Source organism: Marinobacter nanhaiticus D15-8W, from assembly GCF_036511935.1.
In the GTDB taxonomy this organism is placed as follows: domain Bacteria; phylum Pseudomonadota; class Gammaproteobacteria; order Pseudomonadales; family Oleiphilaceae; genus Marinobacter_A; species Marinobacter_A nanhaiticus.
Genome location: NZ_AP028878.1, coordinates 286,990 through 517,675, shown reverse-complemented (window position 1 = coordinate 517,675; position 230,686 = coordinate 286,990). Strand labels below are relative to the sequence as shown.

The 230,686-nt window shown below is 59.5% G+C and carries 205 protein-coding genes and 1 riboswitch (2 of these 206 running past the window's edge); of the genes, 94 read left to right on the top strand and 111 right to left on the bottom strand.

Annotation, left to right across the window (positions count from 1 at the left end; all coding sequences use genetic code 11):
- Positions 1-303, top strand: partial view of a SulP family inorganic anion transporter gene (locus tag RE428_RS02320; RefSeq protein ID WP_004579151.1) — the end only. Its footprint begins 1,185 nt before the window's first position; 303 of the gene's 1,488 nt are visible here — the last part of the coding sequence; its start codon lies off the left edge, out of view; it ends in the stop codon at positions 301-303.
- Between the two features lie 102 nt (positions 304-405).
- Positions 406-555: riboswitch (FMN riboswitch) on the top strand.
- A 150-nt stretch (positions 556-705) separates the two neighbouring features.
- Positions 706-1,203, top strand: a complete 498-nt coding sequence (locus RE428_RS02315) for a 6,7-dimethyl-8-ribityllumazine synthase (RefSeq protein ID WP_004579152.1) — start codon at positions 706-708, stop codon at positions 1,201-1,203.
- Positions 1,204-1,368: 165 nt separating this feature from the next.
- Here RE428_RS02315 and RE428_RS02310 read toward each other — a convergent pair whose 3' ends face one another.
- The 10 genes from RE428_RS02310 to RE428_RS02265 all read right to left on the bottom strand — a co-directional run bounded on the left by RE428_RS02310 (position 1,369) and on the right by RE428_RS02265 (position 11,615).
- On the bottom strand, positions 1,369-2,325 hold the full coding sequence (locus RE428_RS02310) for an isopenicillin N synthase family dioxygenase (RefSeq protein WP_004579153.1): 957 nt from the start codon (positions 2,323-2,325) through the stop codon (positions 1,369-1,371).
- Positions 2,326-2,345: 20 nt separating this feature from the next.
- Positions 2,346-3,695, bottom strand: a complete 1,350-nt coding sequence (locus RE428_RS02305) for an amidohydrolase family protein (protein WP_004579154.1) — start codon at positions 3,693-3,695, stop codon at positions 2,346-2,348.
- A 41-nt stretch (positions 3,696-3,736) separates the two neighbouring features.
- Positions 3,737-4,228 (bottom strand): ureidoglycolate lyase, encoded by a 492-nt coding sequence (locus RE428_RS02300; RefSeq protein WP_004579155.1) that lies wholly within the window; start codon positions 4,226-4,228, stop codon positions 3,737-3,739.
- Positions 4,225-5,241 carry an allantoicase gene (alc, locus tag RE428_RS02295; RefSeq protein ID WP_004579156.1) on the bottom strand — a complete coding sequence of 339 codons (1,017 nt, stop codon included), beginning with the start codon at positions 5,239-5,241 and terminating at the stop codon, positions 4,225-4,227. The genes RE428_RS02300 and alc overlap by 4 nt, the downstream gene beginning before the upstream one ends.
- 203 nt (positions 5,242-5,444) lie before the next feature.
- Positions 5,445-6,371, bottom strand: coding sequence for an allantoinase PuuE (puuE, locus tag RE428_RS02290; RefSeq protein ID WP_205624625.1), 927 nt, complete (start codon positions 6,369-6,371; stop codon positions 5,445-5,447).
- A 2-nt stretch (positions 6,372-6,373) separates the two neighbouring features.
- A complete protein-coding gene (locus tag RE428_RS02285) occupies positions 6,374-7,066 on the bottom strand; it encodes a TetR/AcrR family transcriptional regulator (protein ID WP_004579158.1) in 693 nt (230 codons plus the stop codon).
- Between the two features lie 96 nt (positions 7,067-7,162).
- The gene (locus tag RE428_RS02280) at positions 7,163-7,939 is read right to left on the bottom strand and encodes an outer membrane protein OmpK (protein WP_004579159.1); all 777 of its coding nucleotides are present in this window, start codon (positions 7,937-7,939) and stop codon (positions 7,163-7,165) included.
- A gap of 88 nt (positions 7,940-8,027) precedes the next feature.
- Complete coding sequence (locus RE428_RS02275; RefSeq protein WP_004579160.1) at positions 8,028-8,954, bottom strand: ABC transporter permease; 927 nt, start codon at positions 8,952-8,954, stop codon at positions 8,028-8,030.
- Between the two features lie 2 nt (positions 8,955-8,956).
- Positions 8,957-10,057: an ABC transporter permease gene (locus RE428_RS02270; RefSeq protein WP_004579161.1), complete on the bottom strand. Its 1,101-nt coding sequence runs from the start codon at positions 10,055-10,057 to the stop codon at positions 8,957-8,959.
- Positions 10,044-11,615, bottom strand: a complete 1,572-nt coding sequence (locus RE428_RS02265; protein ID WP_051079744.1) for an ABC transporter ATP-binding protein — start codon at positions 11,613-11,615, stop codon at positions 10,044-10,046. Before RE428_RS02265 ends, RE428_RS02270 begins: the two co-directional genes overlap by 14 nt.
- A gap of 286 nt (positions 11,616-11,901) precedes the next feature.
- On the opposite strand from RE428_RS02265, the gene xdhA reads away from it, so the two are divergent.
- From xdhA to RE428_RS02230, 7 genes are read left to right on the top strand one after another with little or no spacing between them, the layout of a single operon-like run.
- Entirely contained in the window at positions 11,902-13,428 is a 1,527-nt protein-coding gene (gene xdhA, locus RE428_RS02260) for a xanthine dehydrogenase small subunit (protein ID WP_004579163.1), read from the top strand.
- Entirely contained in the window at positions 13,421-15,796 is a 2,376-nt protein-coding gene (gene xdhB, locus RE428_RS02255) for a xanthine dehydrogenase molybdopterin binding subunit (protein WP_004579164.1), read from the top strand. The genes xdhA and xdhB overlap by 8 nt, the downstream gene beginning before the upstream one ends.
- A complete protein-coding gene (gene xdhC / locus RE428_RS02250) occupies positions 15,781-16,656 on the top strand; it encodes a xanthine dehydrogenase accessory protein XdhC (protein WP_004579165.1) in 876 nt (291 codons plus the stop codon). The genes xdhB and xdhC overlap by 16 nt, the downstream gene beginning before the upstream one ends.
- Positions 16,657-17,157 carry a 2-oxo-4-hydroxy-4-carboxy-5-ureidoimidazoline decarboxylase gene (uraD, locus tag RE428_RS02245; RefSeq protein ID WP_004579166.1) on the top strand — a complete coding sequence of 167 codons (501 nt, stop codon included), beginning with the start codon at positions 16,657-16,659 and terminating at the stop codon, positions 17,155-17,157.
- A complete protein-coding gene (gene uraH, locus RE428_RS02240) occupies positions 17,154-17,498 on the top strand; it encodes a hydroxyisourate hydrolase (RefSeq protein WP_004579167.1) in 345 nt (114 codons plus the stop codon). The genes uraD and uraH overlap by 4 nt, the downstream gene beginning before the upstream one ends.
- A gap of 5 nt (positions 17,499-17,503) precedes the next feature.
- A complete protein-coding gene (gene guaD / locus RE428_RS02235) occupies positions 17,504-18,925 on the top strand; it encodes a guanine deaminase (protein ID WP_004579168.1) in 1,422 nt (473 codons plus the stop codon).
- Positions 18,897-20,111 (top strand): urate hydroxylase PuuD, encoded by a 1,215-nt coding sequence (locus RE428_RS02230; RefSeq protein ID WP_004579169.1) that lies wholly within the window; start codon positions 18,897-18,899, stop codon positions 20,109-20,111. Before guaD ends, RE428_RS02230 begins: the two co-directional genes overlap by 29 nt.
- Positions 20,112-20,507: 396 nt before the next feature.
- On the opposite strand, the gene RE428_RS02225 is transcribed toward RE428_RS02230, so the two are convergent.
- Together RE428_RS02225 and RE428_RS02220 are read right to left on the bottom strand one after the other, a co-directional pair.
- Positions 20,508-21,515, bottom strand: a complete 1,008-nt coding sequence (locus RE428_RS02225) for an isopenicillin N synthase family dioxygenase (RefSeq protein ID WP_004579170.1) — start codon at positions 21,513-21,515, stop codon at positions 20,508-20,510.
- A gap of 113 nt (positions 21,516-21,628) precedes the next feature.
- The gene (locus tag RE428_RS02220) at positions 21,629-22,627 is read right to left on the bottom strand and encodes an ABC transporter substrate-binding protein (protein ID WP_040882288.1); all 999 of its coding nucleotides are present in this window, start codon (positions 22,625-22,627) and stop codon (positions 21,629-21,631) included.
- Positions 22,628-23,245: 618 nt separating this feature from the next.
- Here RE428_RS02220 and RE428_RS02215 point away from each other — a divergent pair.
- Positions 23,246-24,610, top strand: a complete 1,365-nt coding sequence (locus RE428_RS02215; protein WP_004579172.1) for an amidohydrolase family protein — start codon at positions 23,246-23,248, stop codon at positions 24,608-24,610.
- Positions 24,611-24,850: 240 nt separating this feature from the next.
- Here RE428_RS02215 and RE428_RS02210 read toward each other — a convergent pair whose 3' ends face one another.
- Positions 24,851-25,918, bottom strand: coding sequence for a BMP family ABC transporter substrate-binding protein (locus RE428_RS02210; RefSeq protein ID WP_004579173.1), 1,068 nt, complete (start codon positions 25,916-25,918; stop codon positions 24,851-24,853).
- Between the two features lie 456 nt (positions 25,919-26,374).
- Between RE428_RS02210 and RE428_RS02205 the strand changes: the two genes are divergently transcribed.
- On the top strand, positions 26,375-27,739 hold the full coding sequence (locus tag RE428_RS02205) for a mechanosensitive ion channel family protein (RefSeq protein WP_051079745.1): 1,365 nt from the start codon (positions 26,375-26,377) through the stop codon (positions 27,737-27,739).
- A 20-nt stretch (positions 27,740-27,759) separates the two neighbouring features.
- Positions 27,760-28,017 carry a hypothetical protein gene (locus RE428_RS02200; RefSeq protein ID WP_051079746.1) on the top strand — a complete coding sequence of 86 codons (258 nt, stop codon included), beginning with the start codon at positions 27,760-27,762 and terminating at the stop codon, positions 28,015-28,017.
- A 1-nt stretch (position 28,018) separates the two neighbouring features.
- Here RE428_RS02200 and RE428_RS02195 read toward each other — a convergent pair whose 3' ends face one another.
- Complete coding sequence (locus RE428_RS02195) at positions 28,019-29,380, bottom strand: MBL fold metallo-hydrolase RNA specificity domain-containing protein (RefSeq protein ID WP_004579174.1); 1,362 nt, start codon at positions 29,378-29,380, stop codon at positions 28,019-28,021.
- A 225-nt stretch (positions 29,381-29,605) separates the two neighbouring features.
- Between RE428_RS02195 and ccoM the strand changes: the two genes are divergently transcribed.
- Together ccoM and RE428_RS02185 are read left to right on the top strand one after the other, a co-directional pair.
- A complete protein-coding gene (ccoM, locus tag RE428_RS02190; protein WP_004579175.1) occupies positions 29,606-29,728 on the top strand; it encodes a cytochrome c oxidase subunit CcoM in 123 nt (40 codons plus the stop codon).
- 146 nt (positions 29,729-29,874) lie between these two features.
- The gene (locus tag RE428_RS02185; RefSeq protein ID WP_004579176.1) at positions 29,875-30,480 is read left to right on the top strand and encodes a tRNA-uridine aminocarboxypropyltransferase; all 606 of its coding nucleotides are present in this window, start codon (positions 29,875-29,877) and stop codon (positions 30,478-30,480) included.
- Here the strand turns inward: RE428_RS02185 and RE428_RS02180 are convergent.
- The 3 genes from RE428_RS02180 to RE428_RS02170 all read right to left on the bottom strand — a co-directional run bounded on the left by RE428_RS02180 (position 30,474) and on the right by RE428_RS02170 (position 32,942).
- Entirely contained in the window at positions 30,474-30,881 is a 408-nt protein-coding gene (locus RE428_RS02180) for a globin (protein ID WP_004579177.1), read from the bottom strand. The two genes, RE428_RS02185 and RE428_RS02180, sit on opposite strands and share 7 nt — an antisense overlap.
- 171 nt (positions 30,882-31,052) lie before the next feature.
- Positions 31,053-31,952, bottom strand: coding sequence for an SMP-30/gluconolactonase/LRE family protein (locus RE428_RS02175; RefSeq protein ID WP_115840213.1), 900 nt, complete (start codon positions 31,950-31,952; stop codon positions 31,053-31,055).
- Positions 31,953-31,961: 9 nt separating this feature from the next.
- A complete protein-coding gene (locus RE428_RS02170) occupies positions 31,962-32,942 on the bottom strand; it encodes an NAD(P)H-dependent flavin oxidoreductase (RefSeq protein WP_004579179.1) in 981 nt (326 codons plus the stop codon).
- A 399-nt stretch (positions 32,943-33,341) separates the two neighbouring features.
- Between RE428_RS02170 and RE428_RS02165 the strand changes: the two genes are divergently transcribed.
- A complete protein-coding gene (locus RE428_RS02165) occupies positions 33,342-33,965 on the top strand; it encodes a QsdR family transcriptional regulator (RefSeq protein WP_004579180.1) in 624 nt (207 codons plus the stop codon).
- A gap of 76 nt (positions 33,966-34,041) precedes the next feature.
- Here RE428_RS02165 and RE428_RS02160 read toward each other — a convergent pair whose 3' ends face one another.
- The 8 genes from RE428_RS02160 to RE428_RS02125 form a co-directional block, all read right to left on the bottom strand.
- Positions 34,042-34,473, bottom strand: a complete 432-nt coding sequence (locus RE428_RS02160) for a hotdog fold thioesterase (protein WP_004579181.1) — start codon at positions 34,471-34,473, stop codon at positions 34,042-34,044.
- Between the two features lie 57 nt (positions 34,474-34,530).
- A complete protein-coding gene (locus RE428_RS02155; protein ID WP_004579182.1) occupies positions 34,531-35,946 on the bottom strand; it encodes an aldehyde dehydrogenase family protein in 1,416 nt (471 codons plus the stop codon).
- Positions 35,947-35,967: 21 nt separating this feature from the next.
- A complete protein-coding gene (locus RE428_RS02150; RefSeq protein ID WP_004579183.1) occupies positions 35,968-37,074 on the bottom strand; it encodes a zinc-binding dehydrogenase in 1,107 nt (368 codons plus the stop codon).
- 429 nt (positions 37,075-37,503) lie between these two features.
- Complete coding sequence (locus RE428_RS02145) at positions 37,504-39,306, bottom strand: acyl-CoA dehydrogenase (RefSeq protein ID WP_004579184.1); 1,803 nt, start codon at positions 39,304-39,306, stop codon at positions 37,504-37,506.
- Between the two features lie 262 nt (positions 39,307-39,568).
- On the bottom strand, positions 39,569-40,753 hold the full coding sequence (locus tag RE428_RS02140; RefSeq protein ID WP_004579185.1) for an acetyl-CoA C-acyltransferase: 1,185 nt from the start codon (positions 40,751-40,753) through the stop codon (positions 39,569-39,571).
- Positions 40,754-40,840: 87 nt separating this feature from the next.
- Positions 40,841-42,934 (bottom strand): 3-hydroxyacyl-CoA dehydrogenase NAD-binding domain-containing protein, encoded by a 2,094-nt coding sequence (locus RE428_RS02135; protein ID WP_004579186.1) that lies wholly within the window; start codon positions 42,932-42,934, stop codon positions 40,841-40,843.
- Between the two features lie 590 nt (positions 42,935-43,524).
- Positions 43,525-44,349: an IclR family transcriptional regulator gene (locus RE428_RS02130; RefSeq protein ID WP_004579187.1), complete on the bottom strand. Its 825-nt coding sequence runs from the start codon at positions 44,347-44,349 to the stop codon at positions 43,525-43,527.
- Positions 44,350-44,824: 475 nt separating this feature from the next.
- Positions 44,825-46,168: a hypothetical protein gene (locus RE428_RS02125; RefSeq protein WP_004579188.1), complete on the bottom strand. Its 1,344-nt coding sequence runs from the start codon at positions 46,166-46,168 to the stop codon at positions 44,825-44,827.
- 229 nt (positions 46,169-46,397) lie between these two features.
- Between RE428_RS02125 and RE428_RS02120 the strand changes: the two genes are divergently transcribed.
- From RE428_RS02120 to modC, 5 genes are all read left to right on the top strand, one after another.
- Complete coding sequence (locus tag RE428_RS02120; protein ID WP_040882849.1) at positions 46,398-47,603, top strand: 3-oxoadipyl-CoA thiolase; 1,206 nt, start codon at positions 46,398-46,400, stop codon at positions 47,601-47,603.
- Between the two features lie 137 nt (positions 47,604-47,740).
- Complete coding sequence (locus tag RE428_RS02115; RefSeq protein ID WP_004579190.1) at positions 47,741-48,118, top strand: winged helix-turn-helix domain-containing protein; 378 nt, start codon at positions 47,741-47,743, stop codon at positions 48,116-48,118.
- A 73-nt stretch (positions 48,119-48,191) separates the two neighbouring features.
- Positions 48,192-49,013 (top strand): molybdate ABC transporter substrate-binding protein, encoded by an 822-nt coding sequence (gene modA / locus RE428_RS02110; protein WP_051079747.1) that lies wholly within the window; start codon positions 48,192-48,194, stop codon positions 49,011-49,013.
- Between the two features lie 9 nt (positions 49,014-49,022).
- On the top strand, positions 49,023-49,718 hold the full coding sequence (gene modB, locus RE428_RS02105) for a molybdate ABC transporter permease subunit (RefSeq protein ID WP_004579192.1): 696 nt from the start codon (positions 49,023-49,025) through the stop codon (positions 49,716-49,718).
- The gene (gene modC / locus RE428_RS02100; RefSeq protein ID WP_004579193.1) at positions 49,711-50,826 is read left to right on the top strand and encodes a molybdenum ABC transporter ATP-binding protein; all 1,116 of its coding nucleotides are present in this window, start codon (positions 49,711-49,713) and stop codon (positions 50,824-50,826) included. The genes modB and modC overlap by 8 nt, the downstream gene beginning before the upstream one ends.
- A gap of 114 nt (positions 50,827-50,940) precedes the next feature.
- On the opposite strand, the gene RE428_RS02095 is transcribed toward modC, so the two are convergent.
- Complete coding sequence (locus tag RE428_RS02095; protein ID WP_115840214.1) at positions 50,941-52,263, bottom strand: DcaP family trimeric outer membrane transporter; 1,323 nt, start codon at positions 52,261-52,263, stop codon at positions 50,941-50,943.
- A gap of 374 nt (positions 52,264-52,637) precedes the next feature.
- Here RE428_RS02095 and RE428_RS02090 point away from each other — a divergent pair, with 374 nt between their 5' ends.
- From RE428_RS02090 to RE428_RS02080, 3 genes are all read left to right on the top strand, one after another.
- A complete protein-coding gene (locus tag RE428_RS02090; protein WP_004579195.1) occupies positions 52,638-53,834 on the top strand; it encodes an acyl-CoA dehydrogenase family protein in 1,197 nt (398 codons plus the stop codon).
- Positions 53,835-53,846: 12 nt separating this feature from the next.
- Positions 53,847-54,989 carry an acyl-CoA dehydrogenase family protein gene (locus RE428_RS02085; protein WP_004579196.1) on the top strand — a complete coding sequence of 381 codons (1,143 nt, stop codon included), beginning with the start codon at positions 53,847-53,849 and terminating at the stop codon, positions 54,987-54,989.
- Positions 54,990-55,275: 286 nt separating this feature from the next.
- Positions 55,276-56,037: a class II aldolase/adducin family protein gene (locus RE428_RS02080; RefSeq protein WP_004579197.1), complete on the top strand. Its 762-nt coding sequence runs from the start codon at positions 55,276-55,278 to the stop codon at positions 56,035-56,037.
- A gap of 354 nt (positions 56,038-56,391) precedes the next feature.
- Here the strand turns inward: RE428_RS02080 and RE428_RS02075 are convergent, their stop codons facing one another.
- The gene (locus RE428_RS02075; RefSeq protein ID WP_004579198.1) at positions 56,392-57,420 is read right to left on the bottom strand and encodes an NADP-dependent oxidoreductase; all 1,029 of its coding nucleotides are present in this window, start codon (positions 57,418-57,420) and stop codon (positions 56,392-56,394) included.
- Between the two features lie 153 nt (positions 57,421-57,573).
- On the opposite strand from RE428_RS02075, the gene RE428_RS02070 reads away from it, so the two are divergent.
- Positions 57,574-58,029: a MaoC family dehydratase gene (locus RE428_RS02070; protein ID WP_004579199.1), complete on the top strand. Its 456-nt coding sequence runs from the start codon at positions 57,574-57,576 to the stop codon at positions 58,027-58,029.
- Between the two features lie 94 nt (positions 58,030-58,123).
- Here the strand turns inward: RE428_RS02070 and RE428_RS02065 are convergent, their stop codons facing one another.
- From RE428_RS02065 to RE428_RS02010, 12 genes are all read right to left on the bottom strand, one after another.
- The gene (locus RE428_RS02065; protein WP_040882290.1) at positions 58,124-59,281 is read right to left on the bottom strand and encodes an ABC transporter substrate-binding protein; all 1,158 of its coding nucleotides are present in this window, start codon (positions 59,279-59,281) and stop codon (positions 58,124-58,126) included.
- A 224-nt stretch (positions 59,282-59,505) separates the two neighbouring features.
- On the bottom strand, positions 59,506-60,213 hold the full coding sequence (locus RE428_RS02060) for an ABC transporter ATP-binding protein (RefSeq protein ID WP_004579201.1): 708 nt from the start codon (positions 60,211-60,213) through the stop codon (positions 59,506-59,508).
- A complete protein-coding gene (locus tag RE428_RS02055; protein ID WP_004579202.1) occupies positions 60,200-60,967 on the bottom strand; it encodes an ABC transporter ATP-binding protein in 768 nt (255 codons plus the stop codon). The genes RE428_RS02060 and RE428_RS02055 overlap by 14 nt, the downstream gene beginning before the upstream one ends.
- Positions 60,960-61,988 carry a branched-chain amino acid ABC transporter permease gene (locus RE428_RS02050; RefSeq protein WP_004579203.1) on the bottom strand — a complete coding sequence of 343 codons (1,029 nt, stop codon included), beginning with the start codon at positions 61,986-61,988 and terminating at the stop codon, positions 60,960-60,962. The genes RE428_RS02055 and RE428_RS02050 overlap by 8 nt, the downstream gene beginning before the upstream one ends.
- Position 61,989: 1 nt before the next feature.
- Positions 61,990-62,853: a branched-chain amino acid ABC transporter permease gene (locus RE428_RS02045; RefSeq protein ID WP_004579204.1), complete on the bottom strand. Its 864-nt coding sequence runs from the start codon at positions 62,851-62,853 to the stop codon at positions 61,990-61,992.
- 414 nt (positions 62,854-63,267) lie between these two features.
- Positions 63,268-64,938, bottom strand: a complete 1,671-nt coding sequence (locus tag RE428_RS02040) for a long-chain fatty acid--CoA ligase (protein ID WP_004579205.1) — start codon at positions 64,936-64,938, stop codon at positions 63,268-63,270.
- Positions 64,939-64,987: 49 nt separating this feature from the next.
- On the bottom strand, positions 64,988-65,770 hold the full coding sequence (gene surE / locus RE428_RS02035; protein ID WP_004579206.1) for a 5'/3'-nucleotidase SurE: 783 nt from the start codon (positions 65,768-65,770) through the stop codon (positions 64,988-64,990).
- Positions 65,767-66,852 (bottom strand): phosphotransferase, encoded by a 1,086-nt coding sequence (locus RE428_RS02030; RefSeq protein WP_040882858.1) that lies wholly within the window; start codon positions 66,850-66,852, stop codon positions 65,767-65,769. Before RE428_RS02030 ends, surE begins: the two co-directional genes overlap by 4 nt.
- A 7-nt stretch (positions 66,853-66,859) precedes the next feature.
- Complete coding sequence (locus RE428_RS02025) at positions 66,860-67,627, bottom strand: SDR family NAD(P)-dependent oxidoreductase (protein ID WP_004579208.1); 768 nt, start codon at positions 67,625-67,627, stop codon at positions 66,860-66,862.
- Positions 67,628-67,642: 15 nt separating this feature from the next.
- The gene (locus RE428_RS02020) at positions 67,643-68,866 is read right to left on the bottom strand and encodes an acyl-CoA dehydrogenase family protein (protein ID WP_004579209.1); all 1,224 of its coding nucleotides are present in this window, start codon (positions 68,864-68,866) and stop codon (positions 67,643-67,645) included.
- An 80-nt stretch (positions 68,867-68,946) separates the two neighbouring features.
- On the bottom strand, positions 68,947-69,420 hold the full coding sequence (locus tag RE428_RS02015) for a PaaI family thioesterase (protein WP_004579210.1): 474 nt from the start codon (positions 69,418-69,420) through the stop codon (positions 68,947-68,949).
- Positions 69,420-70,205: an SDR family NAD(P)-dependent oxidoreductase gene (locus RE428_RS02010; RefSeq protein WP_004579211.1), complete on the bottom strand. Its 786-nt coding sequence runs from the start codon at positions 70,203-70,205 to the stop codon at positions 69,420-69,422. The genes RE428_RS02015 and RE428_RS02010 overlap by 1 nt, the downstream gene beginning before the upstream one ends.
- A 291-nt stretch (positions 70,206-70,496) precedes the next feature.
- Between RE428_RS02010 and RE428_RS02005 the strand changes: the two genes are divergently transcribed.
- Positions 70,497-72,101: a class I adenylate-forming enzyme family protein gene (locus RE428_RS02005; protein WP_004579212.1), complete on the top strand. Its 1,605-nt coding sequence runs from the start codon at positions 70,497-70,499 to the stop codon at positions 72,099-72,101.
- A 211-nt stretch (positions 72,102-72,312) separates the two neighbouring features.
- Here RE428_RS02005 and RE428_RS02000 read toward each other — a convergent pair whose 3' ends face one another.
- Entirely contained in the window at positions 72,313-73,068 is a 756-nt protein-coding gene (locus RE428_RS02000) for an enoyl-CoA hydratase-related protein (protein WP_004579213.1), read from the bottom strand.
- Positions 73,069-73,270: 202 nt separating this feature from the next.
- On the opposite strand from RE428_RS02000, the gene RE428_RS01995 reads away from it, so the two are divergent.
- From RE428_RS01995 to RE428_RS01975, 5 genes are all read left to right on the top strand, one after another.
- Complete coding sequence (locus RE428_RS01995) at positions 73,271-74,725, top strand: amidase (RefSeq protein WP_004579214.1); 1,455 nt, start codon at positions 73,271-73,273, stop codon at positions 74,723-74,725.
- Between the two features lie 209 nt (positions 74,726-74,934).
- Positions 74,935-75,978, top strand: a complete 1,044-nt coding sequence (gene dctP, locus RE428_RS01990; protein WP_004579215.1) for a TRAP transporter substrate-binding protein DctP — start codon at positions 74,935-74,937, stop codon at positions 75,976-75,978.
- A gap of 88 nt (positions 75,979-76,066) precedes the next feature.
- A complete protein-coding gene (locus RE428_RS01985; RefSeq protein ID WP_004579216.1) occupies positions 76,067-76,615 on the top strand; it encodes a TRAP transporter small permease subunit in 549 nt (182 codons plus the stop codon).
- Complete coding sequence (locus RE428_RS01980) at positions 76,612-77,922, top strand: TRAP transporter large permease (RefSeq protein ID WP_004579217.1); 1,311 nt, start codon at positions 76,612-76,614, stop codon at positions 77,920-77,922. Before RE428_RS01985 ends, RE428_RS01980 begins: the two co-directional genes overlap by 4 nt.
- Positions 77,923-78,130: 208 nt before the next feature.
- Positions 78,131-79,987, top strand: coding sequence for a methyl-accepting chemotaxis protein (locus tag RE428_RS01975; RefSeq protein WP_004579218.1), 1,857 nt, complete (start codon positions 78,131-78,133; stop codon positions 79,985-79,987).
- Positions 79,988-80,134: 147 nt separating this feature from the next.
- On the opposite strand, the gene RE428_RS01970 is transcribed toward RE428_RS01975, so the two are convergent.
- Complete coding sequence (locus tag RE428_RS01970) at positions 80,135-81,121, bottom strand: DctP family TRAP transporter solute-binding subunit (RefSeq protein ID WP_004579219.1); 987 nt, start codon at positions 81,119-81,121, stop codon at positions 80,135-80,137.
- Positions 81,122-81,709: 588 nt separating this feature from the next.
- On the opposite strand from RE428_RS01970, the gene RE428_RS01965 reads away from it, so the two are divergent.
- On the top strand, positions 81,710-83,566 hold the full coding sequence (locus tag RE428_RS01965; RefSeq protein ID WP_004579220.1) for a HAMP domain-containing methyl-accepting chemotaxis protein: 1,857 nt from the start codon (positions 81,710-81,712) through the stop codon (positions 83,564-83,566).
- Here RE428_RS01965 and RE428_RS01960 read toward each other — a convergent pair whose 3' ends face one another.
- The 5 genes from RE428_RS01960 to trpB form a co-directional block, all read right to left on the bottom strand.
- The gene (locus RE428_RS01960) at positions 83,567-84,946 is read right to left on the bottom strand and encodes an MATE family efflux transporter (RefSeq protein WP_004579221.1); all 1,380 of its coding nucleotides are present in this window, start codon (positions 84,944-84,946) and stop codon (positions 83,567-83,569) included.
- Between the two features lie 233 nt (positions 84,947-85,179).
- Entirely contained in the window at positions 85,180-85,503 is a 324-nt protein-coding gene (locus tag RE428_RS01955) for a hypothetical protein (RefSeq protein WP_040882292.1), read from the bottom strand.
- Between the two features lie 40 nt (positions 85,504-85,543).
- On the bottom strand, positions 85,544-86,032 hold the full coding sequence (locus RE428_RS01950) for a hypothetical protein (protein WP_004579223.1): 489 nt from the start codon (positions 86,030-86,032) through the stop codon (positions 85,544-85,546).
- A 20-nt stretch (positions 86,033-86,052) separates the two neighbouring features.
- On the bottom strand, positions 86,053-86,850 hold the full coding sequence (gene trpA, locus RE428_RS01945; protein ID WP_227500260.1) for a tryptophan synthase subunit alpha: 798 nt from the start codon (positions 86,848-86,850) through the stop codon (positions 86,053-86,055).
- Between the two features lie 5 nt (positions 86,851-86,855).
- Positions 86,856-88,079 carry a tryptophan synthase subunit beta gene (gene trpB / locus RE428_RS01940; RefSeq protein WP_004579225.1) on the bottom strand — a complete coding sequence of 408 codons (1,224 nt, stop codon included), beginning with the start codon at positions 88,077-88,079 and terminating at the stop codon, positions 86,856-86,858.
- Between the two features lie 126 nt (positions 88,080-88,205).
- Between trpB and RE428_RS01935 the strand changes: the two genes are divergently transcribed.
- Positions 88,206-89,114 (top strand): LysR family transcriptional regulator, encoded by a 909-nt coding sequence (locus RE428_RS01935; protein WP_004579226.1) that lies wholly within the window; start codon positions 88,206-88,208, stop codon positions 89,112-89,114.
- Positions 89,115-89,145: 31 nt separating this feature from the next.
- Here RE428_RS01935 and oppF read toward each other — a convergent pair whose 3' ends face one another.
- From oppF to RE428_RS01910, 5 genes are all read right to left on the bottom strand, one after another.
- A complete protein-coding gene (gene oppF / locus RE428_RS01930) occupies positions 89,146-90,123 on the bottom strand; it encodes a murein tripeptide/oligopeptide ABC transporter ATP binding protein OppF (RefSeq protein ID WP_004579227.1) in 978 nt (325 codons plus the stop codon).
- Positions 90,120-91,091, bottom strand: coding sequence for an oligopeptide ABC transporter ATP-binding protein OppD (gene oppD / locus RE428_RS01925; protein ID WP_004579228.1), 972 nt, complete (start codon positions 91,089-91,091; stop codon positions 90,120-90,122). The genes oppF and oppD overlap by 4 nt, the downstream gene beginning before the upstream one ends.
- Positions 91,092-91,123: 32 nt before the next feature.
- The gene (gene oppC, locus RE428_RS01920; protein ID WP_004579229.1) at positions 91,124-92,044 is read right to left on the bottom strand and encodes an oligopeptide ABC transporter permease OppC; all 921 of its coding nucleotides are present in this window, start codon (positions 92,042-92,044) and stop codon (positions 91,124-91,126) included.
- Positions 92,045-92,053: 9 nt separating this feature from the next.
- On the bottom strand, positions 92,054-92,974 hold the full coding sequence (oppB, locus tag RE428_RS01915) for an oligopeptide ABC transporter permease OppB (protein ID WP_004579230.1): 921 nt from the start codon (positions 92,972-92,974) through the stop codon (positions 92,054-92,056).
- Between the two features lie 127 nt (positions 92,975-93,101).
- On the bottom strand, positions 93,102-94,730 hold the full coding sequence (locus tag RE428_RS01910) for a peptide ABC transporter substrate-binding protein (RefSeq protein WP_004579231.1): 1,629 nt from the start codon (positions 94,728-94,730) through the stop codon (positions 93,102-93,104).
- A gap of 666 nt (positions 94,731-95,396) precedes the next feature.
- On the opposite strand from RE428_RS01910, the gene RE428_RS01905 reads away from it, so the two are divergent.
- From RE428_RS01905 to RE428_RS01885, 5 genes are all read left to right on the top strand, one after another.
- On the top strand, positions 95,397-96,650 hold the full coding sequence (locus RE428_RS01905; RefSeq protein ID WP_004579232.1) for a branched-chain amino acid ABC transporter substrate-binding protein: 1,254 nt from the start codon (positions 95,397-95,399) through the stop codon (positions 96,648-96,650).
- Positions 96,651-96,720: 70 nt separating this feature from the next.
- Positions 96,721-97,665, top strand: coding sequence for a branched-chain amino acid ABC transporter permease (locus tag RE428_RS01900; protein ID WP_004579233.1), 945 nt, complete (start codon positions 96,721-96,723; stop codon positions 97,663-97,665).
- Entirely contained in the window at positions 97,662-98,969 is a 1,308-nt protein-coding gene (locus RE428_RS01895; protein WP_004579234.1) for a branched-chain amino acid ABC transporter permease, read from the top strand. The genes RE428_RS01900 and RE428_RS01895 overlap by 4 nt, the downstream gene beginning before the upstream one ends.
- The gene (locus tag RE428_RS01890; RefSeq protein WP_004579235.1) at positions 98,966-99,721 is read left to right on the top strand and encodes an ABC transporter ATP-binding protein; all 756 of its coding nucleotides are present in this window, start codon (positions 98,966-98,968) and stop codon (positions 99,719-99,721) included. Before RE428_RS01895 ends, RE428_RS01890 begins: the two co-directional genes overlap by 4 nt.
- The gene (locus RE428_RS01885; protein WP_004579236.1) at positions 99,721-100,419 is read left to right on the top strand and encodes an ABC transporter ATP-binding protein; all 699 of its coding nucleotides are present in this window, start codon (positions 99,721-99,723) and stop codon (positions 100,417-100,419) included. Before RE428_RS01890 ends, RE428_RS01885 begins: the two co-directional genes overlap by 1 nt.
- A gap of 45 nt (positions 100,420-100,464) precedes the next feature.
- On the opposite strand, the gene RE428_RS01880 is transcribed toward RE428_RS01885, so the two are convergent.
- Entirely contained in the window at positions 100,465-101,433 is a 969-nt protein-coding gene (locus tag RE428_RS01880) for a universal stress protein (RefSeq protein WP_004579237.1), read from the bottom strand.
- A 240-nt stretch (positions 101,434-101,673) separates the two neighbouring features.
- On the opposite strand from RE428_RS01880, the gene RE428_RS01875 reads away from it, so the two are divergent.
- Both RE428_RS01875 and RE428_RS01870 read left to right on the top strand, forming a co-directional pair.
- On the top strand, positions 101,674-102,309 hold the full coding sequence (locus RE428_RS01875) for a glutathione S-transferase family protein (protein WP_004579238.1): 636 nt from the start codon (positions 101,674-101,676) through the stop codon (positions 102,307-102,309).
- Positions 102,306-102,926, top strand: a complete 621-nt coding sequence (locus tag RE428_RS01870; protein ID WP_004579239.1) for a TetR/AcrR family transcriptional regulator — start codon at positions 102,306-102,308, stop codon at positions 102,924-102,926. The genes RE428_RS01875 and RE428_RS01870 overlap by 4 nt, the downstream gene beginning before the upstream one ends.
- Positions 102,927-103,365: 439 nt before the next feature.
- Here the strand turns inward: RE428_RS01870 and RE428_RS01865 are convergent, their stop codons facing one another.
- Positions 103,366-104,661: a cation:proton antiporter gene (locus RE428_RS01865; protein WP_004579241.1), complete on the bottom strand. Its 1,296-nt coding sequence runs from the start codon at positions 104,659-104,661 to the stop codon at positions 103,366-103,368.
- Positions 104,662-104,914: 253 nt separating this feature from the next.
- Here RE428_RS01865 and RE428_RS01860 point away from each other — a divergent pair, with 253 nt between their 5' ends.
- From RE428_RS01860 to RE428_RS01845, 4 genes are all read left to right on the top strand, one after another.
- A complete protein-coding gene (locus tag RE428_RS01860) occupies positions 104,915-106,573 on the top strand; it encodes an FAD-binding dehydrogenase (RefSeq protein WP_004579243.1) in 1,659 nt (552 codons plus the stop codon).
- Positions 106,574-106,844: 271 nt separating this feature from the next.
- Positions 106,845-107,564: an SRPBCC family protein gene (locus tag RE428_RS01855; protein WP_081614533.1), complete on the top strand. Its 720-nt coding sequence runs from the start codon at positions 106,845-106,847 to the stop codon at positions 107,562-107,564.
- The gene (locus RE428_RS01850; protein WP_004579245.1) at positions 107,561-108,790 is read left to right on the top strand and encodes a zinc-dependent alcohol dehydrogenase; all 1,230 of its coding nucleotides are present in this window, start codon (positions 107,561-107,563) and stop codon (positions 108,788-108,790) included. Before RE428_RS01855 ends, RE428_RS01850 begins: the two co-directional genes overlap by 4 nt.
- A 51-nt stretch (positions 108,791-108,841) precedes the next feature.
- Entirely contained in the window at positions 108,842-109,171 is a 330-nt protein-coding gene (locus tag RE428_RS01845) for a four-helix bundle copper-binding protein (protein ID WP_004579246.1), read from the top strand.
- A 163-nt stretch (positions 109,172-109,334) separates the two neighbouring features.
- Here RE428_RS01845 and RE428_RS01840 read toward each other — a convergent pair whose 3' ends face one another.
- Positions 109,335-109,967 carry a hypothetical protein gene (locus tag RE428_RS01840; RefSeq protein ID WP_004579247.1) on the bottom strand — a complete coding sequence of 211 codons (633 nt, stop codon included), beginning with the start codon at positions 109,965-109,967 and terminating at the stop codon, positions 109,335-109,337.
- A 455-nt stretch (positions 109,968-110,422) separates the two neighbouring features.
- Between RE428_RS01840 and RE428_RS01835 the strand changes: the two genes are divergently transcribed.
- Positions 110,423-111,223, top strand: a complete 801-nt coding sequence (locus tag RE428_RS01835) for a Crp/Fnr family transcriptional regulator (RefSeq protein WP_040882295.1) — start codon at positions 110,423-110,425, stop codon at positions 111,221-111,223.
- 99 nt (positions 111,224-111,322) lie between these two features.
- Here RE428_RS01835 and nadE read toward each other — a convergent pair whose 3' ends face one another.
- The 5 genes from nadE to RE428_RS01810 form a co-directional block, all read right to left on the bottom strand.
- Entirely contained in the window at positions 111,323-112,156 is an 834-nt protein-coding gene (nadE, locus tag RE428_RS01830; RefSeq protein ID WP_004579249.1) for an ammonia-dependent NAD(+) synthetase, read from the bottom strand.
- 18 nt (positions 112,157-112,174) lie between these two features.
- Entirely contained in the window at positions 112,175-112,684 is a 510-nt protein-coding gene (locus RE428_RS01825) for a CinA family protein (RefSeq protein ID WP_004579250.1), read from the bottom strand.
- Between the two features lie 106 nt (positions 112,685-112,790).
- A complete protein-coding gene (locus RE428_RS01820; RefSeq protein ID WP_040882296.1) occupies positions 112,791-113,660 on the bottom strand; it encodes a DMT family transporter in 870 nt (289 codons plus the stop codon).
- A gap of 110 nt (positions 113,661-113,770) precedes the next feature.
- On the bottom strand, positions 113,771-114,430 hold the full coding sequence (locus tag RE428_RS01815; protein WP_004579252.1) for a hypothetical protein: 660 nt from the start codon (positions 114,428-114,430) through the stop codon (positions 113,771-113,773).
- 238 nt (positions 114,431-114,668) lie between these two features.
- Positions 114,669-115,046, bottom strand: coding sequence for a nuclear transport factor 2-like protein (locus RE428_RS01810; protein WP_004579253.1), 378 nt, complete (start codon positions 115,044-115,046; stop codon positions 114,669-114,671).
- A gap of 410 nt (positions 115,047-115,456) precedes the next feature.
- Between RE428_RS01810 and RE428_RS01805 the strand changes: the two genes are divergently transcribed.
- The 4 genes from RE428_RS01805 to RE428_RS01790 all read left to right on the top strand — a co-directional run bounded on the left by RE428_RS01805 (position 115,457) and on the right by RE428_RS01790 (position 125,896).
- Entirely contained in the window at positions 115,457-116,422 is a 966-nt protein-coding gene (locus tag RE428_RS01805; RefSeq protein ID WP_004579254.1) for a universal stress protein, read from the top strand.
- The gene (locus RE428_RS01800; RefSeq protein WP_004579255.1) at positions 116,422-124,920 is read left to right on the top strand and encodes a GH36-type glycosyl hydrolase domain-containing protein; all 8,499 of its coding nucleotides are present in this window, start codon (positions 116,422-116,424) and stop codon (positions 124,918-124,920) included. The genes RE428_RS01805 and RE428_RS01800 overlap by 1 nt, the downstream gene beginning before the upstream one ends.
- A gap of 153 nt (positions 124,921-125,073) precedes the next feature.
- Positions 125,074-125,397 carry a thioredoxin family protein gene (locus tag RE428_RS01795; RefSeq protein WP_004579256.1) on the top strand — a complete coding sequence of 108 codons (324 nt, stop codon included), beginning with the start codon at positions 125,074-125,076 and terminating at the stop codon, positions 125,395-125,397.
- A gap of 172 nt (positions 125,398-125,569) precedes the next feature.
- Entirely contained in the window at positions 125,570-125,896 is a 327-nt protein-coding gene (locus tag RE428_RS01790; RefSeq protein WP_004579257.1) for a DUF3135 domain-containing protein, read from the top strand.
- Between the two features lie 160 nt (positions 125,897-126,056).
- Here RE428_RS01790 and RE428_RS01785 read toward each other — a convergent pair whose 3' ends face one another.
- Entirely contained in the window at positions 126,057-126,803 is a 747-nt protein-coding gene (locus tag RE428_RS01785) for a class I SAM-dependent methyltransferase (RefSeq protein WP_004579258.1), read from the bottom strand.
- Between the two features lie 507 nt (positions 126,804-127,310).
- Between RE428_RS01785 and RE428_RS01780 the strand changes: the two genes are divergently transcribed.
- A complete protein-coding gene (locus RE428_RS01780; protein ID WP_154660725.1) occupies positions 127,311-128,216 on the top strand; it encodes a hypothetical protein in 906 nt (301 codons plus the stop codon).
- 196 nt (positions 128,217-128,412) lie between these two features.
- On the opposite strand, the gene RE428_RS01775 is transcribed toward RE428_RS01780, so the two are convergent.
- On the bottom strand, positions 128,413-128,949 hold the full coding sequence (locus tag RE428_RS01775) for a hypothetical protein (RefSeq protein WP_004579260.1): 537 nt from the start codon (positions 128,947-128,949) through the stop codon (positions 128,413-128,415).
- A gap of 343 nt (positions 128,950-129,292) precedes the next feature.
- Between RE428_RS01775 and RE428_RS01770 the strand changes: the two genes are divergently transcribed.
- Both RE428_RS01770 and RE428_RS01765 read left to right on the top strand, forming a co-directional pair.
- A complete protein-coding gene (locus tag RE428_RS01770; protein WP_004579261.1) occupies positions 129,293-130,138 on the top strand; it encodes an EamA family transporter in 846 nt (281 codons plus the stop codon).
- A 328-nt stretch (positions 130,139-130,466) separates the two neighbouring features.
- Positions 130,467-131,153: a PEP-CTERM sorting domain-containing protein gene (locus RE428_RS01765; protein ID WP_004579262.1), complete on the top strand. Its 687-nt coding sequence runs from the start codon at positions 130,467-130,469 to the stop codon at positions 131,151-131,153.
- 32 nt (positions 131,154-131,185) lie between these two features.
- On the opposite strand, the gene RE428_RS01760 is transcribed toward RE428_RS01765, so the two are convergent.
- From RE428_RS01760 to RE428_RS01665, 20 genes are all read right to left on the bottom strand, one after another.
- Positions 131,186-131,410: a hypervirulence associated TUDOR domain-containing protein gene (locus RE428_RS01760; RefSeq protein WP_004579263.1), complete on the bottom strand. Its 225-nt coding sequence runs from the start codon at positions 131,408-131,410 to the stop codon at positions 131,186-131,188.
- 153 nt (positions 131,411-131,563) lie between these two features.
- Positions 131,564-131,917: a hypothetical protein gene (locus RE428_RS01755; protein WP_004579264.1), complete on the bottom strand. Its 354-nt coding sequence runs from the start codon at positions 131,915-131,917 to the stop codon at positions 131,564-131,566.
- A gap of 120 nt (positions 131,918-132,037) precedes the next feature.
- Positions 132,038-132,730 carry a transposase gene (locus tag RE428_RS01750; RefSeq protein ID WP_004579265.1) on the bottom strand — a complete coding sequence of 231 codons (693 nt, stop codon included), beginning with the start codon at positions 132,728-132,730 and terminating at the stop codon, positions 132,038-132,040.
- A gap of 352 nt (positions 132,731-133,082) precedes the next feature.
- The gene (locus RE428_RS01745) at positions 133,083-134,021 is read right to left on the bottom strand and encodes a hypothetical protein (protein ID WP_004579266.1); all 939 of its coding nucleotides are present in this window, start codon (positions 134,019-134,021) and stop codon (positions 133,083-133,085) included.
- A 101-nt stretch (positions 134,022-134,122) separates the two neighbouring features.
- A complete protein-coding gene (locus tag RE428_RS01740; protein ID WP_004579267.1) occupies positions 134,123-134,719 on the bottom strand; it encodes a hypothetical protein in 597 nt (198 codons plus the stop codon).
- Between the two features lie 85 nt (positions 134,720-134,804).
- Entirely contained in the window at positions 134,805-135,215 is a 411-nt protein-coding gene (locus RE428_RS01735; protein ID WP_004579268.1) for a hypothetical protein, read from the bottom strand.
- Between the two features lie 86 nt (positions 135,216-135,301).
- On the bottom strand, positions 135,302-135,892 hold the full coding sequence (locus RE428_RS01730; protein ID WP_205624590.1) for a hypothetical protein: 591 nt from the start codon (positions 135,890-135,892) through the stop codon (positions 135,302-135,304).
- 87 nt (positions 135,893-135,979) lie between these two features.
- On the bottom strand, positions 135,980-137,551 hold the full coding sequence (locus RE428_RS01725) for an IS1182 family transposase (RefSeq protein WP_338381161.1): 1,572 nt from the start codon (positions 137,549-137,551) through the stop codon (positions 135,980-135,982).
- A gap of 149 nt (positions 137,552-137,700) precedes the next feature.
- On the bottom strand, positions 137,701-138,543 hold the full coding sequence (locus tag RE428_RS01720; protein WP_004579271.1) for a TIR domain-containing protein: 843 nt from the start codon (positions 138,541-138,543) through the stop codon (positions 137,701-137,703).
- A gap of 422 nt (positions 138,544-138,965) precedes the next feature.
- Positions 138,966-140,159 (bottom strand): peptide-methionine (R)-S-oxide reductase MsrB, encoded by a 1,194-nt coding sequence (gene msrB / locus RE428_RS01715; RefSeq protein ID WP_004579272.1) that lies wholly within the window; start codon positions 140,157-140,159, stop codon positions 138,966-138,968.
- 101 nt (positions 140,160-140,260) lie between these two features.
- Entirely contained in the window at positions 140,261-141,751 is a 1,491-nt protein-coding gene (locus RE428_RS01710) for a sensor histidine kinase (protein ID WP_004579273.1), read from the bottom strand.
- A gap of 3 nt (positions 141,752-141,754) precedes the next feature.
- On the bottom strand, positions 141,755-142,456 hold the full coding sequence (locus tag RE428_RS01705; RefSeq protein WP_004579274.1) for a response regulator transcription factor: 702 nt from the start codon (positions 142,454-142,456) through the stop codon (positions 141,755-141,757).
- Positions 142,457-142,523: 67 nt separating this feature from the next.
- The gene (locus RE428_RS01700; RefSeq protein WP_004579275.1) at positions 142,524-142,823 is read right to left on the bottom strand and encodes a pentapeptide MXKDX repeat protein; all 300 of its coding nucleotides are present in this window, start codon (positions 142,821-142,823) and stop codon (positions 142,524-142,526) included.
- Positions 142,824-143,002: 179 nt separating this feature from the next.
- Complete coding sequence (locus tag RE428_RS01695; RefSeq protein WP_004579276.1) at positions 143,003-143,881, bottom strand: DMT family transporter; 879 nt, start codon at positions 143,879-143,881, stop codon at positions 143,003-143,005.
- Between the two features lie 883 nt (positions 143,882-144,764).
- The gene (folE, locus tag RE428_RS01690) at positions 144,765-145,478 is read right to left on the bottom strand and encodes a GTP cyclohydrolase I FolE (RefSeq protein ID WP_004579277.1); all 714 of its coding nucleotides are present in this window, start codon (positions 145,476-145,478) and stop codon (positions 144,765-144,767) included.
- Between the two features lie 241 nt (positions 145,479-145,719).
- Positions 145,720-146,358, bottom strand: a complete 639-nt coding sequence (locus tag RE428_RS01685; protein WP_004579278.1) for a tetratricopeptide repeat protein — start codon at positions 146,356-146,358, stop codon at positions 145,720-145,722.
- The gene (locus RE428_RS01680; RefSeq protein ID WP_004579279.1) at positions 146,358-147,140 is read right to left on the bottom strand and encodes an SDR family oxidoreductase; all 783 of its coding nucleotides are present in this window, start codon (positions 147,138-147,140) and stop codon (positions 146,358-146,360) included. The genes RE428_RS01685 and RE428_RS01680 overlap by 1 nt, the downstream gene beginning before the upstream one ends.
- Entirely contained in the window at positions 147,127-147,810 is a 684-nt protein-coding gene (locus tag RE428_RS01675; RefSeq protein WP_004579280.1) for an iron-containing redox enzyme family protein, read from the bottom strand. The genes RE428_RS01680 and RE428_RS01675 overlap by 14 nt, the downstream gene beginning before the upstream one ends.
- Before the next feature lie 43 nt (positions 147,811-147,853).
- Positions 147,854-149,371, bottom strand: a complete 1,518-nt coding sequence (locus RE428_RS01670) for an AMP-binding protein (RefSeq protein WP_004579281.1) — start codon at positions 149,369-149,371, stop codon at positions 147,854-147,856.
- On the bottom strand, positions 149,355-150,053 hold the full coding sequence (locus RE428_RS01665; RefSeq protein WP_004579282.1) for a thermostable hemolysin: 699 nt from the start codon (positions 150,051-150,053) through the stop codon (positions 149,355-149,357). The genes RE428_RS01670 and RE428_RS01665 overlap by 17 nt, the downstream gene beginning before the upstream one ends.
- Positions 150,054-150,217: 164 nt before the next feature.
- On the opposite strand from RE428_RS01665, the gene RE428_RS01660 reads away from it, so the two are divergent.
- Both RE428_RS01660 and RE428_RS01655 read left to right on the top strand, forming a co-directional pair.
- Positions 150,218-150,901 (top strand): response regulator, encoded by a 684-nt coding sequence (locus RE428_RS01660; protein ID WP_004579283.1) that lies wholly within the window; start codon positions 150,218-150,220, stop codon positions 150,899-150,901.
- Positions 150,901-152,295 (top strand): ATP-binding protein, encoded by a 1,395-nt coding sequence (locus tag RE428_RS01655; protein WP_004579284.1) that lies wholly within the window; start codon positions 150,901-150,903, stop codon positions 152,293-152,295. Before RE428_RS01660 ends, RE428_RS01655 begins: the two co-directional genes overlap by 1 nt.
- Positions 152,296-152,304: 9 nt before the next feature.
- Here RE428_RS01655 and RE428_RS01650 read toward each other — a convergent pair whose 3' ends face one another.
- Positions 152,305-153,246: an alpha/beta fold hydrolase gene (locus RE428_RS01650; RefSeq protein ID WP_004579285.1), complete on the bottom strand. Its 942-nt coding sequence runs from the start codon at positions 153,244-153,246 to the stop codon at positions 152,305-152,307.
- 186 nt (positions 153,247-153,432) lie between these two features.
- Here RE428_RS01650 and RE428_RS01645 point away from each other — a divergent pair, with 186 nt between their 5' ends.
- Positions 153,433-154,833, top strand: a complete 1,401-nt coding sequence (locus RE428_RS01645) for an MATE family efflux transporter (RefSeq protein ID WP_040882869.1) — start codon at positions 153,433-153,435, stop codon at positions 154,831-154,833.
- Here the strand turns inward: RE428_RS01645 and RE428_RS01640 are convergent.
- On the bottom strand, positions 154,760-155,794 hold the full coding sequence (locus tag RE428_RS01640) for a GGDEF domain-containing protein (protein WP_004579287.1): 1,035 nt from the start codon (positions 155,792-155,794) through the stop codon (positions 154,760-154,762). The two genes, RE428_RS01645 and RE428_RS01640, sit on opposite strands and share 74 nt — an antisense overlap.
- Positions 155,795-156,098: 304 nt before the next feature.
- Between RE428_RS01640 and RE428_RS01635 the strand changes: the two genes are divergently transcribed.
- The 5 genes from RE428_RS01635 (at position 156,099) to RE428_RS01615 (ending at position 160,619) form a co-directional block, all read left to right on the top strand.
- Positions 156,099-156,551 (top strand): acyl-CoA thioesterase, encoded by a 453-nt coding sequence (locus tag RE428_RS01635; protein ID WP_004579288.1) that lies wholly within the window; start codon positions 156,099-156,101, stop codon positions 156,549-156,551.
- 221 nt (positions 156,552-156,772) lie between these two features.
- The gene (locus RE428_RS01630) at positions 156,773-157,906 is read left to right on the top strand and encodes an HD-GYP domain-containing protein (RefSeq protein WP_004579289.1); all 1,134 of its coding nucleotides are present in this window, start codon (positions 156,773-156,775) and stop codon (positions 157,904-157,906) included.
- Positions 157,907-157,954: 48 nt separating this feature from the next.
- Positions 157,955-158,776 (top strand): phosphotransferase, encoded by an 822-nt coding sequence (locus RE428_RS01625; protein WP_004579290.1) that lies wholly within the window; start codon positions 157,955-157,957, stop codon positions 158,774-158,776.
- Positions 158,777-158,899: 123 nt separating this feature from the next.
- The gene (locus RE428_RS01620; RefSeq protein WP_004579291.1) at positions 158,900-159,577 is read left to right on the top strand and encodes a type 1 glutamine amidotransferase domain-containing protein; all 678 of its coding nucleotides are present in this window, start codon (positions 158,900-158,902) and stop codon (positions 159,575-159,577) included.
- A 70-nt stretch (positions 159,578-159,647) separates the two neighbouring features.
- Complete coding sequence (locus RE428_RS01615) at positions 159,648-160,619, top strand: NAD(P)H-quinone oxidoreductase (RefSeq protein WP_004579292.1); 972 nt, start codon at positions 159,648-159,650, stop codon at positions 160,617-160,619.
- Positions 160,620-160,625: 6 nt separating this feature from the next.
- Here the strand turns inward: RE428_RS01615 and RE428_RS01610 are convergent, their stop codons facing one another.
- Positions 160,626-160,913 (bottom strand): DUF2798 domain-containing protein, encoded by a 288-nt coding sequence (locus RE428_RS01610; protein ID WP_004579293.1) that lies wholly within the window; start codon positions 160,911-160,913, stop codon positions 160,626-160,628.
- Positions 160,914-160,957: 44 nt separating this feature from the next.
- On the opposite strand from RE428_RS01610, the gene RE428_RS01605 reads away from it, so the two are divergent.
- Positions 160,958-161,860, top strand: coding sequence for a DUF6279 family lipoprotein (locus RE428_RS01605; RefSeq protein ID WP_004579294.1), 903 nt, complete (start codon positions 160,958-160,960; stop codon positions 161,858-161,860).
- A 7-nt stretch (positions 161,861-161,867) separates the two neighbouring features.
- Here the strand turns inward: RE428_RS01605 and RE428_RS01600 are convergent, their stop codons facing one another.
- The 4 genes from RE428_RS01600 to RE428_RS01585 form a co-directional block, all read right to left on the bottom strand.
- Positions 161,868-163,967, bottom strand: a complete 2,100-nt coding sequence (locus RE428_RS01600) for a bifunctional metallophosphatase/5'-nucleotidase (RefSeq protein ID WP_004579295.1) — start codon at positions 163,965-163,967, stop codon at positions 161,868-161,870.
- Between the two features lie 211 nt (positions 163,968-164,178).
- Entirely contained in the window at positions 164,179-165,372 is a 1,194-nt protein-coding gene (locus RE428_RS01595; RefSeq protein WP_004579296.1) for a metallophosphoesterase family protein, read from the bottom strand.
- 45 nt (positions 165,373-165,417) lie between these two features.
- Positions 165,418-166,254: an S-formylglutathione hydrolase gene (gene fghA / locus RE428_RS01590; RefSeq protein WP_004579297.1), complete on the bottom strand. Its 837-nt coding sequence runs from the start codon at positions 166,252-166,254 to the stop codon at positions 165,418-165,420.
- Positions 166,255-166,707: 453 nt separating this feature from the next.
- Positions 166,708-167,142 (bottom strand): CBS domain-containing protein, encoded by a 435-nt coding sequence (locus RE428_RS01585; RefSeq protein WP_004579298.1) that lies wholly within the window; start codon positions 167,140-167,142, stop codon positions 166,708-166,710.
- 227 nt (positions 167,143-167,369) lie between these two features.
- On the opposite strand from RE428_RS01585, the gene RE428_RS01580 reads away from it, so the two are divergent.
- The 3 genes from RE428_RS01580 to RE428_RS01570 all read left to right on the top strand — a co-directional run bounded on the left by RE428_RS01580 (position 167,370) and on the right by RE428_RS01570 (position 169,676).
- On the top strand, positions 167,370-168,422 hold the full coding sequence (locus RE428_RS01580) for a GAF domain-containing protein (RefSeq protein ID WP_004579299.1): 1,053 nt from the start codon (positions 167,370-167,372) through the stop codon (positions 168,420-168,422).
- A 367-nt stretch (positions 168,423-168,789) separates the two neighbouring features.
- Positions 168,790-168,951 carry a hypothetical protein gene (locus RE428_RS01575; RefSeq protein ID WP_154660726.1) on the top strand — a complete coding sequence of 54 codons (162 nt, stop codon included), beginning with the start codon at positions 168,790-168,792 and terminating at the stop codon, positions 168,949-168,951.
- Positions 168,952-169,235: 284 nt separating this feature from the next.
- Positions 169,236-169,676 carry a VOC family protein gene (locus RE428_RS01570; RefSeq protein ID WP_004579300.1) on the top strand — a complete coding sequence of 147 codons (441 nt, stop codon included), beginning with the start codon at positions 169,236-169,238 and terminating at the stop codon, positions 169,674-169,676.
- Positions 169,677-169,726: 50 nt separating this feature from the next.
- Here the strand turns inward: RE428_RS01570 and RE428_RS01565 are convergent, their stop codons facing one another.
- Positions 169,727-170,653: an alpha/beta fold hydrolase gene (locus RE428_RS01565; protein WP_004579301.1), complete on the bottom strand. Its 927-nt coding sequence runs from the start codon at positions 170,651-170,653 to the stop codon at positions 169,727-169,729.
- Positions 170,654-170,874: 221 nt separating this feature from the next.
- Between RE428_RS01565 and RE428_RS01560 the strand changes: the two genes are divergently transcribed.
- Positions 170,875-172,230 carry an alanine/glycine:cation symporter family protein gene (locus tag RE428_RS01560; RefSeq protein ID WP_004579302.1) on the top strand — a complete coding sequence of 452 codons (1,356 nt, stop codon included), beginning with the start codon at positions 170,875-170,877 and terminating at the stop codon, positions 172,228-172,230.
- A 155-nt stretch (positions 172,231-172,385) separates the two neighbouring features.
- On the top strand, positions 172,386-173,039 hold the full coding sequence (locus tag RE428_RS01555) for a peroxiredoxin (protein WP_004579303.1): 654 nt from the start codon (positions 172,386-172,388) through the stop codon (positions 173,037-173,039).
- Positions 173,040-173,125: 86 nt separating this feature from the next.
- Here the strand turns inward: RE428_RS01555 and RE428_RS01550 are convergent, their stop codons facing one another.
- The 3 genes from RE428_RS01550 to RE428_RS01540 form a co-directional block, all read right to left on the bottom strand.
- On the bottom strand, positions 173,126-173,905 hold the full coding sequence (locus RE428_RS01550; RefSeq protein ID WP_004579304.1) for a MetQ/NlpA family ABC transporter substrate-binding protein: 780 nt from the start codon (positions 173,903-173,905) through the stop codon (positions 173,126-173,128).
- Between the two features lie 85 nt (positions 173,906-173,990).
- Entirely contained in the window at positions 173,991-174,656 is a 666-nt protein-coding gene (locus RE428_RS01545) for a methionine ABC transporter permease (RefSeq protein ID WP_004579305.1), read from the bottom strand.
- Complete coding sequence (locus RE428_RS01540) at positions 174,656-175,663, bottom strand: methionine ABC transporter ATP-binding protein (RefSeq protein ID WP_004579306.1); 1,008 nt, start codon at positions 175,661-175,663, stop codon at positions 174,656-174,658. Before RE428_RS01540 ends, RE428_RS01545 begins: the two co-directional genes overlap by 1 nt.
- Positions 175,664-175,831: 168 nt before the next feature.
- Between RE428_RS01540 and RE428_RS01535 the strand changes: the two genes are divergently transcribed.
- Positions 175,832-175,999, top strand: a complete 168-nt coding sequence (locus tag RE428_RS01535; RefSeq protein ID WP_227500181.1) for a hypothetical protein — start codon at positions 175,832-175,834, stop codon at positions 175,997-175,999.
- A 12-nt stretch (positions 176,000-176,011) separates the two neighbouring features.
- On the top strand, positions 176,012-177,238 hold the full coding sequence (locus tag RE428_RS01530) for an HDOD domain-containing protein (RefSeq protein WP_227500182.1): 1,227 nt from the start codon (positions 176,012-176,014) through the stop codon (positions 177,236-177,238).
- A 31-nt stretch (positions 177,239-177,269) separates the two neighbouring features.
- Here the strand turns inward: RE428_RS01530 and RE428_RS01525 are convergent, their stop codons facing one another.
- From RE428_RS01525 to RE428_RS01505, 5 genes are all read right to left on the bottom strand, one after another.
- Positions 177,270-177,971, bottom strand: coding sequence for an anti-sigma factor (locus tag RE428_RS01525; RefSeq protein ID WP_004579307.1), 702 nt, complete (start codon positions 177,969-177,971; stop codon positions 177,270-177,272).
- A complete protein-coding gene (locus tag RE428_RS01520; RefSeq protein WP_004579308.1) occupies positions 177,971-178,531 on the bottom strand; it encodes an RNA polymerase sigma factor in 561 nt (186 codons plus the stop codon). The genes RE428_RS01525 and RE428_RS01520 overlap by 1 nt, the downstream gene beginning before the upstream one ends.
- A 486-nt stretch (positions 178,532-179,017) precedes the next feature.
- Positions 179,018-179,605: a hypothetical protein gene (locus tag RE428_RS01515; protein WP_004579309.1), complete on the bottom strand. Its 588-nt coding sequence runs from the start codon at positions 179,603-179,605 to the stop codon at positions 179,018-179,020.
- A 242-nt stretch (positions 179,606-179,847) separates the two neighbouring features.
- Positions 179,848-181,347 (bottom strand): amidase, encoded by a 1,500-nt coding sequence (locus RE428_RS01510; protein WP_004579310.1) that lies wholly within the window; start codon positions 181,345-181,347, stop codon positions 179,848-179,850.
- 120 nt (positions 181,348-181,467) lie between these two features.
- Complete coding sequence (locus RE428_RS01505) at positions 181,468-182,022, bottom strand: glutathione peroxidase (RefSeq protein ID WP_004579311.1); 555 nt, start codon at positions 182,020-182,022, stop codon at positions 181,468-181,470.
- 158 nt (positions 182,023-182,180) lie between these two features.
- Between RE428_RS01505 and RE428_RS01500 the strand changes: the two genes are divergently transcribed.
- Together RE428_RS01500 and RE428_RS01495 are read left to right on the top strand one after the other, a co-directional pair.
- Positions 182,181-183,296 carry a lysozyme family protein gene (locus RE428_RS01500; RefSeq protein WP_040882300.1) on the top strand — a complete coding sequence of 372 codons (1,116 nt, stop codon included), beginning with the start codon at positions 182,181-182,183 and terminating at the stop codon, positions 183,294-183,296.
- A 39-nt stretch (positions 183,297-183,335) separates the two neighbouring features.
- Complete coding sequence (locus RE428_RS01495; RefSeq protein WP_004579313.1) at positions 183,336-184,115, top strand: sulfite exporter TauE/SafE family protein; 780 nt, start codon at positions 183,336-183,338, stop codon at positions 184,113-184,115.
- On the opposite strand, the gene RE428_RS01490 is transcribed toward RE428_RS01495, so the two are convergent.
- Positions 184,098-185,015, bottom strand: coding sequence for a DMT family transporter (locus RE428_RS01490; RefSeq protein ID WP_004579314.1), 918 nt, complete (start codon positions 185,013-185,015; stop codon positions 184,098-184,100). The genes RE428_RS01495 and RE428_RS01490 overlap by 18 nt on opposite strands.
- 22 nt (positions 185,016-185,037) lie before the next feature.
- The gene (locus RE428_RS01485) at positions 185,038-187,422 is read right to left on the bottom strand and encodes a sensor domain-containing diguanylate cyclase (protein ID WP_004579315.1); all 2,385 of its coding nucleotides are present in this window, start codon (positions 187,420-187,422) and stop codon (positions 185,038-185,040) included.
- Positions 187,423-187,602: 180 nt separating this feature from the next.
- Here RE428_RS01485 and RE428_RS01480 point away from each other — a divergent pair, with 180 nt between their 5' ends.
- From RE428_RS01480 to RE428_RS01440, 10 genes are all read left to right on the top strand, one after another.
- Positions 187,603-188,388 (top strand): MotA/TolQ/ExbB proton channel family protein, encoded by a 786-nt coding sequence (locus RE428_RS01480; RefSeq protein WP_004579316.1) that lies wholly within the window; start codon positions 187,603-187,605, stop codon positions 188,386-188,388.
- Entirely contained in the window at positions 188,375-188,791 is a 417-nt protein-coding gene (locus RE428_RS01475; protein WP_004579317.1) for an ExbD/TolR family protein, read from the top strand. The genes RE428_RS01480 and RE428_RS01475 overlap by 14 nt, the downstream gene beginning before the upstream one ends.
- Positions 188,788-189,201: an ExbD/TolR family protein gene (locus tag RE428_RS01470; RefSeq protein ID WP_004579318.1), complete on the top strand. Its 414-nt coding sequence runs from the start codon at positions 188,788-188,790 to the stop codon at positions 189,199-189,201. Before RE428_RS01475 ends, RE428_RS01470 begins: the two co-directional genes overlap by 4 nt.
- Before the next feature lie 5 nt (positions 189,202-189,206).
- Entirely contained in the window at positions 189,207-190,064 is an 858-nt protein-coding gene (locus RE428_RS01465) for an energy transducer TonB (protein WP_004579319.1), read from the top strand.
- 440 nt (positions 190,065-190,504) lie between these two features.
- Positions 190,505-191,023 (top strand): Hcp family type VI secretion system effector, encoded by a 519-nt coding sequence (locus tag RE428_RS01460; protein WP_004578655.1) that lies wholly within the window; start codon positions 190,505-190,507, stop codon positions 191,021-191,023.
- A gap of 223 nt (positions 191,024-191,246) precedes the next feature.
- Complete coding sequence (locus tag RE428_RS01455; protein WP_338381160.1) at positions 191,247-193,481, top strand: type VI secretion system Vgr family protein; 2,235 nt, start codon at positions 191,247-191,249, stop codon at positions 193,479-193,481.
- Positions 193,482-193,486: 5 nt separating this feature from the next.
- A complete protein-coding gene (locus RE428_RS01450; RefSeq protein ID WP_004579321.1) occupies positions 193,487-195,520 on the top strand; it encodes a hypothetical protein in 2,034 nt (677 codons plus the stop codon).
- A complete protein-coding gene (locus tag RE428_RS24395) occupies positions 195,504-195,896 on the top strand; it encodes a DUF4087 domain-containing protein (RefSeq protein ID WP_421930569.1) in 393 nt (130 codons plus the stop codon). The genes RE428_RS01450 and RE428_RS24395 overlap by 17 nt, the downstream gene beginning before the upstream one ends.
- 356 nt (positions 195,897-196,252) lie before the next feature.
- On the top strand, positions 196,253-196,687 hold the full coding sequence (locus RE428_RS01445) for a hypothetical protein (RefSeq protein WP_004579323.1): 435 nt from the start codon (positions 196,253-196,255) through the stop codon (positions 196,685-196,687).
- 534 nt (positions 196,688-197,221) lie between these two features.
- Positions 197,222-198,718: a carbohydrate-binding protein gene (locus tag RE428_RS01440; RefSeq protein WP_004579324.1), complete on the top strand. Its 1,497-nt coding sequence runs from the start codon at positions 197,222-197,224 to the stop codon at positions 198,716-198,718.
- Between the two features lie 225 nt (positions 198,719-198,943).
- On the opposite strand, the gene RE428_RS01435 is transcribed toward RE428_RS01440, so the two are convergent.
- Genes RE428_RS01435 through RE428_RS01425 form a run of 3 tightly spaced genes read right to left on the bottom strand, consistent with a single transcriptional unit; the run spans position 198,944 to position 202,278 of the window.
- Entirely contained in the window at positions 198,944-199,579 is a 636-nt protein-coding gene (locus tag RE428_RS01435) for a hypothetical protein (protein WP_004579325.1), read from the bottom strand.
- Between the two features lie 11 nt (positions 199,580-199,590).
- Positions 199,591-201,813, bottom strand: a complete 2,223-nt coding sequence (locus RE428_RS01430) for a xanthine dehydrogenase family protein molybdopterin-binding subunit (protein WP_004579326.1) — start codon at positions 201,811-201,813, stop codon at positions 199,591-199,593.
- Between the two features lie 3 nt (positions 201,814-201,816).
- Positions 201,817-202,278: a (2Fe-2S)-binding protein gene (locus tag RE428_RS01425; protein WP_004579327.1), complete on the bottom strand. Its 462-nt coding sequence runs from the start codon at positions 202,276-202,278 to the stop codon at positions 201,817-201,819.
- Positions 202,279-202,665: 387 nt separating this feature from the next.
- Between RE428_RS01425 and RE428_RS01420 the strand changes: the two genes are divergently transcribed.
- The gene (locus tag RE428_RS01420; RefSeq protein WP_004579328.1) at positions 202,666-203,367 is read left to right on the top strand and encodes a hypothetical protein; all 702 of its coding nucleotides are present in this window, start codon (positions 202,666-202,668) and stop codon (positions 203,365-203,367) included.
- A 16-nt stretch (positions 203,368-203,383) separates the two neighbouring features.
- On the opposite strand, the gene RE428_RS01415 is transcribed toward RE428_RS01420, so the two are convergent.
- Entirely contained in the window at positions 203,384-206,044 is a 2,661-nt protein-coding gene (locus RE428_RS01415) for a nitrate reductase (protein WP_004579329.1), read from the bottom strand.
- A 402-nt stretch (positions 206,045-206,446) separates the two neighbouring features.
- Here RE428_RS01415 and RE428_RS01410 point away from each other — a divergent pair, with 402 nt between their 5' ends.
- The 9 genes from RE428_RS01410 (at position 206,447) to RE428_RS01370 (ending at position 217,072) form a co-directional block, all read left to right on the top strand.
- Positions 206,447-207,064 (top strand): ANTAR domain-containing response regulator, encoded by a 618-nt coding sequence (locus RE428_RS01410; protein WP_004579330.1) that lies wholly within the window; start codon positions 206,447-206,449, stop codon positions 207,062-207,064.
- 28 nt (positions 207,065-207,092) lie between these two features.
- Positions 207,093-208,265, top strand: coding sequence for an ABC transporter substrate-binding protein (locus RE428_RS01405; RefSeq protein ID WP_004579331.1), 1,173 nt, complete (start codon positions 207,093-207,095; stop codon positions 208,263-208,265).
- A 485-nt stretch (positions 208,266-208,750) separates the two neighbouring features.
- Positions 208,751-210,118 carry a CmpA/NrtA family ABC transporter substrate-binding protein gene (locus RE428_RS01400; protein WP_004579332.1) on the top strand — a complete coding sequence of 456 codons (1,368 nt, stop codon included), beginning with the start codon at positions 208,751-208,753 and terminating at the stop codon, positions 210,116-210,118.
- A gap of 21 nt (positions 210,119-210,139) precedes the next feature.
- Positions 210,140-211,117 carry an ABC transporter permease gene (locus RE428_RS01395; RefSeq protein ID WP_004579333.1) on the top strand — a complete coding sequence of 326 codons (978 nt, stop codon included), beginning with the start codon at positions 210,140-210,142 and terminating at the stop codon, positions 211,115-211,117.
- A gap of 26 nt (positions 211,118-211,143) precedes the next feature.
- Positions 211,144-212,091, top strand: coding sequence for an ABC transporter ATP-binding protein (locus RE428_RS01390; protein WP_004579334.1), 948 nt, complete (start codon positions 211,144-211,146; stop codon positions 212,089-212,091).
- A gap of 316 nt (positions 212,092-212,407) precedes the next feature.
- Positions 212,408-213,616 (top strand): NAD(P)/FAD-dependent oxidoreductase, encoded by a 1,209-nt coding sequence (locus RE428_RS01385; RefSeq protein WP_004579335.1) that lies wholly within the window; start codon positions 212,408-212,410, stop codon positions 213,614-213,616.
- A 25-nt stretch (positions 213,617-213,641) separates the two neighbouring features.
- Entirely contained in the window at positions 213,642-216,161 is a 2,520-nt protein-coding gene (gene nirB / locus RE428_RS01380) for a nitrite reductase large subunit NirB (protein ID WP_004579336.1), read from the top strand.
- 59 nt (positions 216,162-216,220) lie between these two features.
- Entirely contained in the window at positions 216,221-216,586 is a 366-nt protein-coding gene (nirD, locus tag RE428_RS01375) for a nitrite reductase small subunit NirD (RefSeq protein WP_004579337.1), read from the top strand.
- A gap of 177 nt (positions 216,587-216,763) precedes the next feature.
- Positions 216,764-217,072, top strand: a complete 309-nt coding sequence (locus RE428_RS01370; RefSeq protein WP_004579338.1) for a hypothetical protein — start codon at positions 216,764-216,766, stop codon at positions 217,070-217,072.
- A 5-nt stretch (positions 217,073-217,077) separates the two neighbouring features.
- Here the strand turns inward: RE428_RS01370 and RE428_RS01365 are convergent, their stop codons facing one another.
- From RE428_RS01365 to RE428_RS01350, 4 genes are all read right to left on the bottom strand, one after another.
- Entirely contained in the window at positions 217,078-220,242 is a 3,165-nt protein-coding gene (locus tag RE428_RS01365; RefSeq protein ID WP_004579339.1) for an efflux RND transporter permease subunit, read from the bottom strand.
- A complete protein-coding gene (locus RE428_RS01360; RefSeq protein ID WP_004579340.1) occupies positions 220,242-221,363 on the bottom strand; it encodes an efflux RND transporter periplasmic adaptor subunit in 1,122 nt (373 codons plus the stop codon). The genes RE428_RS01365 and RE428_RS01360 overlap by 1 nt, the downstream gene beginning before the upstream one ends.
- Before the next feature lie 194 nt (positions 221,364-221,557).
- The gene (locus RE428_RS01355) at positions 221,558-221,959 is read right to left on the bottom strand and encodes an NINE protein (RefSeq protein ID WP_004579341.1); all 402 of its coding nucleotides are present in this window, start codon (positions 221,957-221,959) and stop codon (positions 221,558-221,560) included.
- A gap of 138 nt (positions 221,960-222,097) precedes the next feature.
- The gene (locus tag RE428_RS01350) at positions 222,098-223,204 is read right to left on the bottom strand and encodes an AraC family transcriptional regulator (protein ID WP_004579342.1); all 1,107 of its coding nucleotides are present in this window, start codon (positions 223,202-223,204) and stop codon (positions 222,098-222,100) included.
- 320 nt (positions 223,205-223,524) lie between these two features.
- Here RE428_RS01350 and RE428_RS01345 point away from each other — a divergent pair, with 320 nt between their 5' ends.
- From RE428_RS01345 to RE428_RS01330, 4 genes are all read left to right on the top strand, one after another.
- Positions 223,525-224,418, top strand: a complete 894-nt coding sequence (locus RE428_RS01345; RefSeq protein WP_004579343.1) for a metal-dependent hydrolase — start codon at positions 223,525-223,527, stop codon at positions 224,416-224,418.
- Positions 224,419-224,564: 146 nt separating this feature from the next.
- Complete coding sequence (locus tag RE428_RS01340) at positions 224,565-225,002, top strand: ABZJ_00895 family protein (RefSeq protein WP_154660727.1); 438 nt, start codon at positions 224,565-224,567, stop codon at positions 225,000-225,002.
- 252 nt (positions 225,003-225,254) lie between these two features.
- Positions 225,255-226,262, top strand: a complete 1,008-nt coding sequence (locus tag RE428_RS01335) for a cytochrome-c peroxidase (protein ID WP_051079815.1) — start codon at positions 225,255-225,257, stop codon at positions 226,260-226,262.
- Positions 226,263-226,419: 157 nt separating this feature from the next.
- Positions 226,420-226,995: a DJ-1/PfpI family protein gene (locus RE428_RS01330; RefSeq protein ID WP_004579346.1), complete on the top strand. Its 576-nt coding sequence runs from the start codon at positions 226,420-226,422 to the stop codon at positions 226,993-226,995.
- 60 nt (positions 226,996-227,055) lie between these two features.
- On the opposite strand, the gene RE428_RS01325 is transcribed toward RE428_RS01330, so the two are convergent.
- The gene (locus RE428_RS01325) at positions 227,056-227,874 is read right to left on the bottom strand and encodes an SDR family NAD(P)-dependent oxidoreductase (protein ID WP_004579347.1); all 819 of its coding nucleotides are present in this window, start codon (positions 227,872-227,874) and stop codon (positions 227,056-227,058) included.
- Between the two features lie 234 nt (positions 227,875-228,108).
- Between RE428_RS01325 and RE428_RS01320 the strand changes: the two genes are divergently transcribed.
- A complete protein-coding gene (locus RE428_RS01320) occupies positions 228,109-228,519 on the top strand; it encodes an NUDIX hydrolase (protein ID WP_004579348.1) in 411 nt (136 codons plus the stop codon).
- 9 nt (positions 228,520-228,528) lie between these two features.
- Here the strand turns inward: RE428_RS01320 and RE428_RS01315 are convergent, their stop codons facing one another.
- From RE428_RS01315 to RE428_RS01305, 3 genes are all read right to left on the bottom strand, one after another.
- The gene (locus tag RE428_RS01315) at positions 228,529-229,119 is read right to left on the bottom strand and encodes an ATP-dependent zinc protease family protein (RefSeq protein WP_004579349.1); all 591 of its coding nucleotides are present in this window, start codon (positions 229,117-229,119) and stop codon (positions 228,529-228,531) included.
- Positions 229,120-229,250: 131 nt separating this feature from the next.
- Positions 229,251-230,294, bottom strand: a complete 1,044-nt coding sequence (locus RE428_RS01310; RefSeq protein ID WP_004579350.1) for an AraC family transcriptional regulator — start codon at positions 230,292-230,294, stop codon at positions 229,251-229,253.
- 156 nt (positions 230,295-230,450) lie between these two features.
- Positions 230,451-230,686, bottom strand: the end of a protein-coding gene (locus tag RE428_RS01305) for an alpha/beta fold hydrolase (RefSeq protein ID WP_004579351.1). It continues 682 nt past the right edge of the window; the window shows 236 of its 918 coding nt (coding positions 683-918); its start codon lies beyond the right edge, outside the window; the stop codon is at positions 230,451-230,453.

Here is a 230,686-nt window from a genome sequence, read left to right as displayed (position 1 = left end):
CTGGACGAAAGCACCAACACCCGTACCTACCGCGTACTGGGGCAGGTGTTCTTCAGCTCATCGGAGAAATTCCTGGCTGCCTTCGACTTCAGGGAAGTGGTGGATAACGTGGTGATCGACCTGAGCCGGGCCCACTTCTGGGATATCACGGCGGTAGGCGCACTGGATAAGGCGGTCATTAAATTCCGCCGGGAAGGCGCGCAGGTGGAGGTAATCGGCCTCAACGAAGCGAGCGCCACCATCGTCGACCGTTTTGGCGTACACGACAAGCCGGACGCAGACGATCCGTTGCTGGGGCACTAGAGGCGGGCGTCGGCCCATGCGTCAGGTCATGTAGTCCCCCGCAGACACCTGACAGGCCATCGCACACCGCATACAATAGCGCGGCCCGTGGGGAACCACGGGTTTCGTTCTCAGGGCGGGGTGAAAGTCCCCACCGGCGGTGATGGCGTTTACGCCTCAGCCCGCGAGCGCCTTGCGGCTTTACCGTGAGGGTCAGCAGATTCGGTGTGATTCCGAAGCCGACGGTGATAGTCCGGATGAAAGAGAAGGAACCGTTGAAAAAACAGACTGCGGAAGACGCCTCATGCGCTTTCTGTCGAATGCCATTTCTCCGCGTTTCCACATGGTTTTGCCCAGGTCGCCTTCGGTGGCCATGAGCAGACCCTGCATGCCCTGATTCTAGTTACGACAGAGAGACCAACTATGAATCAGCAAGAATCCTTGAACCTTTCCGACGCCAGCCGCAGCCAGCGTATCGCCTTTATCCAGGGCAACTGGCACCTCGATATCATCGACCAGGCGCGCGAAGCCTTCCTCACCGAAATCCGCCAGCACGGCTTCGATACCGACCAGGTGGATATCATTACCGTTGCCGGCGCTTTTGAGATCCCTCTCCAGGCCAAACTGCTGGCCGAGAGCGGCCAGTACGGCGCGATCGTCGGTGCCGGCTTTGTGGTGGACGGCGGCATCTACCGGCACGAGTTCGTTGCCCACGCCGTGATTGATGGCCTGATGCGCGTGCAGCTGGATACACACGTGCCCGTGCTCTCCGCCGTCCTCACACCGCACCACTTCCATGAGCACACGACACACCATGAGTTCTTCCACAAGCATTTTGCGGAGAAAGGTGTCGAGGTGGCGCGGGCGTGCTTGATGACGCTGGGGAACATGGAAAAGACGCGGATGTTGACGGCATGTTAAAGCCATTACGGGCCGGCCTCGCAGTTAGAGGCCCGCTCGAGCATGTAGCAGATGCTTCAGCTTCTGAGGCGCGGCAAGGCGCCCTGGTGACGAAGATATTCCGGCTAACGGGCCGTCCTTCGGACGGCTCGGAAGCTGAAGCGTCCGCTACACACTCACGTAAGCCTATACCTTCTCCCCTGCCCGATGCTCATAGGTCGCATCCAATCGCGACTTGAGATAAGCCGCAAATGTCACCGGCTCATACTTGGGCGTTTGATCCGGATAAATATCCCTTGGATCGACCACCGAATCCGGATTGGCTTCAAGGAAATAGGCGATCGAATAACGCTCCCGCGCCGGCGGGCGCACGCGGTGTGGGGTCGATACATAGGTATCGTTGCTCCAGCGCATGAGGCAATCACCGATATTGCAGACGAAAGCGCCCTCCACGTGCGGCGCATCGATCCAATCGCCCTGACGAGTCAGCACTTCCAGGCCCGCCACATCATCGGTGGCCAGCAAGGTCAGGTTGCCATAATCGGTGTGCGCGCCGGCACCACCGTCCCGACGGTCCGACTGCCCCGCACTCGCGGGATAGCGCAGGATACGCATGGTCACTACGGGGTCCGCGAGGTGTGAGGCGAAGAAATCTTCCGCTACGCCCAGGTCGAGGCTGAAGCCCCGATGGATGATCCGGCCCAACTCCAGGCAAGCATCGAAATAGCTCAACATGTTGTCCCGCCATCCCGGCAGGTTCTCCGGCCAGAAGTTCACACCGCGGAAGGGTTTGCCGGCGACCACCTCGGGATGGTCCTCCGGCAGTTCGACGCCCAGGTTGAACGCCTCCTTCATATCCGCACCCGACTCCGGGTTCAGCTTCTCGTCAGCCATGGCCACATAGCCGCGGTTATGGGGCGAACGCTTGATGGACAGTGCCTGCTTGGCCTCCGTCGGCAATGCGAAAAACCGTCTGGATTCGGCGAACGCGGTATCGATCACCTGCCGGGGAATGCCGTGATCGATCGCATAGAAAAAACCCACTTCGCGGCAGGCTCGACCCAGCTCTGCAGCGGTCTTGCGGCGCTCTTCCACATTCTCGCTGCGTAGACCGGCAATGGATATCAGGGGGAGTTGTTTCATCATCGTCTCCTAGGGCCCCTCTAGATCATGTCCACTCGAAGATGATCCAGAGCACGGCATCGTTCATACAGGGATAAGCCACAGGTTTGCGCCGTGGCTACCACGTGGCCCTCGTCGACCTGCGTCGACCGACCCTCTTCAATCAGGCAACGACCATCCACCCAGACATGGGTGACATTGCTGCCTCTCGCGGCAAACACCAGGTTCCATAGCAGGTTGCCGCCAGCGTGAGTGACCTCGTGCGGCGTCAGGTTCGGCGCGCCGAGATCCAACATGACCAGATCTGCCTTCTTGCCAATCTCGATCGATCCAATCTCCCCATCCAGCCCCAGGGCTTTGGCGCCGCCGATGGTTGCCATGCGCAAGACCTGATCTGCCGGTAGTGCCCTCGCATCGAGGCGTGTGGCTTTCTGGATCAGCGAGGCAAACTTCATCTCCTCGAACAGGTCGAGACTGTTGTTGCACACCGGGCCGTCGGTTCCGAGGCCCAGATTGATGCCCGCCGCCAGCATGTCCGGTGTACGCGCGACGCCACTGGCCAGCTTGGCGTTGCTGATCGGGCAATGGGCGATAGAGGTACCGGTATCCGCCAAACGTTTGATCTCATCGTCATCAAGCCAGACGCAGTGAGCCAATAGCGTCTTCTCGCCAAGCAACCCGTAGTGGTCGAGCATGCCGATGGAACGTCGGCCGAAATGTTTGAGAACCGCGTCCTCCTCTTCCCGCTGCTCGCAGGCATGGGTGTGGATGCGAACGCCGTAGTCCTGCTGACAACGCACCGCATCGCGGTAGGCGTCCTCGCTGCAATAGAACAGATGTTCCAGCCCCATCCAGACCTGGATCCGGCCCGACTGGCTGCCATGGTGGGTTCGTATAAGGCGTTTGTTCTCCTCTCGCGTGGAGAAGAAATCCTTGCCCGGCTGGTCGGCCACGTAGGGGGCCAGGTTCACCCGCAAACCCAATTCACCAGCGGCGTCGGCGCATCGGTCCATGAAGCGGAACATGTCCATGACACAGGTGGTGCCGCCCTTGAGGGCCTCCAGATAACACAGGCGCGCCGAGTGATAGGCGTCTTCTTCGGTCAGTGCACGATGCTCCAACTGGTAGTACGGCAGCCACTCCATTAGCGGCATATTCTCGGTGACACCGCGCATCAGACTGGAATGGGAATGGGCATCGACCAGCCCCGGCAATACTGCCCGTTTTCCTCCGCTATCGATAACCACGGTGTCGGCAGGAATTTCAATGGACTCAGCAGGGCCCACGGCGACGATCCGACCGTCCTCGACCAGGACGGTACCGTCGGGGATCACACGATCCTGTGGATCGACGGTAAACAGGGCCGCGTGAGTAATGGCAAATCGTTGCATCGGGCGCTCGCGTTCCTATCGATAGGTGATTGGGCGACAGGTCATTGGGGTTGCACCGGCGGGTCGAGGTCGACGGTGTCGCAGTTGTCACCGGCGCCCCGGCGGTCGACCACCAAAAAATCCGCATCCCGGCCAACGGGCAACAGCGGCGCATGCCAGGTTCCCGCACGGTAGTTCACACCCTGCCCCGGTTCAGCACGAAATACCCTGATGCTGTCTGCATCGAAGTCGCCCGGCGGCGCCACCACCACCCAATACGATTGTTCACCCAGGGGCATGAAGGCCTGGCTGCCTTGAGGGTGGCGTTCCATCAAGTCGACGACCAGCGGTTCCAGCGGCTGGCCGCGAAATATGGAAATGATGGCATCAGCGTCCTCGCCCAACGCTTCAACGGCTGCCAGTGCGTGGAAACGCTCGGTGCGGCCGGCGTTGATGGGGAAAGATGCGGCACCCTTGGTACTGATCACATCACCGAAAGGGGCAAACGTCTCACGGGTCAATGGCTCGGCTTCAATGATTCGCGGCGCGCTCATTTGACTGGTTTTCCTCGCAGACGAATCCGACTGATCCCGCCGTCGGGAATACTGTTTAGACGGATATGGGTGATCGGTCCGAGATCGGCCAGTTCGGTGAAGTTGTGGATGGCATCCGCAGTGAGCGGCTGCTCTTCGATCAACGTTTCCCAGAACATGCTCTGGGTCACGATGGATTGCTTCGTGCCCTTTTCCACGTAGGCGGCCTGGATTGAAAAGCGCGCCGGAAAGTTGCCCTTGAAGTGGGCCGTGTCGATCTCGATTTCATCCACCACCCCCGGGTGTCCCAGGCGCAGGATGCACCATTCGTTGCCCGGTTCCCGGCGGCGCCGGGTTTCCCAGCCATCGCCCATATTGATGCCTCGGCCGGGACGCAGGAGCTTACGGGGCTCACCGTAGTGGGCATCGCTCCAGGCCACCTGGTCGCCACCATTTTCTAGGGCTACCAGATCCAAACGTTCGTCGAGGTCACGGTTGTCCCAATCGCAGAACGGCTGACCGTAGACCCGCAGGCGGGCCATGCCACCGTCCGGCCAAATATGCAGGCGCAGGTGGGTCCAGGGGCCGGAGGCGTCGAGGGCCTCGAATCGGTGATCATTTCCAGACAGGGAGACGGCGGGCAGGATTTCCTGCCAATCGGCGTCGTTATCCGGGTCGCCGTCCGGCGACCAGCAGGCTTCGAGCGAGGCAGCGGGGGCGAAGTTGCCGGTGAAGAAACTGGTATCGAAATCCACCCCATGCAGCACGCCCGGCATCGCCAGGCGCAGGATGCACCAGTCGTGGCCCGTGTCCCGGCGGCGGCGGGTCTCCCAGCCGTCCATCCACTTGCCATGGTCATCGTACTTGTCCGGGTAGAAACGCGCCGACTCGGGGTCGAGCATCCGTGCCCGGGGTGCAAAGAATTCGTCGGTGACCCAGGTGACTTCAGCACCAAGGCTGCCATCCGCCAGGTTCAGGTAGTCGCGGGTGAAGGCCGGGCCTTCGACGTGAGGGGCGACGTGTACATCGGTCATGGTTGTTTGGCTCTCTTTCTTTAACAGTGGAACTCTGAGTGGGCCTTCTCTTGGCAGCCTTTCAGGCTGCTCCGAAGCTAAAGCGTCGGCTACATTTTCCAGCCAGCTCGAGCATGTAGCAGAAGCTTCAGCTTCTGAGGCACCGAAGGTGCCCAGGCGTGCAAAACTTTAGAACAGCCCTAACTCAAGTAGCGCTCGTTAACTCACTTCACCGCGAACGGATGCTCCGCCTTCCAATGCCGTGCAATGTCCAACCGACGGCACACCCAGACCCGATCATGCTGTTCGATATAGTCAAGAAAGCGCTGCAATGCCCGGAAACGCCCCGGGCGCCCCACCAACCGGCAATGCAGGCCGATGGACAGCATCCTGGGCGTCTCGGCACCCTCCTCGTAAAGCATGTCGAAGGCGTCTTTCAGATACTGGAAGAACTGCTCGCCGGAGTTGAACCCCTGGTTGGATGCAAAGCGCATGTCGTTGGTGTCCAGCGTGTAGGGGACCACGAGATGGGGCTTCTGCTCGCCATCGCGGGTTTCCACCGTGGTCCAGAACGGCAGGTCATCACCATAGTAGTCGCTGTCATACTCGAACCCGCCGGCTTCCACCACCAGACGACGCGTATTGGGACTGTCGCGCCCGGTGTACCACCCCAATGGCCGGCTACCGGTCAGTTCAGTCTGGATGGCGATGGCCTGCTCCATATGCTCGCGTTCGCGGGACTCGTCCATGTCCTGGTAGTGAATCCAGCGCAGTCCATGGGAGGCGATTTCATGCTGGTCCGCCAGGAACGCCTGGGTCACCTCCGGGTTACGCTGCAAGGCCATGGCGACACCGAAGACGGTCAGCGGCAACTGACGCTTGCGGAACTCGCGCAATACGCGCCAGACACCAGCGCGGGAGCCATATTCATAGATCGACTCCATACTCATATGGCGGTCCGGGTAAGGCTGGGCACCGATAATCTCCGACAGGAAAACCTCGGAGTGGCTGTCCCCGTGCAGGACACAGTTCTCGGCCCCTTCCTCGTAGTTCAACACGAACTGGACGGCGATGCGGGCCTTGCCCGGCCAATTGGCCTGAGGCGGTTCAGCACCATAGCCGATCAGGTCACGGGGATAATCGGTATTGATCGTCATTGCTTGGTTGGCTCCAGTCCACACCCGCGGAGGATGACGGCGGTCAGGAAATCCGCCGCGTGATCGAAATCGCGCTGTTCATATTCGGCCTTGTTCTCGACCATCAGGATCTGGACCTGGAAATCTGCGTAGTGCTGGGTTGAGGACCAGATCAGGAAGATCAGCTGTACCGGATCCACCTGGGCCATCCGACCCTCGTCGATCCACTGCTGGATCACGCCGGCCCGTCCCCGTACCCACTCACGCATACTGGTGCGCAGGTGATCCTTCAGGAAAGGCGCACCCTGGATAATCTCCTGGGCGAACAGCCGGGAGGCCAGCGGGAATCGGCGGGACATCTCCACCTTCGTCCGGATGAACGTCTCCAATGCCTGGGCCGGGTCGTCTTCAGGTCTGATTTCCGAGAACACCGCATTCCAGCGGGCCATGATGTCATCGAACAGCGCATAGTAGATGCGCTTCTTGTTGCTGAAGTAGTAGAGCACGTTGGACTTGGGTAGCTCCGCGCGCTCGGCGATATTCTGGATCGTCGCGCCACGAAAACCATGCTGGGCAAACTCCTGCTCGGCCGCGGCGATGATGCGTTCCCGGTTGCGTTCCCGGATCCGGCCTGGACGATAGCGTCGTGTCCGACCTTTCACGGGCGCCTCTGCGATCTGGCTTAACTTGGCTTCAGACTGAAGGGTCATGGCGTTCCGATCGTTTCTGGGGGTGGGAGTTCGACATTAGCCGAACTCCCCCGGTTGATCAAAAGGCTGATCACGCCTTAATCAAGTGCGTACGCGTCAAAAGTGGAACTTCACCAGGGCACTCACCGAGCTCTGGGTGTCCATGATGTCGTCATCGCCGACACCGAACTTGTTGTTCCAGTACGCGTACTCGATACCGGCATAGAGCACACCCGGATGACCGGTGAAGTTGCCCAGGTCGAGCTTGAACTGCGGCGTGAACTGGAATTCGGACGCGTGGTCGCTGGCCGCGGTAGACCAGTCGATATAACCGTCGAACAGGAAGCGCGCTGGACCGATCTCGAAAGGTGCGCCCCAGGTCACGGTCAACTGCCAGTCGTCCGCCGGGTCTTCGTATCCCGCGGCATCAGCATTGTTGTTGACGTAGTAGCCCATGGTATTGAAGTACAGGAAGCCCGGTACGTCCCACGCCAGGCCGAGACCCGTCAGGTAATTGTTGGATTCGGTACCGCCGCCGAATTCGTAGGTTCCCGCGATAAACACATCCTCGACCGGCCCGAAGCTCAAGTCGTTACCCGTCGCCCAGCCCAGACTCAACGCAGGTGAGAATTCACCATAGACATTATCGTCCCCGGTCGCTGCACCGCGACCGTGATTACGGTCAATGAAGAAGAAGGTGCCGCCCCAGTTATGGGCCGTGGCGTTCTCGAACGTCATATAGGTGTCTTCCACTTCCCGGTCACCGAACGTCTGGTAATCGGCACTGTGGAGGATCGAAATGCTTGAGTCGCCAAAGAATTTTTCCGCGTGGGCCGCCGGCACGAAGGCCGCAGCAACACAGGTCGCCAGCAGTGTTTTGTGAAGTGCTTTCATGTCATTCCTCTATCGTTTTTAAGTGACATCCGTTGGCATGACTTCGCCGATTTTTATTAGAGGGAGCCTCTGACGGGCTCTTCCTGTTTTATCGTCCCGGCCGGTAAGGTTGGCCCAGGGATAAGGGGGTATGCAGCCGGGTTCGGGTCGGGTTGCTGGAGAGCAGCACCAACACCACGATGGTCACGACATACGGCAGCATCGCGAGCAATTCGGTGGAGCTGTCCCAGCCGAAGCCCTGCAAGACGAGATGGAGGATGCTGGCAACGCCAAACAGGTAGGCGCCGAGCAGTACCCGCTCGGGCCGCCAGGTGGCGAACACCACCAGTGCCAGGGCGATCCAGCCGCGGCCGGCGGTCATGCCTTCGGTCCATAGCGGCGTATAGGCCAGGGACAGGTAAGCGCCCGCCAGTCCGGCCATGGCCCCGCCGAAACTGACGGCCAGGTAGCGGATCAGCATGACAGGCAACCCATTGGCGTTAGCCGAGTCCGGCGATTCACCGACAGCCCGCAGTAAAAGGCCTCCCCGGCTGTGACGAAGGAAGACGTATACGGCCACGAATAACCCCAGGGAGACGTAAACCAGCAGGTCCTGATTGAACAGAACGGGCCCCAGCACCGGGATGTCACTCAAGCCTGGAATGGCGAGCTTGGTAAAACCGTCGATGGTCTTGCCGACATAGCCGGCTCCGATGAAGGCACTTAAGCCTGTACCGAAGATGGTCAGCGCCAGACCGGCGGCATATTGGTTGGCGGCGAGGGTCACGGCCATCAGGGCAAACAGCAGGGCCATCGCCACGCCGGCTGCCATGGCGGCGATAACGCCGATCGTCAGGCTGCCGGTGGTGAGCACGGCGATAAAGCCAGCCACTGCGCCGATCAGCATCATGCCTTCCTGCCCCAGGTTGAGGACCCCGGAACGCTCGCAGATAAGTTCTCCCAGCGCCACGATCAGCAAGGGTGTGCCGGCAACGACGGTGGCAGCGAGAATATTCGTGATCAGTTCGATGCTCATGCTCAGCCCTCCTGCCCGGCCAGCGTGATTTTGGCGACGGCGGGCCTGGAGCCGATCCAGCGCACGCGATAGTGGATAAAGGCATCACAGGTGAGCAGGTAGAACAGCAGCAGCCCCTGGAACAGGCCGGTCATGGCCTTGGGCAGATTCATGGAAATCTGCATCATCTCGCCACCGAGGAACGTCAGTGCCAACAGGGCACTGGCGAGGATGATTCCCACCGCTTTCATACGGCCCAGAAACACCACGATGATGGCCGTATAGCCGTAGCCGGGTGAGACCTGGGGCACCAGTTGTCCAATCGGCCCGGTTACCTCCGAAGCACCGGCCAGGCCGGCCATACCGCCGGCGACCAGGAAGGCAAACCAGATCAACTTCTTCCGCGGGAAGCCGGCGAAAGCGGCCGCCTGCTCGTCTTCGCCCAGGACCTTGAGCTGGAACCCGATAAACGTGCGGGCAAACAGGACGCCGACGATGACCGCCGCCAGCACCGCGAACAGCAGCCCTATATGCAGCCGGGTACCGGGAATCAGCATCGGCAGCAACGCCGAGTCCCCGAACATCGCCGACTGCGGAAAACTGAAGCCATAGGGGTCTTTCAGTGGTCCGTGAACCCCATATAGCAACAGGTTCAGCGCGATGTAGTTGAGCATGATGGTGGTCAGGATTTCATTGCAGTGGAAATGGGTCTTGAGGAAAGCCGCAATCGCCGCCCACAGGGCGCCAAACGCCACCCCCGCCAGCAACACCAGCGGCAGGATCCAGAACCCACTCCCCCCGCCCGGCTGCAACGCAACGATACTGGCGCCCACCGCGCCCATCAGGAAATGGCCCTCGGCACCGATATTCCACAACTTGGCGCGGTAGCAGATAGTCAGCCCCGCGGCACAGAGCAGCAACGGCGCCATCTTCAGGCCAAGTTCGGCCCAGCCGTAGCTGCTGTTGATCGGTGTGATGAAGAAGTGGCGCAGCCCTTCGATCGGGTCGCGATCAAGCCCCAGGAATATCAGGAACCCGGTGACGATCGTCAGCACCAGCGCCAGGACCGGTGAAGCATAGGTCATCGTTTTCGAATCGACGGGACGACGCTCAAGCGACAGCATGGTTCAACCCTCCTTCACTACCGTCGGTATCAGCGTCCGTATCGGGGAAGTCGCCCGCCATCCACTGCCCCAGTTGTTCGATCGTGAGACTTTCCGTGGGGACCAGGGGCGACAGCCGCCCACCGCACATCGCGCCCATGCGCGTGCAGAGCTGGAAAAGTTCATCGAGATCCTCGGAAATCAGGAGCACGGCCGCGCCCCGGTCGCGTAGCTCCACGAGTACCTGATGGATCGCCACAGCGGAGCCGACATCGACGCCCCAGGTCGGGTGGGAAGCGACCAGCAGGCGGGGTTCCTGCAGTGCTTCACGACCAATGATGAATTTCTGCAGGTTGCCGCCGGAGAGACTGCGGGCGACGGCATCGATACCTGCGGACTTCACCTGGAAACGTTCCCGTACCCGGTTGGCATAGTCGCGCACGCGCTGGTAGGTGACCCATCCCTTGCGAACCAGTCCCCGTGAAGAGGCCGTCAGTAACGCGTTGTCCACAAGGGACATCTCCGGAACCGCTCCCCGCCCCAGGCGTTCCTCCGGCACCACGGCGATGCCCTTGCGTCGCCGGGCATCCGGCCCCAACTGGCCGATGGATTCGCGGTCCAGTCGCATGCAGTCCCTGGCGACCAGGGCCTCGCCCGAAAGAGCCCGCAGCAACTCGTCCTGGCCATTGCCCGCCACGCCGGCAATGCCGACGATTTCGCCAGCCCGCAGATCGAGCCGGATATTCTTCAGGCTCGTTCCGAAAGGATCGTTGCTGCGGTAGTTGAGCCGACTGACCTGGAGCAAGGCTTCGCCCGGCGCGGCGGGCGGGACTTCGGTGGTTAGCGGGGTATCTTCACCCACCATCAGGCGGGCAATGGCCTCTGTGGAGGTTTCAGTGGGGTCGCATTCACCGGTGACCTTGCCATGGCGCAACACGGTGGCGTGATGGCACAGGTCACGTACTTCCTGCAGCTTGTGGCTGATAAACAGGATGCTGCAGCCCTCCTCGGCAAGCTGGCGCAGGGTACGGAAAAGGTCCGTCACTTCCTGGGGCGTGAGTACCGATGTGGGCTCATCGAGAATGAGCAGGCGACTGTGCTGGATCAGGCAGCGTACGATTTCCACCCGCTGGCGCTCGCCCGTGGAAAGCGTATGTACGAAGCGCCGTGGGTCCAGCGCCATGCCGTAATGTTTCGAGACGTCGCGAATGCGCTCGTCCAGTGCCTTGCGATTGCGGGCTTCGCCGGCCGGCAGTCCCAAGGCGATATTCTCCGCCACGGTCAGGGTTTCGAACAGGGAGAAATGCTGGAACACCATGCCGATACCGAGTTGGCGTGCATGGGCCGGTCCTTGCAAGGTCAACTTTTGGCCGTCCCAGTAAAGGGCACCCTCGTCCGGCTGGATAACACCGTAAATCACCTTCATCAGGGTGCTCTTGCCCGCGCCGTTCTCCCCCAGCAGCGCGTGGATTTCGCCGGGGGCCGCCGTCAGGTCGATCCCGTCGTTGGCGCGGCAACCCGGGTATTCCTTGACGATATTCTCGAGGCGTAGCCTTGCCACTGCCGTCATATTTCCCATTCCCGTTTCGTGCAAAAACTGACCGGCCCGTAATAAACTGACCAGGTAATCAACATTTCGAACGTCAGCAATTTGCTTGCCAACTGAATTGTTGAAAACAAATTCAAACAAACTCGACTAACTGGTCAAAAAATTGCAGAAACCCCTGACGACACGGGATGACGAGGGTGACAAAAGCCCTGTAAATCAGGTCATCCGGACCCGAACGAAGACGGCTTATCCGCTAGTATAAAAAGAGAGATGGCGCGATTCGGGTGGGGCAACACAACTAAGATGGGTGAGACCTGTGATCGAATTCTTTCTCAATGGCAGCCCCCAGAAGCTGGACCAGATTGACCCAAACCTGAGCATTCTGGAGTGGCTGCGCACCAAAATGCGCCTCACCGGCACCAAGGAAGGCTGCGCCTCCGGTGACTGTGGTGCCTGCACCGTCAGTATCGGTGTGCTGGACGGTGAAGCGACGCGCTTACGTTATGAGAGCGTCAACGGTTGCATCGCCCTGATCGGCGGCCTGCATGGAAAGCACCTGGTCACCGTGGACGCGCTGCGCCGGGAGGATCCTGTCCATCCGGTCCAGAAAGCGATGATCGAGTGTCACGGGGCTCAATGCGGGTTCTGCACCCCCGGCTTTGTGATGTCGCTGTTTACCCTATATACCGAACGCTATGCCGACCCCGGGTTGCTCAAGCGCCCACCCAGCGACGCGGAGATTCTCGAGGCCCTGGCGGGCAACCTCTGCCGCTGCACCGGCTATCGACCGATTATCGAGGCCGGGCGCAAGGCCTGCGTCGAGAGCTGGTCGCCCAATGATGCGGGAGCGCCGCTGTCCGGTCCGCAAAGCCATCGGGCCGGACCTGACTGGCTACAGCATCCGGACATGCTGGCCGCCCTCAAGACTGTTAACGACCAGGCTTCCGAGCTGCACGTCTCCGACCGCCGATGCGATGCACCACGCAGCCTGGATGCGCTGCGCAGCCTGAAATCAGATTTCCCCGAAGCCCGCCTGATCGCAGGCGGCACGGATCTGGCGCTGGAGATCACCCAGCAACTCAAGGATCTGGACCACCTTATCCAGCTCGATCGCATCGACGAATTGCATCGGCATGACATCCGCGATGGCGCACTGTACCTCGGCGCCGGGATGACCTACCGGCAACTGAATCAGGTACTGCCGGGCTACTGGCCTCATTTCGGACCCATGCTCGAACGATTGGGGGCGCTCCAGATCCGCAACCGCGGCACCCTCGGCGGCAATATCGGTAACGCCTCCCCCATCGGTGACATGCCGCCGGCGCTGATCGCCCTGGGCGCCGAGGTTGAGCTGGACAGCCTCCACGGGGTACGCACCCTGCCGCTGGAGGACTTCTTCGTTGACTACAAGAAGACGGTGCTGAAACCCGACGAATTCGTTCGGGGGGTGCGGGTCCCCCTGCCGCAATCCGACGAACACCTGTTGCTGTACAAGATCTCCAAACGTCTGGATGACGACATCTCGGCTGTGCTTGGCGCTTTCTGGCTCAAGCTGGATAACGGTCAGGTCGCGGACTGCCGGCTCGCGTTCGGCGGTATGGCCGCCATTCCCAAGCGGGCGGCAGTCGCCGAGCAGACATTGAGCGGACAACCCTGGACCGAGGCACAGGTCAGTGCAGCCACGACCGCCCTGGCCCAGGATTTCCAACCCCTGTCGGATGTCCGCGCCTCTGCCAGCTATCGCCTGCAGGTCGCCGGCAATCTCCTGCAACGGGCACTGCTGGAAACCACTATCACGCCGACGCCATCCACCTATCCGCTCACGGTGACCGACTATGCGTAAGCTCCCGGCCAATCCACTTAAACCGCCCGCCACCGTGAGTGGCACGGCAGGGCTGGGCATCGCCCATGACAGCGCGTGGAAGCACGTCAGCGGCCAGGCGCGTTATATCGATGACCTGCCCGAACCGGAAGGCCTGCTGCATGCCGCTGTCGGCCAGGGCACGGTCGCCCATGCCCGCATCAAGTCCATGGACCTGAGTGCCGTACGCGACTATCCCGGCGTTGTCGCTGTAGTCACGGTGGGCGACGTACCCGGCCACACGGATATCGGCCCTGTATTTCCTGGCGATCCGGTCCTCGCTGGCGAACGTGTCGAGTATGTGGGTCAGCCGATCTTTGCGGTGGCCGCCACCTCACTGCGCGCCGCCCGCCAGGCGGCCAGGCTGGCCCGAGTCGATTACGATCCGTTGGAAGCCGTGCTGACCACCGAGGCAGCGCTCGAAAAACAACTCTTCGTCCGCCCCTCCCACACCCAGTCAAGGGGCGACCCGGACCAGGCATTGGCGAGTGCACCGCACCGTCTTCAGGCGGAAATGCACGTGGGTGGGCAGGAACACTTCTATCTGGAAGGGCAGGTGTGCCTGGTCGAACCGACCGAAGATGCCGGCGTCTTCGTCCATACCTCCAGCCAACATCCGTCCGAAGTCCAGAAACTGGTCGCTGAGGTACTCGCGCTGCCGATCCACGAGGTGCAGGTGGAGGTGCGACGCATGGGCGGCGGGTTTGGCGGCAAGGAAACCCAGGCGGCGCCTCTGGCCTGTATTTCCGCTCTGCTCGCCCGCGCGACCGGTCATCCTGTCAAGTACCGTATGGCACGTACCGACGACATGGTGGGTACCGGCAAACGCCATGACTTCTACAATACCTACGACCTCGGCTTTGACGATGACGGCCTCATCAAGGGCGCCGACATCATGGTCGCCGGGCGTTGCGGTTTCTCGCCTGACCTGTCAGACGCCATCGTCGACCGCGCCATGTTCCATGCAGACAACGCCTATTATCTGGACCAGGCCCGCGTCGTGGGCCATCGCTGCAAGACCCATACTGTCTCCAATACCGCGTTCCGCGGCTTCGGCGGCCCCCAGGGCATGATGATTATCGAGCGGGCCATGGACGACATTGCACGCCACCTCAACCTCGACCCGCTGGATGTCCGCAAGCGCAATCTCTACGGCCCGGGCCGTGATACCACCCATTATGGTCAGACCATCGAACAGCATGTGCTGCCAGAACTGATCGAACAGTTGGAAGCCAGTTCCGACTACCGCCAGCGGCGGGCCGAAATCACGGCGTACAACCGCCAGAGTCCCGTGGTGAAGCGCGGCCTGGCGCTCACACCGGTGAAGTTCGGTATTTCATTTACTGCAAAGCACCTGAACCAGGCCGGTGCGCTGGTACACGTCTACACCGACGGCAGCATTCACCTCAACCATGGCGGTACGGAAATGGGCCAGGGGCTATTCGTCAAGATCGCCCAGGTCGTGGCGGCGGCCTTCCAGGTGGATATCGACCGCATCAAGGTCTCCGCTACACGGACGGACAAGGTGCCCAACACCTCGCCGACAGCGGCCTCCTCCGGATCGGACCTTAACGGCATGGCCGCGCTCGATGCCTGCGAGACGATCAAGCAGCGACTGGTGGACTTTGCGGTCGAAACCTACGGTGTCACCGCCGATGCGGTGGAATTCGTCAACAACCAGGTGCGCGTCGGCGGTCAGACCTTTGACTGGGCCGAGTTCGTCCAGCAGGCCTATATGGGGCGGGTATCCCTCTCATCCACCGGTTTCTACGCCACCCCCAAGATTCACTACGACCACGAGACCGGTCACGGCCGACCGTTCCTGTATTACGCCAACGGGGCGGCCTGCTCTGAGGTGGTGGTGGACACCCTGACCGGCGAATACCGGGTGATCCGCACCGATATCCTGCACGACGTGGGGCAGTCCCTGAACCCGGCAATCGATATCGGTCAGATCGAGGGCGGCTTCATACAGGGCATGGGGTGGCTGACCACCGAGGAACTGGTTTATAGCGACCAGGGCCAGTTGATGACCACGGGGCCTGCCACCTACAAGATTCCCGCCGTATCGGACGCCCCGCCGGATTTCCGGGTGTCGCTCCTGGCCCACAGCCCGAACCGTGAAGCCACGGTTTTCCGCTCCAAAGCCGTCGGCGAACCGCCACTCATGCTGGGCATTTCCGTCTGGTGCGCGCTGCGGGACGCCGTTGCCAGTCTGGCGAACTACGGCTTCAGCCCACCACTGGATACGCCCGCAACGCCCGAACGCGTACTGGGCGCAGTAACCGCCACCCGTGAATGGGCGGCACGAAACGGCCAGACGGGAGGTGCCCGATGCAAAAGCGCATGACGTGGTATGAAGCAGTTGCCGACTGCGAGAAGCGCGGCGAGCCCTATGTCCTGGTGACGGTGCTGGGCGTCACCGGCTCCGTACCACGGGAACCGGCCAGCAAGATGGTGGTCACCGGCGAGCACAGCCACGACACGATTGGCGGTGGCCATCTGGAGTACCGCATCATTGCCCGGGCACGGGAACGCCTGGCCGCCCGCGACTACACCTACGAGATGTGCCACTTTCCCCTTGGAGCCAGTCTGGGCCAATGCTGTGGGGGCAGCGTCGCCGTACTCATGGAGGGCCATGCCGGTGGTGATGGCCGCCTGGTGGTCTTTGGTGCCGGCCATGTCGCGAAGTCGCTCATCACCATCATGGGCGAGCTGCCCTGGCAGATCACCTGGGTGGATAGCCGGGCCGAGAGTTTCCCCGCGGAATTACCCGCCAACGTGAAGCGCCATCACACCGATGATCCCGTGGGCGACGCTGCAGCGCTATGCGAGGACGCCCATGTGGTGATCCTGACCCATAACCATCAACTGGATTTCGATCTGTGCCGCGTCTTGCTCGAAGCCGGTCGTGCAGCCTCCATCGGTCTGATCGGTTCGGACACAAAAGCCGAACGCTTTCGTCAGCGATTGGCTCACCGCGGCTTCACGGACGAGGCGATCACGCAGATCCGTTGCCCGGTTGGCCGTTCAGACGTGCCCGGCAAGCGGCCCATGGAAGTCGCGGTGTCTATTTCCGCCGAGTTGCTGAGCATTGCCAGTCCATCAACAGATAAACCCATGCGACGCGGCCTATCCTGGTCGAACCTGAAAAACCTGATGATCGAGACCCCGGCCACAGCACCGGCGGCCTCGAAAACGGAGGACTGAATGTCTTTGGAAAGACTCAACCAGATGAGTGACGCTGGCGCCGCCGAGACCCTGCGTACCTGTTGCGCTGCTACGCGCTGGGTGCAGGGTATGGTCGCCAGCCGTCCGTTCGAAAGCGTCGAGGACCTGCATGAGAAGGCTGACCGCCTTTGGCCGGGAATGACCACCGACGATTGGCTCGAAGCCTTCGAGGCACACCCGAAAATCGGCGATGTCTCCAGTCTCAAGGCCAAGTTCGCCAATACCCATGACCTGGCCAGCGGCGAGCAGTCATCCACCTCCCTGGCCAGTGATGAGGTGTTGCGGAAGCTGAAGTACGGCAATGATGCCTACCTGGAGAAGTTCGGCTTCATCTTCATCATCTGCGCCACCGGTAAGTCTGCGGATGAAATGCTGGTACGCCTGGAAGAACGCCTTGAAAACACCCGGGCCGACGAAATCCTCAACGCCGGCCGGGAGCAGGCCAAGATCACCCACCTGAGACTGGATAAACTGGTATGAGCGAACGTTCCCCTATCACCACCCATATCCTCGACCTGGGCAGCGGCCGGCCAGCCGCTGGGGTTGCTGTCACTCTCGAAGGCCAGAACGGTAATGAGTGGACCCCCATCGCCAACGGCGCGACCGACGATGACGGCCGCATCGGCCAATGGTTCGAAGGCCCACTGGCGTCCGGTCTCTACCGCCTGACATTTGCCACAGGCGCCTACTTCGAAGCTCAGGGCAAGCCCTGTTTCTACCCGCAGGTTACCATCGATTTCTCGGTGAGCGCCGACCAGGATCATTACCACGTCCCGCTGCTCCTTAACCAGTGGGGTTACTCCACTTATCGCGGGAGCTGATCAACGTGACAACACCCAACCCGCTGGCGAACCTGGCGCCCGGCAAACCGGTCCAGACTTTCCGAGGACCACTGCTGCATTTTCTCGAAGATCCAGGCCTGGATACCACACCCGCGCCCGGCAGCTACGACTATTTCGAGGATGGCCTGCTGGTGGAACAGGACGGCCACGTCGAAGCCGTAGGCCCCGCGGAAGACCTGTTGCCCCACCTGCCGGAAGGTACCAAACTCGCCCACTGGCCCGATCACCTGATCCTGCCGGGCTTTATCGACACGCATATCCACCTGCCCCAGCTCGGGGTCATGGGCAGCTATGGCGCCCAATTGCTGGACTGGCTGGAGAAATATACCTTTCCCGCCGAAACGCGCTTTCAGGAAACCAGTTGGGCCCAAAGTCAGGCCGCTCTCTTCCTGGACCAGCTATCCCGCCACGGAACCACGGCAGCGCTGGTGTTCTGCACGTCCCATCCGCAATCAGTGGACGCGTTGTTCGAAGCCGCCGAGGCGCGCGGGCAGGCGATTACCGGCGGCAAGGTAATGATGGATCGCAACTCCCCGGACGGACTACGGGACGAGACCGTGGCCAGCCACCGTGACAGCCAGGCGCTGATCGACCGCTGGCATAACAAGGGCCGTCTGCAGTATGCGGTGACACCGCGCTTTGCCCCGACGTCCACCCCCAGACAGCTGGAACTGGCGGGCAAACTGGTCGCCGACAATCCGGGCGTGCTGATGCAAACCCACTGGGCGGAGCATCTGTCGGAAATAGAGTGGGTCAAAGAGCTCTTTCCGGATAGGTCCGACTACCTGGACGTCTATGCCCACTACGGTTTGCTGAACGACCGCGCGGTGCTAGCCCACGGTATACACATCGACGACCACGACCGTCGGCGCCTGGTGGATACCGGTGCGCGCGTTGCGTTTTGCCCGACGTCGAACACCTTCCTTGGCAGCGGCCTGTTCGATCTCAAAAGTGCCCACGACGCCGGTGTAACCCTCGGCCTTGCGACCGATGTCGGCGGGGGCACGAGCCTGTCGCTACTACCGACGATGGCCGAAGCCTATAAGGTTTGCCAATTACGCGGTCAGTCGCTGACGCCGTTCCAGGCGTTCTACCTGGCCACCCTCGGCAACGCCCGGGTGCTGCATCGGGACAACGAGATCGGCAACTTCGCCGCCGGCAAGGCGGCGGATTTCATCGTGCTCGATCCCACCGCAACGCCGGTGCTGGCCATGAAGCACGAACAGGATAGGAATCTATTCGAGCGACTGTTCGACCTCATGATGCTCGGCGACGACCGCGTGATCCAACGCACCTATATTGCCGGCCACTGTCGGTTCGACCGTGACTCTCATTGCGGTTCAGAAAAACGCGATTCAAAAGAAGGAGTCCTCGCCGATGGCCGCGTATCTCAGCGAATGGCTTAGCCTGATTGTCCGCTGGTTTCATGTGATTGCCGGTGTCGCCTGGATTGGCGCTTCGTTCTATTTCATCTGGCTCGACAACCATCTGCGCGAGCCACCGGAGTGGAAAAAGGAGAAGGGCATCAAGGGCGACCTCTGGGCCATCCACGGCGGTGGTTTCTACGAGGTGGCCAAGTACCGGCTCGGGCCCGAGGAAATGCCGCCGGTGCTTCACTGGTTCAAGTGGGAGGCCTACAGCACACTGCTCAGCGGTCTGGCGCTGCTGTTTGTCGTCTACTACATCGGTTCGCCCGGCTACCTGATCGACGCCTCCAAGGCGGAGCTCACGCCCTTCACCGCAGCCCTGATCGGCCTCGGCTTTATCGGCGGTATGCTGGCGCTCTACGAGATCCTGATCCGTGGTCCGCTGGGTCGAAATGGTATGGCGTTTGGCGCCGTGCTGTTCGTCCTGCTTCTGGTGGCCGACTGGGCCCTGTTCCAGATCTTCGCCGGCCGTGGCGCCTATATCCATATGGGCGCGATTATCGGCACCATCATGGTGGGCAACGTGTTCCTGGGCATCATGCCCTCCCAGCGCGCGCTGGTCGCGGCCGTTGAGAAAGGCGAGGAGCCGGGCGAAAACGTGGGCCGCCTGGCCGAACTGGCAAAAATCCGCTCGACTCACAACAACTACCTGACCTTGCCGATCATCTTCATCATGATCAGCAACCACTACCCCCTGTTCTATAGCCACACCTATGGCTGGGCGATACTGGCGGCTATCGGTTTCATCACCGCATTCGCGCGACACTTCTTCAATCTGCGCCATCGGGGGGTGCATCGTCCCTCGATTCTGCTGGTCGCGGCGATCCTGACGGTCATCCTGATTGGTGTGCTGGCACCTTCCACTGGTCAACACGCCGGAACGGCAACCGCGACGGCCGGAGCAGAGAACGCCGTGACCGATGTCGATATCCAGAACCTGGTCAGCACCCACTGCCAGACGTGCCATGCCGAAAGTCCCTCCAACCCGGCCTTCAACGCGCCGCCGGCCGGTATCGCCCTTGGGTCGTTGGCGTCCGTAAAACAGCACAGTGCGCAGATCATGCAGGCTGCGGTGACAACCCAGTACATGCCGTTGGGGAATACCACGGGGATGACGCCGGAGGAACGGCAGAAGCTGGGGAATTGGCTGCAGGAACAGAAGTAGATGTAGCCGATGCTCTAGCTTCGGAGGGCCCGCAGAGCCCGAGATATACGGGCAGACCTTCCGTCTGCTCAGAAGCTGAAGCGTCTGCTACATTTCGGTGCCCATGGTTTGGGACCATTCCGGGCAACCGTACGGTTCGGTTTCGCCTCACCAGCACGCTATGGAATGTCATTCCAACGCCATAAAAAAGTTCATCACACTTTAGTGGGAATTCGCGTAACACGAAGCATCGCGGGAATGGGCAGCCCGGCGGGCTGCTCCGAAGGTGCCCATGGTCTTAAGACTCGTGCGGAGGGCTCCGGACTCCCGTCACGCTAATCCGCGATGAACCAATAAAAAAGCCCGCACCTCCCGGCGCGGGCTTCCTCGTTGTCCGCTACCCTTCGCTGAAACGCCCTACATCTTCGCAGCAAAGTTAGCGTTAATCCGTTGCAACAGGTAATCCCGCGCCGATATCTCCGGATACTTTTTCTCCGGCCCCTGGATCATCACGTCCTTATTCGCCTGGCAGAAGAACGCCATGCTGTAGCGCGGTCCCTGGTATTCACCCGGCCGGGGCATGCGGACCCGGTGCAGGGTGGACTTCAGTTTGTCATCGCTCCAGCGCATCAGCATGTCGCCGATGTTGCAGGTGATAACATCATCCCTCGGCACCACGCTGGTCCACTCCTGGTCCGTGCGACCTTGCGCATCCTTGCCGGGACAGACCTGCAGACCGAACTGGCCTTCTTTCTGGAACACCATAGTGAGGCAGTCGAAGTCGGTGTGCGCGCCGGCGCGCCAGGTACCGGGAGCAATCTGGGCATTGTCCGGTAGCGGCAGGTAGTGCAGCAGGCGCAGGGTGCTCTGGTACTCCGGCGAGCGGCGGTCGTGGGCATAGGTGAAGAAATCACGCTCGAAACCCAGTTTATCCGCAAAGCAGGACAGGATATCCATACCGATCTGCCAGGCCTGGTACTCGAAATTCAGCATGATCCGCTGGAACTCCGGCACCGTGGTTTGGCCGGGCCAAAGGTCGTCCATGTGGGGTAAGGTGACCTGGAACGATTCCTTCTCGTCGGCAGTGCCGGTCGAGGGTCGCACCTGTGACCTGAATTCCCAACCGGTATTCAGACCTTCCTTTAACGGAAACCGGGCCTTGATGTCTGTGTCCAGCGCAAAGAAAGCTTCGGCCATTCGGAACGCGTCCCTGACCTTCTCCACGTCGAGGCCGTGGTTAACCAACTGGAAGAACCCGACGTCCGATGCTGCAGCCCAGAGCTGCTCGGTTATTTCTGACCGTCGATGGACAAAGTCACTTAGATCGATGAGCGGGATCTGGCGACTGTCGGTTTCCGTTCCCTCACCACCGAGGGTGCTCTCAAACTCAAGTTCTTTCATGCTGTACTTGGTTGCGTTGCTCATACTGCCTTCTCCAACTGTGGGACAGGTTGCCCTGTCAGTCATTGGAGCAATGCCTGGCGGCGAACTTCATAGCCGCCGCCTGCCGCTTCTACTCCGGTGTCAGCCCGTGCCTGTCAGGAGCCGGGCATAAAGGAACGATCGACCGCCTCTTCAGGATCGAACGACGCCGGTTCAAGCGCCTGGGCGCGTGCGGTCCACTGCCAGGTGGTGGCCAGCCGGTCCGGATCAAAGGCGCCCATACCGTGGGCTTCACTCGCCTCGTTGTAGACCAGGGGCCGAATCGAACGGATGGTGTCCGCAGCCATTTTGACGTCCACTTCCGGCACAACCTCATGGACCGCTTCGGCGCTTTCCTCGGGATGGGACCAGGTGTATTCGATGGCCTTGGCGTATGCCTTGACGAATCGGCGCGCAACGTCGGGGCGCTCTTCCAGGAAACGCTCGCTGGCGATGACGGAAGTGGCGTAGAACTCAAGCCCGGCGTCATACCAGGGCAGCACCTGAAGTTCCTTGTTGGCTTCGCGGGCCATCGCCCGGTACTTCTCAGCGTCGGTCACCCAACTGACCACCACGTCGGTGCGACCGGTCAGTAGCATCGGGTTCAGGGCCCCGGGATCGCTTTTCAGCAGTTTGATGCTGTCCTGATCGACGCCGTTCACATCGAGCAACAGGGGCAGGAAGATATTCGAAGAGGTAAACGGCGAGGTGGCGATGGTCTTGCTCCCCACATCACTTACACTGTCGATACCTGACCCTTTCACGGTATAGAAGGCATGAGGGGCTTCGCTGAATACCGAATAGATGCCCTTGACCGGAATGTCGTCATTGGCCCTTGCGACCAGCAGCGCGACCAGGTCCGAAAGACCCACATCAGCCTGGCCTGTCGTCAGCTTTGTCAGGGCATCAGTAGAACCACGCCCCTGCGCTATGGTGACGTCCAGATCCTCAGCAGCGAAGAAACCCTTCCCGACGCCCACATAGACCGGCGCCTTGTCGCCACCGGGCAGCCAATCGAGCTGGAAGGTGACTTTATCTGCCGCCAGGCAGATCTGGGTGCTTAATGCCAGGGCCGCCAAGGCGAGAGTACCGGGAAGTCTGCGTCGTTGTTTCATGGCCTGCTCCAATCCAAGTGAAACCCGCGAACGCGGGCCATCGTTCAAGTGGCGGCAGGGAGACGGGAAAACAGGATCGGCACGGAGTAGAGCTACCAATCGCGCCGTCCCGGTCCCGATGTCTTAAATGACACCTGCCGGCCAGAGCGCGATGAGCAATGACCCGATCCGGGTTCGCCAACAGGCAGAGACCGGACCTGACTGCTTCTACTCAGTCACGTTGGTGAGGTGGGCCAGGTATCGCGGAACGACACACGAATTCCTGGCCCCCTCATGGCCAAATCTTGCATCGCGCATGCCAGGACGATCCGAACGCTTTGGAAACACTGATCCAGGCTCTTAGCACAGTGCTCTACCTCCGGCTGACATGGGTCTGAAGCGCACCATAAAGGCGCAACTGCGGCCCGATTTGCATCAACATTTTTCACGGCGTTGTGTGCCCGATCCCATCGTCACCCCAAGTCAAAGGGCCGGAGCGACGACTGCCTGGCCAAAGATTTGCTAGCCTGAAAAGACATCACGCATTCACGAACAAGAGTAGAAGCGGTCAGGGGCCGGCGTCTTACAGGACGCACGGGCATCCCGGGACATTGCTCTTCAAGTATTAAGGAGCAAGCTATGCCCTACCTGATTCGCAACGCCGTTGCTGTCTTTTCCGAAGCCCACCCCGATGCCACCGATATCCGTCTCCGCGATGGGCGCATTACCGAGATGGGCCGTCAATTACTGCCTGCAGAAGATGGCGCCGAGACCGTCATCGATGCCCGCGGCTGCGTGATCTATCCCGGCCTGGTCAATACCCACCACCACCTGGCGCAGTCCATTCTCAAGGGCATTCCCGAGGGCCTGAACCAGGGCCTCGGCGAGTGGCTGGCGTCCGTGCCCTACCGTTTCTGGCCCCAGATCAGCCCGGACCTCATGTACCACGCCGCGCGCCTCGGACTTTACGAGATGCTCCGCTCGGGGACCACCACCTGCGCCGATCACCACTACCTTTACCATCGCGACACCACGCCAGACATGGAAGACGCGGTGTGGCAGGCCGCAGAGGATCTGGGCATCCGGCTCGTGCTCTGTCGCGGCAATGCCGTGGAGAAAGGCAGTCACAAAGGTATGGCCCGCCACGGTATCGAGCCGGAATCGATCGATCAGGTCTTCGAACGCATGGACCATACCCTCGCGCGGCATCACCAGCCCGGTCCCGATGCCATGCGTCGACTGGTAGTGGCACCCACCAGCCTGATCCACTCAAGCACACCGGAGGCTCTGCGCGAGCAGGCTGCTTACGCCCGCCGTCACGGGCTGCGCCTGCATTCTCACCTGCTGGAAGTGGCCTTTGACGAAGTCCAGGCTCGCGAGAAGTACGGCCTTCACGCTATCGACTATGCCGAACAGTGCGATTTCCTGGGACCAGACGTCTGGTTCGCGCACCTGGTGCAAAGCGACGAACATGTTATTGACCGACTGGCGGCGACCGGCACGGGCATCGCCCACTGCCCGACATCCAACTGTCGACTGGGGAGCGGCGTCGCGCCAGTCATCCCGATGGCTCGCAAGGGCGTGCCCATCAGTGTCGGCGTCGATGGTTCCGCTTCATCCGAATCAGGTTCCCTGTTGCAGGAGCTGAACCTGGCGTGGCTGATTCATCGTGCAATGCACGGTCCCGACGCCACCGATCTCAGCCAGGTACTTCACTGGGGCTCACGCGACGGCGCACGCCTGTTAGGGCTAGAACAAACGGGGGAACTTGCGGTAGGCAAGCTTGCTGATTTTGCGCTCTACGACATCGACCAGCCTCGATTCGCCGGTGTACACACACCGCTCATGGCGCCATTGATGTGTGGTGAGCCGGCGACGGTGAAGCACAGTTTTGTCAACGGCCAGCCTGTGGTCGAGGACGGCTGCGTGAAAGGACTGGATGAGCGCCAACTCGTGGCGGAGGTTCGGCAGGGTGTTAGGACTTTGTTGCAGCGGGTGAGCTAGAGACCTCACGCCGACGACCAATGTAGGTTGCGTTAGCTATGCGTAACCCAACAATCGTTGTTGCTTCGCCGCCCCTTCGCGACACGTTCGAGCTCCATGCCGGATTGCGCCAAGGCTAATCCGACCTACATAAGCCGGCTCCCGGGCACAAAAAAGCCCGGTGCACCGAGCACCGGGCAAATCAGACAGCAATCTTACGCGGGGTAACTCAACTTGCCCCGGCTTTCGGCCTTGCCTGAGTTACTTTGGCAATGTGGCAGTCATACCTTCCACGTACCAATCCATGCCTGCCAACTGCTCATGGGTCATGGTCTCGCCTTCCTCCAGACGCAGCTTGCCGGACTGGTCCTTGAGCGGCCCGGTGAAAGGATGCAGCTCACCGGTCCGGATGGCTTCGATGGTTTCGTCAACCTTGGCGCGCTGTTCGTCTGTCAGACGGTCGCTGATACTGGCAATCACGATGTCGCCTTCCTTGATGCCGCCCCAGTAGTCCTTGGATTCCCAGGTACCGTCCATGACGTCCTGCACGGTTTCGATGTAGTAAGGGGACCAGTCGTCAACCACGGACAGCAGGTGTGCGGTCGGGCCGAAATGGGACATGTCTGAGGCCTGACCTACCGCCCACACACCACGTTTCTCGGCTGCGATCATCGCCGCCGGGCTGTCGGTATGCTGGATAATGACATCCACACCCTGGTCCATCAGCGTGTTGGCGGCATCCGCTTCCTTGGCCGGGTCGAACCAGGTGTTGACCCAGACCACCTTCAGTTCCACATTCGGATTAACCTTGCGGGCGGCCAGGAAGGTCGAGTTGATATCGCGGATGACTTCCGGAATCGGGAATGAGGCGATATAGCCCAGCTTGTTGGTCTCGGTGACCTGGCCGGCGGCGATGCCGGTCACATAGCGGCCTTCGAATGTCTTGGACAGATAGGTACCAAGATTGTCCGAACGCTTGTAGCCGGTGGCGTGCAAGAAGGTCTTTTCCGGGAACTCCTTGGCCACGCGTGCGGTCGGGTTCATGAAACCAAATGAAGTGGTGAATATCACGTCGTTGCCCGCCTGGGCCAGACGGCGAATGGTACGCTCGGCATCCGCACCTTCATTCACGTTCTCGACATAGGTGGTCTGTACCTTGTCACCGAAATGCTCTTCCAGCGCCAGGCGACCCTGGTCATGCTGGTAGCTCCAGCCGTGGTCACCGATAGGTCCTACGTACACAAAGCCGACTTTGAGGGGGTCTTCCGCAAAGGCCTGCATTGGAATGACCAAGGCCGCCAGCACTGCCAGTTTCTTGATAAAGCGCATTCGCACGTCTCCTGTTATCACTTGGTAAGCCACTCATTCATGGCCCGGTTTTTCTTATCGTCTCGTCGACGTGAGGTCGCCGAACGTACCGGGCGCGAATCAGTACTGGCAGAGGCTGAGCAAAAAGCTGGCCAAATGATCAGGATTTTTTTAAATCACTGAATGTACATTGAAAAAACCTTTATAACGAAACAAGAACCGAGCCTCGTCAGCGAGGTAGTCGCTGAAAAGGCACCAGAATTGTGCACATCAAAGGCTCATCGCCTGTCCTTAAAGCATAACTCGGAGATGTGCCGCCGGCAGCTTTGACGATAGTGCTGAAAATCAAAGGTTGAGGGTATCCGCCACAACAGCCATTTGGATGGATCGATAAGACGAAATGCCAGCCTCGGGCCAGACTTTGCGCTTTAATTGAAGGAGCGGCCGCGCCTCGACGCCGGCTCAGGGAAGAAAGCTATGGCAAACAACGCATCGAACATCCTTCTGCGCATGTCTCTGGCCATCCTGTTATCTGCCAGTGCTGTGGTCTCTGCCCAGGACGCAAATACCGATCTTTCGCAGGTTAGCGCAGCACCGGTGATGCTCGATGGCGATCCGCTGTTTTCGTTGGCAGGTACGGCATCCTTCCCCGCCGAGGAGCGGGCGGCCAACGTGGCCAAACGCATCCGAACGGCAGCCGCCGATTCCGCTATCACTGCTGACGATATTCAAGCGACGCCCCTCGAAGGCCGTATTCTCATCAAAGCCGGGAACCAACCCCTCGTCGCCGTATTTCCCCTCGATGCCTCGACGGAGGGCGCGCCCCTGGACGAGGTGTCGAACGTCTTCCTGCTTCGCATACGAAACGCCGTGGAGCAGTACCGGGCCCGTCGCACTACCGACTACCTGTTCAAAGCCAGTCTTCTGGCGGGCGCGGCGCTGGTAGTGACCGCTGGACTGGTCTGGCTGACCGTAATCTTGTTCCGCCGGTTGTTCGCTTTCCTCGATAGCCATTACAAGCGCATGGTTCAGGACGTGAAGATCGAATCCTTCGAGGTGGTCCGGGCCGATAACATCTGGAACCTGGTCACCGGTCTCCTGCGTTTCGCCCGACTGGCCACGGTACTGATTATTGCCTACCTGGGTATCGAATTCATTCTCTACCGTTTCCCCTGGACCCGCGGGACTGCCAACATTTTGCTTGATGTCGTCGTCGAACCGGTGACCACCATCATCAGTGCCTTCCTAGACTACCTGCCCGAACTGGTCTTCCTCATCATCCTGATCGCCGTCGCTCGTTACGCACTCAAGCTGCTTCACCTGTTCTTTCGTGGTGTCGAGCACGGCCGTGTCCATATCGGCGGTTTCGAGCAGGAATGGGCACAGCCCACCTATAAGCTGCTGCGGTTCTTTATCATCCTACTCACCGTCGTGCTGGCCTACCCATACATTCCCGGTTCCGGTAGCGCGGCTTTCCAGGGTTTGTCCCTACTGCTTGGGATCATGGTTTCACTGGGCGCCTCTTCGGCGGTTTCAAGCATCGTGGCCGGGTATGCGATGACCTATCGCCGGGCGTTCCGGATTGGCGACCTGGTGGTGATCGGCGAGCACACTGGCGTGGTCCGGGAAATGCGCCTGCTGGTCACTCATCTGCGCACCTTTCACAATGAAGAGATCGTGTTACCCAATTCATTGATCCTGAACAGTCCGGTCACCAACCTGACCCGATCGGCGGAGGAAAACGGTCTGCTGCTCAAGGCAACGGTCGGGATCGGCTATGAAACCCCCTGGCGCCAAGTGGAAGCCATGCTCAAGGAAGCGGCCGCCGCACCAAGGGCCTGAAGGAGAAACCGACGCCTTTCGTGCTGGAACGCGCCCTCGGCGACTTCGCCGTCACTTACGAATTGAATGTTGCGATCGACTCGCCGACCCACCGCTTCTACCGCAGTGCCGAGTTACACCGGAATATCCTCGACGTATTCAACGAGTACGGTGTCGCGATCATGACGCCGGCCTATATCGCCGATCCGGCCGAACCCAAACTGGTTCCGCAGGAGCAGTGGTATGCGGCACCCGCGAAGTCGCCCGAAGACAAAGGCAAGCAAACACCATCGACCTGAGTCAGATGTTCACCGTTTCATAGAGATCCGGCACTTCCGCTTCCCAGGAAAAACGTTCTTCGATGCGCTTGCGCATGACATCGCTAGCCAGGGGTTCACCATGGGTGATATAGACCCGTTCAGGGGCGAGGTTGCCCTGACCGAGCCAGTCGAGGATCTCCTGATAGTCGCCGTGCGCCGACAGGGTGTCCAGGTTGAAGACTTCCGCTTTTACCGGCCAGTACTCGCCATGGATCTTCACCCGGTCGGCACCGTTGACCAGGGCATCACCCCGCGTGCCCGGCGCCTGGAAGCCGGCGAACACCACACTATTGCGCGGATTCGGCAACAACGTTTTCAGGTGATGCAGGACCCGACCACCGCTGGCCATACCACTGGCCGAAACAATCACGCAGGGAAAACGTTTACTGTTGAGATCGATCGACTCATCGACCGTTCTGACGTAGGTGGTCTGGTCGTCGATCAACGCGCACTGCTCTGCGGTGAGCCGATGTTCCTTATGATAATGACAGAATATCTCCGTGGCCTTGATCGCCATCGGACTGTTCAGGTAGACCGGCAATTGCGGGATGCGTCCCTCACCCATCAGCTTGTGGATCAGATAAAGCATTGCCTGGGCCCGGCCTACGGCAAACGCCGGAATCAGAACGATACCGCCGCGACCGGCAGTTCGGCTGACGATATCTGCCAGCGTCGCCTCCGGATCTTCGTCCGCGTGCAGGCGGTCGCCGTAGGTGGATTCGCAGACCAGTATGTCGGCGTGATCGATCGGCTCGGGAGGGCGCATCAGCAGGTCGACCTGCCGCCCGACATCACCGCTGAAGACGACCGTCCGTTCATCCTCGATCGCCGTCACATGCACGCAGGCCGAGCCGAGTATATGACCCGCCGGCGTATAACGAACCCGCAGGCCAGGCACTGGCTCAAAGGGAATCTGGAAGGGCATGGCTTCGAAATACTTGAGCGCCTCCCAGGCATCCGCCTCGGTAAAAAGAGGCTCGGCCGGATGATGGCGCGAAAACTTCTTGCGGTTGGCGTAACGGGCGTCCTCTTCCTGCAGGTGACCTGCGTCCGGCAATAATACCCGGGACAACTGATGGGTCGCCTTCGTGCAATAGACCCGGCCACGAAAGCCTTGCTTCACCAACGCCGGCAGATAGCCGGAATGATCGATGTGGGCATGGGTCAATATCACGGCATCCAAGCTGGCCGGCTCCACCGGGAACCGTGCCCAGTTGCGCCGGCGCAACGTTTTCACGCCCTGGTACAGGCCGCAATCCACCAGGATTTTATGCTTGTCGGTCGAGAGCAGATAGCGGGAGCCGGTCACTGTTCCCGCTCCCCCAAGAAATTGCAGCTGCATGCCAGCCTCCGTGGGTTTGCGATGCGTCTGTTTAGAAATAACAGTAGCGGCCTTAGCTCGCCTTGACTCAGCGCAAATCCGACTGGAAAAGCATCCGTCGGCCCTTCGAAGAAAATTTGACCCAGGTCAAAGGTGCCGGCCAGGGCAATTGATGCAGGTCAAGTATAAAAGAAGGGTCGGGACATACAGTATCTCCATAGACTCAATAGCAGAGGAGACTCTGACATGTATATGGATGCTGTCGTTTTCGCAGGTATCGCTACCGTCGTCCTGATATTCGGCTTCTTTGGCGGTGTGGGTTATTTCATTTACAAGGACTCCCACAAGAAGTCAGACGAGAAGCACTAACCGGTTCCAGACACCCGTCCGTTCACGGGGATCGCTTCCAACCGGAGCACGTCGTTGCTACCGCAGATAGCACCGGCTTGCGGCGCTGTTCCCAACATGGCCAAGCGGCGTACCCGCGGCTATGATGGGCGCAACCGGGAGGAAGAATGCGCGAAGGTCTGTGTCCCGACTGCGGAGTCCACATCAACATCTGCGTATGCGATGTCTGTGAAACCGTAGCCGACGCTCCACCGCTGTGGGTACTGCAGCACCCCACCGAGGTGGCGCACAGTAAGGGTACGTTGCGTGTGGCGGACGCCTGTCTGCCCGGGCTCCAGACCCTGATCGGGGAACAGCCGGACGCGTTCTCGACGCTATCGGCCCGCAGCGCCCGGGTACCGATGGGCGTCCTTTTTCCCACGCTATCCAGCCAACCTATGGAGACGTCCGATACATCCGGCATTTCAGAGTGGATCGTTATCGATGGCACTTGGCGCAAGGCCCGGAAAATCTTTCTGAGCAATCCCTGGCTAAATGATCTTCCCCAATTCCATTTCGACACACCGCCCGCGTCCACCTACCGAATCCGCAAGGCTCCGCGCGGCGATAGCCTTTCCACAGCAGAAGCGATCGCCTACCTGCTGGAACAGGTATGTCCGAAGGTTGATACCGGTCCGCTAAAGCGAAGTATGAACATATTGGTCAGGCGGCAACTCGCCCAGATGCCCGAGGACGTTCAGCGCCGGTATGATGGTCAAAACCGGGATCAATAGGCCCCGCGAATGAGCTCCACACCCGGGGCAATCGCACGGCGCCAGGCGGTTTCAACCTCCGGTGAGAACACCGGATCGTGCTCGCGCAGGGTGGCAATGAGCGCTTCTATCCAGAGTTCATACCACTCGGGACGAATATTATAGCCGTGGCGATCGTGACTCTTGCCCAGGGACCGTAGCTTGGCATCCGACATACCTCTCGAATAAAGCACCAGTTGCATGATCCCGTTACGCAGCAAGTGACGCTGCTGCTTCATGTCAGTCTCGCGAAACCGCTCGAAGATCGCCGGCGAACTGCTCATGAACCGGTCGTAGAAATCGATGAAGAAAATCTCGTTGTTGCAGCAGCGACCGTAACTCTGGAATACGATGTCGCTGTCTTTCGATGCCACCGAACGCATGTCGGTCCTCCCCTTTCCTGCCTGAACCCCACTGCGGGGCGCCGGCAAGATACCAGACCGTTTTCCGGGGCCCTATAGTTCAAGCAGTATCACGAGAGGGTTTCGTCTGCTTCATTGACCTCTATCAATAAAAGTGGAACCGCGCCAAGACATTCGTCTGACGCGGACTGATCACGGCCGGCCCGCGTGAGGCACGTCGACCCGGGCGGTCCACAGGCTGGCCTCCCGCACTTGCCGGCGGCGTTTGGCGCTGGAATCGGGAGCGACGCAGAGCAGTAGCGTGCGGCCATCCTCGCCGCCGAGCATACAGGCGAAGACGCCCTGGCCATCCGGTGTTCTCACTTCATCGACAATGTCGCCACCGGGCGCGACGCGGATGCAGCGCTGGTTGAAGGCATCGGCGATCCAGATGTGATTCTCGGCGTCCAGGCAGCAGCCATCAGGGCCGACGGCAAGCTGTTTAAGGAGTTCTGCACGGGGGCCTGGCTCAGGACGTGGACCAAATGCCGCCCAGGCACGTCGGTCAATGAGCTCACCCTTCGAGTCGATGGTGAAAGTGGTCATGCGGTTGCCAAAGGTCTCACCGACGATCAGGCTCTTGCCGTCGGGCGTGATCACCGCGCCATTAGGGAAATAGAGATCGTCCGCCGCCAGTGAAACCTCGCCTTCCGGAGTGACCCGTACCAGGCAGGCGGGACGCATGTCTTCACCTTCCATCAGGTCGAAACCGAAATTGCCCACCCAGGCGGTGCCGTCCTCCGCGACCACCATGTCGTTGGCATGACCGGTGGCGAACTCGCTCAGATCGGCGTGGGTATCGATCCGACCATCCGGCCAGCGGCGCAGGACCCGATGATCGAGCATCGAGACAATCAGCATGGAGCCGTCCGGCAGCCAGCCCAGACCCGAGGGTTGGCCCGGCACTTCGCAGACGGTTTCCATCTTGCCATCCGCGCTGATCCTGCTGACTGCATGGGAGTAGAAATCCGACGCCCACCAGTGGCCGCCGTGCCAGCGCGGCCCCTCGAAGAAAGTGCCACCCTCAACAAAACGTTCCATTGCCCCTGCCATACCGTCTCCTTATGACTGGACGAAGCCCGCCAGCCGTTGGCTGATGATGGTTTCTGCCTGCTTCATGATACGCCCGATCAGCTCCGCACAACTGGGAATGTCGTGGATCAACCCGGCCACCATACCGCAGCTCCAGGCCGCCGCATCCATCTCACCATCCTGCAGCACCTTGCGACCCTGCACACCGGTGACCAGGTGACGGATATCGTCGATCGCCACGGCCTCGCCCTTGAGCGCTTCGATGCGAATAATCTCGTCCACAGCCGCATTCTTCATGACCCGCTCGGTATTGCGGAGGTTACGCATGATCAGGCGGGTCTGGCGCTCGTCCGCTTCCAGCAGCGCCTGTTTGACGTTGTCATGCACCGGGGCGTCGATGGTGGCGATAAAGCGGGTCCCCATATTCATGCCTTCGGCGCCCAGGGCCATGGCAGCCACGAGGCTGCGGCCGTCAGCCATGCCACCGGATGCGACGAAGGGAATACCCAGCTCTTCCGCTGCCCGCGGTAACAGTATGAAGTTGGGAATATCGTCCTCGCCGGGATGGCCGCCACACTCGAACCCGTCGACGCTCACGGCGTCACAGCCGATCTTCTCTGCCTTGAGCGCGTGACGCACGGACGTGCATTTGTGGATCACCTTGATGCCGGCTTCTTTCAGGGAAGGCATGTATTGCTCGGGACTGCGGCCCGCCGTTTCCACCGCCTTTACGCCACCCTCGATAATCGCCTGGATGTATTCGGGATACGGTGGCGCCTTGAAGCTGGGCAGGAAGGTCAGGTTGACGCCGAAGGGCTTGTCGGTCATATCCCGACAGCGTGAAATTTCCCGGGCCAGGTCTTCCGGCGTCGGCTGGGTCAGACCGGTAATGATGCCAAGACCGCCCGCGTTGGAGACGGCGGCCGCGAGTTCGGCATAACCGACATGGTGCATGCCGCCCTGGATGATGGGGTGCTCAATCTGGAACAGGTCAGTGATTCTTGTCTTCATAGGTTCCCCGCAGGCGATAGTGACGCGTTTATTTTATTTGTTGAAACTTGATTTCATTATCGACGTCAAAACACATCAAATCAATGCGCTCTGCAAGTCGTCAACCAGGCTCGGTCTTGGGAAGGGGAGCTGCAGATGGTGGGCTATTCTAGCGACAGCAATAGAACGGGATGGGCGCTGTGACGCTAGAATGAAAACCAACAGGCGCTCATGAGACCTCAATAGCATGCACAAGATCCGGCATGTTCACTCGCGATATGTCGCCGAGGCCAAACCCCCTTCGTCCTACGACCCACGTCTGTAAACAATGTGCACTGCTTTGTTCGGCATGCGAATTTGGAAATGTATACTTAATGCAAATAAATAAGAAATGCCTGACCAAATGAGGACAATGCTACTGTGACGAAGCAAGTAACTACCGCCGAGGCGGCGCTGTCTGAATCGTCATCCCGCCCGACGAGGGCCACGCCCGACGATGCTTTTCGCAAGGCCCGCGACCAATGGCTCAAAGGTGAGCGCATTCACCTGGCGTCCCTTGCCGAGGAATTGAATATCGGTCGCGCCACCCTGTTTCGCTGGGTCGGCAACAAGGACCTGCTGCTGGGGGAGATCCTCTGGTCGCTCTACGCCCCGCTTCGCGATCGCGCCCGCCGCGAAGTGCAGGGTCAAGGCATCGACTACATTGTCGGCGTTTACCACCGCATCAACGCCGCCCTGCTTAACGACACCGCCCTGCGACGCTTTATCGGCGAAGATCCTGAGTACGCCTTGCGTATTTTGACCTCCACCAGTTCGACGCTGCATAGCCGCGTGGTCCAATCGAACACACGGCTACTCTGGGAACAGATTGACGGCGGTTACTTGAAACAACCGGCCATGAAGACCGAGAGCCTGTCCTACTTTATGGTGCGACTGGCCGAATCCTGCCTCTACAGCGACGTGATTTGCGGCCGGGAGCCACAGGAAGAGGAACTGGAGGAAGCGTGTAAGGCGGTGCGTATTCTGCTGGGCGGTCAGCCCTGAAGGAACGTCCAAGACGAAAACAAGCAGAGGATCCGATCGACCCTCCACTTGATCGAGGCTGATTGTAGTCGAGCTATCACCCTGGCCTGTTGATCACAGCCATCGTAATACGGGAAATGCAGGTCAGCCGGCCCTGCTCGTCCTCAATGCGAATCTCCCAAACCTGGGTCGAGCCGCCAATATGGTGGGGCCGCGCCGTGCCGTAGACCCAACCAGATGAGACCGAGCGGATATGGTTGGCGTTGATTTCCAGACCCACCGCCGCCTGGGTCGGCTTACGCAGGCAATGGTTGGCGGCAACGCTACCGAGGGTTTCCGCCAGCACCACCGACGCCCCGCCATGGAGAATGCCAAACGGTTGCACGGTACGCTGGTCCACCGGCATCCGCGCCTTGAGGTAATCGTCCCCGGCTTCGAGGAACTCAATACCCATGGTACTTACAGCAGTGTTCTCGCTGTGTACCTGCATTTCTTCCACGGTCGGGGTATGGGTCCAGACACTGCTCATCGTTGTTGATCTCCTGAATTAGGCGCCTAGAAAGATAGGCACCTATTAAACCACCGATTAAAGCTGGAGAGAACGTACCTCCAGGAATTCCTCGAGGCCCCATTTTCCGAATTCCCGGCCCACGCCGGAATGACCAAAACCGCCAAACGGCGCCTGTGGATTAAAGGCACCGCCATTGACAAACACCTGACCGGTGCGCAGCTTGCCGGCAATCTTCTTCGCCTTGTCGGCATCGCCGGACCAGACCGCTCCGGACAGACCATACGCCGTGCCGTTGGCGATCTTCACCGCTTCGGCTTCGTCGTTGTAGGGAATGACACACAGAACAGGGCCGAAGATCTCCTCCTGGGCAATACGGCTATCCGGCTTCACGTTGCCGAATACCGTCGCCTTGACGAAGTAGCCTTTATCCAAGCCTTCCGGCGCCTCGGCGCCACCGGCCACGAGGGTCGCGCCCTCTTCGATACCCAGGCGGATATACTCGAACACTTTGTCGCGCTGCTGTGCAGAGGCCAGCGGCCCAAGACGCGTGGTCTCTTCCAGCGGGTTGCCCGGCGTCATCTTGGCCACGGCTTCAGCTGCCAGCTCGCAGGCTTCGTCGTGCTTTTCTGCGGGTACCAGCATGCGGGTCAGCGCAGTGCAGGTCTGGCCGGAATTGAGCAGGCAGTTGTTGATCGTGCCCTTCACTGCGGCTTTCAGGTCCGCATCCGGCAGGACGACCGACGCTGATTTGCCGCCCATTTCCAGCGCGTAGCGTTTGAAATCGTCGGCGGCGGCGTGGGCGATCAAGTGCCCGGTGCGGGTGGAGCCGGTAAAGGAGACCATGCTCACCTGCGGATGCTTGATCAGCGTGTCGCCCACCTCCTGGCCCAGACCACAAACCATGTTGAACACACCCTTGGGCAGGTCGGTCGCGTCGAGGATTTCCGACAGGATAAACGCACTGCCTGGCGCGATTTCACTGGGCTTGAGAACCACTGTGCAGCCTGCAGCCATGGCCGGCACCACTTTCAGCATCACCTGGTGCAACGGATAGTTCCAGGGCGTGATACAGCCGACGACACCCACGGGCGTGTACTGCACTTCGGAGTTGCCGACCTGCTCGCTGAACTGGAACTCCGGCAGCAGCTCCAGATAGGACTTGGTGGTGACGATCGGCATACCCGCCTGGATCTGGCCCGCCAGCTTGGCCGGCATACCCACTTCCCGGCTCACCGTTTCGGCAATCTCCGGTGCCCGTTCCTTCAAGCCGTCCAGCAATTGCTTGAGGATCTTCAGTCGCTCGTCCAGCGAGGTTTCGGACCAGCTCTCGAAAGCATTGTGAGCGGCTTCTATGGCCCGCTCCATGTCGGACCGGCCGGCCGCTGGCACCTTGGCCATTACTTCCCCCGTGGCGGCTTCGTAGACATTAAGGGTATCGCCGCTCCAGTCTTCCCACTGGCCGTTGATGTAGAGCTTGCTCAGGTTCTTCATCTTCATTCCTCAAAGTGGGTTTTATTCAAAGACAATCACGCCGCGGGCATTCTTGCCGGAAACCATGTCGTCGAACGCCTGTGGGGCCTGGTCGATGCTATAAGTCTGGGTGATCAGCTCGTCGAGCTTGAGCTTGCCCGCCTTGTACAACGCAAGGATACGGGGAAAATCGTGCTGCGGACGGGCCGAACCCAACCAGCTACCCTTGAGCGTACGCTCATCGGCGGGCAGGGACAGCGTTCCGATTTCCGTCTTGTCCTTGGGGTCGGCCACCCCGACCACCACGGCAGTGCCGCCTCGACCCAGGCACTTGTAGGCTTGCGCAGCCACCGCACCGGCACCGACGCATTCAAAGGCGTAGTCCACACCACCGGTCAGCTTCTTCACCGCCTTGGCGGCGTCGTCCACTTCGTTGATGTTCACCGTATGGGTGGCGCCGAATTCCTTGGCCATCTCCAGCTTCTTGTCGCTGGTGTCCACGGCAACGATCATTTCCGCGCCGGCCGTCGCGCAGCCCTGGATGGCATTGAGGCCGACACCGCCAACACCAAAGACCGCCGCCCGGGACCCCGGTTCCAGCTTCGCCGTATTGAACACGGCACCGACACCGGTCATCACCGCGCAGCCCACCAGCGCCGCGTTCTGCAACGGCACGCCCTGCTCGATCTTGACCGCATTGTCCACGTGCAGGGTGGCGTATTCGGCCATCACGCCGCAGGCGCCGAACACGTTCAGGTCATTGCCGTCGGCATCGGTGGTGCGCACGCTGCCGTCCGGCAGGGTGAACATCGCCTTGCGCGCGTTCTCGCACAGCACCGGGCGTCCGCGCACGCACTGGCGGCACTTGCCACACATCGAGATGAAGGAACTGACCACATGGTCGCCTTCCTGGAAGTCGGTCACACCCTCACCCACTTCGATCACGACCCCGGCTGCTTCGTGGCCCAGCACCAGGGGCGGCGGGTACTGGATCTTGCCGGTGGTGGCCGACAGGTCGCTGTGGCACACGCCACAGGCCGCCACCTTGATGGTGATTTCATTGCGCTTGGGTGGAGCCACTTTGATGGTTTCCACCGTGATGGGCTTACCCCATTCCCGGCAGATAACAGCCTTTGCGTCACGCGTCATGATTCGTTCTCCCTTTTTATGGTTATCTGTAGTTATCTCTGTGGTGCTGCAAATTCGTTAACAGCAGCCCCTTCAACTCGATTCATCGTATTTTAACGGGAAGCCGTACCGCGAAAGCGTCCCGGAAATAGGCAGCCCTACAGGCTGCTCCGAAGCTGAAGAGGGTGTTGCAAAACTACTGCGCTCGGCCATGCGGCGTTGGAAATTCCCTCAAAATGCTCATTTACGACCAGTAAACTGCGCTTTTTCGCGAATTTCCGCCTTGCCTGGCCTTCGCTCGCTACGTTTTGCAACACCCTCTGAAGCATCGGCTACACTTTGCATCAAACTCGAGCATGTAGCAGACGCTTTAGCTTCTGAGGCGCCGCAGGTGCCCGTAGTTATATTTGTCAGGCGGCGCTCTCCCGTTCACGCGTATCCGCAATGAATCTAAAATTCGGCATCGGCAATATTCAGGGCCGTCCCGTCGACTTCCGCCAACAGTCCTGCCAGCGACGCCACCCGTGGCAATTCGTAACGGGCGAAGTAATCACAGGCTTTCAGCTTGCCGCGGTAGAATTCCTCGGTCTGCGGACCGCTGTTGGCGATCCCCTGCAGGGCGACCTGAGCCTGGCGCAGCCAGAGCCACCCAACCACGGTATGGCCGAACGCTTCCAGATAAAGGGAGGCATTGGCTAACGCCCGCTCGGTTTCTCCGGAGGCGCGTACCTTATTGATGGCGTCGGTCGCCTGGGCCATCTGTTCGATGGCGACCTGCAGGCGTTCGGCGCTGTCCTTGAGTTCGGCCACTTCCCGCGCTTCTTTGATGGTACGGCGTATCCTGCCCATCAGCGCATTGTAGTATTCGCCGTTGGCCATGATGACCTTGCGGCCCAGCAGGTCGAGCCCCTGGATGCCGTGGGTGCCCTCATGGATCGGGTTCAGGCGATTGTCCCGGTAGAACTGTTCCACCGGGTACTCGCGGGTATAGCCGTAGCCGCCGTGAACCTGGATCGCCAGGCTGTTGGCTTCAAGGCAGAACTGGGAGGGCCAGGACTTGATCAGCGGGGTCAGCAGGTCCAACACGCCGGCGGCTTCCGCGCGCTCGGTGTCGGACGCGGCGAACTTTTTCTCGTCCACCAGCCGCGCGCCTTCCAGGCACAGGGCCAGACCACCTTCGACATAGGCCTTCTGGGTCAGCAGCATCCGGCGGATATCGGCATGACGGATTAGCGGCACCTGGGGCGTTGCCGGATCCTTCTCGCCCATGGGGCGACCCTGCCTGCGCTCGCGAGCGTACTCCAGTGCATGCAGGTAGCCGGTATAGCCCAACATAACGGCGCCCAGGCCCACGCCGATCCGCGCCTCGTTCATCATGTGGAACATGGCTGCCAGGCCCTTGTGCGGCTCTCCCACCAGATAGCCCACCGCGCCGTCCTTCTCGCCGAAATTGAGCATGGTGGACGTGGTACCGCGATAACCCATCTTGTGGATCAGGCCGGCCAGGGCGACATCATTCCGTTCACCGAGACTGCCGTCCTCGTTCACCAGGGACTTGGGCACCAGGAACAGGGAAATCCCCTTCACGCCAGGAGGCGCATCCGGCAAGCGGGCAAGCACCATGTGAATGATGTTCTCGCTCAGCTCGTGGTCGCCGGCGGAGATATAGATCTTGTTGCCCTTGAGCCGGTAGCTACCGTCGTCCTGGGGCTCGGCACGGGTGCGCAGATCGCCCAGGGAGGAACCGGCGTGCGGCTCGGTCAGGCACATGGTGCCGAAGAAGCGGCCCGCCAGCATGTGATCGGCGTAACGCTGTTTCTGTTCTTCAGAGCCATGGGCCAGGATCAGGTTGGCGGCAGCGATGGTCAGACCCGCATACCCCTGGGTGCCGACGTTGGCGCCCTTGAGCATGCCCACGCACATCTGCGCTACGGCTGCGGGGAGTTGCATACCGCCACGCTCGTAGCTCTGGCCAGCGGCCATCAGACCGGTTTCGCGCAGCACATCCAATGCCTTCTTGACCTCAGGACGCATGGTGACGCGGCCGCTCTCGAAGGTAGGCTCTTCCTCATCCACCAGTCGGGCGTGAGGCGCAAACTCTTCCGCCGCGACTTTCAATGCCAGATCGAGTGCCGCCTGTAGGGTTTCCAGGCTGTGATCGGCGTAGCGGTCATAGTTCAAAACATCTTCGGTGCGGTGCAGTTCGAAGAGTTGGAAGGCCAGATCCTGGGGATTAATGATGCGCTGCTGCATGGTAAAGCCCTATTGTTATCGGTTTGGCTGCTTGTACAGTTTTTGCAGTTCGGGTTTGTCGGCTGAGGCGGCCTGAAGAGCGAGTGGCAGCCCTTACGGGCTGCTCCGAAGCTGAAGCGTCGGCTACATTTTGCAACCAACTCGAGCATGTAGCAGAAGCTTCAGCTTCTGAGGCGCCATGGGCGCCCCTCGCCTCCCCTGCCGCTGCGAACCCGTGGCAACCACCTCGCCACGCACAACAACGGCCCAGGCCTCAACGGTGTTAAACGACCTCAAACAATCCAGCCGCACCCTGACCACCACCAATACACATGGTCACCACGACATACTTGGCGCCGCGGCGTTTGCCTTCGATCAGCGCATGGCCGGTCAAACGGGAGCCCGTAACACCGTAGGGGTGGCCAATGGAGATCGAGCCGCCGTTGACGTTCAGCTTGTCCATGGGAATCCCCAGGCGATCACGGCAATAGACCACCTGGGAAGCAAAGGCTTCGTTCAACTCCCACAGGTCGATATCGTCCATCTTTAGCCCGGTGCGTTCCAGCAGACGCGGGATGGCATAGACCGGGCCAATACCCATTTCATCCGGCTCGCAACCAGCAACGGCAAAACCACGGAAGATCCCCATGGGCTCGATGTTGTTCTTTTCGGCGTACGTGCTGTCCATCACCACACAAACCGATGCACCGTCGGACAACTGGCTCGCATTACCGGCCGTAACGAACTGGTCGTCACCACGTACCGGATTCAGGCCGGCCAGACCTTCCAGGGTGGTATTCGGACGGTTGCACTCATCCTTGGTCAGGGTGACTTGCTTTTCGCTCACCTCGCCGGTTTCCTTGTCCTTCACCAACATGGTGGCATCGTAGGGCACGATCTCGTCGTCGAAGTAGCCCTTTTCCTGCGCCGCGGCAGTCCGCTGCTGGCTGACCAGGGCGTACTCGTCCTGGGCCTCACGGCTAATGTTGTAGCGCTTGGCCACAATGTCCGCGGTTTCGATCATGGACAGGTACAGCTCTGGCTTGTTCTTCATCAGCCATTCATTGGTGGCGCGGAACTGGTTGATTTTGTCGTTCTGCACCAAGCTGATGGACTCCACACCGCCAGCGACCATCGCGGGCACTTTCTCTGAAACGATGCGCTGGGACGCCAGGGCGATGGACTGCAGACCGGAGCTGCAGAAACGGTTGATGGACAGGCCGGCGGTCGTTACCGGCAGGCCGGCACGCACGGCGGCCAGGCGAGCCATGTTCTTGCCCTGCGCGCCTTCGTGGAACGTGGCGCCCAGGATCACGTCCTCGACGACGGCGGGGTCGATACCCGCACGTTGGACCGCATGCTGGATCACATGGCCAGCCAGGTCGACACTGTGGGCGTTGTTCAGGGCACCGCGATAGGATTTGCCCAGCCCGGTACGGGCGGTGGAGACGATTACGGCGTCAGACATGAGAGAGTCCTCGGAAAGCTATTGTGGTTATAGGGAAACAAACCCGCGGCTCGCACCGCAGGTTTGCAAATCACGATCGGATTCGGATCAAAGGCTGCCGAAGGTCTTGCCTTCCTTCGCCAGACGCTCAAGCAACGGGGCCGGCTTCCACTGGTCACCGCCCAGGGTGTCGTGGAAACGCTTGACGGTCTCGTAGATCTCCTTCACGCCCACCTGATCCGCCCAGAACATCGGGCCACCACGGTAGGCCGGGAAGCCGTAGCCATAGATCCAGACGATATCTACATCCAGCGCCCGATCGGCGATGCCCTCTTCCAGGATCTTCGCACCCTCGTTGATCATCACGTACATGCAGCGTTCGAGGATTTCCTGGTCGGTGATCTCGCGCGGCTCGATGCCCTGCTCCTTGCGGAACTCTTCGATCAGCGCATCCACCTTCGGATCGGGGATCGGCTTGCGGCTGCCTTCCTCATAGAGGTAGGTACCGGCCTGGGTCTTCTGGCCGAGACGACCCTGCTCCGCCAGTTTGTCCATCCAACTGGGCGGGATATTCTCGCCGGCATTGCGGCGTTCTTCGCGGATACGGTAACCAACATCGATGCCGGCCAGATCGGACATGGCGAACTGACCCATGGGGAAGCCCAGGTCGGTTAGCACCTTGTCCACCTGCTGCGGCGTCGCACCCTCATTGACCAGTTTGATCGCCTCTGCGCCACGCTGGTGCAGCATCCGGTTGCCGACGAAGCCGTAGCAGTTGCCCACCAGTACACCGACTTTCTTGATGCGCTTGGCGATGTCCATCACCGTCGCCTTCACGTCGTCAGCGGTCTTGGTGCCGCGCACGTTTTCAAGCAGCTTCATCACGTTAGCGGGACTAAAGAAATGCATGCCCACCACGTCTTCCGGACGGTTGGTGGCCGAGGCAATCTCGTCGATATCGAGTGTCGAGGTATTCGAAGCCAGGATGGCGCCTTGTTTACAGACCTTATCCAGGGTGCCGAAGATCTCTTTCTTGATGCCCATGTTTTCGAACACGGCCTCGATCACCAGGTCCACATCACCGAAATCCTCATAGGCCAGCGTCGGCTGGATCAGCGCCATGCGCTCCTCTACCTGGGCCTGGGTTATCCGACCTTTCTTGGCGGTGTTCTCATAGTTGCGGCGAATGATGGCCAAACCCTTGTCCAGCGCTTCCTGCTTCACTTCCAGCAGGCGCACGGGGATACCGACGTTGGCGAAGTTCATGGCGATACCGCCGCCCATGGTGCCGGCGCCGATGATACCCACGGACTTGATGTCGCGAACCGGCGTATCCTTGGGCAGTCCCGGCACCTTGGACACTTCACGCTCGGCGAAGAAAGCGTGGACCAGGCCAGCGCGCTGGGGCGATTCCATACATTCCATAAACAGCTCGCGCTCGCGCTTCATGCCCTCTTCGAACGGCAGTTGGAAAGCCGCTTCGACCGCATCCACGCACTTGAACGGCGAGAACAGCCCACGGGCCTTCTTCTGCAGGCCGGTACGGAACTGTTCGAAAACGTCACTGCCTTTGTCGGCTTCAATCCTGTCAGTCAGCTCGCGGACACGGCGAGCAGGCTTACCTTCGTCGATGACTTTCAGGGCAAACTGTTCGCCTGCCGCCTTCGCATCGGAACTGGCTTCCACAGCATCGACAATACCGGCCTGCAGTGCATCACTGGCAGAAATGAAGTCACCAGTGGTGATCATCTCCAGGGATTTCTGGGCGCCGGCGAGACGCGGCAGGCGCTGGGTACCACCCGCGCCCGGCAGCAGCCCGAGCTTCACTTCAGGCAGACCCACCTTGGCGCTTTCCAGTGCAACGCGGTAATGACAGCCAAGGGCCATTTCCAGCCCGCCGCCCAATGCCGTGCCATGGATGGCGGCAATAATCGGCTTATCACTGTTCTCGTAGGCTTCCACAACGGTAGGCAGACCCGGCTCCTGCATTGGCTTGCCGAACTCACGGATATCGGCGCCGGCGATGAAGGTCCGGCCTTCACAAACCAGTAGGAGCGCCTTGGCCTCAGCATCGGCCTGCCCCTGCTTGAGGGCGTCGAGCAAGCCGGAGCGAACGGCATGGCTGAGAGCGTTGACCGGCGGATAGTTCACGGTAATGACGCCGATGGCGCCTTCGCGTTGATAGGTGACGACCTCTGACATTGCTCTCTCCTTTTGTATTTCTATGGAATGCAGTTTTAATAAGCGAAACTTGAAGACGATTTAAACCATTTTCAATCGATCTTTCAACAGTAAATTGAGACAGCGCATCGTTAGACGAATCAATACGGCGGGTAATCAAACAGCTTAGTCGATACAAACAGGGAGGAAAGAAACCAGTCGAAGTAGGAACGGGCGAGCCTGCGAACCGCATCGACCGATCATTCGTGGAACTAAGTCAGGATCGAGGAAAGCCGTTAGCAGCTCCTACCCGGAAGTAAGCGATGCCCAGCTATCATTTAGTTATTGAACCAACTCGAGATTAGAAGAAGCGGCGGGCTACCCTTGCCGAAGAAGGGACAGGGATGTCCCGGTCGTCATGGCTGGCCAGGGACGGCCATGCAGGACAGCGTAGGCAAGGGTGGCCCGCCGCTTCCGGCACGAGGTTCGCCAACCAAAAGGCGAACACCGTGCGGTCCGGCTTCGCCTTACCAGCACGCTACGCGGGCAGTGAAGTCTTAGGAAAAGGCAGGCACAAAAAAACCGCGGGCGTGACCCGCGGTTCTTACTCTCACTGCGACCGGCTCGTGAAATCAGACCCCAAGCGCCTCGATATCACTCGCCAGCATTGCCAACTGGTGGGCAATGGAATCGCGCAGCTTCTCGCCGGAGATGAGGTAGGATGGCGCCGCACAGGTCAGCACCATGGTGGTGCCATCTTCCAGGTGAACCGGAACCCCAGCGGAATTGATGTTGCGGTCCCACTCGCCCAGGGAGAGACAGAAGCCGTTGGCCTTGTACTCTTCCATGGCGCGTTCGAGGCCCTCTCGCTTCTCCGGCCACTGATCACCGTATTTCTTGGCCATACCGTCCATCAGGATCTTGCGCTGGCTTTCGCTCACCGCCGCGCAATAGGCACGACCCGCAGAGGTGGTCGCCATGGGCAGACGCAGACCAATCTCCATGCGCAACAGCGTGGCTTCCGGAGGCATGCGGTTTTCCACGTAGATCATGTGCAGGCGATCGTGACAGGTCAGGCCAACAGACATGTTGGTGCGACGGGCAAACTCGTCCATGTAGGGTTTGGCCAGCTGGCGCACTTTCAGGTTGGAGACGTAGGCGTAACCCAGGGCGAGAACGCCAGAGCTGAGCTGGTATTTCTCCAGCAGCGGGTTATAGCTCAGGTAACCCAGCTTGGTCAGGGTGTAGGTCATGCGGGAAACGGTCGGCTTGGGCAGACCTGTCAGCCGGGCGATGTCCTGATTACCCAGGATCACGGATCCCTGACTGAAGGCACGCAACACATCAAGCCCGCGGGACAGCGCCTCGACGAACTTGCGATCCTTTTCACCCGTTTTCGATCGGCCCTCGCCCGTTGCCAGGGCCAGATCCGTTTTGATTTTCTGTTTTGCCGTCATAATTGCCTAGTGCTCCCCACAGCCCTCAACCTTCACGAAATGGCCTGGTCCTTTTCCAGCATTGACTGGAACACGAGACAAGCGACCAACACGCTTTGGCATTTCAGGTAATTCGCCTAACGAGTTCAACTCTGCCTATCGCAGCCTGACTCTGAGCGATAAAACGCCGATGATGAAATTTCGCTCTATTCTAATCAGAGTAAGATACGAGTACCACCTACCAGCAATCAAATTGCATGCCAAATCTGAAACACTCTTTCTTTTTGTTTCATTACTATCCCGCTACGAATCGAGGGCGACGGAAGGTTTGGTGAATTAACTGATACGAAATTTTGCTATGCAGAACATGTTAGCCAATTACAGAGTATTTAGCGAAGAAATTGACTTAAAAGTTCCGCCACAGAGTAGGCGGAGCGTGGCACTTCGGCTCACCCTCGAAGTCTTACTTACACCTGGACCATCCACCTGAACCCGGTCAAGCCGCCCAGGGCAGCCATACCCAGAGCAATAGAAGCATCAACGGGATCGATGTCAGCGCAAATACTCCGTTCCAACCGAATGCAACCACCCAGCGGGACAACTGGCCAAACCGCGACAACAGCATGACCGACGGCCCAAAGGGTGACAGCATCATCGCGAGGGAAAAGCCGATCACCAACGCGACTGCGACCAGCAAAGGCTCCAGGCCGGACGCTGCAAACTGGGACAGCAACCCCGCCAGGAAGCTCAGCACCGTGATTGGCGCGATACCCACCGTAGCCAACAAGGGCAGGATCAGCATGCTGCATGCGGCTAAAATGAACAGGCTTGCCCGACCATCCAGCAACTGCGACAAGACTTCCGGAGGCACCTGGGCCGACAAGGCCACGCCCAGCGCCGCCGAGGCAGCGAAAATGCAGATCTCGTTATGCAGCCCGGCGACACTATCCGCCACCTCGCCAGCTACCGCTACCAACCCCCGATCCGTCAGCCACATATAAAGGAAGGTCACCGTCGGCACCGAAAGCATGGCGGCACGCGATACGTTCAGCGGTGTCGTGAGCACCAGCAATGCCATCAACGCAAATACGATGGCTATCACCGCCACCAGACGTCCGGTACCCGCTGGCCATCCCCGCATCAACGTCCGCTCGGCGCTGACCTGACTGAAGCGCCGGTATTCCAGCAGCCACCCTACGCCAATAAAGACGACCGCCGCAGTCGCACTGAACGGCAGGATCTGCACCCAACTGAGCGAGGGCACTTCGCGGGTGATGATAGCTACAGCTACGCTGGTCGGCGCGATCAGCGGAACCAGTGCAAACCCACGCAGGGTACTACTGAGCACGCTGCGCAACCAGCGAAGCCGGGCCGTCCCAGTGATGCCACGCTGGCTCAGGGTTTCCGAGAGCGCACCACAAAGCAGGTTCATCACGCCGAAGTTCAGCACCGAGGCCACACTGCAACTGGTCAACACATACTTGGGATAGAGCCACGCCGGCTTGCCACCGAGGAGCACGTCATGGATGCGCCTGAGCACTTCGAACCGGCGCACCAGGCACTGCATGGTTCCCAGGCTCCCGAGAAATGCGCCATAGAAGGCCGCCGCCGTTGCAGCCTCTGCAAGCTGCGGGCCGGAAAGCCGGTCTGTCAACAGAAACCCCGTCAGCATGGTGACGGTCACCAACATCAGATAACGGGCATAGCCTTCCAACCGTCCCAAGCGCGGGAGGAAATAGACGAGGAAAATGGAACCGGCGACCAGGCTCAGGAGGTGGCTCCCGGTCAGCAATGCAATCAGTTCACAGAGAACGGCGGCAGGCAGGAAATACTGCGTCATGAGAGACCGTGACGGGGCGTCGGGACGGCTTGCATTTGTTATATCCCCCGATTAATCTAGTTCATATATAAAACTTAGTTTCGCTTAACGAAACTATATTAACATTTACGCCAACTCAAGTCCCTCCCGCTTTCATGCGCACGTTGCTAACCCGCGCTGATTCGCGCGTACGATAAACGTGGCAATAGCGACAAAGCGGAACCGGGAGGGCACGACGATGGGAGACACCATGTCCGCGTATATCTATGATGGCCTGAGAACCCCCTTTGGACGCCATGCCGGCGCCCTGGCCAAGGTACGGCCGGACGACCTGCTGGCTGGCGTGATCCAGGCCGTGGTCGAGCGGAACGATTTCGACAAGGCGCTATACGAAGACGTGATTGCCGGTTGCACCAACCAGGCCGGTGAAGATGCCCGCAATATCGCACGCCACGCGGGACTGATGGCTGGACTTCCGGTTGAAACGGGCGGCCTGACAGTCAACCGTCTCTGTGGATCGGGCCTGGCCGCCGTCATCGATGCCGCCCGCGCCGTGCGCTGCGGTGAAGGCGAACTGTTCGTTGCCGGCGGCTCCGAGAGCATGAGCCGGGCGCCCTTCGTCATGGCCAAGGCCGATAGTCCCTACAGCCGGGATTTTCGCGCTTTCGACAGCACTATCGGCGCCCGCTTCCCCAACCCACGGGTCGAGAACGAGTATGGTAGCGATACCATGCCGCAAACGGCCGATAACATTGCCCGCGAACTGAACCTCTCGCGGGACGCCGTCGACCGCTATGCCGCCCAGAGCCAGGCCCGCTACGACGCCGCCCTGAAAGACGGCTTCTACGACGAAGAGTTGCTGCCGGTCGAGGTCCCCCAGGGCCGCAAGAAACCCTCGGTGACCGTGGATAAAGACGAGCATCCGCGCCCGCAGTCCAACCTCGAAGCCTTGTCCGGACTGCGCACCCTGTTTGAAGGCGGCGTGGTGACCGCTGGCAACGCGTCTGGCGTGAACGATGGCGCCGCAGCGCTGATCATCGGCTCGCGCGAAGCCGGAGAAAAGGCGGGCGTACGCCCCCGGGCCCGCATCGTTTCCGCCGCCATCGCCGGGGTACCGCCTAGTGTTATGGGCTATGGCCCCGTGCCAGCCAGCGAAAAAGCACTGGCCCGCGCCGGCCTGGCGCTGAAGGATATGGACGTTATCGAAATCAACGAAGCCTTCGCCGCCCAGGTCCTCGGCTGCACCACCAAGCTGGGTATCGACCCCACGGATTCGCGGCTGAACCCGAATGGCGGCGCCATCGCCGTCGGCCATCCCCTGGGGGCATCCGGTGCGCGCATCGCGCTTACGGCCACCCGTCAGTTGGAACGCGTGAATGGTCGTTATGCACTGATCAGCCTGTGCATCGGCGTTGGCCAGGGGATCGCTGCGGTCCTGGAACGTTTCAGCGACTGATTCTTTCTGGCTTTATCGCCTGACATCCGCCTCGTTCACGGCTGTGACGGGGCGGCTTTGTCTCCAGTCTGTTTCTTTCCAGACATCCGTGATAGAACCGGTCTTTCACTTCCGAACTCCTGTGGCAGACGACCGGCATGACACGCACCCACCACCGCCAACCCCACTTCCAGCTCCGCCTGGTCTCCGGCAAGGATGTCGTTATCGGCCCCGGTAAGGCTGACCTGCTGGACGCCATCGGCCGCACGGGCTCCATTTCCTCTGCCTGCCGAGAGATGGGACTGAGCTACAAGAAAGCATGGCAATTGATCAACACCATGAACCAGCATTTTGCCCAGCCGGTGATTGCTACCACATCCGGCGGAAGCCAGCGCGGCGGTGCCGAAATTACGGAACTCGGCCAGCAGGTGCTGCGTCAGTATCGCGCCTTGCAGGCGCGCCTCGATCCTGACCTTGCCGACGAAGCCGGTGCACTGCTCGATCTTCTCGCCCCGGCCCCTGACACGGGTCAATAACCGCCCCTTGGACAACGCCCTCCAACAGACTATAGTGAACCCGTTATTTCCATTTATACATAACGGGTATCGCATGACCGGACCTCTCCGCCGCTGGACGGTTCGTTGCCTTAGGGTAGCCAGCGCCACACTGTTAATAGCGACGCTCGCCAGTCTGTCGCTGCCGGCTCAGGCCGCATCCCCTCAACGCTTTAAGGTTTTCGCTGCAGCGTCCCTGACCGATGCGATGGACGCGGCCATCACCCGTTATGAGAAGGACCACAATGTAGACATCGTGCCCGTATACGCCTCTTCGTCCACGCTGGCCAGACAGATCGCTAACGGCGCCCCGGCACATATCTACCTATCGGCCAACGAGAAATGGATGAACTGGCTCGGCGAACAGGGCATCAAACTGTCCGCGCGGACCGACCTGTTCCACAATCGGCTCGCGCTGGTTGCGCCCACATCCGCTGAAACGGATCGCTTCGTGCCCGGCGGTGGCCAACCCCTGGCTTCGCTACTTGCCCCCGGGGAGCGACTTTCTGTAGGCGACCCGGCGCATGTCCCTGCCGGCATCTATGCCAAACAGGCGCTGGAAAACCTGGGTGAATGGGATTCGCTGGAATCACGGCTGGCCCGGGGCGACAACGTCCGCGCCGCACTGGCACTGGTCGAGCGTGGCGAGACACCCCTGGGCATCGTCTACCAGACTGATGCGCTGGCCAGCAAGAAGGTCAAGCGCCTGGGTCTGTTTCCCCAGGAAAGTCATACACCCATCACCTATCCGGTTGCGATCGCCACTCCGGAGGCCACAGAGGCCGTGATAGCGTTCCGCAATTGGCTGGAGACGGAGACCGCCCAGAGCATCTTCCAGCGCTTCGGCTTTACGCCGGTCGAGCAACAGGTCCAATAGGGAAGTCGCGTGCTGACCGCAACCGAATGGGAAGCCATCGCCATCAGTATGCGGGTGGCCGGCAGCGCGGTGGCCTGGATATTGGTACCGGGCATCGCCATGGCCTGGCTGATGGCGCGGCGGGATTTTCGTGGCAAGTCCATCGTGGACGGGGTTCTTCACCTGCCGCTGGTACTTCCGCCGGTGGTCGTCGGCTACCTGCTGCTGGTCGGCCTTGGACGCCAGGGCGTGCTTGGACAGTGGCTGGATCGGGTGTTCGATATTCAACTACCGTTCACCTGGCAGGGGGCTGCCGTTGCCGGCGGCGTGATGGCCTTCCCACTGCTGGTGCGCTCCGTTCGCCTTTCGCTGGAAGCTGTAGATACTGGCCTGGAAGCTGCTGCCCGCACCCTGGGCGCCAGTCGCTGGCGAGTGTTCTACACCATTACCCTTCCCCTGACGTTGCCCGGCCTGATCACTGGCACCGTGCTGGCCTTTGCCCGGGCCTTGTCGGAATTTGGCGCCACCATCACCTTTGCTTCCAATATTCCGGGGGAAACCCGCACCCTGCCCCTGGCCCTCTACACGCTGATCCAGACGCCTGGCGCGGAAGCAGCCGCGGCCCGACTCTGCGCGATTGCGATCGTGATCGCCATGCTTTCCCTGATCATTTCCGAATGGCTCGCCCGCCGGGCGCGGCGACGTCTGCGAGGTCGCGATGACTGACCGATCCAACAGAACGAAACTCGCCGGCAATGACCTGCATATCCAGGTGCACCATCAGCAGGGGACGTTCTCGGTAGAAGCCGACCTCGCCCTACCCGGACGGGGGGTTACTGCACTGTTCGGCGCCTCCGGCAGTGGCAAGACCAGCCTGCTGCGTCTAATTGCTGGCCTCGATACGCCGCGGCAGGGCCGGATCCGCCTCGGTGACGAGATCCTGGTCGATAGCCGTCGCAATATCAATGTGGCGGTTCACCGACGCCAGCTTGGAATCGTTTTTCAGGAACCCCGGCTGTTTCCTCACTACCGGGTACGCGGCAACCTGGCCTACGGCATCTCGAAAAAGGACGGCGCACACTTCGAGAAGATCGTGCAACTGCTGGGCATTGACCACTTGCTCGACCGCTTCCCCGCCACCCTCTCCGGTGGCGAAGCCCGCAGAGTAGCCATCGGCCGCGCCCTGCTGAGCGAGCCGCGCATGCTCCTGCTGGACGAACCCCTCACCGGACTGGATGGGCCACGCAAGCAGGAGCTGCTGGATTTCATCCTCCACCTGACCCACGAAATCGACATCCCCATCATCTACGTCAGCCACGACCCTAAAGAACTGGCCGCGATCGCCGACAACCTGGTCCTGCTGGAAAAGGGTCGGGTGGTGGCAACAGGCCAATTGGACGACCTGCTGATGCGCTTCGATCTGACGCCTTACCTGGGTGGATTCAACGCCGCATCCATTCTGGAGGCACAGGTGCACGACCATGACCCCGACTACCATCTGACCCGGCTCGCCCTCGCCGATGGCCAGCTACTGACGGTGCCCGAAGTCGATATGCCTGTCGACGAACCTTTGCGCCTGCGCATCCCAGTGCGGGACGTCGCGCTTGCGCTGGAACCGCAGCCGTTATCGAGTTATCGCAACCAGCTCAAGGCCGTGATCGAGGACACGGCACCGCAGCCGGACAATCCCGCGGCTATGGAGTTGCGCCTGAGAATCGGTGAACAGACCCTGCGCGCCCGCGTGACGCGCAAGTCCTATGATGAACTGGGATTGGCGCCGGACCGGACGGTCACGGCACTGGTCAAGGCGGTCGCGTTTGCGCGGCGCCCCTAGAACTAAATTGTTCGCCTGACGCAAAAAGGCCCCGGAGGGGATCCAGGGCAACGGGCAAAACAACCGAGTAACCGGAAGGAAAGGCCGGCTTAAGCCGGCCCAATACATCTTCTTTTAGAACTGCATAAGTGCTGACAGCATGACCTGTTCATACTGTTCGCTGCTGTCAGATGCAATTTCTCCAAAGTCCCAGTAGGCATACTCAATACCCAGAGTCAGGTTCGACTTCGGCGACCACAACAGGTTGGCATGGACAGAAGTCGACGAATCGAAGTAGCTGAGGGTGCCATTCGGGGATGCTGACTGGCGCAGGGTCAGATCGTCGAGGATCTCCGTGTGCGAACCCACCAGGCTCGAACGCCAGGTCGGCGACCAGAAGTGACGATAGGCCACAGTCGCACCATACGTTTTCAAAGGATCGACCTCACCCTGACCCTGTTCGACCAAATCTACATCTGGGTAAGTAAAGAGCCCCATGTATCGACCCAGAGAGCCGTAGCTATATTGCAGCCGCAAATCGTCGCGCCCAATTGTGGGGATACGTGCGCTCAAGGACACCGCGCCCGTTACTTTAGAGTCATCAGAGGCATCGTCCTCCAGATTACGCACAACACCGGCAATGGAGTAGAAGCCGTAATTGCCGCGAATCTGGTAACGAGCCGTCAGGTCCGGATAGGACTGATCGTCGTATGAAGTGCTGCCAAAACCGTCTTCCGGGTTTTCCAGGGCGACCATAAGCTTGCCACCCGGGGCGGCCATGTTATAGCGAATCATTGGCTGGGTGGTGTAGATGAACGCCGCCATCTTGCCCTGGTTCAGGATCTCAGGCAGTGCGGCCAGATCGGTGAAGGTGGTATAGGTCTGACCGAATTCCCAACCGTTCCAAGCGCCATAGGCCTGGCGCAGACGGGGGTTATAGCTGTTGGATACGACTTCGTTACCCGCTGCGTCGTCCGCAGTGTTGAAGTCCATTTCCAGGTAGGTACGCAGGGTGTGGCCGCCAACGTCTTCCGTTTCAGTACCGAAGCTGAACCGGGATTCGCGCGCACTGAACCCCACTTTCCAGTCCTCGTCCGAGGCTGCTGCAGAGGCAAAGTTACGTGGCAGACCGGTGCTGTACGTATTAATGGTGCCGTCACCACCCGAGCCATAGATCATGTCCGCCTTGATGAAGCCACCAAAGGAAATGGTGGTGTCACCAATCTTCAGACCGTCCCCTTCGCGCAGGATATAAGGGTTATCGGCGGTGGCTTCGGGTGCGGTAGACACCGCGCCTCTGAGCGCCTGCTCCAATTGATCGACACGCTGGCGCAGTTCGTCAACTTCTGAATCCTGGGCCTGGGCCGGCATCGACAATGCTGCAATCAGCGGAAATCCTGCAAGAGCCACGGCACGGGTGAGTGGATGTGCTCTGAATGACTTATTTCTTGTTGTCATTTCAAACCTCGTCTTTTCTTTGTTGTAGAGAGTCTTTGTTGTAGGTAGTTGCGTCTTTGTTTTTCTGGTCCTTCAGCCGGTTATTGTTCTTCTCGATCCTATAGTTTCGCTATGCGGTACAATCTCCTTTAAAGATTCCGCTTAGCAATACCGGCTTCCGTATTTCCGAATATAGACAAAGGTGTTTTCGACGACAACCTTTTAAAACTAAATTTTGCTGTTTCTCGTAACAGAAAAGTCAAATGGAGAAAGTCGGGCAATTGACAGTGAAAGTTTCATCATTCATGCTTCGCATATTCTGCTATGCGGTATAGGCTTTCACAGAACACAAGATTCGGCTTACAGAGCACAAAAAAGAACCGAGAGGTTGATCGATGAATATGAACTACACGGCGGAAGAGCTGGCCTTCCGTGACGAGGTCCGGAGCTTCCTTGAGCAGAAGCTGCCGGCGGACATCGCAGCCAAGGTCAAACGCGGACGCCGCATGTCCCGGGCCGACCACGAACGCTGGCAACAGATCCTGAGCAAGCAGGGCTGGTATGCCACCCACTGGCCGGAAGAGTATGGCGGTGTGAAGTGGTCCGCAGTCCAGAAGCACATCTGGGACGAAGAGTCCTGCCGTTATGGCGCACCGCGCTCGATCCCCTTCGGCGTCAACATGGTCGCGCCGGTCATCATCAAGTTCGGTAGCGAAGAACAGAAGCAGCAGTACCTGCCACGCATCCTGAGTGGCGAGGACTGGTGGTGTCAGGGCTATTCAGAGCCGGGTGCCGGTTCCGACCTGGCCTCCCTCAAGACCCGCGCCGTGCGTGAGGGCGATCATTACGTGGTCAACGGTCAGAAGACCTGGACCACCCTGGGCCAGCACGCCAACATGATTTTCTGTCTGGTACGCACGAATACCGAGGTGAAGGCCCAGGAGGGTATTTCCTTCCTGTTGATCGACATGGAGACCCCGGGGGTCACCGTGCGTCCGATCATCACCCTGGACGGGGAACACGAGGTCAACGAAGTTTTCTTCGACAACGTCAAGGTGCCGGTCGAGAACCTGGTGGGCGAAGAAGATAAAGGCTGGACCTACGCCAAGTACCTGCTCACGTATGAACGAACCGGCCTGGCTGGCATTGGCGCATCCAAGGCGGCGTTGAGCCACCTCAAGGGTATCGCCAGCCGCCAGAAGAAAAACGGGCGTCCGTTGATCGAGGACCCGTCCTTTGCCCAGCGCGTTGCCCAGGTCGAGATCGACCTGATGGCCGCTGCCATCAGCAACCTGCGTATTATCGCCTCCGTTGAAGGTGGCGGCGTGCCAGGTGCCGAGAGTTCGATGCTGAAAGTCCGCGGTACCGAGATCCGCCAGGCCATCACGGACCTCGCCCGTCGTGCCCTGGGCCCCTACGCCCAGCCGTTTGTGGAAGAGGAACTGAACCTGGATTACGAAGGTGACTTCCTGTCCGACCAGGACGGCGCACCGCTGTCCGCGCAGTACTTCAACATGCGCAAGCTGTCGATCTTCGGTGGATCCAACGAGATCCAGAAGAACATCGTCACCAAAATGATTCTCGGGCTGTAACAGGAGGCACCCATGGACTTCAGACTGAATGAAGAGCAGCAAATGCTGCAGGACACCGTGGCTCGCCTGGTCCGCGGTGAGTACGAATTCGAGAAGCGCCTGAAATACAGCGAAAGCGAACTGGGTTTCAGCGAGGATTTCTGGAAGCAACTGGGCGAACTGGGCCTGTGCGCCGTGCCCTTCCCGGAAGAATTGGGCGGCTTTGGCGGCTCGGGCGTGGACGTACAGTCGGTCATGACCGAACTGGGCCGCGGCCTGTGCCTCGAGCCGTACATGCAGACCGTCATCCTCGGCGGCGGCATTATCAGCCAGGCGGGTAGCGACAGCCAGAAAGAAGACTGGCTGGGCCGTATCGCCACCGGCGAACTGAAAGTGGCCGTCGGCCTGCAGGAGCCCCAGAGCCACTACAACCTGAACGATGTTGAGACCCGCGCCAAGAAATCCGGCGATGGCTATACCCTCAATGGTCGCAAAGGCGTTCTCATCGGTGGCCACGCAGCAGGCCTGATCATCGTTTCTGCCCGTACCAGTGGCGACAGTCGCGACGCAGATGGTCTGTCCCTGTTTGCCATCGATCCCGAAGCTGCTGGCGTTGACCGCCGCACCTATCCGACGATGGACGGTGCCAAGGGCTGCGATGTGTTCCTGAAGGACGTCAAGGTCGGCGCTGATGCACTGATCGGCACCGAAGGCAAAGCGGGCGACGTGATCCAGTACCAGGCCGGCCGCGCGATGGCCGCCCTGTGTGCCGAAGCGGTTGGTGCCATGGAAGAGTCCATCAAGCTGACCCTGGAGTACCTGAAGACCCGCAAACAGTTCGGCGTGCCCATCGGTAAGTTCCAGGTGCTTCAGCATCGTATGGTGGACATGAGTTCCGAGCTGGAGCAGGCGCGCTCCGCCTCTATCCTGGCCGCCAGCGTGGCGAACGACGAAGCCAGCGACGAGCGCACACGCACATTAGCGGCGGCCAAGAACATCATCGGCCGCGCTGGCCAGCACATCTCGGAGCAGGCGATCCAACTGCACGGCGGCATCGGCATGACCTGGGAATACAGCCTGGCGCACTACGCCAAGCGACTGATCATGATCAACCATCAACTCGGTGACGACGATCATCATCTGGAAGCCTACGCAGGGCTACTGCAGGCTTCCTGATTTCGGGCACGTTCTCTGTGCGAGGAGCAGGGTCTCTGGCGTCGACCTGCGTCGATACCAATCCCCTTTGAGACCCATTTTAGGGGGCGGCGTTGCCGCCCCTTTTTTAGTTTTACAGGCGCTCTGGAGCAAAATGTAGCCGACGCTTCAGCTCCGGAGGGCACGGAGTGCCCCGGTACTATCTATGAGCTATCGGCCACCTCCGGTGGCTCAGAAGCTGAAGCTTCTGCTACATACTCGGGGAATGACATAACTACGACCGTCCTCATCGACATTAGGAGGCCCCATGCAATCCCACCAAGAACAAGACCAGGATAAAGCATTGCGTAAACAGGAATGGCAGGCCCGCTGCGATCTGGCGGCAGCCTATCGACTGGTCGCCCTGTTTGGCTGGGACGATTTGGTGTTCACCCACCTATCGGCCCGAGTGCCGGGGCCGGAGCACCATTTCCTGATCAACCCGTATGGTTTGTTGTTTCACGAAATCACCGCGTCATCGCTGGTGAAAGTGGATCAGGAAGGCAATGTGGTACAAGCCGGCGGCCTGCCGCGGGTCAATCCGGCGGGCTTCACCATCCATAGCGCCATCCATATGGGGCGCGAGGATGCCGGCGCGGTCATGCACCTGCACGCCTCCGACGGTGTGGCGGTCTCCGCCCACAGGGACGGACTGCTGCCCTTGAGCCAGACCGCCATGCTGTGTCTGGATCATGTGGCCTATCACGACTACGAAGGCGTAGCGCTGAACCTGGAAGAACGGGAGCGGCTGATCCGGGACATCGGCGACAAGTCGATGTTGATCCTGCGTAATCATGGGGTCCTCACCACCGGGCAGGACGTGCCAGAGACGTTCACCTATCTCTACTTCCTGATGAAGGCCTGTGAGATCCAGGTGAAGGCGCAGGCCTGCGGCCCGACCTGGATACCGTCTGACGAGGCCATTGCTACGACACGAGACCAATCCCAGTCGCTGGGCAAGGCCGCGAAGCTGACCTGGCCGGCGCTGTTGCGGCTGCTGGATAGTAAAAATCCGGGGTATGCAGTCTGAAGGTACCCGCCAGCCAGGATGTCCGTCGGCTTACGCTATCGGTTTTACGCCCTTGGATGAGCCCGACCTCCGAAGACTTAGGCTAACCGGAGCGTGTAGCCGACGCTTTAGCTTCGGAGGAGCCGCAAGGCTCCCGGGTTGTTCCGGCGGACTGACGTCCGCTCCGAAGCTGAAGAGGGTGTTGCAAAACGTAGCGAGCAAAGGCTAGGCAAGGCGGAAATTCGCGAAAAAGCGCAGTTTACTGATAGTAAATGAGCATTTTGAGCGAATTTCCAACGCCGCATAGTCGAGCACAGTAGTTTTGCAACACCCTCTGAAGCGTCGGCTACATAAAACCTGGCCCCCTTCCCCGTGCTAAAGCGTCGGATCGTCCGCCACCCGAACCAACATCTTGCCCCGGTTACGTCCTTCCAACAGCCCCTGGAACGCCAACAGCGCGCTCTCGAAGCCCTCGACGATATCTTCCTGATACTGCACCTTTCCGTCCCGAATCCACGCTGCCATGTCTTTGAGGAAGTCGGGATGCCGCTCGAGGTGGTCCGACTGGATAAAGCCACGAATGGTCATCCGTTTGATCAACACCTTGCCCATAAACGGAATCAGACGATCGGGGCCCTCCGGCAACGAGGTCTGGTTATAGTGGGCGATACGGCCACACACCGGAATGCGGGCGAAGTCGTTGACCCGTTTCATGACCGCGTCGAACACCTTGCCACCCACGTTCTCGAAGTAGATGTCGATGCCATCCGGACAGGCACGATCGAGCTGGGTTTCGAAATCATCATCCTTGTAGTTGATACAGGCATCGAAGCCATAGGTATCCACCACATGGCGGCACTTATCGTCTGCGCCGGCAACGCCCACCACACGGCAGCCCTTGAGCTTGGCAATCTGACCAACGACCTGCCCCACGGCACCTGAAGCCGCGGAGACCACTACCGTTTCGCCGGACTTCGGCAAGCCCAGATCCAACAGGCCGACGTAGGCCGTGAATCCCGGCATCCCCATGACACCCAGCGCGGTGCTGACCGGTGCTTCAGCGGGATCAAGTTTGCGCACGCTATCACCGGGGGCGACCGCATAGCGCTGCCAGCCGTTGTGGCTGAGCACGACGTCGCCGGCCTTTAATCCGTCGTACCGGCTCTCGACGACTTCGGAAACGGTGCCGCCCGTCATTACGTCGCCGATCTCCACACCCTTGGCGTAGGAGGCACCGGCGTTCATCCGGCCGCGCATGTAGGGGTCGAGGGAGAGGTAGATCGTCTTCAGGAGCACCTGACCGTCTTCGGGTTTCGGCCTCGGTGCGTCTTTGATCACCAGGTGGTTTTCATCCGGCATGCCGGGCGGCCGGGACGCGAGAATGTATTGTTGATTTTGTTCCATTATCCATGTCCTCTCTTTATCGCGCTGAAACCGCCACATCGTTTGTTGCACGCGCCGCGGCGGTTCTTCAAAATGCCATTGCGGAATTCAATTTCTCTTTTCGAAACACCAAGAGACTTTTAAAACTTCACCATAAAAACAACGGGACCCACAATGAAAGAAATCGCTCTGGATGACCTCTCTCAATACACTGGTACCCTCATCGGCCACAGCTCCTGGAAGACGATTTCCCAGGACATGATCCAGGCCTTTGCCGATGCCACCGGCGACCACCAGTGGATCCACATCGACGTGGAACGGGCCAAACGGGAGGCCCCCTGGAAAAGCCCGGTTGCCCATGGTTTCCTCACCGTGTCGCTGATTCCCCTGCTCAACCAGGGCGTGCTCAAGGTGACCGGCACGTCCGCCAGCATCAACTACGGCCTGAACAAGTTGCGCTTCCCGGCTGCCGTTAAGTCCGGCTCGGCTATCCGCACGGAAGTCACGCTCAAGGACGTCAGCGCCGTCGACGATCAGCGGGTACTGGCCACCTATACCACCCAGGTCCAGATCGAGGGTGAGGACAAGCCGGCCTGTGTGGCAGAGAACCTGGTGATGTATGTGCGGTGATTGCAGTCGTCCGACCTCGATATAAAACCCACATATAAAACCCACATATAAAAAAGGGGCCGCGCATCGGGGCCCCTTTCACTTCCAGCCAGACTTACTGGTTCTCAATTTCCTTCTGGACGATCTTGCCATCCTCGACCACGGCCAGGGTGGTGTCGGTAACGAAGCCACCCTTTTCAGTCACTTCGGTGACTTCGTACGGGTTCTTGGACGGATCCAACTTCGACATCGCTTCGTTCATCGTGGCGCGGATCTTCTTCGGCTCGGTGGTCTCAGCCATGTCCATGGCCTTCACCAGACCGTGGAGTGCCAGGTAGTTGAAGGCTGCTTCGGAACCGGGCGTCTTGCCATACTTATCTTCATAACGGGTGATGAAGTTCTTTGCCGCGTCGGTTTCATAGACAGAGAGAGGAACGACGCCAATCGCACCGTTCATCATGTCCAAACCGCCAGCAACCTCGGCCACTTCATCGATCTTCGCCTGGTCCATGACGATAAAGCCGCCCTGGAAACCCAACTGACGCGCCTGCTGCACCACCAGACCGGTCGGCTCGGAAGCACCACCGACGAACATCACGTCCGGCTCGGAAGCAACGATACGGCTGACGCCAGTGTAGAAGTCGGCGGACTTGTTATAGTCCATCGGATTATTGGCGACCACTTCGCCGCCTTTCGAGGTCCACGCCTTCTCGATCATGCTGGACCAGATCTTGGCATATTCATGGGTCGCACCGCCCATGCCCAGTTTCTTGCCTTCATGCTCCAGGGCATAGTCGGTAAACGCTTTCACGTAACCGTCGAAGGTCGGGGGAATACGGAGCGTCATCGAGTTCCCTTTTTCGGTCACCGTCGGAACGCTGGTGTAGGCCATGATCAGGAAATCGTCCTGCTCGTTGAAATCCTGCAGTGCGAAGATACCGCCGGAATGCGGCACGAAAACAGCAGGGACATTGGATTCCTGCTTCAGACGTTTGGCGTTGGTTGCCGCCTGGGCCGGGGAGTACCGGTCATCCAGGGAGATGATGTTTACCTTGTAGGTTTCGCCATTGATGTCGAAACCGCCATCGGCGTTGATCTCGTCAGCCGCCATGCGCAGGCCGGACAGGGTGTTCTCACCGTAAAGGGCTGCACCACCACTGAGCGGACCGGTAAATCCGATATTCACAGTGGATTCCGCCATCGCGCCGGCAGAAAGGCCCGCGCCCAAAGTTGCCACTGCGACCGCACGACCAAGTTTTTTCAGCATTCTCATTGTTTTCTCCTTGGGTATTGCGCCTGTCATTCTTTTTGGATGACCGATTAATTGTTGTTTGATGAATTGCTCGTCCAAGTTTGCGTTGTGCTCCACACACTATCGCGGCACACGGATGTGCCGCCAAAATCGAAGGCAGTAGCCTTTGATTTTGCGAGCTGGATAAAACCGCGTTTTATCCGGCGACTCCGCGAAACGCCAGGGATGGCGTTTCAGGAAGATTTTCAAGCCCCGATGTATGCTTTGCGCACCTGCTCATTGCCCAGCATGGTCTCCCGGTCACCTTCCATGACCAGTTGACCGTTTTCCATGACGTAAGCACGGGTGGCAATCTTCAGCGCTGCAAAGGCATTCTGTTCAGCCAGCAAGACCGTGGTCCCCAGGCTGTTGATCTTCTGGATGGTCTCGAACATCTGGCGTACCACCAGCGGCGCGAGACCCAGGGACGGTTCGTCCAGCATCAGCAGGCGCGGACGGCTCATCAGCGCACGGCCGATGGCAACCATCTGCTGTTGACCACCAGACAGTGAACCCGCCGGCTGGTGCTCCTTCTCTTTAAGAATGGGATAGAGCTCAAGCACCTCGTCCAGGTACTTCTTGTTGCCGGCCTTGTCGCGACGATGGACGTAGGCACCCATCATCAGGTTCTGCATCACCGTCATCTGCGGGAACAGTTTGCGGCCCTCGGCACATTGCACGATGCCTGATGAGACGACTGCGCTCGGCTTGAGCCCGCCGATGCGCTTGCCTTCGAATTCGATCGAGCCGGCCACCGGCTTGTTCAGCCCGCTGATAGTATTGAACAGCGTGGATTTACCGGCACCGTTGGCGCCTAGCAGGACGACGAGCTCGCCTGTATCGACGCTCAGCGAGATATTATTGAGCGCCTTGAAGCTGCCATAGCAGACGTCGACATTCTTAAGCTGCAACATCTTCGTCACTCCCCAGATAGGCCTCGATGACAACCGGATTCTCCCGGACTTCCTTCGGCGTGCCTTCGGCGATCTTCTCGCCGTGGTCCAGCACCATGATCTTGTCGGCGATGCCCATGATCATGTCCATCTTGTGCTCGATCAGGCAGACGGTGAGGCCGTGCTGGACCATCTTGCGCATCAGGTCAGCCAGGCCTTCGGTCTCCTCCGGGTTGACCCCCGCCGCCGGCTCGTCCAACAGCACGATCTTGGGATCGGTCGCCAGGGCCAGGGCGAAGGCCACGCGCTTGCGTTCCTCCTGGGTGATATCGGCGATGAACTGGTTTTCTACGTGGGACAGGCCGACGAAGTTCAACGCCTCGCGCGCCTTTTCGCGACAGGCCTTCTCTTCCGCCTGCAAACGCTTGGAGTTGATGAGTACATCCCACAGACCGGACTTGGTCCGCAGCCGATGGCCGACGATCAGGTTATCCAGCACCGAGGCCTGCTCGAACAGGTTGGTGGTCTGGAAGGTCCTGCCCACACCACGCTGTGCAATGTAGTCACAGCGCAGCGGGGTAATGTCCTCGCCATCGAGGATGATCCGCCCCGATGTCGGCTTGTGGGTGCCGGCCACCAGGTTGAAGAACGTACTCTTGCCGGCGCCGTTGGGTCCGATGATGGCATTCACCTTGTTCGCCTCGAACTCGACGGACACATCGTTTACCGCCGCCAGGCCGCCGAACATCTTGGTGAGGTTCTCGATCTTAAGCATTGTTCTCTACCCCCTTGCCGGTACTGACACGGCTTTCTTTCTTCTTGCTCGGCGCCGCCTGTTTCTGCGACTCGCGGTGCATCCAGGTAAGGAAGGAGCCGACGAATCCGCGGGGGAAGAAGATCACCAGGATTACCAGCAGCGGACCGAAGATGATCATCCGGTACTCTTCAAGGAACTGCAGGGACTGGGTAATCCAGACGATACCGACGGTGCCCAGTAGCGGACCGGAAATCGTGCCGATACCGCCCACCAGCAGGTAGGTAATCATGTCGAAGGTGTGCTGGACATTGGCATCTTCAGGCCCGATGAAACGGATCATGCCCGCGTACAGTGCCCCCGCCATGCCGGCGTAGGTCGTCGAGAGTACGAAGGCCAGCGTCTTGTTGCGCATCAGGTTGATACCCAGGGATTGGGCCAGCTCGTCGCCGTTGCGGATCGCCACGAAGGTGCGGCCCAGCAGGGACCGGGACAGTTTGCCCATGAACCACATGGCAAACACCAGGAACGCCAGCACCAGGTAGTAGAAGGGAACGGTCTGGGTGAAGTCCACCAGGCCAAAACCGTTGGGCGCGGCGATATCACGCACGCCGATCGGGCCGTGCGTCAGCTCTTCCCACTTATCCAGCAGCAGGTAGATGATGAACCCCACACACAGGGTGAAAATAGCGAAGTAGTGTTCCTTCAATCGCAGCGATACAACACCGACCAGGAAGCCGAGGAAAGCGGTGAACAACAGCGCCGCAACGAACGCCGGCCAGAAGCTCCAGCCGTAATCTGCGCTCAGCAGGCCCAGGGTGTAGGCACCGAGGGCAAAGAAGCCACCGTGCGCCAGGTTCAACTGGCCGCAGAAACCGGTGATGATATTCAGGCCGTAGACCGCGATAGCCCAGACGAACGCAGAGGCCATGACGTACACCTGGTACTCGTTGCTGGCAAACAGCGGGAACAACAGTGCCAGGACAATCAGGGCGTACTTGAACGCCGGGTGAAGTAGCAGGGAACCCAGTTTGAATAGCATGTCAGTGCGCCCCCTTCGCGAACAGGCCTTGCGGACGAACGGACAGGATCAACACGAGCAGGCCGAACGCGATGATGTCCTTGTAGCTGGTCGAGATATAGAAGCCACCGAAGGCTTCGGCGAAGCCGATGATCATGCCGCCGACGATCGCGCCCGGTATCGAGCCCATCCCGCCGAGGATGATGATGACGAACGCCTTCATGATCACGATATGGCCCATCGCCGGGTACACCAGGTTGATCGGCGCGTAGAGCGTCGCCGCGAAGGCCGCCAGGACACCGGAGATGGCAAACGTCATCATGGCTACACGGTTGGCATCAATGCCGACCAGGAAGGCGCCCTCGCGGTTCTGCGCCATGGCGATGATGGTGGCGCCGGTCATGGTCTTGCGCAGGAACAGCTGCAGCGCAACCACCAGCACCAGCGCGCCGACGATGATCAGTGCCCGCTGCTCCGGGATGATCAGACCATCGAAGTTCATGATGCCGGTGAACGGTGAAGACATACGGCGGAAGTCAGAGCCCCAGAACATCTGGATCACCGCCTCAAGGAACAGCAGGATGCCGATGGCGGCGATCTTGTCGTGGATGGGTGGCGAGTGGCGCAGCGGATGGAACACCAGCCGTTCGCACAGCACGGCAAGGCCAGCCACGATGACGGCGGAACCCGCCATGGCGACCCAGTAGTGGGCGCCAAGATCGACCATGAGGAAGTACGACATGAACGCCCCTACCATGTAGAGCGCGCCATGGGCGAAGTTGGGTATATGCAGGATACCGTAGACGAGCGTCAGGCCGAGAGCTACGAGACCGTAGATACTCCCAAGCGTTAGCCCGTTGACGATGTTTTGGAAAAAGAGGTTCAAGGTGGCCCCCTCTTGGCAATTGTTGTTATGTATGCCGCAGGTTCGGGTAACCGGCGGAGGTTTGGGACTTTAGGTTTTCTTTTTTGCTTTTGTTCTATTTGTACTGCTGTCGTGGTGCTGTCAGGACCGCGGGCTCAGCCTTGGCAGTGCGTCTTCAGCCAGGTGACGAGACGTCTACGAAAAACGTCTTTAGTTTGTGATATCACCTTTCTCTAAAGAGTACACTGCGCATCCTGGCTGTCAACATACAAAATATGATTCCACTCTGCGGACCAATAGCAATTTTTTTATAGACTTAGCGAAACAGGGACCACCGGCTAAACCAATGGTTCCTGTTTCATTTTCCAACCACGTGGAACTTTCAACCAGGCGGAACTTTCGATCACGCGGAACCTACGACCACGTGCAAGAAGATCAGGCGGAGGCCTGGTCCTGCCACTCCTGCTCTTGCAGGGCGCGCCACATCACTTTCCCGGTCGGCGACTTGGGGAGCTCGGCGACGAACTCGACCAGCTGAGGCACCTTATAGGCAGACATCTCCTCCTTGCACCAGGCGATGATCTCCTCCGCGGAGGTCTTGCCCTCGGACTCAGGTGTCAGCACGATGCAGGCCTTGACCGTCTCACCCCGCTTGGGATCCGGTGCCGAGATTACGCAGCACTCATGGATCGAGGGATGGCGATACATCAGGCTTTCCACCTCCGAAGGCCAGACCTTGAAGCCAGATGCGTTGATCATCCGCTTCACCCGGTCAACCATGAAGAAGTAGCCGTCTTCGTCGTAGTAGCCGAGGTCGCCGGTGCGGAAGAAGCGTTTGCCGTCGATCTCAACGAAGGCGGCTTCCGTTTCCATCGGGCGGTTCCAGTAGCCCACGGTGACCTGGGGGCCGTTACTGACGATCTCGCCCACTTCACCCGGCCCTTTCTCCTGCAGGGTCTCCACGTCGATGATGCGTGAATCCACATCGAATACCGGGATGCCGAGGCACTGGGCCTTTGGCGCGTCCGGCGGATTGATGTGCGTGGCGGCCATGGTTTCCGATAGACCGTAACCCTCGATGTAGTCCAGTCCGGTGAGGTTCTTCAGCTTGGCTGCAATGGCCGCGGGCATGGCCGCGCCGCCACCACCGATGGTCTTCAGGCTGGAGATGTCGTAGTTGCCCAGCTCGGGATTGGACAGGAAATCCACCGCCATGGTAACGATGTTGGTCCAGCCGGTGACCTTGTAGCGTTCGATCAGCTTGGCGGCCGTGGTTCGATCCCAGCGGGTCATGATCACGGAGGTCGAGCCACTGTAGATCGGGCTGTTCATCGAGCCGGTCATGCCGGTCACATGGAAGAACGGCAAGGTCGAGAGCTGGACAGTATCCGCGGTGCTCAGGTTCCAGAACGCACGGTGACAGGCGGTAGCCATCACGCCCCGATGGACGTGGGTACAGCCCTTTGGCGCCCCGGTCGTGCCAGAGCTGTAGGGAATAACGGCGATGTCGTCCGGACCGGCGGTATGCGGACCGGGCACATACCCGGCGCCGATCACTTCGTCCCAGCCCACCAGGCCGGGCACCTCAAGTTTGGGCACCGGCGCTGCCACTTCCGCCGGCAGGCTCAGGTCCGTGTCCGGGTCGATGTAGCTGTTATAGGCCGCGACCACCACTTCCTCCAGGTGGGTGCTACCCACCAGCGGCGCGATGAATCCGGCCAGTTCCTGACCTGCCAGACAGATGCGCGCGTCAGTGTCGCTGATGTAGTGCTCCAGCTCTGCAGCCCGGTTCATGGGATTGACCGGGATTACCGCCGCATCCGCGCGCAGGATGGCGTAATAGCCGATGACATACTGCGGCGAGTTCTGCATATAAAGGAGGACGCGATCGCCCTTCCTTACACCTTTCTCCTGAAGGTAGCCGGCCAGGGCCTCGACCTCCTCCAGTAGCTGCCGGTAAGTCATCACCCTGTCGTAGAAGATGATGGCCGGGTGATCCGGATAGCGCAGTGCCGCAACGGCCAGGTTGGTGAACACGCTGGTCTTGGGCAGGGTCATGGTCTTGGGCAGCTCTTTCGGCCAGACGCCATGGTGTCTCGTAAACATTTATTGTTCTCCCGTCTTACGGCCCGTCATCGACGGACCATCAACCTCGTCATTCGTTCTCGATGATGCAGCTCGCTTCGCCGTTGGGGAGTGGCGCCATGCTGCGCAGCGGCGTGACCGCGACCGCGTTGTCGCGCATTACGGTCACGTCCATATCCGGCGCAACGATATGCTTGGAGCTGCGTTCAAAGCTCAGCCACCAATACGGCAGACTGCGGCCGTCCTGCCCCGCCAGCAGGCGGGTGCGCTGGATCGAACCACTGGACTGGCGGGCCCAACGCAGATCTTTCACCTCACTGGCAGCGCACGCCGGAAAATTGATGTTCCAGCAGCAGGTGGGCTGGGCTTCCGGCTTCCAGAGCGAGCGGATAACCTGCTCGCCCAGTTCGGTTACTGGTGACCAGTCGATTCCTTCACGGTTCAGGAAGGCCTGGCTCAGCGCCATCGCGGGGATCCCCAGGTGTTCGGCCGTCAGCACCGCGCCGACGGTGCCCGAGTACTGCACCGAGTCGCTAATGTTGGCGCCGCAGTTGACGCCGGAAAGCACCAGGTCCGGCAGGGTTTCGCCAAACCATTCCGCCTGTGCGAAGAGCACGCAGTCCGCCGGCGTGCCGGACAACGCAAAGCGCCGGCCACTGTCGCCCTGGGCGTAGCAGCGCAGGGGCGTGTGGATGGAAATACTCTGTCCGGCACCACTGCGGTCATGTTCCGGCGCGACGACCCAGACTTCTTCCGCCAGGTTGCGGGCGATGCGTTCGAGGATCGCCAACCCCGGCGCGTTGATGCCGTCGTCGTTGGTGATCAGGATGCGGCGAACGATGGGATCGCTCATACGGAGACCCCTTTCGCGCCATTCTGGGCAATACGCCAACCGGCCTCCGCCAGCATGCTGGCCCGCTTGCCCACCTGCAGGGCATCGGCGTTACTGGCATTGCCTTGCAGCGCCCGGGCATAGACGCCCTGGACGATGGCTGCCAGACGGAACAGCGAGAACGACAGGTAGACATGCCAGTCGTCGATACCCGAACGCCCGGATTGGCGGCAATAGTGTTCGACCAGCTCATGCTCTTCCGGCACATTCAGGGCTTCCAGGTCCTCGCCAACGATGCCGCGCGACCCTTCCAGGTCCATCGGCAGGTGGTACGGCAGGCAGTAGTAGGCCAGGTCCGCCAGTGGGTGACCGAGGGTGGACAGTTCCCAGTCGAGGATGGCGATGATCTCGGGCTTGTCCGGCGCCAGCATCAGGTTGCCCAGACGGTAATCACCGTGGGCGATGGCGCACTCGTCATTCTTCGGCAGGTGGTCCGGCAGCCAGGCCATCAGGTTGTCCATGGCCGGCATGTCGTCGGTCTTGGATGCCAGGTACTGCTTGGTCCAGCGGGCCACCTGGCGCGCCACGTAGCCTTCCGGACGGCCGAAATCACCCAGGCCCACCGCGTTCACATCAACCGAGTGCATCTGCGCCAGGGTGTCCATGGCCGCCTCGTGTACCGGGCGGCGCTCGGGGCGATCCAGCGCCCGCAGCGCCGGATGGCTCACCACGCGGCCCGGCATGAAGTCCATGACGTAGAAAGGTGTACCGATGATATCGGCGTCCTCACACAGCACCCGGGCCTGGGGAACGGGCACGTCGGTATTGTCGGACAGGGCGCGGATCACCTTGTACTCGCGTTCCACCATATGGGCCGAGGGCAGGGTCTTACCCGGCGGCTTCTTGCGCAGGACGTAACGGCCACTGTCGGTATCCAGCAGGAAGGTGGGATTGGACTGCCCACCCTGGAACTGCTGGATGACGAGGCGATCGCCGATATCGGGCATGGCCTCCTGCAGCCACGCCTTGAGTTTCTGCTCGTCGAACCGGTGGGCGTCGAGGACGTCCACCAATTGCGGGTCGAGATTTGCTACTGCGGACATGCTCACCTCAGCCAACGGTCTCTCCGCCGTCCGCCACAATCACCTGACCGGTGATGTAGGCGCTGGCCTTGGTGGACAGGAATACCGCAAGTCCGGCGATATCAACCGGCTCGCCGATGCGGCGCAGGGGCGTCTTCTCTTCGACGCGCTTGAGACGTTCCGGATCTTCCACCAGCGCCTTGGCGAAATCGGTACGGACCAGTCCGGGAGCGATCGAGTTGACCCGAATGCCCCTGGGGCCCCACTCCACTGCCAGGTTACGCGCCAGGGCCGCTTCCGCTGCCTTGGACACGCCGTAGGTGCCGATGACGGTATTGCCCCGAATACCAGCAATGCTGGACAGCAATACCACCTGGCCATCACCGCGCTCCGCCATGTGCGGCAACACCATCTGGGTCAGCCAGAAGGTGCCCTTGACGTTGGTATCCATGATCTTGTCCCAGGCCTCGTCAGTCATATCCTGGGTAGGACCGTAGACCGGATTGGTAGCGGCGTTGCATATCAACACATCGATCTGGCCCCAGGTTTCCAGGGTCTTGTCGACGAGATTCTGGAGGTCGTCCTTCTTGCCCACGTGACAGGGAATGGCGATCGCCTCGAAACCCTGCTCTTTCAGCTCGCCGGCGACCTGTTCGCAAACGTCCGCCTTACGACTGGAGATCACGACTTTTGCACCGCAGCGGGCCATCTCTTCTGCAATAGAGCGACCGATACCTTTGGTAGAACCCGTGATCAGGGCCACCTTGCCAGTCATGTCGAACAATGGGTTAGTCATGGTCGGGCCTCCTGATCAATGGGATCTGGCGTGGGTTTGCGGGTAGTTGCGCAGTTCCAGCTTGGCAATGGAGTCCAGGTGAACCTCGTCCGGGCCGTCCGCCAACCTCAGGGTGCGCACCTGAGCCCAGGCCGCCGCCAGGAAAGTGTCCTGACATACGCCCGTCGCGCCATGCACCTGGATCGCGCGATCCAGAATTTTCAACGCCATGCTCGGCGCGGCCACCTTGATCATGGCGATTTCCTGACGCGCCACCTTATTACCGACGGTATCCATCATATGCGCGGCTTTCAGGGTCAGCAGGCGACACTGCTCGATTTCCAGGCGGGAACGGGCGATGTCCTTGCGGATGGAGTCGAACTGGGCCAGCGGCTTGCCAAAGGCTTCACGCTCGTTGACCCGTTGGCACATGGCTTCCAATGCGCGCTCGGCCACACCGATGGTGCGCATGCAGTGATGGATACGACCTGGCCCCAGACGACCCTGGGCGATCTCGAAACCACGGCCCTCGCCCAACAGCATGTTGCTGGCCGGTACTCGAACGTTGTCGTACTCGATTTCCGCATGACCATGGGGTGCGTGGTCATAGCCGAACACGGTCAGCGGACGGATGATCTTCACGCCCGGGGTATCCAGCGGCACCAGGATCATGGACTGCTGCTTGTGCTTTTCCGCCCCGGCATCGGTCTTGCCCATGACGATGGCGATCTTGCATGTGGTGGTCATGGCACCCGAGGACCACCACTTGCGGCCGTTGATGACATACTCGTCGCCATCGCGACGGATCTCGCAGCTAATGTTGGTGGCGTCGGACGACGCAACTGCCGGCTCGGTCATGGAAAAACAGGAGCGTATTTCGCCGGCCAGCAGCGGCTCCAGCCACTGCTTCTGCTGTTCGGGGGAACCGTAGCGGGCGATGGTTTCCATATTGCCGGTATCCGGCGCGGAGCAGTTGAAAACTTCCGGCGCCATATGGGAGCGGCCCATGATTTCGCACAGGTGGGCGTATTCGAAGTTGGTGAGGCCGGCACCGTAGTCACTTTCCGGCAGGAACAGGTTCCACAGGCCAGCAGCCTTGGCTTTGCCCTTAAGCTCCTCCAGGATCGCGGTGGGCGCCCAACGGTTCTCGGCGTTGGCGATCTGCTCGTGGTGCAGATGCTCGTTCGGGTAGACGTGCTCGTCCATGAAGGCGAGCACTTGCTCGCGCAGGGCCTGGGCCTTTTCGGAAAGTTCAAACATGTTGTGCCTCGTTCTGTCGTTGTTGGTCTTGGGGGCTCAATCGGCGGCCTTGGCTCACCCGCGGCGCCAGCCCAATCACGTCACGGCTTCTGAATACTGCTTCTGAATGTTTCCAGCGGAACGCCTTCGGGACTTTCGCTGCCCGAGCGAATGCGGAAGGTACCTTCGCCAATGGCCAGCACCTGCCCTTTCTCATCACGGATCTCGCCGGAACTGTTAAAGATTCGCGTGCCCCCGGCCCGTTTATGTCCGGTAACCGTGATCACGCCACCACTGCACTGGCCGGTAAAAGTAGTGGTCAGCGACAAGGTGATCGCCTTGCGAATGCGGCCGGGATAGGGGCAATAGGTCCCCGCCTGGGCCAGGGCGATATCCAGCAACGAGGTGAGCACGCCGCCGTGGATCACCCCTGCCAGGTTCAGGTGGTGGGACTGCAGTTCAACAGCGATCACCGCCTTGTCCTCCTCCCATGACACCTGGCGATAGCCGAGCACGTTGTGAAAGCCCGGCAGGTTCTTGGAATCGGGGTATTCCTGGTTTTCGACTTCAGACATCAGACTTTCATTCCAGGCAGATTCAGGGAGGCCGTGTTGCCACCGTCCACCGGTAGCGCCTGACCGGTGATATAGCTGGCGTCATCGCTGGCCAGGAACAGGATTGCCGCGGCAATTTCCTCGGGCGCGCCGTAGCGACGCAGCTCACAACGCGAACCCAGCTTGTGCGCTTTCTCGTTGGCACGGGCGTAATCGAAGATGGGCTGGGTCATACCGGTCTCGATCAACCCGGGACAGACGGCGTTGACCCGCACGTTGTCGCCGCCCAGGTCACAGGCAGCGGTCTGGGTCAGGTTGATCACCCCGGCCTTGGACGCACTATAGGCGTTGCCGCCGGCACCGGAACGGATACCCGCCACGGACGCGGTATTGACGATGCTGCCGAGACGACGCGCCTGCATATGCGGCGCCACGTGCTTGATAAAGAGCATGGGACCGATCAGGTTCACAGACAGGATGCGATCCCACTCCTGGCGGTCCTGTTCGGTAATTGGGGGATGCTTGCCGGAGATGCCCGCGTTGTTGCAGAGCACGTCGATCTGGCCGTAGGTGCGGATAACGTCGTTGACCAGACTTTCGACCGCTGATTCATCAGATACGTCCATCACCCGTCGCAGGGATTCGGTGTCTTCCGGCAAGGCGCCTTCGGTTTCCATCAGGCCAGCTTCGGCCTGGTCCACCAGGACCAGGATGGCGCCCTCGCGTGCAAGACGCAGGGCGACGGCGCGTCCGATACCGCTTCCAGCACCGGTGACCAGGGCCACGCGTTTCCTGAAACGCATCATGGGATGCTCCTTCTATTCTGGGAATCCTCCTTCGGATAGCTGCACGCGCAAAGTGCGAAGCAGCAGTCCGGAGATTCCTTTTTTGTTTTGAACGACGGTTGTTTTGAACGACCGTCGTTTTTGGTGGCGCCGCCTGCAGGCGAACGCTCGTTAATACGGTGTTCTCCCGGCACAGCGGGAACCGCAAAACAGGAATTCGGGGTTTAATTTGTCATGCCTTCCAGTTTTGAGTCAATATATTCGAAAACTAATTTCACTAGTTAAAACACAACAATCACTGAGAGCAAGACGATGAACGACTACGTGAAAACCATGGCCGTCCATGCCCCCCTCAATCCCAACGAATCCCTGGTCTCCATCGGCGAACAGATCCAACGCTTCGCCAGTTCCCAGCCGGATAAGATCGCCCTGATCGACGACGCCTTGGCCGAACACAAGGGACGGGTAAGCTGGCGCGACCTGGTGACACGGGTCAACCGTATTGCCAACCGGTTACGGGAGGGCGGCCTGAAGACCGGCGATACCGTGGCCGGTCTCTCCGAAAACAGTGCGGAATACGTGGCGCTCTACCTGGGTGTTTTGACTGCCGGCGGCTGCATGGTGCCGCTATCGGGCATGGCCAGCGGTGACACACTGGCGCTTATGGTCAACGACTGCGACGCCCGCTTCCTGTTTGTCTCCGCCAAGAACGAAGCCTTGCTGGACGAGATTCGTGACAAGCTGGACAAGGTCCCCCACAGCACTCGCATCGGCCTGGACTTCCGTCCGCCGGACAGTGCCCTGACCCTGGACGACTGGCTTGCCGACGCCCCAGGTACGCCGAACCCCGCGAAGCTGGCCCTGGATGATCCGTTCAATATCATCTACAGCTCCGGGACGACGGGCACACCCAAGGGCATCCTGCACGACCACCGCTTCCGCTACCGGCAGATGCTGCGCATGGGCACCTATGGTCTCGACGGCGTCGCCGTCAACCTGGTATCCACACCGCTCTACTCCAACACCACGCTGGTATCCGCACTGCCAACGCTGTTCCACGGCGGCACCCTGGTGTTGATGGCCAAGTTCAACCCGCTACGGTTCCTGGAACTGGCCCAGGAACACCGGGTCACTCACGCTATGCTGGTGCCGGTGCAATACCAACGCATTCTCGCCGAACCGGATTTCGACAGCTTCGATCTCTCCAGTTTCAAGCTGAAGCTGTCCACCAGTGCGCCCCTTCGCTCCGACGTGATCGGCGAGGCGATGGCCCGATGGCCGGGCAATATCCGCGAAGTCTATGGCCTGACCGAAGGCGGTATTTCCACCACCCTGGATTGCCGGGAATTCCCGGACAAATGGGATTCCGTGGGCCGGCCCACAGAAGGTGCGGAAGTACGGATCATCGATGAAGACGGACACGAACTACCCCGGGGCCACATCGGCGAAATCGTCGGGCGGGCAGGGGCCATGATGCGCGGCTATTACCACCGCGAGGAACAGACGGCCGAAATGCTATGGACCAGCCCGGAGGGTTTGGCGTTCTACCGTAGCGGCGACATGGGCAAGCTGGATACCGATGGCTTCCTTTATATCCTCGACCGGCGCAAGGACATGATCATCTCCGGCGGTTTCAACATCTATGCCGTGGATCTGGAAAAGGTCCTTCTGGAGCACCCAGCGGTTGCGGATGCGGCGGTCATCGGCATCCCCAGCGAGCACTGGGGCGAGACACCGCTCGGGCTGGTGGTCCGTCGCGCCGACGAAGCGGCGAGTAAAGCAGACATCATGGAGTGGGCCAACGCGCGCCTGGGCAAGACCCAGCGGCTGGCGGGCATCGAGTTCCGTGACGAGTTGCCCCGCAGCACGATCGGCAAGGTGCTTAAGCGGGAACTGCGGGCACCTTATTGGGATTGATTGATGGCGAAATGTCGTCTGTCAGCACCGGGGGAAACGCGGGCGCCTTTGGCGCCTCAGAAGCTGAAGCTTCTGCTACATGCTCGAGTTATCCGAAAAATGTAGCCGACGCTTCAGCTTCGGAGCAGCCCAAAGGGCTGCCTTTTTAACGCCTGATATCCGGAACCAAGCACGGCGTACAGCATACGAACGACGTGCCTAAAAATGCCCCTCACCGTATCGGCGTCGTGCGCCGACTAATGGTCTGCAGCGCATTCTGGCATTCCGGCGAGCGGAGGCGGTGGGCGAACACGGCGCGCTCGCGTTCGAGTGCCGCCAGGGCCTGCTCGCGCCAGGGGGCCTTGAGCAGTCGTTTACTGGCGCGTAGCGATTCCCGCGATTTACTAGCCAGCCTACGCGCCGTCGCCAGGGCCTCCTCGGTCGCTGCGCCGTCCGGTACGAGCTGGGAGGCAATGCCGCTTTCGAGGGAGGCCTGACCGGTGACCGCCTCGCCCATGATAAGCAGGTCCGTCGCGCGTCGATATCCCAGCTGCAACGGCATCATGACCGTGGAGGCCGCTTCCGGCGACAGGCCGAGATCCACGAAGGGCGTGCGAAACAGCGCCGACTCGGCAGCGATCACCACATCGCAGTGCATCAACATGGTCGTACCGATACCTATCGCCAGACCCTCGACCCCGGCAATAATCGGGGTGTCGCACATCATCAGCCGTTCGATGAAGGCAAGCCCGGCGGAGGGCTTCGGATTGGGATCTGTGGCCCGGGCACGGAAGTCGTCCAGGTCGTTGCCGGCAGTAAACACGCCGTCCTGGCCGGTAATAACAATGGCATTTACGGTAGGGTCGTCGGCAGCCTGGTCCACCTCGCGGGCCAGTTCGGCGTACATCTCGCGGGTCAGGGCGTTCTTCTTTTCCGCGCGGGCAATAACCAGGTGCACCAGTCCCGCTTCGTGTCTGATCTCGATCATGCCGATTCTCCTACGTGACGCGAAAGAGCTCGCGCCTGATTGTTAGTCTGCGAAATACTGTTTCACAAATTGAGCAGTTATTCTATGTTCAGATACCAGCGCTAAGTTCAAAAACCAACACTAACGTTGATAAAGCCAATAACCATATCCGGACTCAGCCTTGAAGTCCCGCCTAGACCCAACAACAAAAGGACCCAAGACCGTGCAATTTCATCAGATGAGCAGCTTCGCACTCGCCGAAGGTATCCGTCAGCGTCGATTCACTTCCATAGATGTTCTCGATCACTTTCTCGACCGTATCGAGCGCTACAACCCTGCGCTCAACGCTATCGTCGTGCTGCGCGCCGAGGACGCCCGCCGCCAGGCCAAAGCCGCCGACGCTGCGGTCGAACGGGGCGATGAGCTCGGCCCGCTACACGGCGTACCGATGACGATCAAGGAGACCTTTGAAATCAAAGGGTGGCCCACCACCGCCGGTTACGACAAGCTCCGCGACTACATTTCGCCTCGTACCGCACCGGCGGTCGAGCGCCTGCAGGCCGCCGGCGCGATTATCCTGGGCAAGACCAATGTCCCGGAACTGGCGGGCGACTTGCAGACCTTCAACAGCATCTATGGCACTACCACCAACCCCTGGAATACCGATGTCACCCCGGGCGGCTCATCGGGCGGCGCAGCAGCCGCTCTGGCCGCCGGACTGGTTCCGCTGGAGCTGGGCAGCGATATCGGCGGTTCGATCCGCACACCGTCGTCCTTCTGCGGCATCTACGGCCTGAAGACCACCTACGGCATCATCCCCACCCGTGGACATATTCCGGGCCCGCCCGGCAACCGCGGCAAACGGGACATTGGTGTTGCCGGTCCCATGGGACGGCACCTGGACGATATCGAAAGAGCACTGGAGCTGCTGGTCGGCCCCGATGAGGCCGAAGCTCCGGCCTGGCAAATCCGGCTGCCCGAAGCCAGTATCCGATCACTGAATGGCCTGAAAGTCGCCGCCTGGCTCGACGATGCGTTCTGCCCAGTCGATGACAGCGTCAAGCACGGACTGGACATCGCCATAAGCCTGTTGCGCGAGGATGGTGCAACGATCGACGAGGAGGCCCGCCCGGAGGATCTTACCCTGGAGCAGAACCATCGCCTCTACTACGACCTGCTCGCCGCCACCATGGGCGCTGGGTTGAACGACAAAACCTGGCAAAAACTTGCGGACGCCGCCCAGGACAGCCAGGCGGACGATTACCGCGCCCGCTTCGCGCGGGGCGCCACCCAGAGTCACACCGCCTGGATGCGTCAGGACGAGGAACGTGCCCAATTGCAGTACCGTTGGCACCGGTTCTTCGAAGGGTTCGACCTGCTGGTCTGCCCGGTCGTGAATACGCCGCCGTTCCCCCACGACCAGGAGGCCTCGGCTATGGAACGCACCCTCACCATCAACGGCCAAGCCCAGGTCTACATGGATGTCACGGTCTGGGCAGGTATCGCGGCCATTTCCGGTCTGCCGGCACTGAGCCTGCCGGTCGGCATCAGCGACGACGGGCTGCCGTTGGCGGTACAACTGATCGGCCCTGCCTATAGTGATAAGAACCTGATCCAGGTGGCCCGACTGATGTCACTTCACCTGCACCCCGATGGTTTGCCCTTTCCACCGCTGTAACCGGCGAAGGGCCGGTTTACACGCGAATTACATTCCACAGGCGTCCTATTGCAAATGGTCAGTCATGTGATAAATTCGGAAAACAAGGATTCATTCTGCAGTCACTAGTACCGCAGAGCGAAACTAAGCAAGAAGCTTTACGGGAATACAACAAGAGAAGCTTTGGTCCAAGCAACACAAGTCAAAGCACAACAACAAGAGGTCAAGTCATGCAAACGCTTACCCAGTTCAAGAAACAGCTGACGGTCTGCGCCTCCGCCGTGGCCCTGAGTGTCGGCGCCCTGTTCAGCGGTGTAGCAACTGCCGCGGATACGACTACCTGGAAAGTGCAGTCCCACTGGCCGGGCTCGAGCAGCTCCTATGAAGACAGCCTGGGCCGCCTCAAGCGCGTCATCGAAGAACGCAGCGATGGCCGCCTGAAACTGGACCTTTACGAGTCCGGCGCGCTGTTCAAGCCGAAGCAAACCTTCGAGGCGGTCAGCCGCGGCATCCTGGAAATGGGCACCATCTCCCCATCCTATGCCCAGGATAAAATGACCCTCGCCGGCATAGCCTCCGGTCTGCCATTCGCTTTCCGCAACGTCTGGGAAACCGCCTATTTCCATCAGGGCCTGGGCTTCGAGCAAATGCTGCGTGACGAAGCCGCCCAATATGGCGTCTACTGGGCAACCGACAAGGTCTACCCGACCGAGATGGTCATCAAGAACCCCATCAACAGCTGGGAAGACTTCACCAAGCTGAAGATCCGTTCTTCCGGTGCGCTGCAGAAATTCCTGACCGAAGCCGGCGCGGCTGCTTCCTATATCCCCGGTAGCGAACTCTACCCGGCCCTGGACAGTGGCGTGGTCGACGGCGCGCACTGGGGTGCGGCGCAGGGTGCTTACTCCATGGGTCTCTACGAAGTGGCGAAGTATCATGTGAAGCCGGCCCTGAACATCGCCGGTACCGACGTGATCATCGTGAGCCAGAAGGCATTGGACAAGCTGCCGGAAGACCTGCAGAACATCGTCAAGCAAGCGCTGGATGAGCAGTTCTGGTTCCGTACCAACGAATACCAGTATAAGGAACGCGTTACCCTCGCCAAGGCCATCGCTGAAGAGGATGTACAGGTCAATACCCTGCCGGAAGATGTACAACAGCGCCTGACCCAGACCGCACAGAAAATGTGGGACGAAGAAGGCGAGCGTAGCGAGCGTGCCCAGAAAGCACTGACTATGCTGAAAGACTACCTGACGGAATTGGGCTACCTCTAAGGCTCGCCATCAGGCCTCTCAGCCGGTGGTCGTCTGGCCACCGGCTTCCGTTTTACCCCGTTTATCGAATTTCCTCCCGGAGGATCCCATGCGTGCGCTGACCGCATTCATGAACGGTGTGACCCGGCTGAACGACTTTATCGGTCGATGGGTCGCCCTGCTCGTTTTCGCCATGTTCATATTCCTGCTGCTCGAGGTGTGCTTCCGCTACCTGATGAACTCACCGACGGTGTGGACCAATGAGCTGACTCAGATGCTGTTCGGCGTCTACGCCATCATGTCCGGCGGCTACATCATGGCCCACCGGGGGCACGTGAATGTCGACTTGCTGTATTCCCACCTGGGCCCAAGGGTGCAGGCCTGCCTCGACGTGTTCACCTCGACCATGTTTTTCGCCTTCACACTGGCGCTCTTCTATTTCGGCTACGACATGGCCAGTCAGTCGGTAGCCAGTTGGGAAACGTCCTATTCCGCCTGGAACCCGCCGATCTGGCCGGTGAAGGTGGCGATTCCCCTGGGTACCGGTCTGCTGGTCCTGCAGGGGGTGGTCAAGCTGTTGGAGGATATCGCAATAGCCTTCAACCTGGATTACTACAAACCTGAGAGCCGCGAAGCCGAGCAGGAGGATATGCTGTGAGTATCGAAGTCCTGACCCTGCTGTTTTTCGGCGCCCTGCTATTCTTCCTGGTCCTCGGGCTACCGCTGGCCTTCGTGCTGGGCGGTGTGTCCGTCGTCTTCCTCTATTTCACCTGGGGATTCGATTCCTTCTTTATGGTGGCTTCGCAGATCTGGAGCACCATGGAGAGCTTTACTCTCGTTGCCATCCCGCTATTCGTCTATATGGCGATGATCCTGGAGCGGACGGGTGTCGCCAACGACCTCTACCGCATGATGCACCTTTGGTGGGGGGGCGTACGCGGCGGCCTGGCTATCGGCACCCTGGGGATCTGTGCGCTGTTTGCGGCGATGTGCGGCATCAGTGGAGCGGCCGTGGTGGCCATGGGGACCATCGCATTGCCGTCGATGCTCGAGCGCGGCTATGACAAGAACATGGCCCTGGGCTGCATCAATACCGGCGGTGGCTGGGGCATCCTGATTCCACCCAGTATCCTGATGATCCTCTACGCCCTGATCACCGGCGTGTCCGTGGGCAAGATGTTCGCCGCCGGCGTATTGCCCGGGCTGCTGCTGATGGTGCTGACCATCGCCTACATCATTATCCGCTGCTACTTCCAGCCACACCTGGCACCGGCACTGCCGCCCGAGGAGCGAGCCAGCTGGGCGGAAAAATTCCGCGCCCTGCGGGCCGTCATCCTGCCGATTGCCATCGTGATCATGGTACTGGGTTCGATCATTGGCGGTATTACCACGCCAACCGAAGCAGCCGCTGTGGGTGTTTTCGGCGCATTGATCTCCGCGGTGGTCTACCGCAAGTTCACCTGGAAACTGCTGCACGAAGCGTCGATCCGCACCTTCAAGCTGACCGGCATGATCATGTGGATCCTGTTCGCTGCCCACGCGTTCAGCGCGGCCTACCAGAGCATGGGCGCCCAGGAACTGATCGAAGGGCTGATGCAGATGATCCCGGGCGGTCCCTGGGGCGTGATCCTGTCGATGATGCTGATCATCTTCCTGCTGGCGATGGTGCTCGATCCGGTAGGCATCATGCTGATCACGTTGCCGGTGTTCATGCCTATCGTCGAAAGTCTCGGTTTCGATCCGATCTGGTTCGGTATCCTGTTCGTGATCAACATGGAAATCGGCTACATGACGCCGCCCTTCGGCTTCAATCTGTTCTACCTGAAAGGGGTCGTGCCACCGAATATCACGATGCGGGACATCTACCTGTCGATCATCCCATTCGTACTGGTGGAAATCGTCGGCCTCGCACTGATCATGATCTTCCCGGAGATCGCCACCTACCTGCCGGATCTGTTCTTCTAGATCCCGTCCGATCTTGAGGACCTACCCCGCTGCAGAATCCAGACCCTGCAGCGGGGTCGCTTTAATACTCTGTTACCAATCTTTGCTTGATCAAATAGCTGAAATAAACCTTAAATACCATTTAGCGGAACTTCTTTCCGCACAAATACAACAATAAGACGCCTTCGACCTCCCCTCGTCCGGCGTCAAGGTATTCAGGGAGCACACCATGCGGATGCCTCAGTTTCTCTCGTCCCTCTCGATCGGACGCAAGCTTGCTATTGGTTTTTCGGCGCTGATCGTACTTGCCGTCATTGTCGGTATCACAGCCTTACAAGCACTCGATAGTTATACCCAAAGGGCTATCATCGTCGGCCAGGTCGGCGTTATGGAAACGCGCCTACTGGAAGCCCGACTTGCCGAAAGCCAATTCATGCTCGACCACGAGGAAGGCGGACTTGAGGGCGCCCGCCAGAACAGCGCCACAGCGGGCAAGATAGCAGCTAATCTGGAAGCGGAGCTGGCGACACCCGCCAATCTGCAGCGGCTGGATACCATCAAGGCCGGCGCCGCCCGCTATAGTGAACTGCTGACCGAACTGGCCACCAATATCCAGGCGCGGGAGGCCACCGTCGCGCAGCTTGAAGTGGATGCACGCATGGCGGAAAGCCGGCTGAGCACCGAAGACAAGCTCTATATGGCGGCGGCGGCCCTCAAGCAAATGCGTCGCAACGAACGCAGCTTTCTGATCGAGGGGGATATCAAGGCCATCGAACAATTCGAATCCGCCGCGGAGCGGGCCTTGCGTTCGATCAAGTCCTCTTTTCTCGACAAGTCGATCAAGGAAGAAGTCAGCGGTCTGTTCACCAACTACATCACGACCTTCGGCCAGGCAGCCAAACAGGTGCAACGTAACGAGGCCCTGGAAACGGAAATGCTGGCTTCCGCCAACAGCATCCTCTCCGCCGCCGCTGAACTGAAAGAAGTCCAGGTGGGCAAGATGCGCACGGAGCAGACGCAGGCGATTACGCTGATCATCGTCGCGACCGTCATCGTTATCCTGCTCGGTGTCGCCCTGGCCTGGACCCTGACCCGCAATATTGTGCGTCCTATCCGCGAGGCTGTGGAGGTCGCTACCAAAGTCGCATCCGGCGATCTGCGCACCGACGTGAAGACCAACCGCCAGGACGAGCTGGGCCAGTTGCTCAACGCCCTGGGCGCCATGGTCAGCAACCTGCGTGAACTGGTGCGCGGTATCAACAGTGGCTCGGAGAATATTGCCACTTCCACCGGCGAACTCTCGACCGTAACCGAGCAGACCAGCCAGGGTATGACCGATCAGCGGGATCAGACTGATCAGGTAGCCACCGCCATGAACGAGATGGTTGCAACCGTCAGCGAGGTGGCCAAGAGTGCGGAGGACGCTTTCAACGCCGCCAACCGTGCCAGCGAAACCGCCGCCGAAGGCGAGACCGCAGTGGGCGAAACCCTGTCTTACGTCAACGAACTGAATGGACTGTTGGAAAACGTGATGCAGCAGCTTCACGGCCTGCAATCGGACACGCAGAACATCGTCACTGTGCTGGATGTCATCAAGTCCGTCGCAGAGCAGACCAACCTGCTGGCACTGAATGCGGCTATCGAGGCCGCCCGTGCCGGCGAACAGGGCCGCGGCTTTGCAGTGGTGGCCGACGAGGTCCGCTCCCTGGCCCAGCGTACACAGACCTCGGCCTCTGAGATCGAAACCCTGATTACCAACCTGGTGACCAGCGCCGAAGGTTCGGTGAAGGCCATGGAGTCCGGTAACCGCCTGGCCGGTCAGACGCTGGAAAGCGCCCAGGCTACGGGAAAAACCATCAAGGATATCGCCGCTGCGGTGGAAGAGATTCGTCAGTTCAACAGCCAGATCGCAACTGCTGCAGAACAGCAGTCATCTGTCGCAGAAGATATCAATCACAACGTCACACAGATTCGCGATATCAGCGACCAGTCCGCGTCATCAGCCTCACAGGTCGCATCCTCGACCACCGAGCTGGCGCAATTGGGCGAAAACCTGCGTGTACAGGTGGCGCGATTCAGTGTTTGATTTCAGATGATAAAAAAGAACGGTGCCGCTGCTAAGCAGGACACCGTTCGGAAAAACGGACCACGTCCGCAATGCTGATCGTCTGGATCACTTTTTAGGAAGAAAGCCGCTTCTTCAGGCCGAAGCGGCATCGTACCCTGAAAGCGTTTACGACTTGCCCGCTGCGATCGCAGCGTCAATCACGTCCTTACCGATTTCGCCTTCGTAGGCGTCCCAAACGGGCTTCATAGCCTGCTGCCATACTTGCAGCTCTTTCGGCGACAGCTCGATCAGGTTGACGTTCTTCATGCTGCGAAGCTCATCATGGTCATTCTTTGATTTTGCGATAGCCACTGCATTGCCGTACTTAAGCGCCATACCCAGCGCATATTCGAAATGACGACGCTCTTCTTCGGGCAGCGAGTTCCAGAAATTCGAGTTGGTGATGACCATGTAATCCAATACGCCGTGGTTCGACTCCATGATGTACGGCTGGTGTTCGTAGAACTTTTTAGAATAGATATTGGACCAGGTGTTCTCCTGCCCCTGGATCAGTCCAGACGCCAACCCTTCATAAACGTCGGCAAACGCCATCGGCATCCCAAAGGCGCCGATCGCCTGGAACTGCTTCTGCAGCACCTCGGAATCCATAATTCGGAAACTCAGGCCTTCCAGATCGGACGGTTTATGGAATTCCTTGTTCGCGCTCAGTTGCTTCAGGCCGTTGTGCAGGTATCCCAGGCCGAGAATACCCTTCGACTCCATGCTCTTCAGCAGCGACTGTCCAACCGGCCCTTCCTGGAAACGCTCGACCGCGTCCATGTTCGGGAACAGGAACGGCAGGTCGTAGATCTTCAGCTTCGGTGTATATTCCTCGAACTTGGACACGGACGGAACGGCGAAATGGATCTCGCCGCGGGCAATGGCCGTGATCGCCTCCCCATCATCCAGCAACTCGGAGTTGGGGTGGACGATAACGTTGTATTTCGAGCCCATTTTCCGCTCGACGATGGTCTTGAACATGGTGGCCATCTTCCCCTTCGGGGTATCCGGGCTCACGACATGCGTGAACACCAGGTACTGGGGGTTGGCCCATGCAGCGACCGGCAGAAACAGGCACAGCGCCAGCAAAACTTTTTTCAAATGCAGTGTCATCCAAATGCTCCGTAAGTTGCTTGTTGTTCTAGACTCAGCCACAACAAGGGAGCAGCGCTGCAAGACCGGGGCCAATATATCGGATTGGCAACGATATGGCGGGCTGAAGGGTTATCTTCTGGACCTGCTTACGTATTGTTGGTGTTGTGCAACACAATGTGACCGATTCCAGAATCAAATGGGTGAGATTTCACCCATTTCCCCAATACCATAGGTGTATATTCACCAACACCCATTAGAAGCCCCGAAAGCCCTTTTGAAACGCCCCGTTTCGGCAATTTCATCGGCTGCAAAAATACGTCCCAAGCTGACACGACGTGTCATTTCTCACCACTCGAACGACCGGTAGTCCGCTTTCCGTTAAACATTTCCCATTTTCAGCAATTACGGCGGGTTTTTTGCTTGGATGGGTCTGTCGGAATAACGCGACCAACTGGTCTGCGCTTCTCTGATCGAAGACTACGGCGCGCGCGCCCAGCGAATCCCGTTGCGATCATCCGAAACACCCTGTGGAGCAGAATTCGCTCAATCTTCACTTGGGACCGCCGATAAAAGACCTACTCGACCTAAATGGAGTTAACACTCGCCATGCCGTTATCGCGCTACGTCTCGTCCCTCACTATCGGACGCAAGCTCACCATTGGCTTCAGCCTGTTGATCATCCTCGCCGCGCTGGTGGGCGTTGTGGCCATCAAGCAGTTGAATAGCTATGACCACCGTGCCGATGTGGTGGCCCAAGCCGGCCAGATGGAAGCGTACCTGCTGGACGCCCGGGTCAACGAGAAGAACTTCATGCTCCGGGGCGACGTGGCAGAGCTGGACCAGGCCACGCGCCTGAGCGAATCCGCCAGCCAAACAGCTGACGTGCTAAAGGAACGCCTCGCAGTGCCCTCCGACCTGGCTTTGCTGGATACCGTCCAGGACGGCGCCGAACAGTACGCTGGCCTGCTGCAAAAACTGGCGACAACGCAAACCACCCGCGACGCCAGCGTTGCGAAACTGGAAGAAGACGCCCGCGTTACCGCCAGTCGCCTGAGTACCGAAGCCCAGTTATACGTTGCGGAAGGCGCGATCAAGAAGATGCGCGGTCACGAGCGCAACTTCCTGATCCAGCACAATGACGAAGCCATCGCCAACTTCAAGAAAGAAGGCGAGCGCGCTATCCAGTCCATCGAAGCCTCCTACGTGCAACAGGGGGTCAAGGATGAAGTCACGGGCCTGTTCAAGACTTATATGGATACGTTCGATACCGCAGTCGATAAGGTCCGGGAGTTGACTCAGCTGGAAGACCAGCTCGTCGAAACAGCCCGGAGCATTGTCGAAGCCGCAGAAAACCTGCAGAAGATTCAACTTGAAAAGATGGACCGCGAGCACGGCAGTGCCTTGATGCTGATCGGCATCGCTATTGCCGCTGCAGTGATTTTGGGCGTTATAGCGGCCTGGAGCCTGGCGCGCAGCATCCTCACCCCCCTACGGCAAGCGGTGGAGGTCGCTAGCAAGGTGGCCTCGGGTGACCTGCGTTCGGACGTGCAAACCAACCGTCAGGATGAACTGGGGCAACTGCTCAGCGCCCTGGGCACGATGGTGACGAACCTGCGCTCCCTGGTACGCGACATAAATAGCGGCTCCCAGGATATTGCCACCTCCACCGGTGAGCTCTCCACCGTGACCGAACAGACCAGCCAGGGCATGCTCCAGCAGCGTGACCAGACCGACCAGGTCGCTACTGCCATGAACGAGATGGTTGCCACGGTGAACGATGTCGCCAAGAGCGCCGAGGAAGCCTTCAATGCGGCCGCCCGCGCCAGCGATAAAGCCACCGACGGCGAAACGGCCGTGGGTGAGACGCTCTCCTACGTCAGCGAGCTGAACAGCCTGTCGGAGAATGTCATGCAGCAGTTGCACAGCCTGCAGTCCGACACCCAGAACATCGTCACGGTGCTGGACGTGATCAAATCCGTGGCCGAGCAGACCAACCTGCTGGCACTGAATGCAGCCATTGAAGCCGCCCGTGCCGGAGAACAGGGTCGTGGCTTTGCGGTCGTGGCCGACGAAGTGCGATCACTGGCCCAGCGCACACAGAGTTCCGCATCTGAAATCGAAACCCTGATCAGCAACCTGGTGAGCAGTGCCGAAGGCTCCGTCAAGGCCATGGAGTCCGGCACCCGCCTGGCGGGCCAGACACTGGACAGCGCCCAGACCACCGGCAAGACCATCAAGGAAATTGCAGCTGCCGTGGAGGAAATCCGGCAGTTCAACAGCCAGATCGCCACTGCCGCTGAACAGCAGACCTCCGTGGCCGAGGATATCAACCTGAACGTCACGCAGATCCGCGATATCAGCGACCAGTCGGCGACTGCTGCCTCCCAGGCTGCCTCGTCCAGCACGGAACTGGCCCAGCTCGGCGAAAACCTGCGCACTCAGGTGGCACGCTTCAGCGTCTAGCTACACCACGCGCCGCAACCAGGTCTCGCGGCGCAGGTAGACCACCATCATCAGTGCCTTGGCGACTTCGTCGGCGACAAAGCCGGCGAAGACGCCCCATAGGCCGAACCCCCATTGGAATCCCGCCAGCCACGCAAACGGCAAACCCACCACGGCGAAGCCGAGAAACGTAATCACCATCGGCGCCCTTGTGTCGCCTCCTGCCCGCAGGACACCCGGTACGACCATGGTCACTGCCGTGGCCGCGCTGTAGAGCACACTGAGGCCCACCATCCAGATCACCCAATCGCGGGTTTGTGCGGATATGTCGTAGAGCATCGTGAAGAGCGGCGTCAGCAGCGCGACCAACAGGGTCAGGGCCGGCAACGTCAGCATCATCAGTTGCCAGCCGACGCGCACATAGCTGCGTGACTGCCTCACCCGGTTCGCCCCCAGGGATGATCCCAACAAAATACTGGTGGCCTGCTGGAGCCCCAGACCCGGAGCCAGGGAAAAGCCGCGGATCGTCGAGGCGATCAGGAAGGCCGCATAGGCCGCCGCGCCCACCCGGTTGAACATCATGGTGTAGATGAACGCCGAGCCTTGCCAGAGAAAGCCGTCCAGCGACAGGGGATACCCCAGCTTCATGACGCGTCCCAGACGCCCCCAGGCCATGACGCCAACCTGCCTCAAGGGCATGGCCACCGAAGGATGATGCAGCGCTGCCCGCACCAACATGACCGACTGGAACGCCCATGACAGTGAGGTCGAGATCGCCACACCCGCAAGCCCGAGCGGTGTAAACAGCGGTTCGGTCAGCCCGGGAATGGCCCCACCAAACAGCAGGATGAAGTTGCCGATACCGTTGATCAGGTTGCTATAGAGCATCAGCCGCATCGGCGTATGGGTATTACCCAATGCCTGCAGGATGAACATGGCTACATGGGAGGTGACCAGGAACGGCATCCCCAGCCCGATGATCCCAAGGTAGGTATACCCCAACCCGGGCAGCTCGGAACGCTCCTCAGGCGGACGGAACAGATCGGTGGTCACCAGCGCCAGCATCGACTCACCGAAAAGGATATAGACCAGACCAATCACGCTGCCCACCGCCAGGCCGGCGACCAGCAATGTGCCCAAGGTCTCCCGGATTTCGTCGAGCCGCCTCGCACCGCGTAACTGGGCAACGATGACGGCACCGCCCTCGGTCAGCGCGGCATAGCACAGCACCACGAGGAAATTCAGCTGCAAACAGATCCCCAACGCCGCAATCGTCTGCTCGCCGAACTGCCCCACCATCAGGTTATCCACCAGTCCGGTGAGTTGGAGCAGGTAGAACTGGATAATAATCGGCCAGGCCAGGGTCAGCAGACGCCGATGTAGGGGACGGGTGGACAGCACTAGACTTACCGGTTCGTGGGTGGCTTTTGATGGATACGGCAGCCAATCAATAGGGCTACCGATGCAGTGTAGTCGGATGGCCGGCGAAGCCAATAATCTGACGATGGCTTCGGGAAGGAGGAATATCAAGGCGTAGGCTGCCTCGAATGCCCAGGAGGTTAGCCCACGCAGGACCTAGTGAGCAAAGCGAACTGCATCGGCTCAGGCGGGCACCTTTCACACACTGGCCGCCATCAAGCTCCCACTGAGGAACTCTCGTTGCTCGAATCGGACCGCCTCAAAACCACCAGAAAATACAGATAGTAAATCCAGTACACCGGCAACGGCGCAACGATCAGCAACACCAGCCATACATACTTATTTCTCCGCGCAGCGTCACTGGCAAGATACCCGCCATGGATTATCAACACGACCACGAAGGCCAAAACCATTTTCAAACGATACGTATGGAGGATGTTGTCATCCGAGGCAAACTCGTTGAGATAGATAAACACCGCTAACAGGAGCAGGCCGAAGCATCCCAGCGCGTGAAAGAATACAGCAGTCAGTCGCGACATCTTCTTTCCATTCATCTTCAAGCGGCCGAGTCTCAACCGATCATTCGGCATCGTACCGATCGGCCAGGAACAGCCACCAGTAGCAACCGACGCTGGTAGCTGCCACCGGCACCACGAACCACCCAAATACGCTCAGTGTGCTCGACACACCCTCAGCCTCGCCGCTTGCCAAATACAACAACAAGGCCAGGAACAGAATGCTGGAAGGCGTCGCCATGGTCACAGCCAAGGCATGCTTAGCCGTGGAACCGATGTCCAGAGGGTCCAGTAGCCGGAAAAATAAAAGCCACAACAAGGAACCGCTGATCCCGAACATCAGGAATCCAGCAAAGGCGATAAAAAGGGGTAGGAAAAAGATTTCGCCGGTCGGGCTGAGGCGGGTAACACCCAGAGCAATGCTCGCCAATAAGCTAAGCAGAACCAACGCTACAACGATGGCGCTGAGTATCTTTACGTAGACCCGCATCGACTGCATCTCTGAGTTTTGGGACTGAGCGCATAATATACCCAGAAAGGCAGCGCGACTCATCCTCCAACCGCACCGGGTGGTCAGCGAAGCCCAGCCGCCAACTCGCTCACCCTATCGTGTACCGCGGCTGTCGCAGCCTCGGAGGTTTCAGCCCGCTCGACACAGTCCACCAGAGCCGAACCCACGACAACCCCATCGCTGAACCGGCCGATCGCCGCTGCGTCGTCCGCCGTGCGGATACCAAAGCCGACCGCGACGGGCAGATCGGTATGTTCGCGAATGGCCGCCAGCGCGCGCTCGACGTCCTGGTCACGGGGTGCAGCGCTGCCAGTAACGCCGGCAACCGAGACGTAATAGACAAACCCCCTGGCCTCCTCGAGCACCTGCGCCAGCCGTTCGCCTTTCGTCGTCGGCGTCACCAGGCGGATGATCGCGATGCCGACCTCTTCGGCTACCTGGAATAGGGACTGATCATGATCGTAGGGCAAATCAACGATGATCAGACCATCGACGCCCGCCTCCGCTGCATCACGCAGGAAGCGTTCGCCGCCGTAGCGATAGACCGGATTGTAGTAGCCCATCAATACCAATGGCGTTTGTAGGTTCTGGCGGCGAAACGATCGCACCATCTCCAGGGTGCTTTTCTGGGTCTGGCCATTTTCCAGGGCTCGGAGCGACGATTTCTGGATCGATGGGCCGTCCGCCATCGGGTCCGTGTACGGCATACCGAGTTCGATGATATCGGCGCCCGCCGCTGGCAGCCCTTGTAGAATGCCAAGCGACGTTTCCAGGTCCGGATCGCCGGCCGTGATATAGGTCACCAGCGCCGGACGGTTTTCAGACCTGAGCGCCGCAAAGCAGGTGTCGATTCGGGATATCTCTCTCATCGCGGGTTCCCCGTTTGCAGACCCTGGCTGCCGAGACGGTCGGCGATAGTCACCATGTCCTTGTCACCCCGGCCACTGAGGTTAACGACCATCAAGTGATCCCTGGGTAGCGTTGGCGCCCGGCTGGCAACCTCTGCCAGTGCATGGGCGGATTCCAGTGCGGGAATGATGCCCTCCCGGCGGCAGCATAACTGGAACGCGTCGAGAGCCTCGTCATCGGTAATCGAGACGTACTCGACGCGTCCTTGCTCGTGCAGCCACGCATGTTCAGGACCAATGCCGGGATAGTCGAGTCCGGCGGAAATCGAATGCGCATCAGTAATCTGGCCGTCCTCATCCTGCAGCAGGTAGGTGCGATTGCCATGGAGCACGCCGGGTGAGCCGCCACTGAGACTGGCCGCGTGCTTGCCGCTCCCGATCCCCAAGCCGCCAGCCTCGACACCGATCATGCGCACCGTCTCATCCCCCAGAAACGGATGGAACAGGCCTAACGCATTGGACCCGCCACCGATACAGGCCACAAGGGAGTCGGGCAACCGCCCTTCCTTCGCCAAAATCTGCGTACGGGTCTCACGGCCGATAACCGCCTGGAAATCGCGCACCATGGTCGGATATGGATGCGGTCCCGCCACCGTGCCGATCACGTAGAAGGTGTCATCGATATTGGTGACCCAGTCCCGCAGGGCTTCGTTCATCGCGTCCTTGAGGGTGCCACGACCGCTGGCCACCGGCACAATCTCGGCGCCGAGCAGCTGCATACGCAACACATTGGGCTGCTGGCGTTCCATATCGGTCTTACCCATGTAAACCACACAGGACATGCCGAAGCGGGCTGCGACAGCGGCAGTCGCAACGCCATGCATCCCGGCACCGGTCTCGGCGATGATGCGGGTCTTGCCCATACGCCTCGCCAACAGGATCTGGCCGATACAATTATTGATCTTGTGCGCCCCGGTATGGTTCAGCTCCTCGCGCTTCAGGTAAATCCGGGCGCCACCGAAATAGTCGGTAAGTCTTTCAGCCAGATAGAGCGGGCTGGGCCGGCCCACGTAGTCCTCCTGGAAGTACGCAAGCTGATGCTGAAAGTCCGGATCGTCCTGTGCCTTCCTGTAACCGGTCCGCAATTCCTTTAGCAGCGGAGCCAGGGTCTCGGCGACGAAGCTGCCGCCGAATTGACCGAAGAACCCCTCTGCATTGGGCTGCATTGCATATGCATTCATAAGCCACCTGCCTGAGCAATTGTGGAGAATCTGCTCACGAGATTATCGAACGCCCGGCGGTAGGAAAATCGATAGAATTGCAGCAATATGTGAGTCCAACTCACATTTCCATTTATCGAGGAATTCATGAGCCAGGACATACCGCCACTGGCGGCGCTACGCGCTTTCGAAGCGACCGCACGGCTAGGCAGCGTGACCGCCGCCGCGCGGGAACTGCATGTCACCCACGGCGCCGTGAGTCGCCAATTACGCAGTCTCGATGAGCACTTCGGGGTGATGCTGTTTACGAAGGCGGGGCGGGGAATCCAGCTCACTCACCAGGGTGAGCGATTGCAGCAGGGGATCGGCGAGGCTTTCGCCCGCATGCGAGAGAGCTGCGCAGAGCTAAAACGCAGTAGCGAGGACGCACCCTTGACCCTGAAATGCCCTGGCAGTCTCCTGGCCCGATGGTTCATTCCGCGCCTGGATCGCTTTCAGCGCGATCTGCCCGACGTCGCGCTCCAGGTCGGCTCCGGTGACAGCGAACTCGACCCTAGAGGCGAAGAAGCGGGTGCCACTCTCGTCTTTTCGGAACCGCCCTGGCCCGCTGAGTTGGACGTTATCGAACTCGCCGCCGAAGACATCTGCGCGGTGGCAAGTCCAAAACAAGCGGCGCGTTTCGATTCAGGGCACCCCGAAACGATTTTCACTGCGCCATTACTGCATACCCACTCTCGCCCCCAGGCATGGCCACAATGGGCACAAGCGCACGGGCTGGAAACGTCGCGTCTGGAACGGGCCCTGAGCGACGGGCAGGGGTTCGATCACTTGTACTACTTGATCGAGGCCGCGCTGGCAGGATTGGGCGTCGCCATTGCCCCCCGGTTGCTGGTCCAGGACGACCTGGATAGCGGGCATCTCGTTGCACCCTGGGGCTCGGTAGAAACGCCGGGGCGGCTCTGCTTGATGCTGCCGCGCTATGTGCCGTCTCGCCGTGGGGCCCAGCTTGCGGATTGGCTAAAGGCGGAAATTGGCAGCACCGAAGGTATGCAGTGACCGGGTGGCTCGCACAGCACCACCCAAATCGTCAGACGTAAGGGCAAGCCACCTGATGACGAGGCTCACCATCCAGCGGCGGGTCATGGTCAGCGCAGGCATCCCGGGCAATGGGACAGCGTGTACGGAACACGCACCCGGACGGCGGGTCGATCGGTGAAGGCAGGTCGCCCTCGAGCAACTGGATCTCCTTGTTGCGCTCGATTTCGGGGTCAGGCACCGGTACCGCCGTCATGAGGGCTCGCGTGTAGGGATGTCGAGGGTCGGCATAAAGAACGGGGCCGTCACCCACCTCCACCTGATTGCCCAGGTACATCACCATAACCCTGTCGCTGATGTGCTTGACCACCGAGAGGTCATGAGCAATGAAGATCAGGGAAAGCCCCATTTCCTGCTGCAACTGCTTGAGCAGGTTCACGACCTGCGCCTGGATGGACACGTCCAGCGCGGAAACCGGTTCGTCACAGATCACCAGTTTGGGCTCGACGATCAGCGCCCTGGCAATGCCGATCCGCTGGCACTGGCCGCCCGAGAATTCGTGGGGATAGCGATTGATGACGTTCGGCAACAGGCCCACCTTGAGCATCATGGCCTTGACCCTGTCCTTCACTTCCTGGCGGCTCAGTTTTGGGTAGAAGGTCCTTAGCGGTTCGGCTATGACGTCACCAATGGTCATGCGGGGGTTGAGCGATGCCAGCGGGTCCTGGAAGATCATCTGGACGTCTTTGCGGATCTCGCGCCAACCGGCTGCATCCAGGCCGACCAACTCCCGGCCCTGCCACTGGATACTACCTTCCTGGGCCTTCACCAGACCGATAAGCGCCCTGGCAAACGTGGACTTACCACACCCGGATTCACCCACGACACCGAGGGTTTCTCCCGGCTGCAAATCCAGGCTGACGCCATCGACCGCTTTCAGGGACAGGGGTTTGGACCAGGGCCAGCTCTTGTCGCTGCGGACGCTGAAGTAGACCTTGAGATCCCGAACCTTGAGTATTGGCGCACTCATACGGCCAGCTCCTCCGGGTGCCAGTGGCAGGCGCGGCGCCGCTTATTGAAACGCTCCAGCGGCGGTTCTTCCTGTCGGCAGACGTCCATCACCCGGGGACAGCGCTCCTGGAACGGACACCCCTGCGGCAGCTTGAGCAGATTGGGCGGATTACCCGGAATGGTGGATAAAACCTCTGTACTGTCCCTATCCAGACGCGGAATGGCTGAGAGCAATCCCTGGGTGTAGGGATGGGTAGGCCGATAGAAGATCTGCTCGGCCGTGCCGTATTCCATGGTTTGGCCCGCGTACATGACCAGCACCCGGTCACACACACCCGCAACGACGCCGAGGTCGTGGGTGATCATGATGATCGCGGTATTGAAATCCTGCTTGAGCTCGGCGAGCAAGGCCATGATCTGGGCCTGCACGGTAACATCCAGGGCCGTGGTGGGCTCATCGGCGATCAATAAACTGGGACGGCATAGCAGAGCCATTGCGATCATGACCCGTTGGCGCATCCCCCCTGAAAACTCGTGGGGAAACATCTTCATGCGCTTGCGGGCCTCCGGCATCTTGACTGCATCAAGCATGCGGACCGATTCCTCGAAGGCAGACTTGCGACTCATACCCTTGTGCAACCTGAGCACTTCCGTCAGTTGTTCACCCACCCGCATATAGGGGTTCAGGGAGGTCATCGGATCCTGGAAGATCATGGCGATCTTCTCGGCGCAAATCCGGTTCATGGCTTTCTGCCCCAGGCCCAGTATGGACTGACCCTCGAATATGGCTTCGCCGCCCACTTTACCGTTCTTGGCCAGCAAGCCCATCAGGGCGAAGGCCGTCTGGCTCTTGCCGGAACCGGATTCGCCGACGATGCCCAGGGTCTCCCCGGCCGCCAGGGAGAAATTCAGCTTGTTGACGGCCGTGACCTCGCCCTCCGGCGTCGAGAAATGCACTTCGAGGTTATTAACGCTTAACAGGGTCATAGAACGTACGCTCCTTCCCGGGTCACGAGGGATTACCGGTCTTTCGGATCGAGTGCATCACGCAATCCATCGCCGAGAAAGTTGAAACAGAACAGGGTGGTCACCAGGAAACCCGCCGGAAAAAGTAGCTGCCAGATGGCCACATCCATGGTTTTCGAGCCCTCGTTCAGCAGGGCGCCCCAGCTGGTCATCGGCTCCTGCACGCCAAGACCGAGGTAACTGAGGAAGGATTCGAACAGGATCATGCTGGGCACGAGCAGTGTGGCGTAGACCACCACGATACCCAGCACGTTGGGCACGATATGGCGGAAGATAATCATCCGGGAACTGACACCGCACACGTGCGCTGCTTCGATAAACTCCTTGCTCTTCAGGCTCAGGGTCTGCCCCCGCACGATCCTCGCCATATCGAGCCAGGACACAGCGCCGATGGCGATGAAGATCAACAGGATATTGCGACCGAAAAAGGTCACCAGCAGGATCACGAAGAACATGAACGGGAACGAGTTGAGGATCTCCAGCGTGCGCATCATCACCGAATCGACACGTCCCCCGAGGTAACCCGAAGCCGCGCCGTAGAGCGTGCCGATGACAATCGCCACCAGGGCCCCCAATACGCCGACCATCAAGGAAATGCGGCCCCCGACCAACGTGCGGACGAACAGGTCCCTGCCCAGGCTGTCCGTGCCGAAGTAGTGGCCGGACTCTACGGCGGGCGGCATCTGCATGTTGTTCCAGTCGATGTCCTCGTACGAGTATTCCCCCAGGAAACTGCCCAGCAGGCAAAGCGCCGTAATCAGGCAAAGCACGATAAGGCTGGCTATGGCTGCCTTGTTACGCATGAAACGGCGGCGGGCATCCTGCCAAAGGCTGCGCCCTTTCACCTCCTCCGGTGACTGCAATTGGTCCGCAAACTGGTTGACCGCCTGACTGTGTTGTTTGTTACTCAGCATAGGACGCACTCAGTAGCGGATCTTGGGGTCGATATAGGCATAGAGGATATCGACGATGGCATTGAAGGCGATGGTCAGCGCACCGATCAGCACCGTAATGCCCAGCACCATCGAATAGTCGCGATTCAGGGAACCGTTAACGAATAGCTGACCGATCCCGGGCAGACCAAAAATGGTTTCGATCACCACGGAACCGGTGATGATGCCGACGAAGGCGGGGCCGAGATAGGAGATAACGGGTAGCAACGCCGGGCGGAGCGCATGGCGCCAGATGATGTAGCGGGCTGGTAGCCCCTTGGCGCGGGCGGTGCGAATGAAGTTGGAGTGCATCACCTCGATCATGCTGCCCCGCATGATGCGTGCGATCGAGGACACGTAATGGGCGGCCATCGCAATGACCGGCAGGATGAGGAACATCCATTGACCGCCCTGCCAGCCTCCGGCAGGCAGCCAACGATAGTGCACGGCGAAGATCAGTATCAGCAGGGGAGCAAGCACGAAGCTCGGGATCACCACACCGGTCATCGCCAGGGACATCACGCCGTAATCCATCCAGGTATTCTGTCGAAGCGCCGCGATGGTGCCGAACAGGACGCCCAGGACCACGGCGGTGATAAAGGCCCAGAGACCGATTTCCGCCGAAACGGGGAAGCTCTCGGCCACCAGCTCGTTAACCGTGAAGTCCTTGTATTTGAACGAAGGACCAAGGTCACCCTGGAGCAGGTCTCCAAGATAGTTGAAGTACTGGATATAGAGCGGCTGATCCAGCCCATATTTAGCTTCGATGTTGGCCATGATTTCCGGCGGTATGTTGCGCTCCGCTGAAAACGGGCTGCCTGGCGCCGCATGCATCAACACGAACGAGACAGTAATCAGTAGCAGTAGAGTCGGTATCGACTCGAGCAAACGTTTGAATACAAAGCGTAACATTGGTTTTTACCTACACGGCCTGGCCTTCAGGGCACGCATGAATCCGACCGGTTTCCCTGGTAACGACAGGTACAGGGCTCCCCGGACGGGCGCGCTATCCCAACCGGGGTTCCCAGACCCGTTAGTCCTAATGTTTGGTGATGTACATGTTCTTGAAGTAGAAGATGTCTTCAGGGTTGGCTTCGGGGTAGCCGCCCACGTAGGGCTTTACCAGACGCGTGGTGGAATACTGGTAGATTGGCGCGACCGGCATGTCACGGCTGAGCATGGCGTCTGCCTTGGCATATAGGTCGTTACGCTTTTGCTCATCGACAATGGTCTTGGACTCGGACATGAGCTTGTCGTATTCCGCATTCGAATACTTCGGATAATTGTTGCCGTTGGCCGTGGTGAGCAGGTCCAGCATCGTCGACGCTTCGTTGTAATCGCCAACCCAGCCGGCACGTGCCACATCAAAGTTGCCGGCGCGCTCCGTGGCGAGGTAGGTCTTCCACTCCTGGTTGACCAGATTCACGTTGACGCCCAGGGTCTGCTTCCACATGGCGGCAATCGCGATGGCAATCTTCTTGTGGTTATCCGAGGTGTTGTACAGCAGCTCCACCTCAAGCGGATGATCGGGTCCATACCCGGCCTCCTCCAGGAGTTCCCGCGCCTTTTCGACACGCTCCTGTTGGCTCAGCTTGGCCCAGTCCGGCTCCTCGGGCGAAAAGCCCGCCGTGATTTCCGGCACGAAGGAATACGCCGGGATTTCGCCCTGGCCGGTGATCTTGTCGGTCACCACTTCACGATTGATGGCATAGCTCAGCGCCTTACGCACACGCACGTCATCGAACGGCGCCCGCTTATTGTTGAAGGAGTAGTAATAGGTGCCCACCTGGCCGGTGGTATGAATCTGTTCGGGAATGTCCTTCTTGAGCTGACGGTAATGCTCGATAGCCAGCGGCGTACTACCGCCGGTGAGATCGATTTCACCGGCCTTGTACCGTGACAGTTCGGCGTTCTCCGAGGCGACCGGCAGGATGGTGACCTGGTCCAGCACCGTATCCTCGTTATCCCAGTAGGATGTATTGCGCTTGAGCACCATCCGCTCGTTGACCACCCAGTCGGTCAATCGGTAAGCGCCGTTGGATACCATGTGATCGGGACGGGTCCAGGCATCACCGTATTCTTCGACAACCTCGCGCGGGGCGGGCACCATTGTGGTGTGGCCCAGCATGCGAATGAAATAAGGAATCGGCTGATCCAGCTCCACTTCCAGCGTGTGGTCATCGACCGCCTTGACCCCCAAGTCCGTCGGCGGCTTATTGCCCTTCACGATATCCGCAGCGTTTTTCATCGTGGTCATCTCGATATACCACGAATAGGGCGATGCGGTTTCCGGATCCACCGCCCGCTGCCAGCCGTAGACGAAATCACTGGTCGTCACGGGGTCGCCGTTCGACCACTTCGCGTCGCGCAGGTGGAAGGTGAATACCGTATTGTCGTCGTTTACCTCCCAGCTTTTCGCGACGCCGGGCAGGATATTGCCTTCCTCATCCTGGATGACCAGTCCTTCGAACAGCTGTCGCGCCACCCTCGATCCGGGCACACCCTCGATTTTCTGCGGGTCCAGCGTGGCCGGCTCCGACTGGTTGTTGAAGACGATTTCCTGCTGGGCGGCAAGTTCGACACCTTCAGGGACGTTTGCCGCTGAAACTGTGCTGGCGCCAACTCCCAAGACCAAGGCCATAGCGAGGCTATACATGCTCAAACGCATAAACATTCTCCGCGTAAAACAGTCAGTATCATGTTGCATTTGAGCCCTGTCAGGGAAGCAAGATGACTTGACTCAAGTGTAGGAAACACAAGGAAAAACATCGGATGGGAAAAGCATAATCCATGCCAGGGAAAGAAAGGCCAATCCGGCCGGAGAGCCATGCGCGGCCACTGTCATTCGGAGAGCAGGATGCCTCTTAAGAGTGCATCGCGAACGCGATAGGGGCCCCGGGGTACTTAAATGGGTCACCCTTCCGGTTCGGTAGGAGACATCGTTCAGATGCAGACCGGTTCAGCAATAACCGCCTGTCGCGATAGAATGCTTCAGCCAGTAGAAAGTGCATGTTTATCATAGTCATGGCCGACATACCGTCACGTCAGACGCCCGCACTTAATTTCGCCAAGCGGAATTGTGCTGGCATTAAAACCTTATAACGAAACACGGTACCGTTTTAAAAAATAATCAACCGCGGATTGAATCTAGCCAACACTCAATCTATAACTAACAGTTGTCTGTTGGCGGACCCTACTTCCGGGGCCTAAATCCGGACTCCCGTATAAGAAGAACGTCTAAACAGCCAGAAAACGCTCTGCCCAAGCACTCCGAAAGTCGTGACAACTATAAAAAGGCCGCAATCCCGGGCCGTGAAGATTGAGGAGAAAAAGAATGGCACGTCGTAATAAGCCCGGCTTCCTGGCCGGCGCACTGCTCGCCCTGTCCCTGCCCATTACCGTCAATGCCCAGCAATCAACCGATCCCATTCGGATCGCCTATATCGAACCGCTGTCCGGCGCCTTCGCCAATGTGGGAGATGCAGGCCTGAAACACTTCCGCTTTGCCGCCGACATGATTAACCAGCAAGGTGGTGTCATGGGACGCAAGTTCGAGATCGTGCCCATGGACAACAAGCAAAGCGCGTCCGAGTCCACCCAGTTACTGCAGCGGGCCATCGACGACGATATTCCCTTCGTGACCCAGGGCAACGGCTCCAACGTGGCTGGCGCGCTGGTCCAGGCCGTGGATCGCAACAATCGCCGCAACGAGGACAACCGCATCCTCTTCCTGAACTACGCGGCCGTCGACCCCGCACTGACGAACGACCAGTGCAGCTTCTACCATTTCCGTTTCGATGCCAGCAGCGACATCAAGCTCGAAGCCCTGACCAACTACATGGCCGAGCAGGAAGGCATCAAGAAGGTTTTCCTGATCAACCAGGACTACTCCCACGGCCATGTCATTTCCGAGTTGGCCAAGAAGATGCTCAACGAGAAACGACCGGATATCGAGATTGCCGGCGATGTGCTCCACCCGATTGGTCAGGTACGTGACTTCTCCCCTTACGTGGCTCGCATCAAGCAATCCGGTGCCGACTCGGTGATTACCGGCAACTGGGGCAATGACCTGTCATTGCTGGTACGTGCCGCCGACAATGCGGGCCTCGACGTCGACTTCTACACCTACTATGGCGGCGGCCTGGGTACGCCCGCGGCCGTGGGCGAGCGCGGCGAGGACTCGCTGCACCAGATCACGACCTGGCACGCCGATGTCAACGTGGACGAGAACCTCACCGATTACGAAAAGTGGTTTACGGACTTCAAACAGCGCTACCCCGAAATCGACTGGTACTACCACCAGATCTACAACCAGATGTTCATGCTAAAGGCCGCCATTGAGGAGGCCGGAACGACCGACGCGGTCCCGGTCGCGAAGGCGCTGGAGGGCATGACGTTCGATTCCCCGACAGGCACCGTGACTCTCAGGGAAAAAGATCACCAGATGATCCAGCCCATGTACATCTCGGTCATGGACTCGGACGCCAAATACGACGCGGATAATTCCGGCCTGGGCTTCCGGACCGTGGCCAAGATCCCCGCCGAGGAAGCCACCGTTCCAACGACCTGCGAGATGCAGCGTCCCTGAACGGTAGGCAGAGATCCGGTGGCGTCCTTACGCCACTGGCATCCCAAATGACTCAAGGCCGGGGATACAGATGCTGGAAACCATTGCATTCTCTCTGCTAAACGGCCTCCTGTACGGCATGTTGCTGTTCATGCTGTCCAGTGGCCTTACCCTTATTTTTGGCATGATGGGGGTACTCAACTTTGCCCATGCCAGTTTCTATATGCTCGGGGCCTATTTCGCCTATACCGTCGGATCGGTGACCGGGTTCTGGGTGGCGCTGTTTCTGGCCCCCATCCTGGTGGGCATGATCGGCGCAGCCGTCGAGCGCTTCGGCTTGCGCCACGTGCACAAGCACGGTCATGTTCCCGAACTGCTCTTCACCTTTGGCCTGGCCTACGTGATCGACGAACTGGTCAGCCTCTTCTGGGGCACCGTACCGGTACCCTACCGGATGCCAGACTCCCTCGACTTCACGCTGTTTACGATGTTCGGCATCGACTACCCGGCCTTCAAGGTCTTCATCCTGGCGGTGTCGGTCGTGATGTTTGTCGTGCTCTATATCCTCCTCAAGAAAACCCGAGCGGGGCTGATCATCCAGGCCTCCCTGTCCCGTCCCGACATGGTTTCGGCACTGGGCCATAACGTACCCCAGGTGTTTATGTGGGTGTTTGCCATCGGCTGCGCCCTGGCCGGGCTGGGCGGCGTCGTCGGCGGTATCCATCTGGTCACCGAACCGGGCATGGCGTTCCTGATGGGACCGATCGTGTTCGTGGTGGTGGTGCTGGGCGGATTGGGATCGGTCCCGGGGGCCCTGATCGCATCTATCGTCATTGGCGTGCTCCAGACTCTCGCACTTTCGGTCGACTTCTCCCTCGCCGGTCTCTTCAGCAGCGTCGAAGTCTCACGGGACAGCTTCTTCTCGACCCTCTGGTACATGGACTCGTTGCGACTGGCGCCGGTGCTGCCGTTCCTGCTGCTGGTCCTGACACTGATTTTCCGTCCACGCGGATTGATGGGGAAACGTGAAGCATGAGTGTCCTACAACAACGCGACAAATCGACAAAACCGACGGCGACAGAGGGAACGCGGCCTCGTCTCCGCCTGGGACGATTCTGGCCCTGGGCCGCTGTCGTCCTGGTCGCCCTCATACTCCCCCAGGTTTTCACCTCGGGCCATTCCATCGACATGCTGAGCCAGATGGGCATCCTGGTGGTCTTCGCCCTCTCCTATAACATGCTGCTGGGCAACACCGGGCTGCTCTCCTTCGGCCACGCCGTCTACTTCGGTCTCGGTGGTTTCTGCACCATGCACGTCCTGCGGATGGTCAACGACACCGGTACCGGCCTACCCCTGGAACTGCTGCCCCTGGTCGGCGCCTTTTCCGGGCTCGGGTTCGGCATCCTGTTCGGTGCGGTCTCGACCCGGCGGGCCGGCGTGGTGTTTGCCATGATTACCCTGGGTATCGGCGCCCTGGTCCATTCCAGCGCCCTGATGTTTACCGACTTCTTCGGCGGCGAAGGCGGCCTTTTCGGTAACCGGGTGGAAGCCCCGTCACTGTTTGGCGTCAACTATGGCCCCAGCATCAACGTCTACTACCTGATCCTGGGCTGGGCACTCATCTCCGCCGTGGCCATGTTTGCCCTGCGCCGGACGCCCCTGGGCTGGATGGCCAACGCCGTGCGGGACAATCCCGAGCGAGCGCAATTCGTCGGCTACAACCCCCAAATGGTGCGATTTATCCAGTTCTCGCTGTCGGCGTTCTTCGCCGGATTGGCCGGGGGACTGTTCGTGATTGCCGACGAAATCATCACCGACGAAACCGTGGGTCAGATCGTCTCCGGCCAGGTCCTGATTGCCACCTATCTGGGCGGCATCGGTTACTTCTTTGGGCCGGTCTTTGGAGCCGCCCTGGTGGTCTACCTGGAAACCTCGCTGTCCTCATTTACCGAAGCCTGGGTCCTCTACTTCGGCCTGATGTTTATTGCCGTGGTGATGTTTGCCCCCCAAGGCCTGTTCGGGCTGCTCCACCAACAGGTGGAGGCCATTCGGGCCGGTCAGTGGAAGGGCACCACACTGATCCGCCTGTACCTGCTGGGCACGACACTCATCGCCATCTTCGGACTGGTGTGCACGGTCGAGCTCGCCTACCACTACTTCGGCAGTTGGGACCCTAGCGCACCCCTGAACCTGATGGGCGTCTCCGTGACCGCCACCAACGCAATGCCGTGGATTATCTCGCTGGGGATCCTGGCGGTCGGCCTGGCCCTGATGGTCGCCCACGCCCGTCCCCTGCTTCACCGCAAAACCGGCGCAAAGTCTTCTGGAGGTGAGTCATGACAGGCCGTACCGCCTTGAAACTGAAAGACGTGCAAAAGAACTTTGGCCGCGCCGAAATCATCCGCGGTGTCGACCTGGACATCCGGGAAAACGAACGGCACGTGGTGATCGGCCCCAATGGCGCTGGCAAGTCCACGCTTTTCAACCTGATAAGCGGCCGGCTGCGGGTCACCAGCGGCGCCATTGAACTCTTCGGCGAAACGGTCAGCAACTTGCCGCCGCACCGGGTCAACCGCAAAGGCCTCAGCCGCAGCTTCCAGGTAACCAACCTGTTCCAGAACATGACCGTCATGCAGAACCTGCGCTGCTCCCTGCTGTGGGCGGCGGGCCACAAATACGCCTTCTGGAAGAACGTACTGTCACAGAGAGCCGTGACGGAACGGGCCGAAGAGTTGATGGTCCAGTTAAACCTGCAGCATCGCGCAGACGTCCCCGCATCCTTGTTGACCTATGCCGAACAGCGGGCCCTGGAAATCGGCGCGACCGTTGCCTCCGGCGCCAAGGTCATCCTGCTGGACGAGCCCACGGCCGGCATGAGCCGGCACGAAGCCGACGCCGTGGTGAACCTCATCCGCAAGATCACCACCGACTGCACCCTGGTCCTGGTCGAGCATGATCTGGGCGTCGTGTTCGAACTGGCGGACCGTATCTCCGTGCTGGTCTATGGCGAGGTGATTGCGACGGATACCCCCGAAGCCATCCGCGCCAATGCGGCGGTCCAGGAAGCCTATCTCGGCACGGAGGTCCATTGATGCTGCAGATACGAGACTTACACGCCTACTACGGCAAGAGTCACGTTCTCCGGGGCGTGAACATGGAGGTCAAGCCTGGCGAGATCGTGAGCCTTCTTGGCCGCAACGGTGTGGGCCGCTCGACCCTGTGCAAATCGGTGATGGGCCTGGTCACGCCCAAGGGCGACATCCAGATGGAGGGCAAACAGCTCGCTGGGCTCCCGCCACATCGGGTGGCCCATGCCGGTGTGGGCTATGTGCCCGAGGACCGGGCCATCTTCCCCGGCCTGACGGTGGCACAGAACCTCGAACTGGGTATGAAGCGCCGGGGCCAGACGGGTGCCCAATGGACCCTGGACGCCGTCTACAAACGTTTCCCACGGCTGAAGGAACGGGAGCATACTCCCGCCGAGGTGCTATCCGGGGGCGAGCAACAGATGCTGACCATGTTCCGCACCCTGATGGGCGATCCCCGCTGCATCATGGTCGACGAGCCCACCGAAGGCCTGGCGCCCAAGGTCGTGGCCGATGTCGCCGCCATCCTCGAGGAAATCGCCACCGCGGGCATCGCCGTCCTGCTGGTGGAGCAGAAGCTCAGCATCGCGCTGCAGATTTCCCACCGGGTCTATGTCATGGGCGAAGGCAAGATCGTGTTTGACGGCACGCCGGAGTCGCTGCAGGACAACCCCGAGATCCGCAAGGAGTGGCTGGAGGTCTAGGGAGACATCGGCCCCTAAATCAGATTCAATGACTCCAACGCGCGATCATTCAGGTTTTATGGGCGTAACAAAACCCGCTGGCTTCACCGCCAGCACGGAACATTTCAGCTGATCCAGGATCGCCTCGGACGTGTTACCGATGAATAGCCCCGGTATGCCGGTCCTGGCGACCGTACCCATTACCAGAACATCGGCGCCCAGGTCGCTGACGAGTGAAGGTATTGCCTTGCGGGGCGAGCCCATAAGCACGTGAACCCGGGGCGAGATGTAGTCGTACGTCTCTTCACCCAGGCAGCTGCGAAGCATTTGGATGCGCGAATCCATACCGGCCTCATGCCGGGCACGCTCCCCTTCTACCAAACTTACCTCGGCCTTGGCAGGGTCATCGGTCCACATGCTAATAAAACCCGCCTCAGGTGCATCCCAAACGTGAACCAGGTGCAACTCCGCAGACTCTGCAAGTGCTAGCGCACTTGCGAACTCGAGAATCTGATCGTTGAGTGCCTGTTCGTCCCTATCGATATCGACCTCATTGGGGTCGAAGTCGATGGCCGCGACGACTGTCTCGTAGACCGTCTTTTTCTGCGGTTTCATCAGCCATACCGGGCAAGGACACTTGCGTAAAAGATGCATGTCATCGCTACCGAAAAGGCGCTCGATCCAGTCAGGGTTCTCTGCTGGCTTGATGACCAGATCATAGCCATCTTCCAGTACCGCGCGAATGACCTCCATGAACTTGGTGCCCACGCGCACATCAATGTCGACATCGTGATCTGCGTCAGGCCCAAGGAGCGAGATAAGCGCTTTCCGGGCGTTGGAAATCCGCGTCACTGCCAGGTCGTCAGCCGATGGGCCGCCCGGCGGCATGACCATGCCCGGCGTAGGCGGAGGTATGACCTCGATAAGGGTCAAATCCGCCTGGTTACTGCGGCACAGTGCAATGACCTGGGCGATGCTACCTGTCTGTTCGACGGACGGTTCGGATACATAGAGGATTTTACTGAATCTTTTCATGTCTTCTCTCCAGCCCCATCAGAGGGATCAGGCCGCAACAGGCGATCCGCGGCTTCCTTCGCCGCAGCCGCGTAGGGAATGAGCACCAGATCGACGCCCTGTTGCATCCGCGCCACAGCCAGAGGTAAGCGCAGAAGAACCCTATCAACCGATGAATCAGGCAAGCGTTGTGTAGCACACTTATTTATAATACGATACGGCTCGTATTGTATTATTCCCCAATTCGGAGAGCTGGCATCAATGGCTACTTACAAGCTTTATGGCAGGGGTGAGTCGGGTAACACCTACAAGGTAGCGCTCATGCTGAATCTTTGCGAGCTGGATTGGGCACCTGAATTCGTAGACTTCTTCGATCCCGAGACCAAGTCGCGCTTTAGATCGGCGGTCAACCAAATGGGAGAGATCCCGGTACTGGAGTTCGGGAGTGAGCGGCTGACCCAGAGTGGCGTCATCCTGACCTATCTCTCCGCCCTAACGGGGCGGTTCGGTGGAAAGAATGAGGAAGAACGGCTGGAAATCCTCCGCTGGCTCCTTTTTGATAATCACCGTTTCTCGAGCTTCTACGCTACGCTGCGAATGCGCGTCGGCCTTAAGGGGGAAGTCGAGTCGCCGGTTACGGAGTTCCTGCGAATGCAGGCGAACGCCGCCTTCGTGGACGTCGAACGTCATCTTGATGGCAGGAGCTACGTCGTCGGTGACCGACCGACGATCGCCGACATTTCAATGGCAGGCTACATCTACTTTGACGAGAAGACCGGGATCGACCTGGCTACTTATCCCAGGATAAGCGCGTGGGCAAGTCGCATCTCGAGGTTGCCGGGCTGGGCGCATCCCTACGACCTTATGCCTCGAGCGATGGGGCTGGAAAGGCAGTGAGCGCCACGCCGGAAAAGCGCCGATCGGGCCGACCTCGCAGCGAAGCGTCGAGGGAGGCAGCCCTGCGAGCTGCGAGTGAGCTCCTTGATGAGCAGGGCTACGCCGGGCTTTCGATCGAGGGGATTGCTGCACGCGCAGGTATCGGCAAGCGCACCATCTATCGCTGGTGGCCGACAAAAGGGGCCGTGGTCATGGAAGCATTCCTGGCCGATATATCCCCTCGGATCACCTTCCCCACTACCGATTGCCCGATCGCCGACATCAAGTCGCAACTGCGGTCTGTCGTTACCGCCTATCGCGGGAAAGACGGACGCACGGTTCGCGAAATTGTTGCTCTTGGCCGGGCCGATATGGCCACGATGGAAGCATTCGTCTCGGATTACCTGGAGCCGCGCAGGGAAGCTGCCAAAAAAGCCCTAATTCGGATAATGGACGAGAGCGTCGCCGAGGGGGCGGATTTAGATACGATTGTCGACGGCCTCTATGGCCCGATCTTTTTTCGCCTTCTGGTACAACATGCGCCGCTTGACGAAAGCTTTATCGAACGACACGTAGTTATCTATTTGGCTGGGTTAAGGAGCGAGGGGCTTCTCAATGCTTCGGTTTCGGAAGCATGACGCTCGCTATCTTTTCACGGCGTAGAGGCAATCTGGCGTTTCGGCGCTACCCAGGAGCGAAGAGATCTCATGCAGAATTTCCCAAACTACTTGATCCGCCTGTTCCTGGTCTGGTTAGTTGTCTGGCCACTCGTAATTCTGGGCTTGATGAGCCTTGAGGCACTGTTACCCGACCTGCCGTTCGTCCTACAGACCATGGTGCTTACGGCCGTACTAGTGCCCACCATAGCCATCGTTGTCTCACCTCTTGCGGGATATCTTGTAAGTCGTATTACAAGCGGAAAGAGATAAGGGGCGCACCAGGCCTGACCGCCACACGACGCATCACGGCGATTGCCTTCGCCACGCGGCACGAGCAGCTAACGACATCCCAGGTGCTGACAAGAGGCCGTTACATCCATATTGACTGAAGCATTCCCTCGCATGCCCGTTGGGGGCCTTACTCTTCTCCATGGCCGATCCGCCGTTCCCTGAACTGCATTACCGGCGTCGCCAACACACCGTGCACACAAACGGAGAGAATGACCGTGAACGCACAGGTTGCCCACAGTAACTTGGCGTCGACAAATTCGCCCTTCTGCAAGGCATAAGCAAGGTAGTAGAGACAGCCGATACCCCGGATACCGAAAAAACTGGCAATACACCGGTCCCGGAACGACAGGCTTTTGGCGCCCAACAGGCCGATAAGACCCGCCGCGGGTCGCAACACCAGGATCAGCAGAATGCCGAGCAGTGCAGCCTCCCAGGTAAGCGGTTCCAGCAAGCCACCGGCGACGGCACCGCCCAGCGCGATCAGGATACCGGTCATCAACAGCTGCTCGGATTGCTCTGCGAAGGTATGCAACGAGCGGTGTGTCTGGTGGGTCTTCTCACGGTGCTTGATGGTCATCGCGCCGATGAAGACCGCGAGAAAGCCATAGCCGCCGAATACTTCGGTGACGCCATAAAGCAGCAAGGTACCCGCCAGCGCACCTACGCCGGCCTTCATTCTTTCCTGTTCGGTTTCCACCGGCAGCCGCAACAGGACCACCGCCAGCAGCCAGCCGGCCAATACGCCGACGCCGATGCCGATGGCAATCCGGTAAACCACGTCGATGACCAGCCAGTGACCGAGCCAGTTTGACGGCGAGCCGCCTTCAAACAGCATGAGCAGGGCCAGGTAGGTAAAGGGGAAGGCCAGGGAATCATTGAGCCCGGCTTCCGAGGTCAGGGTGAACCTCAGCTCGTCTTCCTTCTGCGTAGGATCGATACCCTCGTCGACCGAGTCTTCGGGCTCGCCCACCTGCACATCCGACGCCAACACCGGATCCGTCGGCGCGAGCGCCGCGCCCAGCAGCAGGGCAGCTGCCGGCGCGAACCCCACCATCCACCAGCCAAGCAAGGCGACGCCAGCGATCGTCAGGGGCATCGCGATGGCCAACATGCGCCAGGTCGAACTCCAGGCACGCCAACTCGGCAAGCGGTCGATCTTCAGCCCCACACCCATGAGCGAAATGATCACCCCGATCTCGGTCAGGTGGACGGCCATCTTGCTCTGCTTGAGAGGATCCGGCGGTGTAATACCCAGCGGCAACGCAAAGGCGATATAGCCCAATGCCAGTGCAACGATCGGGAAGGAAAACGGGTAGTGCCGGAAGCGGTGGAGCAGCACCGCAAGCGCCAGGACCCCAAGCCCGAGTACCACTACGATAAGGTTGTAATCTGCAAACAGCTTTAGCGTGCTCGTCAATTCCATGTCGGGATGTCTTCCATAACGGCTGGGGTACTCGCGCCCAGGGACCAATGAACAGCTTCGAGGATAGGCAAGGAGCCAACAAGATTCAGCAACGCATGTCATTGACAGGTAAACAGGTGCGTTGGCGCTTTCAACGGGCGACCTTTTACCCCGGCGTCGCCTATACTGAGGGGCTGGATCGAATTGGCCAGGCCATCCTTTCTGCAGGGAAAGACGGTGTCGTGGCATACACACAATAAGAAGAGGGCTCGATATGGCCGAACAGGCAGATGTCATTATCGTGGGCGCCGGACTGGCAGGATTGGTGGCGGCGACCGAACTGGCCGATGCAGGGCGGCGGGTGCTGATCGTGGAACAGGAATCGGAACGGAACCTCGGGGGCCAGGCCTTCTGGTCGCTGGGTGGGCTGATGTTCATCGACTCCCCCGAGCAACGTCGGATGGGCATCAAGGATTCCCCCGAACTGGCCTGGGAAGACTGGCTGGGCACGGCCGGGTTCGACCGGGAAGAAGACTACTGGCCGCGGCAGGTGGCCCAGGCCTACGTCGCCTTTGCCGCCAGCGAGAAGCGTGAATGGCTACGGGCCATGGGCCATCGGGTGTTCCCGGTGCTGGGCTGGGCGGAAAGAGGCGGTTACGACGCCTGCGGCCACGGCAACTCCGTCCCACGCTTCCACATCACCTGGGGCACCGGGCCCGGTATCGTCGAGCCCTTCGAGAGGCGTGCGCGGGAGGCGGAAAAGCAGGGCTTGATCCGCTTCTGCTTCCGGCACCGTGTGGATGAACTGTTGACCACGGGCGAACATGTCGACGGCGTGCGGGGACAGGTGCTCGCCCCGGATAGCGCCGAACGTGGCATCAAGACCAACCGCGACGAGCAGGAGCCTTTCGAGTACCGGGCCCAGGCCATCATCGTGGCCTCTGGCGGCATCGGCGGCAATCACGAACTGGTGCGCCGTAATTGGCCGGAGCGCCTGGGCCGGCCACCGAAACGCATGGTCAGCGGCGTGCCCGCGCACGTGGACGGCCGGATGATCGGCATCACCGAGGCCGCAGGCGCCCGCGTCATCAACCCGGACCGGATGTGGCATTACGTCGAGGGCATCCAGAACTGGAACCCGATCTGGCCGATGCACGGCATCCGCATCCTGCCGGGGCCGTCTTCGCTCTGGTTCGATGCCGAGGGCCGACGCTTCCCCGCTCCGCTCTACCCCGGCTCGGATACCCTGGGCCAGCTCGCCCATATCCAGTCCACCGGTTACGACTACAGCTGGTTCATCCTCAACCAGAGCATCATCAAGCGTGAGTTTGCCCTATCCGGCTCCGAGCAGAATCCGGATATCACCGGCAAGAGCTGGCTGCAGACGGCGCAACGGCCGATCGGCCGCAAGGGGACGGGCCCGGTGGAAGCCTTCAAGGAGCACGGTGTCGACTTCGTGGTGCGCGACAACCTTGAGGATCTGGTGCGGGGCATGAACGAACTCAGCGGCGACAACCTGCTGGACCCGGCGGATATCCGCCGCCAGATCGAGGCCCGGGACCGGCAACTGGACAATCCATTCACCAAGGACTTCCAGGTGATGGCGATCCACAATGCCCGGAAATTCACCGGCGACAAGATCGTCCGCACGGCCAAGCCCCATCGTATCCTTGACCCGAAACACGGACCGCTGATTGCCGTGCGCCTCAACATCCTGACCCGGAAGACGCTGGGTGGCCTGTCGACAGACCTCAACGCGCAAGTGCTCAATGAACAGGGCGAGCGTATCCAGGGTCTCTATGCGGTGGGTGAAGCGGCCGGTTTCGGTGGTGGCGGCATGCACGGTTATCGAGCACTGGAAGGGACCTTCCTGGGCGGCTGCCTGTTCTCCGGTCGCAGTGCCGGGCGGGCGGTGGCTCGAGCCGTGGCGTAGAGGCGGTTTGGATGCGAGGCGCCATCCGCGGGTGGCGCCCCGATTTCGGCCTGCCGACCTGAGAACCGTCAAACATTAAGCAACTGTATATATTTCGCACAGCCCTTCTGCGACAGTCCCCGACTTCTTTACTTGCGGCCAAATAGACCTGGTTTTAACCCAGGATAAGTCAGACCTCCCTGGACGGGTTCACTATGAAGCTGAGCCTGCTCATCCTTGCTCATGACTGCTCATCGTTGTTCATCGATGTTCATCACTACAAGGAGGTCCTATGACAGATCCAGTACGGAGGAGATCGCCGACACGTAACCCCGCGGGTCGGCAGGGTACTTCCCCTCAACAGTTGATGAAGGGGGCTGCGTTGCTGGGAGGAACACTGGCCGCGCTGGTTGGCTGGCGTCGCGGAGGACTTCTCGGCAGCTTGCTTGCGGGCATCGGTTCAGCAATCTTCCTTGATGCCGCGAAACCGAAGGTGGGCGCTTCCCAGAAAACGCCATTTCCTGGCCTTCAACGCCGCAACGTCCACCTTGAAAGTTCAGTCAACATCGACCGGCCACCGGAGGATGTCTACGAGTTCTGGCACGGGTTCGTGCGCCTTCCGGAAGTGATGAGCTTTATTGACGACATCAAGGCCACCGATACCGGACATACCCACTGGGTCGCCAAAGGCCCGCTTGGCACTTCGGTAGAATGGTTCGCCGAGGTGACGGAAGACGTACCGAACCGCCGTCTCGCCTGGCGTTCACTGCACGGGTCGGATATCAGTACCTGGGGCGACGTCTCTTTCAGGCCCGATGAAGTCGGAGGGACGAACCTGTTCGTCAATCTCAACTTCGAACCCCCAGGCGGCGCAGCCGGTTCCGCCATCAACCACTTCCTCTCAGGCATCGAGAATTCGGTGCTCACCCAAAACCTTCGCCACCTTAAGGCCTACATGGAAACAGGTGAAGTGCCCACCAATCGGACGCAGAAGGTCAGGAGGAAGCCATGAGGGCCGTATGCTGGCACGGCACTGAGGATGTCCGCGTGGAAACCGTTCCGGACCCTGAAATCGTCAATCCGCGGGATGCGATAATCAAGGTCACGTCGACGGCGATATGCGGCTCAGACCTGCATCTGTATAACGGGTTCGTTCCGACGATGCAGAAGGACGATATACTCGGTCACGAGTTCATGGGTGAGATCGTGGAGCTGGGCTCCAGCGTCAAGAACCTGAAAGTCGGTGACCGTGTCGTTGTCCCGTTCACCATATCCTGCGGCAACTGCTTGTTCTGCCGTCGGGACCTTTATTCTCTGTGTGACAACTCGAACCCAAATGTTGCCCTGGCCGAGAAATTCTGGGGGCATACCCCCTGCGGCATCTTTGGCTATTCCCATCTCGTCGGTGGCTACTCCGGCGGCCAGGCCGAATATGTCCGGGTCCCCTATGCCGACGTCGGCCCAATGAAGGTCCCTGAGCACCTGCACGATGACCAGGTGCTGTTCCTCACGGACATCTTTCCCACCGGCTACATGGCCGCCGAAAACTGCAACATCCAGCCTGACGACACGGTCGCGGTATGGGGGTGCGGTCCAGTGGGCCAGTTCACCATCGCCAGCGCCTTCATGCTCGGTGCAGCCCGGGTCATTGCCATCGATGAGATCCCCGAACGTCTCGAAATGGCCCGCCGCCAGAAAGCGGAAACGGTGGATCTACGGGACCTGTCGAGCCCACCGCAACTGGTGGAAAAGCTCAAGACCATGACCCACGGCCGAGGTCCTGACGCGTGTATCGATGCCGTCGGCATGGAGGGTCACGGGCTGGGTATCGAGCACATCTATGACCGAGCGAAGCAGATCGTCCGCTTCGAGACCGATCGGCCCGCGGCCCTGCGTCAGGCGCTGATGTCCTGTCGAAAGGGTGGCACGGTCTCCGTCCCCGGGGTTTATGGCGGTATAGGCGACAAACTTCCCCTGGGCAGCCTGATGAACAAGTCACTGACGGTCCGTACCGGGCAGACCCATGTCCAGCATTATCTCAAACCATTGCTGGAGCGCGTCGAGAAGGGCGAGATCGATCCCAGCTTCGTCATCAGCCATCGCCTCCCGCTGGAGGAAGCAGCCAACGCCTATCGCATGTTTCGCGATAAGAGCGACCATTGCACAAAGGTTGTTATGCGGCCGGGGCTTGCTCCCGAAAGCAGCACGATTGCTCAGCTACGCGGTAGTGAGCGCTGAGCTTTTATACGAGCACGTGGAAAAATACTTTACTTGGAAATGGAGGTCTCTATGTCCACGCTAAAATACGCCGATTGTATTGCCGCCTGTAATGAGTGTGCGGACATCTGCGATTACTGCGCGACGTCGTGTCTGAAGGAAGACAACGTCGCCATGATGGCCCGCTGCATCCGTACGGATATGGACTGCGCCGCTCTCTGCCGGCTCGCCGCCGGCGCGCTGGCGCGTGAAAGCGAGCACGCTGTCGCTATCTGCCAGCTTTGCGCGCAGGTCTGTGAAGCTTGTGCGGAAGAGTGTGAAAAACACGATCACGACCACTGCCAGCGGTGCGCAACTGCGTGTCGTCGCTGTGCAGAGGCGTGTCAGAAAATGGCAGCCTAAGGGCCTGCTACAGGGTTAAGATGCAGTCCAAAAGAACACAGCGGTCGGACGCAGTCCGACCGCCATCTCATTCCCCGAATGCTTTCCGTTACGCGGTTCCCGCTAACGTGTGATGAACCTTTTTCATCCAGTCATCACCGACGATTATGAGAGGGATAGGGACTCAGGTGTAACGCCTGAGCCAAGTCGCTACCTTCTTTCGATCCTTGCGTGACACGAGTCGCTTCGCATCTGATTCGACAGGGATAAGCCGAGGCGTACTTTTCCTGGAGCAATCCAGATCAAATCCCCGCTCGGTCCCGAAAGGCTGGTCTTCCGAGCTGTACATACAAATGGCTGTTACGGCGAGCGACCGAAACACTACGCCGTCGTCCTGCGGCAACCCGTCCTGTACCGCGATGTTACCGGCCTCGGCCGCCCGGGTAACAAGCTCCCGAAAATGCCTGATCCTCATGCACTGGCCGCTATCGATGGGCTGCTGACGGGTACTTAATCGGGAGGTCTGGCCACCTTCCTCCATCTCGTAATGCGTAACCTGGGCCGTAAATGTGCCCTCTGAGGTTTCAAGCTCGGCTATCAGGCACAGCACATAAATGGAATCGCTGCTCATATTGCAGATGAGACAAGGCGAATCCAGGTGTAGCGTGCCCAGTCCCTTATTGATGAGAACGCGGGGGCGCCGTTTCCGGTCGTAGGACGCTTTGAGGATATGGCCATAGAAATACCAGACGCCGAGTGTGAGTATACCCAGCGTGATTTGAAGGGCGGTGCTGTAATTGCTAATCCATTCGAACAACTTGGTATCTTCCCTTCGGGTATGCAGGCACTGCCGGAGCCATACTGCTGGCACCTTGGATTACACTCATTAGGGTGGCCTCCATCCAGGGGGCTGAACTTCGAATTGTTCTACAGATGGCGGGCATGTACACCAACATGGATCAGTAGCCGCGAACTCAACGGGCGATACATCGGATCGCGATGCAGTAGTTCTAGCTGGAGTGGAGTCATGATTTCTAACTATTTCGTTTATTAATGCAGACTTTTCGCAAAGTGACTCCTAGTGCTAACTTAAGTTATGTCGCCGCATTCTAAATAGCTTTATACCTACTCACGTCCTGCAATTCCGCATTTGGAAGTAATGCGCATCGACAGGCGTCATGCCCGATAGCTTTTTGGAACTGGAACGAGGTAATACCCCTTTCTTGAAAGTTCGGGACTGGACCATAGCGATCTATAAATTAAGGGAACCTCTTGGACGAGAAATCTCAACCATTTGCAGCTTTGACACGAAAACTTCAGCTACACTCGCCGTTGACAAGCGGAGATATTACTCGCCTTCATAATTTGGAATGCAGTCAGAGCTACCACGTCCGCGGGGAAGAAATCGTCCCTCAAGGCCGTTACCTTGACGATATCTATGTCATTGAAAAGGGGTGGGCATGTCGCAGTACGATCTTGCTGGACGGTACGTTATGTATTTTGGGTTTTCTCCTGCCGGGGGATACTTCTGACATCAATAACGCGCTGATCTCCAAAACCGATCACAGCATTCGTGCCGTCACCAACGTCGAAGCAGTTCGCGTCAATTACGGTGAATTGAAAGAGGTTTTACGTAGTTCACCTTCGATAACCAGAGCCTTCTCTCGAGCAAAGATGGCCATCGAAGCGTCGCAACGTGCTTTATTAATCGGAATCGCCCACCTACCAGCTACTACGCGACTAGCTCACTTTCTTTGCGAAATGACCTATCGTATACACGGCGTAGCTGACAGCGAGCCAGAGCGCAGGAGTGTACCACTAACGCAAATTGAGCTGGGCTCCGCGCTAGGAATGTCCAATGTGCATGTGAATCGGGTGATGCGAACACTTCGCGAGAAAAATCTCGTAGCTGTGGGCCCTGCAAACATTACTGTTGTAGATTGGGAAGGGCTGGCCAGATTCAGTGATTTCAGCTCTGACTACATGGACATACACTATTCGACCGAAGCCCTACCAAGAAACGGCAAACCTCTGAACTCTCGTCCCAAGCTCGGCGAAACCATGCCTACTTGAGACGATGGTCGTCCAACAGGTTCCCGACGACACCGCCCGGTACCCAGCCGGGCGGGTCGGGCAACCGCAATGGTAAACCGGTCACGCCCTTAAGCGTTATTACTGGGGCACGAGTGGCAGCGTGCGCTTGTGTTCAGTTTTAAAATAGGCCTCGAAAATGGTCCGATAAGCCGTCTCACCAACCTCTCTACCTTCCAGAAAATCATCGATCTCGTCATAACTGATGCCAAATACCGATTCATCGGTCTTTTGGGGAGATAACGATTCGAGGTCAGCAGTGGGCTGCTTCTCTATTAGCTCAGACGGAGCCTCTATCGCCCGGCCTATTTCACGAACCTGGCGCTTGTTCAAGCCGTCAAGCGGCGTCAGGTCGCAAGCACCATCGCCGAACTTGGTAAAAAAGCCCATTACCGCTTCCGCGCCCTGGTCGGTACCAATGACGAGACCGCCTCGGGCGCCGGCCACAGCGTATTGGGCAACCATGCGCTGCCGGGCCTTGATATTGCCCAGGACAAAATCCCGGTGTTCTTCATCACCAAACTCCAGGCCACTCTCCTCAAGCGAGGCCAGCATGGCGTCGCTAGCGCCCTTGATGCCCACGGTCAGGGTCTCATCCGGCGCTATATAGTCGAGAGCACGCCTGGCATCCGCCTCATCTTTCTGCTCACCGTAAGGCAAACGCATCGCAACGAAGCGGGCATCCCCGCCCTGGTCGCGAGTTCTCTCGACCGCCAACTGGGCCAGCCTGCCAGCAACAGTAGAATCAACACCACCGCTAATACCCAGTACCAGCGTTCGCTGTCCGGATTTCTCCATATACTCGCAGAGAAACTTTACCCGACGGCCCACTTCTTCATCCGGATCAACGCTCGGGTGTACATTCAACTGGCTGATGATGTGCTTCTGGATTTCCGTATTGGAACGATTTTCCATCGACGTTTCTCCTTGCTATCAGCTCTTACTGTCGTGCTCCGCACTGGCCTTCTCACGGTAAACCGGTATTTGTTCGAGCACATAGTGGGCCGCCGCCAACCGGACTTCATTGCGATCCCCGTCGAACTGTCGGGTTTCCGCATATTGGTATGTGCTATCGCCCACGCGGAACGTCCAGGCGAAGCAGACGGTCCCGATGGGTGTGCCATCGTCACTACCCCCGGGCCCGGCAATGCCCGTGTTGGCAATCGCGACATCGGCATTGTTGTTATTCAGTGCACCGATTGCCATCTCCAGGGCGACGGCTTCACTGGTCAGTCCGTACTTGTCGATAGTCTCGAAGCTCACATTGAGATAGCGGTTCTTGGCTTCGGGCGAATAGACCCCGAGTCCGCAATCGATAGCCTTTCCCACACCTGGGATACGAGACAGCTCGGAAATGGCCAGACCTGCGGTGCAGGATTCGGCAGTGGCCAGTTTGAGCTCGTTCTCAGTCAGGTAATTCGCAATGTCCTCTAACATCGCCATGGCATGTCCTCCTTGATATCAACATCAAACGTCATGGTAACGTTCACTATTGATTTGGCTCCCAACATAGAGCAAAGAGAAAGCCACTGCCGTGGCGGGCCGAACCTTAATTCCGCGAGAACACACCCATAGCCGACACCGTCACAAGAACGATGGCCATCCCGACGAGCTGGAGGGCTTCCAAGGTCTCGCCAAGTATCGTCACACCAAACAGGGATGCGGTCACCGGCTCGACCATGGCGACAATCGATGCGACGGCGGGAGGCGTATGTTTGAGGCCCCGGACGTATATGAAGAACGAAAGCCCGGCGCCAAGCAGACCCAATCCAGCGAACAGGTAGAGGTCCTGCGATCCGGGGACGCTAACGATTTGGCTGAAGTCGCTCGGTATCAGGAGCAACAGGGCAAGCGTCGCAAATGCCAGTGTCAGGATGGATTGCGGGCTGCCCTGTGGGGCCGCATATTTGAAACCAAAAATGAAGATGGCATAGGAAAGACCCGCAAGCAGGCCCGTGATGAGGCTAATGGGCGTCACCCTACCCGCATCGATTTCGTAGAGACCGGTCAGCAACACAATCCCAACCAGTACGAGGCACACCGCCAGCCACTTGAAGAGGCTGGGCTTTTCAAGCTTCAGGGCGAACGAGACGAGGTAGACGAAGACTGGCGCGCAATACATCAGCGTGGCGGCGACCGCCAGACTACCGTGATGGATGCTGATGAAGTAAAAGGTGAAGTTGCCAGCCACACCGATGCCGGCGACAACCGACCAGAACCACAGACGGCGGTTTCCAAGGCCGCTACCGCGCGGTTGCAGACAAAGCCAGCAGAGAACGATCAGTAACCCGACGCCACCCCGGTAGAAGGACACCACGAAAGGGTCCCAATCCCGATCCACCAGAATGCCGCCGATCCCGCCGGACACTCCCCAGCAAAATGCAGCCAATGCGACTAGCGCCCCGCTCCATCGAGTCATCCCGCCCCCTCATCGTAACCGTGCTTTTGGCGAGAACCTCAAAATCCAGCCATCAGTGAGGCGGACACTGACACGAATGGGGCAGGCGGTACAAACAACCTGTGAGGGGTTCAGGTACCCATGGTGGCCAGCGTCGATGCCACCATCAACAACACGATCATGGCGATGCAGAGAATGAACAACAGCCCCTTGTTCTGATCGACATAGATAAAATACTCAGGCCGGGGCGTGTCATCCCGCAGGCAATAGGCCACCCACCAGACGATCAGGTTAAGCAAAAGCACCAGGACGAGCAGGGCAATCCCGGCGAACGACTGCATAAAGTCGCTGAACTCGTTCATTCCCGATTGGAAGGCGGCAATGCATATCAGCCCCAGAACCACGCCGAATCCCAGCGCGCCGACTTCGGAGGCAAAGTTCATGATCGCCTTGGACGACTTCATGAAGTACGCCGCGAGCGGTGTAAATTTAACGAGGTGCGCGACAATACCGATAAGCGCAAAGAATAGTCCAACCACCACCACGACATTCCAGAACAGCGGTGCCATCATCTGCTTGGCGGCTTCGAGAAAATAGGCATTGGACAGCAGACGGCTAAATCCATAACCGATCAGCAGCCCCAGGAAACCCCGGAACATCCAGGTTTTCACATATTCGTGCCAGTAGACACTCATCAATCCCCCCAGTCTCCCACCAGGCAGAGCGGCTGCCAGTCCTTCGGTGCTAATGGGGCCCAGAACATAGTGACCAAACGATCTCATCCTTTCCATGGCGACCTCCTTGTGGGCGCTTGAGAAGCTTCTCCGGCGAAACCGGGACGATCGAACCTGTCCCGGTTAGCGGACACCTGATGGTGACTATATATAGCGGCTATATAGTGACTATATACGGCGGATGGGTGCGAGGGGCATTAACTGGTGATGGGAAAATGAGCAGTAGGCGAAACGGAGACCGATATTTGCGATAGACACCCATAATCGTCAGCAAGGCGTCCCCGTGCAGTTATGCTCATCCAGCGGATGGCAGATTACCACCCAACATATTCTCAACGACGGCCGCATTATAGAACGCCTCGACCGTGTGGATCTTGTCGTTCCCGACACGAAACCAGACCGCCAGCCGCACATCCCCGATCGGCTCGAAATTGGTCCGGTAATCCAGGATCGCGAACACGTGCTCGCCATCGGCACTGAGCTGGCGGACAATCAGGTCTTTCTGGATGGCTGCCATGCCGAATTGGTAGGCCAGCATGTCGTCGCGGTTAAGGAACCGCATGTTCGGCCCCACGTACTCGAACCCCTCCTCAACCAGCAAATCCTTTGCTTCATCAAAACGCTGGGCATGAATGTCAGCGATGAACTGCGCCACGATATCTTTGGGCTGCATGAATAACTCCACTTCCTGTATGGACGAACGATTTCGATGCCTGAATTCGCGTGGGTACCTCTCGAGTGAATGCTTCTCAAACGGATACCTCGGTGAATTGTGCACCCTCTTCGCCTGTATACCAAGAAAGGGCGACGACGGATGAACCAATAGGACCAACCGGTCCCGCAAGCGAACGGATCATTTTATTCCAGCAAAAACTGATCTGAGTCTAGTATGAGTGGCCTGTAAGGAAGAGAGCGTTGAAATGACTCCGCGCCGGAGTTATAAAAAATAATACGGATTACCAGGTTCGAAACGTCACACTACCAACGAGTCAATCGGGCGTTTTACAGGAGCTCCCGCTATCAAGCCCGCAGTCTGATCATTCCCTGTGCCAGTGCTCTGAGGACTGAGCGAGGGAAACCGCTATGTTTCAACGCATCGTCGTACCCCTGGACGGCTCCTGTCTGGCCGAATGGGTCCTGCCTCACGCCATAAATCTCACCAAGACGCTCGACATCGAGCTCGTTCTGATTCGGGTCCTGCAACATGAAAACGGCGGCAGCGATTCCTACCCCGCAGATCCCGTGGCCTGGGACGCCATGCGAGCCGAAGCTGCCGCTTACCTCGATGCCATCGCATCGCGGCTGGGCGCTCTCGGACTGCATCCCGAAACAGTGACTTTGGAAGGCGAACCAGCCGATCAAATCATCAACTTTTGCCGGGGCGACGGCCATACCCTGCTGGCCATGACCAGTCACGGGATTGGTGGTATCAGCCACTACATGCTCGGCAGCGTCGCCCATAAGTCCATCCTGCAGGCCCATGTCTCATTCCTGCTGGTACGCGCCCTGACGGACCAGTGCAACCCCCTGCAGGAAGCCCACTACAACCGGATAACCGTCCCGCTGGATGGCAGCAGCCGATCAGAGTGCGTATTGCCCCTGGTGGAGATGCTCGGACGTCACAATGAAAGTACGGTTGAACTGATCTCTCTCGTTCCCTCGCTGCGGCACCACTACCAGATAGCGAAAGACGATCCACGACTCGGGACGGTTACCGAGCTGGAAGCTGAATTCCGCACACGCATTGAAGACTACCTGGGGCGTGTCGGGGACCGATTGAAAAACGACGGACTGCGCGTGCAATCAAACGTCGAGGTCCGGGATTCGCCGGTTACGGCGCTCTGGGAAACGACACGCAGAGGCCAGTCCGACCTTGTGGTCATGGCTGCCCACGGCAAGACCTGCGTAAGCCATTGGCCCTTGGGCGCCCTACCCCTCAACGCCGTGGTCTACGGTGAACTGCCATTGCTGGTCATCCAGGACCTAGAACCTCATGAAATCGACCTGACCGTTGCCGAGAAAGCTGCCCGCGAAGCCTGGGGGCATTGATGACTACCAAAAACACCCAAAAGGATCACGGCAAGCTCGGCAGTATCGACATGGGAACGCCGCATTCCACCTACGCCGGGCAGAGCCCGCTGTCGAGCATCGGGCCCGGCTCACGTCTGGCCTATCGCGCCCTGGATGAGACCCTGAACCGTTACAGTCACCGGCTGAACCGTACACATAAAGAGCTCCACCGTTTGAGAAACAACCCGTCGGCAGCGGCGCCGTGGATCGACTGGTACCTGGATAACGAATACCTCATACGTCGCGTCCTGCACATGGTGCGCCGGGACCTTTCAGCCGACTTCGTAGAGCACCTGCCCGTTCTTGTTACGGGGCCTCGGGCCGGGCAGACCCGAGTCCAGGAAATAGCCCGTGTCGCTCTCGAACGATCCGAACAACGCTTCGACAACAACGTGCTGGAGACCACAGTACTCGAACAGAAAGGGACAGCGCCGTTGAATACGGCCGAACTCTGGGCATTGCCCCTGTTCCTACGCTATCGGGCCATCGTGCAGATACTGGAAACGGTGCAGCGCCGGTCCGTTGACCTGGTCGCCCGCAGTTCGCACCTGGGTATGGTTGATGTCGAAAGCCGGGATGTAGTGGCTGATGGCATATTGACCCTGCATCGACTCGAACGCGCCAACTGGCAAGGTTTTTTCGAACGGACATCCCAGGTCGAGGCCTTGTTGAAGAAAGACCCTGCCGGCGCCTATGCCCGCATGGATTTCGGCACCCGTGACCGTTACCGCAACCGGGTCGAGCAACTGGCCAGACGTTGCAAACTCGATGAGCTGGCCGTCGCTCGATGCGTCCTTGACCTGGCGCGGGACACCGATGACGACACCCTGGCCGTCACGCCTTCTGCCAACCACATCGGTTACTTCCTGCTGGGTGAGGGCTACCGGATACTGGAGCAGCGAATCGATGTCCGGCTTGACTGGACGACCCGACTGACACGCTGGCTGGCGCTTCACAGCCAATGGCTCTACTTCATGGCCTTGTCGCTGACGGCCCTCTTGCTCTTTGTCATTCCCGTGATCTATGCCGTGTATTCCGGCGGCCCCTGGCAGGTTGTCTGGGTCGCTCTGGTGGTTGCCGTACCCGCCCTGGTGCTGGCTTCGATCCTGGTGAACTGGCTCGCAACGCTGACCGTGCCGACACGGGTGCTGCACAAACTCGATTTCACGGAAGGTATCGACCCCGCCCACAAGGCGGCCGTCTGCATGGCACTGCTGATCGCCCGTCAAGAGGACATCCAGAACGCCATTGACCAGCTCGAGCGTCATTACCTGGCCAACGCCGACAAGCAACTGCGCTTCGGTTTGCTGACGGGCCTGTTCGATGCAGCCAAGGCCAGAACGTCACGAGACAAGGCGCTACTGGCTGAACTCCGTGACCGTATCGAGGCGCTTAACAACCACTACATCAGTGAAGGTCACGCGCCCTTCTTCTGGATGCATCGGGCGCGTTGCCTTAACCCGCAGGACGGCATCTGGACCGAGTGGGAGCGCAAGCGCGGCAAGCTCAAGGAATTCAACCATTACGTGCTGACCGGTGAGTCCGGTTCGTTCACCGAAATGGCGGGCGATGTCGAGTGGCTGCGGCAGGCCCGATACGTGATCACCCTCGATGCCGATACGTTGCTGCCCGTGGATGGCGCGCGACGCCTGATAGGCACGATTGCCCATCCACTGAACCAGCCGGTGTGGGACGAGGAGACCGGTAGGGTGCGTTACGGCTACAGCATTCTGCAGCCCCGCGTCGAGATCAATCCCATGACGGCGACCCGCAATATCTTCACACGGATTTTCTCCGGCGACCGAGGGCTGGACCTCTACACCCTGGCCGTCTCGGACGCGTACCAGGACCTGTTTGGTGAGGGCATCTTTACCGGCAAGGGTCTCTACCATGTGGCTGCCTTCGAGGCGAGCCTGCGCAATGCGGTGCCAGAGGGGGCGGTACTCAGCCATGACCTGTTCGAAGGCATCCACGGACGCACCGCACTGGTCAGCGACATCGTCATGTACGAGGAGTACCCGCCCGAGTACCTCTCTTATGGGCGGCGGCTGCATCGATGGATCCGGGGCGACTGGCAGCTTCTACCCTGGCTGTGGCCGACCGTGCCCACCGAGGACGGGAAACGCAGACCCAACCGGTTGTCCGGTTTGCATCGCTGGCAACTGGCTCACAACCTGCTGCGCAGCCTGCAGTCGCCGTGGCTGTTGTTGCTGTTGCTCATGGGTTGGTTCGCCCTGCCGGGCTCGCCGCTTCACTGGACCACGCTGGCGATGCTGACCCTGCTGGTCCCGAGCCTTACGGGATTCGTCGGGCTGGCCCATGCGACCGTGCGCCGGCGACGGGCCTCCCAGCAGGTCCGCAACCTGAAAGGGGATCTGAAACGTTGGCTATTCGTCGTCGCGTTCCTGCCCCAGGAAGCGCTGATCACCCTGGACGCGGTCATTCGCTCCCTCTACCGCAGCTGGATCAGCTATCGGCGCCTGCTCGAGTGGTCGCCGGCAGCCCTCGAAGCCGGTCGGGCCAACACATCGACACCATGGCGTTACTGGCGCACCATGTGGGCCGGTCCGGCCAGTGCCATCGTTGTCGCGGCCCTGTTCTGGATCAGCTCGCCGACCATGCTCATCTATGCCTTTCCCATCCTGCTGCTCTGGTTGGTGTCGCCCCAGTTGGCTTTCCTGATGCGGCGGGATCGAAAGCTGCCCATCGAAAACATCCGCGAAGAAGACCGGACCCACTTGAGGCGGCTGGCGCGCCGCACCTGGTATTTCTTCGAACGGTTTGTCGGCCCGGAAGACCACTGGCTGCCTCCGGATCATTTCCAGGAAGAGCCCAAAGGGACCGTTGCGCACCGCACCTCCCCCACAAACATCGGCTTACTGCTGGTCAGCAACCTGACCGCTTACGATATGGGCTATATCGATGCGCAGGAGCTGGTTATCCGCTCGCGCAACACGCTGCGCTCCATGGAGCGCCTGCCACGCTTTCGCGGTCATATTCATAACTGGTGCGATACCCATCAGCTCACGACCCTGCCTCCAGCATACGTGTCGACCGTGGATAGCGGTAACCTGCTGGGCTGTCTGCTGGCGCTGAAACAGGGTTTGCTGGGTTTCGAAGACGAACCGGCCCTGCGTTTCAGCCAGTTCGAGGGTCTGCTCGACTGCGTTGGCGTGCTCGAAGACTCGATCGAAGAATATCCGGATACGGAGCCACGGCGCGCGCTTACCCAGACGTTGGCGACGATTCGCAAAGCGGTCATCGATGTCCGCTCGGCGCCCACACTCTGGCCCGGCCTTATCGCCGTCCTGGAGAACCACCTGAACAATGGCGTGGACCCGGCAGTGCAGCGGGTCCTGCGCGAGACCCAGTCGCTGCCGCCCTCGATACTGGCTGACCTGCGGATATGGCTGGAACGCTCGCATCATCATCTTAGACGCCTGTACGAAAGCCGGAATCAGTTCCTGCCCTGGTGGACGCTGTTCAATAGTCGACCCGCCGTCACCCGGAGCGATTTGACGCCCGAGCAATACGAGACCTGGCAAGAACTGGAACACCGCCTCCTGAAAGCCCCCTCCTTCCATGCCCTGGCAAGACTGGACGAGCAACTCCAGCCTCTCATTGAACAGTTGGAGGACACCGGCCCTGATGAAGTATTGCCGTCCGGTTTTCAGCAATTGTTGCAGGATTTGCCCGCCGCCATCGCAAAGGGCGCACAGGCTGCCCGTCTTCTGCTGAAGCAGTCCCGGCAGTTGGCCGAAACCTGTGAAAGCTGGTTCGTCGATACCGATCTGGGCTTCCTCTACGACCGGGAGAAACAGGTCTTTCGCATTGGTTATAACGTCGATCTGGGCAGACTGGACGACAACGCATACGACCTCCTTGCCTCGGAAGCCCGCCTCGCCAGCTTCCTCGCCATCGCCAAGGGCGATGTATCCTCCCGGCACTGGGTCCACCTGGGCCGCCCGCTGACCCGCGACGAAGGCCAGCCGCTGCTGCTGTCCTGGAGCGGCACGATGTTCGAGTACCTGATGCCGCAACTGCTGATGCGGGAGCCGGCAACGACGCTGCTCGGCATCAGCGCGCGGGGCGCCATCGATCACCAGATTCGCTATGCCGAAAGCCGCGAGGTGCCCTGGGGTATCTCCGAATCGGGTTACTACCTGCTCGACGGGGCCCAGAACTACGCCTACCACGCGTTCGGGGTGCCGGACCTGTCGCTACGCAGCAAAAAGGGGGCGGAGGATTGGGTGATCGCACCCTACGCAACCTTCCTGGCCCTGTTATGGCGACCCCAGGCCGCATTTGACAACCTCCGGTATCTGGAACGCCTGGGGATGCTGGGCCGATATGGGTTCTTCGAAGCCCTCGATTACACCGAACGGCGGATGGAGCTGGGCCGCTCGCACAGCATCGTGCGCAGCTACATGGCCCACCATCACGGCATGTCACTGGTCAGCCTGGGCATATCCCTGTGCCAGCAAAATACCGTCTCGCGATTTTCCAGGGACCCTCGGGTGGAAGCCTGCGAACTCTTCCTTCAGGAGCGCCTCAACCCAGACGTGGAAGTTGAATACCCTACCGTCGGTCAGGACGACGACAGCGTTGCGGCCACGCAGGAAACGCCCCCGATCCAACCCTGGGAAATCGCACCTGATAGCCCGATGCCTCGGGTCCATCTGCTGTCCAATGGCCGAATGAATCTCCTGGTCTCCAGCCGCGGTGGCGGTGGCACCACCTGGAAGTCGGACGCGATCACCCGCTGGCGTCCGGATTCGACTCTCGAGCGCTGGGGCAACTGGCTTTACGTCCAGGACCTGAACAGCCGGGATCTCTGGTCCATCCCGAGGGCCCCGATGCGAGGCCGGCCCCCTCGGGAACACGTCCGTTTCCACAGCCATTGCGTGGAATTCCAGCGCCAGGACCGGGGCCTCATCCAGACACTGGAAATCACGGTCTCGCCGTGGCATGACGTCGAACTGCGACGCGTCACGGTGACCAACCATGGTGACGAAACACGCGAGCTCAGGTTCACCAGTTATGCGGAGATCGTACTGGCCGATCCCCGGGCCGATAGCCAGCACCCCGCGTTTGGCAACCTGTTCGTGCACTCCGAATTCGTATCGTCCCGGTCCCTGCTGTTGTTTGAGCGACGTACCCGGGATCCGGACCACCACGCGCCGGTGGTCGGCGAACTCCTCATGGGGCTCTCAGGCGTACTGAAACCCGATGCGATGGAGACGGATCGTGCAGCGTTCCTCGGTCGCGGAGGAGCAATCGCCAATCCGCAGGCGCTCGACAAGGGGGCTCACCTAAGCGGCTCGCTGGGCTACACCCTCGACCCAGTGGCGGTGTTGCAAAAAACCATCAGGATCAAACCCGCCACGTCCGTGCAGTTCGCGTTTCTTCGCATCGTCGGCGAGACTCGGGAGGACGTGCTGGCGACCGCCAGCCGTTTCGCTTACTGGCCTCGCGTCCAGCGAACCTTCGAGGAGGGCAATGCCGAGGCCAGCCGCGACCTCTGGCGCAATCACCTGGACAGCACCGAATTCCGCTCCCTGATCTCCCTGACGTCTGCCCTACTGTATGGTCATCCGCAGTTACGGGCGCCGGTGTCCGTCCTTTCCGCCAACCGGCTCCGCCAGGCCAATCTTTGGGGCATGGGAATTTCGGGCGACCTGCCTATCGTGCTCGTGACCATTGGCCGTGAGGCGGATATCGACACAGCCCACCTACTGCTGAAAATCCACGGCTTCTGGCGCAAGCGCAACTTCAAGGTAGACCTTGTGCTGCTCAATACCGGTGATACCGGTTATGAGGGCACCACCCAGGACACCGTGCGCCGGTTGCTGGCCCAGCACAACGCCGAGCCCTATGTCGGCGGCCGTGGTGGCATATTCCCGCTGACGGCGGACTCGCTGGGTGCCGAAGACGTGGTGCTGCTCAAGACCGCCGCGAGTGTCGTGCTCGATGCCTCGGCCCAGTCATTGTCACGGGCCCTGGCAAGACTGGGTATCGGTGAATCGCCCCTGCCGCGCCTGCGGGTAAGACCGACCCATGCATCCGCCCACGCCATAACGGCATCGCTGCCCCCTGTCGGGGGCCTGCACTGTGATAACGGTTACGGTGGCTTTACGGCCGACGGGCGTGAATATGTCATCACCGTCAGTCATCGCCGACCGACACCCGCCCCCTGGATCAACCTGCTGGCCAACCGGACCTTCGGGTCCATCGTGTCGGAATCCGGCGGCGGCTTCAGCTGGTACCAGAACAGTGGCGAGAACCGGCTGACCCCCTGGCGCAACGACCCCACCTTGGACGAGCCCGGCGAGTGCCTGTACCTACGGGACGAAGAAACCGGCAACCTGTGGGCACCCACGCCGAATCCGGTGCCCCATGAGGCTAAGTACCGCACCCGCCACGGCGCTGGCTACACCTGTTTCGAGCATATTCGCCACGGCGTCGAAAGCCGAATGACGGTCTTCGTCCCGCCCGACGATCCCCTCAAGATCATCCGCGTCACACTTCGGAACCACGAGGATCGCCCACGTCGGTTGACGCTCACCTATTACGCCGAATGGGTGTTGGGCGCCCGCCGGGAAGAAACCCGGCCGTATATCCAGCCGGCGTTTCTCAGGGAGCAACGTGCACTGATCGCAGCCAATCCCTACAACGCCGATTGGCCCGAGCAGATCGCGTTCCTGGCCACTGACACCACCGTCCATGGATACACCACGGACCGTAACGAATTTCTTGGTCGTGACGGTGGCCTGGAAAGCCCGGCCGCATTGAAGCGGGTGGGTTTGGCCAATCGTGTCGAACCGGGGCGCGATCCCTGCGCCGCGCTCCAGGTGCATGTCGACCTGCCGGCGTCCGGCGACCAGACGGTGACCTTCTTCCTTGGCGCCGAAGCCCATTTTGACACCGCTCTCGCGGTGCTCGACCGGTATCGCCAGCCGCAGGCTTTCACCAAAGCCTGGAAGGACACCACAGACTATTGGGATCAGGCCCTCGCGGCCCTGACGCTGTCCTGCCCGGACGATAGCGTTGCCTTCCTCTTCAATCGCTGGTTGCTCTACCAGACCCTGGCCTGTCGCATCCATGGCCGCAGCGGGCTTTACCAGTCCAGCGGCGCCTTCGGTTTCCGCGACCAATTGCAGGACACCCTGGCCCTGTTGCATACCCGGCCCGATATCTGCCGCGCCCAGATCCTGGCAGCGGCGGCCCGCCAGTTTCCAGAGGGCGACGTACTGCACTGGTGGCATCCGCCCCACGCCCGCGGTGTGCGGACCCGGATTTCCGATGACCTGATATGGCTGCCGCTGGTAGTTAGCGAATATCTGAACGCTACAGGTGACACCAGCCTGCTCGACGAACCAGTGCCCTGGCTTGCCGGGCACCCCCTGGAAGACGGCGAGGCGGAGCGCTATGCCGTGTTCGAGACCTCACCGAACACCAGTTCGGTCTACGAACACTGCCTGCGGGTATTGGACCGCGCTAATCGGCTAGGGCCCCATGGTTTGCCCCTGATCGGCGGTGGGGACTGGAATGACGGCATGAATCGTGTCGGTCTCGGAGGGCGAGGCGAAAGCGTCTGGCTGGGCTGGTTCCTGATCCAGACGCTGCAGCAGTTTGCGCCCATCTGTGCCGCGCGGGGCGACGAGGCGTCTGCCCAAAAACTAATGCACCGCGCGAGCAGTCTGAAAGAATCCCTTCACGACCGGGCCTGGGATGGTAACTGGTATCGTCGCGCGTACTACGACGACCAGACACCGATGGGTTCCGCCGGCCAACCTGCCTGCGAGATCGATTCCATTCCGCAATCCTGGGCGGTGCTGTCGGGTGCGGCCGACCCGCAACGGGCGGAACGTGCCATGACCGAGGTCTGGGAACGGCTCGTCAGGATGGACCCCGGGCAGGTGCTTCTGTTTACGCCGCCGTTCGTCGGTCGCGGGCCGGGTCAGCCGGATCCGGGCTACATTGCCGCCTACCCGCCGGGCGTTCGCGAAAACGGTGGCCAGTACACTCACGCCGCCTGTTGGGTCGGCCTGGCGTTCGCAAGGATGGGCGATGCCGAACGCGCCAGCGCCATCCTGGACTGCCTGAACCCGGTCAAGCACGGCGACTCGGCCGAGCGCATCGCACAATACCAGGTGGAGCCCTACGTCCTGGCCGCCGATATCTACGGCGAACCGCCCCACGTAGGGCGTGGCGGCTGGACCTGGTACACCGGCTCCGCAGGCTGGCTGTACCGCTTCATTCTCGAGGGCATCCTGGGGATCCGGCGCAAGAGCGATAGCCTTCAGGTATCACCCTGCCTGCCGCCGCACTGGCCGGGATATACCTTGAGTTACCGATTCGGTCGTAGCGTGTACCACATTACGGTGCGGCGCGGTTCTGCACCGATTCAGCAAGAGCCCTCACACATTGATCTTCAAGATGATGGTACCGAGCATGACGTCATCATTGAGGTTTGACGGACAGAACGCGACGCAGGATCGGGAGCTGCCTGAGGTGAACTATCTAAGCCGTTCTATGATGGGGTTAATTGCAAGCAACTGGAGTAATTTTCTAATGTAGAGTGAAGAGTCCATGGACGTCCAACCAGACCACATTAGCAAGGAGCCTTCATGGCATTCGCTAAAAACTACTCTCCCGACAGCCCAACCCGCGAAGAGCTGGATCAGCTATCCGGCCCGCTGGTCGTTGAATTCGGCACTGGATGGTGTGGCTATTGCCGTGCCGCCCAGCCTTTGATCGCCGAAGCGTTCGAGCGGCACCAGGCCGTTCAACACCACAAGATCGAAGATGGCAAAGGACGCAGATTAGGTCGCACCTTCGGCGTCAAACTCTGGCCGACGCTGGTCTTCATGCGCGATGGCGAGGAAGTTTCACGATTGGTACGGCCGGGCTCCAGCGAGGAAATTGCCCGGGCGCTTGCCCAGATTCATTAAAGGGAGGAGCCGCTGGGGACCGCCGCCGCCCGGCTCTTTCGGACGAGCTTGTAACGGCATTATTGACGTCGAGCTGATCACTTTCCAACGCGCCCATCGCGATCAAATTATGATCAGCTCAAACAGTAGTGGTACTGTACTGGTTAATCGTATCCAGGAAAGGAAGAACGTCATGGACATGCCCACGTTCGATGAGCTCAAGGATTTGGCTCAGCGTGATCCCGAGCGCTTTGAGATCGTACGCGCTGCCCTGATCAGCGAATGCATTCGCCAAAGCGCAGCGCGCAACCAACAACGGTTGCGGGGCCTGCAGTTCGTCATAGATGCCCGGCGCAGGATCGCGGGAAGCCCCATGAAGGCACTACTTGATCTCCAGACCCTGATGTACGACTCCCTTCTTGCGCTGCAACAGGCGCTGGTGGATCAGCAGCCGCGCGCAGTGGCGGCGACTGCGAGAGTCCTGCCGTTTCGACGTTCCGCTTCGTTCTCGGACGACTGATTCCGTTAGATTCGAGGGTCGAGCTGAAAGTGATCAGCCGGACAGGCAGGTCATCTGAAAAGCGTCTGGTCCCGATAAGCCCGGGATTACCGGGTGGGAGTTAGGTCCGGTGGCCATGATCTCTCAAATTCCGGGCACTGACACAGGCAAGTACTTGTCCTCAAGTACGTGGGTCCACCTTCCGCAGAATCCATACCGGGTAAGGGTCCAGAAGTGACGGGGGAAAGCCCAACCTCTTAAACAATCGATGCCTGAGCTTGGTTTGCTCCGGCACTAATTGATAACCGTTTAGGGGGCGCACGAGTTCGTAGTAACCCAACCCCCTCCAGCCACTACTCTCCCAGTCCCGACGATCAGGATCAAACCGCCCGCGACGCAGAGCCCGCCGGTAGGCTACCGAGCGAGGCAGCCAATGGTTGAACCACAGGCCCGTTGTGTGGGTCTCTTTAGGGAAGTACTTGTTCGGCGTCTCATTGATGAGCAGATAACCACCCGGAGCCAGGACGCGCCACAGTTCACGCACAAACGCATCCCTGGGCTGAGGGATATGTTCAAACACAGCGTTGGCGAGGATGAAAGTAAACTCCCCATCCTTAAAGGGGAGTGCAGTGGTATCCGGGGTGTGATGGAACGACACCTCGGCGCCTGGAGCCGCCTTGGCAACCAGGGGAGGCGCCTGTTCCACGCGAGATGCGTCGGGCTCCACCCCTACGACTTCTCTCGCTCCCAGGCGAATAAGAGCGACCATCGAAGTGCCGTAGGATGCTCCGAAATCGAGCACGCGACGGCCAGCAAATAGTGGTCTCCAACTTGAAAGGGAGGACAGCAGGGTAATGTATCGACCACGTTCGGTTTTCGATGGAAGCAGCGGCAGGACAGGATCGGCACTTACGGGCGATGCGTCCATGGCGGTGGCCTCCTTGGGTTGAGAACGCGATGTCTAACGCCGCCAGCGCGCGCATTTGTAGTGTCGGCAAAGCTGCAACCAAATGCCCCGGGGTCAGGTTTTGCCCACTGTCTCTCTACCACTCCTGCTCACACGCGAATAACGCAAATCAAAGAAATCGCCAAACTCCATCATGCTACAGCCTTTGCTCCAATACAGCCGGAATTCGACATAGCCCGAATGGACTAAGGAACAGAACGGGCTAACGAGGCAGTTCGTTTATTCAACTTGGTAATTGGAGGGTAAGGCTCTCACGCTACCCTCTTCCAACCCCTTTCCCCCTTCAACCCTTTCGGCCTCATGACATATCAGCAAAACCGACCTGTTTATTTTTTAAACATGACGTCTTATTATTCGTAGTTGGGTAGAAAGGTTCGTTAGGACTGCACTGCGATCGTCATACCGAAGTGACGACCACGCGGGATAGCTTCTGACTCTGCTATCTGAAGATTGTGCGAAACGCTAACAATGGATAAGTTTGTGAAGCACAAAACTCATCGTGTTTGGAAAATTCAGCATGCTGGATGGGCGCCTCTGCTAAATCACTTGAGGCAGCTTTCAAGAAGACTTCGGTTTGCCGATACGCTCCACAAAGTGAGGCAGCTCATTCATTTCGGGCCCTGGCGCATCCTTCCTATTTACTTGATTCGGCTACTACGGCCAGCTCGTGATCATTTTACCGCTACCGAGCCATCCTTACTCGGCCCTGTCGATGCCGCCGCTATCGCGAACGATATCCATAACAATAGCATCGCGATTGTCGGAGTATTACCGGCAGACTTCGTGGTGGAAGTAAGACAAGTTACCGACAAACTGCCTTTTAACGAGTACCACTTGGTACACGAGGTTAGCCCGGCCCTCTTACGTTTAACAGAAGACCACGGCATCAAAAAAATTCTGCGTGCCTACCTGAAGTGCGAGCCGGTATTGCTCGAAGCCTCACTTTTCGTGTCCCGTCCTGAAACCAACCTGATTGACCGCGGGCAGCATTCCTTTCATTTCGACTATGCGGGATGGCAGTCACTCAACGTATTTGTTTACTTTACAGACGTCACTGAGGCGTCTTCCTATCATGTGGTAGCGAAGGGAAGTCACCGCAATATCTCTGTTTCCGATATTCTTCGGGGTTCGTTAACGGAAGAAGAGGCGGCGCGCCGCTATGGCGATGCCATCCAGAACATTACGGGGCCAGCGGGCACGCTTTTTTTCGAGAATACCGAGGCATTTCATCGTCGCCACAAAGGGAACGAACGACGAGTAATGCTGAACCTGCTGTTCGCTTCACACCGCAGTCTCCTGAGCTACGGGCGCGCAAGCCGGAACCAGATCAATTCACGTAATCGGGCTTTTGAAAATATTGCTGACGCGAGTTAAGACATTCAGCCGCTGTATTGGACGACTTTCAAACGCACTCGCTTGGCGCCTAATGGTGAAATCGGTAAGAGACGTCACCGCTACGCCCCTTATAGCGTTGCACCGCTCAAGGGATCTAGCGTCTCATTTGGATATTTGCGCAGGCACCTTTTCCCCAGACACCTTGTCCCGGAAGATTTACATCAATCCCGCAGCCCTAGAATCTTCGGGCCTGGTCGATCAAATAGGCCATACGCTCCGAGAGCACTTCGATCTCCAGCTGAATCACCGTGTCTCTATTTAACCTGTTGAAATATTCGGCCGGCATTTCTGCGCTGTACCTTATGACCTTCGCGTATTCCAAAGCGTCCAGATCATCGACGATGCCATCGAATATGCGCTCCCTGATGGGTACAACGAATTTTGTGTTATCCAGGGCGCTAAGACTTCGCCAGAGATAGCTTGTATTGCCTCTTATATTCGCTAAAGCCACGACCAGTTTCCTATCGATACGCTCATTGATGATCTGGTCGACATCCAGCGCTGAGTCTTCATGCAATATGGATTTCAGCTCGGAGAGTTCATTGACGGCTTCGGAGCCTCTCCTCAAGAGGATCTCACTATCGCCAAACTTCAAAGAGGATATGCTGGAAAGTATGCCTTTGAGCTCCTTTCTCAGCAGCAATATGCCCAGCACGGCAACGACTTGCCAGAAGCTAAAACCAAGCCGTTCCATAGCTACAACGATGTCCATTGTCTGATACACCTAGTCCGTTGGCACCACCGAAAGCCAATAAACTTAATTCAGGCTCGATTCCTTGTGATTCAGGCTTTCCCGCACACGATTAAACCAATAGCACAGCCATTGCTCTCCGCAAGCAGTACTACAAAAACGATACAAAGCTTATTGAAAGGCAATAATCCGGGAGACTGCTCGACTAGCGCTTAAGCGGTTGCCTTGATTTGGTATAAGTAGATACTCAACTTCCAGAGAGCATATTCGGACGTGCGGATGGTTACTCTTACGTCGTCAAGGGGCCTGGCTTCGTCCAGCCTGGCAGTCCATGGCCAGTTGACCGGACATAAAAGGACTTGAAATGGAGTTGTGGCTATTCCTGGCCATTCTTGTAGCGGCTTTACTCCACGCCGGCTGGAATGCGTTGGTCAAGGTAGGGCTGGACCGTTTTCTTTCAGTGTCATTGATCGCCATGGCCGCCGGCCTTGTCGCCCTGCCCGCGCTGATGGTGGTGCCACTGCCAGCCCCGGCGGCCTGGCCGTGGCTGATTGCGTCGATGCTCCTGCACATCGGTTATAACGTCTTTCTCGTGCAAGCCTACCGGAGTGGCGATCTCGGCCAGGTCTATCCCATCGCCCGGGGGGCTGCGCCGCTGCTGGTCGCTGTCGTGTCGGCGATTGCCCTGGACGAGTTGCCTTCGCCGCTGGCCACGGCGGGCATTGGCGTATTGGTCTTGGGTGTCGGGCTGATGTCGCTGCGCGGCGGGCGACGTACGCAACGACTGGAAGGACATGCCGTGGCTGCAGCGTTAACCACCGCAGCCTTTATTGCCGGCTATACGCTGAGCGACGGGATTGGGGCACGTGTCAGCGGTTCGCCCTCGGGCTACATCGCCTGGCTCTTTGTCGCCAACGGGATCGTCATGTTTATCCTGCTGCTGGCAACGCGCGGCGTACAGGTCCTGCCAACTCTCGCAGGGCATTGGCGGGTCGGCCTGATCGGTGGTGCTATGTCGCTGGGCGCCTACGCCATCGCCATCAAGGCCATGACCCTTGCACCGATTGCGCTGGTAGCCGCGCTGCGAGAGACCAGCGTACTGTTTGCCGCACTGATCGGTTGCTTATGGCTGAAGGAGCCACTCAGCCGCTGGCGAGCGTTGGCGGCGCTGACGATCGTCACGGGCGTGGTCATGGCCAAGGTGGGGTGAACGTCGCCTGGGAACGTCCGTCCGTTTCACACTATTCTGAGCGCGGTCTTACCAAACGTCGGGAAGTTTTACAGGTGGATTCCCGCACATCGGACCAGCGCTAATACCCTTCAAGACCTCGTTTTTGTTTTCAACGGAAAAACAATTCTCCGGTTCGATTCTTGCCACATCAATGGCTGCAGCTTGACTTGTCGGCAGGCCGGTATGCTGCGCCATCAACCCCATATTCTGTCGCTTCAATGTGGGTCCCACGTCACCACGAGGAGGAGCATGCAAAATCTAATAACACCGGAAATCATAAGGCTCCGATTAACAGAGGAGACATGTAATGAACCAGAGTATTGGGAAAATACGTGTTAGCTATATTCGCAACACGTTCTTATGTTTGACGACGATATTCTTTTTTGGGGTCGCGCATGCGGGCCTTATCGAAATCGAACCGGATGACTATGCCGAAGGCACCGACCTATCCAACGTCTCCCCCTTCGTGACACTGACCTACAACTCGCCGAACCCGATTTGGCCGCCGAGTCCGGTATACGCCACCACGCCCAGATTTGAATTTCCCGCCCCTACCGGCAACCTGACATTTGGCATTTTCGGCGGCGGCCCGGGATTTTGCGAAGACGACGAGGTAACGTTCGATTGTTTTGGCGGCTTCGCCATCACGTTTAACCAGCCCGTCAACGCGGTTTCACTACTCGCGATCAATTCAGGTTATCCGCCCGGACTGCAGGTCTGGTGGGCAACCTTTGATTCTGAAGGCACGCAGCTCGACTTCGGCGGTGAGTATGGCGAGACGAGCGACAATTACGGCATACCCTTCGAGTTGCAATTCAACGTATCCGGCGTGACCAGCCTTGTGTTGGGCGGCTCGGGCCTGACAAACGTCATGGAGTTTGACCGGCTCGTGCTCCAAGTGCCTGAACCAAGAGCCTGGTCTTTATTCGGTCTCGGTCTTGCGGGCCTGTACGTCATGAGAAGAAAGCGAAAAGGAGCCCGGACGACTGAGTAGGGTTGGTAGAACCAAGCGCTGCGTAGCGACAGTCAGTTCGTTGCCTTGCGCACTTCCGTATGCAACTTCAGCACCTGGTCGCCATCCTGCTGTTCGATCAGGTAGGCGGGATTGTCGTCGCTTCCATGGCGGGTGATTTCGGAGCCCTTGATGGTTTGGGTGGTCGTCTCCCGGAAAACCTTCCGCACGTAGCCATTGGCGGTGCCTTCGCCCCAATCCCATTCCACTTTGGTGTTCGTTTGGTAGGCCTGACTCATGGTTGCTCTCCCTGGACTGACACGTTCTCGATAACATCATTGTGCGTATCATCTTCTAGGTACGATCATTTGCCGCTTATCAGACCAGCCTCGACTGGATTCGCACTGGCTCCCTTGCACCCACTTTCATCGTTACCAGTCACCAGTTACGAATCAGCCTAGGGGCTGAAGTCGTGCACCGCACCAAAAACAATTCGGACGTGTCTTCTTTACCTGTCTTCCGCAATCAGGGCAGTTACTTCCTTTAACCGGGTCATACTTGCCGTCCGCGCGCCCGTCACGAAGATCAATTTGAGTCATTTTCTCTTTGAGCTGGGCTTCGGAGAAACCCGTAGTGCGCTCTAACTCCTCAAATAAGGCATGACAGAGAAGTGATAACCGATCGACCTTTTCCTCCAATTGTTTAATCGAGCGCAAAGCGATCTTTGCGTCGACGTGCGCCTCGCCGCTTTTTTTGCGGTTTTCACCAATTTCCCTTTGCTGAAAGGCATCCCAAAACCACGACATTTTTGACCTCCTAAAACCATTAATTCTGTCACAGCCGAATAGAGCGCTAGAAATAAATATATACAGTTTGTCAAAGGAAAAAACCGGGACAGATTAAGGAAAAAACCGGGACAGATTTATCTAAAATTCCTTCCGAGGGCGACCCGGCCGACGCATCTCGACCCGAATTCCAGTCCGTCGCTCAACCTCATCGATAAAACGACTACCACCCGTCAACTTATTACTTGCAACGGCCGAACTGATCAACGAGTCCGCTGACGACTGAGTCGTGTCCGAGACAAACTTCTCATAGATCGCGGCACGTTCTGACGGACTCCCAGCAAGTGCGCTGTATGTCGGTGGCTCATCGAGCCAGCTCGCTCTTTGCCGACCAGTCCGGGCCGCGTAACTCGACCAGGGGTAGTCTTCGGCACATACCACCATGCGCGCTTTCACGGGGTTGAGCTCCACATACCGACAGCAGCTCAAAAGATACTCATCCGTATCGATGGCGCTTACCTTGTACCGACCCTCCCACAACGAACCGCTCCGTCGCTCCATTGCATTCACGTATCGCGTCTGCCGGGCGGCCAGCCGTTTCATGAGTTGGGGGATGGCAGTCAACTCATCATTGGCGCCAACGACCAAATGGACATGGTTCGTCATCAAGCAATAACTATAGACCTTCAAATCCAGTGCTTGCTTCCACTCCCTCAAGTTACTGAGGTAGTAGGCATAGTCCTGCTCTTCGATGAAAACAGCCTGACGATTATGGCCGCGCTGAACGATGTGGTGCGGGAGCCCAGGAACGATAACGCGTGCTTGGCGGGGCATCGGCTTCTCCTTGCCGTTAATCGGTGCGCAGATCCTTCTGCGTCGGGGGATTGTACTTGATATATCACGTGTTGGACGTGTATCGGTCAGCTAAAAATAAATCTGTCCCGGTTTTTTCGCAGACGCAACGCTGTAGATTGATGCAGAACCGGCAATCACCGTAAATGTCAGAGAAAATAGCCAGCCAATCCACTGACGCCTATGGTCAGCACAAAAAAATAGCCAAGCTCCTCTACGCGAGCACAAGCGACCATTTTTTGTAAATCCGAAACAGCGATTATTCATAAAGGTATAAATCTAACGCTCCGAATAAGCCGCCGATTTAGGAGCTCAGCGTATAAATTGGTCGGTTTCATTCGCTGGTTAGCCCGTGTTGTGCCTCTACCTTAGCAAAGAACTCATCAAGAATTTTTCGACCTTTTTCAATATTCGCTCTAAATATATCACGGTAATGCTCTTCATCTATTTCAAGATCAAGCTCGCCTCGAACCGCTAGGACTGCATCGGGGAGTTTCTCTGACACTTCATAAAATGTGGCCATTACCCGCCTCATGAAACCGAGATGTTCTTGATTCTGAACTTTCCAAAGTTCTACAATTTCACGATCTAACTTATCACGCTGCTCACACTCAAACTTAAAGCTTTGGTCAATGTATTCCCAAGTCCCCTGATTGACCACTCCCTCTAGATTTAATGCCTTCATTACTTGAACATATCTTTCCACTTCGCCTTGGTGCTGATTTCGTACTGACTGAAGACTTTCGATCTGCCCCTGCCTCTGTAACAACAGACTTCTGTCTAAAATCAGGTCAAGAAAATTTGAGGCTACTTCACCCATAAACTGGGTCACGGCTTTCACAGTCTCTTGTCCGCCTACCAATTGAACTTTTGCAATTTTTCCTGCATTTGCAGAAAAGGCTGACGTGAGCTGGTCGTCTTTTATATTCAGATTGGAGAGGTTGCTGAGCATATTCTGGCTCAATGTAATAGCTTCAACCGCCTCCATGTAAACTTCTTTCTTGAGTGTTTTTTCGCGCTCGATAGCATCAATCTTAATCTGATTGTTACTCTTCACCTCCTCAAGAATCTCCGCATAGTCAGCTTTTACTGACTCAACCTTATCTGTTATGAGCTCAATATCTTCGCGAGTGGCAAGGTTTTTACCTTTCTCCGATAGGTACCCAGGGAGAAAATATTTCATCAACGAAAACACGACCAGCCCAACTACCACGCCCTCAAATCCGTAGCTAACCATAATGCTCAAAACTGGTCCGATTTGATCTTCCAACATACTCGACCCTTGGTGCCTAACGTTCGCAGCATGCGCGCCCTTGGAATGGAGCCGAAGGCGCAATGTAAAGGGCGTCGCCGTGCCTGCACTGGTTAGGGAGGCTAGGCATCATCCCTCTTGTCTGACAGTTCCGATAACGATTTGCTAATACTCGCCAAGCTCTTGTTCATCTGGATGAATACAGTGTGGTTCCGTCCTTTTAGAGCATCGGAAAGATCCTGAGCTGCGCTATTTTTTGTTCCAGCATGCTGCATGTAATTTACGTCCAGCATTGAGGAGTCAGTGCCCTTTTTGCCCGAACGTAATGGAGTCCGAAAGGAGTAGTTCGCACTGACAGAGATTCCATTCTTCACTCGATCTTTGAGACCACCATATTGACCAGCATTGAACCTCAGCTCTTTGCCTGGCGCTAGAAAAGGAATTCGATGATCAATCTGCTTGCTTTCGCTGTTATCAGCCTTCTCGATTCCCCAGCCTAGAATGGGAAGTGGATCGGAAAAGGAAATGTCCCGCGCCGTGCCAGTTCCGATATTGCGAATCACAAGATCAATCAGGCTGGCAGTGTCAGGATTCGGCTCATAATAGACGACGACACAAGGCTTTGTCTGACGGTAAATCGCGTAGTACGCCGTTGCAACGGCAAGAAATGTCCCGATCGGACTGACTATGTAGAAGGCTATCTGCAAAGACTCAGCCATTCTTTCTCCCTAACGCTGCCAGCATGCGCGGCTTTGTAGTGGAGGCGAAGCCGCAACGAAAAAGGCGTCGCCGTGCCTGGCCTGGTTATGTTTTAAACGTGCCGAGACGACTCGACAAGACAAACACAGCCAAAATACAACCTACAGATATGAGTGTCAGATTCTCAATGCTGGCAAGCAGGCTTGTCTGTGGTGCATAGTCTGCCATGAGCCACTGGGCACTCAGAACAATCAGATTACTGCCCAGAAAGACATGCCCCGCCCACTTTTTCAAGAACGCCAAAAAGATCGCTGAAATAAAGGCCATGGCGAGCAGGGCCGTGCTTACATTTGCCCATAAAGACTGAAGTTGCGTGCTCGGCTGTGAATACCACCATTGCATATACCAGAGGACCTCCTGAGGCAGGTCGCTTTGGGGGCTGAAAACGAGCCAGAAGTAAACCGCTAACGATGCGCAATAAACCATTGATGCAGCTCTAAGAATGGCTCGATCCACAACTACTCCTTAAAACATAACGCCCGCCATCACCGGTGACAAAACCGGCGCGAAGCAGAGGTTTTGGCATCCGGTGCATGGCTTGGTTATGCGCTCTCACGGATAGCACGAATATCCTCGATATCCACCGGCCGCGAGAGCGCAGATTTATACCGAATCAGATCGTCCTTCAGCATAAGGGGAAGCTCAAGACCCAGCAAATACACAGTCGCATAGCGAGAAAAATCTATGTTGAGCGGAACCCACGCCTCTTTGCCTGCATCGAAGATATGCGGGCCATCAGCGTTACCTACCTCCACTTTAATGCCTTCATACTTAAACTGGACGTAGGTTAGATCCCAGCCTTCCTCTTGGCGGTGAGCAGCAGCTTTGGATACGAATTCCTGGCCAGCCTGAACCACTGAAGAGAAGTGTTCGCCAGGGACGAAAAGGTCGATGTCATTCAGGTCACGCTCAGAGCCATATCCCTTTGCAGCGAGTCCCCCACAGATCAGAAAAGGGATATTCCTATCTCTCAGTAACCCCACAATCCATTGGGCTGCCAAATGATGCACGCCTCCTCCTTTTGCGCATAACGAGGCTGTAGAAAAACCCAATTCTGAGTCGTTTCCACCCGCTGTTTCAGTTGTTCTTTTGTTTACCCGCCATTGGCGGATGCGTTGTTTTATTTCCGACAATAGCCGCGCACTCCAAGTTTTTTGCCGCTTAGTCAGCTATAGCGCATTCAGCGGCGCTATAGCATGGCTCTCCCACCTGCCCTTCGGTCAGGCTGCCAACTGCCCGTAATTGGCCAACTTCTCAATATTATGAACCAGACAGTAAAGCTGCCACTGGCCTTGCACTTTCCGTTTACCCCGCAGACTGAAGCGGTTCAGCCGTTTGGTGGTGCCGATATTGCCGAACACCGGCTCCACCACCGACATTCGATGGCTGTAAATTTCTTTGCCTTGGGGGCTATCCACCCGGTGCTTCATCCAGTCGGTGTAGTTCGGTCGGCGCTGGGTCTCGATGGTGAACGAGACCTGTCTTCCTTTGCCTTTCCGATCGTTGGCCGCCTCCGGGTTCTGCATGCAGCGGTGCTTCTTCGGGCAGTGTCGGCACTGCAGTAAACGGCCCTGGAAGTAGGTTCGGCGCTGGCCGTTCTGATCGACCTTGGTTCCGTGGTATTGGAGGGATTCGCCGGCGGGACAGATACAGGTGAGGTCCACCGGGTCGAACTGGAATTCGCTCGCGGGGATGGTCTTCTTCCACCCTGTGGCCGGTCGGTCTTGATGGCGCTTGCCGTACTTGGCTTTCTGGTGCTGGAACTTCGGGTCCCGGCTGCGGAACTGGTTGTCCGGGATATAGCCGTTGATCTGACGCTCATGCAGGTACTGCATATTGGCTTCGTTGGCGAAGCCGGTGTCGGCGGTGACGATGGTGCCTTGCTGGTAGATGCTGTCGGCAATACCCAGCTTCTTATAGCGAGCTTCGACGGTTTCCAGGACCGGTTGCAGCGTGTGATGCTCCTGGCCTTCGCCGAAGGCCTGGGCGTCGATGATGACCTGGTGTTTCTTATCCACCGTGGCGACACCATTGTAGCCCTGGATCGTGCCCTTGCCCGTGGTCATCTTGGCACTCTCCTTATCGGTCAGGTTGCTCTTCACTTCCTTGTTCCGCTTCCCCCGGCCCCTCCGTGGGCGGTTCGTCTTTAGGAAGCGGTCCACTTTGGTCATGGCCTCATCCAGCGAGAGAATGGTTTTGGCCCGGCGGATATCCCGGTCCAGTTCGGCTTCGGTCTCCGCTTCGTCCCGCGCGTAGTGTTCACGCAGGTGGTGGCGGATCAGGCGCCGCAGCTTCTCCCGCTTCTCGCCGAGCTCCTTGAAGGTGCCGGACCACTCCTTGCTGGCGTTGGAGGACATCTTGCAACCGTCGATGGCAAAGAGTTCGTTGCCCAACAGGCCCTGCTCGTGACACACCAGCAGCACTTGCTCGAACAAATCCTCGATCTCATCGGCATGGCCGCTGACGAACTTTGCCAGTGTGGTGAAGTGCGGCACCGTATCGCAGGACAGTGCCTTGAAGATGATGTTGGTCTCGCAGCACCACTGCATCTCGCGGCTGGAGGTGATGCCCTTGGAGTAGGCGAACAGGATGATCTTCAGCAGGATGGCGGGATCGTAGGCCAGCCGACCGGTGTCTTCGTTGCGGTACTTGGGGTGAAACACCGATAGGTCCAGCCTGTGTTCGATCAGGTAGTGGATCGCATGTTCGAAGGTGCCGGGCTGGAGCTGATCCTGGTAGTTGATAACGACCATCGCGTCCTGGTCGTAGTTGTAGTGCTTGAAGCGGGGCATGAAAGACGGTCCTTGTCGGCCAGCGATGACTCGATGCTACCAAAGCACGAGCGGCGATTCCGGGACTTTTTCTACAGCCTCAACGCCTTGGCTTTGCGGCGTGCCGGAGCGCTAGCGTAGGTGCGTCCGACAACAGCCATTTGTTATGTTTACAATAAAGCAGAAGGGTCAACTGTATATCCTGCTTCCCTTAACTCCTTTGCTAGATCAAGCTTCCAAGCACCTCTAAGGTCTAGATCAATGTAGACGACACCGCTTATATCATTAGGCGCTTCAACACCATCTACTAGCAAAGCCGAAACTCTTGGGCGCCCCAGCCGACCTATAAAGTATCCATGCTCGAATACAACATTTTGCCTGGCTCTAGATTTTAGTTCAGGGGATTCGGATTTCTTGGCACCTATGTCACACGGTGTGTACAAAATAACTGCATATCCAACGTCACTATTTGCCTCAATTTTCTCAATAATCGTTCGGCTTGAACTTGCTTGCTCGTGCAGCACGATTGGTTCCAAGTTCGCCTTTTCGAGAAAACGAGCCATTTCTGATTTAGCTGCGTTATCGTGACCATGAACAACAAAAACCTTCTTATTGTCCGACGCCAAATTAACTGGCGGAGCTTCCTTTTTCGACTCGTTAGCGACAGAGTCTTTCACTTCCTTTATTAAATTACGCGTTAAATCAGTTGTGTAGCCATCGCCACTTATTACATCTTCGGTAGACAGAAACACAATGACATTTGGAGGAATGTTACTGTTCGCTGCATCAGCCGTGCCTGAAGCGTCCCTCTCTGTTTGCTTAATCTTGAGCGAACGTATCTTGCTAAATTCAAGGTAGGCGCCGTCAACAAGGATTTCATCTCTTAGCACGTAAGGTCGGATTATTTCATCTCTAATTTCTTCTAAGTCCGTGCGGTCACATTCAATAACCTTGATGAAGTGCCCATTTTTGTCCTTTTCATTGGTTTCAACAACAATATGAAAAAAGCTCATAATATTCCTTCAAAGATCCAGCAAGACTTTCTACGGCGCGGAAACATAACATTTGTATATGAGTCCCCAAGACCGATATCTCAGCGACCGATATCTCCGATCCCAATTTCACTCAAAACTAGCCCGCAGCCCCCGGCACGTCAACGCTAGCGACACAATTGAACAAAACCTCACAAATAACAAAACGGTCGCCGAGACTCATATCCCCATTTTTACCAACAGACGCAACCAACTGATTTAAAGAATAATTTCAGTCTTTCTAGAGATCAGCCAAAAATCACGGTCGCAGCGACCGTTTTTCCGGCAATGCAGGGGCATACCAGGCAGGGGAATTCGAGAGGAATAAACAAAGGCAGGAAAAACAACCTGCCCACGCGGCTCAGGCAAGAGCCACGCGGGCAGCAACAACCAATCAGCTCAAATCAACTCTTAGGCGGCCCAACCTCATCCAGATACGCCCCATACCCGGCAGCCTGCATCTCATCCTTCGGAATAAACTTCATCGCCGCAGAGTTCATGCAGTACCGGAGTCCTGTCGGCTTCGGGCCGTCATTGAACACATGCCCCAGATGCGAATCCGCCACCCGACTCCGAATCTCGGTCCGCGTCATGAACCACGATTTGTCTTCCTTCTCGACCACCGCGTTCGGCTCGATCGGGCGGACGAAGCTGGGCCAGCCGGTGCCGGATTTGTACTTGTCGGCAGAAGAGAACAGGGGCTCGCCGGAGACGATGTCGACGTAGATTCCTTCCTGCTTGTTGTCCCAGTAGGCGTTCTCGAACGCGGGCTCGGTGGCGTCGTCCTGGGTGACCTTGTACTGCATGTCGGTCAGCATCTGCTTGAGTTTCTCGTCGGTCGGCATGACGAAATCCTCCTCGCTGAAACCTTTGCCCTGGCGGTTGGCGGCCTGGCCGTTACCGCCACTTTCGGTCGCGGATTCGACGTTCTCCGGGCTGTACTTGGAGAAATCGATTTCCTGATCCTCACCCCAGACCTTCTCGATGAACTGGAAACGGCCGGAGTTGAAGGTGTAGACCTTGTAGCGGACCGGATTTTCCTTGTAGTAGTCCTGGTGGTAATCCTCAGCCACATAGAACGACTTGAACGGTGTGATTTCGATGTTCACCGGTTTGTCGTAGCGGCCGGATTCCTGCAGGGATTTCTTGGACGCTTCCGCCAGGCGCTTCTGCTCCTCGTTCTGGTAGAAGATCGCCGGGCGATATTGCTTGCCACGGTCGACGAACTGGCCATTGGCGTCGGTCGGATCCATGAAGCGCCAGAAACCCTGGAGCAGGCCCTGGTAGGTGATCACCTCCGGATCGTAGTAAACCTGTACCGCTTCCGTATGGCCGGTGGTCCCGGAAGACACCTGCTTGTAGGTGGGGTTCTCCTCGTCGCCACCGCTATAGCCGGAAACCGCCTCAACCACCCCGGGAATCTTCTCGAAGCCGGCTTCCACACACCAGAAGCAGCCACCGGCGAAGGTCGCGACTTCCAGGGACGGATCGTCCGGGGCGTACTTGCTGTCGTTCTTCTCTTCGTCGGCCATCGTGACCTGCAGACCCACAAGGCCCGCCAATACGATCACCACAGCCCCAAAAAACATGCGTTGCATACCGCTCACCTCTCTTCGGTCTCAAGTCTGAGACTCCACTATGGCGAGAAAGATTCACACCATTTTCGCCAGGATATTACGAAATGATAACGGCCAGAGGATCACCCACCCGCCGTGGCAGCCCCCTGAAAAGGCAAGACAATTTCAAAGGCCGCGCCGCCCTGGCTGCGGTTGGCGACGCTGATGCGCCCGCCCTGCATGTCCATGATGCGCCGGGCGATGGCCAGCCCAAGGCCTGCGTGGCCGGGGGTTTCCCGGTTGTCGCCGCGGTAGAGCGGATCGAAGACATGGGGCAGGTCCTGTTCGGCAATGCCGGGGCCGTTGTCGCTGATGGTGACCTTCAGTCCGTTTTCAGCCTTGGCCAGATTCAGTTCGACCTCGGCGTTTTCCGGGCTGTATTCCAGGGCGTTGCGGATCAAGTTGTCCAGCACGCGCTCGGTCATGCCGAGATCACCAACCACCATGGGCAAGGCGGGATCGCCGGTGACCTTCAGGTCGATAGCCTTGCGGGCAGCTTCGGGGCCGTGTTTCTGGGCGACATCGTGGATCAGTTCCGCGGGCGCGAACGGTTCCAGTCGCGGCTGTTTCTCCCGGGCTTCCAGGGCTGCCAGCTCGAACAGTTCATCCACCAGGTGGGCAAGACGCCGCCCTTCCTGCAGGGCGATATCGAGGAAGCGGGCCTGTTCGTCCGGGGAGAGACGGTCGCGCTTCATGCGCAGGCTTTCCACGTACCCCTGCATGGAAGCCAGCGGTGTGCGCAGGTCATGGGAGACCTGGGCGACCAGCCGGCGGCGCAGGGTGTCTTTCTCGCGCAACTGTTCGATCTGCTGGGCGATGCGGTCCGCCATGCGGTCGAAGGTCATGCCCAGGTAGTCGATCTCATCACGGCTGCGGCTGCGTTCGTCTGCCCAGCGCAGGCGCTCGCCGTTATTCGGCTCGCCGTGTTCGAACTGCTCGACGATGCGGGTCAGGCGGGTGAGCCGGCAGGTCAGCAGCCGGAACGCCGCCAGCCCGGCGATCAGGCCGAACAGCAAGCTGGCACCCATGGCCCAGGCGCTCATGGTGATGAAATGCCCTTCCCGCGCCATCATTTCCACGCTGTCGTATTCCTCCCCGCGCAGGACGACGTAGAGATAGCCCTCGGTGTTCTGGGCCGACGGCACCGGCGTGACGGAGAAGACCTTTTGCCGATCATGGCTGCGCGGGTCATCGCCCAGCACGGGATAGGCCGCCATGTCGTCGAGTAGCTTGTGGATGGGTTCGAGGGACACGCTGTTGCGTTTGATCTTCTCGGGGTCGGCGGAATAGGCGAGGATCTTGCCCTCTTTGTCCAGCAGGTAGATCTCGATGCTGGGGTTGATCGTCATGTAGAGCGTGAACAGCTCCTTCAGGGCGCCCTGGTCCAGTTGCCCCTCGTCCACCAGATTGCGGTCGGACACCAGGTTGCGCGCCAGGTCGCGGTTCAGTTCCTGGTTCACCGAGGCATAGTAATCCCGCAGGGACATGGTGTTGACGACGGTGTAGACCAGGCCGACCGCAATCAGCAGGACGAACAGTCCCAACGCCAGGCGGGTGTACAAAGACTTCAACATGACTCAGTCCCGGAAACGATAGCCCACACCCCAGACGGTCTGGATGTAGAAGGGGTCGGACGCATCCTGCTCGATCTTGCCCCGCAGGCGATTGATGTGGGTGTTGACGGTATGTTCGTAGCCTTCGTGGTTGTAGCCCCAGACGGCATCCAGCAGTTGCGTGCGACTGAACACCCGACCGGGATGGCGGGCGAAGTGGAATAGCAGGTCGAACTCGCGGGCGGTCAGGTCGATGTCCTCGCCCTGGATCGTGACGCGGCGTCGGGCGGGGTCGATGGTCAGACCTTCCCGTTCGATACGTTCTTCGGCGATGTCCGCTTGCGCGGGGGAAGCCATCGCATCCACGCGACGGAACAGGGCCTTGATCCGCGCCCCCAGTTCGGCAACGGAGAAAGGTTTGGTCAGGTAGTCGTCGGCACCCATTTCCAGGCCCAACACGCGGTCCAGTTCGGTGCTCTTGGCGGTGAGCATCAACACCGGCACGTAGCCCGGGCCGGAACGGATTTCGCGGCATACGGCCAGGCCATCCATGCCAGGGAGCATCAGGTCCAGTACCACCAGGTCGATATCACCTTGCCGATAACGGGCCAGGCCTTGATCGCCACGGGTGATCAGGATGGCCTCGCAACCGAGGTCTTCCACGTGCATCTTCACCAGTTGGCCGATGCCGGGATTGTCCTCGACGATCAGTACGGTTCGACTCATCAAACAACCTCTTTGCGGACAGGCCGATCATCACCGGCCCGGTCAGCCGGTGACGACCGGCCGGCCATTACTTCGATTCCTGCTTCATCTCGTCGGACATCATGTCCTTTTTCATTTCGTCCTTTTTCATTTCGTCCTTTTTCATTTCGTCCTTTTTCATTTCGTCCTTCTTCATGCCATCTTTCTTCATGTCGTCGTGCATGGCTTCGGACTGCATGCCGTCCTTGTGCATCCCGTCGTCTTTCATCTCATCATGCATCATTTTGCTTTCGCCCATGTCGTCCTTTTTCATCTCGTCGGCCTGGGCCGGGGCCATCACGAACAGGGCGGCAGAAAGAGCGAGCAGCGCAGCGGTGAGTGTTTTCATTGTGCATTCTCCTTGTCAGAAACATCCGGTTAGGACGCTCGCCCCATGGAACGGGCAGGTGGCGTCAGGATGCAGAATGCACGGGCGCACTCACGGGGCCGTCACGGCCCGGTAAAGAGTCTATAAAGGAAAGATCACAAAACCTTCACGGGCAAGGTCGGGTGGTTAAGATAGCGCGCTCAGGTCTTGGCGGCGCCGAGAGCCAATCGGCCACGGGAGAAGCGGGCGTTGACCCAGAGGGAGAGCCCCATCACCGCGCCACCCAGCAGGAGGCGACCCAGGTCGGCATCGCGGTTCCAGATCAGCAGGTTAACCAGCAATCCAGCAGGCACCAGGGCATTGTTCATGATGGCCAGGGTGCCGGCGTCCACCAGACAAGCGCCGCGGTTCCAGAGGAACAGGCCGATGCCTGAGGCAGCCAGGCCGAGCCAGGCGAGGATGCCCCACTGCAACGGCGTGGATGGCAGCTTGTCGGCGTTACCGAAGATGAGGAAGGACGGCAACGCGAATAGCAGGGCGCCCGCATAGAAGTAACCGAAGAACCGGTAGAGCGGTATATCGATGGGAAAGCGTTGGATCAGGTGCTTGTAGCCGACTTGCCCAGCCGCGAAGGTGAAATTGGCCACCTGCAGCAGCAAGAAGCCGGTAAGGAAGTCCTCACTGAGGCCATCGTAGCGGATGATACCTGCACCCAGTGTAGCAATCGCGGCGGCGACCAGTGCCATCGGCGAGAAGCGGCGGTTGAGCGCGTCGTCGATCAGGGTGACGTAGAGTGGCGTGAAGATGGTGAACAGCAGGACTTCCGGGACACTCAGGTAGGCAAAGGAGCGGTAGAGGCAGAGGTAGGTGATGCCGAATTGCAGGGCGCCAACCAGCGTGACGCCACCCTTCAACTCCCAGCGCACACCGCGCCAACGGGTCAGCGGCAGGAAGGCCAGCCCTGCAAGGACCACACGGCTGAGTACGGCAAAGTCACTGTCCACGTGGCCGGCAAGGAATTCACCGATAAGGCTGAAGGAAACAGCCCAGAGAATGGTTACGAAGACCAGTAGTGCCACGGCGAACTCCCAAAACTACGCGTAAAAAGGGGTTGGATTGTCAGCGCGCGCAGTAATAAAACGAAGCCTAACGCCAGCTCGAGCATGTAGCGGACGCTTCAGCTTCCGAGCAGGCCGGAGGGCTGTCGATATGACCGCGGGGCCCTGGCGGGCCCTCCGAAGCTGAAGCGTCGGCTACATAAAGATTGACTGCACCGCTGAGGATCAGGCTGCGCAGTATACGCGTTTAAGCGCTGGCGCTCAGCCCGTGAATTTTAGGTTGGCTTCGATCGACCCGGTGCTCAGACCGTGGCTCGGGCATGTAGCGGATGCTTTAGCTTCCGAGCAGGCCGGAGGGCTGCCGATATGACCTCGGGGCCCTGACGGGCCCTCCGAAGCTGAAGCGTCGGCTACATAAAGATTGACTGCGCCGCTGAGGATCAGGCTGCGCAGTATACGCGTTTAGGCGCTGGCGCTCAGCCCGTGAACTTTAGGTTGGTTTTGATCGAGCCGATGCTCGGGCCGTGGCTCGGGCATGTAGCGGACGCTTTAGCTTCCGAGCAGGCCGGAGGGCTGCCGATATAACCACGGGGCCCTGACGGGCCCTCCGAAGCTGAAGCGTCGGCTACATAGAGATTGACTGCACCGCTGAAGATCAGGGTGCGCAGTATACGCGTTTAGGGCTTTTTGCTCAGCCCATGCACTTGAGGTTGGCTTCGGTCGAGCCGATGTTCGGACCGTGGCTCGGGTATGTAGAGGACACTTCAGCTTCCGAGCAGGCCGGCGGGCTGCCGATATATCGCGGGCCCTGGCGGGCCCTCCGAAGCTGAAGCGTCGGCTACATAAAGATTTACTGCGGCGCTGCGGACCAGGGTGCGCGTTAAACGCGCCTTCGGCTTTTCGTTCAGCCCATGAATTCTCGGCGGTATTCGGTGTTGGTCTTGAAGCGGCCGCCGAGGGCGATGGTTTCGGTCTGGGAGTCGGCGTCCTGCACGCCGCGGGCTTTGACGCAGTAGTGGGTGGCGTCGATGTGCACCGCAACGTCTTCCACTTCCAGCAAGGTCTGCAGGGCAACGAGGATCTGGTGGGTCAGGCGCTCCTGGACCTGGGGCCGGCGGGCGAAGAAGCGGACGATGCGGTTGATCTTGGACAGGCCAATGACCTTGTCCTTGGGCATGTAGGCCACCCGCGCACGGCCGTCGATGGTGACGAAGTGGTGCTCGCAGGTGCTGATCACGCTGATATCCCGCACCTTGATCATCTCCTCGACACCCATCTTGTTCTCGATCTGGGTGATCTTGGGGAACTGGGTATAGTCGAGGCCGGAGAAGACTTCGTCCACGTACATGCGGGCAATGCGGTTGGGGGTTTCGGTGAGGCTGTCGTCCGCCAGGTCGAGGCCAAGGGTTTCGGCCACGCGGGTCATCAGGCCTTCGATGCGCTCAACCTTCTGGTCACGGGTCAGGCCGTTGTCCACCATCGGGGTTTCCAGGCCTTTTTCCACCAGGGCCGTGCGTACGGCCAGAGCTTCCCTGGTCAGGCATGGCACGGTAATGGGGTCCGCTTCCTGGAGGAGGGACGTCGCCTGGAGTTTGGAAGCTTGTGACCGCTGTGACATGGCAAAACCTCTGTCATTCATCTCTACACATAAGCGCTATTTACGCTGTCCACCACAGGCGGATTACTCGGCCCTGAAAATCACCTGCCCGGTATGCGTGACGCGAAAAACGGTAATTATCGTCTTACCGGCGATTAAGCGCAAAAAAGATGACTTAAAAGCGTCATAGGGTTTTGCTATGCATGCGGCTCCCAAAAGAGAAAGGCACCGCCTAGCGGTGCCTTTTTCGTTGCCCCCAGCGTTAGTTCACTTCTTGCAGCAAGGCCTTTATTTCAGCGCGGCGGCCTGCGTCCGCTACTTCGCGATTCGGTCGCGGGGGTGCCTCTAATGCCCTTTCGAGATAGGCCTTGGCCCGATCTTCCTTACCTTGTTCGATCAGGTAATCACCGAAGAAGTAGTTGGGGTCGATGCCGTTTGGGTTGATCTCGAGTGCAGCCCGCAGGTGGGCTTCCGCCTTGTCGTCATCGCCAAACCCGATAGGCCAACCCGGCACCTGGTAATAGAGGCTACCCAGCGACGTATGGGCCGAGCCATCCAGCGCCTTCTCGTCGATGGCCAGGGCCTGTTCGAGTACGGCCTTGGCGTCTTTCACCAGGCCCAGCGCACCCAGGCCACCCTTGGCGCCGGCATAGGTACTGAGGACAATCCCCTTCCAGATCAACGGTTCCGCTCGCTGGGGCCAGCCAGCCACCAGCGCATCGGCCTGTTTGACGAGATCTTCGAACGCCTTCTCCTGCGCGTCTCCGTTCACTTCGTAGTTCACATGGGCCCAGGCCTGCTGCAGCTTGAGCAGATCGGCATCCAGCGCCGCCGGCTCGGCCAGGACCGGACCGGCAACCAGCAATAACACCAGGCAAAACGATTTTATCAACGCGTTCATCAAGATACTCCGGAGTGCAGGAAACGACGGATCACGGGGAGTTGCTTGAGCATGGCGCGATCCACCAGGCGAGGCAGCACCCCGTTGAGACAGACAAAGAACTTTTCGGGCCAGCCCAGGTAGCGGCGTACCTGGTCACCCCGCATGGCGGCGAGGATCTGGTCCGCGACCTGGACGGGATCGTCCATGCGATTGCCCAGCGCCTGGTTGAGATCATTCACGGCGTCAGGGTTCATGGCGGTACGGGTAGCCCGCGGCGCGATATACAACACCTGGATCGGCGAATCCGCCAGTTCCCGGCGCAGGGCTTCGGTGAAGCCGCGGAGGCCGAACTTGGTGGCGCAATAGGCGCTGTAGCCAGGAAACCCAATGCTGCCGAAGGTCGAGCCGACAAAGACCAGAGCTCCCCGACCCTGCTTTCGGAACCGCGGCACGAAATGGCGCGCCAGCAGCAATGAACTGCGCAGGTTCACCGCCAGCATGCTGTCCAGCGCGACGGTCGGCAGATCCTCGATGCCGGTGAACAGGTTCTGCCCCGCACAATGGATCACACCGTCGATGTCCGGCCAGTCGCGGGAGATGGCCGCCAGGCGTTGGGGCAGGTCGGTCGCCGCCAGGTCCAACTGGACCTGTATGACGTCACCACCCTCCAGTGCCGAGTCCGGGATCATGCGACTGGCAACCAGCACACGCGCACCGGCCTGGACCAGCGGATCGATCAGGGCTCGGCCGATACCGCCGCTGCCACCGAGCAGGAGAAAGGTCCTGTCACGCAGTTGCATAGTGCAGCCCCTCAGTCGTGGCAGGCAGGGGTATGGCATGGAGCATGTCGCCATAGAGCCGGTAGGCCACCTGTGCGGTATCGATGATCGCCGCCTGGTCCGCCGGATCGGTGATGCTGTCCATTAGCTCGCGGAAGAACTCGAAGTGATCCTGGTCGAGGCTACCGTGGGAGTACAGGTAGCTGAACGCCTGGTCGGGCAGGTCCAACTGTTGCTGGATTTTCTGACCCATCGGAGTGGCCAGCGCCACGCTGGTACCTTCGAGCACCTGCACCATGCCAAACAGGCCCACCGGGTTGCCGCGGGCAATCAGGTCATACAGGTACGAGACCATGAGGCGGATCGGCAGGTCCGGCGTACCGTTTCGCACCAGCTCTTCATCGGCACCGCAGGCCTTGAGGTCGTTAAGGATCCATTCGTGATGGCCATACTCTTCCTCGATGTACTCCACCAGCGCCTTGCGCACATGCTCGAGTCGCTCCGGCAGGCGCGCGCCGCAGGCCATCATCAGTGGTGAGGTGTGCTTGACGTGGTGATAGGCCTGACTCAGGAAATAGGTATAGCTATGCAGGTCGAAGCGGCCCTCCTGAATAGCGGCAAGGACCGGTGCACCGGTCACGTGGGCCCGGTCGGCGGCGGTTTCATCTTGCAGGCGTTGAAAGAAAGACATGGACATTACCTCTTTACGTTCTTGCATTCGCATTAGTGGAGCGTCAGGCGCGGCGCGCCTCGGGTTCATGGGCATCAGCAATCGGCAGCGGCTCTGCCAGCCGCAGGAATTCGGCCAGGGCCGGCATCAGCACATGGCGCATCAACCTGCCGTTGGGGGTCACGAAGCCGCCGCCAGGCCGGAACGGCTCGCGCAGCAGCCGCACCGACTGTAGACGGGCATAATCCGGCAGGGTCCGGTTCAGGGCCGTGATATCGCGAGCCAGTGTTGAGGTATCCTGATCGGGATCGACGGTGACCAGGGCGCTGGGCTGGGCGCAGCCATCGCCGTAGACCAGGGCCTGACGCACACCGACCTGCTGGATCAACTCGCTCTCCAGCCACTCCGGATTGATGTTGCGGCCGTAACTGGTGATCAGCAGGTTCTTGGAGCGGCCATTGACCACCAGAAAACCGTCCCCGTCCAGGTAACCCAGGTCGCCGGTCAGGTAGCAATCACCCGGATCATGCGCTGCAATCCCCTCGCCCATGTAGCCCAGGAAAGTGTTGCCGCACACCCGAATTTCGCCGTTGCTGTCGACGGTCACCGCAATATGGGACAACGGCCGACCGGCGCAGCCGGGGCGGTTAGCATCTGGCACATTGAGTGCGACGACGGAACCGGCTTCGGATAATCCATAGCCTTCGTACAGGGGCAGCCCCCGCTCCTTCGCCCGCGCCAGCATGTCTGGCGAAACGCGACCGCCACCTACCGCCAGGAAGCGGAAGCGATGACCCGCAAAGGCGCCGGACTCGGCAAGCCGGACAGCGACGGTCGCCAGTTCCGGCACCAGGATCATGGAATCCGGTTTGCACCGGTTGATAACGTCGGCAAACCGCTGGGCATCCAACCGACTGCTGCCGCTGAAGCCCAGGTCGGCGAGGGGCCAGACGTGGATCGTGGCGCCCAGCATGAGGGGCAGATACACGCCGGCAATGTTCTCGAGCAGAGTCGCTAGCGGGAGTACGCAGAGGTGGCTGGCGATTTCCAGGTCGCCAACAACTTCCGCCAGCGCGATGGCGGTGGCGTCCTGGTGATGGTCGTCCAGGCATACACCCTTGGGCGTTCCGGTACTGCCCGAAGTGAAGGTGACCTTTGATGTGCCTTCCGGCAAAGCCAGGGCTGATGCCACTCGCGCCAGGCGTTTGAAGCAGATCGGGCCCCACACATCGACCACATCCTCGACCGCGAGCCCGCGCAAGTCGGTAGGCGCACCGAAGAGCAATCCGTCCAGACCCGCCTGATTGATCAGGTGTTGCGTCTGACTAGTCGAGAAGAACCCGGGTATCGGCACGCAGACGATACCGGCGACCCGGCACGCCAGGTCAGCAATAATCCAGCCCGGCGCATTGTCTCCGCACAGGCCAACGCGCGTGACGGCCAGGGTCTGGAGCTGCCCAGCCACCTGGTTCACAGCCTTTAGCAGTTCGTCATAGCGTATCTCACCCTCGGGAGAGCGCAGGGCCGTGCGATCGGGCTGTTGGCGAGCCAATGCCTGCAAGATGTCAGGCAGTGAGTTCATAGCAGCCCCCGTCCTCCAGCGACTGGATATGATCCAGCAACCCCACCCGGGTCAGCGCGGCATAGCCCGACGGCACATTGGCCACCATCACCATGGGGCCATGCTCGTAGTAGCGGCCCCAGCCGATGCCCCGATCCGGCAGACGCTCCGCTTTCGCCGGCCCGACTACATGGGTCTCGATCCCCAGCCGGTCGAAGCTGTTGCGCAGTTGAGCCGTGCCGGTGAAGGCAATCCAACGGGCACGATGCTCGGTGAGCCATACGGTCAGCATGGGAAACAGGAAACGGCTGATCCCGGGTTCGACCCCCGCCAGGTGGGCAATTTCGAACACGCCGGCACGGTCTATACTGGCGTCATCAGGCAGCGCCTCCTCGATGGGGTTTTCGAGGTAGTCTTCCAGGAACAGTCGCTCCACCCGGGCGTCCCGCACACCGACGGCGGCGGACACGTTGTCCTGCCGGTTCAGCAAGGCGAGCAATTGCGGTACACGCAAGGAGGGACGGGCACCATAGGCCTCGAGAAACCGCGATTGGATGAAACGCACCACGGCTTCCTGGATGGCGCTCCCGGGACGAATTTCACACAGTCTGCGACCCGCGAGACTCAGCAACGGGCGGGTGTCGCTGCGCGTCGTCCTGTCAGGGTTGGAAGATATATTGGGATACAGCGTTGAATCGGGCATGGGTCATCACACTCCCTCTATGGATGACACCAGCCTAGCGAGCAGGGCTTAAGTGAAACTTAAGGGCCCTGGTCTTTTTTCTTAAGTCACGCTTAAGGTTTGTATGTCAGCATCTGGACCGAGCTCACACGGCACCTGAATCAACGGCAGTACGAGGACCCGGTATGCGGATACTCCTGGTGGAGGACGACCACCCTCTCGCCCGAACCATGCTTGGCATGCTGCGCGAGCAATACGACACCGTGGACTGGATCGACGACGGCGACCAGGCCCTCAGCGCCCTGACCAACGAACATTTCGATCTGGTGCTGCTGGACCTCACGCTGCCGCGCCGGGATGGGCTGGATATCCTGCGCGCGATACGCCAGAAGGGCGTGCATACCCCGGCGATCATCCTCACCGCGCGAGGGGACATCGAGGAGAAACTCCGGGGGCTGGATGCCGGCGCTGACGATTACGTGACCAAGCCCTTCGTGATGGCGGAGCTCAAGGCCCGCATCCGCGCTGTCACCCGTCGCGCCGAAGGCAAGGCGGATTCCTCGCTGGTGGTGGGCCAGCTCAGTCTCGACACCCAGCACGGCCAGTTGCGGATCAACTGCGAGCCCTGTGCTCTGCCGCGGGCGGAGTTCCAGATCCTTCACTACCTGATGCGTCACCCCGACCAGGTGGCGACTCGCCGACGCCTTGAAGAACAGCTTTACGGCTGGGACCAGGGGGCTGAAAGCAACGCCCTTGAAGTACATGTCCATCACCTGCGCCGCCGTATCGGCAAAGCCATGATCCGAACGGTGAGAGGCGTGGGCTATGTATTGGACTCGGCGGCTGCCAGCCGTGTGGATGGCGCCTGATGTCACTGACCCGCACCCTCGCCCTGACGGTGACCGGTCTGGTGTTGCTGATGGCACTGATCGCCGCCATCTCCAGCTACGTTGAGAGTAACCACGAACTGGAGGAAGTGTTCGACGCCGAACTGGCCCAGAGTACGCGCATGGTCCAGGGCTTGGTGCGTTACCTGTCACACAGCCAGTCGCTGCCCGACCTGAAAGCCGCACTGGAAGACACCCTGCAATTGCCGCCTGGCGCGGAGAACGAGGAGGATGAGGACGAGATCCTGCCCGATGGCTCCGGGCATAAGTACGAGAAGAAGATCGCCTTCCAGATCTGGTCCGACAAGGATCGCCTGCTGCTCTCCTCGCCGGCGTTGACCGGCCGCAGCGAACGGCCCCGGCCCGGCTATGACTGGGCGGAATCCGGTGGCTACGAGTGGCGCACGTTCACCCTGCAGGACCCGGTTACGGGGTTCTGGATTCTCAGCGGCCAGCGCGAAGATATCCGTAGCGAGCTCAGCGGCGAGTTGGCCATGGGCAACGTGCTGCCCCTGCTGCTGGTCCTGCCGGTGTTGGTGGGTTGCGTGGTGTTCGCGATCCATCTGACCTTTCGCCCCTTGAGACGTCTCGAACGGCCCGTGCGCGATATGGCGCCCGAACGCATCCATTCCCTGGACGCCAGGCAGGCGCCCCGGGAGGTCAAAGGCCTGGTCAGCGCGATCAACGGACTGCTTGCACGGCTGGACGAAGCCCTGGAACGGGAACGGCAGTTCTCGGCGGACGCCGCCCACGAACTGCGTACGCCGTTGGCAGCGCTACGCCTCAATCTGGAAGAGGCCTGTGAGGAAGCACCGGATACCTTCGGCAACCTGCTGGCGTCGGTGGATCGCATGACCCACCTGGTGGAGCAAATGCTGTTGCTGAGCCGGATCGATGCAGGCACCCAGGGCGAACCGGTCGTCACCGCGTTGGACGACGTCGTCGAGCAGGCTGTTGCCGACGTTGCGCCCCTGGCCCTGAAACGCGGGATCGAACTCGACCTCGACAATCGCTGTGACGGCGACCGGGTCCTGTGTCATCCGGCACTCCTGGGAACGCTGGTTCGATCACTGACGGCCAATGCGATCCAGTACAGTCCGGAAGGCGGCCAGGTCAGCCTTAGCCTTCAGCGCGAGGACCAGCGGTACCGGCTGATGATCGTCGATTCGGGTCCAGGTATCTCGCAGGATGTCCGCAAGCGTGCACTACAACGTTTCGTGCGGCTGGATCAGCGCCAGGGCAGTGGCGCCGGTCTGGGCTTAGCGATCGCGGCGCGGATCGTGGAAATCCACGGCGGTCAGATTCACCTGGATGATCGGCCAGATGGTCGGACGGGCCTTTGCGTGAGGGTTGATCTCCCGCTCAAGCGGCTGTGACCGGATACTCTACATGGCGTCGAGAGGTGCTGCAGCGTGTAGGCGAAGAAACAGCTTCTCCTGGAAGTCTTCCGACAGAGGATAGAGATGCCCTGCTTCGGGCATAAGGCGGAAGTCCACATCGGGGAGGTTTTCGGCCAGGTGGCGGGCATAATCCACAGGGACAAACGGATCTTCGGTACCCTGGTAGATCCAGGTGGGTACCTTCACCTGGCTCAGGCGGAAGCCCCAGTCCAGCAGTTCGGTCTGCAGGTCCTGGGCGATAGCGCAGCCGCCGCTTTCAAGGCAGGTCATCTGATCCGCTTGGAACAGCCGGGTGTGCATAAACGATTTCAGCAAGTCGCGGTCCTGTTCACTGATCATCTGCTGCGCCTCACGGAAGTACAGGCCAGGGTGACGGCGGGCCAGCCAGACCACCACCATGACGGCCGCCCGGAACAGTGTCAGGCTCATTTCCGCCAGCCGAGGTCCGGGCCAGCGGGTGGGCTCGATCAGCGGATGCGAACCGAGGTATTCAGTGAAATGGGTGTAACCGGATAGCGAAATGGCCAGGCTCACCCGCCTGGGTAGCGCATATGCACAGGCCAGGGTACGCGAGCCGCCGCTGGACCAGCCCATGTGGATAAACCGGTCGATGCCCAGTGCATCCGCAAGTTCCTCAACATCTTTCGCGTAATCCAGTAGTTCACGCTTTTTCTGGTAAGTTGAGGCCCCTATTCCGGGCCGGTCGGGGGTGACCAGCCGAAAGCCGTGCCGCCGCGCCTGCTCATGGAAAAACCAGCCCTCCAACCGGCAGCCCGGCATGCCGTGAGCAAACAGGATCGGCTTGCCCTCAGTATCACCCAGGTCAGTGAACACCAACTTTCGGCCATCACTCAGGGCGATGCTGTGGTCATGGGAGAGAAGTTCGGAGAAGCCGTTGATCGCCTGATTCCTTATGGCCAACCGCATGCGGGCGAGCCCGACATTGTCGTGAGTGAATAAGACTAGCTAGCAAATCATCAATTTGCACTTCATCCGTAGTTTCCACAACCTCAGGTTACCGCCCGGTCCCGCCGCTTCGTGGTACGCTCGCCAAGCCCGATCGCGCGGACCCGATCCGTGCGGCCCCCGATAATTGCGGAAAATGCCCTGAACGTGGACGAAACGCACCAGCCCATACCCGAGGCCCAGAAAGGCCTGGTCGCCCGAACCCTGGACGAATGGAAGACGCTTGCCCAACTTGGCGGGCCGATCCTGATTGCCCAGGTGGCGCAGATGGCCAATGGCGTCATCGATACCGTGATGGCCGGCCACGCCAGTGCCGAGGACCTGGCCGCCGTCGGCATCGGCAGCAGCCTATGGATTCCGCTGTTCCTGCTGTTTATGGGGGTCCTCACCGCCCTGCAGCCGATCATTTCCGGCCACCGCGGCGCGCGGGAGTTCGACCGCATCATGCCGGTGACCTGGCAGGGCATCTATATCGCATTGGGCGGCAGCCTGTTGATGATCGGGCTGCTACTCAACGTCTGGCCGGTGCTGAACCTGATGCGCCTGGACCTACAGACCGCCTGGCTGACCCAGGGCTACCTCGATGCCTTCTCCTGGGGTGTGCCGGCGATTCTGCTACTCACGGCCTTACGCGGGCTCACCGACGGCCTGGGTCATACCAAGGTGATCATGGTGTTCTCCGTTATCGGCACCCTGACCAACCTGCCGCTGAACTACATCTTCATCTACGGCAAGCTGGGGCTGCCTGCCATGGGTGGCATCGGCTGCGGCTGGGCGACCGCCATATCAGCCTGGATCGCGGTACTGTCGATGCTGCTCTACCTCAATGTCAGCAGCGCATACCAGCGTTTCCACCTGTGGCGTGAGCGGGTCAAGCTGGACTGGCATATCGTCAACGAAGTACTGCGGCTGGGCGTTCCCATCGGCTTTACCATCTTTGTGGAAGCCAGCATGTTCTCGGTGATCGCGCTATTCCTGGCGCCATTGGGCCCCGTGATCGTGGCCGGTCACCAGATCGCACTGAACGTGGTGTCGCTGGTGTTTATGGTGCCGCTGAGTCTGGGCATGGCACTGACGCTGAGGATCAGTTTCCTGGTCGGCGCCCGTGCGCCGGAAATCGCGCGGCTGCTGGGCCGCAGCATCCTGCTCCTGGCGATCGCCCTTGCACTGTTCTTTGCCGTGCTCCTGTGGCTCGGCAACGAACAGATCGCCCGACTCTACACCGGGGAAGCGGACGTTCAGGCCGTCACCACCCACCTGCTCTTGTTCGCGGCGCTATTCCAGATTGCCGACGTCACCCAGGTAACCTGCATCAGCGCATTGCGGGGCTACAAGGATACGCGCATACCGATGTTCATCATGCTGTTCTCATTCTGGGGAATCGGGCTACCGCTGGGCTGGGTGCTGACGTTTACAGACTGGATCGTGCCAGCAATGGGGGCGGCCGGTTTCTGGATGGGGCTGACCACCGGCCTTATATCAGCGGGGCTGATGCTGGGGACTCGCCTGTTCCGCTTTCGCGTGCCGCAACCGGCGCCTGCCGGATGACCACCCGGTTGCGGCCCGTCGCCTTGGCCTCATAAAGGGCATCGTCCGCCCGCGCCATCCATCGGTCGGCGTCATCGGTCTCATGCAACGGCGCCACACCGAATGATGCGGTAATCGAGCCCACCGGGTAGCCCAGCTCGTTGGCCAGCTTGTGGCGCAGGTTTTCCGCCACCGCCTGAACCCCTTCCGCCCGTACGCCCGGCATCAGCAGTACGAATTCCTCCCCGCCGAATCGGTACAGGGTATCGGTCTTGCGGGTATAGCGTCCGATCAGCCCGGCGCATTCCGTCAGAACTTCGTCACCCACAGCGTGTCCGTAAAGATCGTTGATCCGCTTGAAGTGGTCCAGGTCGAAGATAATCAGTGTGTAGGGTGCTCCGGTCCGCTCGTGATTGGCCACCGCTGCCTGCATGTCTTCTTCCATGGCCCGCCGGTTCTTCGCCCCGGTCAGCGGATCGTGGGTGGCCAGGCGTTCCAGCCGTTCGCGCTGGTGCTCGTTGCGTCGCCCGAAGATATAGGCGCAGCAACTCACCACGACCGATGTCGTCACGAAGGACATCATTTGCTCACGCGAATCGAAGGCGACGTCATGAATCACCAGCACCAATAATGCCAGGCAGTTGACGACGACCGCGACCCGCGCCGACGTCAGGAAAAAGCTGGTGACCATGGCAGGGTATAGCCAGAAAATGCCCACATCCCCCTGCATCGTTCCGACGACCACGGCGCCGGTGCAGGCCAACACCGCCAACAGGAAGCCGCTACGTCGATTGTCCCCGGTGCGCCAGGCGTAGCCCACCACAGAGCAGATAGAGAACATGATCACGAGGTCGACCACGCCGGCGGGGATGTTGCCACTATAGAAACGGAACACCGCAAACGGCGTAACGCCGAACATGGCACAGGCGCCGAGCAGGGTAATGATGGACAGATGAAAATCGTGTCTCAGTCGATACAACATGGTGCAGAAAGCCGGTTCATGGGCGCGATATGCCTGGTGTCGTTATTATTGGTTCTTCGTTTTGCCTGCTGCGTCGATACCTCCCCTCAAACTGATATCGCCTTGTCGGACAAAACCTGTCAATAGCGTAGTCGGTTCCGCAGAAAAAGGTAGGAGCCGACAACATTTCATGCCTGGCGTGTTAACGTGCCTGTCATTCCCTTTCGATTTCAGCCCTCAGATGCAGGAATCATTGAAGTCGGGGAATCACCAGTTCCACAAAGCCTCGTAGTCCAAAAACCACGACAAGAACAACGGAGCCCAGATGCCATCACCCTTCGAATTCCGGCTGCGCGTCCGCTACGGTGAATGCGACGCCCAAGGCGTGGTCTTCAATGCCCGCTATGGCGACTATGTCGACATTGCCGTCAACGAATACATCCGAACGCTCTTCGGTGACTATCAGCACCTGCTGGACCAGGACCTGGACATTCAGGTGGTCAACCTGAACCAGAACTGGAAAACTCCGGCCCGCTTCGACGAGGTCCTGTGCGCACGGATTACGCCGGGCCGCATCGGCAATACCTCGTTCGCACTTCACCTTGCATTCCACGAATACCGCTCGGGCAGGTTAGTCATGGGAGCAGACATCACCTATGTCATGATTGCCCCCAGCACCGAAGCGAAGACACCGGTGCCCGACCGTATACGCACATTGCTGGAACAGGGCGCACCGGGAACGTTGATCAGCCATGCGGGCGAACAGCGTTCGCCGTAGCGCTGTCACACAGCTGACTGGCCTCAACGTGTCGTTTGCGTTTCCATTCTAGCGAAAGCCGCGCGATCCTGAGGCGACGGAACGCAAAATCTTGTCAGATACCGGAACCGTCAATGAAGCGATTCCCTTAGTAGACGAGAATGCGTTAAATTTAGAGGGATTTGGATCGTTGTTGGTTATTCAAGCCGCAACTGGCTGTATCCATCGTCAGGGATAGAACCGTGTCTAACCTCGTCCGCATTGCGCCCGGCGCCCTCATTATCGGCAAACCCTTGCCCTGGACCGTCTATGACGCCGAAGGCAACATACTGCTGAAGCAGGGTTACGTCATCCAGACCAACATCCAGCTGGAACAGCTCTTCGAGCGCGGATTGTTCTACCCCCGACGCAGCGACACACCGGAGCCCGAACCCGAAGCGCCGGAAGACATACGCCCACGCAACCCCTTCAGTGACTACCCGCAGCTACTGCGAACCCTGGAATACGCCCTGCGCGCCATCGAGGACCAGTCGCCGGATGCCCAGCGCCGGGTAATCGGCCTGGCCAACCTGGTGGCGCGCTGCTGCCGCGAGGCCCCGGACCCGTGCCTGGCCCTGGTTCACCTCTATTCCGTAGAACCCACGGCCTATGAGCAGACCCTGTTCTACGCCATCATCTGCCATTTCGTCGCCGAGCAACTCTTGATGGACGAGAAACGCATCCTCGTATTGCTCGGGGCGGCGTTGACTGCCAATTTCGCGCTCTTGCCCTTCCTGGACAAACTCAATCATTCCCGCGCCCGGTTAAGCGATGATCAGCGGGCCGTCATTCACAAGCACCCGGAGTTGAGCGCAGCCGCATTGGAACGGGCGGGCGTCGACAACCGGTTGCTGCTGAAAATCGTGGCCCAGCACCACGAGGAACCGGATGGCAGCGGCTATCCAAAGGGCCTGACAAGCGAAGATATACTGCAAGAGGCGCGCATTGTTGCCCTGGCTGAGCGTTACACCGCAATGATTACCCGCCGCGCCTACCGGGAGCGTTTCAGCATTACCCAGGCCCGGGACGCACTGTCCCAGGCCGGCAAGACGCCGGGCGACCGCAGGATCCACCGGGCGCTACTCGACGCCCTCACACCCCATCCCCCAGGTGCTCTGGTTCGCCTGGCCAACAATGAGGTGGCTGTAATCACCCGTCGCGGCGACGCCTACCGCGGCACCGTGGCCCAGGCCATCGTCAATCCGACCGGCAACCGGTATATCGGCGCATTCAAGCGGGATTGCTCGCGTCCGGACTACCGCGTCCTACAGGTCGAAGTGCCGGAAATGCTCCCGTCCATGGACTACGGTCAGCTCTGGGAGTTTGATCGCACCTGACGCTTGTGCGATAAACCGCTCCATCCATGCATGTGTTCCGGGGCTACCATGGCCGATTCCGCCGACGCCAATCCGATCACCTTGTTACCCGCGCCTTGGCAGGATCGCCTGGAGGGCGCCCAGGTCCGCCCGGTCAGTGGTGGGGTGTGCAATACGCTCTGTCGTATCGACACCGGAGAAGCCAGTTATGCGCTACGGGTCAATAATCCAGAGCCTGAACGTCTGGGGCTCGATCCCGATCGGGAGGCCCGGGTGCTGGCGGCGATCACGGAGCAGCCTTGGGCACCGGATGTTCGTTACCAGAGCCAGCACGTACTGCTCACGCGCTGGGTGGAGGGCGAGCCGCCGCCCGGTGGTGACGCCACGCGGCTGAGCTGGCTCTGCCATGCGTTGGATAGCGTGCATCGCCAATCCGGGGAAGTTCCACGGATCGACGTGCCCAACCAACTGCGCATCCTCGCCGATCGCTGTGGTCACCAGGCGGATGCCACACACCGACAAATCGACCGCCTGATGCGTGACTACAACCCGCCGTCCACGCTCACGCTTTGCCACCACGACTGGCACCCCGGCAACCTGATCCTTGCCCGCTCCGGCTGGACGCTTTTGGACTGGGAATTCGCGGGTTTGGGCGACCCCTGCCTGGACATAGGTTCGGCCATCAACGGTTTTTCGCTACCCGGACACGCCATGGAGTCGCTGAGCCAACTAACCGGTTTCCGCGTAAAACAGCTGGAACACGCGGCTGCAATCATGAACGCCCTTGAAATTATCTGGTATGCCGCCAATCCCGAACTTAAGGCGAACGCTTCGGCGGTGCTCGCAGATTGGCTGCAAGGGACGCCAGCAGCCGCACCCGACGAAACCTAGCCCACTGAAACTGACATGAACCTTCGCTAACCGTTTGACCCAATTGATATAGACGACCGGTCTAATATTGAGTTACGGTAAACGACATCGAATCCAAAGCGCGACACTTCAAGGAGGACCGCAATGAAAGTTTTAATGGTGCTGACATCCCACGATGAAATGGGCGATACCGGCCACAAGACGGGTTTCTGGCTGGAAGAGTTTGCCGCCCCTTACTACGCTTTCCTGGACGCAGGCGTGGAAGTCGTCCTCGCGTCCCCTGCCGGCGGTCAGCCGCCGGTGGACCCCAACAGCGATGCCGAAGATGCCCAAACCGATGCCACCAAGCGCTTCAAGCAGGACACCAGCGCCCGTCAGACGCTGGCCAACACGGCCAAGCTGAGCACAGTAAACGCGGACGACTTCGATGCCGTCTTCTACCCTGGTGGCCACGGACCGTTGTGGGACCTGGCCAACGACCCGGACTCCATTCGCCTGATCGAAACCTTTGAGCGTCAGGGCAAGGTGATCGGCGCCGTCTGCCACGCACCCGGCGTATTCAAGAACGTGAAGGGCGACAACGGCGAGCCGTTCGTGAAAGACCGGAAGGTCACCGGCTTTACCAACAGCGAGGAAGACGCGGTGCAACTGACCGAGGTGGTGCCCTTCCTGGTCGAAGACATGCTGAAGGAAAGTGGTGCCGACTACTCCCGTGGCGACGACTGGGGTTCCTATGTCGTCGTGGATGGCAAGCTGGTTACCGGCCAGAATCCGGCCTCGTCCGAGGAAGCTGCGCAGGCCCTTATCAAGGCGCTCAGCTGAGCCTGAATCGAAAGACGTACTTACGCGCGAGGCCTCCTCCTGGAGGCCCCATAACTAGACAGGAGAGAGCATGAAGGCCATCGCAATCGACGACGAATCGCTCGTCTGGACCGAACATGATGCTCCCGGCGAGCCCGCTGCGGACGAAGTGCTGATCGACGTGGCCTGGGCAGGCGTAAACCGCGCCGACCTGATGCAACGGGCGGGCGCGTATCCGCCGCCGCCCGGCGCCTCTGAGATCCTGGGTCTGGAAGTGAGTGGCCACGTGCGCACGGTAGGCGACGACGTGACCCACCTGAAAGCCGGCGACCCGGTTTGCGCCCTGCTCACGGGCGGTGGCTACGCCGAGCAGGTTCGCGTACCTGCAGCACAGGTGCTGCCGTTACCGGAAGGCATTTCCCTGCGGGACGCCGCCGGTCTGGCCGAAGTGTTCGCCACGGCGTGGCTGAATCTGTACATGGAGGGGGCACTTAATCCCGGCGATCGTATCCTCCTGCATGCAGGGGCTAGCGGTGTAGGCACAGCGGTGATCCAACTGGCCAAGGCCATGGGCAACCCGGTATTCGTAACCGTTGGCAGCGACGCCAAGATCGAGGCCTGTAAAGCCCTCGGTGCAGACGCAGGATGGAACCGCCACAACGGTAGTTTCGTCGATGCGGTCAAAGCCTGGGGCGGCGCCGATATGGTGCTAGACCCCGTGGGCGGCGACTACATTCGCCAGGACCAGTCGGTGCTGAACGTCAACGGCCGTATCGTACTAATTGGCCTGATGGGTGGCCGCGAGGCGGATGTGGACCTGGGTTACATGCTGATGAAGCGTCAGCGCCTGATCGGCTCTACCTTGCGCTCCCAACCCGTGAAAGTGAAGGGCGAGGTCATGGACGCGCTTTACGAGTCGGTGTGGCCCAAGCTGGCCAGCGGTGAGATCAAGCCGATTATCGACCGGGAGTTCCCGGTGGAAGACGCGGCTGCGGCGATGGACTATCTCAAGAGTAACGACAGCCAGGGCAAGGTGATCCTGCGAATTGCCGAATCCGCCTAGCGCCGTTCAGCCCAGGACCCGATCCATCAACTTATCGGTCATGCGCCGGGCCACCGGCGCGATGACCGATACCAACGGAAACGCCACTGCCCAGGCCACGATAAAAGCCTGAAGCCAACGCCCGCCAAAACCTGCCGTCAGTCCGGTGTTGATGAAGGTAATGATGCCGGACATCAATATCGACATCAGTCCGGACATCATGCATGCGAACACGAGGTGGCGGGCAAGCGCGCCAGATCGCGGCCTTGGCTGAGATGCCTTTTCTCCCGCCGTGTTCAAAGCCTTTTCCTGCATTCCGACGTACCCTAATGAGACTGTTCCAAACTCAGAGGCGGACCATGATCGCACGTTCGACCTTACTACACTGCGGTATGCGATGGCTCTGCATCGCTTTATTGATTGGCCTCCTGACCGGTTGCAGCTCCACTCAACTGGCCTACCGCCAGCTGGACTGGGCATTGGTCTGGTGGGTGGAGGACTATATTCCCCTGGACAACGTACAGGAAGCCCGCCTGGAGACCCAGATCAACTCTCTGCTTGACTGGCACTGCCGCCATGAGCTTCCTTGCTATGTCGTATGGCTCGACAACGTAAAAAGACTGGCGATGCAACCGCCCATCAGCACGGCCGATGTGGAAAAACGGCAGTCTGACCTCTTGGGTGCCATCGACCGTCTCACTCGCCAGATCCATCCTACCGCAACACAACTGCTTGCTTCGCTCGACGATGATCAGATCGAAGCGCTGGACCAGGCGATGGACGAAGGCCAGGAAGAACGCCGGGAAGAGTTCCTCGGCGGCAGCCGCGAAGACCAGATCCGCAAGCGCGGAGAACGCACCCGCGAACGGGCCGAGCGGTGGCTGGGAGCGCTCACGTCGGCGCAGGTCGAAACCATTCAAGCCTGGAACCGGGCCCGGGGCGACCAGACCAGGATCTGGCTCGAAGGGCGGGGGCGCTGGCAACAGGCACTGATGGACAGCCTGGAACATCGGCAGGCTGCGGACTTTCCCCAGCGCATCGAACAGTTGGTGGTCAACAGCAGCGAAGTGCGTGGCGAGGCGTACCAGGCCATGCTGGCCGAAGCGCAGGTCGCCATAACGCGATTAATCACAGACTTGATCAATCAGTCCACGCCGGAACAACGGAACCACCTTGAGGATGAGATAGACGAACTACAGGCCGACTTCGAAGCGCTGGCCTGTAGTTCGGGAGAAGTGGCGTCGGAAGACTCCGACGCCTGAAGCCATATTACGGAGGTGTGATGCCGATAACGGTATCGCTGCGTACCGACAGGTTTTGGATGCGCTCGTCGTTTGCGGGTTCGGTTTCAGCGTTATTGAAAAAGACCGTGCCCTCTGGCGGAAAGCTTGCCAGCAGATATTCAGCGATAGCGTCCTGCTCGGTACCGTAGGCAGCGAAGTCGGCTTCGCCCGGATCAGAACTGCCATCGGTTTCCGACAGCTCCAGCCGCTCGACAGCACCGCCACCCAATCCCTTGAAAGGATAGCCATCACCACAGTTGGCCGAACCTGCTTCGGTGGCGGTAGGCAAGCAAGAAGCCAGGAAGCCGAGCGTCACCAGCTCGAACGTCTGCGCCTGATTTTCCAAGACGCCATCCCGTACAAGGACGACATCGGATCCGCCGCCATCGACGACGAGATTGACGATTCGGCTGGGCGTTGTACCGGCCCCGTTGTTGGTGTCGCCCGTTGCTCTCGCGGTATTACTCGGGTCGAAGCTAAAACGCATGCCGGCGATCTGCGGGAACTGACCCGGCGTCGCGCCCTCTTCGGTCGCAGAGACGGCGTACTCCATCAGGTCCACCAGTTCCGCGCCCGTCACTGTGACGATGGCGAGGCTGTTATTGAAGCGCAAGGAGCCTTCGATATCGAATTGGGAAATATCGCCTTCTTCCTTACCTACCGACTCGTTAGCCGCGGGTGGTTCGAGCTCGGCATCGGCAGGATCATTGGAGCCCGCAGGCTGGACGATCTGGCCGATAGCAGAACGAATCCCGCCGCCATTCTTCAGCGATACCGAGACGTTATTGTCGTAGCGCTTGGCATACCACAGGTTCGCTTCCGCACTCAGGTTACCCAGGTTGGTCTCCTCGGTGCGCACCTCGCTACGGCGACCGTCCAGGTAGACGGACGTCTGGCCCAGGATATTGCCATCACGGGCCGCCAAAACATCGCGGATCTCGGCAGAGACTTCAGCTACCCGCACGATCGGCTCACCCATCAGCTCGTCGACGATGGCTTCGGTGGATGCCCAGGCGCCGTTTTGCGCCGGGTCGAGTTCATCGGTCTTGATCACGCCGTTCCCGTCGAAATTCAGGACCAGGCGGCCCAGGTACTTGTAGTCACCGTCCACGTTGACCACCAAGACCGGCTCGCCGTCCGGGGATTCGAACGATAGCGGATAGGTGTCGGCCGCAACATCGCCGTCACGCAGGACGTCGTCGGCATCTGCCAGCAGGGTGTTGGAGCCGCCGGCCACAATCACGTCCACATCGTTCAGGCGTGTAGCCAGCGCCTTCTCGATAGCGATCTGCTGCATGTGGGCAACCAGTATGATCTTATTGATGCCGGCGTCGACCAGATCATCCACGGTGGGCTGGATCTCGGCCGCCAGGTCGTCGTATAGCTGTTCATCGTCAGCGACGATCTCGGGCGTGATGGTTATGTTGCCGGTGCTGGTAATCGATGCCAGTGCAGGCGTTGTCGCACCGACCACACCGATTTGCTCACCGCCTACGGAAACTACCGTGGAGCCGGCGATCTTACCGCCAATGCCGCTGTTCTGCTGGCCATTGCCGGTGGCGAGATCAGCCAGTGCAGGCTCAGTGGTCACGTCAAGGTTGGCGGAGACGAAGGGGAAGGCGGCGCCTTCATAGACCAGGCTGGCGTCGTCTTCGTCGGTTTCCGGCCTCAGCATGGACGCAAATTCCTCAGGTCCGCCGTCGAGATCGTGATTGCCGATGGCGGATACCAACACGCCCATGGCGTTCATGAAGGCAATGTCCGCACGGCCATTGCCGGGCACGCCCAGCTCTTCTACCAGCGCACCGTCAGCCGCCGCAAAGTATCGCGGCCCAGGGATGACGTTGTCGCCGGAACTGACCAGCAGGGTGTTCGCCTGGTCGGTGCGGAACGCCTGGACCAACGCAGAGAAACGATCCACTTCGTCGATGGCGCCAGGGGCGCCGTCCACGTCGGCGAAATGCAGCAGTTGAAGGCTGTATTCTTCGTTCGTGTCGTTATTGTCGTCATCGTCGTCGCTGCAACCGGCCAGGCCGGCGACGGCAACACTCACAGCAAGGCCTATGAGGGTTTTCCTGAACGCCATGTCTCATTCTCCAGCATGTTTTTTATAACCACCTGCAGACGCTAGAGAGGTAAGACGACACCCGGATGGCATTCCAGTGACAGCTTGATGACATGACGGGTATTGCCAGCGAGCCTTGGAAAAAGTTCAGGCAAAGGCGCGTTGACCAGACTTGCACACAATACCGCCCAAGGCAGTACTTCATCGCAGAACGGACTTTACGGGGGGCTCCCTAAGGTAACGATGCCGTATGGGCGGGTGACACCATTACGCTGCGTATCGCGGCAGCAAGTTGCTCGACCTTGGGAATGGGCGTGGCGCCCAGGCGACCCACGACGGCAGGTATCGACGCATAGATGCCGTTCTCGAAAGGATCAAGCTTATCCAGTTGGATGATACCTTCGCGGCTGAACGTCAGGACCAACCGGCCCAGATAGAGGTAATCGCCGTCGACGTTGACCACGAGCACCGGCTCACCGGCCGGTGACTGGTAGACCAATGGATATTCGTCCTCGGCCAAATGACCGTCACGTAGCACATCCTCACGGTCGGCCAGCAGGGTGCTCGAGCCTCCCGCAACAATGACGTCCACGCCGGCAAGACGCTGCGCCAGGGCCTTCTCTACCACAATTTCCTGCATATGGGCGAGCAGCACGATCTTGTTGACCCCCTGATCCACCAGCCGATCGACGGCAGGCTGTAGAACGGCCGCCAGTTGGTCGTAGAGTTCGGTTTTGTCGGGCGTCATTTCGGGTGAGACGCGGATACGGCCAGTCTGCGTGATGTTCGGCAACGCCGGCGCGGTCCCCCCGACCAAGCCAATGCGCTCGCCACCGACTTCGATCACCGTGGACGGCGCGATGCGACCAGGAATTTGTGCGGCAGGCTGCGCGCCCCCGGTAGCGAGGTCCGCCAGCGCGGGTTCATCGCTCATATCCAGGTTGGCTGAGAGGTAGGGAAATTCGGCGCCCGGGTACGTGCCGCTGGCATCGGTCTCGGGTACAAGCATGGCGGCAAACTCGGCCGGCCCGCCGTCCAGGTCGTGGTTGCCGATGGCCGAGGCGTCCACACCCAAGGCATTCATCAACGCAATCCCGGCGCGCCCGTTGGCGGGCATACCCAGAACGTCGGCCAGTTCGGGAGCATTGCCGGCGTAGTAGAGTGGCCCGGGCTTCACATTGTCGCCGGAACTGACCAGTAGCGTCGGCAAATCCCTGGCGCGGAAGGCATTGACCAGGGCGGAAAAGCGCTCGACGTTATCGAGGGCGACACCCGGGTCGCCATCGATATCGGAAAAGTGCAGCAATTGCAGTTTGTAAGACGCGTCTTCGGCAGGAGCTTCTTCGGCAGAGACATCGCCGCAACCGAGCAGTACGATTGCGGCCATGGTGCCCATCAAACCGACTGTTGCCTTGCCGACATCCATATCGCAGGTCTCCAGAGCCGTCCGGGGCCCGGCCTCCAGGCCGGTCTATCGCAACCCGAGGGCCTTGGCGTGGTGATCCAAGTGCTCGTCGATGAACGAGGCGATGAAGAAATAGCTGTGATCGTAACCGCTGTGCATGCGCAGTGTGACATGGTGGTGTGCCGTCTCACAGGCTTCAGCGAGGGATTCCGGATGAAGTTGTTCCTCGAGGAACTGGTCCGCCGTACCCTGGTCGATCAGTAGCGGCAGACGCTCCCGGGCTTCGGGGATCAACAGGGTGGCATCGTATTCGGCCCAGGTTTCCTGGTCATCGCCCAGATAACCGAGGAACGCCTTTTGTCCCCATGGACAGGCGGTCGGATGGCAAATCGGCGCGAAAGCTGAGACGGATTTGTAGCGCCCCGGATTCTTCAATGCCGCTATCAACGCGCCGTGCCCGCCCATTGAATGGCCGCTGACCGAACGCTGGTCGCTAACCGGCAGTTCCGCCTCGACCAGCGCCGGCAGTTCGCTGACGACGTAGTCGTACATGCGGTAATGCCTGGCCCAGGGTTGCTGGGTGGCGTTGACGTAGAAGCCGGCGCCGCTGCCGAAATCGTAACTGTCATCCTCGCCAGGCAAGTCCACGCCGCGGGGGCTGGTATCCGGGCAGACGATCGCCATGCCCAGTTCTGCCGCACGTTTCTGCGCGCCCGCCTTCTGCATGAAATTCTCATCCGTACAGGTCAGACCCGAAAGCCAGTAGAGCACAGGCACCGGTTGTTTGCGGGCTTGGGGTGGCAGATAGACGGCGAAGATCATCTCGCAGTCCAACACTTGTGAACGGTGGCGATAACGACGGTGTTCCCCGTCGAAACAGCGATTGGATGACAGCAGTTCCATACGTTTCTCCCTCTCGCGCGAGACTGGGCCGGCGCAGGGTCTCCCGCATGCCGGCGGTGGATTCAGGCTCTGGGCCTGTCAGAACAGCACGACAGAGCGGAGGCACTGGCGACGTGCATCAGCTCGAAGGATTCATTGACTCTGCTCTTACCTGACACAAGGATGCCCAAGCTCAACTTGGCCTGAAACGGGCGATCATACGTTTTCGTGCATGCCAAGTCAGTAGCGCCTCCCGGTAGCCGGGTCATGTCTACCACCTGGCCCCGGAAACCCACTAAACCTTATCAGCAATACCGGCAGACTCGAAACAACAAGCGATCCAAACAAAGCACCTGCAAGGGTTTCGGCCGTATGGGCTTCCAGTCGACTCATCCCGGGCTGGGCCTGGCCGCCGCTGACCCGGACAGATCACCTTGAACAACACGCCACCTCCAAGCCGCCCGCTTTCCGCGACTAGGGCGTATCCTGTTCCACGAAACGCGACTCGCCAAGGCCGGCACCCTGCTTCGCCAGGGCCGCAAGGATAGCCGTGCGGGTCACGATACCGACCAGGCGCCCGCCTTCGACCACTGGATACACCTTGGGCTTGTCGCGACCCAGGCGCTGCGCCAGGTCGACGATGGCCTCCTCCGGAGAAATCGTCAGTGGTGACTTGAACATGACATCGTCAACCACCGGTTCGCCCTCGCTGTGGTAGCTGCTGACCAATAGCGCGTGAATGCAGTCCTGCTCGGACACGAAGCCCAGGACGTGCCGCTTGTCATCCACCACCGGCAGTCCGGTGACGTGATTCGTCAGCAATGCCTCCACGACGCGGGTCAGCGGCGCACCGCAACGGATGGGTTCGATGTGATTCCACATCACATCGCTGGCCTTGAGTGATCGCATGGGCGCGTCCTCCTGTGTCGCCGCCGTCCCTGGGTTTCCTTCCTCCTTTAAACCTAGGCAAATATGCCCTTGGAGGGAAATACAAAAATCGGATAAACAAGGCGCCGGGCTGCTATAACCCGTCCACCGGTTATTCCGGTTTCAACGGATGGGCCTACTGGCTAGTCCACGCGCTATACTTACGGTAAGTTCATGTCGACATACTGGCTGCATCCGGAAGGGATTCTATGAAAGCGCCACTCAGGCCCACAAATGAAGAGCAACGGCTGGAAGCCCTGCGCGCCCTTCGTGTGCTCGATTCCCCGGTCGAAGAGCGTTTCGAGCGCATCACCCGCCTGGCCCAGAAATACTTCGATGTAACCATTGCCGCTATTACCCTGGTCGACGAAGAGCGTCAGTGGTTCAAGTCCATCCAGGGCCTTGAAGCCCGGGAGACCGAGCGGGACATTTCCTTTTGCGGCCATGCCATCCTCGAAGATGCGTTGTTCGTGGTGGAGGATGCGAGCCGGGATCCGCGCTTTTACGACAATCCGCTGGTCGTCGGCGAGCCCAACATCCGCTTCTATGCCGGCATGCCGCTTCGGGCACGCAACCGGACCACCATCGGCACCCTTTGCATCATCGACAACAAGCCCCGGAATCCCGACGCCATGGACCTGCTCGCCCTTCAGGATCTGGCGGCCCTGGCGGAGCGGGAGTTTACGTTTGAAAGCCCCGCCAACCGACCACCCAACGTGAAGGTACAAGGCGGACCTCAAACCGACCTGCTGGACGAAGTCACCGGGTTGTGGAATTGGGACGGTCTGGTGCGACTGCTGGAGGAATCCACCCACCGCATCAAGCTAATCGGCGGTGAAGTGGCGCTGGTTTGGTTGAGGGCTGACATCTGGGACCCCCAATCGGTGAGTGCCGAACTGATCAACCAGAGCCGTCGGGAGTGGGCGGGCAAACTGCTTTCAGCACTGGATTTCTTCGATACCGTCGGGGTCGTATCGAAGCGCGACTTCCTGCTGATGATCAACGAGAGCGACCGGGCACAGTTACTGGTCCGACTTGGACTCGTAGCCAGCAGCCTGAGCGTACGCAAGGGCGGGAGCGGAGCGCACAAAACCCTCATGCCCGACCGGGCGACCTTCGCCGCCATCAAGTCCATCGATGGGCGAATGGCGATTTCCGAGATTCTTGAAAGTCTGGAGTCGTCGCTACCGCCAACCGATGCGCCGTCAGGCACGCTAACCCTGATCGAAGACGGCAAACGGTTACGGGTTTCACTGCTCTAAACGGCCTGGCCGCCCTGATTTTAAGTTCCCCCTCCAGGGATTTTTGCCCCACAGCGATAGTCACCGGAGCGTGATATCCAGACGGCATTGAACGATGGTTCAAAAAAGTTGCGACCTGCAACATTTTTTCACGGTTGTAAAGACAATTCTTTACAATTTTCGCTTACTACTTATTGTCCAAAAACCGCTGATTAGAGTACATTTCTCCTGCGTTTCGGGGATCCTCCCAGGAAACGTCCCTGAGTTCTTTCAGGGCGACGCGCGTGGCCTCCACAGCAGCGTCTTACTACACGATTTTGGACTTATAGGCGTTTGAACAGGAGGTTCGAGAGAACATCCTGGATTAGGCCGTTTTTGGAGGTGAAGTATGCGTTTGACCAATCTAACCGTCCGTTTCCGTCGCAACCGCGTTGCAACCCCGGAACAATCTCGCGTTGACGCCATCGAGCGTCGCCAGACCATGAGCCTGGAAGCGCTGAATCGTCCGGCTCAGTCTCGCAGCATCAAGGCGGCGCTGCGCCAGCGCTAATCGGGGCGCGACAGAAGACGAACAACAAGGAGGAAACTCGTTTTGAGTATTCCTGATTGATAGCCAGCTCAAGTTGCTTGAGCTGGCTATGTTGTTTCTGGGCCCCACGTTTTCCCGTCCCACCTTTTCTTCACAATCGCGGAAACCCCGCACGCCTCTTTCCTCCGGCTTCGCAACCATCTGTGCGAAAATAGCTAGCCAACCCGAATATAGACAAGGGGTCTCCAGCCGAGTACGAAGCGTACTTGGGGCGTTCGAGACCGGAAATGATGAGAGAGATAGCCATGCAATACCTGCACACGATGGTCCGTGTCAGCGACCTGGACGCGTCACTGCATTTCTACTGCGACCTGCTGGGTCTGGAAGAAGTCAGCCGCAAGGATAGTGAAAAGGGCCGTTTTACCCTGGTCTTCCTCGCCGCGCCGGGCGAACGCGAACGCGCCCTGGCCGACAAGGCACCGATGGTGGAACTGACCCACAACTGGGACCCCGAGGAATACACCGGCGGCCGTAACTTCGGTCACCTCGCTTACCGCGTCGACGACATCTATGCCCTGTGCGAGAAACTCCAGGCCGGCGGCGTCACCATCAACCGCCCGCCCCGAGACGGCCATATGGCCTTCGTCCGCTCCCCGGACAATATCTCCATCGAGTTACTGCAGAAAGGCGATGCCCTGCCACCAAAAGAGCCTTGGGCAAGCATGGAGAACACCGGGAGTTGGTAGGCGATTGGATATACAACGTAGGTCGATATGATGGCCTCCCCCCAACGAGTCTATGAGTGAGCTTGTCGGATTGTGGCCAGGCTGGCTTCGACGATTTCCGGGAGCAGCGCTTCAGGCATATCGTGACCCATGCCTTCGATCATTTTGAGACGGGCATGAGGAATCAAGTACTGGAGCTGCTCGGCGGAGGTCGGGCGGACCAGCGGATCGGCCTTGCCGTGGATGATAGCCGTAGGCACGCGGATCCTCCTGGTGATAGGCGACAGGCTGCCGCTGGCGAGGATCGCTCGTGTCTGGCGCAGGATGCCGGCGGGATGGTAGGCGCGGCGGTAGTCGTTGGTGATCCGCTCGCGCACGTCCGCTAGCGGCGTCGGATGGGCCGGGCTCTGGATCGCCTGCCAGAAGGCCAGGGACCGTTCGACGACCGCTTCCTCGTGGTGGCCCTTGACGCCGATGCCGGTCAACTTCCAGATCAGGACCGCTTTCGGCAGGGGCAGGCGCGGGCTGTTGGTGGAGGTCATGATCAAGGTGGCGGAGCGCACCCGCTTGGGATAGTTGCCCGCCACCACCTGCGCGATCATGCCACCCATCGACGCACCCACCACGTGCGCACTGGGCAGGTCGAGCGCATCCAGTATGCCGCACACATCCTCCGCCATATCGTGGAGGGTGTACGGCGCATCCACTTTGAGTCCGATACGGTGCTTGGCCATCGCCTTGAGCGGATGGTCCTTCAGACGATGCCTGAGGTAGCTCGACAGTCCGATATCCCGATTGTCGAAGCGGATTACGCGATAACCCGCGTCGGCATAGGCCTGCAGCAAGGTCTCGGGCCAGAGGGTCATTTGCGCCGCCAGGCCCATGATGAAGATGACCGGTTCGCCGTCCGGGTTGCCACGGGTCTCTACGCAGAACTCCAGTCCATTCGCCTGGACGCGCCGTTCTTCCGGGGGATGGGTCTTCAAAGCTATATTCACGCTGTTCTCCTCTTACGAACCTCCAGCATACTGCATTCGCGGCACCGAACCATGGCCTGTCATCCGCGTCGATAGATGATTGCGGCTAACTCCACCGGCGGACCAGTCGCCGCATACGACACCTATGACTTTGTTTCATCTGGAAATTTCGGCATCCTGAGGTAAAGCCGTCTATACTCTTGCCGTTCGATTTCCATTGAATGACCAGGGAGGAGGCACCGATGGAAGGACTATCCAACTTTATCACCATGATAAACGGCTGGGTCTGGGGCCCGCCGATGCTCGTGCTCATCCTCGGTGTCGGGCTGTTCCTCAGCCTGGGTCTCAGGCTGATGCCGATTCTCCGGCTGGGTACCGGCTTTCGCCTGCTATGGCAGGGCCGCCAGTCGACCGACGAAGGGGAGATCCCCCCGTTCCAGGCCCTGATGACCGCGCTTTCCGCCACGGTCGGTACCGGTAATATTGCTGGTGTCGCCACGGCGGTGTTCCTGGGCGGTCCGGGCGCCCTGTTCTGGATGTGGCTGACAGCGCTTGTGGGTATGGCCACCAAGTATTCCGAAGCGGTTCTGGCAGTCAATTTCCGCGAAGTGGACGAACGGGGCGACCACGTGGGCGGCCCCATGTATTACATCCGCAACGGCTTGGGCAGCAAGTGGGCCTGGCTGGGTTTCCTGTTCGCGATCTTTGCCTCGGTCGCGGCGTTCGGCATCGGTAATACAGTGCAGTCCAATTCCGTCGCCGATGTCCTGCAAACCAACTTCGCCCTGCCCCATTGGGCGACTGGCGTCATCCTCATGGTGCTGGTGGGCCTGGTGCTGATTGGCGGTATTCGTCGCATTGGTCAGGTGGCCTCTTCCCTGGTGCCCCTGATGGCGATTTCCTACCTTGTGGCCGGACTGGTCGTACTGGCGATCAACTCGCCGGAAATTCCCAGTGCACTGGGTTTCGTCTTCAGCAACGCCTTCAGCGATACCGCTGCGCAAGGGGGCTTTGCCGGCGCCGCCGTCTGGGCCGCTATCCAGTTCGGCGTAGCCCGGGGTGTCTTCTCCAACGAAGCCGGCCTGGGTTCGGCACCCATCGCCCATGCAGCCGCCCAGACCAACAGCCCGATCAAGCAGGGCATGGTGGCCATGCTCGGCACCTTTATCGACACCATCGTCATCTGCACCATCACCGGCCTGGTGATTATCACCTCCGGAGCCTGGACCAGCGGCGAATCCGGCGCGGCCCTGACGTCAATGGCTTTCGCCAACGCCCTCCCGGGCGTGGGTAACTACCTGGTGGCCATTGCCCTGGCCATCTTCGCCTTCACCACCATCCTGGGTTGGTCATTCTATGGTGAGCGCTGCGTGGAATTCCTGTTCGGCGTGAAGGCGATCTGGCCTTATCGAATTCTTTGGATCATCGCCATACCCGTAGGTGCCACGTCCAATCTGGGTATCGTCTGGCTGATCGCCGACACCCTAAACGCGATGATGGCACTGCCCAACCTGGTGGCCCTGGCGCTGCTCAGCCCAATCGTGTTCAAGCTGACACGAACCCACTTTGAACAGGCCACGGGTAAGCGTGCACCATAACCAGGCGTTATAAACTAGACTGAAACAGTCTTTTGAGTTCTGGCGCTGCGGCCCAATAGTCAATCCAGAATTGAGGCGATTCAGCCAGGTCGCAGCATTTACAGGAAGATATGGCCCCCCATACCACGGGCGCCAAACATTGAGGAGGAGTATCCATGAGCATACGTCTAGGCGACACCGCTCCTGACTTCGAGCAGGATTCCAGCGAAGGCCGTATCCGTTTCCACGAGTGGTTGGGTGACAGCTGGGGCATCCTGTTTTCCCACCCGGCGGACTTCACTCCCGTATGCACCACCGAACTGGGCCTGACCGCCAAGCTGAAGGACGAGTTTGCCAAGCGCAACGTCAAGGCCATCGCGCTGAGCGTTGACGATGTCGAGTCCCACAAGGAATGGATCAAGGATATCAACGAGACCCAGGGTTGCTCCGTCAACTTCCCGATCCTGGCGGACGGCGACCGCAAGGTGTCCGAACTCTATGACATGATTCACCCCAATGCCGACAACAGCATGACCGTGCGCTCGCTGTTCGTGATCGACCCGAACAAGAAGGTGCGCCTGATGATCACCTACCCGGCAAGTACCGGTCGTAACTTCAACGAGGTGCTTCGCGTCGTCGATTCCCTGCAGCTCACCGACGAACACAAGGTGGCGACGCCGGGCAACTGGGAGGCCGGCAGTGATGTTGTGATCGTGCCTTCCCTGCAGGATGAGGAAGAGATCAAACAGCGCTTCCCACAGGGTTACAAGGCGGTACGCCCGTACCTGCGCATGACACCCGACCCGAAAGCCAACTGGAGCGGTGAGTAAGCTCCGGAGGTAAATCGGCGACAAAAAAAGACCCCGGCAATGCCGGGGTCTTTTTCTATCCATCCAGTGTATCGGACACTGAATTCTCAGAAGGCCGGAACGACGGCACCTTCATACTTTTCCTGGATAAAGGATTTCACGTCCTCACTGGTCAGCACGTCGGCCAGCTTCTGCATGGCTTCGCTGTCCTTGTTGTCCGGACGGGCAACCAGGATGTTCACGTAAGGCGAGTCGGCACCCTCGATGATCAGTGCGTCCTCGGTCGGGTTGAGACCCGCTTCCAGCGCGTAGTTGGTGTTGATCATCGCCACGTCCACCTGACCCAGGACGCGCGGCAGTGTTGCAGCTTCCAGCTCGTAGAAGTCCAGGTCCAGCGGGTTCTCGGCGATATCACGCGGAGTTGCAGTGATCTTGCTCTCGTCTTTCAGGGTGATCAGTCCAGCCTTTTGCAGAAGCAGAAGTGCGCGGCCACCGTTGGTCGGATCGTTGGGGATGGCGATGGTAGCGCCCTCTTCCAGATCGTCCAGGGACTCGATCTTGTTGGAGTAGGCGCCGAACGGCTCAACGTGTACGCCCACGACGCTGACCAGGTTGGTGCCCTTGCCATCATTGAACTCAGTCAGGTACGGCTGGTGCTGGAAGAAGTTGGCATCCATCCGCTCCTGGGCCACCTGGATGTTGGGCTGGACGTAGTCGGTGAAGACTTTCACGTCCATATCCACGCCCTGATCGGCCAGCTTCGGCTTCACGAACTCAAGGATTTCCGCGTGGGGAACGGCCGTGGCCGCGACAGTCAGCTTGTCTGCGGCCTGGGCGGAGAAGGCAACCAGGGTGGCGGCCAGCGCCAGGATCTTTGTCAGTTTCATAATCTTCCTCGTGTCTACGGGCTCGCCGGAGTGGCGAGCGGTTTTTTCGAATTATTGCGTGTTGGGAGCAGTTGCCTCTGAATACTCAGCGGCGGCTGAAATAAAGGACAAGCCGGTCCCCAAGCATTTGCAGCAACTGTACGAAAATGACCAGGAGCGCCACGGTAATGACCATGACATCGGTCTGGAATCGCTGATAACCGAAACGTATCGCCAAATCACCCAGACCGCCGCCGCCAATGACGCCGGACATGGCCGCATAGGAGACCAGTGTGATGGCCGTTACGGTAATGCCGGCAATGATACCGGGCAATGCCTCCGGAAGCAGCGCCCCGAACACGACCTGTTTGACAGTCGCACCCATGGCCTGGGTGGCTTCGATAATGCCCCGGTCCACTTCCCGCAGGGAGGTTTCCACCAGGCGCGCGAAGAACGGCGCGCCGCCGGCCACCAGCGGCGGAATCGCGCCAGCCACACCGAGGGACGTTCCGATCAGCATCACCGTGAAGGGAATCATCACGATCAGCAGGATTATAAACGGGACGGAACGCAGTACGTTCACCACGAACGACAGCAGCGCGTAGGCAACCGGTTGCTCGAGCAACTGGCGCTTGCCGGTCAGGAACAGCAGCACGCCAATCGGCAGTCCGAGCAGCACGCTGAAAAACAGGGAAACGCCGACCATCACCAGCGTATCCCAGCTGGCCCAGCCGATCTCGGTCCAGTCCACGTTAGCTAGCAAACCTTCCATCATCGCAGCACCTCCACATGGACATCCGCTGCTTCCAGGGCGGACTGCGCCGCCTTCAGGTCACCGCCGACCAGGGACAGGGTGAGCTGGCCGTAAGGCGTATCCTTGATGCGATCGATCCGGCCGGACAGGATGCTGAAATCCACACCCGTCTCGCGCGCGACACTGCCCAGCAATGGTTTGTAGGTGGATTCGCCACGGAATGTGAGACGCAGGATACGACCTTCGGCGTTTTCGAAATCTTCGTGCATCTCGCGCTCGTCGATATGCTCGCTCTCGAACACGAAATCCCGGGTGGTGGGATGCTTGGGGTGCAGGAAGACATCGGTCACAGGCCCCATTTCCACGACTTCCCCGGCATCCATCACGGCCACGCGATCACAGACCCGGCGCACCACGTCCATCTCGTGGGTGATCAGAACAATGGTCAGGCCCAGCTCGCGGTTGATATCCGCCAGCAGGCGCAGGACTGACTGGGTGGTCTGCGGATCGAGGGCGCTGGTGGCCTCATCACACAGGAGGATGGTCGGCCGGCAGGCCAGTGCCCGGGCGATGCCCACCCGCTGCTTCTGGCCGCCGGACAGCTGGGACGGGTACTTGCGGGCGTGGTGGGTCAGGCCCACGCGCTCCAACAGCTCTTTCACCCGCGCGCGGATCTCCTCCTTCGAGTAGATGCCCGCCAGCTTCATCGGGAAAGCGATGTTATCTTCCACCGTCTTCGACCACAGCAGGTTGAAATGCTGGAAGATCATGCCGACCTGACGCCGGAAAGCACGTAGGTTGTCTGAGCCATAACCGGTGACATCCTCGCCGTCGATGACGATACGCCCGCCGCTGGGCCGTTCCAGCAGGTTTATAAGGCGGATCAGGGTGGACTTCCCCGCCCCGGAATGACCGACGATGCCAAAGATCTCGCCGTTCTGGATGGCGAGATCGGTGGGCTGCAGCGCGGGGATCGCCCGGCCTTCCACCTCGTACGCCTTGTGGACCTGGTCGAATTCAATCACTGGCCATCTCTGCAATGCCAAAAAATGATCGCGCAGTATATCGCAGCCGGGCTGCAAACCCGAATCGGGGCATGCCGTAACGAATAGCTACAGGATGGTGCACTTATCCAACAGTAGATTCGGCTAAACTTAGTTTGAACATGCAGTCATTTTTCTGGAGCATCCTTCTTGAGCGACAAGCCGACGCGTTTCCATGGCACCCAGGCTTGGGTCGATTACCTCAGCCAGGTCGAGTTGCCCGTACTCGCCAATACCCTCAGACGCATCAATCAGCTGACCGAAAGCACCAGTTCCACGGTGAACGAACTGGCCGGCGTCATCCTCAACGATGCATAGCTCACCTCCCAGGTGCTGCGCCTGTCCAACTCGGCGTTCTATAACCACTCACGAGTCCAGGTCAGCACGGTCAGCCGGGCAATCACGCTGATCGGCTTCGACGCAGTGAAGTCCATGGCCATCTCGTCGCTGCTGATCGATACGCTGATCGAACGTAATCCGCGGCCGCACCTGCTCAAGTCCCTGGCGCGCGCCCTGCACGCCGCCGTCCAGGCGCGCTGTCTGCTGCCAGGCAAGAACGAGCAGGCGCGGGAGGAAGTATTTATCGGCGCACTGCTGACCAACATTGGTGAGCTGGCCTTCTGGTCCTGCCCGACCGAACAGGCGGGCGAATTAGCTGCACGGCTGCCGGACGATAACCCGACCGCCCTGCAGAAAGAGATTCTCGGCACCACATTCGTGGAGATTACCCGCAGCCTGGTGGATAACTGGAAACTCGGTCAGTTCATCCACGATGTGGTCAGCGCCGGGCGTCCGACATCGCCTGCCGTCTCCCTCGTTCGGCATTCGGTGGAACTGGCGCGGGAAGCCGAGCAGGGCTGGCGCACGCCAGCGATGGAAAAACTGCTGGGCGCCATCGCCGAGGACGTAAACGAGAAGACCGCCACCGTCCGCGATCAGGTGCGCCTGAATACCAGCGAAGCCGAAGAGATCGCGGTGTCTTTCGGTATCCCCCAGATCCGAGGCCTGCTGCCCGGCGGCCATGAGAATAGCGAGACGACGGACAGGGAAGCGCCGATGGGGGACCCGGCGTTACAATTGAGTATCCTGCGTGAGATCTCATCGACCCTGGCCTCTCAGCCGGATCTGAACACCGTATGCCAGATGGTGGTGGAAGGTATCCATCGCGCTGTCGGTATGCGTCGCGTCGTACTGTTGATGGCCGGACCCGGCAGCAACCAGCTCATACCACGCAAGCTTCTGGGGCCTGGGACCGACAACTGGCGTGAAGGCTTCACGATCGATCGCGACAGCAAAGGCCCCGTCAAGTCGCTGCTGGTCGATCACTGCCAGATCCTGCCGCCGCATCCAGACGGCCCCCTTCTGCCCGACTGCGATGCCTGGATTGGCACCCGTCCGGCACTGGTCGGCCCCCTGTCAGCCGGGGAGCGACTGGTGGGCCTGTTCTTCGCCGACAACGGTCAGTTGCAAGCGACACCGTCCCAGGATCAACTTACGGCCTTCAGCCATTTCATCCAGCAAGCGCAGTTGTGCGTGACGCTGCTGGCCAGGGCCTGAGCCCGACTTTCGGGCCCAGGCACGCAGCCCGCTACTCGAGCTCATGCAGGCGCGTGATGTGCAGGATCGGGCCGGTCGGCGCGCCGGTGGGCGAGCCACCCCTGGGTTCGAGACTGATCGCCAGAGTCTTCGAAGCCTCCAGCGCGGCCCGGGCTTCCGGCGACAGCGTAATCTGCAAGGTGTCCTCGCCCACCGGTATCACGCCCAGCGACATGGGGTTGCCATCTTCCGGGACAACCCAGAGCTCGTAATCCTTATTGCCTTCAGCCGGGGCCGCAGCCACCGGTCGGAGGCTAAGCCGACCGGGCTTGCCGCGCTCGGCAACCAGCCATAGCGGATCCGTGGAATCTTCCTGCACTACCGCTCCCGATAGTAGCCCGCGTTCCGGTACCCCGGGTTGTTGCAACAACACCACGGCCAATACCAACACCGCGGCTGTTGCTGCCAGGCTCCAGCCTGCCCATAGCCAGTTCAGGCTGCCTTTACGGCCCGTCGTCTTCGCCATATCCGGCCAGAGCCGTTCCTCGATACGCTGCCAGACCCGTGCGGGCGGCGTCTTGTCCGGAACCGCATCAGCCAGGGGAGCCAGTTTGTTTTCCCAATACCAGACTTCCTGGCGGATCGACCAGGATTCCATCATCCAGCGTTCGAAACGACGCCGCGCCCCGCCCTGCAATGCGCCAAGGGCGTATTCCGCCGCCAGACGTTCGATGCGCTCAGGTGTCCTGTTCATTACTGCAACTCCTCCAAACACCTCTTCAGCGCCATAAGTCCGCGCCGTATCCAGCTCTTGACGGTCCCGATCGGCGTACTGAGCGCCGTTGACAGCTCTTCGTGGGTGAACCCCTTGTAGTAGGAGAGCAGGATGCTGTCGCGCTGGGATTCACTCAACTCGTCCAGGCAACCGGTCAGTGCTGCTGCGCCATCGGCCTGGAGCGACGCATCCAGCGGGTTCGGCGTCGCATCAGCCACGGTCTCCAGCATCTCGTCCCCGGCGGTCTGGCGTATCTTGCGGGCGCGCATCAGGTCCAGGGTCCGATAGCGGGCGATGGTCAGCATCCAGTTCAGAGGCGAGCCGCGTTCACTGTGATACTCGCCGGCGTGGTGCCAGATACGGATAAAGGCATCCTGCAACGCCTCCTCGGCAAGCTCGGGCTGACCCGCCAATTTGTGACAGACACCGAACATCCGACCGGCCATCCGGTCATAGAGGGAGTGGAAAGCCTCACGGTCGTGCTGGGCCACCCGGGCCAACAGCGCCATGAGTTCAGCCTGACCTGTCTCTACAGCCATCGTTTCTTTGCTCTCGCTTGGACCTGTTTTTGGCCAGGTACACCCCATTACGTCCGGGCGCGGCGACGGGATGCAATCTGGCAACGCGATTGAATTCTCTTATATGGAACCAACAACGCTACGACTTCGTGTCTTACTGGTAGCGTCCTCAAGAATGACAGGATCGCCAACGGTCAGCGTCGGTCACGTTCCTTCTGCAACCTTTACGAACACTTGACCGTATTGGGATTAATAGCTGCTCGCCCACCTGGTCAGATGCCGGTTAGGGCACTCGCTTCAGAGCAATCGTAAAGACCCCGAAACGGTTTTGAAGAAAGGCAGTCCTGAAAAAATAGCAGAAGTTAACGGCACTGGAGGGACATGGGTAGTGACGCTCGCCGTTCACGAGGCAGAAGGGCGAGCGTTCTTGGCCCTGTCCGATTGGACAGGGCTTTTTTATGTAAGGTCATATAAGCCGAAAGCGGTCACCGGGACCGCATTCAGCATTCAGTGCATGCTACGCATTTGTCGCGGGTACAAGGCCGCGCTCACCTCTGGTTCTTCCAGCAGGTCGGCCAGTTCCCGGTCGACTTCGGTTTCCTCACCTTCGTCTGGCAGCGGTTCGAACAGGGTGTTCAGCCAGGCAGCCACGGACGGGGCATCGTCCCGGTCGTAATCCGTCGACAGCGCGCCAATACGTTTGAATCCGATGATCCGCTGGTGGCGTGGATCGCGGATCTGCTCGAACCCTCGCCAATAGATGCGGTCCCGGGTATGGAGCTGTACGAACAGGGTATCGATGGGATTGGGCGCATCGGCCTCGTCATCCCGCTCCACGGCCTTTTCCCGCTTCGATTTAATGGTGGTCCAGGCCGGATAGAGTACGGCCACGGCGTCGGCCTCGACATGTTCCCGGGCCGCGCGAAGGATCAGTGCCCAGCGCGCCTTGTCGGCTTCAGTCTCGAGGGAGTTGATGGGCAGGTCATAACTTTGATCCGAGGACAGAACGATAGCCATCATGGGAGCGTCCAGCTCTCCCATTGCTTCACCCTGTGCTACAGATACAAGCTCGTCGATCGCAATCGGTTGATTCATGGGTACGCTCGCCTCCTCGGTGCCATCAGGGTAGGGGGGGAGACACTGGACATAACCGCCGGTCTGGCGCACATACGGCAGACAGGCCGTTAATACAGTGATCGCCACAGGGAAGTCATGGACGTGATTCACGGACTCCCTGATTACAGCATAGCGTGTCTCCGCAAAAGGTTAAACGTGGTGATGCGCGTGGCGGATCACAACCCCTCCCGTCGCATGAATCGCGCCTTCGCCGATTCCCGTCACGCCACTGCGGCCTCGAGCTGCTCCAGCCTCTCGTACTGGCTCCACCAGGGCAGCGCCGCTTCGAGTTGCGCAGCCAACTGCAGAAGGATGCCTTCGTTGCCATGGGCTGCACCGAAATGCACGCCGACCGGCAGGCCCCCTGTCGTCCAGTGCAGCGGTACCGACATCGCCGGCGTTCCAGTGAGGTTGGCCAGTTGGGTGAAAGGTGTGCGTGCGAGACTTTCCATCGCCAGTTGATCGACCAGTCCGCTGCGGTGCACCAGTCGACCGGCCTTGAGCAACAGCATGAGCCGACTCACCACCTGCAGGTGCGCCGGCGTCTCCAGCTCACCGATACGCGCGGGCATCTGGCCGGTGGTGGGACAGAGATAGAGATCGTAGCTCTCGAAGAACAGCCCCAGGGCCCGGGCGAAATCATTCCACTGCTGGCGCAGGCGCACGTAGTCCGGCGTGGGCAGCGTCCGGCCGAGCATACCGATCAGCCGGGTATCCAGCTCGAAGTCCTTGTCCCGGGCGCCGAAGTCGCGGGTGGCCCGATCCATGGCGGTGGAGACCTCCCCGAAATACAGGCCCAGGTAGCATCGCGCCAGGGCCATGCCATCAAAATCAGGTCGGGCATATTCGATGTGGTGTCCCAGGTTTTCCAGGGTACGCGCGGTCTCCTCCACGGCATCGATACATTCCTGCGCCACCTCGCCCTCATAGGGCGAACTGGTGAAGACGCCAATTCGCAGACGGCGCGGCGCTTCACTGATCATTTCGTAGAAGGGCTTCTGCGGTGCAGGAATGGTAAACGGATCGCCGGGTTCCGGGCCCGCGAGCTGGTCGAGCATCAGCGCGCTGTCACGCACACTACGGCTGACCACATGGTCCGCTGACGCACCCGTCCAGTGCTCCCCCATGCTCGGCCCGGCGGAAACCCTGCCGCGGGACGGCTTAAGGCCGAACAGACCATTGTAGGCCGCCGGAATTCGAATGGAGCCGCCCCCGTCGTTTGCGCCGGCCATGGGTACGATTCCAGCGGCGACTGCAGCCCCGGACCCGCCACTCGATCCCCCGGGCGTGCGCGTACTATCCCAGGGATTGCGCGAGGGACCCCAGAGCTGCGATTCGGTGATCGCCTTGAGCCCAAGTTCTGGCGTTGCCGTCCGTCCCATAATCACCAGGCCGCCGTTGCGCGCCCGGCGCACATAGGCCGAATCCCGTTCAGGCACTTGGCTACGCAGAGCCCGACTGCCGTAGGTACAGGGCTCGCCCGCCTGCTCCTGGGCCAGATCCTTGAGCAGGAAAGGCACGCCGGAAAGCGGTCCCTTGTCGTTGGGTGCCTGCTTGAGCGCTTCGGTGAACTGGGGATGGCAGATCGCATTGAGTGCGGGATTGACGGCGCGGGCCCGCTCGACAGCCGCACTGATCACATCGCGGGAGGACACCGCCTTGCGACGGATAAGGTCCGCCAGCCCGACAGCATCGTACTGCAGATATTCACTGACGTTCATGGGTGATCCTGACGTTATCAGGCAGCGCCACCGCTTCTGCAGGCATGAGCCCTGCCCCGGGTTCTGTGGTGTGCTGCCCAGCATAACCCACTCAGCGATCGATGGCAGGCTGGTCAGGTTTCACTCGATTTGTAGCAAGGCCTCGATTTGCGCCGTCAGTTCGGGATCATCCGGCACCACGTTGCTGGGGTAGTGCCATACTTGTCGGGCGTCGGCATCAATCAGGTATTTATTGAAATTCCACCCCGGCTCGGCGCCGCTCTTTTCCGCCAGCGTCCGGAAAACCGGATGCGCATCAACACCTTTGACCGATTGCGGCGCGGTCATGGTGAAGGTCACACCATAATCGACGAAGCAGATTTCCGCCGTCTTCGCCTGGCTATCCGCCTCTTGCCGAAAGTCATTGGAAGGCACGCCCACGACGGTAAAACCGCGCTCACGATAGGCCTGGTAGACCGTCTCAAGCGCTTCAAATTGGCCCGTATAGCCACAAAAACTCGCAGTATTGACCACGAGCATGGGTTTGCCATCGTGCAGGTCGCAGAAATTTACCTGCTCTGTAGATCGCAGCTTGTTGATATCCTCATCCAACCAGTCCGGACAACTGGCCTGGGTTGGAGCGCCAAAACTCACCAGTCCGGCGACCGGCAGCGCTATCAGCCAAAACTTACGCATCGTATTGCCCTCCATATAGGCCTACTGATACGTCCCAATCCTTACGACAGTTTCATGCGAGACCCACCTCAGCCCTGTTGCAGCGAAGTGTGGCTGTCGCCAAACTTCGGTGATTGAAACCAACCGCAAACGCGAGAGGCCTGAGGATATCCTGATCCATGTATTTTCGTTTGCCCAGTATCGCCCGCCCAAGGTTGTTGTTCATGGTCGTCCTTCTGTTGCTGGCAAGCGTGGTCAGGGCTGAAAAACTGAAGGACTGGACCTCTGTCATCCGAGAATCGCCCTACTGGGAAAGTCAGGGCGTCTACAACAATATCCTCAGCATTCGGCGCTGGATCATCGAGGAAAATGGCTACTGCAGCGAGGCCGAACGCCATATCCTTTTCGATCGTCGCGGCCGTTTCCTCGGCTACATGGAAAATGCGGAAACCCGGGAAGCCACCCAGCACAGGCTCAACAAGACCCGCCAGTCGATGGCCGAGGACGGCCGGGCCGATTACTGGGTGGCGGGTGCACCGGACGCCACTGGATACCCGTTTGCCCTGGCCTGTGACCAGCCCCACGTCAACCTGGACGAAGCCCTGGGGCGATACGTGGGCAGGCAGTCTTCGGGCCTGATCTGGGGAGCCTGGGATGACCTCGATCTCGGCACCCGCGAGAAACCGGTCTCCTTGAACGCAGCGCTGGGGTATGTCTATACCACTCGGTACGAGCAGCGACGTCTCGACGACGTACCCGAAGACATGCCCCGCTTCCTCGCCGGCCAGTTGCTGATCGAGAGCGGTGGCCAACAGCGGGCGCATTCCGCCGCCAACGCCCGGGGCATCATGCAGCTTTCCAGTGTCGTACTGGGCGATTGCGGGATCGGGCCACGCAACTACTGGCACCGCCTCGCGCAACTGGACTGCGCATTGAGCCTGACGGCCCAGAACGCCCGCAACCTGCGGCCGGCCTTCGACGCCCGCTTCGGCCACCTGCCCAAGGAAAAGCGTGACCGATTATTTACGCTGCTATTGGTGCAGGCCTATCATGGCGGAGCCGCTCGGGTGCAGACCCTGCTCGAAGACGACGACCTGGCCCAGCCCGCCGCCTACTTCGCTGCAAACCATGCGCGCTTCAGCGCCGGGGATATGGCCTACGGACTGATCTTCCACAACCTGGGACGCAACCGTCTGGGGCTATCCTCCCTGTACTATGTCGCCGATGTGGAGCTGGCTGCAGCCGCACTCTGCCGGTTACCGCAAATGGAAGGCGATCCGGTCTGTGTGGACTGAAGCGCTGATACTGATGACATAACCACCGGAGAATCGTCCTTGGACTGGCTGTATCTTTCCGATGTCCTCCCCACGGGTGTTGATCCGGTCCTTGTCGCCTTCCTACTGGCCGCATCCGTCGTAACCTCGATGATCACGGCCAGTCTGGGCGCCGGGGGTGGCGCGCTGCTGCTGGTACTCATGGCGTTCTGGTTGCCGCCGGCGGCGATTATTCCCGTGCATGGTCTGATCCAGCTGGGCTCCAATGGCGGTCGGGCGGTCCTGACCCGTAAGTACATCGACTGGCAGGTGCTCAGGGTCTTCCTGCCTGGGGTCATCATTGGCGCCCTTATCGGCGGCCTCGTGCTGGTCAACCTGCCGCCGGCCATCTGGCAATTGACCATCGCCCTGTTCATTCTCTACCTGTGCTGGGGACCCAGCCTGCCGAAGGCGGTGCTCCGGCCGGTCGGGATATTCCTGGCAGCGCTGGCTACCACGTTCCTGACACTTTTCGTCGGCGCTACCGGCCCGCTGGTGGCTGCGTTTATCAAGCAGATCCATGAGGACCGTTTCCGTACCGTATCGACTTTTGCCACTGCCATGACACTTCAGCATGGGGCCAAGGCCGTGGTGTTCGGATTTGCGGGGTTTGCCCTCGGGCAGTGGTTGCCGTTCATTGCCGCAATGGTCGTCTGCGGCTTTGTCGGCACGTGGCTGGGGCTGCACGTTCTCAAACGCATCAGCAACCGGCATTTCCAGGTGATCTTCAACGTATTGCTGACGGTGCTGGCGCTGCGGCTGATCTGGCAGGCAGCGGGCGAGTCAGGCTTGCTCGGCTAGGGTTTCCCGCGCGCGTCGACGCTGGCGTCGGTCCTCGATAAAGCCATTGATCGCAAGGGCAGAAAGGATTATGGCGCCACCAGCGAAGGCCAGCGGACCGGGTAGCTCGCCCAGGAAATACCACACCAGCAACGTCCCCAATACGGTCTCGAGAAGCAGGAGCAGGCTGACTTCCGCCGCGGGGATATAGCGTGGACCGGTCTGGATCAGGATGCTGGCCCCTGGCAGGAACCCGACGCAGAGCAGCACGATAAAACCGAAATCGCGCCAGCCGGGCCACTGCGCGCCGCCAAAAAACGCGGCCACGATACAGATCAGCAAGGCACCGAATATCAGCATCAGGCTCATATCCGCGTGGGGACGTGATCGTGCCACCGCAAGGTTCGATGCCAGCGAAAAGGCGGCGACGCCCGCCATGACCAGTCCCAGCGGCTGGCCCTTGCCCATCTCGCCGACGGCCATCAGGGTGGCTCCGGATATACAGACCAGGATCAGAACCCAGGTGCGCAGAGGCAATCGCTCACGCCAGATCGCCCAAGCCAGCAACGCAGCGATAACCGGGGCGGTGTTGAGGATGACCAGCACGTTGCCGGCGGCCGTGTTCTTCATGCCGGTAACGAAGCCCAGGGTGCTGCCGGCAAACGCCAACCCGCAATAGAGGCCCCGCCGACCGCAGGCGCGCATTTCGGGGATAAGGCGACTGCGGTAGCGAATGCCGTTAATCACGGCAAAGGCCAGCGCCAGCAACAACCCGCGCCAGAACAGGAAAGTGACCGGCGTAACCGAGGTGGACTTCACCAGCAGGGCATCCGGCGAAAGCAGCAGTACGCCAAGACCCGCGATCATGAAGCCCTTGAGACGGGTCTTGTGAAGTTCAGCCTGATCGGTCGACACGCTCACACCGGCCGTCCTTGTGTCCGTTTCACGCGCGGTCCCCTTCATCGCCCGTGAATACCGGGCCTGTTCCCACCGTATGCACGATCACCCGGTTTCGTCCCTGGGACTTCGCAGCATAGGCGCCCTCGTCTGCCCGGGCCACCACGGTCTTCACGGCGCCGTCGGAAGACAGGATGGACGTAATACCGATACTGGCCGTCACGCTGTAGTGCCGGCCATCCTGTTCCAGCACCAAAGCCTCGATTCCCGAGCGCAGGGATTCGGCAATTGCCGAGGCCCGATCGATACCGCAGCCCGGCAGGATAACCCCGAATTCGTCGCCGCCCAACCGGGCCACCATATCCGACTGCCGCACCCGGCTGCGCAACAGATCCGCCAGGTGGCGCAGGAGTTCGTCGCCCAGCAGGTGGCCGCCCTGGTCGTTCACGGGCTTGAAGTGATCAAGATCGATCATCATCACCACCGACGCGTTGCCGTCACCGGCGCCCTGATCGATCAGGTTGGCGAGCGTCGCAGTAAATGCACGGCGATTGGAGAGGCGGGTCAAGGCATCGTGACTTGCCTCCCAGGATAGGCGCTCTTCCTGACGACGGCGTTCGCTGTCGTCACGCATAACGAACACGTACTGATCGACATGGTGTTCGCCTGCGGTGTGCACCATGGTCAACTCGATTTCATAGGTGTCGCGTCGAACATTGGTCATGCTGGCGTCCAGATCGGACAGTTGCTCCTCCTTGCGGAAATCGTCGAAACTCCACGGTTTGCCCTCAACCTCGACACTGATCAGATTAAAGAGCGACTGACCTACCACCTTGTCTTCATGGCCCATGAATTTGCAGGCCGGAGGATTCGCAAAGCTGATACGCCCCTTACTATCGGTCATCACCACACCTTCGTGAAGGGCGCCAAGAATGGTTTCAGCGCGGTCGCGAGCCACTTTCAGCTCCGCCTCGATCTCCAGCTCATGGGTAATGTCGCGAATGATGCTGACGGTGCCCAACGATCGATCCTGGGTCTGGATGGCCGAGGTGGTCATCGACACCCAGATAACGCGATTGGACTGGTTATCACGAAGGCGATACTCACTCTGTCGAACATCGCCCGTCTGCAACACCCATTGCCAGTCAGCGCGCAATCGTTCCCTATCACCATGGTGGACACCGGAAAGGATGGGCTGATTGTCCAGGCGCTCGAAAGGCACGCCGAGAATAGCCTCGAAGGCCGGGTTGGCGAACATAATCCGACCCAGTACATCCGTCTGTACGATACCCACGGGCGAGCGCTCGGACAGCGAACGGAAGTAGGCTTCCTGCTGCTCTAGCTCGAAACGGGCGGCCTCACGCTCCTGGCGTACCTGGTTGAAAGTGTCCACCAGCTCGCGGATTTCCTGGCCGCCGCCTACATCTATCGGCTTATCACGACGCCCGGCATGGCGCTCCCGGATCTGTTCCGCCAGTTGCTGGAGCGGGTTGAGCAGATACGTAAACAGGCGCAGGGAAAGCGGTATGAACAGGGCCAGTACGCCGCAGGCCACCCAGAACATGACACTGGATAACTGCCTTATCGGTGCGAACGCCTCTCGGGTGGGCAGGGAGACCGTCACAAACCAGGGGGCTTCGTTTAGCTGGCGAAACGCAATCAGGCGATCGACGACACCTAGCCCCTCTACCAACGCTACACCTTCTGCACCGTCTTGCGCGGCCCGGTTCATCAGATCATCGGTCTCGATTACGGTTAGAGTCCGACCCTGTTTAGGGTGGATCAACGTCAGTCCGGAACGGGTGCCCATACCGACGAACCCGGTTTCACCAATACTGAGATTCTTCAACTGCCCGAGGAAACTGCGCTCGTCCAGATTGATGGTTCCGGCCAGCATGCCCACCATGCGTCGGTTGTGATCGAATACCGGGGCAGTAATGGCCACGACGGGTAACTTTTCGTCGCGGCTCAGGAAGGGCTCCGAAATCAGCGTTGTCAGTTGCTGGCTGGTCAGGCGGAAGTAAGTGCGGTCGGAGACATCGCTGCCGATGATGTTGCTGGCACGGGGAAAGGTCGCCTGCATCGTGCCCTTGGAATCGATGAGATATATACGGTGGAAGAGGGAGCTCAGGGCTTCCTGGCGCTCAAGCATAAGCTGCGCCCGGCCCATAAGGCTCTCTTCATTCATGGTGAGGCCGCGGGCGACCCGGGAAATGGCACTGAAACGTTCGGCCAGCTTGGCGTCGATGCTGTCGGCAATAATCCCGGCATGGGTTGCCAGTTGGGCACGTGCCTGGTTCTCCAGCCCCTGACGACCAGCGGAGACTCCGATCAAAGTCGCCGTGAACGTGATAAGCACGACAACGAGGACAACAACGCCCACTGCCCGGTTCTTGAGACTGTCGAACCAGCGCCTGACCTTTTCCAACAAGTACGGACCTCCACGTGTACGGCTTCAATTGCGCCCATTATCAGGAAGCGACTCAACGGACCAGTCTAACAGACACGTCATGACCTGACTGATGTGCAAGGTAGCTAAACCTAATAATAATCGTTACTATTTGCGCATCTATTCTCTATATATGCGCCATTCGCGCCGAGGATCACCATCGTGCCTGAATCAACCGCCACCGCAAGTTTTACGGGTCAGTTCGGCCCTCTGGAGCAGCTACTGGATTACGGCGGACCGGTCATGGGTGTGCTACTGGCCCTGGCTGTTATCGGCCTCGCTACCTTTATCTATGCCATGCTGGTCGGTGTTCTGTTCGCCCCTCGTGCTGATCGCAACCTGAAGAAAGCCGTCGATCGTTGGGAAGATAGCCCCAGTGACCGTGCTGCGGCCCAGCTCGATCAGTCACGCAACGGTGTCAAACGCTTCAACCCCCTGCCGCCGCTGGTTGCCACGGCCATGAAGGATACGCTGGGCGGCCTGAGCGAAACCCAGCAACGTGAAAATATCGCCCGTCTGGCCCAGCGCGCTCTGCAACCGTTCGAATCCCCGCTCAAGATCATCGAAGTCATCGCCGCCCTGGCCCCATTACTGGGTCTGCTCGGTACGGTTATGGGGATGATGGAAGCCTTCAGCGCCATGGCCTCGACCGAAGGCCGCGCCAGTGCCAGTCAGCTGAGTGGCGGTATCTACCAGGCGTTAATGACGACCGCTGCAGGCCTGGTTATCGCTATTCCCATGGCAGCCATGGCAGCCTGGATGGAGTTCCGCCTGCGTCGGCTCAGTACACAGATGAACGATTTCCTGGTGCGCGTGCTGTCGGCCCAGCCTTCCGGCGGTTCGGAAAGCAGCAGCCAGATCCAGGAAACGTCCGCACACTCGGAACAGAAGCGGGCCAGTCTGAACGACACCGGCGAAGAGAAGCGTTTCGCCCATGCAGCTGGTTGAACCTCGGCCCCATCGCCGCTTGCCGATACGGATGACGCCGCTGATCGACGTGGTCTTCATCCTGCTGGTTTTCTTCATGGTGACCTCGCGGCTGGCGCCTACCAGCCACCTGGACCTGGACAACAACACCAGCCGGAGTAGCGGCGGCGTCGAGGGCGAGCCGTTGCCGGAGCTATTGATGCAGACCGACGGCCGCATCCAGTGGAACGGCAATAGCGACGATGCTGGCGTCATTGCACGGCGGTTGCTCAGCGGCGGTGAAACCGAAGTCAACCTGGAAACCGAAGGCGATGTTCCCCTGGGGGTGTTTACCCAAGGCCTTACAGCGCTTCAGTCAGCCGGGATCAGCACCCATTGGCGGCGCTCCTCAAGTAACGGTAATCCGCAACCCGATTCCCAATGAAGTCACTGCTCCCTATCCACAAAGAGATCGATAACCGCACACTGCTTGATCGTGTGGAAGACGCCATGCTTCCGCTGATCAACCTCGTTTTCCTCTTGTTGCTTTTCTTTATCGTGGCCGGCCACCTAACCGACGATCCGCTACCCACGCTGCCCGGCACCGCGGAAGAGGGCGAAAGCACGGCCCCCAAGGCCGACCTGATCGTCAAGAGCGACAATCAGTGGCTAATCGGCCAGAAACCCGTCTCGCGCGACGAACTCGCCCAACAATTGCCAGCACCGGATGAACAGCGCCCCTTACGTATCGCTGCGGATGCAGGCATTACCCTCCATGATCTGGAAAATCTCCTGCAGGCCCTCGAAAGTGCGGGCTACCGCAAGGTGACGCTATTGACGGAGCCCAGTCTGTGAGCCGGATGATCCGCGGGGCTATTGCTGTTTTTGCCTTGGTTGTCACCCTGGGCGTCGGCTATCTGTTCGCGCGCTCAGCGGATCAGATCGCCGTTCCCAAGGGCAATGCCAGCGTCACCAGCCAAGCTGTCATAAGCCTGAATCTGGCGGCGGAACAAGCCGAAGAGGACGCTGCACCGGCGCCGCAACCCCAGGCAACACCCGAGCGTGCAGAGGAACAACCGCAGCCAGACCCGGAACCTGAACCCGAGCCAGAACCGAAGCCCAAACCAAAACCGGAACCGGAACCGGAACCGGAACCAAAGCCTGAGCCCAAACCTGAGCCAAAGCCAAAACCGGACCCAAAGCCCGTTCCAAAGCCAGAGCCCAAACCGAAGCCCAAGCCGGAACCAGAACCGAAACCCGAGCCGAAGCCCAAACCCACACCTGCGCCGAAGTCAGCACCTGAACAGGTGAGTGAGAGCTCGACCCAGGCCACAGCGACAGCACCGAGCCAAACATCGGCCCGACCCGGAGAGACTGGGGCCAAGCAGCAAGCCAGCCAAGTGGAACTGACGGCGGGGCGCTCCGATTCGGAGGACAGCTACCTGTCCAAACTGAATCGACACCTGGCCCAGAAGTATGAGTATCCACGCCGGGCCAAACGCCGGAATCAGGAAGGCACCCCGGTTGTTCGCTTCGAATTCGATCGGGAGGGGAAGCTGATTTCTCTCGCACTGGCTGAGGGCTCGAAATATCGCCTATTGGATGAGGCTGCCCTTGAAATTATCCGGGACAGCGAGCCATTACCCAAAGTCCCGGACGGTATGGAAGGCGAAAGCTTTTCCTTCACGCTGCCCATTCGATACGAACTGCGCAATTAGGCTTGCGCTTCGGGCTTAACACCTGCCTTAGCAGCGATATCGCGAGCTCCAACGAAGCGGAGGCCGGCCTTCGCCGAAGTAGGCATGGATGCCCCGATCCGTCCGGGGGGCCAGGGAGGGCCCTACAGGGCGGCGCAGGCGAAGGTCAGCCTTCGCTTCCCGCTCGAGTATCCAGTCTGACTCGTCTGCTTTTCCGTCCTTTCACTTTCCTCTGGAAGTCGCAGGCAATATTTCGCCCACCCAGCAAGATCTGGCTCAGTCAGCGCAAGAGTTTGCTTGGCGGGCTTGGAGGGCGACGTGTGATTTTTAGCTAGTCGTCTGTTTTTATTGCCTTTCCCATTCCTGGCACAAGACTTGTTCTCTCTTTGGCGTCCTCACACTGAATGGACTCAACCGGAGCCCCTTTTTTGGCTCCTCATTTTTCCGTCAAGGAGCAGACTATGCCAACGCCGTGTTATATCAGTATCGAAGGCAAGACCCAGGGCAACATCACCGCCGGCGCCTTCACCGCCGACTCCGTCGGTAACATCTACGTCGAAGGTCACGAAGACGAGATGCTGGTGCAGGAATTCAGCCACATCGTTACCGTACCGACCGACCCCCAATCCGGTCAGCCGTCCGGCCAGCGCGTTCACAAGCCGTTCAAGTTCACCGCGGCCCTGAACAAGTCCACCCCGCTGATGTACAACGCCCTGGCCTCCGGCGAGATGCTGCCCAAGGTCGAGCTGAAGTGGTACCGCACCTCCGTTGAAGGCAAGCAGGAGCACTTCTTCTCCACCATCCTGGAAGACGCCACCATCATCAACATCGACTGCAAGATGCCCCACTGCCAGGACCCGGCCAAGGCCGAGTTCACCCAGCTGGTGGAAGTGTCTGTGGCGTACCGCAAGGTCACCTGGGAGCACGGCGTCGCCGGTACCTCCGGCTCTGACGACTGGCGTTCGCCGGTCGAAGCCTAAGGCTTCGCGTTGGGTTCAGGGCTTCTGTCGTGATGGAAGCCTGGACCGCGTGTTCCAGAACGGCCAGCCTTTGCTGGCCGTTTTGCCGTCGTGAGAGATAACCGCTGTGGCCCTGCGAGATCGCCTACAGCGTTGCGGGCCCAGAGCGGTTAGACTCTGACGCGTCCGCGGGCAGGGTATGCCCGTGGCAGGAAGCAGTGACGACTCAAGGAAGAGAGACCCCATGTCCCAGCCCACCGGCCTGCAGTTCACGGCCCGCCTTGGCAGTTTGCCCGACGACACCTTCGCGGTGGTGGATTTCGAGCTGACCGAAGGCCTGTCCCGGCCCTTTGATTTGAAGTTGAACCTCGCCAGCACCTTTGCCGACCTGGCGGTGGCCGATGTGCTGGACCAGGGGGCGGAACTGGTGATCTGGCAGGACGGCCAGGCGATCCGTACCGTGCAGGGGGTGGTCAGCGCCTTCAGCCGGGGCGATACCGGCCACCGGCGCACCCGCTACTGGGTGCAGGTCCAACCGGCCCTGTGGCGGTTGGGCCTGATGCACAACAGCCGCATCTTCCAGCAGCAGACCCCGGAGACCATCCTCGGCACCCTGCTGGACGAGCGGGGCCTGGTGGACAAGACTTTCGACCTCAAGCGCACACCGGCCGAACGGGAATACTGTGTCCAGCACCGGGAGACGGACCTGGCCTTCCTCCAGCGCCTGGCCGCCGAAGAGGGCTGGCACTACCGCTTTGATACCGCCACCGCCGGTCAGCCCATCGTGATCGCCGATCACCACCGGGATGCCCCGGAACTGCCGCAGGCGAGCTACAACGCCACCGCCGGGGGCAGCCATAAGAGCCCCTGCGTGTTCAAGCTCCAGTACACCGAGACCGTCTCGGTGGCCGGGGTGGCGCTGAAGGACTACACCTTCAGGAACCCCGCCTATGCGTTGATGCACCAGGCCCAGGCCGCCGGTATTGAAGAAAACCAACGCACCGACTACGAACACTACGACTACCCCGGCCGGTTCAAGGCCGATGCCGCCGGTCAGCCGTATACCGAGGCACGGCTGGACAGCCTCAGACGGGACGCCAGTGTCGGCCACGGGGCAAGCAACCGGGCGGACTTCACCACCGGGGCCCGGTTCATCCTTGAAGGCCACACCAGCGACAGCCTCAACCGCGACTGGCTGCTGACCGAACTGACCCACACCGGCAAACAGCCCCAGGCGCTGGAAGAGGAAGGCGGCAGTGGGGCCACCACCTACAGCAACACCTTCCAGGCCATTCCCGGGGACAAGACCTGGCGCCCGAAACCGCCCAAGCGCCTGACCATGGACGGCCCGCAGATGGCGATCGTCACCGGTCCGGAAGGTGAAGAGATCCACTGCGATGCCCACGGGCGGGTCAAAGTCCGGTTCCCCTGGGACCGCTACTCGGACAACGACGAACACAGCAGTGCCTGGCTGCGCGTCTCCCAGGGCTGGGCCGGAGGCAGCTATGGGTTCATGGCGATCCCCAGGATTGGCCACGAAGTCATCGTCTCCTTCCTCGATGGCGATCCGGACCAGCCGATCATTACCGGGCGGACCTACCATGCCACCAACACGCCGCCCTATGCGCTGCCGGAGCACAAGACCCGGACCACCCTCAAGACCCAGACCCACAAGGGCGAAGGCAGTAACGAACTGCGCTTCGAGGACGAAGCGGACAAAGAACAGATCTACGTCCATGCCCAGAAGGACCTGGACCTGCTGACCGAGAACGACCGCACCGAGGTCATCCGAAACAACAGCCACCTGACCGTCGACAATGACCGCTACAGCCATATCAAGGCCAACGATCACAGCACTGTGGATGGGGAAAAGCGGGAGAAGGTCGGGAAGGATATGAGCCTGTCGGTCGGTGGAAGCCACCACAGCAAACAGGGCAAGGCGCAATTGGTTGAGGCCGGCAGCGAAATCCACCACAAGGCCGGACTAAAAATCGTCGTCGAAGCCGGCGCCGAAATCACCCTAAAGGCTGGTGGGAGTTTCGTTAAGGTCGACCCAAGCGGGGTAACCGTCTCGGGACCGATGATCAAAATGAACTCCGGGGGATCGCCGGGGAGTGGGACCGGGCAGTCTGCAGCATCGCCGACACTACCACAGAATATAGGCAAGAATGTTCACCAGGCGAACGAATGCGCACACCTCGCGACCGTCGATGTCGGCAACACTGCCGCGCCTGATAAAACACCCTCAATGACGCCGACCACGCCTATTGCTTCTCCGGCAAAAGCATCCAACGTTTTGGCGACGAAATCTCAAACGGCACAAACGGCACAAACGGCACAAACGGCACAAACGGCACAAACGGCACAAACGGCACAAACGATGCTGCAGAGCGCAGGCTCACAACTCAAGGAAGACGAAAAGGACGATAATCAGAAAACTGAAGGCTACGTTCTTTTCTCAATGGTTAGGAAGGACTGAAAGATATGAGCCTGCCGATAGTCAAACAGGACGGCACCGAATACCGGGAGGCGTCAGAGCTCAGCGCGTTACTGGCCTCCGCCGGTGATGATCTATACCTCCTCGCCGGTCAGGCGTGGCATGGTGGCGTTCATATCAGCGAAGACAGTGCGCCCTGGGCAAAAGACATTCACCCCGTTCGCTGTATCGCTGACGGCGAAGTCGTTGCTTATCGAATAATGCCAGATTACCTCACCAGCCAGTTCAAAGGCGAAACCTACCGTTATTCCAACAGTTTCTGTCTAGTCCGCCATTATTTCGAAAATCCTGTATCCCAAGGCGAACAAACGGGGTTCAGCTATTACTCGTTATATATGCACCTTTGCCCCTGGGACGCCTGGCCTTCCGCCAAACGCTACCGCCTGAAAAAGCGCTGGAACGTCCGCAACAGCGTGCCGCATCACGGGGATCCATTGCCTGCGGTTACCCTGCCTGAAGGTGAGATCTTCGAGCCCGTTGAGGGCGAAGCACTTCAGCAAGGCAAGATCGATGGGGTCAGTTATGACTTCATGCGTATCCGCATCCTCTCGGACGGCGCCAGCAATAGTCAGGTGGTCGCTACAAAAGGTAATGACGCCCTATGGATCGCGCAGGACACCGCCTCATTGGAAGAGGTTTCTATCGCACGACCAGCTTGGATCTATGGCGAAGTTGAAGCGGTACTGAAAACAGACATGCATGGGCGCGCCGATCCTAAAACCCAGAAAGGGAAAACAGGTTTTGCCATAGCCGGCGATCCGGCACACTTGGTCCCGGAAGGCACACAAATTCAGTTCGACGCCCACCAGGTCCGGCTTCAGGAAATAGATGGCAAGGCTCGCAGGATGGCACGCTGTATCGTTAAGCCTTCCGGTCGAGCGCAATGGATTTGCGTCGAAGAACAGTATCTGGAGACCATCGAACAAAAGCCGACCAAATTAGGTGAGCTCTACGAACTTCCGTCTCCCGTCTCGATCAAGGCAGGCGATGTCATCGGTTATCTGGGCCTCTACGAAGGCCCTGCAAGTCTTGAGGGCGGCAAGACTGGGAACGCCATGATTCACTTGGAAGTCTTCAGTCCCGACGGGGGCGCAAAAACCATCGCCGAGTCCAAAGGGTGGCAGGAAGACGGTTTCAGGGTTGTCGACGGGAGCGACTGTGACGGCGTACTGGACCCCGAAAACGTTCCGGCCTTCTTCCAGTCGCTCTGTTCAACGGGCGACAATAGCCCCCTTGACGCCGATGCCGTGATGAGCAAACTAACCGCCAAAGCGTCTGACAACGAACGGCACAAGATTGTGGCCAGGCATAACAGCGAATGGTGGACACCGACATCCGAAGCGATGATGGCCCGGTTCAAAGAGATCTACAGCTCTCCGGAAAGCCACGCGCTAATCGATCACGAACTTGAGCGCGTCAGGCAGCTTGGATGGATGGACAAGACCTCCAGCTTGGGTTTTGACGGACCCGATGTATGGCATTTTTATCCATTGGCGTTGCAGGAGAAACAAGCCGCCAACTATAACTTTTCCAACCGACACGAAACCATCAAAACTATAATTAGAGCATGTAGAGCGAACGGCATTAGTATGGACGAACAAATTGCCTACATCCTCGCAACCGTCGAGCGTGAGACAGGCAATACGTTCGAACCAGTTATTGAAGCGTATTGGTTAAGTGAAAAGTATAGAAAGGAAAATTTTTCATACTACCCATACTATGGTCGAGGTTTTGTTCAGATAACCTGGAAGCACAACTACGAAAAATACAGCAAGAAACTTAGCATAGATTTAGTTTCCAACCCTGATCTGGCACTCGAAAACGAGAATTCGCTTTTTATATTGATCGACGGCTTCAAGAACGGCGTATTTACTGGCAAAAAGATCGCCGAATACATTAACTCTCGCTCCATCGATTTCTTTAATGCAAGACGCTGCATAAATGGGTTGGACCATGCTCAAGAAATAGCCGATTCAGCCCGAAGTTATCTAACAAATTTGAGAAATGGCATATATGACTAGATTTACCTTGCTGCTATCGCTGTTACTTTTTCAGGGTTGCGCAATCGCAAAGGAGACCCGGTGTGGATGGTTAGATAACCCTTCTCCTGGAAACTACTGGCTCTCAGACAAAGATGGTACTTGGATCATAGCGCGCCAAGGTGCTGAACAAGCCGAGGGCGTCGAACTGTTGACGCCTCAAAGGGAAACTGATTTCGTTAACATGAATTATGGATATGGCTATTCATGTGCTTGCATTCGCGTTGAAGCCAATCACGACACACAACTGATAGAAAAAATATATAAATACAAACAGCTATCCCTAGAGCAATGCCTAGACGACGACAGTATCAAGAAACGAAATATTAGACTTCGCTCCCCTGGAGAGCGGAATTGAGCAGCTATTATGAAGAAACTATTTGTTGTTGCCATTTTGGCACTGCCTTCTTTGGCTTTCGCCGCAGAGCCAATTTCTGAGTATCGATTCTACGCCACTGACTATAACTTATAGTCCGGCAAAGAAAGATTTGCTGCTTACGTACTAAAATCGGACCCATGCGTGGCAGTCAAAGTGTTCGGAAAAAGTAAAACAAGGTATTGCGAACTAGGGGATTCGAATTTAAATCTAGAAAGAGATTCACCAACCGTCTATGCCACTGATATTACGGTCAATGTAGCCGGGGTGAGATTTATCGCCGCAGCACCTTGGAACGAGCAGGAATGTGCCATTGACGTTTACGATGAAGCAATTACATGTACGGCAACCGGAAAAAACTAGTTTTCGCACTTATAACTTTCTCGCAATCTGTTAACGCCGGCAACTGGGCTATTGATTGCACCACTGGTCTAGGAAAAGTCGATTTCATCGCACACGATAAAGCAACAATGGTCGTTAACAGTAATCAGATCGTGATCTCCTCAACCATCGATCGAAGCGATAGTCGCCTGACCTTCTTCTACGCAGAGCCAGAGGATCTTGGGCGAGGTGGAATGATGCTACCTTGGTCTGACTTTTCTAGAGAAAAGAAAATTGCTTTTGCAAAGCAAGTAGATGGGAACAGGATGTTATTAACCTGGAAAGGCTTTTTCGATACGACAGAAAGAAAGTACATCTGGAGCCAAGACTCCGACTATGTTCTTTATGCGAACAAGCAGGAAGCCTGGCTCACGAATTGTGTCGAAGATTAAATACTCGGCATTCTCGTTTCCACTAATTCACCACTCAGATTGGACAGCCCCATATCGCCAATCCCCGCCTCCGTAGCCGCTCCTATTGCTAACTATTTTACCTTAGTAAGAAATAACCGCTGTCGTTCTGCGAGATGACCTACAGTCATTTGGAACCAGCATGGTTACAGTTTTTGTTATCCCCGCTACAGGACGTAGCGACGACTCAAGGAGGAGTGACTTATGCCCCAGCACGCCAGCCTGAAATCTATAGCCCCCTTTTCCGCCCGTCCAATCCCTTGGGTTGGTGGCGTATGAGCAAATGGACCGCTAGGGGCAGCCGTTAACCACCTTTCTCAACTTCGATGCCCATACAAGTTTTGTCCGCGCATATACAGATGCAAGGACAATCGATGCTGCCAGCTTTTACATACAGCGAGCAGCATTTCCGTGCATTGTTATGATCGATGCATTGAAATTCATGCAGTCCTCGAGCTTCATCCATGGGGGAGGTCTTGGCAATGCGTTGAGTGGTACAACTAAAGGTAAGACGTAATGATCAGATTACTGGACAAGCTTCCTTTAAGAATCCTATCGGCCTTGCTGATTTATTCAGCCTCCTGCGCTGCGAATGCGGCGGTTATCCAGGCAGAGGATTACGATGAGTTCTACGACACGACCCCGGGAAATAGCGGCGATGCCTATCGCGCTGACGACGTCGACATCGAGGGCACGGCGGATGAGGGCGGTGGCCACAATGTGGGCTGGATCGAGGCCTCGGAATGGCTCGCCTTCAACTCGATCACGTTTCCCACAACCGGCACCTATACCATCAGTCTGCGTGTCGCCAGTGCTGATGGCGGCGGCTCGGCCTCGGTTGACCTGAACGCAGGCTCTATCGTTCTGGGTTCCGTGGATATCGATAATACGGGCGGTTGGCAAAACTGGAAGACCGTCTCGTTCGATGTATTCGTCAATGCCGGCACCTACAATCTTGGCGTTTATGCCCAAACCGGTGGCTGGAATCTCAACTGGATCGACGTCTCCGCACACAACAGCGGCGAGGCCATTGCCTCCGTCTACCAACACTGTGACTACAATGGCTGGACGGCTTCGCTGGGAGAAGGCCGGTATGACCTCGGCGCACTGCAAAATCTCGGTTTCGTAAACGATGATGCCTCATCCATCCAGGTGGCTGACGGCTACGAAGCGGTGCTCTATGCGGACGACAACTTCAGCGGCGGGTCCGTATCAGTAACGGGTAACGACAATTGTCTCGTCAACGAGGGCGTCAATGATCGGGTGTCTTCCATCGTTGTCCGTCCTGCCGGCAACAGCGGGCACGGCGACGCGGCCTGGAGTGATGAGTTCGACACTATCAACCTCAACAACTGGTCCTTCGAAGTCGGCGGCGGTGGCTGGGGCAACAACGAGCTCCAGTATTACACCAACGGCAACAACGCATACGTCGAGTACGACGAAAGCGCTGGCAGCAACGTGCTTGTCATCGAGGCGCGGCGCGAAAGCGGTAACGACTGCTGGTACGGCGCCTGTCAGTACACCTCAACCCGTCTGATCTCACGCGACAAGAAGGCATTCGGTTACGGACGTGTGGAGGCGCGTATCAAATTGACGCAAACCCAGGGCGGGTGGCCAGCCTTCTGGATGCTGGGCAGCCAGAATAGATGGCCGGCCTCGGGTGAAATCGACATCATGGAGCACGTGAATAACGAGGGCGCTATCTACGGCACCATGCACTGGGAAGACAACACAGGAACGTTAGCCAGTTACGGCGGCTCCACCAGCGCCGATGCCACCGCTTGGCACACCTACGCTATAGAACGCGATGCCAATGAAATACGCTGGTATCTGGACGGCAACCTATACCATGTCGCCGACATCTCCGGCGGCGTCAATGGAACCAATGAGCTCCACAACGACTTCTATCTGTTGCTGAACTTCGCCGTGGGCGGCGACTGGCCTGGAAGCCCCGACGGAACCAGCTCATTCCCCCAAAGAATGTACGTGGACTACGTGCGCTACTATCAATAGCCCATGGCCGTTAACGGATGCGAAGGCCAACCTGCGTTGGTGGCGCATCTTTAGATAAGGAAATGCCCGGTGTCCGCCGGGCATTTTTTTACGGTGAGTCGTGGTTATGACGAGGAAACACTACCGTGGCTTAAACCGGACTCTCCTGCAGACCAGACAGAACCAACAACAATAAGCTTTTAAAAGGCCTCCGAGTACTGGCCTTTCAGCAACTCCGTGAAGCGCTCACCCTTCGGGGCAAGCGGCCCCCGTATCGATCCAGGCCCGGGTCAGGTTTCCAAAGATCTCCTGCGTGCCCGGCACCGGAATACGCCCTTCGCCAGGGTTCCACCCCCAGCCTACCAGCGTGTCGCTGGCATTGTGCTTCTGCAATTCCTCAAGTGTCTTATGGCTGCGCTCCTGATCCTTGAGCTGCTCACAGATGGAGGCAAGGCTCTTGCCTTCCCAGGCCTGTTCCCGTGGAGCCAGGTGCCAGCGGGGATGGCCGGGAATCGAGCCCTCGCCGCTGCTGAATGCCACGTTTTCCTGGCCATGGCATGTCATGCAGCGCATGCCAGGAGCGCCCATGCCGCCCTGGCCACGGACGACCGGCGGTTCGTGTTTTTGCAGTGCCATACCCTGTAGGGGGCTATCCCCGGCCGGGTGGCAGGCAACGCAGCGGGGGTGGGTCAGGACTTTTCCCATTTCGTTGAACAGCGCGACGGAGCGCTCGCGCTCGTCCTGGATCGACTCAAAGGCTTCCGGCTTCTGTAGCGTCGTGGCCGCATCCGGTTCATTGGCTGCGATGGCCACACCCACACTGAAGGTCACGGTAGCGGCTGCCAACACAGCGCTCACTATGGATAGAGTCAGTCGTTGCACGGGTCGTCTCCTTACGCTGTAAACGGCACAAGCGGTAGCCGGTGAACACTTTTCCCTGTCAGTCGGCGCCAAGCGTTGGCAATGGCCGGCCCTGACGGCGGCGTACCGGGTTCGCCCACACCCGTGGGTGGTTCGGTGGACGGAATCACCGCAACTTCCACCTCGGGCATTTCGTTGATTCGCAGGGAGCGGTAGCGGTCGAAGTTGGCCTGCTCGACCTTACCTTCGTGGTCCAGGGTAATGGCGTCGTAGAGTACCGCACCGATGCCGTAGCCAATCCCGCCCTCCATCTGGGCGCGAATGACATCGGGATTGACCGGTACGCCACAATCCACGGCGCACCAGATACGGTGTACCCGAGGCTCGCCGTTCGCACCTTCGGAAACCTCGGCGATTTGCGCCACGTAGCTGCCAAAGCTCTTGTGCACGGCAACGCCACGGGCACGCCCGTCGGGGACCGAACCCGCGGCCCCGGCAATCTCGGCAGCCTTCTCCAGCACACCGCGGTGTCGAGGATGCTTGTCGCCCAACAACTTGAGCCGCGTCTCGACGGGATCCTTGCCGGACCGTTCGATCAACTCGTCGAGAAAGGTTTCGTTGGCGTAGGCGTTATGGGTGTGCTCAACGGAACGCCACCACAAGGTCGGCACACCATTCTCCATCAGGTGCTGGCCGATGCGCAGGTTGGGAATGCCATAGGGCAGTTCCTTGGACCCTGCCACTGCACTCTCGTCGATGCCGTCCTTGATCATGAAATCCTCGAAGGCGGTTCCCTTCATGAAGGATTGCACGGCAATCTGCTGGTCCCAGGCGACGATATTGCCGTCCTTATCCAGACCACCGCGCAGCTTGTGAACCGCCAGCGGCCGATAGCGGCCGCCCTGGATATCGTTCTCCCGGGTCCACATGAGCTTCACCGGCCGGTCCGAACCCAGCGCCTTCGTCACCTGAGCCGCCTCGCTAGCGAAGTCGCCACCTGGCTGGGCACGCCGACCGAAACTGCCACCCGCATACTCGGTGTATAGCGTGACGTTACTCTGGTCGACCCCGAAGACACCGGCCAGCGCGCCCCTGTCCAGCGTCTGGATTTGCGTTCCCATCCAGGCGGTTACCTTGCCATCGCGGAACTGTACTACCGCATCCAGTGTTTCCATCGGGGCGTGGGCGAGAAAGGGGAAGAAGTATTCGGCTTCGATGATCTGGTCGGCTGACTCCAGGGCGCTCTCCACGTCTCCTTCCTTACGGGCATCCAGACCGGGTTTGGCAGCGGCCTGACTGTATTCCTGCTCCATTTGGATGGTGGAGCGCTTTTCGGCCTTGCCCGCATCCCATTTAACGTCGAGTGCCTTCCGTCCTTTCAGGGCCGCGTAGGTATCTTCTGCGTAGACAGCGACTCCTGCCGGGACCGCTTTGACGTCGATAACGCCCTTCACCTGTCGCGCCTTGCTGTCATCGAGGGACGCCAGGGCTGCGCCGAACTGGGGCGGGTGCAGGATGGTGGCCACGACCATGTTGTCGGGATAAAGATCCAGGGTGAAGTTCTGCTTGCCGTTGGTCTTGTCGCGGGTGTCCAGCTTACGAACCTGGGTGCCGATCAGGTTGAACTGGTCCGGGCTTTTCAGTTTTGGCTCCGCCGGCACTTCAAGCTGCGAAGCCTCAGCGACCAACTCGCCGAAAGAGGCACTCTGGTTACTTGTGCTATGACTGATCGTTCCCTTACTGACGGTAATTTCGCTGGCATCCACGCCCCAGCGATTGGCCGCAGCCTGAACCAGGACTGCGCGTGCAGCGGCGCCGGCCTGTCGCATGGGTTCATAGGAACTGGCCATAGCCGTAGAGCCTCCAGTGCCCTGCAGGCCAAACAGCTTATTAGCGTATTTCTCGGTATTCGCCGGCGCCAGTTCCGCACGCATCTGGTCCCAATCGGCGTCCAGTTCTTCGGCGACCAGAGTCGATAGCCCCGTTACCGGCCCCTGACCAAACTCGATGTGCTTGACGATCACCGTGACGGTACTGTCCTGGTTGATCCGCACGAAGGCATTCGGGGAAAGCGCCGCATCGGAGGCCGCCGCGGTCTGGGCATTCGCCCGCCCTGGAAGATGCACACCTATCATGAGACTGGCGGCAACCGCCGCCGAACCTTTGAGAAAGCCTCGCCGTGTCAGGCCATGGGCCGCTTGGTCTGCTGGATTGGAATCGGCGACCGGATTGACGATGTCGTTACCCTGGTTCATGGATCAACCCTCCAACGTGTCCGCGGCATTGTGGATGGCCTTGCGGATGCGGGCGTAGGTCGCGCACCGGCAGATATTGCCGGCCATCGCCTGGTCGATGTTCTCGTCCGTCGGATTCGGAATCTCCCGCAGCAGGGCCGCCGCCGACATCACCTGGCCGGACTGGCAGAATCCGCATTGGGGCACATCGAGTGCAACCCAGGCATCCTGGACCGCTTGCGCCTCGCGCCCGTCCAATCCTTCAATCGTGGTCACCGTTCCGCCATCAACCTGCGAGACCGGCGTTACGCAGGAACGCCGCGTTAGTCCATTCATGTGAACGGTGCAGGCACCGCACTGGGCAATGCCACAGCCAAACTTGGTGCCGGTGAGCCGGAAATGATCGCGGATCACCCACAGCAGGGGTGTATCCGGATCGACATCCGCCGAAACTTGCTTGCCATTGAGTTCGAAACTGACGGCCATTATTGCCTCCATGCCGTTTCGTCGACGCCAACACCGGAAAGCCGGACATCATGCAGGGCGAGCGAAAACCGCTCGCGCACGAGGGATCGCATCACAACGCCGTTGTGTGCGGGCCGGTGGGGCGCGCTGGTGTGATAGGCCACGATTGGAAATGCAGCCAGGAAAGGACTCTCATCAGACCTTCTTATCGTTTTGGAATCTTTTGCCGACTCCTTGATTACCTAAAGCTAGTCAGGGATTAGGTCCGGCACAACACGAATTCTTGGCTGATCCTGCAAATCACTAGCCCGAATCCCCAGGGGCACCTGCAGTCTCAACCGTCAGGTTGCAGCGCAGGCGCAGACGCCCCATTATTCTTTCGAAACCATAGAGGAGTCCGAACCCGGCATGGCCAGCAGTCCCTCGCCAGAGATCATTCGCCACACCACGCGCCTGATGTGTAACGCCACCGAGGCAATTCTCTGGGGGCCGGCACGGGAGTGGGTCAGGCAGCGCTCGGCCCGCAGCGAACTGAAATGTCGGATCGGCTCGGGACAGGCAACGTATCACCGGTTCGACCCCAACACCCACCAGCACCTCATTACCTTCGGTCAGCGTATGGTGGAAGCCAAGTTTTCGGCGCAGAGCAGCCAGGGCTGGTTGTCGACCCGGGAAATACAGCACAAGGGCTATTTCGACGGGGACGTGTCCACCGCCAACCTGCTGGCCCATACCTGCTGCCATGAGTTCGCCCATTTGCTGCAGAGCATCAGCGGCCAGCGCCGCTATGGCTCCGTGCACAATGCGGCGTTCTACACGATTCTCGATGAGCTGCACGAAAGCGGCGGCGCGGCCGCGGTGAGGTATTTCCTGATGGAGCGGAGTGCACGGTCAGGTATCGAACTGCCCCAGGCCACCATGAACCTCAATGATGTCAGCGAACAATTGCAGGCTTTTTCTGTGGGAGACGCGGTGCGCTTCGGCCGTGATCGGCACCAGCGGGAGGGCGAGATCGTTCGCATCAATCGTCGCACCTGTACCGTCCAGGGCACCGGCCGTTGGCGGGGCGCCCGTTATCGGGTTCCGGTGTCCTTAATGAGTCATCGCTGATACACGACACCAACCATCACTTTCCGGCGGCTTCGAGGTCGTCGATGCGCGCCTGTTCCACTCGCTTCTTTAGTTCAGGCACGCACGAGCCGCAGTTGGTCCCGCATTTCATCGCCGCACCCAGAGCATCGACTGAGTCGGCGCCGTCACGGATCGCGGCATCGATCTGTTTCTCTCCCACCTGGAAACAACTGCAAACGACCGGTCCAATATCCGGTTGTTCCGCATCCCGACCGGCCAGGATGGCGCGGCGCTCGCCGGCGGTCAGTTCGTCGCGGGTAAAGCACTGGGCCAGCCAGGCAAGATCGGGCAACGAGCCGCCGGCCGGCTCGGCAATCAACACGGCGAGCAAACGGCCCTGGTGGAACCGGGCCGCACGATAACGACCGGCCGCTGCGTCGGACATCTCCAGCTGGGGTGTTCCACCCAACCAGCGCGCGGCCCAGTCCGACCAGTCCGCCTCGTCTTTACCCGCCAGCCACCAGCTCTCACAGCCGTCCAACGGAACCTTGGACCACTGATCGGCCTGCCAGAGTCCGGTATGCCCTGGCCGGCACAAAAGACGAGCCTCCCAGCGGGCCTCGAAGGCTTCCAGACGGGCCACGCCGTGTTTGGATTCCGGCTGGCCGGAGACCGGGTCCACGACCGCTGCCATCAGATCGGATGCCAGGGCCTGGGCGGAAAACTGCTGGTTCCAGTGAATCGGGATAAACACTTCGCCTTCGCGCTGTTCCGTCACCGCCTGGATCCGCCCGATAAACTCACCCGCCGGCCCCTGCAGGCGTCCCAACTGCCCGGCATTCAGTCCCCGTTTTTCCAGGTCGTTCGGATGCACGTCGATAAATGGCTCCGCCCGGTGCTGCCACAACCGGGCAGCACGGCCCGTGCGGGTCATGGTGTGCCACTGGTCGCGGATGCGGCCGCTGTTAACGATCATAGGATAGTCGGTGTCCGCTTTTGTCACCGGCGCTTGCGGCTGTATCGCAACAAAACCCGCACGACCATCAGTGGTGGCGAACTGACCGTCATCGAAGATGCGTGTGCGGCCAGAGGGGAACCGGTCGTTGACCGGCCACTGAATCGGTTCCAAAGACTCGTATTGGTCGTTGCTAAGCCCGCTCAAGCCACCCAGATCGAATGGCCGGGCGGTGTTCTCGAAGGCAGACAAGCGCGCATGTTCACGAAAAATATCCGCCGGACAGTTATAATCGAAAGCGTCGCCATAACCCAATTCGCGGGCGACACTACTCATGATCCACCAGTCGGGACGCGCCTCGCCGGCCAGCGGCAGGAAACGTCTCTGCCGGGAAATCCGACGCTCGGAATTGGTCACGGTACCGTCCTTCTCGCCCCAGCCGGCGGCCGGTAACAGGATGTCCGCATAGGCCGCGGTGTCCGTATCCGCAGTGCAGTCGGAGACGATCACGGTCGGGCAGCGCGCAAGGGCTTCGCGCACTCTGGCATTATTCGGCAGACTCACCGCCGGATTGGTCGCCATTATCCAAAGCACCTTGATCTGCCCCCGATGCACCGCATCGAACAGGTCCACCGCCTTGTATCCCGGGCCATTGGCCAAACCCGGCGAGTCCCAGAAATGGGCGACGCGCTCGGCATCGCCGGGGGTTTCATAATTCATGTGCGCCGCGAGCGTGTTGGCCAGGCCGCCTACCTCACGTCCGCCCATGGCGTTGGGCTGACCGGTGATGGAAAAGGGTGAGGCGCCCGGTTTACCCACCCGGCCCGTCGCCAGGTGACAGTTAATGATGGCATTACCCTTGTCGGTACCCGAACTCGACTGATTCACCCCCTGGGAAAAAACCGTAACCGTGCGGGCGGTTTCGGCAAACCAGCGAAAGAATCGCTCGACGTCCGCCACCGCTAAATCGCAGCCCTCGGCGACGGCCTCAAGCGACGGCGCCGAGGCGCCCGCAGCTTCGAGCGCGCCCTGGAAACCGGAACAATGGCGTTCGATGTAGTCCTGGTCCAGCGCGTCATGCGAGGCCAACCAGCTCAGCAATCCGTTGAACAGCAGTGCGTCGGAGCCTGGCTTTAGGCTCAAGTGAATATCCGCCAGCTCGCTGGTTGCGGTCTGACGTGGATCGATCACCACCACCTTGCGTCCGTCCCGTGCGGCGTCCTTCATGCGCTGATAAAGGATCGGATGATTCCACGCAGCATTGCTGCCGACCAGCACCAGCAGATCCGCCAGTTCCAGGTCCTCATAACACCCCGGCACCACGTCGGCACCGAATGCCCGTTTATGCGCGGCCACCGCCGAGGACATACAAAGCCGCGAATTGGTATCGACATGTGGCGTTCCCAGAAAGCCTTTGGCCAACTTGTTGGCGACGTAGTAGTCCTCGGTCAGCAGTTGGCCGGACAGGTAGAAGGCGACGGAATCAGTACCATACCGTGCGATGGAGGCGCGGACAGCGTCGGCAACAGCGCTTATCGCCTGCGACCACGCCACCCGCTGGCGGTTGATCTTCGGGTAGAGCAAGCGCCCGGTCTCGCCGAGCGTCTCATGCAGGCTTGAGCCTTTGACACAAAGGCGACCGAAATTTGCCGGATGCTGCCTGTCGCCAAGTACCGGCGCCCCGTCGCGGGCCTCGACACCGCAGCCCACGCCACAGTAGGGGCAGGTTGTCTTGCACACCTTATTGGGCTTGTCGTTCACACGTGCCTCTCTCGTCCTCGTCCCGGACAATGCCCGGGGTGAAACCGTCTGACCCGGCAGATGCCATAAAAAAAGCCCGAACTCCAGAGCGCAGACCGTAGTCGGCGAGGGGAGATCGGGCTTCGTTGCCGGTTCCTTAGATGTACCGTCCATTGGATAAAGCAATATAAAGGCCAGCCGTAAGTCCGCGGAAACAGGGCCGTGGGCCAACGCCCGCTACGCCAAAACAGTGCATCGCGCCCATTTTTGAACCACGACTGAGCAGTTTTACGGCCTTCACGATGCATGAGTGGACACTGCCATATAATTCAAAAAGTCATCGAATCAGCCAGTTAGCCGACGGCAGCGCGGAGTGGTCAAGTTTTTGCTTTTGCCTTCGGTAGAAACACCGAGGACGTTGCCATGATTGATTTCCAACCCCTAAGAATCCTGTTAATCGACAACGACGCCGATCGTGCTGCGGTTGTGCGTAAGGCTCTGGTCGAAGAAGGCCATGAAGTCATTAGCCAGCGTCCAGATGCTACCGGCCTGACCGCCGCCGTCGCGCGGGACGAACCGGACATGATCATCATCGATATGGACCTGCCGGACCGGGATACGCTGGAGAACATGAGCACGCTGAATGCTCACGCGCCACGCCCGATCGTGTTCTTTGCCCAGGAGCAGAGTGATCGCAACACCATCCAGGCGGCCGTGCGCGCGGGTGTCAGCGCCTATGTGGTGGATGGCATCCAGCCTAAGCGGGTGCGCGGCATTATCGACACTGCGGTGGCCCGTTTCGAGATGTTCCAGTCGCTGCGTACGGAGCTGGAGCAGACACGCACCGCCCTGGAAGAGCGTAAGCTGATCGACCGCGCCAAGGGCCTGATCATGAAACGCGAAGGCTGCAACGAGGATGAGGCCTACCGGGTACTCCAGAAAGCGGCCATGGACCACAGCCAGCGCATCGGCCAGATCGCTGAGCGTGTCATCGCCATGTTCGGCGATAAAGACGCCGAAAAAATAAGACGCGCATCCTGACTGACCTCAGCGAGGACCATCCCAGACCATGACTGACCCGATACCGCTTCGCAGGCATAAGGGTTTCACCGTCCGGTTGGGCTTCGTGCCACTGCTGGACAGCGCGCCCCTGATTATTGCCCGCGAATTGGGCCTGTTCTTTCGCGAAGGCCTGGATGTGGAGCTGGTTCGCGAAGCCTCCTGGGCATCGCTGCGCGATAAGATTTCCTTCGGTCTGCTCGACGGCGCCCATATGCTGGCGCCCATGCCCATGGCCATGTCCCTGGCCACGGACCGCCCCCGCACGCCGATCACCATGGGCATGGTGCTAAGCCGTAACGGCAACGGCATCACGGTGTCGTCGTCACTCTACCCGAAACTGGTGGAGTGCGGCGCCGATCCCAATGATCCGCTGGCCTCTGCAAAAGCGCTGGTGGAAGTCGCCCAGCGCCGCGGCTCACCAATCCAGCTAGCGTCGGTGGCCCCCTGGTCGAGCCATGACCTGCAACTCCGCGACTGGGTCGCAGCCGCGGGACCTGACGCACGCAACCACTTGCAGATTGTCCCTGTGTCTCCAGTGCAGATGGAGGATGCCTTCCGCGCCGGCGCCATCGAAGGCTGCTGTGTGGGCGAGCCCTGGAACAGCCTGCTGGAGTGGCAGGACCTGGGGGTCATCCTTCATGCTGGCCACCAGATCTGGCAGAACTCGCCGGAGAAGGTGTTGGGGATGCGCAAGGACTGGGCCGACCAACATACCGAAATCCACCAGCGCCTGATTCGCGTTTTACTGCGTGCCTGCCAGTGGCTGGATAATCCGGAACATCATGCGGCGCTGCGGGATATCCTTTCTGACGAGCGGTATCTCGGCAATCAGGTCAAGGCCTTGGATGGACACCCCTTCTCGCTGTTCCACCCGCGGCTTCACCAGCACTTCTTCCGGGATAGCGCGAATTTCCCCTGGCTCTCCCAGGCGCATTGGCTGGCCACGCGACTGGCCCGTTGGGGGCAACTGGATGAACCCTCAGCCGCGGACATCCGCGGTATCGTGAAGCCTGCCCTGTTCCGCAAGGCTGCACGCTCGATGGGTATCGATGCGCCTCGCATCGACGCCAAGACTGAAGGTCACCACCGGTTACCTTATGTGCTCGAAGGTGGGGATGGCCCGGTGAATATCTCGGGTGACAGCCTGTTGGGTGAGCATATTCATCATTGGCCGGGTTGATCGGAGTTCCCTGAGGCAACAAATGTAGGTTGGGTTCACCCAAGGGCGTAAAAGCACAGCGTAACTCAACAACCCTTCTGATAAATTCAAACTCTCTTTAACCTCTGAACTCCATGTCGGATTACGCTTTGCTAATCCGACCTATGTTTCAACGCCTCCATTCTCCGCAATACTTTCGCTTTCCTCGCCCGGCCGTGGTGCATTTTTTAGACAACTGACCCATAAAGACTCTCGCTCTTTAGAACCGAAGCCCTCACCAAAAACATAACATCATGTTTTCATTGTTTTATTTTAATTGGCACACCTCCTGCTTTATTCCTAGAGACGATTACGCGTACTGAGGCGCTCGCCCTTTGGCGGACGCCGGACAGTTTTACCCAGACGATACGATCTGCAGGCATTGGCGCCTGTTCCCGGTTTTCCCCGGGGACGGGCGCTTTTTTTTGGCCTGAAAAAAATGAACGACTCAAACCAAGGAGAGACGCATGGCTAGCCGTACCCTGACCGCAACACTGGTAGTAGCGCTTGGCCTGTTCCAGACCGCGACTGCCGGCGCGGAGGAGATTGGGCCACCCGAACAGCCGGATCTGAGGATCGGTTTCATCAAACTGACCGACATGGCCCCGCTGGCCGTCGCGTGGGAGCAGGGCTTCTTTATGGACGAGGGGCTGTTCGTAGAGCTTGAAGCCCAAGCCAACTGGAAAGTGCTGCTTGACCGGGTTATCACCGGTGAACTCGACGGCGCGCACATGCTCGCTGGCCAGCCGCTGGGAGCCACTATAGGTTACGGCACTCAGGCCGATGTGATCACCGCATTCAGCATGGACCTCAACGGCAACGGGATTACGGTGTCCAACGACGTTTGGGAACAGATGGAAGAATACATCCCACAGAATGGCGACGGCCAACCCGAGCATCCCATCAGTGCAGCGGCTCTGAAACCCGTCGTGGAAGCCCAGCGCGATACCGGCCAGCCGTTCAAGATGGGCATGGTGTTCCCCGTGTCCACCCATAACTACGAGCTGCGCTACTGGCTTGCCGCCGGCGGCCTCAACCCCGGCTACTATGCGCCGCACAAGGGCGATACCAGCGGCACCCTACAGGCGGATGTGCAACTGTCCGTCACGCCTCCGCCGCAAATGCCGGCCACGCTGGAGGCCGATACCATCCAGGGTTACTGCGTCGGCGAACCCTGGAACCAGCAGGCAGTTTTCAAGGGGATCGGCGTGCCGGTGATCACCGACTTCGAAATCTGGCCGAACAACCCGGAGAAGGTATTCGGCGTCACGCAGTCCTGGGCTGAAAAGAATCCCAATACCCACCTGCATTTGCTGCGGGCACTCATTCGCGCCGCCCACTGGCTGGACGAGAACAACAATGCAAACCGCGAGGAAGCGGTGAAGATCCTGGCCCGTCCCAATTACGTGGGCGCCGACGAGGAAGTGATCGCCAACTCCATGACCGGCACCTTCGAGTATGAAAAGGGCGACGTGCGCCAGGTGCCGGACTTCAACGTCTTCTTTCGCTACTTCGCCACCTATCCCTACCCATCTGACGCGATCTGGTACCTGTCGCAGATGCGCCGTTGGGGACAGATCGCCGAGCCCAAGCCGGACGACTGGTACATGGACATCGCCAAGCAGGTCTATCGCGCCGATATCTACGAGAAAGCCGCAAAGTCACTGATTGCAGACGGCACCCTTCCTGCAAGTGCTTTTCCTGACTTTGATGCAGAGAACTTCACCCGCCCCCATCAGGGCGAGCTGATCGACGGCGTTGCTTTCGATCCCAAGCAGCCGAACGCCTATATCGACAGTTTCGAGATTGGACTCAAAGGCAAGGAGACCCTGTAACAGGGCCTCGGGAGAACCGACATGAGCACGCTCACCACCTCGAACCCGCTCTTACAGTTAATCCGGCGCCGCTATCCGGATGTGACGGGCAAGGCCCTACTTCAATCCGTGACGCTGCCGGTGCTGGGGATTGCCCTGTTTCTGGTCGCCTGGCAGCTAATTGCTCCACAGATCAACACGTCGCTGGGTAATTTCCCGACCCCGGCCAATGTCTGGGAGCAAGCGGGCGCGCTCTGGCAGGAGCACCAGAACGAACAGGATCGCGCGGCCAAGTTCATAGAAATGCAGGAAACGCGCAATGCCCGCATCCTGGCGGAAAATCCGGATGCCGAGACGAAGATTCGGCCCTATCCGGGCGCCCCGACGTTCTTCGACCAGATCGGAACCAGTCTGGTCACGGTACTCGCCGGTTTTGCACTGGCGACGCTGATCGCCGTACCGCTGGGAATCCTGATCGGACTGAACCGCTACTTCTCCGCCGCGGCCAACCCGATCATCCAGATCTTCAAACCGGTTTCGCCCCTGGCCTGGTTGCCACTGGTCACCATGGTGGTGTCCGCCACCTACGTCAGCGACGACCCGATGTTCGAGAAGGCCTTCATCACCTCGATGATCACCGTCACCCTGTGCAGCCTCTGGCCCACGCTGATCAATACCAGCACCGGCGTGGCGCAGGTGAATCCGGACCTGGTCAACGTGTCGCGGGTGCTGCGCCTGCCTTTCTGGACCCACGCACGCAAGGTGGTGCTGCCGGCAGCGGTGCCGATGATCTTTACCGGTCTGCGGGTGTCGCTGGGCATCGCCTGGATGGTGCTGATCGCCGCAGAGATGCTGGCGCAGAACCCGGGCCTCGGCAAGTTCGTCTGGGATGAGTTCCAGAACGGGAGCAGCGACTCACTGAGTCGAATCATGGTGGCCGTACTGACCATCGGCTTCATCGGCTACGTGCTCGACCGGGTCATGCTGGTGATCCAGAAGAAAGTCGCCTGGGATGAATAACGCGCACCGACGCGAGGAGAACGATTATGACCAAAGCACATCTCGAGCTTACCGGCGTCAGCATGGCGTTCGATACCCCGCAGGGGCCGTTCCAGGCGCTGGATACGATCAACCTGAAAATCCGCAAGGGTGAATTCGTTTCACTGATCGGACACTCCGGCTGCGGCAAGTCCACGGTGCTGAATATAGTCGCCGGGTTGCTACAAGCCTCCCGGGGCGGCTGTGTCCTGGATGGCCATGAGGTCAATACGCCCGGGCCGGAACGGGCTGTGGTGTTTCAAAACCACGCGCTGATGCCCTGGCTGACGGTCTATGAAAACGTCGAACTGGCGGTACGCCAGGTCTTCCGTAAGACCATGTCCAAAGCCGAACGCAGGGACTGGATCATCCACAACCTGGAACTGGTGAACATGGCCCACGCCAGGGACAAGCGCCCCGGGGAAATTTCCGGCGGTATGGCCCAGCGAGTCGGCATCGCCCGGGCGTTATCCATGCGACCCAGCGTGCTTTTAATGGATGAGCCATTCGGCGCGCTGGATGCCCTGACCCGGGCTCACTTGCAGGACGCGCTGATGGAGATCCAGCAGGACCTGAACAGCACCGTAATCATGATCACCCACGATGTAGATGAGGCCGTATTGCTGTCCGATCGCATCGTAATGATGACCAACGGTCCCGCCGCGACGATTGGCGAGGAGCTGAACATCGAACTGCCGCGTCCCCGCAACCGGGTCACCCTGGCGGACGACGATGCCTACGTGCATTACCGCCAGGCCGTGTTGCGTTTCCTCTACGAGAAGCAGCGCTTCCCCGGCAAGGAAAAGAATGCCGACAAGTCGAAGGCCGCTGCACCGAAACCCGCGGCGGAGACGTCAACTGGAACGCTGCAGCCGAGCGAAGAATCGTCTGCGAAGGTTGTGGCCGCCCCGTCCGCAAAAACCGGAAAAGCCGTCGCCAGTGTCGAGCACAGCTGAACACTTTTAGTGCGTTTTACCCCCGTCACGAACCACGGATGGGCGATTTCCCACTCGGTATTTTTTGCACTATTTCGCCATATCGCTGATTTAAAAGGGTATTCATGACTGGCACGGTTATCGCAAAGGTATAGACAGGACGACTTGCCCGATCACGGACTGATCGGACCATCAAACATCGTTGTTGGCACTGATGCCGGACCATCGCTCCCATTACGGGATAGATGCTCCGGCTTTTTTTGTTCCTGCGACACGACTTTTTGCAACGCAGCTGGTTTTTACAACGCCAAGGCGTTTGCGAACCAAGAGGCAAGGCATGCGAGAGCGGACATTACTGGTGGTTGGACACGGCATGGTTGCCCAGCGCCTGTTGGAGCGACTGGTGGCCCGTGACGACCATCCCTACACACGGATCGAAGTGCTGAGCGCGGAGGCTGTGCCGGCCTACAACCGCGTGTTGCTGTCGTCCGTGTTGGCCGGGGAAGCCAGCCTAGACGCCATCACGCTGCAGCCGCGAGGCTGGTTCGATGCCCAAAACATTCGCCTGCACGCCGAAACGCCGGTTACCGCCGTAGACCCGCAACGGCGGATCGTCTCAGCGCGCGGGCAAGACTTCAGCTACGACGATCTGGTGATTGCCACTGGCGCACGCCCGGCCCCCCTGAAACTCGCCGGTGAGGATCTGGACGGCGTCTTCACCTTCCGCGATGTACGGGACACCGAAAAACTGCTGGCGATGAGCCAACTGCATCGACGGGCTGTAGTCATCGGCGGCGGTTTTCTGGGATTGGAGGCGGCCGAAGGATTGCGTCAGCAGGGCATGACGGTCACGGTCATTCACCGCAGTTCGCACCTGCTCAATCGCCAACTGGATGCCACCGCCGGCAGACTTCTCGAGGAGGCGCTGGAGGCCCGGGGCATTCACAGCATTACCGGCGAGACGCCGCGCGGCATCGTCGGTCAGCGTCGGGTCCGTGCGGTCGAGTTGTCGGATGAGACCCTGATTAGCACCGACCTGGTGGTACTCGCTGCCGGCATCACCCCCAACGCCGACCTTGCCCGCGACGCTGGCATTGCTTGCAAGCGCGGCATCCAGGTGGATCGCCAACTCAGGACCAGCCTGCCCAACATTTACGCCCTGGGCGAATGCTGCCAGCTCGGCGAACAGACCTTCGGCCTGGTGGAACCGGGCTACCAGCAGGCGGATGTCCTGGCCCGGGCCCTTTGCGGTGAGACCGCCACGTTCGAGCCCTCACAGGTCGCCACGCGCCTGAAGATCAGCGGTATTCCGATCTTCTCCTGCGGCCAGGCTAAACCCGGCCCGGACACTGAATCCGTTATCTGGCAGGACCATGAATCCGCCCGTTACTGCCATCTATTGCTCAGGGACAACCGTCTGGCCGGCGCCGTGCTGTTCGGCGAGACCCAGGACGGCCCCTGGTACTTCGACCAACTCCAGCAACAGCGGGACCTGTCAGCCCACCGCCAACAACTCGCGTTTGGTGCCGCCTACTGCGACGCCTGATCGAATCGAAAGAGAGAGACAGACCATGGCTAAGAAAACGTTGATCGTGATTGGGAATGGCATGGTTGGCCATCACTTTCTCGAACAGTTTGCGGATACGCCCGCGGCGGCCGACTACGACATCCACGTGTTTGGCGAAGAGCCCCTGATCGCCTATGACCGGGTGCATCTGTCCGAGTATTTCGGGGGCTCCACCCATACAGACCTTGCCCTCGGCACCGCCGAGGACTATGCAGCCAAGAACCTGCATCTGCACCTGGACGAACAGGTCACCGCCATCGACCGCGACCTGCGCCGGGTGCACACGCCCAAGGGCGAATACGAGTACGACGCTGTGGTGTTGGCTACCGGTTCCTACCCGTTCGTGCCGCCCATCGAGGGCAACGACCAGGAACACTGCCTGGTCTACCGCACCCTGGCGGATCTCGACTCGATTCGTGCCAGCGCAGAAGGCGTCAAGACAGGCGTGGTGGTCGGCGGCGGCCTGTTGGGTCTGGAAGCGGCCAATGCGCTGAAGAGTCTGGGCCTGGAAGCCCATGTGGTGGAATTCGCCCCGCGCCTGATGCCGGTCCAGTTGGACGCCGACGGCGGCGCCCTGCTCAAGCGCAAGATCGAAGAGCTGGGCGTCAAGGTACACACCGAGAAGGCTACCAAGGCCATCGTGCCTGGCGAAGAAGCACGCCTGCGCATGAACTTCGCAGACGATTCCCACCTGGAGACAGACCTGATCGTCTTTTCCGCCGGTATTCGTCCCCAGGATACCCTGGCCCGCGCCAGCGGTCTGGAGATCGGCGAGCGCGGCGGCATCATCATCGATGACCAATGCACCACCTCCGATCCCCAGATTTTCGCCATCGGCGAATGCGCCCTGTGGGACAACCGGATCTTCGGCCTGGTGGCCCCGGGCTACACCATGGCCCGCACCCTGGCCGCACGTCTGAACCAGGATAGCGAAGCCTCGTTCGCCGGCGCCGATATGAGCACCAAGCTCAAGTTGCTGGGCGTGGACGTGGGCTCGATCGGCGATGCCCATGCGTCGACGCCGGGCGCCCGCAATATCCGTTTCAACGACGAACAGGCCGGCACCTACGGCCGCCTGGTGATCAGCGAGGACGGCAAGAAGCTGCTGGGCGCGATCCTGGTCGGCGACAACGGACCCTATGATACGCTGCTGCAGTATGCGCTGAACGGCATCGACCTGCCCAAGCATCCGGAAACGCTGATACTGCCGGAGTCCGAAGGTGGCGCCCCGGCCCTGGGTCCGGATGCCCTGCCGGAGACGGCCTCGATCTGCTCCTGCCACAACGTCAGCAAGGGCGACATCTGCAATGCCATCGATGCCGGCTGCAGCGATCTCGGTGCTGTGAAAGGCGAAACCAAGGCCAGCACTGGCTGCGGGGGTTGCGCGGCGCTGCTCAAGAGCGTGGTGGATGTGGAGCTGGGAAAACGCGGCGTGGAAGTCAGCAAAGACATCTGCGAGCACTTCCCCTACAGCCGCCAGGAGCTGTTCCACCTGGTGAAGGTGAATGGCATCCGCACCTTCCATTCGCTGATCGAGCAACACGGTAAAGGTCGCGGCTGCGATATCTGCAAACCGGCGGTCGCCTCTATCCTGGCCACCTGCTGGAACGAGCACATCATGGCCAAGGAGCATGTGCCGCTGCAGGACACCAACGACACCTTCATGGCCAACATGCAGAAGAACGGCACCTACTCCATCGTGCCGCGTATCCCGGGCGGCGAGATCACTCCCGAAAAACTGATCGTGCTGGGTGAAGTAGCCAAGGAATACAACCTCTACACCAAGATCACCGGCGGCCAGCGGGTCGACCTGTTCGGTGCGACCCTGAGCGAGTTACCGGAGATCTGGGAAAAACTGATCGCCGCCGGCTTCGAGACCGGTCATGCCTACGGCAAATCGGTGCGCACCGTGAAATCCTGCGTTGGCAGCACGTGGTGCCGCTACGGCGTGCAGGACAGTGTGGGCATGGCAATCCGCCTCGAGGAGCGCTACAAGGGCTTGCGCTCGCCCCATAAGCTCAAATTCGCGGTATCCGGCTGTACCCGCGAGTGCGCCGAAGCCCAGAGCAAGGACATCGGCGTGATCGCGACCGAGAACGGCTGGAATCTCTATGTCTGCGGTAATGGCGGCATGCGTCCGCGCCACGCGGACCTGTTCGCCACCGACCTGTCGGACGAAGAGCTGGTCAGCACCATCGACCGGGTCCTGATGTTCTATGTGCGCACGGCCGATCGCCTGCAGCGTACCAGCGTCTGGCTGGAAAACCTCGACGGCGGCCTGGACTACCTCAAGGAGGTGATCCTGGAAGACAGCCTGGGGCTCGGCGAGGAACTCGAGGCCCACATGCAGGACATCGTTGGCACCTATCAGTGTGAATGGAAAACCACAGTGGAAGACCCGGAAAAACGCAAACGCTTCCGCGAATTCGTCAACGCACCGGAGAAAAAGGACCCGGTGCAGCACTGGACCACAGAACGCGACCAGCGCCGTCCGGCTAATGAAATCAAGGTGGAGATGGTCTGACCTTAATTAGGTTCAGGGCCAGGCCCGTCCCCCCAATCAAGCACGCGAGGATAACGACCATGTCTGAGACAAAATGGATGCAAGTCGGTAAACGCGAGGATCTGATCCCCGAATCCGGCATCGCGGTCTGGACGCCGGACGGGCCCGTCGCCGTTTTCTACCTGCCCGGCGAGAAACCAGAGCTCTACGCCATTGGTCACTATTGTCCGCTGGGCAAGGCCAACGTCCTGGCCCGCGGCATTGTCGGCGACCTGAAGGGCGAACTGGTGGTGGCGTCACCGCTGTACAAACAGCACTACAGCCTGACCAGTGGGCAGTGCCAGGAAGACGAAGCCGTCAAAGTACCCGTCTATGATGTCCGCCTGAATGGCGAGATGCTGGAGCTGGCTGTGCCGGTGACGGCTAAAGAGGGCTGTGCTGCCTGAAGCCGGCCGGACGGTGTCTCACTTTCGGAGCACCTGATCGGTCTATCGACGACCGAGCCTATCAGCATGCCATTTTTGTTTCCGTAGTGAACTCCCATGACAGCCGTTAGGATGGAAGCGCGGCTTGGATGCTGGAGCCGCGCTTAATGCCAATGACAACTTAAAGGGACGTTCGTTATGCCACAGAAAACCCTCTACTCTGCCAAGGTCAATGCCGGCGATGGATTCGACTCGCCGGCGCCACTCGCTGACATTTCCGGCTGGACGGTTTCCAAGATGGGTCAGACGGAAATCTATAAGATCACGCACAACCTCGGCTTGTCAGACCCTGAGCGCGACCTGCACGTCGTCGCGACGTCAATGTCGGCGGGTGTGGATGTCATCGTTTCTTCCCTGGATGAAAATAGCTTTACCTGTTCCGCCTGGGGTGCAGAGACCACGCCTACCCAGACGGATTTCATGTTTGTAGCGGTTCATAACACATAGCAATGTCACGCCGGAGCGGCGTCCACGCCGCTCCGGTTCCTGTTCGTCCACCCCAATACAAAAACCGTCAGCGCCGGCAGGAACGTCACCGTCACGGTGGCCGCGCCCATAAGGCCAAACAAGACAATCGCGCCAACGCCCCGGTAGAGTTCGGTGCCTTCACCGGGCAGGAACACCAACGGTGACAGTCCGCAGACCGTGGTGAGCGTGGTCATGGCGATAGGCCGCAGGCGGGTTTCCACCGCCTCACCCACCGCCTGCACTGCGGTTACGCCCTTTTGTCTCAGGTTCTGACGCGCCTGGTCCACCACCAGGATCGGATTGTTCACCACCGTCCCCATCAGGATCAGGAAACCCAGCATGGTGATCATATCGAACGGCTGACTCAACGGCTGCAGGCCGATCAGAGGCAACAGGCCACCCACCAGGTTCATCAGCGCCAGGCCGACAATACCGCCGGCGATGCCCAGGGGAATCGTGGTCATGATCAGCAGCGGATAGCCCCAGTGGGCGAAAATCGCCACCAGCAACAGGTAGACAATAACGATGGCGATGATGAAGTTGCCACTCAGCGCGTCCTGGGTGGCGTTGAGCTGGTCGCTGGCTCCGGAGATATCGACACTGACCGAAGCCGGCAGTTCGCCGTTCTGGCGCATGTGATCAAGCAATTCGGTGCGAACCCGCTGCACCCCTGTTTCCAGGGCTACGCTCTCCGGTGGGATGACGCTCAGGGTCACGGTTCGACGCCCATCCACCCGCCTTACGGTGCTCGTATCCACGGTCTCTTCGATCTGCGCGATGCTTGTCAAGGGTAGGGTAGCTCCCTCTGGCGTGTGTATAAGCGTGTCTGGAAGCGCCGCCAGCGAGGGATTACCGCCCTCGTCACCGTAGAGATAGATGTCGATCTTGTCGTCATCGAGAAAGAAGTCATCCACGTAGGTCCCATCAGTCAGGGCTGCTACCGAGAAGCCCACAGCCTCGGCGTCCAGACCCAGTTCGGCAACACGATCCCAGTCCGGAAGGATCTGGATCAGCGGCTGGGCCAGGGTCAGTGTGGACGGCTGACTCTGGATACGGGGTTGGTCGAAGATCTCCTGGGCTCTGCCATAGGCGGCATTGGCGGCGTTATAGACCGGTGCCAGTTCCGGACCGGAAATGTCGAGCGTGATGCTGCGGGTGCCTGCATCGTTACTGGAGATGATCGACCCCTTGGCGGCGAACGCCCGCATACCGGGAAACTGTTCGTAGAAACGGGTAATCGCATCCATCAACGGCTCGATCTGGCTGGGATTGATCGACTCGGTGATGATTCGGATCGAGCTGGTCGTCACCTGCATGTTCAGGTAAGCCATCGGTGGCACCGGCGTCTCGCCCGCAGCATACGCGGAACCGTCCGCGCCCACGTGGGGCATGAAATAGTCTTCCACCTGTTGGGCGATCCTGTTCATTTCCGACAGGTTGTAGCCGGGCGGTGCGTTCATGGAGGCAAAGGTCTTGGGTTCCTCGCCTTCCGGCAGGTATTCGGCCGGCGGCGTCAGGAAGTAGATGATCAGGAAACTGGCCAGGAAGGTTCCGCCAATCGTCATGGCACGGCGTGTTGGGCCTGCAATCAGCCAGCGTACCATCCCCATGATCGTCTCCGACCAACGGCTGCGCCTGGCCCCCTCGCCGCCCAGACCGGTTTTCGAGAATTCGAGTCGAGCAGACAAGGTGGGAATAAGCGTCACCGCCACCAGCATGGAGGCAACGATGGCCGAGGAAATGGCAATGGCCACGTCCGAGTATAGCTGACCGGCTTCTTCCTCGATAAACACGATCGGCAGGAACACCAGGATGGTGGTCATGGTGGACGCCAGCACCGCCGGCCAGACCTCCATCACCCCCTTGAGTGCCGATTCGAACCGGTCCAGTCCCAGGCGGCGATGGCGCTCGATGTTCTCCAGCACCACGATACTGTTGTCGACGGTCATGCCGATGGCGAATGCAACACCGGCCAGCGAAATGACGTTGATCGTGCGACCGGTGATCAGCAGTCCGAGGAACGCCACGATCGCACACAGGGGGACACCCATCACACCGACAAAAGTCGCCCGCGCCGAACGCAGGAACAGGTACATCACCAGGGTGGCGAATACCGCACCGATGCCCAGGTTGGTCCAGACATTGGCAACCGAGGCTTCCACGTAGCGCGCATCGTCCGCGGTCAGTTCCAGTACCATGCCTTCGGGCTCGAGCACCTCCCGGTTGATCGTCGCCACCTGATCCATCATCGCGTGCTTGATGCGGATGACGTTGGATCCGGTCTCGCGCCGCACCTGCAGGCCGATCACCTTGCGTCCGTTGACGAAGGAGAGCTCACGCAGCCGGGAGTGGTCCTGCCTGACCGTGGCCACTTCGCCCAGGCGCACCACGGCATCGCCCTGGCGGGCAACGACGAGCTGTTGCAGCGAGTTTATGTCGTCGAAACGCCCGACCGTACGCAGCAGGTAACGCCGCTTGCCGGCTTCAAGCTCTCCACCGGAAATATCGCGGTTGCGCGCGGTGATGGCATCGCGCAGGTCCACCAGGCTCAGTCCACGCTGGTTGAGGCGCTGTTCGTCGACGATGATCTGCATCTGGCGCTGGGCACCGCCACCGACACTGACTTCGGACACACCGGGCACGCTCTCCATACGGGGCCGGACGCGCTCCTCGATGAAGTCCTGCATCAGGTCCATGTCCAGCTGCCGTGGATTGCCGGGCAGGGGCGACACCCGGAAATACATGAAGGCATTGGCGGAAAACGATGTGGCCACGATACGCGGCTCGTCCACGTTTTCCGGGTAGTCGGCCACCTGGCTCAGGGCGTTGTTCACCTCAATCAGGGTTTCGGTAATATCGACGCCGAAAGGAAACTCCAACTCGATTTCCGCCGACCCGGTCTCGGCGGTGGACTCCATCCTGCTCAGGTTGGGCACGTTACGCAGGAAGCGCTCCTGCTCGATCAGGATCTCCTTTTCGATATCCTGTGGTGTGGCGCCGGGCCAGCTGGTTTCCACAGTGATCGTGCGGACTTCCAGATCGGGGATCATCTGCACGGGGATCTGCATCGCTGCGGCGATCCCGAGTACCGCGATAATGAGCGCGACGACCGTGACCAGGGTCCCGTGGCGGATGACGCCGGCGAACATCAGTCAGCCTCCCGTTCCGACAGGGTAACTTTCATGCCGCCGCTGAGCGCTTCGTTACCCCGGGATACGACCCGTTCGTCACCGGTCAGGCCGCCGCGAACCACCACGCGGTCAGCAAAGCCGATACCGATGTCCACACGCTGTTCGCGAACGTCGAAAACCTCATCCCCCGCCGGCTCCGCAATCCAGACCGTCGTACGACCCTGGGGGTAGCGATTGATGGCATCCCGCGGCACGGTCAGGCCTTCCTCGCCGGTATTGACCCGTAGTACTGCCGTTACCGCCATGCCAGGCAGGAGTTTGATCTGGTCCGGTACATGGGCGCGCAGCAGGAACGTACGGACCTGGGGATCGCTGACCGGGAGGGCCTTGTCGATGGTCGCGCTGACCTGTTGGGCGTAGGGGTCATCCTCGGCCGTTTGCAGGTCGGCTTTTTCGGCCGTGGTGCGGCGGCCAACCAGCAGCTCGGTCTGTTCGTCGAGCAGGGCGAAGTAGTCCTGGGGTACCTGGAAATCCAGGCGCAGATGGTCGGTATCCACCAGCATGAGCAAGGCGTCGCCCGGTTCCACCCATTCACCGAGATCGCTATTGCGGGCGCTGATGACCCCGGCGAAAGGCGCCTTCAGGCTGTGCCTTGCAACCAGGGACGCCTGCCGTGCCTGCTGGGCCTCAAGGCGCGCCACTTCCGCCCGGGTGGTGGCCACTTCGCTCTCGCGGGAAAGCACCTCCGTCTCCGCAATGTTGCGCCCGGCGCCGACCGAACGGGCCTCGCGCAGACGACGCTCGGCATCCTGCAGCCGTTCCCGCGCGGCCCGGGTTTCTGCCTGGGCGCTCTCGAGGGCATGACGTTCCAGTTCGTCGTCGAGATGGATCAGTTCCTCGCCCGGGTCCACCCGGTCCCCCGCATCGACATGGATGGTCTCGACCAGGCCGGCAACAGCCGTCGACAGGTTGGAGCTGCGCAAGGCATTGACGGTCCCGTTGAGGCGGACTTCATCGATGATGGTGGTGCGCTTTACGTCGGCCAGTTGTACGCCGGGATAGTCCTGCGCCCGGCAGTTAAAGCTTGCGACGAGAAGCAGCACCGTAAGCAGTGTGGATATCCTCCCATTGGACTGCACGGCCTCTCCTTGGTTCATTGTCGTCGGTCAAAGTGGAATCAAGGCAAGATTTATATCGTTTACGCACATAATGACAGACCGGACTAACCGATCATGAGTTCACGGGTGAAGATGCAAGACAGGAGTGATAACGAAAATCTATGGATAAGACACCGTGAGCGGCCGCAACCGCTCACGAGGGGGAGGTAGGCGTATCAATCCAGCACAGAGGCATTCTTGACTGAGATCTGGTCGTTGAGCGTCCAGAAATCATAGAGCACACCAATGAGGAAGAGACCGCCGGTCAGCAGATAGATAATGCCCGTGATCCACTTACCCATATACATGCGGTGTACGCCGAAAACCCCGAGAAAGGTAAGCAGCACCCAGGCAATGTTGTAGCTGGTATCACCGCCACGGAAACGGATATCGGCTTCACGGTCCATACCTGGAATCAGGAACAGGTCGATGATCCAGCCGACAAAAAGCAGGCCGAGGGTGAAGAACCAGATGGTCCCGGTGACTGGCTTGCCGTAATAGAAACGGTGCGCCCCCAGGAAACCGAAAATCCAGAGCAAATAGCCAAACAGCTTGCTGTGCGTATCTGTCTGCGGCATTCGATCATCTCCAGCCAGAGAAACCCAGGATTAAGCTGTTTGGCATCTGCAGGTCGTCATCGCCAACAGGCTTGATCAGGGGCTCCTTATCAACGAGGTCCAGTCGCTATCCTTCCGCCGGCATGCAAGACCGGTGGGTCAGGGGCCCAGTTCCGGCGCAGGGTCCGGCCAGCCTTCGCGGAATTCGCTGGCAGACTTGCCGGTCCACTTGCGGAAGGCACGACTGAAATTGGAGAGATCAGCATAACCCAGCTCGTAGGCAATTTCGCTAATCGTTTGATTGGTATAGCGCAAAAGCTGGATGGCCCGGTCCTTGAGCACCGATTCGACGATTTCCCGGTAGGTGGTATCGCGGTCCGCCAGCCGCCGTTTGAGCGTACGCGAAGATACGCAGAAACGCTCGGCCATGTCCTCCAGCGACGGCAGGGGGCCGGGCATGACATGCAGCATGTTCCGGATCGCCAGCACGATATCACCCTGTTCCCTGAGCGCCTTCTGTAACTCGAACTCGCACTGGCTGCGGGCCATCTCCGACGCATCTGCATCCGCCAGACGCATGGGGATATCGAGGAAGTGCTTGGGGAAAATAAGCATCTCCGCGTCACGACCGTACTCGAAGCGAATCGGTAATTGGTAGGCGTAGTCCTTGTAATAGGCGGGTTCGGCACAGGTCAGGCGCCCTGAAACCCCGGGCAGCTTGCCGTCCTTTAGCTCAAAACCCAACTGCTCGGCGCTCTCACGGTCCACCAGTTGCTCACATAACAGAACCAGGGTGGCCATCACGGTTTCCGCGAGGAAATGATAGAGAGTAGGTACCTCGAATTCGGTTTTGAGCTGGACCAGCACCTGTTCGCCGGTGTCGCGCATGACCATACTCAGGAATGGCGCGCGAAGCTTGAGATAGCGGCGCACGGAGTCCAGCGCGCCGCCTACAGTCGGGCTGGTCAGGGCGGCGAAACCCAGCGTGCCGTGGATGGTGACTCGCAGCTCCCGCGCCAGGGCGAAGCTCAATCCCTTGTGACCTGCCATTGCCACGGCACGATCGGCGAAGATGATGGCATCGGTCACGAAAACCCGGCTGTCGGCCGCCTGCAGGTCAGCGGCTGCGAAATCCATGCCTTCGTAGAGCCGTCGATCGTCGAATCCCAGACGTTTGACGGTATCGCCCAACACCCTCAAATAGACACCGGGCAGCAGGAAAAGCCCCAGCATCTGGCGTTCTTTATCGGCGTTGACCTTGGCCATCCGGAATCCTTTTGCAAGTGCAGTTAACGGCATATCGGTCGATCAACATGCCGGCAGGACATCGACAACTCGATGCTATCAGAGCACTCACCCCCGTCGATTTGGCGTAGCGCCCGGATTTCCTGTCTTTCCGGTCAATCCGGGCCGGGCCTGGCCTATCATCCACGACCGGCGTCCCCTTTGCGCATGGTTCGAAATGCTTGCAGCGCTGACACTGGACCCATGACATCAAGGGGTGTTTTGCGGCACTGAACCTGTTCCGACAAGCCTGCAACATCCTTTCCGGCATCAGCGCCGTCATCCGGCGCATAGGAGGATTAATGCTGAGAACATCGACCGCCGACAAGAAGCCCATGGTCCGTAAACCCGAACACGTGGATATCAAGCCCCAGCGCATGGGCTTCGAGTTCGACGAGCAGGTGCCCCGTTACTGGCTCGACAACAGCCCGTTCCTGAGCCACATGATGAACGCGCTATCGGTGCTTTTCCCCCAGGGTGAGCAGTACTTCGTCGATTCCGTGCGCTACTTTCGCGACCAGATCGAGGATCCGGACCTCAAGAAAGAGGTGGCTGGCTTTATCGGGCAGGAAGCCATGCATTCACTGGAGCACATCGCCATGAACCAGCATGTGCGGGACCAGGATATGCCGGTGGAGGAGTTGGAACACCACCTGCGCCTGCTGCTGGACGGTTTCGGTAAGCGCCTGCCGAAACGCCACCAGCTTGCCGTAACCTGCGCGCTGGAGCACATGACGGCGATGATGGCCGATATGCTGCTGGAGCGGGACGACGTGCGCGAAGACATGCACGAGACCATGCGCCCGCTGTGGGTCTGGCATGCCATCGAGGAAACCGAGCACAAGGCGGTGACCTACGACGTGTTCCAGCAGGTCGGCGGTACTTATCTGGAGCGGTCGTTCTACCAGATCCTCAGCACCGCGCTGCTGGGTGTCATGACCACCTATTTCACCACACGCATGATGTGGAACGACAAGCGCAATCTCTCTTTGAAAGATGTGGGCAAAGGTATGTGGCGCATGTGGGGCAAGGGCGGCGTCTTCTCCAGCCTGATTCCCACCTGGCTGGATTACTTCAAGCCTGGCTTTCACCCCTGGCAGCACGACAACAGTGAGCTGATCGCCCGCTTCAAACGCGAGATCAACGAACATATCGCGCCACAGTATCGCAATGGCAACCGTCGAACCTTACAGTGAGCCTGTCGCCCTCTTCCCGCGCCCGCGTCACGCGGGCGTCTTTATTTGTGTCACTCAATCATGGCACGACGCATGGCTTTTCCCTATGCTGGTTCCTCACTAGAGTTCATCACAATAAGAAACCTGTCCGTGTGCTGGGGATTACCTTGAAACTGCAACGCTACTTCATTCTTTTCGGCGCCATTTATGTGGCCCTTATGGCTGCCATCAGCCTGATCGTCTACTTCACCGGTACCAGTCTTGGAGTGATTGCCAGCCTTGTCTATCTGCTGGGCGCTGGATCCGGTACTGCCTCACTGTTTGTGCGGGAGCAGGGGCGGGCGCCGGAACCGGCGGAAAAACGCGGCCTGGCCCTGGGCTGTGTCGGCGTGACTTTCCTGATCTCCATTGTCATGACCCTTTCACTGGTGATTGGCAATGTGGGTCTTGCCCGGACACCCGCAGCCCTGGCCAGTGCTTTCGGGGCCCTGTCGCCTTTAGCCTGGCTGGCGGTACTGGCTTTCATTGCCGCGGTTTACTTCGGCATCCTCAGCCTGTTCTTTGGCTGGTTTGCCAGACGGCAAGCCAGACGCACAACCGGCTGAGACACTTTTGATTACGCCTCTGACGATCTCAGAAGCCTACAGGCCAAGTCCGGCAAAAATCCGGCCGGATCGAGACCGTTTCCGGTAAAATTTGCGACACATTTAATCCAGATCAATTTTTCTCCAGCTTCCTCCCCCGGCATCTTCTGCACCGCGTCCAACGGCGCTAGCTTACTGTTCTGTAAGCTTCTTTTGGGAGGAAAAACAGTGAACACCTTAAAGTACGTGTTGTATGCCCTGTTGCTCCTGGCCATGGGCACTCAGACCGCCCTCGGCGCCAACCTGCGGGACCGGGCGAGCACCATGTTCGGTGCCATCCCGGGCGAGACGCCAGAAATTGAGGGCAACACCCTGACCAAAGCCAAGGTCGAACTGGGCAAAATGCTCTTCTTCGAGCCCCGGCTATCGTCCAGCCACCTGATCAGTTGCAATACATGTCATAACGTGGGCACCGGCGGTCACGACTACTTGCCGACGTCAATCGGACACGGCTGGCAGAAAGGCCCGCGCAATGCCCCAACGGTCTTCAATGCGGTATTCAATGCCGCCCAGTTCTGGGATGGTCGGGCACCTGACCTGGCCGAACAGGCCAAGGGACCGGTCCAGGCCGGTGTCGAGATGAGTAGCACGCCGGACCGTGTGGTGGCTACCCTCAAGAGCATGCCCGAGTATGTGGAGCGGTTCGAGAAGGCCTTCCCCGACGCTGCCGACCCAGTCACCTTCGACAACATGGCTTTGGCCATCGAGGCTTTTGAAGCCACGCTCATCACGCCCCACGCCCGCTTCGACCAGTTTATCGCCGGCGACGAGACGGCACTGGATGAGCAGGAGAAACAAGGCCTGGCACTTTTCATGGATAAAGGTTGCGCAGGCTGCCATACGGGCGTCAACTTCGGTGGCCAGAGTTACTTCCCGTTCGGTCTGGTCACGCGTCCGGGAGGTGAGATCCTACCCGAGGGCGACAAGGGGCGCTTTGCAGTTACCCAGACCGCTTCCGATGAGTACGTTTTCCGCGCCGCGCCGTTGCGTAATATCGAGCTGACCGCACCTTACTTTCACTCTGGGGCTGTCTGGAGCCTGGAGGAAGCGGTGTCGGTTATGGGCTCTGCCCAGTTGGGTACGGAGCTGACGGATACCGAAGTGGAAGCCATCGTGGCATTCCTTCGTACGCTGACCGGTGACATTCCCAGTGTGGACTATCCCCACTTGCCCGTGAGCACGGCCGAAACCCCCAAACCCTCGGACATCATCAGGAACTGATTGGAACTCACCCTCCACCAGGGACTACGGCCCCATGCCGCAGCCCCTGGCGGGTTGACCTGCGCGCATCTTCGACCAAGGTTCATTTGACAACGACTGGCCATGAGTGAAGCTTAAGGATTGAATTGGGGACATTCACCGAAGGAGGGAATCGAAGATGAAACGCCTACTCATGCTGGTCGGCGACTATGTCGAGGATTACGAGGTCATGGTGCCATTCCAGGCGCTGATGGCTGTGGGCTATGAAGTCCACGCGGTCTGCCCGGACAAGAAAGCCGGTGAGTTTGTACGCACTGCCATCCACGACTTCGAGGGCGACCAGACCTACTCGGAAAAACCGGGCCACAACTTCACGCTGAACGCTACGTTCGCGTCGGTGAAGCCGTCGGATTACGATGGGCTGGTCGTACCCGGCGGCCGGGCGCCGGAGTACCTGCGACTAAACGAAGACGTGCTCAAGATCGTGCGCCACTTCGCCGAGGCGGACAAGCCCATTGCCGCCATCTGCCATGGTGCCCAGATCCTTGCGGCGGCAGACATCCTGGAAGGCAAGGAGTGTTCCGCCTACCCGGCCTGTGGTCCCGAAGTCACCAACGCGGGCGGCAAGTTCCAGTCCATCGAAGCGAATGAAGCCCATGTGGATGGCAAACTGGTGACGGCGCCAGCCTGGCCCGCCCATCCGGCCTGGATTGCGCGCTTCCTTGAGGTCATGGGTGCCAAGATCAGCCTTTAACGCTCCCTGAGCCCCGTCGAGTTTGTCTCCGGTCGGGGCCAGTCGTCAGGGCGGCAAGCATCAGATGTAAAGATTCTTGCGCGAAAAACGTTCGACCAGCGGCTGATAGGATGCCCCCAGCACCCGGTTCAACGCCTCGATGCCCCAGGCATCCGGCCCTACCAGGATGCGGGATTCGTTCTTCTGGATGCCGCGGATAATGATGCCCGCCGCCTTCTCCGGAGAGGTCATCGCCAATTTGTCGAAGCCGTTGCGCTGGGCCTCGGCGTTCTCGGATTTGCCCATGCGCGCGGCCCGGGCAATATTGGTGCGTATCCCACCCGGATGGACGCAACTGACCTGGACCGGCTGCTTCTCCAGCTTCATCTCCTGGCGTAAGGCCTCCGTAAAACCGCGCACGGCGAACTTCGCAGCGTTATAGGCGCTCTGCTTGGGCACACCGATCAGCCCGAAAACACTGGAAATATTGACCACGTGGCCATCGCCGGAGGCTATCAGGTGCGGCAGGAAAGCCCGCGTGCCATGGGCTACCCCCCAAAAATCGATATCCATGATCCACTTGAAGTCCTCATCGGTCATTTCACGAACAGACGCGGACAAGGCAACCCCGGCGTTGTTAACAACCATGTTGACCTGGCCGAAATCCTTCATGACCGCATCGGCATGGGCATAGATCGCGTCCCGGTGGGAGACGTCCAGCAGGTAGCTTTTGGCATCCGTTTTCCGGGCGCAGGCCGACGTTACATCCACCAATCCGGCCTCATTCATATCCGATAGCGCCAGACGGCAGCCCTTGTCCGCCAGCTTTAAGGCTAGCGCACGGCCAATCCCCGAGGCCGCGCCCGTGACCACGACAACCTTATTCTGGAGTTCCTTCATGAAACGACCCTCTTAGCCCATCACCTGTTTTGTGTAGCCAGGGCACCAGCATGCTGCATGATGCTCCGCCTTTATTAAAGCACCTACTTTAACGGGCCGCACAGTCGTTCGGGTATGGCTACAGCGGAAGATTAGTCGGGGCGCTCGGGCCACCCCGGGCGCCGATAGCTATGCCGGAGGCGCTGGAGTCCTGATAGACTCAGGGTTCACCTTTGCCAACCAGGGAAGAGAACCGTGGCTCATCCGATTCCCGCTGTCATCGCCATCGTCGAGCGCCAGGGGCAGTTTCTGCTGGTGCGACGCTGCAACCCACCGGATGCCGGGCTGTGGGGCCACGCCGGGGGCAAGGTCGAATGGGGTGAATCACTGATGCAGGCCGCGTTGCGGGAGTTATATGAAGAAACCGGGGTGCGAGCCCTGGCCGATCGACTGCTTCCGCCCCTGGAGGTGATCACTTCCGGGTCCGACAGCGCCCACCACTTCGTGCTTTGTCCGGTGGTTTGCCGCTACCGCTCCGGCGAGCCGATGCCCGGAGATGATGTTTCAGACGTCGGCTGGTTTACCATCCAGGCCATGCATGCCGACCCCGAATCCTTCAGCCAGGACGTGCCCCAAGTCTGCGAACAAGCCCTGGCTGGGTTTTGAACGTTAGCCTCAACCGTCCTTCTCGGCCTGGAGCTCGTCCAGGGTCTGGTAGTCACATTCGTTCTTGGCCAGGAAGCTTTCCGAAGAGCTGACCAGCACGTCATCATCGCCCATGAAGCGCCGGCCGAGGATGGCTGCGTAATGAAAGCGGCTGCGGTCGGTTAGTGAGAACTGGGTTTCATACACACGGCCGGCAATGCAGAAATCCATATTGACGACGTAGCGACGCTGGGATTCAGCACCCTTGCGCTTGATCAGCACTGTGCGCTCTACCGGCATTTCGAAATGCAGGACGACATTGTCGTCCTCGGCATCCTCCACCTCCTTGTGGTCGTCCAGTGGCAGTTCGAAGCTGACCCACTCTTCGTCGCCTTTCTCGAAGGGCTCGACGTTCACCGCATGCAGGGATGAGGTCTTGGCGCCGGTATCGAGCCGGGCCTTCACCCGAACCCCGGTATCGTGCAGCACGATCCATTCCACGAACCCGAGAGTGTCCGGCGCCTCGTTACGATCTTCGTCCGCAACCACCGGCGGCGCCGTAAACGCCACGCCTACCAGGGTAATAATCACCGCCGCCCAAAGGCTCAATCCCAATTTCATGCAGTACGCTCCTTATTTGTTCGATTTCTCACAAACGCTCGAAATCATGCCAAAACCCCGGGGAGCGAGCTATGGTCCTGAACGAAAGGTAATGGCTGTGTCAGCAATTCCTACACTTTTTTCATGGTGGTCTAACTGGCGTGAGACAAGGTACGCCGGCTGTTGCGGTGAGCGCTGGGGCTGGTACCGGTCCAGCGTTTGAACGCACGGGTAAAGTTGGCTGCATCCGCATAACCGAGGGCATCGGCGATCTGACTGAGGCTCATGTGAGTGTTGATCAGCAGGTCCCGGGCCCGTTGCAGACGAACCTCGTCCACCAACATCTGGAAACTGGCGTCCTCCTCTTGCAACCGGCGCTTCAGGGTTCTTTCGGAGACAAACAGTGTGCCTGCCACCCGCCCCAGTTTCGGCGGGAAGGGGTGGCTGGTTTCGATCACCCGCCTAACCCGGGCGTCGAAGCCGGCACTCTCGTTGAGTCGATGCAGCGCCTGTTCACACTGTTCGCGGGAGGCCTCCGCCACGTCTTCGTCGCTGAAGCGTATCGGTGAAGCCAGCTCGGTCTTGGGCATGAGAATGGCGTCTTCTTCCTTCCCGTACACCACAGGCACCGGGATACGCCCGCAGAAACGCTGGAAATAGGCGGGCTCGCGGCCACGACGATGTACCTTGGCACCGCGCACGGTCTCGCCCAGCAGCTGCGTGCCCATGGTTACGCAGCCGAAGATCATGGCATCCATGATGAAGCTTTGCAGCGGCCCCAGATCGTATCCCCCCACCACGCGCAGGGTGGTCGTATCCCCTTCGGTGCTGCAGAAAATGCGCAGGTGTGGCGCCCGCAGGCTTAGGTAACGCACCATCAGGTCCATGGCTTCGCCCAGAGTGCGGCTGTTCATGGCGGCGATACCGAGGGCGCCATGCAAAGGCAACCGCAATTCAGAAGCCAGGAGGATGCCCAGGCCCGGTTCGCCGCTTTCAACGATGGCCCGGGTGACGAATTCGCTTGCCTGCGACAGCGAGACCCGCACGTCGTCATCGGTCAGGCATTGCGGGTCGAGCCCAACCCGCGTCAGTAGGGCCCGGTCGTCCACGCCCCGTTGGCGCAGCAATTCTGCGATGGTGTGCAGGTAGATGGCAGGCAGGCCCAGGTCCTGGATCTGTGTAGCAGCGGCCGGCATGGGATGCGTCCTCACAGTTTGCATTATTGTAATAGTGCAACTGATTATGAACGCATCTTGCGACCCACCCCATGACTTCAATGACGCGTCAACGGGATGAAGAGGCCAATCGCTCCGCCCCGCAAACGCCCGTGAAAGGCTGGAAGTGAATCGCGATCAACGGGATGAGTGGCGGCCGATGAAGTCCCTCAGAATGCCGAATGAGCGGCGCGGATTCTCCAGCATAGGCAAATGGCCGATGCCTCGCATCATGTGGACTTCAGCGTGCGGCGTTGTCTTACGGTAGAAATCCACGCAGCTTGGCGGAGTGATCTGGTCACGGTCACCCCAGATCACCAGCAGCGGCGCCATATCCTTCGTCAACGCCGTGGTAGGCGCGTAGGGATCCGCCA

Coding starts and splice junctions, on each gene's coding strand:
- RE428_RS02010 (WP_004579211.1), bottom strand. CDS start 70,205: ATGATGCGTTTCAGGAAACGCGTGGCCCTGGTCACCGGTGCTGGAAGC.
- RE428_RS01425 (WP_004579327.1), bottom strand. CDS start 202,278: ATGGCCGTCAGTTTCGAACTCAATGGCAAGCAAGTTTCGGCGGATGTC.
- RE428_RS01555 (WP_004579303.1), top strand. CDS start 172,386: ATGAGCATACGTCTAGGCGACACCGCTCCTGACTTCGAGCAGGATTCC.
- RE428_RS01395 (WP_004579333.1), top strand. CDS start 210,140: ATGAGCACGCTCACCACCTCGAACCCGCTCTTACAGTTAATCCGGCGC.
- RE428_RS01510 (WP_004579310.1), bottom strand. CDS start 181,347: ATGAACGTCAGTGAATATCTGCAGTACGATGCTGTCGGGCTGGCGGAC.
- RE428_RS01795 (WP_004579256.1), top strand. CDS start 125,074: ATGGCATTCGCTAAAAACTACTCTCCCGACAGCCCAACCCGCGAAGAG.
- trpB (WP_004579225.1), bottom strand. CDS start 88,079: ATGAATGCATATGCAATGCAGCCCAATGCAGAGGGGTTCTTCGGTCAA.
- RE428_RS02275 (WP_004579160.1), bottom strand. CDS start 8,954: ATGAGCATCGAACTGATCACGAATATTCTCGCTGCCACCGTCGTTGCC.
- RE428_RS02310 (WP_004579153.1), bottom strand. CDS start 2,325: ATGAAACAACTCCCCCTGATATCCATTGCCGGTCTACGCAGCGAGAAT.
- RE428_RS01775 (WP_004579260.1), bottom strand. CDS start 128,949: ATGGACATCGTTGTAGCTATGGAACGGCTTGGTTTTAGCTTCTGGCAA.
- dctP (WP_004579215.1), top strand. CDS start 74,935: ATGCAAACGCTTACCCAGTTCAAGAAACAGCTGACGGTCTGCGCCTCC.
- RE428_RS01805 (WP_004579254.1), top strand. CDS start 115,457: ATGTTTCAACGCATCGTCGTACCCCTGGACGGCTCCTGTCTGGCCGAA.
- RE428_RS01750 (WP_004579265.1), bottom strand. CDS start 132,730: ATGCCCCGCCAAGCACGCGTTATCGTTCCTGGGCTCCCGCACCACATC.
- RE428_RS01455 (WP_338381160.1), top strand. CDS start 191,247: ATGTCCCAGCCCACCGGCCTGCAGTTCACGGCCCGCCTTGGCAGTTTG.
- uraD (WP_004579166.1), top strand. CDS start 16,657: ATGTCTTTGGAAAGACTCAACCAGATGAGTGACGCTGGCGCCGCCGAG.
- surE (WP_004579206.1), bottom strand. CDS start 65,770: ATGAGCGATCCCATCGTTCGCCGCATCCTGATCACCAACGACGACGGC.
- RE428_RS01905 (WP_004579232.1), top strand. CDS start 95,397: ATGGCACGTCGTAATAAGCCCGGCTTCCTGGCCGGCGCACTGCTCGCC.
- RE428_RS01780 (WP_154660725.1), top strand. CDS start 127,311: ATGGATAAGTTTGTGAAGCACAAAACTCATCGTGTTTGGAAAATTCAG.
- RE428_RS02205 (WP_051079745.1), top strand. CDS start 26,375: ATGGCAAACAACGCATCGAACATCCTTCTGCGCATGTCTCTGGCCATC.
- RE428_RS01465 (WP_004579319.1), top strand. CDS start 189,207: ATGATCCGCGGGGCTATTGCTGTTTTTGCCTTGGTTGTCACCCTGGGC.
- RE428_RS01680 (WP_004579279.1), bottom strand. CDS start 147,140: ATGCAACTGCGTGACAGGACCTTTCTCCTGCTCGGTGGCAGCGGCGGT.
- RE428_RS01685 (WP_004579278.1), bottom strand. CDS start 146,358: ATGAACGCGTTGATAAAATCGTTTTGCCTGGTGTTATTGCTGGTTGCC.
- RE428_RS01865 (WP_004579241.1), bottom strand. CDS start 104,661: ATGGAATTGACGAGCACGCTAAAGCTGTTTGCAGATTACAACCTTATC.
- RE428_RS01965 (WP_004579220.1), top strand. CDS start 81,710: ATGCCGTTATCGCGCTACGTCTCGTCCCTCACTATCGGACGCAAGCTC.
- RE428_RS01820 (WP_040882296.1), bottom strand. CDS start 113,660: ATGACTCGATGGAGCGGGGCGCTAGTCGCATTGGCTGCATTTTGCTGG.
- RE428_RS02120 (WP_040882849.1), top strand. CDS start 46,398: ATGTCCGCGTATATCTATGATGGCCTGAGAACCCCCTTTGGACGCCAT.
- RE428_RS02145 (WP_004579184.1), bottom strand. CDS start 39,306: ATGCAGCAGCGCATCATTAATCCCCAGGATCTGGCCTTCCAACTCTTC.
- RE428_RS02170 (WP_004579179.1), bottom strand. CDS start 32,942: ATGAAGACAAGAATCACTGACCTGTTCCAGATTGAGCACCCCATCATC.
- RE428_RS01740 (WP_004579267.1), bottom strand. CDS start 134,719: ATGGCTGAGTCTTTGCAGATAGCCTTCTACATAGTCAGTCCGATCGGG.
- RE428_RS02115 (WP_004579190.1), top strand. CDS start 47,741: ATGACACGCACCCACCACCGCCAACCCCACTTCCAGCTCCGCCTGGTC.
- RE428_RS02135 (WP_004579186.1), bottom strand. CDS start 42,934: ATGTCAGAGGTCGTCACCTATCAACGCGAAGGCGCCATCGGCGTCATT.
- RE428_RS01885 (WP_004579236.1), top strand. CDS start 99,721: ATGCTGCAGATACGAGACTTACACGCCTACTACGGCAAGAGTCACGTT.
- RE428_RS02285 (WP_004579158.1), bottom strand. CDS start 7,066: ATGACCCTTCAGTCTGAAGCCAAGTTAAGCCAGATCGCAGAGGCGCCC.
- RE428_RS01520 (WP_004579308.1), bottom strand. CDS start 178,531: ATGGCTGTAGAGACAGGTCAGGCTGAACTCATGGCGCTGTTGGCCCGG.
- RE428_RS01620 (WP_004579291.1), top strand. CDS start 158,900: ATGAAAGTTTTAATGGTGCTGACATCCCACGATGAAATGGGCGATACC.
- RE428_RS01460 (WP_004578655.1), top strand. CDS start 190,505: ATGCCAACGCCGTGTTATATCAGTATCGAAGGCAAGACCCAGGGCAAC.
- RE428_RS01755 (WP_004579264.1), bottom strand. CDS start 131,917: ATGTCGTGGTTTTGGGATGCCTTTCAGCAAAGGGAAATTGGTGAAAAC.
- RE428_RS01935 (WP_004579226.1), top strand. CDS start 88,206: ATGAGCCAGGACATACCGCCACTGGCGGCGCTACGCGCTTTCGAAGCG.
- RE428_RS02000 (WP_004579213.1), bottom strand. CDS start 73,068: ATGATCGAGATCAGACACGAAGCGGGACTGGTGCACCTGGTTATTGCC.
- ccoM (WP_004579175.1), top strand. CDS start 29,606: ATGTATATGGATGCTGTCGTTTTCGCAGGTATCGCTACCGTCGTCCTG.
- RE428_RS01615 (WP_004579292.1), top strand. CDS start 159,648: ATGAAGGCCATCGCAATCGACGACGAATCGCTCGTCTGGACCGAACAT.
- RE428_RS01710 (WP_004579273.1), bottom strand. CDS start 141,751: ATGTTGAAGTCTTTGTACACCCGCCTGGCGTTGGGACTGTTCGTCCTG.
- RE428_RS01440 (WP_004579324.1), top strand. CDS start 197,222: ATGATCAGATTACTGGACAAGCTTCCTTTAAGAATCCTATCGGCCTTG.
- RE428_RS02225 (WP_004579170.1), bottom strand. CDS start 21,515: ATGAGCAACGCAACCAAGTACAGCATGAAAGAACTTGAGTTTGAGAGC.
- RE428_RS01970 (WP_004579219.1), bottom strand. CDS start 81,121: ATGACACTGCATTTGAAAAAAGTTTTGCTGGCGCTGTGCCTGTTTCTG.
- RE428_RS01390 (WP_004579334.1), top strand. CDS start 211,144: ATGACCAAAGCACATCTCGAGCTTACCGGCGTCAGCATGGCGTTCGAT.
- RE428_RS01655 (WP_004579284.1), top strand. CDS start 150,901: ATGTCACTGACCCGCACCCTCGCCCTGACGGTGACCGGTCTGGTGTTG.
- xdhB (WP_004579164.1), top strand. CDS start 13,421: ATGCGTAAGCTCCCGGCCAATCCACTTAAACCGCCCGCCACCGTGAGT.
- RE428_RS01900 (WP_004579233.1), top strand. CDS start 96,721: ATGCTGGAAACCATTGCATTCTCTCTGCTAAACGGCCTCCTGTACGGC.
- RE428_RS01525 (WP_004579307.1), bottom strand. CDS start 177,971: ATGAACAGGACACCTGAGCGCATCGAACGTCTGGCGGCGGAATACGCC.
- RE428_RS01725 (WP_338381161.1), bottom strand. CDS start 137,551: ATGCCCCGCTTCAAGCACTACAACTACGACCAGGACGCGATGGTCGTT.
- RE428_RS02265 (WP_051079744.1), bottom strand. CDS start 11,615: ATGGGAAATATGACGGCAGTGGCAAGGCTACGCCTCGAGAATATCGTC.
- RE428_RS02025 (WP_004579208.1), bottom strand. CDS start 67,627: ATGACTAACCCATTGTTCGACATGACTGGCAAGGTGGCCCTGATCACG.
- RE428_RS02215 (WP_004579172.1), top strand. CDS start 23,246: ATGCCCTACCTGATTCGCAACGCCGTTGCTGTCTTTTCCGAAGCCCAC.
- RE428_RS02140 (WP_004579185.1), bottom strand. CDS start 40,753: ATGTCTGACGCCGTAATCGTCTCCACCGCCCGTACCGGGCTGGGCAAA.
- RE428_RS01595 (WP_004579296.1), bottom strand. CDS start 165,372: ATGGATGTCGGCAAGGCAACAGTCGGTTTGATGGGCACCATGGCCGCA.
- RE428_RS01850 (WP_004579245.1), top strand. CDS start 107,561: ATGAGGGCCGTATGCTGGCACGGCACTGAGGATGTCCGCGTGGAAACC.
- RE428_RS01365 (WP_004579339.1), bottom strand. CDS start 220,242: ATGTTCGCCGGCGTCATCCGCCACGGGACCCTGGTCACGGTCGTCGCG.
- RE428_RS01790 (WP_004579257.1), top strand. CDS start 125,570: ATGGACATGCCCACGTTCGATGAGCTCAAGGATTTGGCTCAGCGTGAT.
- RE428_RS01845 (WP_004579246.1), top strand. CDS start 108,842: ATGTCCACGCTAAAATACGCCGATTGTATTGCCGCCTGTAATGAGTGT.
- RE428_RS02305 (WP_004579154.1), bottom strand. CDS start 3,695: ATGCAACGATTTGCCATTACTCACGCGGCCCTGTTTACCGTCGATCCA.
- RE428_RS02020 (WP_004579209.1), bottom strand. CDS start 68,866: ATGTTTGAACTTTCCGAAAAGGCCCAGGCCCTGCGCGAGCAAGTGCTC.
- RE428_RS01955 (WP_040882292.1), bottom strand. CDS start 85,503: ATGTCGCGACTGACTGCTGTATTCTTTCACGCGCTGGGATGCTTCGGC.
- RE428_RS02130 (WP_004579187.1), bottom strand. CDS start 44,349: ATGACGGCAAAACAGAAAATCAAAACGGATCTGGCCCTGGCAACGGGC.
- RE428_RS01335 (WP_051079815.1), top strand. CDS start 225,255: ATGGGCACTCAGACCGCCCTCGGCGCCAACCTGCGGGACCGGGCGAGC.
- uraH (WP_004579167.1), top strand. CDS start 17,154: ATGAGCGAACGTTCCCCTATCACCACCCATATCCTCGACCTGGGCAGC.
- xdhC (WP_004579165.1), top strand. CDS start 15,781: ATGCAAAAGCGCATGACGTGGTATGAAGCAGTTGCCGACTGCGAGAAG.
- RE428_RS01450 (WP_004579321.1), top strand. CDS start 193,487: ATGAGCCTGCCGATAGTCAAACAGGACGGCACCGAATACCGGGAGGCG.
- fghA (WP_004579297.1), bottom strand. CDS start 166,254: ATGGAACTGCTGTCATCCAATCGCTGTTTCGACGGGGAACACCGTCGT.
- RE428_RS01815 (WP_004579252.1), bottom strand. CDS start 114,430: ATGGAAAGGATGAGATCGTTTGGTCACTATGTTCTGGGCCCCATTAGC.
- RE428_RS01890 (WP_004579235.1), top strand. CDS start 98,966: ATGACAGGCCGTACCGCCTTGAAACTGAAAGACGTGCAAAAGAACTTT.
- RE428_RS01575 (WP_154660726.1), top strand. CDS start 168,790: ATGCGTTTGACCAATCTAACCGTCCGTTTCCGTCGCAACCGCGTTGCA.
- RE428_RS01600 (WP_004579295.1), bottom strand. CDS start 163,967: ATGGCGTTCAGGAAAACCCTCATAGGCCTTGCTGTGAGTGTTGCCGTC.
- RE428_RS01420 (WP_004579328.1), top strand. CDS start 202,666: ATGGCCAGCAGTCCCTCGCCAGAGATCATTCGCCACACCACGCGCCTG.
- RE428_RS01350 (WP_004579342.1), bottom strand. CDS start 223,204: ATGGCCAAGGTCAACGCCGATAAAGAACGCCAGATGCTGGGGCTTTTC.
- nadE (WP_004579249.1), bottom strand. CDS start 112,156: ATGGAAAATCGTTCCAATACGGAAATCCAGAAGCACATCATCAGCCAG.
- RE428_RS02015 (WP_004579210.1), bottom strand. CDS start 69,420: ATGTCTGAAGTCGAAAACCAGGAATACCCCGATTCCAAGAACCTGCCG.
- RE428_RS01315 (WP_004579349.1), bottom strand. CDS start 229,119: ATGAAATTGGGATTGAGCCTTTGGGCGGCGGTGATTATTACCCTGGTA.
- RE428_RS01640 (WP_004579287.1), bottom strand. CDS start 155,794: ATGTTGTATCGACTGAGACACGATTTTCATCTGTCCATCATTACCCTG.
- RE428_RS02155 (WP_004579182.1), bottom strand. CDS start 35,946: ATGAAGAACCTGAGCAAGCTCTACATCAACGGCCAGTGGGAAGACTGG.
- RE428_RS01385 (WP_004579335.1), top strand. CDS start 212,408: ATGCGAGAGCGGACATTACTGGTGGTTGGACACGGCATGGTTGCCCAG.
- RE428_RS02125 (WP_004579188.1), bottom strand. CDS start 46,168: ATGACGCAGTATTTCCTGCCTGCCGCCGTTCTCTGTGAACTGATTGCA.
- alc (WP_004579156.1), bottom strand. CDS start 5,241: ATGACCGATGTACACGTCGCCCCTCACGTCGAAGGCCCGGCCTTCACC.
- RE428_RS02040 (WP_004579205.1), bottom strand. CDS start 64,938: ATGTTTACGAGACACCATGGCGTCTGGCCGAAAGAGCTGCCCAAGACC.
- nirB (WP_004579336.1), top strand. CDS start 213,642: ATGGCTAAGAAAACGTTGATCGTGATTGGGAATGGCATGGTTGGCCAT.
- RE428_RS02085 (WP_004579196.1), top strand. CDS start 53,847: ATGGACTTCAGACTGAATGAAGAGCAGCAAATGCTGCAGGACACCGTG.
- RE428_RS01720 (WP_004579271.1), bottom strand. CDS start 138,543: ATGAGCTTTTTTCATATTGTTGTTGAAACCAATGAAAAGGACAAAAAT.
- RE428_RS01580 (WP_004579299.1), top strand. CDS start 167,370: ATGAAAGCGCCACTCAGGCCCACAAATGAAGAGCAACGGCTGGAAGCC.
- RE428_RS01855 (WP_081614533.1), top strand. CDS start 106,845: ATGACAGATCCAGTACGGAGGAGATCGCCGACACGTAACCCCGCGGGT.
- RE428_RS01635 (WP_004579288.1), top strand. CDS start 156,099: ATGCCATCACCCTTCGAATTCCGGCTGCGCGTCCGCTACGGTGAATGC.
- RE428_RS02150 (WP_004579183.1), bottom strand. CDS start 37,074: ATGACGCGTGACGCAAAGGCTGTTATCTGCCGGGAATGGGGTAAGCCC.
- RE428_RS01910 (WP_004579231.1), bottom strand. CDS start 94,730: ATGCGTTTGAGCATGTATAGCCTCGCTATGGCCTTGGTCTTGGGAGTT.
- RE428_RS01585 (WP_004579298.1), bottom strand. CDS start 167,142: ATGCGATCACTCAAGGCCAGCGATGTGATGTGGAATCACATCGAACCC.
- RE428_RS02060 (WP_004579201.1), bottom strand. CDS start 60,213: ATGTTGCAGCTTAAGAATGTCGACGTCTGCTATGGCAGCTTCAAGGCG.
- RE428_RS02300 (WP_004579155.1), bottom strand. CDS start 4,228: ATGAGCGCGCCGCGAATCATTGAAGCCGAGCCATTGACCCGTGAGACG.
- RE428_RS01810 (WP_004579253.1), bottom strand. CDS start 115,046: ATGCAGCCCAAAGATATCGTGGCGCAGTTCATCGCTGACATTCATGCC.
- oppC (WP_004579229.1), bottom strand. CDS start 92,044: ATGCTGAGTAACAAACAACACAGTCAGGCGGTCAACCAGTTTGCGGAC.
- RE428_RS01515 (WP_004579309.1), bottom strand. CDS start 179,605: ATGAATCAACCGATTGCGATCGACGAGCTTGTATCTGTAGCACAGGGT.
- RE428_RS02185 (WP_004579176.1), top strand. CDS start 29,875: ATGCGCGAAGGTCTGTGTCCCGACTGCGGAGTCCACATCAACATCTGC.
- RE428_RS01430 (WP_004579326.1), bottom strand. CDS start 201,813: ATGAACCAGGGTAACGACATCGTCAATCCGGTCGCCGATTCCAATCCA.
- RE428_RS02070 (WP_004579199.1), top strand. CDS start 57,574: ATGAAAGAAATCGCTCTGGATGACCTCTCTCAATACACTGGTACCCTC.
- RE428_RS01760 (WP_004579263.1), bottom strand. CDS start 131,410: ATGAGTCAGGCCTACCAAACGAACACCAAAGTGGAATGGGATTGGGGC.
- RE428_RS02175 (WP_115840213.1), bottom strand. CDS start 31,952: ATGGCAGGGGCAATGGAACGTTTTGTTGAGGGTGGCACTTTCTTCGAG.
- nirD (WP_004579337.1), top strand. CDS start 216,221: ATGTCTGAGACAAAATGGATGCAAGTCGGTAAACGCGAGGATCTGATC.
- RE428_RS01445 (WP_004579323.1), top strand. CDS start 196,253: ATGTACGGCAACCGGAAAAAACTAGTTTTCGCACTTATAACTTTCTCG.
- oppB (WP_004579230.1), bottom strand. CDS start 92,974: ATGTTACGCTTTGTATTCAAACGTTTGCTCGAGTCGATACCGACTCTA.
- RE428_RS01605 (WP_004579294.1), top strand. CDS start 160,958: ATGATCGCACGTTCGACCTTACTACACTGCGGTATGCGATGGCTCTGC.
- RE428_RS02210 (WP_004579173.1), bottom strand. CDS start 25,918: ATGCGCTTTATCAAGAAACTGGCAGTGCTGGCGGCCTTGGTCATTCCA.
- RE428_RS02180 (WP_004579177.1), bottom strand. CDS start 30,881: ATGCGTTCGGTGGCATCGAAAGACAGCGACATCGTATTCCAGAGTTAC.
- RE428_RS01665 (WP_004579282.1), bottom strand. CDS start 150,053: ATGCCCGATTCAACGCTGTATCCCAATATATCTTCCAACCCTGACAGG.
- modA (WP_051079747.1), top strand. CDS start 48,192: ATGACCGGACCTCTCCGCCGCTGGACGGTTCGTTGCCTTAGGGTAGCC.
- RE428_RS01570 (WP_004579300.1), top strand. CDS start 169,236: ATGCAATACCTGCACACGATGGTCCGTGTCAGCGACCTGGACGCGTCA.
- RE428_RS02005 (WP_004579212.1), top strand. CDS start 70,497: ATGAACGACTACGTGAAAACCATGGCCGTCCATGCCCCCCTCAATCCC.
- RE428_RS02075 (WP_004579198.1), bottom strand. CDS start 57,420: ATGGAACAAAATCAACAATACATTCTCGCGTCCCGGCCGCCCGGCATG.
- RE428_RS01745 (WP_004579266.1), bottom strand. CDS start 134,021: ATGTTGGAAGATCAAATCGGACCAGTTTTGAGCATTATGGTTAGCTAC.
- RE428_RS02160 (WP_004579181.1), bottom strand. CDS start 34,473: ATGAGCAGTGTCTGGACCCATACCCCGACCGTGGAAGAAATGCAGGTA.
- RE428_RS02230 (WP_004579169.1), top strand. CDS start 18,897: ATGGCCGCGTATCTCAGCGAATGGCTTAGCCTGATTGTCCGCTGGTTT.
- RE428_RS01860 (WP_004579243.1), top strand. CDS start 104,915: ATGGCCGAACAGGCAGATGTCATTATCGTGGGCGCCGGACTGGCAGGA.
- RE428_RS01825 (WP_004579250.1), bottom strand. CDS start 112,684: ATGGCGATGTTAGAGGACATTGCGAATTACCTGACTGAGAACGAGCTC.
- RE428_RS24395 (WP_421930569.1), top strand. CDS start 195,504: ATGGCATATATGACTAGATTTACCTTGCTGCTATCGCTGTTACTTTTT.
- RE428_RS01545 (WP_004579305.1), bottom strand. CDS start 174,656: ATGGAAGGTTTGCTAGCTAACGTGGACTGGACCGAGATCGGCTGGGCC.
- RE428_RS01985 (WP_004579216.1), top strand. CDS start 76,067: ATGCGTGCGCTGACCGCATTCATGAACGGTGTGACCCGGCTGAACGAC.
- RE428_RS01675 (WP_004579280.1), bottom strand. CDS start 147,810: ATGTCTTTCTTTCAACGCCTGCAAGATGAAACCGCCGCCGACCGGGCC.
- RE428_RS02220 (WP_040882288.1), bottom strand. CDS start 22,627: ATGAAACAACGACGCAGACTTCCCGGTACTCTCGCCTTGGCGGCCCTG.
- RE428_RS01785 (WP_004579258.1), bottom strand. CDS start 126,803: ATGGACGCATCGCCCGTAAGTGCCGATCCTGTCCTGCCGCTGCTTCCA.
- RE428_RS01765 (WP_004579262.1), top strand. CDS start 130,467: ATGAACCAGAGTATTGGGAAAATACGTGTTAGCTATATTCGCAACACG.
- RE428_RS01500 (WP_040882300.1), top strand. CDS start 182,181: ATGTATTTTCGTTTGCCCAGTATCGCCCGCCCAAGGTTGTTGTTCATG.
- RE428_RS02195 (WP_004579174.1), bottom strand. CDS start 29,380: ATGCAGCTGCAATTTCTTGGGGGAGCGGGAACAGTGACCGGCTCCCGC.
- msrB (WP_004579272.1), bottom strand. CDS start 140,159: ATGCAACGCATGTTTTTTGGGGCTGTGGTGATCGTATTGGCGGGCCTT.
- RE428_RS02065 (WP_040882290.1), bottom strand. CDS start 59,281: ATGAGAATGCTGAAAAAACTTGGTCGTGCGGTCGCAGTGGCAACTTTG.
- oppF (WP_004579227.1), bottom strand. CDS start 90,123: ATGAGTGCGCCAATACTCAAGGTTCGGGATCTCAAGGTCTACTTCAGC.
- oppD (WP_004579228.1), bottom strand. CDS start 91,091: ATGACCCTGTTAAGCGTTAATAACCTCGAAGTGCATTTCTCGACGCCG.
- modC (WP_004579193.1), top strand. CDS start 49,711: ATGACTGACCGATCCAACAGAACGAAACTCGCCGGCAATGACCTGCAT.
- RE428_RS01470 (WP_004579318.1), top strand. CDS start 188,788: ATGAAGTCACTGCTCCCTATCCACAAAGAGATCGATAACCGCACACTG.
- RE428_RS01410 (WP_004579330.1), top strand. CDS start 206,447: ATGATTGATTTCCAACCCCTAAGAATCCTGTTAATCGACAACGACGCC.
- RE428_RS01610 (WP_004579293.1), bottom strand. CDS start 160,913: ATGCAGGAAAAGGCTTTGAACACGGCGGGAGAAAAGGCATCTCAGCCA.
- RE428_RS01670 (WP_004579281.1), bottom strand. CDS start 149,371: ATGAACTCACTGCCTGACATCTTGCAGGCATTGGCTCGCCAACAGCCC.
- RE428_RS01405 (WP_004579331.1), top strand. CDS start 207,093: ATGACTGACCCGATACCGCTTCGCAGGCATAAGGGTTTCACCGTCCGG.
- RE428_RS01975 (WP_004579218.1), top strand. CDS start 78,131: ATGCGGATGCCTCAGTTTCTCTCGTCCCTCTCGATCGGACGCAAGCTT.
- RE428_RS01345 (WP_004579343.1), top strand. CDS start 223,525: ATGCTGAGAACATCGACCGCCGACAAGAAGCCCATGGTCCGTAAACCC.
- RE428_RS01875 (WP_004579238.1), top strand. CDS start 101,674: ATGGCTACTTACAAGCTTTATGGCAGGGGTGAGTCGGGTAACACCTAC.
- folE (WP_004579277.1), bottom strand. CDS start 145,478: ATGTCACAGCGGTCACAAGCTTCCAAACTCCAGGCGACGTCCCTCCTC.
- RE428_RS01505 (WP_004579311.1), bottom strand. CDS start 182,022: ATGCGTAAGTTTTGGCTGATAGCGCTGCCGGTCGCCGGACTGGTGAGT.
- RE428_RS02090 (WP_004579195.1), top strand. CDS start 52,638: ATGAATATGAACTACACGGCGGAAGAGCTGGCCTTCCGTGACGAGGTC.
- RE428_RS01400 (WP_004579332.1), top strand. CDS start 208,751: ATGGCTAGCCGTACCCTGACCGCAACACTGGTAGTAGCGCTTGGCCTG.
- RE428_RS01330 (WP_004579346.1), top strand. CDS start 226,420: ATGAAACGCCTACTCATGCTGGTCGGCGACTATGTCGAGGATTACGAG.
- RE428_RS01325 (WP_004579347.1), bottom strand. CDS start 227,874: ATGAAGGAACTCCAGAATAAGGTTGTCGTGGTCACGGGCGCGGCCTCG.
- RE428_RS01625 (WP_004579290.1), top strand. CDS start 157,955: ATGGCCGATTCCGCCGACGCCAATCCGATCACCTTGTTACCCGCGCCT.
- RE428_RS02315 (WP_004579152.1), top strand. CDS start 706: ATGAATCAGCAAGAATCCTTGAACCTTTCCGACGCCAGCCGCAGCCAG.
- RE428_RS01370 (WP_004579338.1), top strand. CDS start 216,764: ATGCCACAGAAAACCCTCTACTCTGCCAAGGTCAATGCCGGCGATGGA.
- RE428_RS02030 (WP_040882858.1), bottom strand. CDS start 66,852: ATGTCCGCAGTAGCAAATCTCGACCCGCAATTGGTGGACGTCCTCGAC.
- RE428_RS01800 (WP_004579255.1), top strand. CDS start 116,422: ATGACTACCAAAAACACCCAAAAGGATCACGGCAAGCTCGGCAGTATC.
- RE428_RS02050 (WP_004579203.1), bottom strand. CDS start 61,988: ATGCTATTCAAACTGGGTTCCCTGCTACTTCACCCGGCGTTCAAGTAC.
- RE428_RS01550 (WP_004579304.1), bottom strand. CDS start 173,905: ATGAAACTGACAAAGATCCTGGCGCTGGCCGCCACCCTGGTTGCCTTC.
- RE428_RS01895 (WP_004579234.1), top strand. CDS start 97,662: ATGAGTGTCCTACAACAACGCGACAAATCGACAAAACCGACGGCGACA.
- RE428_RS01880 (WP_004579237.1), bottom strand. CDS start 101,433: ATGAAAAGATTCAGTAAAATCCTCTATGTATCCGAACCGTCCGTCGAA.
- RE428_RS01770 (WP_004579261.1), top strand. CDS start 129,293: ATGGAGTTGTGGCTATTCCTGGCCATTCTTGTAGCGGCTTTACTCCAC.
- RE428_RS01475 (WP_004579317.1), top strand. CDS start 188,375: ATGCAGCTGGTTGAACCTCGGCCCCATCGCCGCTTGCCGATACGGATG.
- RE428_RS02095 (WP_115840214.1), bottom strand. CDS start 52,263: ATGACAACAAGAAATAAGTCATTCAGAGCACATCCACTCACCCGTGCC.
- RE428_RS01700 (WP_004579275.1), bottom strand. CDS start 142,823: ATGAAAACACTCACCGCTGCGCTGCTCGCTCTTTCTGCCGCCCTGTTC.
- RE428_RS01660 (WP_004579283.1), top strand. CDS start 150,218: ATGCGGATACTCCTGGTGGAGGACGACCACCCTCTCGCCCGAACCATG.
- RE428_RS01650 (WP_004579285.1), bottom strand. CDS start 153,246: ATGCGGTTGGCCATAAGGAATCAGGCGATCAACGGCTTCTCCGAACTT.
- RE428_RS01355 (WP_004579341.1), bottom strand. CDS start 221,959: ATGCCGCAGACAGATACGCACAGCAAGCTGTTTGGCTATTTGCTCTGG.
- RE428_RS01705 (WP_004579274.1), bottom strand. CDS start 142,456: ATGAGTCGAACCGTACTGATCGTCGAGGACAATCCCGGCATCGGCCAA.
- RE428_RS01950 (WP_004579223.1), bottom strand. CDS start 86,032: ATGAGTCGCGCTGCCTTTCTGGGTATATTATGCGCTCAGTCCCAAAAC.
- RE428_RS02270 (WP_004579161.1), bottom strand. CDS start 10,057: ATGCTGTCGCTTGAGCGTCGTCCCGTCGATTCGAAAACGATGACCTAT.
- RE428_RS02080 (WP_004579197.1), top strand. CDS start 55,276: ATGCAATCCCACCAAGAACAAGACCAGGATAAAGCATTGCGTAAACAG.
- RE428_RS01560 (WP_004579302.1), top strand. CDS start 170,875: ATGGAAGGACTATCCAACTTTATCACCATGATAAACGGCTGGGTCTGG.
- RE428_RS02280 (WP_004579159.1), bottom strand. CDS start 7,939: ATGAAAGCACTTCACAAAACACTGCTGGCGACCTGTGTTGCTGCGGCC.
- RE428_RS02055 (WP_004579202.1), bottom strand. CDS start 60,967: ATGCTTAAGATCGAGAACCTCACCAAGATGTTCGGCGGCCTGGCGGCG.
- RE428_RS01310 (WP_004579350.1), bottom strand. CDS start 230,294: ATGCCGGCCGCTGCTACACAGATCCAGGACCTGGGCCTGCCTGCCATC.